This is a genomic window from Desulfogranum marinum, assembly GCF_963675105.2.
Classification (GTDB): domain Bacteria; phylum Desulfobacterota; class Desulfobulbia; order Desulfobulbales; family Desulfobulbaceae; genus Desulfogranum; species Desulfogranum marinum.
The window spans coordinates 691,510-922,195 of the sequence record NZ_CAXXRO010000004.1; the positions used below are offsets into that span (position 1 = coordinate 691,510).

The following is a 230,686-nucleotide window of genomic DNA, read 5'->3' on the forward strand; positions in this document are numbered from 1 at the left end:
ATTGATGATTTGGGCGATAGTAGTCCGTCGCGATTGTGGAAACTCCCTTCACTGTCTTATACCGGACTTTTATCTGTGTATGATAACAGCGGGATCGATTTTTCCTGGGATGCTGATTATGTCAACTATTATCGTGAAGAAGGGGTCGGAGCCCATCGATTTGATGTCCACCCAAAGCTGAACATGGCTGTTCCGCTTAGTCGTTATCTGGAGACAACCGTTAATGTCGGGGTAAGAGATACCTTCTATGCCGTACAATTAGGGGGGGATGAGAGTGATGAAGACATCAACCCTGATGGGTTTGCAGATGGAGATACTGAGAATCGATTACTTTTCGATGCAGGTGCTGAGATTGGGACAACCATGATTGGTGATTTCAATGTTGATATAGGCAATGTTTATGCCTGGAGTCATACCTTTCGCCCCTATGTGTCCTATGACTATGTTTCAGACGATGACCAGGATGACCTCCCCTATCTGGATAGTGTAGACAGTATAGCTGATCAAAATATCATCTATTACGGGATCAATAACTTCTTTGATATTTATGGGGACCGTGATGGAAGTAAATATGACCGTGACTATGGATATTTTAAAATCTATCAGGGATATGATTTTACCAGCGACGAGACAGATACGCCGTTGACCGCCATCAATCTTGAGATGGGGTATTATCCGTGGGAGGAGGTACGGCTCAAATATAAGTCAGAGATCGGCGTTTACGGGGAAGGTGCATATGCCCATACCGTTGAAGTGGATCTGAAAAGCAACCGGGGGGATTATCTGTCAGCTGACTATAAGTACGATGATACTGAAGATACTAATTCCATCAGTCTTGATGCCTGGGTGGTTCTGCCGTACAACTTTGCAGTGGGCTATGGAATTGAACGCTCCATCGAGGACGAATCGACCATTGAGGAGAACTTTCGCCTCCTCTATCAACCGGCATGCTGGTCTGTTGAATTTTTAACTAACCGTGCGGACGGTGATCAGACCTATATGCTCATGTTTAGGCTGGCAAACATCGGTAATCCTTTAGGGCTTGATCTGCCTGGGTTTTAAATGATCCCTTTTGTTTTTCTTCTCAGTTTATGAAATATATTGATGTCTTTAACGGCGATGCAGATGGTATTTGCGCTTTGCATCAACTTAGACTTGCCACGCCTCAGCCGCAAGCGCGACTTATTACAGGCGTGAAGCGAGATGTGCTTCTCCTGCAGCAGATTCTTACTGTGGAAAATGCTCAGGTGACGGTGTTGGACATCTCCTTTGATAGAAACAGAAATGCAGTAGAACGGCTTCTTCAACAAAATAATCAGATAACGTATATAGATCATCACTTCAGTGGCGACCTGCCATTCTCTCCTCAGCTTACAACACATATTGACCCCCACCCCGAGACCTGCACCTCCCTTATTGCGGATTCCCTTCTGCAAGGTAGGTTTGCATTATGGGCCATTGCCGGTGCCTTTGGTGATAATCTTGATGAAGTGGCACAGGAAAAGGCCACTCAACTGCGTTTGAGTGAGCAACAGGTGACCCAGTTGCGCGAAATTGGCCATCTGCTGAATTATAACGGCTACGGCATTACTCTTGAGGATCTACATATTCCACCAGCCGAGCTTTTTCTTGAGGTTCATGCCTACCGCGATCCATTTGATTTTTACCGGCAGTCTACTACCTTGGCCTCATTGCAAGAAGGGTATGCCCAGGATATGGAATATGCACAAAATTTAGGGCCACTGCAGGACGCTCAGACAGGAAGAGTCTACCAGCTGCCCAATGCTGCCTGGGCCCGACGAATTGTGGGCGTCTTTTCCAATCAGCTTGCTCGACAGGCACCGGAAAAGGCACATGCAACCCTGCTTGTCAACGATGACGGCAGTTATCGGGTAAGTGTCCGAGCGCCTCTTGTCAACCGGACAGGTGCGGACACACTCTGCCGTCTCTTTCCCACAGGTGGTGGAAGAGCCGCCGCAGCTGGGATTAATAGCCTGCCAGAGGACCAGATGGATCATTTTCTTTCCGTTTTTATTCAGCATTTTTGAAACAGCATGTTTGTTGAGGGAGGCGAATTGCAAACAATAAAGAGCACCCCTTGAGAATCCGTCAGGACAAGAGTTGTCGCAACCTGGGGTAAATGGACATGGTGGACACCGGTGCTTTTCTGTTTCCCCGTTGCTGTTGCTTTTTCTTACAAGATAAAACTGTTGCTATGCAGCAGGGCCTTTCTCCTTTTCCGTCGGACTGCTGTTCCATTGCCGGAAAGCAAAATCCTTTATGCTATCATCGTATTAGAACTTCACCTATTTCTATCAACATGCGGTAAGATGCTTTTTTTTGATGACATGAGTGAGTTGGAAAATTTAACCGCCACGATATGGTGTGACCGCATTTATTAAGGCAATAATGAAACCGACTGTATCTTTTGTACTCATTTTTTTGCTTCTTTTTTTGCTCCCTTTTGGATGTGGCCAAAAGCCACTCTCTGAGATTAGCAAATCTGATTACCCCTTTTTTACAGATGACCTTGCCTATCAAGACCTTGATGCTGCTCTTACAAAAAGTCTTGTTTATCTGCGACGCCTTCCCCCTTCAGCTGTTTATACCATCGATAACAGGAGATGTACGGCTGCAGATATCACCCGTGCAGTAGAGTTTTTTCAAAAAATTTTAACTGACAAGCCATCTCCAACAAGATTGAATGAGCTGATAGCTCGTCATTTCAACGTGTATCAAGCAAGGGGCATCGCTGGATTTAATCCCGATCGATCCATGCTCGTAACTGGTTATTATCAACCATTATTTCCCGGTAGTCTCAAGCGCACACCAGTCTTTGCCTATCCCTTGTACAAGGTGCCGGCAGATCTGGTAATACGGCATGTCGAGCAAGGCCGGAAAAAGCAAACTGTCGGCAGGATGGACCAGGACCACTTTGTACCGTATTGGACAAGGGGGGAAATAGAACGTGACAACCTGCTCAAAGGGCAAGAACTGATTTGGCTCAAAAATCCCCTTGATGCCTTTGTCCTTCATATTCAAGGCTCAGGATTGATCTCCCTTCCAGACGGTTCCATACGCGGAGTACATTACGCCATGCGAAATGGCAGGCCTTACAGCAGTATTGGTAAATATATGGTTGAAAGTGGCATGCTGACGTTGGAAGAGGCCGGTCTTGACTCGATTCGCTCCTACATCGACAAAAATCCGGAACAGCGCGATTTGATCCTGCACCACAATGAATCTTTTATTTTTTTTGATTGGGGAAATACCCAAGGGGCGGTTGGCAGTATCGGGCAGGTTTTGACTCCAGGTCGGTCAATTGCTGCAGATAAAACCTGCTTTCCGCCCGGCGCATTGGTCTTTCTTCAATCCAGAAAACCAGTGGTTCGTGACCAGCATATCGTGCAGTGGAATGATTTGCAGCGGTTTGTCACTATTCAGGACTCCGGTTCTGCTATTCGTGGACCTGGAAGAGTTGATTTGTTTTGGGGGAGCGGTGCAGAGGCAGGGTTGGCTGCAGGAAGGATGAAAGAAGATGGTGCGCTATATGTACTGTTGCTCAAAGACGAAGAGGGCTGATAATTAATGGAACCATCAGGGATTGTTACGCTCATAACTGACTTTGGCATTAGTGATCCTTATGTGGGACAGCTCAAAGGTGCATTACTCAAGCGATGGCAAGGAGCAAAAATTATTGATATCACCCATGCCATTGGCCGGCATGATATTCAAGGGGCAGCATTGACACTGTTCACCTGTTACCATCATTTTCCAGTGGGTACCGTTCATCTGACAGTGGTTGATCCGGGTGTTGGCAGTCACCGGGCCATTCTTGTCGCACGGAGCAACGATTATTATTTTATTGCACCGGACAATGGGGTGTTTTCAGCATTAATCGAAAAAGGGGCGCTTCATGATATCAGGCAGTTAACCGCAAGTGATGCTGAGAGTAGTGCAACATTTCATGGACGTGATATCATGGCTCCACTGGCAGCAGATCTTGCTAAGGGAGAGCCGTTTATTACTGCAGGTGAGGCAGTTCATCCAGCAGATTGTGTTCGCTTACCTTGTCTGAAGGTGCAGCGGACAGATGACCAAGTGATCGGAGAGGTGGTCCGAATTGATCATTTTGGTAATATTCGTCTGTCGATTCGCTATGCGGATCTGCAGGGGTGGGCTGACCCTCCCGACACTATACTGGTCCAACTTGGGGGAGAACAGATAGGTCCCCTGCTCAGGACCTATTCTGATTGTAACCCCGGTAGTCTCTGTGTGGTTATCGATAGTGACGGATTTTTGGAAGTGGCCGCCAACCGTGGCAATGCTGCCCAAAAATTGCGGTGCAAACTCCACGATGCAGTGACTGTACTTCCCCGTTTTGTCCCCTGATTTTCTTTTGTCTGTTACTAATGGTGTGTGGCAGCGGAGAGACTACCCTCTGAGCAGTTCAAATCGTTCCCAGAAATCCGGAAATGATTTGGCAACGCATGATTCGCCAGTGATCTTTACCCCAGGAATGCGCAAGCCTGCCACAGCAAAACACATCGCCATTCGATGATCTTCATAGGTTTCCAACGTAGCACCATGATAGCCGTTGTTGCCGCTTTTCCCGTGGATTCGCATTCGTGACGGTTCTTCCTCAATATCTACGCCAAGCTTGCGTAGTTCGGAGACTACTGCCGATATGCGATCACACTCTTTAATGCGGAGATGAGCGATATTGTTGATAGTAGTTGTCCCTTGGGCAAAGGCTGCGACAACAGCCAGGGTTGGAGCAACATCGGGCATGTCTCCCATGTCCACCTCAATGGCCTCCAGCGTTTCCGGCCCGCTGACAGTCACTCCACCATCTTTTTGTGATACCTCACATCCCATTCTGGCCAAAAGCGGCACCAGGTTGGTGTCACCTTGGAGAGAGGGGACTGGAACATTTGCCACTGTAACCGTGCCGCCGCTGATAGCTGCTGCCGCCCAGAAGTAGGATGCGCTGGAGGCATCACCTTCAATCAGATAATTTTTTGCTTGGTACCGGCCCTGTGGAATTCGAAAATAGTTGAGCGTTGGCGCTGCTTCAACCCGAATTCCAAAATCAGCCATCACCGCCAGAGTCATTTCTACGTAAGGTTGGGATAGAACCTCACCTAGTACCTCAAGCTCGGCAGGCTTTTGTGCGTAGGGTGCTACGAGGAGCAGGGAGGAGAGGTATTGACTGGATTTACCTTCCGGTAAAATTGTTTTGCCGCCACCAAGACCAGCAGCACGAATTGTAAGAGGGGGACATCCGTTGTTCATATTGCTTTGAATGTCAACCTGCCAACCTTGCAGGGCCTTCATCAATGGGAGAATTGGCCGTTCTGTCATGCGCCGGCTGCCGGTAATCTGAAAAAGACCTTTGCCCAGCGAGGCGACTGATGTGAGAAACCGGGTAGCGGTACCGTTGTTGCCAAGAAAAATGGTTTCCTCAGGTTGAGCAATCAAGCCTCCCTGGCCTTCAACTGTCCATTTATCAGGGTTTTGATCATTAACCGCTACGCCCATGGCACGCAGAGCAGCAATGGTATACGAGGTGTCTTCACTGGAAAGTGGACCATGGAGGGTGGATGTTCCCTCGGCAAGAGCTGCAGCGATGAGCGAACGTTGGGTTAAGCTCTTTGATCCGGGTACGGAAACAACAGCATTGATCTCTTGCAGCGGTTTGATTTCAATCATAGGAGTAGATGTCTTTTTGTTTAATGGGTGACAATTCTTGGTTAGTTTATAAGCCCCTAGAGCTTATCAATGGCCTTAAGCAGAGCTTTGCGCATGACGCTGGGAGGTGGTTGTACGCCTGTCCAGATACGGAATTGTTCAACGCCTTGGTAAAGGAGCATATCAAGCCCGTCTATAACTTTGCAGCCGCAAGCAATGGCTTGTTTAAGCAATGTTGTCTGCAAAGGAGCGTAAACAATATCCATGACGACCTGATAATTGGGTAAAAGCTCACTGGCAACCGGACTTCGGCCACTGTGTGGAGCCATACCCACTGTGGTCGTGTTAATAAGGATATCCGCAGAAGTTGTAGCTATGTTCTCAAACGGTACAGAATCACATCCCAATTCCAAGGCTAAGCCTTCTGCTTTCTCCTGGGTACGGTTTGCGATGGTTACCTTGGCCCCGGCAGTAAGCAGCCCAAAAACAACAGCCTTTGCCGCTCCTCCTGCACCGATTACCAGAGCTGTAGCGCCCTTTAGATCGATAACTTGTGCAAGCGCGCTGTTGGAGCCTATCCAATCCGTATTGTAACCATTACATATACAAATCTTTTCTTGGTCTGTCTGGCGAAAAGCAAGTGTATTAACAGCACCAATTTTTGCCGCTGTCGGGTCAATTTTATCCAGACAGCCCATAACTGTTTCCTTAAAAGGGACGGTTACGGAAGCGCCAACAAAGCCAAGTGTACGGAGTCCGGCAACAGTTTGCTCTATGTTGTCTGCCTTTATAGGTACATACGCTGCATTTATACCGAGCTCGGCAAACGCAGCGTTGTGCATGGCAGGGCTTAAGGAGTGGCTGACAGGGTTGCCTATTATTGCAAAAAGCCGGGTCTTTCCATTAATGTTCATTGTTTTCAAAAAGGTGAATGAGGGAATGGAACTGCTCTGTTGTGAACTGACCAGGGGCGGTAGCAGAGAGATCGTCAACAGCAACATAGCTCATGCAGCCACCCAGATAAAGGGTTGCCAATCTACTGATCCTACCCACGGCACCCATACAGAAGGCTGAGAGTTGAAATTGGTTTGCATGGGAGAGTTGCAACAAAGAAAGGACACGAATTACATCTGTCGGTTCTTGGGCTGTGGTGACAATTTTGCCAATATCAGCCCCGCTGTCCATCATGTGCTGAAGGGTATCTTCAAGGACTTGAGTTGTTGGTGTTTCCGTAAAGTTGTGGTTTGAGACGATAACAGCTGTTTGACGGTCCTCAGCGGCTAGAATAACTTCGTTGCGCAGTTTTTTGTCGGTGTCGAGTTCAATATCTATGTAGGCCACATCTGCTGCGATTGCATCTTGCAACACTGTGATTCTATCCTTTTCAGTGCCACTATACTTGCCTCCTTCCCAAAGAGGTCGATTGGTAAAGAGCAGGGGGATGTCAGGCAGACAGGTGATGCAGTTTGCTACTTCGGGTTGTGCCATTAAATCCAGTCTTATTTCGACCACATCTACCTTATCTCTCACAGGTTCTATAAGGGTGGTGAGATCCGAAGGATGTTGAGCTGCAGTGGCAGCGCATATAAGTCCTCGTCCTTGCTTCATGATAACACACCAGTATCCAGTGAACCAATGAGATTGATGAGCGAGGTTTCATTATGTTGCTGAAGATAGGTCGTAAGGCCGGATATGATGGTGTCGGCAGCACCAGGGTCATAGAAGTTGGCAGTCCCTATTTGCACTGCAGTGGCTCCGGCAATGAGAAATTCAAGTGCATCTTCGGTTGTACCTATCCCACCAATACCGATAACCGGAATAGAAACGGCATTGGCTACTTGCCAGACCATGCGCAGGGCGATGGGTTTGATTGCAGGCCCTGACAGCCCACCGATAATATTGGCAAGACGAGGACGTCGTTTGTCAATATCTATGGCCATGCCAATGAGGGTGTTGATAAGTGAAATTGCGTCCGCGCCTCCGGCTTCCACGGCTTTTGCCATCGCAGCGATATCAGTGACATTTGGAGAGAGTTTAACAATAACGGGCAGGGTAGAGTGTTTCTTTACTGCCTCGGTGACTGCCTGAGCCATTGCCGGATTGGTCCCAAAGGCGACACCACCTTTTTTAACATTGGGGCAGGATATATTGACTTCAAGCCCATCTATGCCTGCATGCTCGGAGAGTTTTTCGGCAAGATAGGCATATTCTTCCACAGAATCGCCTAGAATATTAACAACAACCCGACATTTGATGGAACGTAAATAAGGAAGTTTTTGCGCAATAAACCGTTCCAGGCCGACGTTTTCAAGTCCAATCGCGTTCAACATGCCGCAGGGGGTTTCAACTATACGCTGGGGCGGATTTCCTGCTCTGGGTTCAATGGAAATGCCTTTGACCACAATACCGCCAATGGCATCGAGATTAACAAATTGAGCAAATTCGCGGCCGTAACCAAATGTACCGGATGCTGTCATAACAGGATTTGCTAATTGTATGCCGCCGATATTAACAGAAAGATCCACCGGTGATTGGTTGTTTAGATGGTCCATAATACCTCCTTAGCATCAAAGATCGGACCATGTTTGCACACATGCTTATATGTGCCGTCACTTCCGTGTATGGTACAACCAAGACAGGCGCCAAGACCGCAGGCCATATGGGTTTCCATGGAAGCCTGACATGGGATGTCAATCTCGTGGCATTGGTTGGCCACTTCCTGCATTAGTGGGGTCGGACCACACACATATACCCCTTGGACTGAAGGTAATATCGGGGGGAGGAGTTGACTGACAAAACCATGGTGACCTAAGCTACCGTCGTCTGTAGCGAGGTCAACGTTATATCCAAGAGATTGAAATGCAGTGGCTATTGGTTGGAGTTCTCTGCGATGCCGTGCTCCAAGTAACACGCGATGTGTACCCGGTTTAGTTACGCCTGAACTCAAATGCCTTGCCCAAAAAAGTAATGGCGCAATACCCATACCACCGCCGATGAGGCACACATCGTGGTTACCCGAATAGGTAAAACAATTACCCAACGGGCCAATAAGGTCAACGCTCATTCCTTGAGTAAGGGCACTGAGCAATGTGGTTCCTTTGCCGATGGTTTTATAGAGCAATAAAAGATCTCCATCAGCTGAGACGTCATGGATGGAAAAAGGACGCCGAAGAAGGGGATCAAGGTTAGAAGAAGTTTTGACCATTACAAATTGGCCGGGCTTAGCCTGGGACACTATCATAGGAGCGTGTAGCGTCAGGCGAAAGATATCTTCCGTGATTTGTTCGGCTGATTTGATGCGCGAATTTTCCTGTATGGAAGTCATTATGCAGAAGTAGGATTGTACGGATTAATAAAAAATGATTTTTTTACCTTCCATGGCAACCACCAATAGGGATACAATGCCAAGTAAGTAATGGTATTTCAGTAATAAAGTTTTCTGTGAGCGATTGCAGTTTATGCGACAAATATGGGGGTGTGTTTAATGGAGTTTGTAGTCATGTTCGTAGTCATACTATTTGGAGCTGTCGTCGGCTCTTTTCTCAATGTGGTGATCCTTCGTTTACCTGAAGAGGGTGCCTCCATCGTTTTCCCCGGTTCACACTGCCCAGTCTGTAAAACAGCTCTCAGGTGGTATGATAATATTCCAATTATTAGTTATTGTTTAATCAGGGGGAAGTGCAGGAGTTGCAAAACGTCCATATCATTACAATATCCGGTGGTGGAAGTCTGCATGGCTTTATTGTCGGCAGCTCTGTACGTACGATTTGCACTGAGTTTTGATTTTTTGTATTATTTTTTCTTTGTTGCTTGTCTATTGGTTATCATATTTATCGACATTCATCACCAAATTATTCCTGATGTGATCAGTCTTCCAGGTATTGTTGCTGGTGGTGTTGGTTCATTTTTTTGTACGTACCTTACCTGGCAGGAGTCAATTATCGGCATTCTTGCTGGTGGCGGGGTACTTTATCTTATCGCTTTTTGTTATTATGCCATCACCCGCAGGGATGGTATGGGCGGCGGGGATATCAAGCTATTGGCAATGATCGGGGCGTTTCTTGGCTGGCCATCTTTGCTCTATGTAGTTTTTTTCAGCTCACTGACAGGAAGCATCGTAGGCATTGCAACGATGATCAGTAAGAAAGAAAGTACACGGCTTAAGATACCCTTTGGCCCTTTTCTCTCTCTTGGTGGATTATCATATCTATTTTTTAAACCGCAAATAATGTATTGGTGGCAGCAGTATATTGAAATAATGGCCCGCTAAAAGGTAGGCCGTTTTAGGAGAGCTGAAATCACTCGTCGAGACCCTGTTTTTGTCAGGAATCCAAGTACCTTGAAGGATAAGAACAGTACATTCACGCTGATTTCGATGGCTACCATTGGTGTGCAATCACCAAAGAGGATTACGTTAATAGGGTTGATGGCAAAAAACAGGGCATTGGGTTTAAACAGTAGCGACCTGGTGGACGGTAACTCAGAGCCTGGTACAGGGACTCGGGAGACAGATCGGAGTCTTCGCTCAGTCTCCCGGGTTTAAAAGAGAAATAAAATTAGTCCCCTGTCTGTTTCGGTAGATAATTGGCTGAGTTTTGTACGTAATCAGATAAAAAAAAGCCCCTGGCTCTCACGAGCCAAGGGCTTTTTTAACTAGAAGTGAAACAGAAATCAGGCGAATCAAGCTTCTATTTCATGCTCTACGCCAATGGCGATTTTATACAGGACCGTCAAGATGAAAAATCCTGTTGCCCATATACCGATGGTAATGAACAGCTCATTGGCAGTCGGATAATACTCAACAATTTCTTCCAGTGGGGTTGGTACGAAGCCACCCAGTACGAATCCAATACCTTTATCAAGCCAGAAAGAAAAGAAGATAGAGGCACAACCAACGCCAAGCCAGAGCTCACTTTGCTTGCGTGTATATGGATGGCTGATGAGTCCGATCCCAAGCAGGAACAAGGCAACAAACGCCCACATGTACGGAACTAAATTGTTATATACATGACCATGATGTTCAAGACCGAAGAACAGGTAAGTCAGTGTATGTTTGTGACCAGGAATATTGGAATAAAAGCCGACAAAAAATTCAAGGCCGACAAAGAACATGTTGGCTAGCGCTGCATAAATGATGATAGTCACCATTTTGTTAATAGCTTCTTTGCCGGCATCAAAATTGGCCACACGCTTCAATATAAGGGCCAGTACTACAATCAGTGCTGGTCCTGCAGCAAATGCTGATGCCAGGAAGCGAGGTGCAATAATGGCTGAAAGCCAGAAATGCCTTCCTGGAAGACCACAGTACAGCATCGCTGTAACCGTGTGGATCGAGATAGCAAAAGGGATAGACAGGTAGACAAAGAAATAAATCCACTTTGGTGGTTTTACCTGTTTACGTTCTGCGGTCAAGATCACCCAGCCACAAAGTGCATTGAGGATCAGGTATCCCCAGAGCACGCACATATCCCAAAAAAGCATGGAGTTAGGCGTGGGGTACAAGAGGACATTCAATCCGCGCAAAGGCTGGCCAAGGTCAGCCATAATAAACATAAGGCACATCAGCAAGGATGCTATTGCAAGGAACTCTCCAAGAATAGTGATTCTTCCAAATACCTTGTAGTTATGAATATAATACGGCAATACAAGCATAACACCCCCGGCGGCAACACCAACCAGGAAGGTGAACTGCGAAATATAAAGTCCCCATGAGACATCACGGCTCATGCCGGTAAGGCCAAGACCGTAAAAATACTGTCGCAGGTAGCAGATGACGGCAATACCAATAAAAAACCCGAGGAAGGCAAGCCACATCCAGTAGTAATTGTTTCCTTTTAGTGCTTTTTCAAACATGGCAACCTCATACTATGTAAAAGACGGATGGATGGGTACCCAGCGAGGGTTTTCGCTGAATGGTATAGTTCTCCTTCAGTATTTTCCTTACCTCTGAATGCGGATCGTTCAGATCACCAAACACCATGGCCTTACTTTCACCACAGGCTTCAACACAGGCTGGCTGTTCTCCTACACCGATTCTTTCGGCGCAAAAGTTGCATTTTTCAACCACACCGCGCATACGGGTAGGAAATTGCTTATTAGTTTCTTTGATAAAAGGTCTTGGGTTACGCCAATTAAAACTTCTCATGCCGTAGGGACAAGCAGCCATACAGAATCGACAGCCAATGCAACGGTGAAAGTCCATGATGACCACACCATCTTTGTTTTTGAAAGTAGCCTTGGTCGGACAAGCCCTTACGCATGGTGGGTCATCACAATGGTTACAGAAGACCGGCACCTGGTGTGACTCGGTGGTCTCGTCCTTGTACAATTGGCTCTTTTCAGGAAAACAGTTCTCATAATTGGTCATCCAGATCCATTTGATTTCATCCTTCTTCTCTGGAAATTCTGGGATGTTATGAGCCTCTATACAGGCTCTTTCAGCTTTTTCACCCAGTGAAGGATCATTTTGGAACTTACGGACATCTATGACCATCCCGTATCGTTTGCCGGTTGCAGCAACTGGTGCTTTGGCATGTGCCGTGTCTTTTTCTGCATGTGCAGCAGTAGAAGCGTTGGCAACTGCCGGGCTTGCACCTGCAACAATTTTATCGACAACCGCTGTTCCACCAAGGCCTGCCAGTGTTGAAATCCCGGCAACCTTGAGGAAATCTCTTCTTTTTTTATCCATCAGTATATCTCCTCCTTTGCCGTTCACTCAACCGGAGCTATGTGGCAGTCCCAGCAATATGGCTTAACAGAAGCATAGTCATGACAGGTGTCACAGAATTTTTTCTTACTGGTATGACACTCCATGCATGTCAGCATCAAGCTCTTCTGATATTGTTTACCATCAATAGTAATGGTGCCCCTATCTCCGTCTCGCAATACCTCATCTCGCCATTCATTCAGCAGCTGCATATGGCCGGAGCGCATAGCTTCTGCAGAAAGGACGCAACTTTTTGCATCTTTTGGCAACTCCGGCTTTGGTGCATTGCCGGCATCGCCATGGTTGTACCAGATGGGGATCGTGATAAACAGGACGAAAATGATCAGCCCCGGAATGATTTTACCACTGTCGTACATTGTTATTCCTCCATTTCAACCGGGGGGTTAGACCAAAGTCCTGAGACCTTCGTCGAGTTCCTGTCGCTGTTCACCTTCCAATACCAGTGCATTACCAACAAGTTCGCTAATACCGGCAACCTGAACAGGCGGTACCCAGTAATCACACAGTGTGGTGAGCGTAGCCCTGTCAATTGCACAAACACAGGCAAGTGTATTGACATCGTGCTTGTCACGTACGTATTTGACGGCATTGGCTCGTGGCAGTCCTGAACGCATCCTGAGTTCCATGATCTCATCAGTGTTGAGAGCAGTTCCAGATCCACAACAATACGTTTTTTCACGAATGGTATTTTCAGGCATCTCCACCCAATCACACACATGATCCATGATATAGCGTGGCTCATCAAGCAGCCCCATCGCCCGGGCAGGGTTACAGGAATCATGGAAAGTTGCTTTTACATGGGCATTACGGCTTTTATCAAGATTGAGTTTGCCATGCTTGATAAGGTCTGCCGTGAATTCTGAAATATGGACCATCTTGGTGGAAGCAGCGTTCTCAAAGACCGTACCGGTCATGGGTGACTTCGGTATTTCCAAGAAGTCAGCTGGGCCGTTCATGGTCTCCATATACTGATGGACAACACGCCACATGTGACCACATTCACCACCAAGAATCCACTTAACACCAAGACGCTCAGCTTCAGCATACATTTTGGCGTTTAATTTTTTCATGACTTCATTGCTGGTAAACAGACCAAAGTTTCCACCCTCAGAGGCATAGGTCGACCACGTGTAGTCAAGTCCGATGGCTTCAAAGAGAATCAAATATCCCATGCAGGTAAAAATACCCGGTTCAGCAAAAACGTCTGCTGAAGGGGTAATAAAAAGTACCTCCGCACCTTTACGGTTAAAGGTGGGGTTAACTTTTACACCTGTGAGATTCTCGATATCTTCGCAAAGAAAATCCACATTGCCCTTGAACGCCTGGGGGGTCAGCCCCATGTGGTTACCGGTCCTGTTGGAGTTGGCTACTGGCTCCATGGCCCAGTTGATGCCAATTCCGAGCAGATGCAGTAATTCACGCAACATCATCGTGATTTCTGCTGTATCAATCCCGTATGGGCAAAATACAGAGCATCGACGACATTCAGTACACTGGTAAGCGTACATGAACCACTCTTTAACTATACCTACTGTCATTTCTCGGCCACCGGCGAGTTTACCAAGAATCTTACCTGCTAAGGTAAAGTTCTGTCGATAAACAGAGCGAAGCAATTCTGCCCGCAGTACCGGCATGTTTTTGGGGTCGCCTGTTCCCAGAAAAAAGTGACATTTATCTGCACATGCACCACAGCGAACACAGCAGTCCATGAAAATTTTTAGACTGCGGAACTTATCCAGTCTATCAGCGATTCCCTGGATGATAATGTCCTTCCAGTTTTCTGGAAGTTTCCAGTCGTCTTCTTCAGGATTCCAGTCCCTTGCATTGGGTAAGCTGATACCCTGCTGACTGTCAAGATATTCTAATTTTTCTGGCTTTGTGGGGTAAGCGTAGTTGCCGGGTTTAAAAACCGCCGGCACTTCCATCCAGTCTTTGGTTGGAAAGGCGCCAGTCATCAGAGAGGGTCCCTCGGCAACGCTTCGTGCCAACTTATCTACCTTTACTACTGCCATTGCGTTATCCTTTTACTCTTGGTTTTGTCGAGCTTACTCGGCCTCTTCCTTGGTTTCAGCCTCAGGTTTTGGCGGTAATCCTTTCTCGACAGGGATACCCTGTTCGATCATGTCTTCCCTGAATTCATCTTCATAACCAGCATAAGAGTGTGGCTTGATGTCAGGATTCCAAGGATTAATGTGACGGACCATGCGAGAATCGTTTGCCATGTTCCTGGTAGGGCTCATGAAAACACCACCCATATGCATCAGTTTGCTAAATGGAAAGTAGGCGAGCAGTGCACATACCAGAAAGAGGTGTGCATAAAAAATCGCGCTGATTTTTGCTGTAATGGTTGGTTGAAAGGTAACCAGACCCACTGCCAGCTCTTTAATGGCATTGATGTCTACATCGGTGCGTAAAAAGAAGCGCATCAGGATACCGGTGGTAGCAACCCCGAGAAGCAGAAAAAGAGGGAAGTAATCGTTAGCCAGTGAGATGTAGCGGACATGCGGATTGACCAATCGTCTGCCAAACAGAAAGAGGAGGCCCAGTACCAATGTAACGTCTGTCATGTACATGGTTGGTGCGCCAATCTGTAACAAGGAATCCCCAACTTCCACAAATGATACGAGGAAAGGAACTGGCTCCATAAACATTCGCATATGGCGAATAACAACCACCAAAAAGCTATAGTGGAAGAGGATACCGAAGAGCCATAACCACTTGCTTGATTCATAGGTCAGCTTCGGCCCATCATACACAGTGGCTTTTGTGTTACGCCACAAGGAGCGGAAAAGGAAAATTTCCAGAAACATCCTTGCCACCACCTGAGAGGTGTTGTTGGGCGCTTCCAGCTTATCCTGCTTGATCCAGGGCAGGGAGTATCCCTGGCCGCAGGTAGTTGGAATTTTAAAGGGAACAGGTGATTTTGCCCAGTAGAATATCCTGTAACAAAATCCTCCGAGGAACAGCGCCATGGCCAGATAGGGGATTACAACACCGAAAAAGTATTGCATTCCTGGTATCTGTACACCAATGAGCGCTATCAGCACCAAGGCAACTACTGCCGCGAACGGGAAGGCGTACTTCATCGATCACTCCTTCGCATTTCAAGTTAAAATAACTTAAATAAGTTATTACGAAAGCCAGACTGAACGGTCACAGGTGACATCGCTGTGGCCATCTGGCAGGTCACACTAGTAAGGTGTAATACTTTAATTGCTTTCCAATGTTGTCGGTTTATCCTGCAACAATTTGGAAGGACAGCCTGAGTCGGTAATGACGTGGCTTCCGCTTTTAATCTCATTAATCCGGCAACGATAAATTTGTTCCCGGCACTCCATGTATAGATTGAATCCCATAAGGGCTATGCGGTCAATATCGCAATCCAGAGTGTCAAGCTCACTCAGCAGTGGCTCAGCATCTTTTTTGGTAGAAAACACCTGTTTAATAACCCATTTGAGTTCTAATAAAGGTGCTACTGCCTGGGCAGGAGTAAATGTTTGTACTGCGCGAATTCTGATTATCCGGTCAAGAGGGTCGGCGTAATCAGGATGCTCTGCATTTGCTAAGAGTAAATCAAAAATTGTACTCAAGGCATCCTTGATATTCACACCAACCGGATTGGCAAAAGAATCACTTTCTTTTTTGAAAAAACCTGGGGATTTGTAGCTATTAAGGGTTCTTTCAATCCACAGTGATACTATTTCTTTTTTGTGACCTTCGAGGGCCTCTTTTAATTCCATCGTTTTAGCTAAAAAGCGTGAGTCCTGGCAAAGAAGCAACAGGAAATTAGCGAAAAGTCAATGCAATTTGTGAGGCGATTATGGAGCTGTCTGGAAGCGGGCCTTTGTTATCAACCTGATAACTCACTCTAGAGCATAAACTTTGCGCAGAAAAATGAATGATGATTCATGCAGGACATGCTCTATCATGATTATCAGGCGATTTCAAGGTAAAAATCATTGGATCTGAGTTATGACCTGGTTTGTGCCGCCTTTATCTCCCAGTAGAAAAAGAGAGACCTGCACAAAAGGGTCATCTTCGAGTTCTTTGCCAAGCGGGATTTCCTTTTTATGATTTTCGTCGTCTGTTTCTTCGTTGAACAAACCGGCTTTTTTCGCTTTTTCACGCGCCATGGCCACCTCCTCCCTTTCCTGTTTCATTCCTTCCAGGTCAATGGCGAGTTGGGTTTTTTCCATACGTTTTTTGGTTCGTTCAGCTTCTTCTTTTATCTGTTGAAATTGTTTGTTGGTTTTGATCCATTGGCGGCCCTGCTCTTTAGCAGCTGTTATGTCAAATCTTGGTCCCTGCCAGGTGTCGAAACCAACATTTTCCACCTGGTCCCAGGGTAGAGAGTTTTCCATATACTGTTCACCGCTCTCTAGGTTGTCCAATAGAGAAGGAACGACCAGGTCCGGCTCAACCCCTTTGAATTGAGTGGAACCACCGTTTATACGATAAAATTTTTGAATTGTTAACTTGAGTGCGCCCAGGTCTTCGTATTTTTTGAGTTGGAGAAGTGGCAGGTTTCTATTCATGTCCAGCAATGCCTGCACTGTACCTTTACCATGGGTATGTTTGCCACCTATGACCAAAGCCCTTCCATAATCCTGGAGAGCGGCAGCGAGAATCTCGGAAGCTGAAGCACTGAACTGATTAACAAGTACAATCAAAGGACCGGAATACGTAACGCGCGGGTCTTCATCCTCCAGAACCCTGATCATTCCCTGTGAATTCTTTACCTGCACTACCGGCCCGCCAGGGAGAAAAAGGCCTGATATGAGTACTGCATCAGAAAGAGCTCCTCCGCCGTTGTTGCGGAGATCAAGAATGAGACCCTGGATGTTTTCCTGCATAAGCTTGGTGAGTTCTTTTTCTGTATCAGCTGTTGCGTTTCGTCCGTTCTCACCATTTCCATTGGCTGCAAAATCCCGGTAAAAACTTGGGATACGAAGATACCCAATTTTTTTATTTTCGTTAGTTTTAAGGGTAGTTGATTTAACGTAGGTCTCCTCGATCTGAACAACATCCCTGGTGATGGGAATAACCATCCTGGCTCCATCGGGCTTTTGAACGGTCAGTTTTACTTCCGTACCTTTTGGGCCACGGATGTAGCTCACCGCATCCCTGATGCGCATGTCGGTAATTTCAACTGGTTCCCCATTCGTCTCAGAAACAGCAAGAATGATATCTTCTCCTTCAAGCTGACCTTGTCGCTCGGCAGCACTTCCGGGGATAATTCGGACAACTTTTATCATGCCGTCTTCTTCCCGGAGCAGGGCGCCGATGCCTTCCAGAGAGCCGCTCATGTGAATATTGAAGTCTTCCTTGGATGTTGGTGGCATGTATGTCGTATGTGGATCAAACGCCCGGGCCACAGTGTCAAAGTATCTGTTGTAATGGTCCTGACGGGTTTGTTTGAGTAATCGGTCCAATGAGCGGTGAACCCGTTTGCGCACTTTTTCTGTTGCAGCAGCTATACGTTCACTGAACTGTGATGAATTATTGTCGATCTGCTTTTCCTGATTTTTTTTCTTGAGTTCGTCTAGCTCATCAAAATAAGTCCCCAAAATTTGCATCTTGAGGATTTTATGCCACCGTTGCTTAAGTGCCTCTGCGTCTTGAGCATAAGCTATTTTTTTGGGATCCCCTTCCAGGAATTCCTCTTGGGAAAATTCAAACCCCTGTTCAATCAGAGGGTCAATATACTTTTGTACCTGACGAATTCGGTCATTGAGTAGTTCCGCCCCTGCGTCTGCCAGTATTATACGGCCTCTCTTGAGTTCATCATCAATGTGGTCTGCAAAGGCATTGAGCTGGTCAATATCGGATTGGAGAAGAAAGCGTTTGCGGGGATCAAGTTGCCTGATAAACAGATCAAAGGCCGCTCTTGAAAGGGAGTCGTCAAAAGGCTCGTGGGAAAAATGTTGGGCCGGCAGTTGATGGCTTAATATGTAGGCTATAAGCTGATTACGCCCTGTATTAAACTCAGCCGGAAAAACTTTGGCCCAAGAGGATATGGGAATAAGAGTGGTATAGAATAAGAAAAGGATGAGCGTTAGTCGTCGCATAGTTGTCCTCTGGCAAAGAAGAAGGAGAGTAGTGCTGTTGTGATGATGAGATAAATCCTGATTGATGCTTTTAAGGGACAACAATCCACATTATGAGGGGAGGACCTATATTCGCCTTTGGTTCCTCAAGGTAAAGGAGCATTGTAAGTCACATCTATCTTACTTGTTAATTTATGATGGCGTCGTAAAAAGTCCGATCTACGGTGTTGCAGGTTTTTCCCGAGGCTTTGACATACCATATGCATAGTCAAAGCCTCGAAAAAAACGCTGCGCCTTGTATATCGAACGTTTGTACTTGGCCATCTTTAGTGTGTGATCGACTTTCTACGAGTCCATCAATTTATAGCGGGCTGACAACCTTTGATGCGCCAACCATTGTGTCCATGATATCATACATATTTGATATCTGACCGATCTTGATTGCTGACTTGAGTTCATAAAAATCAAGGCAGGTTCCACAGACCAGTATCTCTACCCCATTGTTCTGCAGCTCTTTTAGCGCTTCAATTGCGCCGGACTCTTCTACTACAAGTTTCACTCCACTGTTATAAAAGAGAATTTTGCTTGGCGGAGGGGTCACTTCCTTAATTGTTTGGATAAAGGTCTGGAGCAGAGCCCAACCGAGTTCATCGCTTCCGCGGCCCATGGTATCTGCAGCAATGACGTAAATAAGTGAATCTTTACCTTGGTGAGGGAGATCGCACTGATAAGCATCATTGTCAACTGTAATCGATTCCTGGATGGAACCATCGCTTTGGATAAGCACCTGGTAGTTTCCGTCTGCCATTACGGTCTCTGAGACATCACACCCCTGGTTCCTGCCAAAACGGGTAACATTGTTTTTTGAAGCCTCATTGTCAACAGTGACACTGATGAGAGTGTGTCCTTGTTCAAGTGCCTCTTTGGTTTTGAGAACCGGTTTGGGGCAGGGAAGTCCTATGCAGTCAAGAGATATGGGTTCCATGTGGCTTTGTAGAGTAGTAATTGGTAAAGAGTGATGGACTTTTTACGAGTCCATCAATAGTAAATAAATGTAAAATCTGCGTGGGTAATTGCTCTCTAATTACTGCTACAATAATCATTACTGATTGTGGTACAATATTAGAGGATAATTTCCTGCCCTTCCTTGGCAAAGAAAAGGTCCATTTTTTCCGAATTTTCACCTGTACAGTAAAGTTCCGCCATGTGGTCGAGGTCTGTGTCACTTCGTTCAGGGTCATGATGGAAAAGAGCGAGTTTTTTTACACCTGCTCTTTTTGCAGCAGCAATTGCGTCTTCAATAGGGGTGTGGCCCCAGCCAACTTTGCCGTTTTCGTATTCTTTTCTTGTATACTGCGCATCGTGCACAAGAAGGTCTGCACCGGAAAAAAAGTCTTCCAGAACTTTGTTTTGCTCCTGGGCGGCAAGCTCACCTTCATGAGCCATGAGCTCATCATAGTTCGGATCATCTGGGTCTGAGATGAACAGATTTCGAAATGGCTCGGTGTCATAGGCGGTGCAAAAAACGGCACCTTTGTAAGTGAATCGATAACCTAAGGCAGTGATGGGGTGATTGATAATGGTTGTGGCAAGAGTGATGCCGTCGCCTAGGTCTATATTGGGGTCTTCCTTGAGACGAAGGTATTCGATGTTACCAGCAAGCTCACCCATGTTGACGGGGAAATAGCGGTATTTCATCTGTCCGCCCACCACTGCTTCCAGTGGTTCATCTTCGTAGGTAACAGGACCGTAAACCTTAATCGAAGAACCTGGGATATAAAGGGGGACGAAAAAAGGGAACCCCATTATGTGGTCCCAATGGGTGTGGGAGAGGTAGATGTCTGTTGATATGGGGCCATTGGGAAGATCGTGCTGCAGCATATAACCGGCGAGTTCACGGATACCAGATCCTGCATCGATGATGATATGGCGATTAACTTCTGGAAAACGAAGTTCGATGCAGGCTGTGTTGCCTCCGTATTTCATCGTGCTTTGCCCTGGGCAGGGGATAGAGCCTCGGACTCCCCAAAATTTTACCTTAATCATGTAGTGTCCCAATCAATAGAGTTCAAGTACATTTAGACCTGAAGAAAGATTTCCGCCTTGCTTATCTCCTGTTCTACGCTTTCCGACAGGCTGGCAATGGTTTGCCAATCAAGCCCGGTTAGCTCCAGCAAGATCGGCAGTTGTTCCGGATCAGGAAAACGGTTGCCGGCATTACCGATGTCAAACAAGCAGACATAAAAATCTGCAAGGGCAATGGTCGCAACCAAAGCCTGATTTTCAGGAGCCGCATTCAGTGGATCGTGGTGATAAGAGATCGAATCGCTTAAAGCTTCGTTTAATTTCCATTTTTCAGCGATCATGGCGCCGGTTTCCTGATGGTCGATCTCCATTAATTCTTTCTCAACATGTACCAGTGTACGCTGTTGCCGGCGCGTTTGGGTGATGACTTCGCTGTATTCATCGCCAAAGGGGATTTTGCCCAGATCATGGAGTAGGCCGGCAACAAAGTATTCCTCACGCTCACCCAAAGGGACATCACGCTCAGCTGCGAGCATTTTGGCAAGAACTCCGACCCCGATGGAGTGAGCCCAGAAATGTTTTATGGGCAGTGATTTGGTTTTTTTTGCTTGATCGACACTGCGTATAATTGCTGTTGATAAGGCGAGGTTCTTTACCGTATTCAGACCGAGCATAATAATGGCTCGGGTGAGGGACGTAACTTTATTCATCAGTGAATAATAGGCCGAGTTAATCAGCTTCAAAACTTGCCCGGTCAGGACCGGATCCAATGAAATAACTTTATTCAAGTCATTGGGGGCAGTGTCTGGACGGCTGCATATTTCCAGAACTTTGCTCACCGTAGTCGACAGGCTTGGCATTTTGTCGACAAAATTGCGTATTTTTTTTAGTTTGTTGTCCCGGTCATTCATGGGCGTGCAATGTATGGAAAAGGGGTAAATGGTACCGTTAGTGTTCGGGGAACAGTTTTTCTTCTGGAACCAGTGATAGTTAAAACACACTGTTATAATAAGTGACCTGTTATGCCTGGTCAAGCAGAGTACGCGTTTTAAGGGAAATCGTCAACATTCGTGCTTGATCAAAAAATCATGAATTACTTCTTCCATGATTTCGATTTGACTGCGTCCTGTTTGGTTGACAAGTATCCACACGCATCGCTGGAAGGCACGGTAGAGGTGGTCCGGGACAAGGAGTTTTATTTCCTTGAGAGTTTGGTCGGAAGAGGTGCTTTGGTCGCTATTTGTCATGTTTGAAAAGGTTTACAAGCTCTCTGTAACCTATTCCCGTGCCGCCGAAGATGTCCAATGCGGACCCAACTGTTACATCAATCCTGCCTTTCCCTGCTGAGCGAATCAGGTTGATATCATCCATGGTGGCAATGCCACCTGCATAGGTAGTTGGAACGGGAGTGCTTTGGGCAAGGATTTCTACCAGCCTTCTGTCAATGCCCATACTCTTTCCCTCCACATCTACAGCGTGGATGAGGAATTCGTCACAATATCCTGCCAATTCTTCCAGGATTTGAGGACTAATTTTTAGAGTTGTATAGTTCTGCCATCGATCAGTTACAACGTAATAACCATCATTGAGCCAACGGCAGCTGAGGTCAAGGACAAGTCGCTTGCGGCCGACTTTTTTAATGAGCAACTCGAGTCGTTCTTGGTCCAGTATCCCGTTATGGAAAACCCAAGAGGTGATAATGATGTGTGATGCACCGTAATCGAGCCATTGACCGGCATTGTCACTATTAATACCGCCGCCGATCTGTAGACCGCCAGACCAGGTTTGCAGTGCTTCCTTTGCTGCCGATTCACTGCCTGGGCCCAACATGATAACATGTCCGCCTTCCAGTCCGTCTTGTCGGTACATTGAGGCATAATAAGAGGGTGGATGCGGGGATGCAAAATTGACAGTCAGTGAGGCATTGTCTCCATCACTGAGCGTGGAGCCGATAATTTGTTTGACCTTGCCTTGGTGCAGGTCGATACAGGGTCGAAAACGCATCGGATAAGGATATGAAAAAAGGCTGCCTGGAAAGGCAGCCTTTGAAGGGAAATTAAAGTTTTTTAACCATCATGGTTGTTGGGTCAAGGCGTAATCCTTTACCCGTTTCAACCACTTCACCGCTGTTGCGGATAATTTCCAGCAATATAGTTGCATCCGGCTCCGGTTTGAGGAGAATGATGGTGTCGAACATGTCGTCTATTTCATGACATGGAGCAGGTACTCCCGTGGGTGAAAAACGATCATCGTTACGATGGCTGATTGCGGAAAACCATGCCTGCAGATTCATGTTTTCAGACAAGTCCTTAATATCTTCGAGCACCTGTCGTTCGGTGTTGACAAAGTCAAAGCCGTCAATAACCAGGCAGTTTGGTTTGAAAATATTTTGCAGAACCAGATCGTTGACACGCTCTTCGAGCTTGGGTCTACTGAATGCAGATTCGTTGAAGGTCATGATCATCCGGTTTTTGGCGACCATTTCAATGAGTTCGCTCGCGTTGTCGAACTTTTGCTCTTCGATGATAACTTTTAAAATGTCGTCATACCAGAGACGTGTCTTGTCGATAGTTTCGCCGATACTTACATGGAGGACATTTTCCCCACGCAGTATGGCATCCAGTGCTATTTGGACCAGAAGTGCTGTCTTGCCCAGGCCTGCACGGGCCATTACCAGGCCCAATTGATTTCGTTCCTCGCCCATGCTGAGCGAATGCAGCGGATTTTGGTTTGCCAGTTGTTCGTATCCCATTATTTTACCTCACCAAGGTTATAGTATTGCATGATTAGATCACAGTACCCATCAAGGTTACGAATCTTTTTTCTGTTCTTGAAATGCTTTAATTAAGTCATCACTGATGCTCTTGGGTACCTGCTTATAGGTCGAGAATTCCATTGTGAATTCTGCCTTACCCTGGGTCAGAGAGCGTAGAGTGGTTGAGTAGCCGAACATTTCAGAGAGCGGAATCTCTGCTTCGACCACAGTGTAGTTCCCTTCCTCAAAAGTACCGATGATCACACCCCGGCGCTGGTTAAGGCTACCCATAACTGCACCCTGAAATTCTGAGGGACCTTCAACCGCCACCTTCATGATAGGCTCCATGATAACCGGGTTAGCCTTTGCATAACCCTGCTTGAAACCGCCAATGGAAGCCATCTGGAAGGCAACATCAGAAGAGTCGACAGCATGAAAACTACCGTCATTTATAACGGCTCTGATTCCAGTGATCGGGGACCCTGTTAATGTACCCTTAGCGAGGGATTTTTGAAAGCCCTTATCACAGGAGGTGATAAATTCTCTAGGAATGACACCACCGACAATATTATCAACGAATTCGTAGTCGCTTTCTTCGATAGGCTCGAGGTATCCTGCAACTCGACCAAACTGACCGGAACCACCGGTTTGTTTTTTGTGGGTGTAGTCGAATTCTGCTTTTTGGAGGATGGTTTCCCGGTAGGCTACCTGTGGAGCGCCTACTTCTACTTCAGCCTTGTATTCACGCTTCATACGTTCGATGTAGACCTCGAGATGAAGCTCGCCCATACCGGAAATAATGGTTTCGTTGGTTTCGTGGTCGACGAAGGTTTTAAAGGTCGGGTCTTCTTTTGTGAACCGGTTAAGCGCTTTGGACATGTTGACCTGAGCCTTATTGTCCACTGGATTGATTGCCAAAGAGATAACTGGAGCAGGCACGTGCATGGAGCTCATCGACCAATTGAGCCCACCGCTGCAGAAGGTGTCGCCGGATGCGCAATCAACACCAAACAGGGCAATAATGTCACCGGAACCAGCGCTTTCGATCTCTTCCATCTCGTCGGCGTGCATACGTACCAGGCGGCCGATTTTGACCTTCTTGCCCGTACGGCTGTTGATCATGGTGTCGCCTTTGTTGATTGTTCCCTGGTAGGTACGAATATAGGTGAGCTGCCCATAGCGTCCATCTTCGAGTTTGAACGCCAAGGCTACCATTTTGTCATCAGGGTCGTTGGATACCGCGATTTCCTCTTCTCCATTATCGAGATCAAGGGCGATGTTTTCAATGTCGGTTGGACAAGGAAGGTATCCGTTAACTGCATCCAGGAGTAGCTGCACTCCTTTGTTCTTGTAGGCGGATCCGATAAGGACCGGAGTAAGTTCAAGAGCCAGTGTGCCCTTGCGGATGGCTTCATGGATCATCTCTTCCGGGATCGCTTCCTCTTCAAGCATGGCTTCCATGAGGTCATCGGAAAACATGGAAACCGCATCGAGCAGTTCCTCACGTTTTTCTTCGGCATCATCTCTCAGATTGTCAGGGATTTCTTCGATGCGAATATTTTCTCCCTGGTCACCGTCAAAATAAACGGCTTTCATGGTTACCAGGTCGATTATCCCTTCCATATCGTTTTCCAAACCGATGGGCAACTGCATCATGATAGCGTTTAAATCGAGTTTGTCTCGGAGCTGGCCGGTAACCCTGAACGGATTTGCCCCGGTACGGTCGCATTTGTTGATAAAAGCAATGCGTGGAACTTTATAGCGGGTCATCTGGCGGTTGACTGTGATGGATTGAGATTGTACGCCACCAACTGAACAGAGAATGAGGACTGCGCCGTCAAGCACCCGCAAGGCTCTTTCCACCTCAATGGTAAAATCAACGTGACCAGGGGTGTCGATGATGTTGATATCATGGTCTTTCCAGTTGCAGTAAGTAGCTGCAGACTGAATGGTGATACCGCGCTCTTTTTCCAGCTCCATGGAGTCCATGGTGGCGCCGACGCCATCCTTGCCACGTACTTCATGAATAGCATGGATTCGCTGGGTATAAAACAGTACACGCTCGGTCAGGGTGGTTTTTCCTGAGTCAATATGGGCACTGATGCCTATGTTACGTACCTTGCTTAAATCTTTTTTCATTACGCCGTCCTCGGTTGCTGCTTGCAGGCCGCCAGATCATTCTGATGAAATTAACAGTTAAATAAAAAAGGAGTCACAGTGGGCCTGCAACTCCTTGTTTCGTTCGCCTAAAAAAGGTCTGCAGGGTTAGGAGAAAACCCTGAAAAGTAACACCTGGCTCTGTTGGTATAAATAAGCCCGTTGTTACTCTGGTTGTATTTTGCAAGAAAAATCGCTCAATATAGTGGTAAAAAAAAAGTTTGTAAAGAGAATAATGTAAAATGTTATTTTTAACGCTAGATTGACAATTTAGGCTCTTGCGTGCCTTTGCGAGGCAGGGTCAGGATGAAGGGAATGGCGCCTAGGCCCAGGCCCGCACTGAGAAGAAAGGTCTGGCCAAGGCCGATAAAGTCTGCAATTGCGCCAACCGCCACAACTACTGCTGAGCGTGATAAAAAGGAAATCATCATAAAAAAACCGTTGGCAGTGGCCGGGTTTTGATGCGCATGTTCCTGAACCATAGCTAACATTACCGGAGTTGTGGAGAGGAGGGTGAACCCCAATCCGAAAAGGGTAAGGAACTTGAGCCAGATGGGCGTTATTATAATAAACAAAAATAATAACGGTGGAGCTGACAGCAGGGAAAAGAGCAACATGTTGCGGCGGCCGAATGTATCACTCAGCGGACCGATGGTGAGGGCGCCAATAACTCCTGCAGCCTCATAAACGGTGAGGCTGATTCCAGCCAGCCACAGGTTGCCTGTGTCTTGATTGACAAAGGTTGGCAGAAAGGTCGCCCCGGAAGCATGCATGAAGCCGCGAAAAATAAGAATGCCGGAAAGCGGCTTCAGGATATGACGTGATTCTTTCCATGCCCTTTTCATGGATGGGGGAGAGGTCGCGGCACGAGGCGGCAGGGGCATGTTGCGGAGTCGGAAGTAAAGCAGCAATGAGGCCGCGATGCCGATGGTCATAAGGGGGGAGATATGTTCAAGCCCCACCAGGGAAACGGCACCAATAGCTACCAGTGGCCCGACTGTACGCGCCAGTTCGCCTCCGGTCATATAAAAACTCATGCCAAGGCCTTTGCGTTGTCCGGCAAAACGGTAAATAAGGACAGGCGCGGGAACATGAAAAAGGGCGGCGCTGATGCCTGCTATAAATAAAAGGACGACCAGGCTTGCGTATCCGGGGGCAACGCCAATGAGGCTCATTGTGATTGCCGTTAGCCCGGGGGCAACTATTATAAAATAACGGACGCACACCTTATCTGCCAGAATACCGAGATAAGGGTTCATAAGGGCAGGTATTTGGGTGACGGTTGTGAGAAAGCCCGCCTGCGTGAGCGACATGGAGAGTTTTTCAATTAACAGAGGGAGGAGCGGAGCCAGGAAACTGGAGTACGCATCATGGATAAAATGACAAACAGAAATGGTGAGTACCTTCGCCAGCTGAAACGGCTGGTTTAAGATCTCTTGATTTTGGTCTTGGGAGCGCATAGTCAACCTGTGGGTGAAGGGGTGTTGAAAAATAGTTCTTGCTCACCGTATATCTATGAAGAAAAAGGGCAATAAAAATAGTGTGCTGCAGTGTGAAAAGTTGAGGCTACGCAATGTCAGGCATCTGTTTTCGGAGTCTGGGGTATGGAAAAAAACGCTAATAGAAGGTATCTCTAATGGATAGTGAGTACAACGAAAGGGTAGTGCATAAGAAAAAATTCAACACAGGTGAGCAATCAATGCTTGAAAGTTATAAAATAGCTGAAGAAGGACGGCTGCAAAAAGGGTTGCCGCCGCTTCCTCTGAGCCCTGAGCAGGTCGCGGCAGTCACAGAGCTTTTGATGGAGGAGCATGGTGAAAGTCTTTATCTCCTTGAGCTGCTTGCCCAAAGAGTAGAGCCGGGCGTCAGTAAAGCAGCAGAGATCAAAGCTGCTTGGCTTGAGCGAGTTGTCCGGGGAGAGGTTGTTGTCAGTCACCTGTCAGCTGATGCTGCCATTGAGATGTTGGCCTCCATGGAAGGGGGGTACAATGTTGCTGCGCTCATCAGGTTGCTTAAAGCTGATGACACGAGTGCGAAGGCCGCCGTTGCCTTACGGGGGCTGATTAAAATTTATGATGCTTTGCAGGAAATAATAACGCTTGCAAAAGAGAATAGTCATGCCCGGGAGCTTTTACAGTCATGGGCTGCGGCGGAGTGGTTTACCTGCCGTCCCGAGTTACCCAGAAAAATCGTCTTGACCGTCTATAAAGTTGATGGAGAAATCAATACAGATGATTTTTCACCAGGCAACCAGGCACAGTCACGGGCTGATATCCCTTTGCACGCGACGTATTTTGGTAAAACCAGATTTGCCGACGGCGTGGAAACCATCCAGTCGTTTCGAGCTCAAGGAAAGCGGGTCTGCTTTGCAGGCGATGTGGTTGGGACTGGATCTTCCAGAAAGTCGGCCATTAATTCCATGGCCTGGCACATTGGTGAGGCAATCCCTTTTCTCCCCAATAAAAAAAGCGGTGGTGTCATCCTTGGCGGAGCCATTGCCCCAATTTTTTACGCCACCGCACGTGATGCAGGAATGTTGCCGGTTGAGTGTGATGTCACCGGGCTCAAGACCGGAGATGAAGTGGTGATTAATCTGCAGAGCTGGTCCATGCAGACAAGTGGTGGGCAGGTTGTTGCTATGAAAGACGCACCAGCTACCCTGCTTGATGAGTACCGCGCCGGAGGTCGCTTGAATCTCATCATTGGCCGTAATTTGATGCTCTCAGCCTGTGAGGCGCTCGGTGTTACTCCCCCTGTTTTGTTTAAGGAAGTTGAAAATCCTCAACCGGTTCCAGGCCAGGGGTATACGCTGGGGCAAAAAATGATTGGTCGTGCATGCGGCTGTGAGGGCGTTCTTCCCGGAACTGTCTGTGAACCTGCTATGACAACGGTGGGTTCCCAGGATACAACCGGTCCGATGACCATGCAGGAAATAGCTGAATTAGCCTGTTTGAAATTTAAAGCCGATTTGTTCATGCAGTCTTTCTGTCATACAGCTGCCTATCCCAAAGCCTCTGATGTGGAACGGTGGCAAGTGATGACGGAGACTACCATTGAATGCGGGGGCCTGGCTCTTAAACCAGGTGATGGTGTGATCCATAGCTGGCTGAATAAGATGCTTGTCCCCGATACTGTGGGCACTGGTGGCGACTCCCATACCCGATTCCCTTTGGGTATCTCTTTTCCCGCCGGTTCAGGTCTGGTTGCCTTTGCCGCGGCGCTTGGTTTTATGCCCCTTGAAATGCCGGAGTCTGTGCTGGTGCGCTTCCACGGTAAGAGACTGCCGGGGATATCCGTGCGCGATATGGTCAATGCCATCCCGTATCAAGCAATCCAGCAAGGATTGTTGACAGTGGATAAAAAGGGAAAGAAGAATATCTTTGCGGGCACGATTCTGGAGATTGAAGGCGTTGATGATTTAAGTGTAGAGGAAGCATTTGAGCTGGCCGATGCCTCGGCAGAAAGGAGCGCCGCAGCCTGTACTCTGGCAATGCCTCTTGAGGCGGTAGTCAAGAATGTTAAGGAGAACGTGGCGCTTTTGAAGCAGCTGGTGAATGACGGTTACCAATCGCAGGAAGCCATTGAACGTCGGATTGCAGTGCTGGAAGGGTGGTTGGAAGAGCCGGATCTTTTAACCCGCGACAAGCATGCTGAATATAAAACTGTACTTGAAATTGACCTGGAACAGATTACCCAGCCCCTGCTTGCCTGTCCCAATGACCCAGACGATGTCCGCCAACTTGAGGAAGTGGCAGGAACTGCTGTTGACGAGGCTTTTATCGGCTCCTGTATGACACATCTTGGTCATCACCGGACTGCGACCAAGCTTTTTGCCGGAGAACCGTATGCTGCCGGCAGGACCTGGGTAGCCCCGGCAACCCGCATGGATCGGGATCAGTTGCAGGTGGAAGGCGGACTGAATGTGTATGCACAGGTCGGGGCAAGGATTGAAATTCCAGGCTGCAGCCTGTGCATGGGCAACCAGGCAAGGGTAAAGCCCGGGGCAACGGTTGTCTCTACTTCAACCCGTAATTTTAATAATAGATTGGGTGATGGCGCTCAAGTATTTCTTGGATCTGCGGAGGTGACGGCAATCAGTGCACTGACAGGTGTCTTGCCGACTGTTGATGCGTATTTTGCTTTTTTAAAGAAAAAAGGACTGGTGGACTAGTCGGGTTGGTGGTGGTCCCTTTTTGCTAAGCGCACTGCAGCTTGCTCAGGAAGCTGCAGCCGGTTTTTTGGCGGCTAGAGTGTAGAGTTCTTCCGCTTGATAGGAACTACGCACAAAAGGGGCTGCTGCAACGCCTGCAAATCCTAAATGCAGGGCCTGTTGTTTTAACAGTTCAAATTTTTCCGGTGACAGGTAGTGTTCAACAGCAAGGTGATCTTTTGACGGTTGGAGGTACTGGCCCAGGGTGAGGATGTCGCAACGAGCATCTGCAAGATCGGTAAAGGCTGTTTGCAGTTCCTCTATAGTTTCGCCAAGGCCGACCATCATGCCCGATTTTGTTATCATGGTCACCTGCTTTTCCTTCACCTTTCGGAGCAGTTCCAGTGATCGGTGATAGACTGCCTGTGGACGTACGGTTGGGTAGAGGCGCTTGATGGTTTCCAGGTTATGGTTAAGTACGTCAGGTTTGGCTTCGATAATGGCATCCAAAGCATCCCAGTTACCTTGCAGGTCCGGGATAAGGACTTCGATCAGCGTATCCGGGCTCAATTCACGTATCGCTTCTATTGTCTGTGCAAAGTGGTGGGCACCTCCGTCAGGCATATCATCCCTGGTCACGGAGGTGATCACAGCATAGCGTAGCTCCATGGTTTTTACAGCCTGGGCAACTCTTGTGGGTTCATCGTTTTCAGGAGGTCCCAGCGCACCGTGCTGGACGGCACAGAACCTGCAATTTCTGGTGCAATGATCGCCTAGAATCATGAAGGTAGCTGTTCCCTTGCCATAGCATTCAAACTGATTGGGACACATGGCTTCCTGGCAGACAGTTGCCAGGTGGTTTTTCTTTACCAGTTGCCGTATTTTTTCGTAGTTTGGTCCTGAAGGCAGTTTTCGCCTGAGCCAAGGTGGTTTCCCGCTTTTTTTTATTTCTTCCATTTCTTATGCGTTGGTTGCCACCAGTTCTGTCAGGGGGGTATCCTCAAACTGAAGATCAAGCAAGGTGGCAAGGTGTTTTTTGAGGTGGAATTTCACCTTTTTCAGGTCAAGGGGGGTGCCTGTTTCTTGTGCCAAGGAGGTCATTTTCGTGTCAGTCAGACCGCACGGATTTATCCAGGAAAACGGTTCCAGGTCTATGTTGACATTGAGCGCCAAGCCATGGAAGGTCACGCCGTGACGAATGGCAATGCCGATGCTGCCCATTTTTCGATCGCCGACCCATATGCCATGGTTCCGTTCATTTCGGCAAGCACTCACGCCTGCATCCTCAGCACTGCGTAACATCACTTCTTCAAGCAGGGAAACATACTCGCTGACCGAAATACGTTTGTCGCGTAAGCTGAAAATGGGGTAGAGAACAAGTTGGCCCGGAGCGTGATAGGTGATGTCACCACCACGCTCGATATGGACCAGGTCGATACCCTGCCGGTTGAGAAAATCGGTGCTGACTCCAAGGTGTTGCTTACCGCCTCTTTTGCCTAGCGTAAAGACCGATGGGTGCTCCAGTATGAGGAAATAGCCCTTCTCGGCTTGTCCTCTGCACAGCGTGACCAGCCGGGTCTGGAGGGCGTACGCCTGCTGGTAGTCGATCAGGCCAAGCTCAACCCAGGCAGGATGCATCACTGTCCTTCTTACTCGGCAGGGAGGGTTGGCCCGATAAGGCATGGACAACGGGCAGCATGTGTCTCGTCCAGACGCCTGACCTTGCTGATTTGAGGGGCGTTACGCAGCTTGTCTGGTTCCTCTTTGGCTTCCCTGGCGATTTCCTTCATGGTGGCAATGAATTGATCGATATCCTCTTTGCATTCAGTCTCTGTCGGTTCGATCATTATCGCCCCATGGACAATCAGAGGGAAATAAATTGTCGGCGGATGAAAACCGTAATCGATGAGTCTTTTGGCCATGTCCAGCGTCGTTACCTTATAGTCTTTCTGGAGTTGGTCACTGAAAACACATTCATGCATGCATGGTTGTGGATACGGCAGGTGGAAGGTGTCCTTGAGCTGTTCCCGGATATAATTCGCATTGAGTACTGCTAACTGGCTGGCCTTACGTAATCCTTCCGCCCCCATGGAAAGGATGTAGCTGTAGGCGCGGACCAGCACTCCGAAATTGCCATGGAAACTATGGACCCTGCCTATGGAATCTTTACGGTCTTGTTCCAAACGGTAAACATCGCCGTCTTTCCAGGCACGGGGAACGGGTAAGAAGGGCTCCAGCTCTTTGGTGACGCACACAGGGCCGGCTCCTGGTCCGCCACCGCCATGGGGTGTGGAAAAAGTTTTGTGCAGATTGAGATGGAGGACATCGACCCCGCATTTTTTCATGTCTGCCACCCCAAGGACGGCATTCATGTTAGCACCATCCCCATAGACAAGGCCGCCTTTGGCATGGACGATGTCGGCAATTTGCCTGACTTGGCCTTCAAACAGCCCCAGGGTGTTGGGGTTGGTCAGCATGATGCCGGCTGTTTCTTCATCCATCAGTTCGCGGACATCAGCCGCATCCAGCATGCCGTTTTCGTTAGATTTGAGAGCAATGGCTCGGTAGCCGCAAAGTGCTGCAGAGGCAGGATTGGTTCCGTGAGCCGTGTCCGGGATGAGAATCTTGGTTCGTTTGGAATCGTGGCTTTGGTGATAGGCGTTGAAAATCAACATCCCTGTCAGCTCACCGTGGGCACCGGCAGCTGGTTGAAGAGAGACCGCGTCCAGGCCGGTTATGTCGGCAAGATAGTTTTGCAGTTCATACATGATTTGCAGAACACCTTGGGAGTATTGGTCGTCAAGCATGGGGTGTGCTGCTGCAAGTTGTGGTGTGGCAGCTTGCTTTTCATTGATTTTTGGATTGTACTTCATCGTGCATGAGCCCAGTGGGTACATGCCGCTGTCCACTCCGAAATTCCATTGAGAGAGGCGGGTGTAATGCCGTACCACATCAACTTCACTCAGGTCGGGAAAATCTACGGGTGTACCTGTCAGCTCCTCGTCTAAAGGCGCTTGCGGTACATCACTGTGGGGAATGGACATGCCTTTTCTGCCTTTTTTTCCTTTTTCCCAGAGCAGTGGCTCGTCCAGGATCAGGCCGCTGGTTCCTACGCCATTTTTCATGATTGCACCTCGTCTGCTACTCTGTCCATGTCCTGTCGGGACGTGGTTTCTGTTATTCCGAAGAGATATCGTCCCTTAAGCTCTGGATACAGCTTGCTAAGTTCCAAACCGGCGACAATGCCTTGCTCAAGCAAACGTTGATGGGCGGGTTGAAAGTCGTGAGGAAATTCAACGACAAATTCATTAAAAGTCGGGGCTTCAAAAAAAAGGCGCGCGCCTCGAGCAATGAGAGCATTTTTCAAGTACTGGGCTTTATCATAGTTGAGGCGGGACAGTTCACGCAGGCCGGTGCCGCCAAGCGAAGCCATATACATACCGGCGGTCATAGCACAAATGCCCTGGTTGGAACAAATATTGGAAGTTGCCTTTTCCCTGCGTATATGCTGTTCCCTGGTTGCCAGGGTCAATACATAACCACGCTTGCCGTCCAGGTCCTTAGTTTCGCCTACAAGGCGACCGGGAAGGTTCCTGGTAAAGGGTTGCCTGCAGCCGAACATTCCCAGCCCCGGACCGCCAAAGGAACGGGCGAGGCCGAAGCTCTGCCCCTCACCACAGACAATATCCGCCCCGCATTTTCCTGGGTTTTTGAGCAGGCCATACGCCAGTGGTTCCGAAAAACAGGTAATGAACAGAGCCTGCTGCTCATGGATTGCCTGGGCAGCGCCGGCAAGATCCTCTATCACGCCAAAAAAATTGGGGGACTGGAGCGCAACCGCTGCAACATCTTGCAGGCCAGAAAGCCCACTGAGATCAGTACGACCGTCTTCCAGGTAAGGCAGTTCGATCAACTCAAATTCTGTGGGGTGCAGGTAGGCCGCTGCGGTTGCTCTGTAGTGCGGGTGGATGGCTGCAGAAACAGCTACTTTGGTTTTCTTTTTGCCTATCCTCAGTCCCATTAAAAGTGCCTCGGCAAAAGCGGAAGCGCCATCATACATGGAGGCGTTGACAACATCCATACCCAACAGGCGAGCGGTAAGGGTCTGGTACTCGAAGATACCCTGCAGTGTTCCCTGGGCCATCTCTGGCTGATAAGGGGTGTAGGCAGTCAAGAACTCAGATCGACTCATCAGGGCTTTGACCGTTTCCGGGATGTGGTGATGGTTGCTACCCGCTCCGATCAGGACCTTGAAGTTTTGGTCAACCTTCATGGTTTGCGCAATTGCCTGCATATGATCGTTCAACTCCCACTCCGTTTTCGGTTCGGGGAGCTGCCATTCATTGGTCATGCGGCAGGAGTCGGGGATGCCGGAAAAGAGATCCTCCAGACTCTTGTTGCCTGTCACCTGCAGCATTGCTGTTATGTCTTCCTGGGTGTGAGGGAGGTATCGCATGGTGCTTATCCTTTGAGAAGGTCCATGTAAGCAGAGGCAGAAAGCAGTTGGTCGTATTCCTCTGGAGTGCTTGGTTTAATTTCGATCATCCAGCTATTGTAAGGATCTTCATTAACGAGTTCGGGGGAATCGTCCAGCTCCTCATTGATGGCAATAACCTCTCCGCTCATGGGAATATAGAGTTCGGAGACAGCTTTCACCGACTCCAGCGTGCCGAATTCATCACCTTTGTTGAAGGTGTCGCCGACAGTAGGAAGTTCTGCAAAGACAATGTCTCCAAGCTGATCCTGGGCATAATCACTTACGCCGATTTTAATGGTTTCCCCTGTCTTTTGGGCCCATTCGTGATCTTCTGTATAACCGAGGTTCTCGGGTAAATTTAATTCGTTTAATTCTTTCATAGGGTTTACCTCCAGGCAGTATTAATTAGGATGAAGCAAGGCCGGTTGTTCCTGTCTGGGTAAAACAGGGCTTAGTTTGATGAATGTACTAATATTGTAGATAAAAACAGCGTTATAATGAAGGAATCATTTTGGTCACCGGTCTGCGTGCAGTGCGACCGGGTCGAATATCCTCCCTTATCTCTACCTTTAGCTTACGCTTACCGTCTGTCAAGATTACCTGGGTGCCGGCATCGAGCTTGGTGTTGATTTTAACAAATCCGCAACAGAGGCCTTTTGGCTGAAAATCTTCAGGTTTGCCTTCTTCTTCGCTACTTGCCAGACTGATGATCGCGTGGTTAACACGGTCAATGGCCATGTCGGTTGTACAGGTCAAGGGGATGCCGAGGATGTTGCCATCAAGGTCTGTGACTTTACTTTTTTCGCCCAGCGGAATTTTTCTCAGATCATACCCTGCAAAGGGAAGGGTCCAAGCGGATGAAGCCATGCTTTCCAGCATTTCTCTTCCCACGAAATTTTTAGTAAAGCTGTTGCTATCCGGATCACGGGGCAGAGTGAACAACCACGGATTATCGGCAAAGGGCCAGTCGCCGATATCTTGATGGGAGAGCGGTAGACCTGCGCCTGACCTGAGGGAATCTCTTGCAGCCAAACCACAAGGGATAAGTCCTTCTTCTTTGCCGGCCTCAAGAAGTTGTTGCCACAGTGATGTAATGTGTTGTGGCGCAACAAAGAGTTCAAAGCCAAATTCACCCGTATACCCTGTTCTTGATACCATGAGCGGGGTGTTGTCGAGTAGTTCGGCCTGGAGGAAGGGTAGTTTGTTTTGGTCAAAGGAACCTTTAAAGGAAAAGTAGATCATTTTATCAAACAACACTGCCGGGTCTTTTATAATTTTGGCAAGGATTCGACCGGAAGCAGGTCCCTGGATATCCATCTTGCCTACTTGGTCGGTAAGGTCATGAACATTTACCTGTTCATCTGGAAGCACGTGGTCGGCAAGGTGCGTTTGTATGGTTTTCCCCATGGCTGCATTGACAACCAGCATGTAGTCGTTGTCGGTGAACTGGTAGACGATGGCATCATCAATTACTCCGCCTTCCTGGTTAAGAAAAATGCCATAGACACACCTGCCGGCGACCAGAGGTGTTTTGTTTTGGCCGATACAGGCATCAATGTCTTTGGTAAAGCAACGCTGGATGAGGGTCCTTCCATCTTTACCGTTAATGGTCAGGACTGCCATGTGGCTGGTATCAAATAACCCGGCAGTATTGATTACGGCAAGGTGTTCAGCTTTAGCCCCGGCAGGATACCAGAGAGGCATCTCATAGGAGCCGAATTCTCCCATGTTTGCACCTTGAGAACAGTGCCAGCTGTGAAGAGGTGTTGTTTTCATTTGCAACTCCTTATGATTAATGGTGGCAAACAGTTCTATCCAAAGGATAGCTCAGCCGGGTAAGGGTACTTTGAGATTAAAGCTCTTGTAGACAACAAAAGTCTCAACAGACCGTACGTTTTTTATGGTGGCAACTTCCTCGGTAAAAAATTCAAGCAGGCCGAAGTCATTTCTTAGCATGACGGTTACTATCAGGTCAAACCGACCCGTAACAACGCAGACAGAGATGACACCCTTAAGCTTGCTGAATTCTTCTCCTTTTTTGACCAGATCCATGTCTTTTACCTGTACCCCCACCATCACAACCTGTTGGTCCGGAAGGGCCTCTGGATTGACCAGACCGTTGATCGACAGAATTCCTTCCTCAATGAGTTTCCTGATGCGTGTTCGTACGGTACCTTCGGCAAGGGAGAGTTTGTCAGCAATGGTTTTATAGGGCACCCGGCCATCTTTCAGGTGATTGATGATGGCTATATTGATCGGATCTATTTTCATGGAAAATGGTTGGGCAAACAGTTTTATAATGCATAATAATTAAGAAATACTGCTGAATATGTCAATGAAGATGTCAAAAAATGAGTATTTCGATGGTTGGGGGCCGTGCTAAGACGGTTTGGGGGCACAGGTAGTCCGAAGGGAGGAACTTTTTGATTGAAAACGAAAAACAGATTGTTAATTGTAGGATTACTTTTTAATTAATAATATCAATTATTTGAGTTTAAAGTGAAAAAGGTCGTGAGAGATTCGGGGTAGGGCTGTTACTTGCGATCAGGCCTGTTTTATCTTTAGGATATGTAAAGAGTTCGTCATCGGTAACGACGTTCGGAGAAAATGACAAATTTACTCAGTCTGCAGGTTGTAGGTGCTTGGAAAGAGGTCTCTGGTTGAGGAGGGGATGGGGGAGCAGGAATGAGAAAGTGTTCCTCCAAAAAAGGGCACCTTGCCTCGTTCCGGTCGGCCCTTGTCGGGCCGACCGGAAAGGGAGGTCGGTATTGATTAGCCAAGTGCTGCAAGGGCAGCGTCATAATTCGGTTCTTCTGTAATTTCAGGCACTTGCTCCGAGTATGCTACATCGCCTTTTTCGTCGACTACAACAACAGCCCGCGAGAGCAGACCTGCAATGGGACCGGTTGTAATGGTAACACCGTAATCGTTGCCAAAAGCAGGTGAACGAAAAACAGAAACAGGTACGACATTATCAAGTCCGTCAACCTCACAGAATCTTTGGTGAGCAAAAGGAAGGTCGGCAGATACGCAGAGAACAACAGTATTGTCGTTTTGAGAAGCAATCTCGTTGAAGCGTCTTACAGAAGCGGCACAGACGGATGTGTCGATGCTTGGAAAGATGTTGAGTACTACCTTTTTGCCACTGAAATCGCTGAGAGAAACGTCCGACAGGTCTGTTTTTACAAGAGTAAAGGCCGGTGCTGCAGCCCCCTGTGCGGGAAGGTTGCCGACGGTTTCAATAGCGTTACCCTGTAAGGTGATCTGGGCCATAGTAGGTCTCCTTGATTGTGTTTATATGAAATGAAAAAGCAAGAAAAACGTTCTCAATATACTGCTGATGTATACAGTAGTATGTTCTTGTTGAGAATCATAATTTGTTGCATAGAGTAATCATTCTCTTTAAGCTGTAAAGTGTTGGCGTAATTTTTTTAAAAAAAGATAACGCCTTAAAATTATGAGCAAAGAAAACTCATCGCTATGTAATGTAAAATATGATCAAACCCTGAAAAGGGTGACTATGAAAGTCACCTTGCTTAACGTTGCTGAACAGTGACAGGTAGAGATGAAGGCGAAGCTATTTGTTTTATAACCACACGCTGATCTCCTGGACGGAGATCAGCGGTAACCCAAATTTCTCATGAACTTTTTGGTTTCAAATTCAATTAATTGATATTGTTAAACAAAATACAATTTGTACTGTTAACAGTGTGTTTTTTGTTTTTAATCAAAAAGTTCCCCCTTTGGGTCAAGTGATTTTTCCGCAGGATTTACGTTACAAGCCACTTGCGGTAGTTTACTCTAGGAGTCTACCTTACCTGCTGCGCGGCTTGTGCCTTACCCTGTGAAAAACTTTATTGATGAGAAATCCGGGTAAAAGTCCCACCAAAAGATAGTATTTTTACAAACTACCAGTTTTCTCCGAGCAGCTCAAAGTGAGCCTGTGGGTGATCACAGGCTGGACAAACCTCTGGAGCATCGTTGCCGGTATGAAGGTATCCACAGTTGCGGCAGCGCCAGGTGACCTTTTCCTGCCGTGAAAAGACGATACCATTGTCTATATTGGCTCTCAGGTCCTGGTATCTTTTTTCATGCTGCTTTTCGGCAACGGCAATTGCCATAAAAATGGATGCGATATCGGGGAAACCCTCCTCTTTAGCCGTTGCCGCGAATTCGGGATACATAACAGTATGCTCGTAGTTCTCCCCTTGGGCAGCTTCAGTCAGGTTTTCTGCAGTTGTACCGATGACCCCAGCAGGGAAGGCCGCATTAATTTCGACCTCTCCGCCCTCAAGGAGTTTAAACAGCCGTTTGGCATGTTCTTTTTCCTGGTTGGCGGTTTCTTCGAAAATAGATGAAATTTGAACATAACCTTCTTTTTTGGCCACGGAAGCAAAGTAGGTATAACGGTTTCTTGCCTGTGATTCGCCGCAAAAGGCAGTGAGAATGTTTTTTTCAGTTTGTGTTCCTTTGAGTTTTGTCATGTTTTTCTCCTTAGTTGTTGGGCAGTGCAATAAGATTACTAGTGTGTTTAGCAAGGTGGTTTGAACAAGAACTGATCCTTGCTGTTAGATTGTCTATGTGAACGACCACCGAACAGTTCTCATGAATAGCTGGATTTTGTCGATGAGTCTGACCAATGTTTTTCCGATTGTCCGGAAGGTGCATGGCATTCAGTGTCTGCCGGTAAAAAATCGGTATTCCTCTCTTCTTATGGTGTCACATTGGAAATGGCAATGTTAATCACCGGAACCTGCAAAATGGGCGTGGTTTTCGGGGGGCTCCATGCGCTGGTAGATCACTTTCAGCCCACCGGTTCTGCCGTTCTTTTCAAAACCATGTCATTAGGTGTTGGATATTCTTCATGGGCATAGAGAAAAAGAGTTGAAAAATATAGTAATGAGCAGCCCTTTTTGAACAACGAAACAAGATGCGCAGACTGCTGAAATAAAACTTCCCGCCACGAATAAAAAGCCACCCTATTTTATTATATAAGCAGTAACTAAGATAGTGGATAAGCGGGGATACCTCAACCAATTTGCATCATTTTTTTGCCTGCTGGAGAAAGGGCTGTTAACCCCTCTTTTCCTGCTTGAGTAGCGATAAGAGCTGTTGGTGTTTATTCAAACCTGTTAGCCATTCGTTCGGGATGGCCTGACTCCCCAAGTAGGCGCCCAAGAGCATCCCTGCTGTAAGTCCACGTGCGGCAGAATCCCCTCCTGCCATGACATTGGCGATAAGTGCCGCCTGTAGATCGTTTTCATATTTTACTACGAGATGCACTGCGCCGGGAAGGGCAGAGGCGATTGTACAGGCTTGGCCGAAATCCTTTATAACTTTTTCCGTTTCCTTCCCTTGGGTATCCAGAGCGGACCGAATACGGTTGTCAAGATCAAGGTCATTTACTCCCTCGTTAAGCGCTTCTTCCATGGCTGCCACAGGCGATAAGCCGTGAAGAATGTTATACGCCGACCGGGCAATGAAAACAGCACCGCTAATAGTTGCCGGATGATTGTGGGTCATACTTGTTTGCTGGGTAGCTGCCTCTACCAGATGTTCTTGGTCGTTTTGATACCAGAAAACAAGGGGGGCGATCCTTGCTGCCCCGCCAAGATCCGTGGAAGAGGAGCCACATGACTCAGGAACACCATTTTTTTGCAGATTTGCCAGGGTGGTTTTTGTAGCCGTATCTATATAACCATTGTAATCGACAAAGAGCTGCTGCCAAAGAGTAGAAAATGCCTGCAGGTCAAATCCGTTGTGTTGGGAAAGAGAGGTGAGCAATGTAAATGCCTGGTCACCGTAATGGGTAAAATCGCCTTGCTGCTTGTGCTGGTGATAAGAAGTGGGCAGCGGAGCGATGAGCTTATCTACCAAACCGAACTGGTTGGTGATTTCATTGGTATCATATATCCAGTGAGCTCCCAGGGCAAGAGAGTCAGCGGTAAAAGAGGCCAGTACCATTGAAGCAGCTTTGTCATTCATAATGTTCTCCATGGGCATATGCGGTGTCAGTCATTAGATATGATCTATGGAGAAATAAATAGGACTGCTCTAAAGAATTGTCAAATGTGAGGATGACGGGGAAGAGTATTCTTGAAAGAAGCGTTTTATTTTTGACCTTTGGTTGGTGTAAGTGATTTACTTCAACTAACAGTTCCATTTTTTTTCAATATTTTTGCTAAGGATAATCCTGTGAAATTCCGTGATCTCTCAATCAAGTGGAAAATGTTGGTTTTGGCCCTTACCGGTCCCATACTTATTGCTGTAGTCCTTGCTGCACAACGGACAGCCGATATTCGATCCAGTGCAGAACGTACTGTTGTCGACAAAAGTAAGGCCATTGTACTTATGGCCGAGGCGACGAGAAACGAAATGTCGAAAAAACTCGACATGGGCGTCATCAAACCTTTTGCAGAGATTCCACCGAACAAGGTGATCCAGGCTGTCCCGGTGGTGACCGCTATCCAAGCAGCAGCGGTTAATGCTGAAAAGTCAGGCTATACCTTTCGGGTCCCCAAAGTGAGTCCCCGAAATTCAAACAATGAGCCAACTCCTTATGAACTGGCTATCCTCGAAGAGATCAAGGCAAAAAATCTCAAAGACAAGATCATTATCACTGACAATGAAATCCGTTATTTCAAACCGATTAAACTCACCAAGGAATGTTTGTTCTGCCATGGAGACCCGAAGGGGAGCAAAGATCCCACCGGAGGTACTTTGGAAGGGTGGAAGGTCGGTGAAATTCATGGAGCATTCGAAATTATCAGTTCTTTGGATGCTGTTAATAAGGAGGTAAGAAGCACGACTGTTTCTATCATAATCTGGACTTTGGGGATTATTCTCTTTTGTTCCCTGGTAACATGGTTATTGCTTGATCGCCACGTACTTAAACCGTTACGATCAACCTCCAGTGAAATCAGTAAAGTGGTAGGTAAAGATTTGACAGGTTCCATGCAGGTGATGAGTAAGGATGAATTCGGCACCATTAACCGGGAACTGGGTGAGATGAAAAAAGAACTGCAGGGGGTAATGCAGGGTATCTCACAGTCGGCAGATCATCTTGAAGAAAATTCGTCGGAACTCAATCACGCTGCAGATGATTTATCAAGCGGTAGCGATGAGATGAAATCGCGCTCCATGAGCGTTGCCGCTGCGGCAGAAGAGATGAGTACAAATATGAGTTCCGTAGCAGCCGCAACCGAAGAAGCCTCTACCAATATCAGCCTTGTAGCAGAAGCAACAGAAGGGATGGCACGTACACTTGCCGATATTGTAAAAAATACAGAAAATGCGCAACGGATTACTACCATTGCGGTGAAGGAAGCCGAGTCGGCCTCTGCCAAGGTGAATGAGCTTGGAGGAGCAGCTTCAACAATCGGCAAGGTGACGGAGACCATCACAGAGATATCGGAACAAACCAACTTGCTCGCTCTTAATGCAACCATAGAAGCTGCACGTGCAGGAGAGGCCGGCAAAGGATTTGCTGTGGTAGCCAATGAGATTAAAGACCTGGCTCATCAAACGGCTATAGCAACCGAAGAAATTCGAAATCAGATAAATAATATTCAAACCTCTACATCGGAAACCATCGGCCAAATTGGACAAATCACCAGCGTTATTAACGAAGTTAATGAAACGGTCCAGGTGATTGTCAGTGCTGTTGAAGAACAGAACCAGACAACGGTAGAAATTGCCGAAAATATTTCTCAGGCAACCCTTGGCATTCAGGAGGTCACGGAAAATGTTGGTCAGAGTTCTGTGGTTGCAGATGAGGTGGCCAAGGATATTCAGACGGTAAGTAGCAACTCCGGTGAAGTTGCGCAGCAAAGCAATGAGATGAACCGTCGTGCAGCGCGCCTGGCGCAACTGGCAAGTGAACTACGCTCCATGATCAGCGAGTTTAAGGTCTGATCCTTTTATTAAGGGCGGGCATTGGGAATCATTGCCATTTAACCTGGAAAAATCCGGATTGATATGTTGGGTGATAGGGTTTGCAATGACATGCCTGGCAATCTGATAAAGGTTGTCAGGCTTTTTTTACTCTTTTAGGCGACTTGATTGTTTGTGTAATTTTTTTATTAAAAAGGTAGTGAAAGCCGCTGCTATGGGTGTGAGTTCTCTGTTTTTTCTTTGAATCAGGTAAAAGGGACGTTCCATGGGCTCGTTATCAAGCGTCAGCCCGACAAGGGTACCATTCTTGATTTCTTCGGCTACTGCTTTTTTGGAGAGAATGGATATGCCAAGCCCTGCCTTAACAGCCTCTTTGACAGCAGCCGTTGAGCCGATAGTCGCGATTTCGAAAACATTTTTTTCCTTGATCCCTTTATTTTCTAAAATCTTGGCCACCACTTTGCGGGTCCCGGATCCTTGTTCACGGTGAATAAAAGGATGCTGCAGTATTTCTGCAACTGCGACGTTTTTCTTCTGGGCAAGTGGAGAATTGGCCGGGACGATGATGAGCAGCTCGTCCATATAGAGTGCATGCCAGTCAAGGGCTTTATCGTTCCAGGCAGCGCCGATAATGCCTATATCATACGTGCCTTCGATAACTTTTTGCGCAATGCTTTTTGAGTTGGCAATATTGATATCCACTTTCACCTCACTGTAGGTTGCGAGAAAAGCAGCAAGAGAGCAGGGAAGAATGTAGGTCCCGGGGATTGTGCTGGCCCCGATAATGATGCGTCCTTTGAGATGACCGCTAAACTCTTCGATGGCCTCTAATGATGCTTGCTGGAGGCGAATAATTTTCAGTGCATAGGAGTAAAATAACTGACCAACTGGTGTTGCTTCGACATGCCTGCCAAGCCGGTCAAAGAGTTTTTGTCCCAATTGTTCCTCAAGGTTTCGAATATGTTCGCTGACAGTGGGCTGGGAGATCATTGCCCATTGGGATGCCTTGGTAAAACTCTTATACTCAACGACTTTGCAAAATACTTCGAGTTTTCTGATGTCCATATTCTGTTGACCGGCGAAGAGGAGGTTGATGGAAAGTGATGAGTGCAAATAAAAGTACGACGAATTGGAAGTAAAAACCAATGCTACCCGGATTTCTTATCAGTTCAGGCGGTGCCGGGTTCAATGTTTTTAGTAGTAAATCATAGTGGGCCACCGGAGTCTACGTTTACCTTTTACTGCCAAAATACTGAAGAAGATGGTACCGCCTGGACCGACCTTTGGTGAGTAGTTTGATTAATTTTATATCTGATTCGTTTTTAAAAGCATCAGTTTGAAATTAATAGTTTTTTCTGAAAATGACAAGATGCTCATGAGAAATTTGGGTTAAAAGAAAAAGAAGAGTCAGGGGTGATGTAGTTTTTTGTGCAGGCCTGAAAAACGAATGGCAGGACGAAGAACAGCGACTTTCAGGAGCTCCAGGTTTGTTTGGATGGTGAGGCTTTTTCGAGCGCGCGTTATCCCGGTATAGAGCATCTCTTTGGTCAAGAGTGGAGTGTCAACGTTTGGAAGCACCAGCAGCACATTGTCAAACTCAGAACCTTGGGATTTATGAATAGTAATGGCATACCCTGTTTGATGTTGCGGTAGCCGTAAGCGCGAAAAATTACGTAATGTTCCATCCGGCTGCGGAAACCAACCGTACAGTTCGCCTGTCGAATCCGGCCAGAGTATACCTGTATCTCCATTGAAAAGCCCCAGGGCGTAGTCATTTTTGAGGATCATGACCGGGCGGCCTGCATAATCGCCTCCCTCAGGCGTAATACATTTGTGCTGATATAAAATCGATTCTACCTCGTAATTGAGCGTCTCAACCCCTTGTTTTCCCTTATGTAGAGCACAAAGAATTCGGGCGTGATTAAAGTGGGCCAGGGCATCCTCTGGTGTCTGTGCTGTGAACAGAGGGGAAAAGTGACGGAGGACAAACTGTTGCAGATGTGGAGCCTGAGTATCTGAGTCTTGCTGCTCAACAAGCTGTATGTCCAGGTCGCCATACTCTGCGGTACAGCATCTATCGATTATGGTTGTATTCTGTCTGTTGATAGCGGATGCAAGTGTACCGATTCCTGAGGAAGCATCGAAACGATGACTTTGCTGCAGCTGGACCAGACAGTCGTCCATGGGCGTGGCCATGGACGATGCCTTGTGGGTTTGACCGGTTATCGCCACCAGGAGTTGTTTGATTTCTTCCGACCAGGCGGGCGTTTTCGGACCACATATATCGGCAAACAGGTTGCCTGCCTCCACTGAAGCCAATTGATCCTTGTCGCCGAAGAGGATTAGTCTGCAGGTAGGCGGAAGGGCATCAAGTACAGCTGCCATAAGGGGGATGTCGATCATTGATGCCTCGTCAATGAGCAGCAGATCCAGGTGGAGCTGATTATGTTTATTATGCAGAAACCTGCCAGAGTGATGATGGTATCTGAGCAGTCTGTGCAGGGTAAGTGCTTCTTCTGGAAAGTTTACCGCAAGATGCTGAGGAAGACTTTTTTTCGCCTGCAGGAGTGATTCCTTCAATCTGGCTGCAGCTTTTCCGGTTGGTGCTGCCAGGCTTATCCGGGTGGAGCCTGGATGCAGAGCTGCCTGTGCGGCCAGTATACGTGCTGCGGTGTATGTTTTGCCTGTGCCTGGTCCTCCTGATACTACCAGCAGGTGCTTGATCAGGCTAAGCGCTACTGCAGCGCACTGCCAGTCAGGGGCTGTATTCGGTTGGGTGGCGGGGAAAAGTGTTTGGATGGTCTGCTGTGCTTTGTTCAGGTCAACCTGGTCAACAGGATGACAGCGCTGCTGCAGATGATGGGTAATGGTATTTTCATACAAGAGATAGCGGTGGAGGTACAGATTGCCATGTCCATCCAGGATCAGTGGTGCTGCTGCCTCTGGTGTACCGACAACTGCAGTGGCCATCAGCGCTGCTTTGATTTTGGCTGGAGTTGTTTGAGGGAAGAGCTTCAACCGATTGATTGATTGGGTTAACTGGTTGAGTGGCAGGCAGACATGCCCTTCGGCAACGGCCTTGCTGGCAAAGGCTGTGGCAAGGGGGAGAACAGTTCGGGTATCCTTGCCACTGAGTCGATGTAAAAAAAGTCCGGCCTGGACATCGATTGCGCGAAAGGTGCCGTTGTGTTGCAGCTGGTACAGGATTTTGTCCATGATCAGGCGATTTTTCCTCGGAAATATTCATCAAGACGATAGATCAGTTCTGGAGCCGGCTTGGTGAAAAAGATACCGTTATTTTGTTGGTAATCAGGGTGCATCCCTCGAAGAAACAGGTAATAGATGCCGCCGAAATGGCTGTCAAAAGTGTACCCTTTGACTCGGCTTGCCAGGAAACGATGCAGAGCAAGGCTGTAAATGAGGTATTGAATGTCGTAGCGGTGTTCGGCCATGGCGAGCTCGAGCATATCTGCAGTGTAGTCGGATGCAGCGGAGCCAAGATAGTTGGATTTATAGTCTGCGATATAAAAACGATTATTGTGGATAAAAACCAGGTCAATAAACCCCTTCATCATACCTTTTATTTCATGAAGCTGGGTAGAAAGTGGTGAAAAATTCCATTGCGACAAGAGGTGATTAAACCCAGCTACATCGACTTGGGCCAGTGGGAACAGGAAAGAAAGTTCGTTAATTTTCTCACTTGCCGTTATCTCTTGCAGAGAGCACGCCTCTGGTAATTGCACAGAGAGAAGGGCTGCGTACCATCTTTCAATGAAAGGCAGCCACTGGTTGTCGATCCCTGCCTGAGTGATTGCATTGGTGATGGTTTCTGTCCAGGTCGAAGGAGAGGCTGTAAAATCGATTTTTTCAAAAATTGTATGGAGACATGTTCCCGCAGTTGCTCCTCGGGGAAAAGAAAAGGCGTCTTGAAATGGTTCCTGTTCGATCGGTATTGGCGGTAACTTGTGACCGGAAGAAGCAGTGCTGAAAGTTGTATTGTCTGCGGTCAGCTGAGAATAACTGGTCATGTGCCATCCGGATTGGATACGGGCCTCAAATGGTGCGACCTGCAGCTGTTCCACGGTCTCATCTGCCGCTAAAATATGATCTGGAAATGAAGGAGGCGATTGCTTTATTGCGATCAGCTTTTCTTGGATATTTAATTGTTCCAACTGCTGCAGTATCGCTTCTTCGCTGAGGAGTGTGCCGCCGGAGTCCGGATGAACAAGGGCTGCAAGAGCAGACGTCTCCATGGAAGATATGGTTCCCCAGCAAAAATAACAGCAGCAGCGTGCCCTGGTCAGTGCCACATACAGCAGTCGCATTGCCTCTGCCTGTTGTTCCTGCTGCGCAAGCTGCTGGTTCTCTTTGCTGCTACTGTCCAGATCAATCACCGCATCAAAAGTGGACCGATCATGAAAAATGAGCGGTCCGGTGCTGTTGGCAGCTCTACCGGACCAGAGAAAGGGTAGAAATACGATGGGGTATTCCAGCCCTTTTGATTTATGAATGGTGACTATCCTTACCAGGTTTTCATCGTTTTCAAGACGGATCTGCTGGTTTTCCGCCTCCTGTTCGGGCTTGTTTATTTGATTGGCAAACCAACGAACCAGGCTCGCTCTGCCGTGATTCCCGGCAGGTGATTGCTGGAGCAGTTCCATGAGGTGTAGATAATTGGTTAACTTTCGATCACCGCCATGCAGCGCACTCAGCCGGTGTACCACTTGCTCGGTGGCAAATAATTGCTGCAGCATGGGCATCACTCCCTGATCCTGCCAGAGTTGCGTATACTGCTGGAGTCGATTGAGGTACTGATCCCATTGATCGGGATGAGTGCGCAGTGCAGCAAGAGTGTTACCGTCACATCCGAAACAATCTGAAGCAAGGGCCGCACATATGGTTCCGGTATCGGTCAGGTCAAGCAGGGCAGTCAGGAGTGTGTAGAGCTGGCCAGCCTCTGCTGTGGAAAAAACAGACTCACGACTGTAATAGACACTGGTTATGCCTCGCCGATTGAGTGCCTGCTGCATTAGTTTTGCTTCGTTATGTGTTCGTACCAAGACAGCTATGTCGCCCGCTGTTAACGGGGTGGTTTCAATACATGCGCGTCCTCTGCCTGCAGCCTCCAGGAGCTGGAGTATTTCGTCGGCACAGTAGGCTGCTGAAGCTTGTGCTGCCGTTTCTTTGTTGATGGATTTGCTGCGTGAGCTGGTAATCAGATACTGGCTGGAGAGTATGAGTGCTGTCAAGGGAAGTGCTGGTTTCCCGTTGAGGAGAAGCGATTGCTCTTTCGCATTCGGTGCCGGACTGACAGGATGAAAAGATATATCGGGTTCAAAAAGAAAACTGTCTGGTTGTTGAAACAACGTATTAACCGCTCGTATCATGGATGCTGAGGAACGATAGTTCACTCCCATTGTATAACGGCAATTAGGGGGTGTTTGCCGCCGGGCATGGATATAGGTAAAAATATCTGCTCCACGGAAAGAATAGATAGCCTGCTTCGGATCACCGATCATAAACAGAGAACCTGGTGCATCGCCCTGGTAAATATGGCTGAAAATGCTGTACTGGAGAGGATCCGTGTCTTGAAATTCATCGACAAGTGCCACTGGAAAAATCTGCGCAATCCGTGCGGCTAGCAAGGGGCCTGAAACCGACTTTTCCAGAGCCCTGGCGAGATAGGTTAGTAAATCATCAAAGAAAAGCCAGGATTGCTCAGCCTTTCGAGATGCAAGTTCGGTGAAGAGATATGCCCGGGCCTTTTGGATGATTGCGATCCTGAGGCTGTGTATATATTGGTGATGGATGAGATAAAATTCTTCAAACGTGCTGAAAAAAAGGTGTGCAGGAGGGCTTTCACATTTTTTCTTGATATGTTGTGTAATGCTAGCCTGCTGTAACAGGGCAAGATGTTTTGGCAAGTGGTAGGGAAGGATTTGGTTTTGAGCCAGTTCCTCCATGGTCTCCATGATTTCCACGACCTTGTCATGGCGATAGGTCTTTTCGCTGCGTTTCAGGCAGGGATCCTGCTCCAGGATGAGGCTAACCTCTTCCTGACTTGAAGACCACAGACGACAAAGAGTCTTCCACAGGATTTGGCTGTCAGCTGCCAGCGCAGTCAGTTCTGCGTCTGTTACTTGCGGTATGACCACTGCCTGGGGGAGGGACAATGAATTTTTCAGCTCTGCCAGCAATTCTCCGGGACTGGACCAGTTTTGATTGACCCAGCCGGCCATTTCCCTGGTTGCGCTATAAAATTGGTTCCTCCAGAAATCTTCCATAATCTGGAGTTGAACAGGCTGTTCTGTTTCAAGGAACTCTGGGGAGAATGGTGCTCCTGTCTCAAAGGCGTTGTCCAGCAGGATGCGCTGGCAGAAACTGTGAATGGTGAATATGGCTGCCTCGTCCATTCTGACCAGCGCGTCACGTAGTCTTTGTGATGCTGTATCATGTCGAAAATTCTTGAGAAATACGGCAGTTTGTTGATCTTGCAGTCTGCCATGGGTGAAATAATCCAGGGCATCCCTGAGCCGGGAGCGGATCCGGGTACGTAATTCATCGGTTGCTGCACGGGTAAAGGTCACCACCAATATTTCATCTACAGACATCCCCTGCTCAACAATAAGGCGCAGGTAAAGCAACGTCAGGGTGAAGGTCTTGCCTGTTCCGGCACTGGCTTCCAGCAGGCGGATGCCGGAGAGCGGCATGCGGTAGGGGTCAAGTGGCTGCATCATCTGGCTCAATATGTTCCAGCAGCGGCATAAACAGTTCGCTGAGTTGGATAAATTCATGGTCTAGCGGATCAATACTCTCTGTACCGAACACCAATTGATAGGCAGGATGTTCACGCTCACCCCGGACCCAATAGTTTCCCTGCCATTTTTGGAGAGCATCTTTCGTTTGTTTGCCTGGCTTTGCCTTTGCCGCGGCTAAACTTGATTCCGGGAAGAAGTGAAGCGGTCGGGTTGCTCCTGCAAAAAAGAGGGTAAGGAGCTGGTGGAGGTGCTGTTGCGGATCTGCAACCGGCATAAAAACCATCGTCTGCTCCTTGGAACAATGGACGGAGCGTGGTGGAACCCCTGGTGGAGCAGCCAGGTTAAGGAGTAGGTGATTAATCCACATCTCTAAAAGGGTTGCACTTTTCACATGCGCACTACGCCAGGTAACCCTTCCTGTACCGTACAGATTGTGCAACCACCCTTTCAGCTGCCACGGGCCAATCGACGCGTCAATTTCGATCGGAGTACACTGCTCAAGGGTTAGGTCGCCTATTTTTGTGGCCAGCAGAGAAGAGCTCTGTCGCATTTCATCCATGAGGGTAATCCCGAATCCTGCCTGGGGAAGGATGCCGGATGTATGCAGGCGATGTTCAATGGCATCTATTTGCTGGTTGCTGATAAGTGATTGTACCGTCTCCTGCCGCAGGAAAAATTGCTCAAGAGCGTCCAGGGAAAATGGTTCTGCCTCCTCCAGGCTGACTAAACTCCCTTCTGGGCGAATTCCCAACTGGTTTTCAAGGAAAAAGCGGACCGGGTGTTTCCAGAAGGTGATAAGCTCCTGGGCTTCAACCGTGTGCTTAACTGAGTCGGAAGCGAACTTGAGCTCCTTCACAAAGGGGCCGGCAGGCTCTTTACGAACAGAAGGGAGCCATTCCGGCGCGTAACTGGAGAGTAGGTTTTTTACCTGGGCAAAGGATTTAGGGCTAAAAGGTTGCAACGGGTGGACAGTGGTTACCTGTTGGCTTGGCGGTGTTGGCTCTTGAGGAAAAGAGCTGTCCAGATAATCCAGTAGCTCACAGACAACCGCTGAGGGAGGAGATTCCGCATTGTCCCGCTGGTCTCTCCCGGTCCATGAAATATAAAGCGTATTTTCGGCAGAGAGTAGTATTTCCAGGAACAAATAGCGATCATCTTTCCGCCGATCCCGGTCCCCCAGTCTTGGTTCTGTGACGGTAAGGTCAAAGGAGAATGTCTGCTGTACACGGGGAAAGGCAGCGTCATTCATCCCCAAGAGACAGATGACTGGAAATGGTACAGCCCGCATGGGAACCATGTTGCAGAAAGTGACTCTCCCGGTGAGGAAGACCCGGCCGGATGCCGGCTGTTGCAGTTGCCTCTTAAAATGGAGCATGACAATGTCAGGATCAAGCAGGCTATCCAGTGCGGCATTGTGAGTATCTTGACTAAATTGAAGAATGGCTTCTGATACGATGGTAAAACCGACCGGGTCACGTTCCTGGTCAAAAAAAGTGTGAAGTAACTCTAGCAGGAGCTGGGACCATTGTTCTGCGTTTCCGGCTCTATGTAATCTGGGGAGCCAGTTCTGCAGTTGAGAGATAAAAGATGCAAACCCGCCCAGCAGCTCGGCATAGCTTTCACTCATGGTTGGGTAGGGGTATAATCCTTGAAAATGTGCATCATCGCCAACCATGAAGTACCCAAGCAGGAGTTTTTGCAGACCGAATTGCCAACTGTTTTCATCAAAAGCAGCGCCTTCAAAGCTGCATCGGTGTTGGTGGTCAATCCCCCATCGTATTCGGACTTCGTCGACCCATTGTCGTATTTTCGGCAGGTCGGTTCGTTGTAATGCAAAACGTGCCAGCAGTGGATCCGTCTCCAGTAAAGCCATGACCTCCGGTGCTGTGCATCGCCCCTTGAACAGGGCAAGGAGGTCTAAAAAAGCTTGAACGGTGACCGCTTCTTTACTCAGCGGGCTGTCAGCAATGGAGAAGGGGATGCGCCTATCAGGAGCAGCGCTGTTAAACACTCCGCGTATGGCATCGGCATATTTTTCAATGTCAGGCGCTGTAACGAGAATATCGCTTGCTGTAAGTTCAGGGTTGTCTTGAAAGAGATCAAGAAGACGGTTGTGGAGTACCTGGACCTCCCTTAACGGCGAGTGGCAGATGTGAAACTGAAGAGAGTGGTCGTGGTTGAAGGGGTGCAACTGTTGATAAAGAGGATCCGTGCCGTCTTCAAGAGTAAGTAATTGGTTCTGGACGGTGCCAAGTATGGACGGTTCGGCGTTTTTACAGTATTTATCAGTTACATCAATATCATACTCCAGTAAGTGTTGCAGGAAATCACGGCCCACCGCCCCCCATGAAGAAAGCAGAGGGTTACCGGTTGTGATATATAGATCTTGCTGCTCCTGGAGGGTGTGGCCGCGTTTTTTATTCTGTCGAGCCTGTTCTTTCTCTGATTGCAGGTCTCCCCAGTATTCCTGGCAGGGACTGAGGTGAAAAAGATGGATTTCAGAGCATGTACTCATTTGCACCAGGAGCTCAAGGTAGACCGGCGGCAGGGAGTTTAAGCCGAACAGAAAGCAGCGGCGGGGGAGATCCGGGGGACAGAAAGATTTTTTCCCGTGCTGGGAGAGAAAGGTGGTGAAAAGCTCGGCCTTGTGAACGACACCCTGGCTTACATGCCGCCACAGCTCAGCTTGCCAGGATTGATCATTGCCCTGATCCCATTGTGAAATAATATCAGGACGGTAAACCTGGTATTTATCAAAAATATCACTTATGGCTTCAGCCAGCTGATAACATTTGATCGCCTGGGTGTTACCTTGGATATATTGGTGCACTTCCTTGAATTGGTCTTGGGTGGCCAGTTGAGGTAGTGCGTCAAAGATACGCCATAAAAGTACCGGCTGCTCAAAGCCTGACAGATCTGCAGTCGTTCCGGTAAATGTGTTGAGCATGTCGCCCAGGAAACGACCGGGAAGCGGAAATTCAAGATGAGCAGCGATGCCGTTGATTGCAGCGAGTTGTAGCGAAATCCATTGTGCCATTCCATGGTGCTGAACAACAATGATATCAGTATCCAGAGGAGAAGAGGGGTTGGATGAGAGGATATCGCTCAATTGCCGGACTAGTGTTTTCAGCTTGTTGGATTGGTATAGAAACAAGAGGGTTTCACCTGTAAAAATGATCCCGATTATGCCGAAGGGATAAAAATAATGTTTTGTATGTGAACGAGTGTGATGGGCTTTTAGATATCCATCAATAGTTCAGTCCTATGATAATCGGGCAAATAAATTTTGGAAATAGATATCATTTTGCTATAATTTTAATAACTCACGATGTACCCCTGATTTCTCGTGGACATTGTATTAATTGACTCAATTGTACACAATTTCTTCATATTGGAACGGCAAAGCTGCAGAATGTTCACCTTTAATCCGTTAATTCTGCTTCATGTTCTGAGTTTTTGGTAATAAATATAGACTATTAACGGATTTTATGCTTGGCTATTTACAGCCGGAAAACTTGAATCCGGTGTCGCCTTAACTGATGAGAAATATGAGCTAGTGCTATTCATTAACAGCTAATTTACATGCGCCGATTTCCTTACTCATATGTGCTGCTTTCCCTGGCAGCGACCCTTACTTTGGCAGGATTGTTTTACCTACCATATCTTTCCGTGAGGAACAAAACGATAAAGGCCTTCCATGAACAGCAAACCTTGTTGCTGGACCAGGCCGTTAAAGGTGTTCAAGGGTATTTTTCTACTTACCAACACGCACTTGAGTACCTGGCCGAGCAAGACTCTATTCTTGAACTGGATAGCAGCGGAAAATTATTGATGGAAGATTTTTATGCTATTCATAAGTCACGGCTTTTGGCAGTCTTTCGTAGTGATGAGAATGGGGACGTTGTCTTTGCTACCACGGGAAGGGAGAACAGCCCATGGAGTGGGATAGATAAGCAGGTTCTGAAACAGGTTCTGTTGGAGAAAGCTCTGGCTGTCAGTGAACCGATTGATGCTCATCAGAAAGAATGCTGTGTCGTCATGACGCAACCTGTTTTTAGAGCGGATGTGTATTTTGGGAATATTTCCTTTCTCATTTCTTTTAAAGAGGTCGCCAAAAGATACATTGATCCGGTGAAGCTTGATCGTGCGGCTTATGTCATGCTGTTTAGCCGCAATGGTATAACACTCCATGCTCCACAACCGGAATTAGTCGGTACGCCGATAAACAGCTATCGTCATAATGAACTACAGCAGCTGCACGCAAAGATGGAAGGGGGGCAGAAAGGCTTTTTTACCTTGACCGAGGATTTTATTGTCACCGAGCAGAGGCGCGATCTTCACCGCCACGGAGTGTATCTGCCGGTGAATTTACCGGGTGGTACTTTTTGGTCTATTTTGATTGTCGCGCCGGAAAATGAAGTCCTGTATACAATGGCTGCCTTTCGCAAACAATGGTTGATAGTGACCGTCATTACAACCATAGCCGTCGGTTGTCTCAGCATGGGCTTGACCCTGGTAATAGCCGGAAGAAGGGAGGAAAAAAAACAAAGGGAGGTCGAAGAGCAGTTGGTGATTTTGCTTGATCATGCTCCCATGGGCGTTTTACTTGTTAATGGGAAGGGTACGGTAACGTATGCCAACAAAGCAGCATCCCACATGATAGAAGTCGATTCCCGGCAAACACTCTACAATACTCCTTTTTTAGAGTTCATTCATCAGGATGATCAGGGAAAGATCGCTGATAAATTGAGGAACCGACAGCCTGGAAATGCCGGGGAAATCGCTTCTGTCACCGTCACGACTACTGGAAAAACCAATCGTGATGCCAAGGTTTCAATAACTCCTTTTACTCTGGGCAGTGAACGGTGCGCTATTGTTATCCTTCAGGATATAACTGAGGAGCTCAAAGTAGAGGAAACACAGCGTCGCCTGGCAACAGCTGTTGAACAGGTCAGTGAGATAGTGATGATCACCGACACTGAAGGCATTATTGAGTATGTCAATGGGGCTTTTGGGAAAATGACCGGTTACAGCCGGGAAGAGGCTTTGGGAAGTGAATACTTTCTGATGTGTTCCAGTGACAATGACAAACATCTGTTTGAGCATATTGGGGAAGTTGTCAGCAGGGGGGAAACATGGCGGGGAAGGATCATCAATAAAAGGAAGAACAGTACAGTCTTTATTGTTGCTTCGTCTGTCTCACCGGTTCGTAATCATGTAGGGCGAGTCACTCACTGGGTAACTGTACAGCGCGATATTACCAACGAGGTCGAAATTGAATCCCGTCTCCGGCAAGCACAGAAAATGGAAGCAATCGGCACCTTTGCCGGTGGGATTGCCCATGATTTTAATAATATCCTGGGTGCTATAATCGGCTTTACCGACATGGCACTCTTGCAAAGTGAAAAAAGTTCCGAGCTCTATGATCACCTGGTCCATATTCGTCAGGGAGGGAAACGGGCTGCCGATCTTGTGCACCAGATCCTTACTTTCAGTAGACAGTCAACCATGGAAAAGATAGCTGTCACCGTTGCTCCGGTGATCAAGGAGAGTCTACGTCTTATCCGTGCCTCCATTCCATCAACCATTGCTATTGAAAGACATATCCTTGATCAGGACAGCAAGGTCATGGCGGCACCTGTCCAGCTGCAACAGATCATGATGAATCTATGTAGTAACGCTTTTTACTCTATGCGGGAAAAGGGGGGGACATTGACGATTATTCTGGAACAGGCCTCAAGCGACAAGTGTGGTGATCTTGACGTCGGTTTCGGCGATACCTGTCTCTGTCTGACTGTCCAGGACACTGGGGTTGGGATGGAGGACGCAACATTACAGCGCATTTTTAATCCGTTCTTCACAACAAAGGAACCTGGTGAAGGCACTGGAATGGGATTGAGCGTTGTACTTGGTATTGTCCAGGACCTGGGAGGCGATGTCCAGGTAGAGTCAGTTGTTGATAAAGGGACAACTTTCAGTATCTACTTGCCGCTTGCAGGCCAAAGCGGAAGTGGGGAGCTGTTGATCAGTGAAGCACCTTTGCCGAGCGGTACCGAGCATGTTCTTGTTATTGATGACGAGAAAGATATCAGGGAAACCTTCAAGATGATGCTTAATCATTTTGGATATAGCGTCACTACAACCAGCAATCCAAAAGAAGTTCTGTCCCTGTTGCAGGATAAAGATTGCAGCGTAGATTTGGTCATCACTGATCATACAATGCCGGTGATGACAGGACTTGAATTAACTGAAAAGATAGCAGAAATAAGACCTGAGCTGCCAGTGATTCTCTGTACAGGTTATTCTGATAAATTAAACTTAGATGCTGCCATAGGTGCGGGGGCATGCGCCCTTATGATGAAGCCCGTGGATCTTCAGGAACTTGCATCTTCGGTTCGCTCCGCACTGGAGAGTTCTGTCTCCTCTTGAGCAACAGGTCACCTTCTGGACAAACAGGGACAAGGAAAGACAGGGGGCTTTGTCTCTCTATGTCTACTTGGTGTAACCCCATGTTTTTAAACGATTATAGGCGTATTGTGCTTTTTCCCCCTGTTTGATGCGCTGGATATATCCCATGTAGTATTTGGCCGCGTCCTGTCTGGATCCCATACCCTCCTTTGCCACCCCTTGAAAAAAAGTTATCTCCGGATTGCCCGGCAGAAGATTGTCAAACGTCGAGAGATGGTGATACGCTTGGTCATAACGTTGGTTGACTATTTCACTGACCCCGATAATCAGATGAGCTTGTGCTTCCTGTGGATATATCTGTGCTGCCCTCTGCGAATAGTGCGCCGCTTTTTTGGTGTTTTTAAGAGCAAATTGACATTTACCCATCATAACTAAAGCTGCGTAGTCATCGGGCATTTGTTGCAGTACTTTCTGCAGTTTCTGTTCCGCAGAATCATATTTTCCTTTGGCCATGTCGGTGGCGCCTTTCTGCATAAGAGATATGGCCGCCTTGTTTTTGCGTAAAGAGGCGGTCATATCCATGAATCGTTCTCTATGCACAGGGGCAGCGTGCAGTTGACTATATTTTTCTTCTGCAGCCTTCTTGGCCCATGCAAGGCGTTCGTCACTCATGGGATGAGTACTGAACATGACCTCGACCGCACTTGGCTTGTGCTTGTTGTTTTGTAAGAGTATCTCCATCAGGCCAATCATGCCGGAAGGGTTATATCCGGTTCTGGTCATATATTCCATTCCAAGGGCATCGGCTTCTCGTTCATTATCCCGGCTGTAATGGGCAAGGAGCGCTCCTGCCCCAAGCTGACCAAAGCTTTGCACAAGATCGGCAGCACCTCCATACCCAGCAGCACTGGTAGCCACTGACGCACCGGTGAGCAATAGAGAGGTAAGCATCCCCTTTCCCGACTGTTCAGCAGTGTGCCTGGCGCAGACATGACCGATCTCATGACCAAGAAGGGCTGCCAGTTCAGCTTCATTTTCCAGTTCGACCAGGATGCCGCGGGTAACGGCAATGGAACCGCCGGGAAAGGCATAAGCATTAATATAGGAAGCGTTGACGCCGCGAAAGGTAAACGGCATGTGTGGCCGATGTGACCTGCTCGCAAGTTCCTGCCCAATGCGGGTGATGTACTGGTTGAGCTGCTGGTCTTGCAGGGGGCCGTAGTCTGTGGAAAATTGAAGGGGAGATTGTTTTTTGTCCAGGCTGATCTCTTCGCTTTCACTCATGATCATAAACTGATTTTTTCCTGTGACAGGATCGACAGCACATCCCGAAAGCAGAGGCAGTGAAAGATAAGAGGCTGTACCTGTGCCGAGGAAACGGAGGAGTTGTCGTCGTGTTAGTATTTTTTTTGCAATGGACATAATCTTTTCTCCAGCGGTTAAGGAATCAGCGGAGGTTTTTTTACCATCTTATTTCCTGAATCAGGGTGAAAACCGCGTTATATATGCGTGAATCATTTGAAGCGCGAGGCCCTGCAACATTCAGTGTCCGGATGTGGTTGTCCTGCAGCCATCGTTCAACGGCAAGGACCGATTTATTGCCGGGGAAGAGGTCAAAATCGATATGCAGGCAGGGACGATGATGTTTGATGGTAAGAGCTTCGGTGAGAGCAGACCCTCCACTGAGGGGCCCAAAAGAGCATATCAGGGTTCCATCGCTGTCTATGACATTTTTTTCGGTTCGCACGCGGTATTGACCGGTACTGAGCTCTTTGAGATTGTATTTGGAAGGGAGGGGGCCGTTTTCCGTTTTTCGGCCCTTGGGGAGCCAGCCTCCATGTTCAACGCCTCGGGAAATGGCTGCATCAAGGGCTGCCAGATCGGCACCCGATTGTCCACCGGAAACAATTCTCATCAGCAAACCTTTTTGAACCGGCGTGCTGCAGCTGTACAGATCGGGCAGGCTTCGGGTAGTTTGGCAGAGGCTATAAAACCACAAAAATCACAGATAAAGAAGGTGTCTGGAAGTTGTCTCTCTTCCTGGGCACGCTTTGCGAGCTGCAGGTTAATTTGAGTGATCCGCAATGCATGGTCGCAACCGGTCGCAACCGCCTTGTTGTTTGCTTCTACTGCCAGTTGATGGCACCTTTCATATTTTGTCAAGAATCCAGGTAGTTCCTCATCTATAACCAGAGAAAGATTTTCATCACTGTGGCTGATAAAGCCTCGGACCTGAAGCAGGATTCTACGGGCCTGTGCCCTGTGAGACAGAGTAAGAGCTTTATACATCTGGGCCAGTTCCGGTCTTTGATCCTTTTCAGCCCTTATTGTATAAACTTCCAGCCGGGTTGCTTCTTTTATTAGCTGGGCATAAAGATTGAGGAGTTGTTCTTCCATATTTTTAATGAATGTGCGCAGATTTGTAGAGTTACTGGAGTAGTGAGGCCCAGGCTGTCGGTACTCTTCTCTAGTGAGCCAGGGAAAAAAATATTTTGCAGACTCTATGATGTGATACAATACTTAGGAAGTATACAGTATCGTGCAGAGGAGAGGCATTGAAATGTATGAGTCGGTTGATGCTGCCTCCTTTGCTTACATCCAACCTATTATAACGGGAGGAGTGTTTGTCCGTCAACCGGGAAACACTGTCGTGAGTCATGCATGAAGCGATGTTCTATACTCAAGGAAAATCCGATACAGTTACCTGCTCGCTTTGCTGTCATCGCTGTACCATTCAACCAGGACATAGAGGTCTTTGCGGGGTAAGGGAAAATAGGGAAGGACGACTGTTCAGTCTTGTGTATGGTTTATTGGTGGCTGAGCATATTGACCCAATAGAAAAAAAGCCTTTGTTTCATTTTTTACCCGGTAGCCGCACCTATTCCATTTCCACGGTGGGATGCAATTTTCGTTGTCTTCATTGTCAGAATTTCGAAATCTCTCAGTACCCTCATATGCACGACCAGGAAATTATCGGTAAGCAAACCACGCCTGAGAAGGTGGTTGCCTTAGCCGAGCAAAAGGGATGCACAAGTATTAGCTATACCTATGTGGAACCTACTGTCTTCTTTGAATATAGTAGGCGGTGTGCTGAACTCGCCAGGCAGAAAAAAATTCGTAACGTCTATGTCAGCAATGGGTATATGACCCCTGAGGCTGCCAGAGATATTGCTCCGTTCCTTGATGCTATAAATATTGATATTAAAGCATTTACTGATTCTTTTTATAAAAAAGTATGCAAGGCACGTTTACAGCCGGTTCTTGATAATGTTCTTCTTTTCCATGAACTTGGTGTGTGGGTGGAGGTGACGACCCTGATTATTCCAGGATTAAATGATTCGGACGAGGAGTTAAAGGAAATTGCCGCCTTCATTTATCAAATCGACCCAGCTTTACCATGGCATGTGAGTGCTTTTTACCCTACCTACAAAATGATGGACAGACCTCGCACTTCTCCGGAACTGTTGCGTAAGGCGTATCGTATCGGAAAAGAAGCCGGGCTTCACCATGTTTATCAGGGTAATATTCCGGGAGAAGGTGAAGATACTTTTTGTCCGGAGTGTGGAGCAAAGATAATCGAGAGAAATGGTTTTTTGTTGCAAAAGAAGCAATTAATTGATGGGAAATGTGAAGCGTGTCAGGCTGAAATAAGAGGCGTTTGGAGGTAACTTATTGCAATTGCATGTCTTTTTAAATATTCTTCTTGACTTTTTTCAAAGGTTGCATTTTACTGGCTTGAATTATTTGGTTAAATAATTCGTATCGTTATGGAATCATAACATAAAGTCATTAGAGCAAACCTGAGGGAATGAGAGCGACATTTTTTAGCGAAAAGACTTCTTCAAGAAGACAGTTGATGAAAAAAACAGTTAAGCTGGGCCTTGCGTTGGCAGCTGGAACTAATCCTGTAGTGGCTGGAGCAAAAAGGCTCGAGAAGAAGACGCTCTCTTTTTATCATACCCATACCAGGCAGTCCCTTGGTGTCACTTATTTCCATCATGGAATGTACGATCCTGTTGCTCTTGGTCAGATAAACCATTATCTTCGCGATTTTCGTACTGGTGAAGTGCATACCATTGATAGAAGACTGCTGGACGTGTTGTGGGATATACAGCAGGATATGGGGTATAAGGGGACGTTTGAGGTCATCTCCGGGTTTCGCTCCCCTGTAACCAACAAGAAGTTGAGGCAAAACAGTTCCGGCGTTGCCAAAAGAAGCCTGCATATGGAAGGGCGGGCAATAGATATTCGATTTTCAGAGGCTCCGACACGTTACGTTCAACAATGCGCCATTGCCATGCAATGTGGTGGTGTCGGCTATTATCCTAAGTCAGATTTCGTCCATATCGATACCGGTCGTTTCAGGACCTGGTAAAATCCTTTTTACAGGATATAACAGTTTTTGCCTGATCAACTAAAAAGGGGGACGTGTGTTCCACCACCCCTTCTCGTTTTTTCTCAAATGTAAAAATAATACCAGACAAGGTGTTTAGCCCGGATTTCTCATCAGTGAAGTTTTTCGCAGATCGAGGCGCAGGATACGCAGCAGGTGAGCGTAGACTCCGATAGTAAGCTACCGCAAATAGCCTGCAACAAAGAGTCTGCGGAAAAATCCGCTGACCCGGAGGGTGAGTTTTTTGATTATCGACGAAAAAACAGTCTGTTTTTTTAGCGCTACCGTATTTTCTATAAATATCAAAAATTTAAGTCGAAAATCAAAAAACTCATAAGAAATTCGGGTTAGGAATTGTTTGCCTTGGCAGTAGGCAGCGCCTTATGCAGGACAATATAGCCTGCCGCCGCCGCAAGAATAGATGCTATGAAGATAGCGATTTTTGCATCGGCAATGAGTGTATCATCAACAAAGGCCAATTCACTGATAAAAATGGACATGGTAAAGCCAATTCCGCTGAGGAGCGAGGCCCCCCAGAGTTGGGTCCACGTAATACCTCCGGAAAGTTCAGCCAAGCCGCTTTTGATTACCAGAAAGCTGAAACCGAAAATACCTATCTGTTTCCCGAGGATTAAACCGAGGATAATGCCAAGACTGACAGAGCTTGGAAAACCCTGGAATGTTTCTACATCAATGGTAACCCCTGCTGCAAAGAGAGCAAAAAGAGGGAGAATTAAAAATGCCTGCACATTATGCAGGTTTTGTTCCAGGTAGATACCTGCCGGGATCATGTCTTCGGCCGCCAGATAGATCTGATTGATGGCTTGGAGTTGCTGCTTGTCGTCCACCATACTCGCTCGAGTGAGTTTCGTTGTCTCCAGTTTCGCAATGCGCTTTTTTATTACATCATAAAAATGCTGCGGATCAATGCTGGCTTTTACCGGATAGGCCATGGCAATCATGACGCCGGCGATGGTAGCATGGATTCCAGAGAGAAATACACAGAGCCATATGGAGATAATCAGGAGTAAATGGATCCCAGGTCTTCTCACCCCCATGCGAATGGTGTAGGAGAGCAGGAACAAAAGCGCTATTGCCAAGACCAGGGCGGCGATGGAAATAGAATCAGTATAAAAAAAGGCAATAACCAGCACAGCCATCAAGTCATCCACAATGGCCAGGGCGGTCAGGAAGACCTTGAGGCTTATAGGGACACGATTGCCGAATAGAGCGAGTACACCCAGTGCAAAGGCAATATCGGTTGCCATGGGAATCCCCCATCCAGCAGAGGTGGGACCGCTTTGGTTGAATGCGTAGTAGAGCAGAGCCGGCAAGACCGCACCGCCACAGGCTGCTGCCACCGGTAAAATGGCCTTGCGAAAGGAAGAAAGTTCCCCGATGAGTACTTCTCTTTTTATCTCTAATCCCACGACAAAGAAAAAGATAGCCATCAGTCCATCCTTGATCCAATGATCGAGGGTCAGATGGTACTGCTTACCGGCAAAATGGGTGCCTATATCCAGGTGGCTCAGGGTGTGGTAGACCTCTGCCCAAGGCGAATTTGCCCATCCCACCGCAATGATGGTCGCCAGGAGCAGCGCGATGGAACCTGAAGATTGGGAATGAAGGAATCTGTCAAACAACGTTTGTGAAGGGGTAATTTCCTGCGGCATTATCTCTTCCTTGGTGAATGTGCGGGCTAGCGGCGAATTTCGATAGTATGTTGTAAATGGCAAGTATAGTTTGCTTTGTTGTTGAAAACAAGGGGCATATTTGTTTGGACGGCAGGCAGGATTGAAGCGGGATGGGCTGGATGATGCAGGAAAGAACTGATCAAGCAGAGAAGAAAAAGTGCCTATCCTCAGTTTTTGATCTAGTATACTCTTTTTAAGACAGTTACAGTTCGGGTTAGATTGACAGCTTTTAGATTTTAGCTGAATAGTAGCCAAGATATTGAGTAGTTATGCTATCGAGTGAGGAGTCAGGCTCTTTTCAATCCATGCAAATGTACGGCTTGCCTATGAAGAACGGAGAAAAAAGACAGCTTGTTTTTGCTGAAATAAAAAAACTGATCAAAGAACTTCATCCGGAGCTCCATGTCCAGCCCCGCGTGTCGCTGGATAGTTTGCTTGATAAGGATCTGGGGTTAGACAGTCTCGGCAGGATAGAACTGTTGGTTAGGTTGGAGAAAAAACTGGAAGTACACCTTGCAGAGAGAGTGTTGACGACCGCTGAGACTCCCAGGGATATCCTTCGTGCGCTGGAGAAAAGCAGAGGAGCGAGGACACAAGGAGCGCCTGACGAGCGGGTTGTTACTGAACCGGTGGCTGATGTGGATCTCACACGCTATGAACCGCTCACTTTAAATGAAGTAATAACCCATCACGCAGAGTTCCTTTCCGACACCGTCCATATTACCCTTGATGATTTTAATAATGGCGAAAAAAATATAAGTTTTGCTGAATTATACAAGGGTGCCCAAGAAGTAGCAGGTGGGCTTCAGCAATATGGTTTGGAGCAGGGCGATACGGTTGCAATTATGCTGCCGACAAGTACTGCGTACTTTTATAGTTTTATGGCGGTATTGCTCATTGGTTGTGTCCCGGTTCCTCTTTATCCACCAACCAGGCCGTCGCAGATAGAGGAGCATCTTCGTCGGCACACAAAAATATTGGACAATGCCCAGGCAAGAGTGCTGATAACCATTGATCAGGTTCGCTTGATAGGCAGGCTGCTTCAGACTCAGATCGACTCTCTACGGGCAGTCGTCACTGTCGAAGACCTTTGCGAAAACAGGCAATCTTTTGTCCCTATCCCTTGTCGCGAAGGGGATACAGCGTTTCTCCAATATACCTCGGGGAGTACTGGCGACCCAAAGGGCGTTATTCTGACCCATGCCAATCTGCTGGCCAATATTCGGGCCATGGGGCAGGTGACCAAGGCCGGGTCAAAGGACGTCTTTGTTTCCTGGTTGCCATTGTATCATGATATGGGGTTGATTGGAGCCTGGCTGGGGAGCCTCTATTTTGGATGCAGGCTGGTGGTAATGCCGCCTCTTTCTTTTCTAGCTCGACCCGAGCGATGGCTCTGGGCTATCCATAAATATCGAGGCACTCTTTCCGCTTCTCCCAATTTCGGCTACGAAGTCTGTTGTCGTCGCATAGACGATGCTGCGTTGGAAGGGCTGGACTTGAGTTCCTGGCGACTTGCCTTTAATGGTGCAGAATCGATTAGCAGTCAGACCATCACTCGTTTTATCAATCGTTTTACAGCATATGGATTTCGCAAAGAATGTTATGCGCCGGTTTACGGTCTGGCTGAATCCTCGGTGGGGTTGGCCTTTCCGCCTCTTAACAGGGGGCCCCTGGTGGACGTTATCAAGCGTGACCTTTTTTTACGTACAGGACAAGCGACACCGACAGGAGAACAGGAGAGCTCGCTTGAGTTTGTTGCATGTGGTCAGCCTTTACCTGGGCATCAGGTAAGAATTGTTGATTCGGACGGCCGAGAGCTCCCTGACCGGCAGCAGGGAAGACTTCACTTTAAAGGGCCTTCTGCAACAAGCGGCTACCTGCGTAATCCTAAACAGACCAAAGAGCTTTTTGTTGATGAGTGGCTTGATTCAGGCGATCTTGCCTATATTGCTGATGGCGATGTGTATATTACCAGCCGGGTCAAAGACATTATCATTCGAGGCGGTAGGAATGTATATCCCCATGAGTACGAAGAGGCCGTGGGAGATATTGATGGTATTCGAAAGGGATGTGTTGCCGTTTTTGGCAGTCACGACAGGCAAGACGGCACTGAAAAGGTGGTGGTTCTTGCTGAATCCAGGGTAGTTGCTCCAGATAGACAGGCCGCATTGCGAGAGAAAATCACCAGTATCGGGGTAAACTTGCTCGGTATGCCTCCCGATGATGTCATAATTGCCTCGCCAGGCTCTGTGCTCAAAACATCCAGCGGAAAAGTCCGCCGTGCAGCCACCAGGGAGTTATATGAAAAAGGGATCATCGGCCAAAAACAACGACCTGTATGGTTGCAAATTATACATATGTCGCTGGTGAGTGTGCTGCCGGTTCTCCGGCAGTTGTACCGCAAGGTCGGCAGCTATGGGTATGCAGCATACTGCTGGCTGCTTTTAGCAGTGCTGGTGGTGCCTCTTACTGCAGGTCTTTCAATGATCAGATCTGCCGACAAAAGCTGGCTTCTTGCCCATCGGTGTGCCCGTCTGCTTGCCTGGTTAAGTGGAACGAGAATCGATATCAAGGGGAGGGCGCATATCGAAAAGCAGGAGCATGTACTGCTGGTTGCCAATCACATGAGTTACATGGATGCCTTGATCCTGACAGCCTCAATGCCGGTGAGGTGCAGTTTTGTCGCGAAAGCTGAGTTGGGGGAAAACAGATGGCTGCGAAGACCACTCACCAATTTGGGAACTATTTTTGTAAAGAGGTTTGATGCGGAACAGGGCAAAGAGGATTCGAAGAGGATTTCTCAGCAGGTTGGGAGTGGTCAGCGGATTTTGTTTTTTGCTGAAGGTACGTTGCAGCGCATGTCCGGTCTGCTTCCCTTTCAGATGGGCGTCTTTGTGGCTGCAGTGGAAAATAAAACAGGTATTGTTCCGATTACCATTCGCGGAACGCGCAATAAACTACGCTGCGACTCCTGGTTCCCACGCCGTGGGCCGGTACGAGTGATCTTTTCTCCAAAGATCATGCCCACGGGCGATGATTGGCAGGCTGCGCTTAGCTTGCGCAACGCTGTTCGAGGAAAAATTTTAAGCCAGGTCGGTGAACCTGATCTGGCAGGTGAGTTTAGTTCATTGGCGCAAATGGATATTGCAAGGCCGGAAAAGGAATAAAGGCATTAAGGTCGCAATTGAATATCCGTTTTGAAAGCTTTACACGTCCGCTCCAGGAGGATACCCGAAATCTGAGTCGGTTACCTTGCCTCGTTTTCCCTGAATCGCTTGCTCCATTAGGTCCAGGCAAAGGTCAAGAGCCGGCCCTGCATTGAAAAGCATTGGCGGCAACTCACCGAAACGTTTTTTGTATTCCCTTACCACCCTTGAGTATCGTTCATTGTTTATCGTGGTTGTCATTATTTTTTCCTGTCGTGTGTGTCATGGCTATGACATCAATGCCGGTGCAGGCGTCAGGCTTCTACTTAGCAGCAGCTCCGATTTGGGTGTCGAATGCTCGCGCCTGATTCATCCGTTGCACCTATGATACGTTGTTTATGCACCATTGATAGTGGTTGAAAAGGCCATACCTGTTTCTTCATCTACTTGAAGCTACCCTAGCATATCTTTACATACCACCTCTCCTTGCTTCTGAGAAGAAGAATTGTTCTTGATTTAATTGTTGACAGAACGGGCGTGATTTTCTATATCGGACTTTATCTATCTTATATATCTTTTTGGTTTTGTTTATGCGATTGACAAGAGCAGCTGAATATGCGATCCGGTGCATGGTTTATCTGGCAAAACGTGGTAAAGGTGTGTTGACCAGCCGTCAGGAAATTGCCCAACGTGCAGAGATCCCCGGACATTTTTTAGCAAAAATTGCCCAGGACTTAGCCAGGGCAGGTCTTATTGAAATCCGACAGGGGGCAAAAGGTGGGTTTGTTTTGCTCAAAGAGCCGGCTGCAATAAGTCTGCTCGAAGTTGTTGAAATCATGATAGGAGAAATCTATCTTAACGATTGCATTGCAAGACCATCTACTTGTAGAGTCAGCTACAGTTGTGCTGTTCATCAGGTATGGATGAAGGCAAGGGATCAGTTACGCACTACCTTAAGCGAGGTAAGCCTGGAGCAGTTGGTCAGAGAAGAGTCTTGTGTTGCACCCTCTCGTGGCCCCTGCCCTGGTTTGGAAGGTACTGATGGTGATCCTGAGAATATTCCCGAAGCTAACAGCGTTTAAATGAAAGAGGAGCCATGGAGCAAATTATTGTGAAACAGCCGTCTCTTCCCATACGAATTTACCGTTTTTATCTGGATGGCTTTCGCCAGATGACTTTGGGGAAGACACTTTGGAAAATTATTTTTATAAAACTGCTGATCATGTTTGGGGTCTTGAAACTTTTTTTCTTCCCCGATTTTCTAGCAACTAATTTTACAACCGATAAAGACAGAGCTGATTATGTGATTGATCAAATCACACAGTCGGTTCAAGTAACAAACACTTTGGAAAAAGGAGACCAGTTATGATCGAAAACTTTGACCTGACCATGGTTAACTGGGCCAGGGCACAGTTTGCTCTAACAGCTATGTATCATTGGCTTTTTGTGCCGTTGACTCTTGGGCTTTCATGGCTCGTTGCGTTTTATCACACTATTTATGTGAAAACAGGCAGTGAGGAGTGGAAACGGCTGACTAAGTTCTGGATGAAGCTCTTTGGCGTGAACTTTGCCATCGGTGTTGCAACCGGTATCATCATGGAGTTTGAGTTCGGGACCAACTGGTCAAATTACTCCTGGATGGTGGGCGATATTTTCGGTGCTCCTTTGGCCATCGAAGGGATTATTGCCTTTTTTCTGGAAGCAACATTTTTCGCAGTCATGTTTTTTGGCTGGAACAGGGTATCTAAGAAATTTCACCTGTTTTCCACCTGGATGGTTGCTGTGGGTTCTAACATGTCAGCAGTATGGATTCTTGTTGCCAACGCCTGGATGCAATACCCTGTTGGACAGGCATTCAATCCTGACACTGCACGATTTGAAATGCAGAATTTTTTCGAGGTTGCCTTTTCTCCTTATGCCGTGTCCAAATTTACCCATACAACCAGTTCTTCCATGCTGGTTGCAGCCCTATTTATTCTCTCCATCTCTTCCTGGTTCCTGCTGCGTGGCCGCCACGTCATCATGGCCAAACGATCCATCGTGGTCGCGTCTGTTTTTGGCCTTGTTGCCTCAATATTTGTTGTATTTAATGGCGACGAGTCAGCCTATCAGATAGCTGAAGTACAGCCGATGAAGCTCGCTGCTTTTGAAGGTCTCTGGGATGGAGAAAATAGTGCCGGCTTGGTTGCTCTTGGGATTGTTAACCGGGACAAGCGGGTTGATAATGAGGAGGAGCCCTTTGAGTTTGAATTCCGCATACCGGGTTTGCTGTCTCTCATGGCCAACCGTTCGTTTGGTTCCTTTGTCCCTGGTATAAAAGATCTGGTTTACGGTAATGAAGAATACAACATTGTCGGCGCAGCCCAGAAAATGGAAAGGGGGAAGGTTGCTATTTCTAATCTCGATGCCTACAAACAGGCGCTCAAGAGTGGCGATCAGGCAACAGCAGATATACACTTGGCAACCTTTAATGAACACAAAGAATTTTTAGGCTACGGTTTTCTGGAAAAGCCGGAAGACACTGTGCCTCCGGTAGCGTTGTCCTTTAATGCCTTTCATATAATGGTTGCCCTGGGGTCTCTTTTTCCACTGGTGTTTTTTGCTTACCTCTATTTCAGCCTTAAAGGAACCCTGGAGAACAAGAAACTGTTGCTGGGTGGAGGAACAGTGCTTTATATCCTGGGCTTGGTTGCTTCTCAGGCTGGGTGGGTTGTGGCTGAAGTTGGTCGTCAGCCCTGGGCAATACAGGGCTTGCTGCCGGTAACTGTAGCACGAACCAACCTGACCACAGGCACGGTACAGACGACTTTTTATATGTTTTTGATTTTGTTTACATTGTTATTGTTAGCGGAAATCAGCATTATGGCAAAACAGGTCAGCATCGGGCCGGAGGAGGACTAACATGATTGAAAATCTTGACTATGCAACCATGCAGCATCTTTGGTGGCTGATCTGTTCGGTGGTGGGTTCGCTTTTTCTTTTTCTCACCTTTGTCCAAGGTGGACAGAGCCTGTTATGGCAGGTGGCAAAAACAGAGACCGAAAAGGGCCTGGTTATTAATTCCCTTGGTCGAAAGTGGGAATTAACCTTTACCACTTTGGTTCTTTTTGGTGGTGCCCTGTTTGCCTCTTTCCCAAAGTTTTATTCAACCTCCTTTGGCGGGGCCTATTGGGTTTGGATACTGATTCTTTTCACCTTCATTATTCAGGCTGTCAGTTATGAATTCCGTACCAAACCGCGTAACATATATGGGAGCAAGGTCTATGAATTCTTTTTGTTCATCAACGGATCTGTGGGAATCCTTCTCATAGGGGCTGCTGTCGGCACCTTTTTCACCGGGTCCAATTTTCAACTCAGCGGGTATAACTTTGTGACCTGGATGCATCCGTTGCGAGGTCTGGAGGCTGCACTCAGTTTTTCTCTTTCCAGTGTCTTCAACATCGCATTAGGCCTCTTCCTGGTCTTTAACGCACGAACCCTGGGGGCAATGTATCTGGTAAACAACATCGATCTCTCCGCAGTACCGGATATGGAACAAAGGCTGAGAAAGGCCTGTTGGACGAATTTTACCTTGTCCTTGCCATTTTGCCTCTACGTTGTCGTCTCGTTGCTGGTGATGAAAGGTTTTGGTATCGTTGATGAGCAGGGAACCATTGAGTATGTGAAATTTAAATACTTCCATAATTTGCTCGCTAACCCCTGGCTGCTTGGGCTACTGTTAGGTGGTCTGGTACTGGTTATCTTAGGGGCGCTGCGGACCGCAAAAACAAAAAGTACCGCCGGCATATGGTTTGGCGGTCTGGGTACGGTGCTGGTGGGGCTGACTGTTTTGCTCTTGCCCGCATATAATAATACGGCTTTTTATCCATCAAAATTTGATTTGCAGTCCAGCCTGACTATCTATAATGCCTCTTCCAGTCCTTATACTTTAAAAGTCATGACCTATGTGGCCCTGACTATTCCCTTTGTCCTGGCCTACATCATCTATGTGTGGTGGGCAATGGATAGGAAGAAAATGAAAATTGAAGACACCGGCGATAGAGCTGCTTACTAGCCATAGGAGGTTAAGTATATGAATACATTTCTTTTGATCACATGGGTAGTGGTGATCGTTGCCTCTTTTAACTTGGCAATTCGATTTTTGAAAAAACTGAATTTATTCTAAGTATTTTTGCTTATCATAAGAAAAGCCGTTCCATTTAAGGAACGGCTTTTTTTTTGTCTTCTTATTTTTTTTCGACATCTCTCCTTGTTTGCTGAATCATGGGAAACAGGCTTTTACTTCCCTGATAAATGCTTCCATGGACTGTGAGAGCCATTTATTTTTATGCTGAATCATTAAAATGGCTGTCTCTATAGTCTCTTTTCCTACTTGAAAAGAAGCAAAACGTCCCTGCTCCAGTTCCTCTTTAACAGCTATCTCCGGCAGAATGGTCACTCCGACCTGTTGCTCCACACATGATTTGATTGTTTGAAGGGAGTTGAGCTCAATGGTGGCAGCGGGCTTTACCTTCATTTCATCCAGTGTTTGCAGAAAGATCGTATTGTATTGACAATCGTATTTCGGCAGAAGGAATGTTTCATTTTCCAAATCTTTCAGGCTGACATGCGACTTTTTGGTTAACGCACAGTGATTGGAACAAACGAAGAGCAGGTGTGTAAATCCCAAAACCTCACTTTTAAGGTCAGCTTCGTGAATGGCATCTATGAGGAGAAAGGCCACATCTGTGATGCCGGACCGTAATTCACGTTTCAAAGAGGAAAAGGCGCAACTGTTGATGTCCAGGTTGACCCTTGGATACTGTTGTTGGAAACGGCTAAGTACTTGTGGCAGGATATAATTTCCAAGGCTCTGTGGAATCCGCACAGAGATGGAACCTTCCGGTTCTTCCCAGCCCGCTACCTCTGCAAAGGTTTCCGCCTCCATGTCTGTTAATTTTTTTGCGTACCGAACCATTATTCTTCCTGCTTCGGTCAGTGCTACTCTTTTTCCCAGACGGTCGAAAAGTGGAACGCCGAGTTCTTCCTCCAGGGTTCTGATTCGTGAAGAAACAGTTGATTGTGCGTAATTAAGCGTGTCGGCAGCCTGACTGAAACTTAATAAGTCCGCTACCACCAGAAAGGTCTTGAGTTGTCGTAATTCCACCTTGATTCTCCTATCGGATATTTCGATAATAACTACTAATTTGATTCGCTGGACACGTAATTAACGATCGATTACTACATACCAGAATTGTATTTAAGAAGTCAATTCGGGTGGTTTGGACTATCCCTGCAATGAGGCTGTCTTTTAAATACCATACGAGTCCTGATGGATCTGTAAAAATGCTAACGTGTTGAGTGCGCGGTGAAAGAGAAGAAAGAAGAGGCGGATGGAAGCAGTAGGTGTCATCCGTTGTCAGCAAGTTGAAGATATATGTCCGGGGAAAAGAGCTGTCTCAAGGGCTCAGCTGATTGGTGATAGAGGTACGGAAAATATAGCTTTTGTACCATGTATTTCAAAAGGCAATCCGATTGGTATGGCCTGCCCCAATGTGAACAAATCAAAGATGCTGTTGCCGCAAAAATAAGAACAGACAGAGAGATACTTGACTATACCCATTAACAACAAACAGTGCTGAAAAGGGTCTGCGAGGTTGCGTGCCGTGTGAAGGGGACAAGAAGTGAACAACGTAACTTGGCCGGTTTGGTAAAGTTACACTGGAGATAACCATTGAGTGAAGGAGGAAAAATGAACACTATCTGGGCAGTCCTTATTGCCTGCATTACTGCCTGTTTGTTGGCAGTAACCAGTGCCGTGGGTGCTGGAGGGCCAAAGCCTGAACCGCGGCCCAAGGCAAAGACAATTGCTGAGCTTGCAGAGCGATATGATTCGAGCAGGTGTCTTGAATGTCATGAAGATGCCCATGATCAATGGTCGGAGTCACTTCATGCCATGTCTATTTTGGGCACGCCTCGCACCGCACCGACGATCATCACCGCCATTGAAAAGGGGTTAAAGCTGTTTCCCTATTCCGGGGTAAAGAAAGACGAAGATATCACCGTCGAAAGCCTGATGATGTGTATGAAGTGCCATTTGCCTCAATTGGACGAAGCCACCGATGATGTCGCCCGCGAAATTGTGGCAACCATCCGCGGCTGGCAAAAGGCATATAAAGTCGGAAATTATGATCGAGCTGAGGAGTTGGAAGAGACCATAGCCAGTTTGAACATCGGCTGCATGGTGTGCCACAATAAGCTGGCGCTTATTCACAAGTATGCCGATGGGTATCCGCAACCGGATACCGTCTATGGTGCCACCGAGGGAGACCATGAAGATGAAGAGTATCCCAAAATGGCAGTAGCGCCGGCATTGGGTGAAGCCATTTTTTGTGGGCAGTGCCATGGGCAGGGACCCAATTTCGAACTGGATCACCCTTCCCAGTGCGCAACGGCATATGGCAGTTACCTTTTTGCCTATATAGCACATGGCGGCAGCAAAACCTGTCAGGATTGCCACATGGATGAATCCGGTCTTGGTCATGATATGCAGGCATATCGGGATGAAGACATGATTGCCATGGCCGTAGATGTGAACGTGGACGGACAGTCATTATTCTGGCGAAAAAACAAGCAGGAAGGGGTGCTGCCGATTGGTATCATCAACGTTGAAATTTACAACAAAACCGGTCACGGTATACCGGATGGCTGACCTACTCCAAATAGGCTGGTCCTGGATGTGACTGCGAAAACAAAGGATGATACGGTAATTTATAATAAACAGAAATTTTATATGCCCTTTCCTGGACGCCTCGGGCGCGGGAAGGAGATGGGTAGAGGACCTTACGAAAAAAGCGGTATTCTCAGAGAAACAAGTATTCCACCATTGGCACGTGTTCACGAAACGTTTGAAATCACATTTCCCTATGAAGATAAAGTGGCAGGTACTTCCACCCGTAGGGAATTACTCGATGATGAAATAACGGTTTCCGTGGTTTTGTCGTATCTGCCGTTTGGCGAATTCGATGGCAATGAGGTCACTTTTTTTGAAGAAACCAAGGTGCTGGATTTGAAGACAGAATGGATATGGAGGTAGTCTCGAGTATGTAATTCGAGCCATTACCTTTGTCTAAGTTGCTTAAGCCCGTATGGTCACCCCATGCGGGCTTTTTTTTTGGGCGAGGAATAACGATTACCCGCAGAGGCAGTAATAATGATACCAGGGCCACATTAAATGAGAATGACGATCAAGCTATTGTGGCTTATGCAAAAATGAAAAGTATTTAGCTCCAGCAGTGCCGATTTTTCAATGACACTTCATTGGTGCTCTGGAATTATTTTGGAATGAAGATTTTCTACCCAAATTTTCAACATCCCAAAAGACTGCAAATTTTCAAGTATTATACGTCGGCCGTCCGGTTTAATGACCATAAAGAAAAAATTACCAACACACCATCGACTGAACAAAAAACTTTATCGAATACACCGTACTGCCGTATAATGTATTCAGAGGTGCAGAATAGGTGCTCTCCCCATTTATAAAATAAAAGGATTTGATTTTGGCCAACCAAGCAAGCGGGCTCAGATACGCCGTACGGCTTTATGTAGTCTTTAAGTATTTCGGTCAAATGAACCTTATTCTTGCCATATTGACATTAGCACCTTTGCTTGTGTCTTTGATATCCGGGGAGAGTCTTGCCGCTCTGAGATATACTATTGTAATATGCTGTCTTACTGGTCTATGGATTGGGACAGCTCGGATGAAACCCCCTGCCAATATGCAAGTCAATGAGGGGTTGGTTTTAGTAGTCCTCATGTTTTTTTTCACGCCGCTTGTTATGGCCTACCCTATGATGAGCTCTGAGTTAAGTTTTCTGGACGCATTTTTTGAAGCTGTCTCAGGTGTCACGACAACAGGGTTGAGCACGAAGACTACGCTCGTTGATGCACCGACAACCTTCCTTTTCACACGTGCTTGGATGCAATGGTATGGTGGACTTGGTATCGTCGTACTTTCTCTAGCGTTCATTATGCAACCTGGTTTGGTAACAAAAAGTTTAGCAGCCACAGGAACAGAAAAGGATGATTTAGTCGGAGGTACACGAGCACACGCCCGGCGAGTTTTTAAAGTGTATAGCATTCTCACAGTTGTAGCCGTCTTCGGATCCTTGTTGGTTGGAATTAATTTGTTCGACGCCCTCCTTTATTCTTTCTCGGCAGTTTCGACCGGAGGCTTTGCTCCAGATACCAAAAGTTTAGAAAACTTCAATTGGCCGGTACAAGTGTGGATAACAGTAGTGTGTATATGCGCTGCAGTCCCGTTGACTTTTTACTATCGATTGTTCTCTAAAAAACATCGCGATAACGTGGGATTATTTCAACTCAAAGCTATCTTGGTAGCTTCTTTGGTGATGTCGTTATTTGTGAGTGCATCTATGAGAGTAAATGGGAGCATGACGTGGTCACAAATACTTCACCATGCTCCTTTACTTGCTTTTTCTGCACAGACAACATCAGGATTTTCTTCAATCTCACCTGCTGAGCTTGATGTGACGTCAAAGCTTTTGCTTACTTTTTCAATGCTAGTGGGTGGTGGTGTGGAATCAACTGCAGGCGGATTCAAAATTCTGCGGCTACTGATAGCCATGAACTTCGTACACGTGCTTCTCCTTCGGACCTGTCTGCCGAAACATGCAGTTATTGAACACAGGATCGCCAACCATCAATTGCATGATGAAGAAATCCATACAGCTTTGATACTCATTTTATTGTTCATCGCTATTTTAGCCTTTTCATGGCTCCCTTTTGTAGCAATGGGGTACAATCCGATAGATTCTTTATTTGAGGTGGCATCGGCACTAGGGACGGTAGGTTTATCCACAGGAATCACGAGTGCAGCCTTGCCCACCCTGCTTAAATGGGTTTTATGCGTTGACATGCTGTTGGGGAGGCTTGAAATCATTGCCTGGTTAGTATTGCTGTATCCACGTACTTGGTTTGGAAGAAGAATAGAGGGCCTATGAGAATAGTATTTATTGGAGCCGGAAAAGTTAGCATTGGAACAGCTAGGGTGCTCATAAAAAAAGGGCACGAAGTTATCATTGTTGAGCGAAACAAGTTAAAAATAGATGAATTATCCAAAGATATGGACTGTAGCTTTCTGCATGGTGATGGCAGCCACCCAAACCTTCTGAGCGAGGTGAATCCAGCTCAAACAGACTTTTTGTTTTGCCTGACCAACAGCGACCAAGTGAACGTTATCGCAAGCCTAGTCGGACGTTCACTTGGTTTCAATCGCGTCGTTACGAGCATTGGTGATCAACAATATGAGAGTATCTGTCATGAACTTGGCCTCAAAGATACCATCATTCCATTGCTGACGATAAGCCGTTATCTAGCGGACATGGTTGATGTAGGTGAAAGCGTTGAACTATCAAGGGTTGTCAAGGGAGAGGCTCGACTATTTTCCTTTGTAGCCAAACAAGAAGAGGCTGTTGCGGTCAAAGATTTACACCTGCCTTTCGATGCAAGAGTCATTTGCTATTATCGTGATGGAGAATTTTCACATGCCGATAATGATACAAAATTTCGTGTAAATGACGAGATTGTGATTTTAACCCACAGCAAAAACATGCTTGTTTTACAGGAACGCTGGCAGTCATAAACTCAATTTCCAGAGAGTTTAATTTTGAGGAGGCAGCCTTTCAGTTCTCAGGGCTAGGAGTCTGTCGGACTGAACCCTTTTTATATTTAAAAAATCGGAAAAATAAACACAAATCGGAAAAATTTACATTTCTTTTAATTGCAGTAAGTTACCATTCAACCCTTTTTTTCTTTGTTTTAAATTCGGAAGCCCTTCTTCCAGCAGAAATACCCTCTAGCCAACGAAGAAAAATGATTTTTTATTAATATTACAAAGTGTTATAGGTTTTATTCTTATTTGGCACACTCCTTGATTGTCCATTTTCACAACCAACTCAGGGTTGAGATTATAATAAAATGAGGAGAAGAGATTATGACTAAGAAGAAACACCACACTGTGGATGCCGAAAGATTTGCCAAGTGTCAAATTTGCCTGAACAACATTCCAGTTGAATACTATTTCAACAAAGGTGATGAAATCATCTGCTATGAATGTGGAACAGAGTATACGCTCATATCCAAAAGCCCTGTCAAACTGGAAATGTCCGGAGATTATTACGAACAAGATGACTACTTCGGCGAAATGCACTTTGATGATTATTGATCATCAACAGCAGCGTATTACATCCCATGTAGCAATTATTTATAAAAAAGACCGGACGTGTTCATTCGGTCTTTTCATTTTATGTAGTTCAGTAAAAATGACTGCTTTATTTTCATTCTACGTTTGTTCCTTGCATTGCCACCGATTACACCGAATACATTATTTTTGTCCACAAAGCTACGACATGGACTGAGTGGTTTCGTGCATCAGTACCGGACGTGTTTTTCACAATTAAATACTCAGAGATCGCTTCGCCGCGTATCCCCTTTGCCCCATAGCATCACTTTAATGAACTATCGGTTGTAAATTCAGAGATGCTCGTTCCTTCCGCACCAAACGCAAAAGACCTGTCACTGCTGGTTGAATTCCGATAGACTCCCCGATATCTCGTTGTTGTATGCTATCAGTTTAATCGAAGAGTTGATCTGCGCAAATGATACCCATGTTCCCCTATGTGCGGGCCTCCCTACCGGAAGCTCATAAAAAAAGCGGCTGAGCATTGTGGGGAATCGGATAAGATAATAGGATGTGATAGACGATAAAGATTGGTATCTTTATCCCATGGATACTCAATGGAACAGATTTTCCTAAGTATCTTTTTCTCTGTTGCTCTAAGCTGCCTGGCCAGCTTTATGCAAACGTGCAATAAAAGTGGTGTTTTCAGCTACATTCATGTCAATTTAAACCTACTTGCTTGTATCTGGGAAATTGCGAGTGAATAGCGAAAAATAAAACGATTGTATCCGAAAAAGTCCTTCTCACTTAATTAAGGTTCAACTGCCATGCATAATATACTGGTATTTGGTTTAACTGATATTCTGGAAAAACTACAACGTGTGTTTACTTCAAGCGACTGCAGACTTCTTAATATCAACTCCGCCAATGAGTTTTATTCTACCGCATTCTCTCGGATATTTGATGCATGGATCATTGACGCTATCCATCAAGATCTTCACGAACTGTCTATTGAAGAACTAGCCACGGCCCACTCTGTGCCACAAATAATAGTGGTGGGTGAGCATGACAATTTACAAGACCAACCATCACGTTGGCCGGGGAAGACTCATTTTCTGAGCAAAAATAATCTGATGGAATGTAAAACGTTATTCCTTGAGTTGATGAATAATAAAAAGGAACAAAACAAGGAACGATATCTCGCCGGATACATCCACCAGCAACCAGGTCTTGAAACAATTGTAACTAAAAGTCCATTAATGGAGAATTTGGTCGACCTCGTGAAAGATGTTGCTCCAACTGAATCTCCGGTATTTTTAATTGGTGAAACCGGTACAGGCAAAGAGTTGTTGGCAAATATTTTCCACAATGAATCGCGCAGGAAATCCGGCCCATTTATGGCGGTTAATTGCGGAGCACTACCTGACTCACTCCTTGAATCAGAACTTTTTGGATATGAAAAAGGTGCTTTTACCGGAGCGACAGGCCGTCGTGTCGGTAAAATCGAGCACGCTGCCGGAGGTACTTTATTCCTCGACGAAGTAGAAGCTATGTCACAGGCTATGCAAATCCGCCTCTTACGTGTGCTTCAAGAACGGAGCTTGCAAAGACTAGGCAGTAATGTTGATATTTGTACCGATTTCAGGGTTATTGCTGCAACCAATACTGATCCAACAGAACTTTTGCATTCAGGCAGTCTTCGTTCAGACCTCTATTACCGCCTCTCTGTTTTTCAAATTCATATTCCACCGCTGAGAGACAGACCGGAGGATATACCAATCCTTGTCCAGCACTTTGTAAATAAAAAGAAGAGAAACGGACGGGACTACGTTACAGGATTAGATAATAGGGCCATGAACCTGCTCCTATCCGTCCCATGGTTCGGCAATGTGAGAGAACTGCAAAATGTGATTGAACGAGCCGTAATGCTGACTGTTGAGCATACGATAGAGGCAGAACTCATTCAAATACCAGGCATTCCCATTGCTGACACTTCAGTTGATGTAACCAACTTAACTGATAATGCATTCCGCCCAGGGACTACCCTGAAATCGTACAAAAAACTGCTATCACAGTCCGCAGAAAGAAAGTATTTGGTCGAGCTTCTTGACTTCAAAGATGGACGGATAGGTGAGGCTGCACAACTTGCAGGATTAACCCCACGGGCATTGTACAATAAAATGAAAATACACGGCTTGAAAAAGGAGGACTTTAAAAAATCGGAATAAAAATTTTAATTCGGAAAAAGAATATAATTTGTTTAAAAAACAAAATGTTACAGGTTGTTCTCTGCATTTTACTCCACTAATCGGAATTATTGAGTCAATCCACTTGCCTCGTCGTTTTACTCTGGGAGTTTAATTTCTCTATTATTTACAAGCGATTACAAGAAAACTCAATGTTAGGCACAGTCTTTGAAAATACATCTCCGCATTAGCTTTGTTGTTCGCTGTTAACAAATATGTGAGGATAGCATGGGGAAATTTAATGAACGCCAGGGCGACAGGGGGAGATTTGGTAAATGTCAGATCTGCTTAGATTACATTCCAGTTGAATACTATTTCGACGTAGGTGATGAAATCGTCTGCTATGAGTGTGGTACGGAATATACAATTTCCTCTATAGATCCCATACGATTTGATATGATTGAAGACAGGTACAACACAGACGATTATTGTGAGGAGATGCATTTTGACGATTATTAAACGATGACAGGTGTTTCCTCGATTGCTTCAAAAAGCGACTAAGTGTCAGACAGACACGTAAATAAATCAAAGAGGGCAATGAGCTGGTTATAATTACTTCCGGCTTCTTGCTCTTTTTCTATTATTCCGCAATAACTTTCAAGTACTACAATTCACCACAGAATATAGCTACTGACACAACACCGATTGGGCATACGTCAGGCTTGGCAGTAGAGCATTTGATGTCTTCTTTGAAATGATGAGGAGCATCGCATCTCGGAAGGATGCTGATATCATTCAGGCTTAGGTAGTTTGAATCCGGTAATCACTCAAATTTAATTTCATAACTAAATTTCATAACTAATGACCACCTCAACAAAAACACCAACAACGCCTTCAAAGGGTAAGAATATTAAATGCTGAGTGTTATTTCCAACTGCTGGGCACTGTTTTTAGGCATGGGACTAATCATGCTGGGAAATGGATTACAGGCAACCCTTCTAGGGGTGCGTGCTTCTTTGGAGGGTTTTGGGACAACCATTACTGGTTTTGTAATGTCCGGCTATTTCCTTGGCCTTATTGCTGGATGCAATATAGTACCCAAATTCATTGGCCAGGTTGGTCATATTCGCACGTTTGCTGCTCTGGCATCACTTGCATCCACTTCAATCCTTGTACAGGCCGTTTTTGTTGATCCCTGGATATGGTGGACAATGCGTCTCGTTACAGGATTTGCCTATTCCGGCACTTATATAGTTACAGAAAGTTGGATTAACGAAGCAGCCGAGAATGGAACACGAGGAAAATTGCTAAGTTTCTACATGCTCGTCTCCCTTGGTGGGATGGCAGGTGGGCAAATGTTATTAAACCTTTTCCATCCTTCCGGTTTTGAGTTATTCGTTCTGGTCTCATTTCTGATCAGTTTAGCTGTGATTCCGATTCTGTTATCGACGGCACGTGTGCCCCAATTCGGCATTCTTGAACATGTTGGTATTTTAAAACTTTACCAGGTCTCGCCGCTTGGGGCATTTGGCATGTTTATCACAGGAATGACGATAGGTACCTTCTTTGGTATGGGGGCTGTGTATGCCACCGACATTGGTTTGTCAGTAAAGGATGTTTCTCTTTTTATGGGTACACTCATTTTTGGCGGATTCTTTTTCCAGTACCCACTGGGCTGGCTTTCGGATCATTGTGGACCAATCAAGGTAATTATTTTCAGTTGTACGGGGGGAGCTGCAGTATCCTTTGTCGCTATGACTTTTACAGGAGGAGGCATTTTGCTCTATGTAATTATTGCCACTGTTGGAGGATTGGCCATGCCTTTGTATTCCCTATGCTGCGTTTACACCAATGATTACCTGACACCTACCCAAATGGTTGCCGCCAGTGGGACTCTAGTGCTGTTGAGTGCGTTGGGAGCTACAATAGGCTCTCCTGTTACCGCCTTTTTTATGGAGATATTTGGCCCGCAGGCTTTTTATGGAAGTCTGGGTGTGATGTTAAGCACGGTCGCAATTTTTGCACTCTGGCGTTCAACCCAAAGGGTAGATGTTCAGCCGGAGGAACAGGGTGAATTTATCGTAATGGCAGCCAGTCCATTGAGTGCATCATTAAACCCTGATGTCAAACTATCTGAAATTGAAGCAGCAGCAGATGAGGATCCTGAAGATATACAATTTAGCTTCGAAGAACTGGTAAATGATCTTGAAAACCAGTATGATAACTCCTCTGGCGCCGAAGAGAATTCTCACAGTAGCAAGGAACTGCAAGATGAATAACCACACTCTCCACTCAAAGAGCTGGTCAACACAAGAGGCTTCCAAGCACTACTGCATAGATAAGTGGGGAGCCAATTATTTTTCAATCAACGAAGCTGGAGATGTTGTGGTCACCCCTGGTGGGGCCGACAACGGACCAAGCATTAGTTTGTATGAGATCGCCCAAGAGATCGAAATGCGAGGTCTGTCCATGCCGGTGCTGCTTCGAATCGAGAATATTCTCGGAAGCCAAATCAAGCTTCTTCACGAAACCTTTCGCAAGGTTATTCGGGAAAATGACTATCGCGGCGTCTATAAGGGCGTGTTTCCAATCAAGGTGAACCAACAGGAACAGGTCATTGAGGCGATTGGTCAATTCGGGGAAAATTTCAACCACGGTCTAGAAGCCGGCAGCAAACCTGAGCTCATCGCTGCCATCTCCATGCTTAAAAACCGTAACGCCTGCCTGATCTGCAATGGGTACAAAGACGAAGAATTTATTGATCTCGGCTTGTTTGCGGTAAAAATGGGATACCAGGTGTTTTTCGTAATCGAAGTCCCAGGAGAAGTTGACCTCATCATTGAGCGGTCAAAATACCACAATATTACCCCAACACTCGGCCTGCGCATCAAGCTTTCCACACAAGCAGAAGGCCAGTGGGCAGAATCGGGTGGAGACAGCTCTGTTTTCGGTCTTACCATGAGCCACATTATCGATGTCATAGACCGGCTCAAGCAAGAAGAGATGCTCGACTGCCTGCAGCTCCTCCACTACCACATCGGGTCCCAGATTCCTAACATTAGGGATATCCGTGCCGGCGCCATGGAGGCCTGCAGACTTTATGAAGAACTGGTGAAAGAAGGGGCCCCCATGGGCTACCTTGATCTTGGCGGTGGCCTTGCGGTGGATTACGACGGTTCTAACACAGATTCACATTCGAGCCGCAACTATTCTTTGGAGGAGTATTGCAGCGATATTGTCGAATCGATCATTACCGTACTCGATAAAAACGACATACCGCACCCGACTATCATCACCGAATCGGGCAGGGCTATTGTCGCCTACTACTCTGTCCTTATTTTTAATATATTGGATGTCAGTTCATTTGAGCCGCATCCAATCCCAGCCACATTACCGGATGTGGACAGCGACTTGCTCGAAAACCTGATGACCACCTACAACATGGTCTCGGCCAAGGACATTCAAGAATGCTGCAACGATGCCCTGTTTTACCGCAGCCAAGCCAGGCAGCTCTTTAAGCACGGGCATATAACCATCCGTGAAAGGGCACAGGCAGAAAATCTCGTCCAGCATATCCTGATAAAAATATCCGAATTTTCGAGAGAGCTTACACACATCCCTAAAGATGTGCAGACGATGAATCGGTTAATCTACGATATCTACTATGGCAACTTCAGCCTTTTTCAGTCATTGCCTGATGTATGGGCTATTGACCAGATCTTGCCGACAATGCCGTTGCATCGCCATCTTGAAAAACCCTCTCGGCAGGCCATTATCTCAGATATTACCTGCGACTGTGATGGCAAGATAGACAGCTTTCCCGGTATCATCGAGAAAAAAAGCAATATTATGCTCCACCCGCTTAAACCTGATGAAGAGTATTATATGGGCGTTTTCCTCGTTGGGGCATATCAGGAAACCTTGGGTGATCTGCACAACCTTTTCGGAGATACCAACGTGGTGTCAATCCATGTCAACGATGACGGCAGCTATAAATTCATTCTTGAGCTTGAGGGAGACTCCGTGGCCGATGTGCTCTCTTATGTAGGGTATGATATTCGTGCCATCAGGACCAGGCTTAAAGCCCAGGCAGAAGATGCCATACAGAACGGATTAGTCTCCCCTCATGAACGAAAATCGATTCTGGCAAACTTTGAAGAAGGATTGCGAGGGTATACCTATTTTGAGAAACAAAGCACCACTGATATCTAGCGGTAAAGATACGTTTTTTATAAAGGAGGACAACATGTCCCGAATACTTATCATTGGAGCCGGCGGTGTCGGCAATGTAGTAGCAAAAAAATGTGCAATGCACAGCGATATTTTCACTGATATATGGCTTGCCAGTCGAACTGTAGCTAAATGTGAGGCTATTGCAGAGGAAGTAAACCAGTTAACGGGAGTTGTGATAAATACGGCACAAGTCGATGCCGATTCTGTTCCAGAGCTGGTAGAACTTATCGGCAAAATTAAACCTATACTCATCATCAACGTTGCCTTGCCGTATCAAGACCTGACCATAATGGATGCCTGCCTGGAATGTGGCGTCCACTATCTTGACACTGCCAACTACGAACCTGAACATACCGCTCATTTTGAATACAGCTGGCAATGGGCCTACAAGGAAAAATTCAAAGAGAAAGGGCTGATGGCTCTTCTCGGCTGTGGGTTTGATCCGGGCGTTACAAACATTTTTTGTGCCCACGCTCAAAAGCACGAGTTCGACACCATAGAGTCCATTGATATTCTTGACTGCAATGCCGGTGATCACGGTCATCCCTTTGCAACCAATTTTAACCCGGAAATCAACATCCGAGAGGTCACCCAGGTTGTTCGGCACTGGAAAGAGGGGGAATGGATTGAGACCCCGCCAATTCTTGATGATGACTGTGTACATTTCACCTTCGATTACCCTGTTGCAGGTCCCCGTGAAAGCTACCTGCTTTATCATGAGGAGATGGAATCTCTGGTCAAACACATCAAAGGTCTCAAGCGCATCCGTTTCTGGATGACCTTCGGGCAGCCATACCTTACTCATCTGAAGGTTCTTGAAAATGTGGGGATGACCCGTATTGACGAGGTTGAATTTGAGGGGCGGAAAATCATTCCGATTCGTTTCCTGAAGGCGCTGCTTCCAGACCCTGGGTCACTTGGCAGTAACTATACAGGCAAGACGGTTATAGGCTGTGTGTTCAAAGGGGAAAAGAACGGGCAGAAAAAGCAACGTTATACCTACAATGTTTGCGACCACGCAGAAGCCTTTGCCGAAGTGCAGTCCCAGGCGGTATCGTATACTACCGGTGTTCCAGCCATGATCGGCGCTATGCTGATGCTCAAAAAAATATGGCAGGGTGAGGGCGTGTTCAATGTGGAGCAACTTGATCCCGATCCATTCATGGACGAACTGAACAAAAACGGTTTGCCCTGGCAGTCGGTCGATTTCAACGGCGAATTGCCTGACTAATCTGAGCAATGAATATTTCTGACTCACAAACGCTGTTTGATTTTCCTCAAGAAATAATTAAACATGTTGAAACACCATGTTATCTCATCAGCGAGGATGCTGTGCGGCGCAACTGCCGCATTCTCGCTGACGTTCAACAACGGACTGGAGCCAGGGTTCTCCTTGCCCTGAAGGCCTTTGCTTTGCCGGCACTTTTTCCGGTTATTCGCGAATACCTGCATGGTGTTTGTGCAAGTGGACCGATCGAAGCTCAATTGGGAAGAGAGGAGTTTAACCGCGAGGTTCATACCTACGCACCAGCCTATACTGCTGCCCAGATGGAGCGGGTCGTTCACTACTCGGATCACATCATATTTAATTCCATCAGCCAGTGGCGTACTCATAGACAGCTTGTCTCCAGAGCGAGTCATCCTATAGAGGTCGGCCTTCGCGTCAACCCCGGACATGCAGAAGTGGAAGTGGATCTGTACAACCCTTGCCTGCCAGGGTCTAGGTTTGGTTTAAACCTTGAAGATCTGGACGGTGTTGACCTTACGGGCATATCCGGCCTGCATTTTCATGCACTGTGCGAACAGGATGCAGATGTCCTTGTCCGCGTTCTTGCAAGTTTTGAGAAACGATTCGGCAAATATATAAACAGGATGCGCTGGATCAATTTCGGCGGAGGGCACCACATTACACGTAGTGACTATGATCTGGAACTGCTTTGCAATACCATTGCAGACTTTCGCAAAAGATATGGCAACATCTCCGTCTATCTCGAGCCGGGTGAAGCAGTGGTGCTCAACAGCGGAGTTTTCATTACCAGTGTGATAGATACTATCCATAAAGACATGAACATCGCGATTCTCGACTCTTCAGCTGAGGCACACATGCCGGATGTTCTTGCCATGCCATACCGTCCTCATATCGTCAACAGCGCAAAAGAGAAGGAGCTGCGTCACACCTATCGCCTGGGAGGTATATCGTGTCTTGCCGGTGATATTATCGGCGACTATTCATTTGATACGCCGCTTCATGCGGGGCAACGGCTGGTTCTCACCGATATGGCTCTCTACTCATTTGTGAAGAACAATACCTTCAACGGGGTTGAACTGCCCGCAATCTATACCTGCTCCAGCAAGGAAAACACCTTGCGCCTTATTCGCCGTTTCACTTATGATGATTACCGGAGCCGCATAGCATGAAAAAGTTCAAATCACTCTATTTCCATGGTGAGGATGTTCCACCATCTGCTCCGGAGGATGCTCTCTTCCATGTCATACCGGTACCTTTCGAACGTTCTGTCTCCTATGGGGCAGGCACAGCCGGTGGACCGGATGCAATCCTTGAAGCATCATGCCAGCTTGAACTTCTCACCAAGGGATGCATTCCTGCGGAACATGGTTTCCACACCACTTCACCCGTGGACTGCAGTGGGCCTGTGGAAGACGTATTGAATCGTATAAGAAAGTGTGTTGATGCGACACTGCAAGTGGATAAAATTCCGGTTGTCCTAGGGGGGGAGCATACTGTCACACATGGTGTTATTTCAGCTCTTGTGGACCGTTTTGACGACTTCGGCGTTATCCAGTTTGATGCACACGCGGACCTTCGAGATTCGTACGAAGGCTCTCCCCACAGCCATGCCTGTGTTATGCGTCGAATCCATGAGCAAAACATACCCATCTATCAACTCGGCACTCGAAGTTACTCCAGCGAAGAACAGGAATATCGTCTCGTTCATTCAATACCTTTTCTGGATAGCGAGGATATCTGGAAAAAAGGCCATGAACTTTCACTTCCCGTTGATTTTCCTAAAAAGGTGTTCATCACTTTTGACATCGACGGGTTGGACAGTTCACTTATGCCGGCTACAGGTACGCCCGTTCCTGGTGGCCTAACCTGGTACCAGGCAATGTGGCTGATACAGCAGATTATGAACAGTAGAATATGTATCGGTTTCGATGTCGTTGAGTACTCCCCGATTCCAGGTTTCCATGGTTATTCGTTCACAGTTGCCCAGCTTGTCTACAACATGATGGGATACCTCGTCCTAAGCAGCACCAACAGTAAGTACTATATAAAATAGCTTGGGAACTGAAAACGATTTAATATCAGTCGCATCTCTTCAGTTGCTAAGGTTCTCTTAACGCCCGTTTCACCCTCAGCCTGATCGAGGGAGAAATGGAGAGAAGGAATGTGTCAGTTTAATCAGGTACTTGCTAACCCCCAATGCAGTATATGTTGAACAGGTAGCCGAAACTGTACTGGACATGATGCAACGGTTGACGGGAGTTGCCCTTTCTTGGGGCCCGGAATGTGGACAGGGAAAAATGGTTTATCTTGAGGCGTTTTCGGAACCATTTTAAGATACTTCCTGAGAGTATCTGGCACCATAGGTTCACGTTTTTCGAAAAGTTAATACGAATTGCACAGAGAACGTGCGCCCTTTTAGAGGCATATTTTCCCTCAAAAGAAAGGGAACCTCGCGGTGACGACAATAAATCGGAAATATTGCCTCCTTTCCAGATTGCCTAAAAGGGGCAGTAGTTTTGCATGCAGCTTATCATTCTAAAAACGGTTGATTTTTTTTCTTACACCGTCTCCATCGCCCCTTATTCAATCCCCATCGCAAACGTAAACGTTCTTGCCCTCTTATCGCAGTCCAGTTCTCAAGGATTTATCAACAATTGCGTTTTGCTCGGCCACTAATCAGGCATTGCTCAACTTCAGAGTATGATTTATTGTCGGGCTTATAATCAGGACGCAACTGTTAATGAATCCTATTCTGTATATCTGAACTAGTTATTGCTGTAACGCACTGCACGTTGGAATCGAAACTTGCTGGTTTTATGAGGTCGGTTCCCGATAAAGTCCAGTTTTCTTGAAAGGGCACTTGTGGTGCACTGGACGCGCGGGAAATGCTGCCCCGCGCTAAGTAGGCTGTTATCGGCAGCGGAGAAAAGCGACCTGCATCATAAGGGGATCTTCAAAGAAAACGGTTTTGTTCCCCCATTCGGAGAGACCGATATTAACCCACTCTCCCTGATCTTCCCACTCATCGTATCCATATTTCCAGCCGTCCCAGTTTTCCGCACAGAGATATTCCTGTTCCGGCCCGTAATAAATAAACTGGCTTTCCACATCATCTTCCATTTTACGGGATTGGCCAATGAGGACCAGGTCAGCTCCTTTTGCACCGGCTTCCTTAAAAACCAGATTTTGGATATCTTTGCCGCTCTGGTTAGCAGGGAGCATTGCCAAAGTTTCTGCAAAAACCCTGCATGGACGAGGAACCTGCGTATACTGGAAAGCGGTCGCAATTTTGTCGGTTGGAGTATAGATTTTGCCTGAATAGGCAGTTTCGTCTTTTCCGCCACAGCCCGAAAGGAGGAGCACTATGGTCGGCAGGAGAAGGGTAGATATAAACCTTATCATTGTTACACTCCGAGGAAGTTGATTTTTTACTGCATTTTCATACGTAAAGAGATAGGGTCTCAACTCTTATCAAAAAGAGACCAAAAATATTTTTTGATATATTAAACCCGAACCTGCCGTAATGCTACCTTGAATTCATGGTAACTCATTAATTAACGGTAACTCATTAAAAAATGCTGAAAGAGTTGAGAATGGTTAAACCAAGGGAAAAGAGCAGCCCTTATGCAGACCTGCTGTTGTTGCTGGTCGCCTTGATTTGGGGTTTTGGCTTTGTTGCTCAACGCGTGGGCATGGACCACGTCGGCCCGTATACCTTTAATGGATTGCGCTTTATACTTGGCGCTTGTTGCCTGTTGCCCCTTGTAATGCGGAGAAGCAGGCAGCCGGTTTTGACGGAACAGCAGATGAGTGCCTGGACGGCGGGGCTTATCGCCGGTGTCTTTTTATTTGCCGGAGCCACCTTGCAGCAGGTAGGTCTCCAGTACACAACCGCCGGAAAAGCAGGGTTTATTACTGGTTTGTATGTGGTTTTTGTTCCGATTATCGGTCTCCTGTTCGGACAGCGGACCAACGCAGGAACCTGGATCGGTGCCTTGCTTGCGGTGGCAGGGCTCTATCTGCTCAGTATCCAGGGAACCCTGCATATTGCCTTTGGTGATCTTCTGGAAACCATTGGTGCTGTGTTCTGGGCATGTCATGTGCTGGTGTTGGGATATCTTTCTCCTCGAACCTCGCCTGTGAAGTTGGCGATGGTACAGTTTCTTGTCTGCGGTTTCCTGAGCCTTGGAGTGGCTGTCGCCCTAGAGACGATTTCGCTTGCTTCCATTGTTCAGGCAGGGGTACCAATATTTTACGGCGGAGTTATCTCTGTGGGCGCAGGGTATACGCTGCAGGTTGTTGTACAACGCAAAGCACATCCCGCAAATGCCGCTATTATCTTGAGCCTGGAATCACCTTTTGCCGCTTTGGGAGGGTGGTTGCTGCTCAATGAATTTCTTTCCGGCAGAGGACTGACCGGCTGTATACTCATGCTTGGCGGGATGCTGATTTCCCAGCTGTGGACAGTGTTTAAGCAGGAAAAAGAGACTTCAGCTCTGCCGGGCTGATAAAAGGTATATTGCAATGGAAACAGTGGGCATCCTTGCGGCCGTTTTCTCCGCCCTTTTCATGGGCACTATTGGTATATTTTCCAAATTGACCGGTCTCTCTTCAGAAACCGTTACATTTTGTAGGCTTTTTTTCGGTGCAGGTTTCATGGGGCTCTTTTTACTCTGTATCGGTCGTGTACAATGTCTGCGCCAATGGCCCTCCTGGCTGGTGTTAATCAATGGCGGGATGTTGGCCGGGTTCATTATTTTCTATGTCCAGGCCATGAACTTTACCACCATGGCTAATGCGATCATGCTGGTGTATCTCGCTCCGGTCGCAGCTTCTCTTTTTGCCCACCTGTTTTTAGGGGAAAAATTAAGCTGGAGTGGACTGCTCCTTATCTGCAGCGCTCTTTTCGGGTTTGCAATGATGATGGAGTTCACCATTGATATGCAAGGCGGTAGTGATCACTTACTTGGCATAGGATGCGGTTTGGTTTCCATGGTTGCCTATGCGGCATTTATTTTACTCAATAGAATTGTCAAAACGGATATCCACGTCTATACGCGCACCTTTTACCAGTTACTGGCAGGAGCGGCAGTTATGTTGCCATTGTTGGCGTTGGATCCGCCTACCATCAGTCCCGTTAATTGGTTGTGGATGATTGGCACGGGCTTTCTCCCCGGTTTTTTGGCTATTTTCTGCGCAGTAATGGCCTTGAGTCGTCTGCCGGCGGCAACTTTCGGTACCCTTGCCTATGTAGAGCCTGTGGCAGTGGTAATTTTTGGTTGGGTATTGTTTAACGAAACACTTTCTCCTCTGCAGATGGGAGGCTGTGCTGTGATCATCTTCAGCGGCATTATCCAGGCCTATCTTAGTAGTCGACAGAAGCAAAGCAAGGTATAGTGGGAGGAGATGAAAAGATTCTGCAGGAGTTTTGTTCATTTTTTTTTACAAAATGAGGTCGTATGCTCATTCATTTAGCAGCTTTTGTGGTTGTTGTCGCCGGCATCATGTCGGCTAAATCGCTTTTAATTCCCTTTCTGCTGGCAATTTTTCTGGCCATCATCTGTATTCCTCCTCTTTTTTGGTTACGACAAAAAAACGTGCCCGTCGCTCTGTCGGTATTTGTGGTTGTTGTGGTGGTGATCATCATCCAGCTGGGCCTGACCACCTTGATCGGTTCATCGCTTGCAGATTTTTCCAAGGCACTGCCCAATTATCAGGACCGCCTGCAGAGTATTGCCCGGGAGGGCATTGTTTGGGTGGAGGGGTTTGGAATCGATATCACCGATGACATGATCATGGACCAGTTTAATCCTGGAAAACTGATGGCGATTGTCGGCGGTATGTTGAACAATCTGCTCGGGATGATGAAAAATACCTTTATGATTTTGCTCACCTTCATGTTCATCATGTTGGAAGCAGCAGGTATCCCGGCAAAGGTTCAAGCCATTGCCGGTGGCGGTAAAGGTGCTTTAGAAAAATATGGAGCCATCAGCAAAGGCGTTAACCGCTATCTCTTTCTTAAATCTTTGACAAGTCTTGGCACTGGAATATTAGCCGCTGTCAGCCTCCAGATCATTGGCGTCGATTTTGCTGTGATGTGGGGCATGGTTGCGTTGTTGCTTAATTTTGTGCCGACCATCGGATCCATTATTGCGGCTGTACCTCCGGTCCTGCTCGCCTTGGTACAACTCGGTGTCGGGCCGGCTCTGGCTACAGCTTCCGTGTATCTGGTTATCAATGTGGTGATTGGTAACCTGCTTGAGCCGCGCATTATGGGTGCTGGGGTCGGGTTATCCACCCTGGTTATTTTTATCTCTATGGCATTCTGGGGCTGGGTGCTTGGGCCCATTGGAATGTTGCTGTCCGTGCCGCTGACCATGGCCTTGAAAATTACTTTGGCCGCCAATGAAAGCACCAAGGGTCTGGCCTTATTATTAGGTTCCAATAGTGAGGCCGCAGCAGTACTTGCTGCTTTACCTTCCGATGAGAATGCATAAATTGTTGCATATGGCACTTAATTACATCAATGCAACCATGAGATCGTTCCCATGAAAAAGCTCGATCTGGATACCACCCGTGACTTCAGCCCGATGGGCATGAAAAGCATAGTGCTCCATGATTCGGAACACTTTAAGATTCTCAATTTTAATCTTGTCGCAGGGGCACTCTTTCCGATTCACTCCCATGATCTTGAGGGGCAGCTCAGCATTATGGTTATTGAAGGAGAAGGCGAATTTCTGGCTGATGGTGATGTGACCATGCCGGCCAGAACCGGAAATATGTTGATTTGCGATATCAGTGAACCCCACGGGGTAAAGGCAATCACTGATATGCGTATAGTGGTTACCATTGCACCACCAATTTAGGGGTAATAAAGCTGCTTGTTGGGCGTCAGGCATTTGTTGCAGCCTCAGTTGTAGTTTACGAAAATATTTGCTCCCTTGCCTCATCCATGTATAGTAATGCGCTTGAGATTTGGAGACTATTTGCCCGTATTGGGTGGAGAGCGTTTGTTACTAAAATTACCCTGGCTGGAAGAAAATGATTTCTTCACCAGGCAGGGAATAGTGGAAAAGGAGCATATATGCAGCGAGCAACCATCTTTTTTATTTATACCTTCCTGGCCGTTTTTATTACCTGTTCAAGCATGCTGCCTGCAGCCCAGGCAAAGATTATCGGCACAGAGAGCTACCTTGCCGGGCAGTCCTATAGTGCTGAACGTGAGCAGATTCAAGCATTCGTGAACCAGGAGAGCGTTCGTGCGCAGTTCATTGAGCTGGGTGTGGAACCGGCAGATGTGGACGCAAGGATTGCCCATATGACTCCTGAAGAGTTGTTGCAGGTACAGCAGCATATTGCTGATCTTCCTGCCGGTGGTATGCTGGAGATTATCGGTGCCGTTTTCCTGGTCCTGCTAATTCTGGAACTGGTTGGAGTTACCAATATTTTTAATAAAATATAGGTAACCAGTTACAGTTTGAGGTAGAGTGATAGTTTTAATATTTTTGCTGAATAGTGACAAATATAGATGATACTTTTTCGGGGCCTGTTGCAATGGGCTTGTCTCATCTGCATCCTGGTGGTATCGGGATGTGGGATCCATCCTTCTCGCATAGGCCCCCCTTTATTCAATAAGCCGATAGAGCTTGTTGATACCGTTTTTTTCCCTCAAAAGAAATACCAGTGCGGCCCTGCTGCGTTGGCCACAGTTCTTCAGTCCAGTCGTATAGACGTGGCGCCCGATGCCCTTGCCTCCCAGGTGTACCTGCCTGGAAGGAAGGGGAGCCTGCAGGCAGAGCTTATGGCAGCGACAAGGCGGTATGGTCGCCTGCCCTATGTAATACAGGGGACGTTAGCTGGTCTTATTGCCGAGCTTGAAGCCGGGCGACCTGTTCTTGTCCTGCAGGATTATGGTCGTGCAGGTTTGAGAATGTATCATTATGCCGTGGTGGTTGGCGGCATGGAACATACGCTCATCCTCCGATCAGCTGACGAAAAACGGTTGTTCATCAACGAATCGACCTTTTTAAGGACATGGAAAAGGGCGGGGTACTGGGGCATGGTGGTGTTGCAGCCGGGGCAATTGCCTGCGACCCTTGATCGGGAAAAATACCTGGCAGCAGCTGCCGGTTTGGAGGGCGCCGGAAAAGTCGAGCCTGCAGCTCAGTGTTACCAGGCTCTGCTCAGCAGATGGCCTGCCTATGATGATGCCCTTTTTGGTCTGGCAACAGTCCGGTTGGCTCAGCACCATTACCTGGAGGCGATTAAACTGTACCGGCAGTTGCTCATGGGTGATAACGATAACCCTGCCGCTATGAACAACCTGGCTGAGGCGCTTGCTGCAGCAGGTCGTGTTGATCAAGGTGTGCAGGAGTTGGACAGGTATCTAGAGCACACCGATCTTTCTCAGCGCCCGTTTTGGGAGAAGACGCTGCTCACGACCCGGAACGAATTGCAGCAGCGTTTAGCCCAGATTTCTCATCAATAGATTTTTCCGCAGGATCTGCGTTACAAACCACTTGCGGTAGTTTACTACCGGAGTCTGCGCTTACCTGCTGCGCGGCTTGTGCCTTGCCCTGCGAAAAACTTTATTGATGAGAAATCCGGGTTAGTGAAGAGGCCGGACAGGCTACCCAATCAGCCTGTCCGTAGTCAATTCGATTCCTTTTTTATTTTTCAGTATGTTCCATGCACCAGGCATAGGCATTTTGAAACATCTGCAGCCAGGGAGAGACCTGAAGCTCGTTCATCTCCGCAGGCAGCCAATGGGCCTGCCACGGTAAAAAGACTCGTTCCGGGTGTGGCATCATTGCCAGGTGTCGGCCATCCGGGGAGCATAGGCCGCCAAAACCACCAGGTGACCCGTTAGGATTGAAAGGATACACTTCGGTTGCCTGCCCTGCATCATCGACATACACCACCGGTACCAGGTTGTCTTGTTTAACGTTGTCCAGAACCTGCTGATCCGGGAAGTGGAGCCGCCCTTCACCATGATCCACATGGATACCAAAGACAAGTTCCTCCATCCCCTTGAGCATGATCGCCTTGCTTGGCAGCACCTTGACCGTTGTCCAGCGTGATTCAAACCTGCCTGACGTATTGTGGATAAAACGTGGCTGGTTTTCAGGAGCAAGTCCCTGGAAGGGCACCCAGCCCAGAAGTGCAAACAGCTGGCAACCATTACAGATCCCCAGGGTAAAGGTATCTGGGCGGTCATAAAATTGTTGAAATTGTTCCTTCATCCGTTCGTTAAAGAGAATGGTCGCTGCCCATCCCTTGGCACTTTCCGGCACATCGGCATAGGAAAAACCGCCAACAGCTGCCAAACCACGGAAATCATCCAACGTGACACGACCTTCAAGCAGATCATTCATGCAAATATCCCATGGCTCAAATCCTGCGGCATAGAAAGCTGAACTCATCTCTCGGTCAGAGTTTGACCCCTCATCCCTGAGAATAGCTACCTTGGGTTTGTTGGCCTTGCTGAGCAGCGCATCAGGTGTAGGTGCAGGGGAAAAGGGCAGGGTATAGATAGGGCCTTTACGGTCATAGCTGTTTTCTTTTTCCTGGTCCGCACAATCCGGATTAACCTGGAGCCGTTCCAATTGATAACTGGTCTCCTCCCACCACTGCCGGAGCAGCTGCATTTTTTCCTCAAGGACAGCTACATTGTTGCAAGAGATGGTAATGGTCTTGTCTGCTGTGGTTTTCCCCAAGACAGTTGCCGCTACATTTCTCTTGTTTAACAGCTCCATAAGCTTTGCCAGGGATGCCTCCGGGCATTCAACCACCAGACCGAGTTCTTCGTTAAAAAGGTGTTCCAATGGCGAGGTCGTATCAGGCAGTTCCAACTGCAGTCCGCAATTACCGGCAAAGGCCATTTCCAGCACTGTGGTAATCAAGCCGCCGTCACTCCGGTCATGGCCGGAGAGAATGAGGTCCTTGTCAATGCACTCCTGAATAGCCGCAAACCCGTTTTTGACCAATGCCGGATCGTCCATATCAGGTACTTCATTACCAACACTACCCAGGACCTGGGCCAGCGAACTGCCGCCAAGGCGTTGCTGGTTTCCGGAGAGATCAATCAGGACCAACGTGCTTCCAGGCTGTTTGACGTCCGGCGTAATCACTCGGCGGATATCGCTCATGGAAGCATAGGCAGAGATGACCAGTTCCCTCGGGGATTTAACGATCTCGTCACCCACCATGGTTGCCATGGAAAGACTGTCCTTGCCGCCGTCAACCGCCATGCCGACAGCTATCATGGCGTCCCGCATGGCCTTGACAGCATCATTCATGGCCGCACCTTCTCCTTCAAGCTTGGGAGCCCACATCCAGTTGGCGGAGCATTTAATCTGCTCAGGGTCATCGATCTGTGCCCACACCAGGTTGGTTAAGGATTCACCGACCGCCATCCGTGCTCCGGCAGCCGGATCAACCAGCATCTTAATCGGCTGCTCGCCAATGGCAGTGGCAATTCCGGTCAGGCCAAAGTGGCTTTGCGCAACCACCGCGACATTACTCACAGGCAGCTGCAGAGGCCCGCAGCACTGCTGTCTGGCAATCAGTCCGGTAACAGCACGGTCGACCTTGTTGGTCAGAAAACGCTTGGAACCAACGGATACCAATCTGAGCACCTTGTGGAGGGCATCGCGAACCGTGAGTGATTCCGGAAAGGTGAGTGGCTGCAACGCAGGCTGGTAGCGGGAATCGGTAAACTCTTTTTGTGGGATATTGCCCAGGAGTTCGTTGAGCTCAATGTCCACCGGGGTCGTGTTGTCTTGCGAATCATGGACAACAAAGCGGAGATCTCCCGTCACTTCTCCCAGGACTTCGCAACCTACCTTTTCCCGGTCGCAAATCCGCTGAAAGTGATCAATATTTTCCGGGCTGATCAAAAAACCGGTGCGTTCCTGGTACTCGGCCACATAGATTTCAAGCACCGACATGGTGGGGTCACCAACATGGACTTTGCGAATATCGACCTTGCCGCCGGAGTGCTCAACCAATTCCTTGAGCACGTTTGCCGGGCCGCCGGCTCCCTGATCGTGAATAACATCGATCAGGGTTTTGTCGCCCATCTCGTTACAGGCGCGGATCACGCGGTTCATCTTTTGTTCCATTTCCGCATCACCACGCTGGACAGCGTCAAAATCCAGATCAGAGGCATTTTCTCCCTGGAGCATACTCGAGGCCGCACCGCCCCCAAAGCCGACCCTGTAGGCTGGTCCGCCGACCTGGACGATCAGCATTCCCGGCCTGGCTTCATCTTTTTCTGTCTGACAGTCATCGATCTGACCAACACCGGCGGTGAACATGATCGGCTTCAGAAAACCCCAGCGCTGACCATCATCAAGCCGCAGGTCAAAGGATCGGGTGAATCCCTGGATGAGAGGTTCTCCGAATTTATTTCCGTAGTCCGATGCCCCGTTGCTGGCTTCTATTTCGATGTCCAGGGCTGGGGCAAGGTTGTCCGGACAGGGGTAGGACTGTTCCCACTCCAGTGGGTAGCCAGGGATATGGAGGTTGGCTACACAGTAGCCGGCAGTTCCAGCCATGACAAAGCCGCCTTTGCCTGTCCCCTGAACGTCGCGAATCCTTCCTCCTGTGCCGGTTTCCGCGCCGGGAAAAGGTGCCACACCGGTGGGGAAATTATGGGTTTCAGCGGTGAGCAGCGGGTGATAGCGAACATTCACCTCTGTCAGGGGTGATGGCTCTCCCGGTACCTGTGGGTGGAGCGTTGTAACCGGATGACCGGTAATAACACTGGAGTTATCCTTAAACGCAATAATACTGCCCTTGGGATTGGCTTCCAGGGTGTCGGTGACCATATCAAAGAGTGTCTTGTCCTGTTCAACGCCGTCAATAATTTGTTTGCCCCTGAAAAACCCGTGCCGGGAATGCTCAGAGTTGGCATTATTGAGGTCCATTATTTCAACAATGGTCGGGTTGCGGTCATGCTTGGTGACAAAATAATCATAATAAAAGTTACGATCCCATTCATCCATGGAGATGCCTGGTATTTCAAGCAGTCCGTCAGGGCCTTTACTTTTCAGGTCTATCTCATACACCGGCTCTGGCATGATGCCTGTTTCAAAAGTGTTGAGTGGCTCGGGATAAACACACTCGGTCATGCGGTCATGGTGTGCATCAATAAATTGCTGCAGATCTTCTCCTTCGGGCACCACATATCGCCGGGAACGTTCGACCCTGGTAACGCAGGTAAGATCAACCGCTTGACATATGGAGACCATATTTGACGACCAGGCAGTAGCAAAGTTAAGCCGGGGACCGATTTCAACAACCCGCTCCCCTTTGAGCACGGGCTCAAGGGAAACTGTTTCGACGAGAAAGCCATCAGCGAGAATCAGGCGTAGCTTGTGCAACTCGTCATCTGACATCGGCCGGGTGGATTCCACATTATAACAGTGGGCAAAGGTGGTATCTATTTTTCTGTAAAGCTGTGTAACGACTGATCCCATGATCTGGTTTCCTTTTCAAGCGCGGTCAGCGACTAACTATGTTTAAATGCAAATGGAGTAAAGTGAAGTCCGGCACGTTGTGTATTGTAGGCAGTGTCTGCTTAGGGAGCTGTGCAACTTGTTTTCGGACAACTCCTTAATCGGAATATGTGATTTTTTGACGATTCATCCCCTATTTATTCATTGTGAACCGAGCCGTAAAGTATTTTTTCTGTTTAAAAAGTGATGAGTCCGTGAAAAGTTCATCACACTCATAGATGGTTAAGTGAAAATACAGGTTATATTGGTAGGGTAGGCTTTAAGGGAAAGGGGCTTTCCGGGGCGAAGGCTCACGCAATGCATGGAAAGTGAACGCTGAGTCTGGAATTATTATTTTTTTCAAAAAATGATAAAATGTTTATCAGAAATTCGGGTTGAGAACCATAGTGGTACAAGTGGAGATAATTTTACAATATGAAAAGTGGTAATTTAGAGCTGGAGCTTGCCGACGCCTTTGTTCAGTCTACAGGGACTAACCTTTTTTTGACCGGTAAGGCTGGAACAGGTAAAACGACTTTTTTAAAAAATATTAAACAAACCTGCCCCAAAAGGCTGATCGTTACGGCACCGACAGGCGTGGCGGCAATTAATGCCGGCGGGGTCACGCTTCACTCTTTTTTTCAACTCCCCTTTGGACCGTACGTGCCCGGCAGCGAAGGATACAACCAGAGCAGCAGGCATAGGTTTAGTCGAGAAAAACAGAATATCATCAAGAGTCTTGATCTGTTGATTATCGATGAGATAAGCATGGTGCGGGCTGACATGCTGGATGCTGTTGATGCTGTATTGCGACGTTACCGTCGTAACGAAGCACCATTTGGCGGGGTACAGTTACTGGCGATCGGCGATCTGCAGCAATTGGCTCCGGTGGTCAAGGAGAGCGATAGGACCATTCTTGATCAATATTATGAATCACCTTATTTTTTCAGCAGTAACAGCCTACGTTCCACTGCATTTATCACCATTGAATTGAAGAAAATATATCGCCAGTCAGATGATCATTTTATTGATTTGCTGAATAAGGTCCGTGACAACAATCTCGATCCGGCAGCACAGGAGGAATTGAATAAACGGTATCAGCCTGATTTCCAGACAGCAGATGCCAACGACTATATTACCCTCTGTACCCATAATCGACAGGCTGACCGTATCAATGAAGTTCGACTGGAAACATTACCCGGTAAAGCGTCTTCTTTTACTGCGGAAATCGAAGGGGATTTTCCAGAACATTCCTTCCCCACTGCTGCAAGCCTGGATTTAAAGAAGGATGCGCAGGTGATGTTTATCCGCAACGACCCAACACCTGAGAAACGTTTTTATAACGGCAAGATCGGTCGCATTGTTGCGATGGATAACGATGAAATAACAGTGCAGTGCCCCGGCGATATGGAGCCGATTATTATTAAACCTTCAGTGTGGGAAAATATCGAATATACCCTGGATGTAGAAGAGGGCGAGGTCCGGGAAAAAAAGAAAGGCTCCTTCAGCCAGCATCCGCTGCGGCTTGCCTGGGCAATTACCATCCACAAGAGCCAGGGCCTTAGCTTTGAAAGAGCGATTATCGATGCTCAGGCCGCCTTTACCCATGGCCAGGTCTATGTGGCGTTGAGCCGTTGTCGGACCCTGGAAGGTGTGGTTCTCAGCTCGCCCCTTGGTGCCAAAAATATACAGACCGATGCTGCAGTATTACATTTTGTCCGGCAGGCAAGGGAAGAGCAGCCTACGCAACAGCAGCTGGAAGTTGAAAAAAACAGGTATCAACAGCGGCTGCTGTTGGAGTGTTTCAATTTTCGACCTCTACGTTCCGTACTGCATCGTTTTGTCAGTATGGTAGGTAAATTTCGAACAAGCATTGTCGTGAAGGGTGCGGAAGACGTGCTGGGAATGTGTCAGCCAATATGGGATGAAATCTGTACTGTTGGCGATAATTTTCAACGCCAGTTGGAAGGCTTTTTTCAGGAAGGCTGCCTGCCTGAACAGGATCCGGTCATCCTGGAAAGACTCAATAAAGCGTCGGGCTATTTTGACGAAAAACTTGTCACCCTGCTTGTTACCCCTTTTCAGCAGGTAAGTATTGAGACGGATAGTAAGGAAATTCAGAAAAGCGTAACCAAGATCCTGAAACAATTGGACAGCATCGGGGCTGAAAAATTGGCGGCTGTACAGGCCTGCCGGGATGGTTTCTCTCCCCAGCAATACCTGCGAAGTATATCAACGGCTGCTGTAAAAGCTCCTCCCCGGAAAAAGCAGAAGGATGCATCGCTTTATTTGGAAAATGATGTGGCACATCCGGAGTTGTTCGAAAAACTCAAGCAGTGGCGGACGCAGAAGGCAGCTGAAGAAGGATTAGCTGCCTACCAGGTTCTGCATCAAAAAACCCTGGTACAGATTGCCGTTCACTTACCGATTATCATCACTGATTTGAAGGCAATCAAGGGGATTGGCAACAAGTTGGCAGAGCGATACGGCGAAGAACTGGTCACATTGATCAGTGACTATCGCAAGGAGCATGGTATTAGTGAGGTTGTTCTTCCTGCAAAGCCGGAGCCAATAAAAACCGAGAAGCGGTCGGGCACGACCAGAGACCAGACCCTGGCTCTTTTTGAGCAAGGGTTAACGATTAAGGAAATCGCCGAAAAACGCTCCCTGACTAGGTCAACCATAGAAGGGCACCTGGCTTTTTGGGTGGGAGAGGGAAAGATTGCGGTCAACAGATTGGTTGCAGAGGATAAGTGCGAGCAGATAGAAGAGGCACTGCAGCTGGAAGGCGGGAGAACGTTTCGAGAAGTGAAAGAAGCATTGGGCAATGACGTCAGCTATGGCGAAATTAAAATTGTTCAGGCATTTTTGAAAAGTCAGGATGCCGTGGAAGAGGGGGAAACATGATGGTAGATGCATGCAAGAAAAAAAACATGATGAGCATCTGGCTCATTGTTTGGTGTCTGTTTTTTACTCAAAGCAGTTTTGCTGCTAATGCAGCATCAGCAGAAAGCTTGGTGAAGATCACAGGCATAACCCCCGACCAAAGGGTAGCAGAGAAAATCGTGCCGGGTCTGCTCCCTCTGTATTACCTGGATTTTTTTCAACGTGATCTGAAAAAACTGCCGCAAGGGTCTTCAGCAAAATATCCTTCTTTCCGTGGTGAAGCGATCCTTGAGCTTAATCATACATTCGGCAGGGGAGAGGTCTTTGCCAGCGGTGCCAAACAAGGAGTCGGCATGCGTTTGCAGGGCTACCTGTTGTTTGCAGAGCCAGGGGAGTACAGCTTGCAGGCCATGTCCAACGATGGCATCATTATGCAACTCGACGGAGTGCAGGTGCTCAGCGATCCCAAACAACACTCAGATCGATTGACCGAGATGGCGCAGGTTGTGATCAATCATCCCGGTTGGTACCCGGTGGTGATTGAGTATTTTCAACGAAAAGGCACCGCCACCTTGCAGTTACTGTGGAAAACCCCTGGCTCCTCCGATGTAGAGCCGATTCCTGCATCTGCATATGGGCATGTCAGTTCGCCTGAGAAAGGGATGTAATTGCTTAGCCCGGTTTTCTCATTAGTTCAGGCGGTGTCAGGTTTATAGCTATGACAGGGTGGATAAGTGCAATGCATCTATGCAGCTCAATCCGGTGCCTGCCATTGGTGGATGTGCCACGCTTATCCCACCTTACGTAGCCTGTTTTCCTGCCTGATCGTGAGCAGGTAGGGTACTTTGCTTAACCGCCGGCCAGTTTTGCCTTGTAACCGAGTTTGTTCAACGCATCGACCAGTGTCTGGCGGTGGTCTCCCTGGATTTCGATGATGCCGTTTTTCGCAGTGCCGCCGGAGCCGCATTTTTGTTTGAGTTGTTTGGCCAGCTTTTTCAGAGCAGCATCATCCAAGGCAATACCGCTGATGATGCTGACTCCGGCACCCTTGCGGCCCTTTGTCTGCCTGCTCACCCGAATTTGCCCGTCGCCCGGCGGTGAGCTTTTTTGCTTGCTGCAACAGCATTGCTTTTCAGGATGTCCGCATTGCGGGCACATGCGCCCTTTGTCGGTGGAGTAGACCAATCCGTAGTTTTTTGTTTTTTTCATGGTGGGGTAGGATGATTTGTTCGAATATATTTTTTTGGAGATAGTAACCGTGATGCAATAGTAAACACGCCCTGCGATCTATGACAAGTTTAAGCAGTCTGATATAACCTAATGCTACGCGGCATGAGCAATATTGAAACCACAACCTCCACCTGTTGCTAGAGGTTCTCAACAAATTTACTCGCTTCCGCTGTCGTAAGCCCCTTTGAGGCGAGAGTAAAAAAACTCATTGGTCAATGGCGTTGTATGGTAAGTGTGCTATCGTGTTGGTTATTACCTTTATTTTACCATTGGCAGAGGCAGAAAATAACCAGTTTGAAAAAAATAGCCGTTAATCGTTATGAAAAAGATACAATTAAAGGAAATTATTGGCCTGGTAGAGTCGTTCAGTGCAGAGTACTTGAACGAAGAATTAGCCGAGTGTGCTCTCAGGTTATGCAATAAATTAGGTCGTAGCCGCAAGCTGGATATTACCAGGGGCAAAAGAGAAATATGGGCCGCAGCCATCGTGTATGTGATTGCCAGGTCAAATTTCCTGTTTGATAAGGCCAGTGATGATTTCCTTACATCAGACATAATCTGTGATTTTTTTAATACCAAGAAGACCACGACCGGGAACAAGGCAACTGTCATTGAAAAAGCATTGAATATCAGTATCGGTGATAAGGATTGCTGTACCCAGGAGATAGTAGAGACCTGTTCATTTGTCGAGTTACCTGGTGGGTTTGTGCTGCCTAAAAGAATGATCGATGCTGTTTCCAGGGAAATTGTTATAGAAATCGGTGACGAGGAGAAGTCCCGGGAAATTGAAGAGTTCATGGCCCGGAAGCAGCAGGAACAGGAAGACAAAGAGCGGCTCAGAAAAGAGCGGCGAGCCGAAATAAACCGTGAAATTGCGGAAAAGAAGCGAAAGAAGAAGGAAGAGAAACAGGCAAAAATCAATGAACGGCAACTGAAGCTTTGGTGATGCACGTTGGTTTGGTTTACATAAGCGCTAAATCGTCGAAATTAGTAGCTGTGCCTTGAATCTCAAGAATAAACAAGAAGCTGTGTAGGGTCTTATAAGCCCTTGCTCCTCAGATTATCCTGATACCTTGTGCGAAATTGTTACAACCAGATGACAAATCCCAGACAGCATCTGGGATATCAGGAAACAGGGAGACTCCTGTAAGCAGTTGCAGGTTTTAGGTATAGTAAATTAAAGAGTTATCAACCCCGTGAGTTACCCTTTAGTTTTGTAGAGAAAGAGCTGTGTTTTGATAAAAAAACGTTGAAAAAAATGTGTGGTAATATCAGTATATTGCGAGCAACCTTTCCTTGCCGGAGTCTGATCGAAAACTACTGCTACTAAAAAAGCGGGAAATTTCAGTAAAGAAATGTCACGGGGGAAAAATGAATACAGCATTAAAGGATGTTATAAAAACGGCACAGCTTTTCTCTTTGCCTGACGTTTATTTGCGCCTGAAATCTCTTCTCGACGACCCGGATTATGCAATGGGGGAAGTCGCGGCGGTAATTAGCCTTGATCCTGCGATGACGCTCCGCTTGCTGCGCATTGTCAACAGCTCTCTCTATGGCCTTAATAAACAGGTGGACACTGTTAGTCGTGCCATCATTTTGCTCGGTTCACAGCAGGTGCATGATATCGTCTTGGCGACGTCGATAGCGCAGGCCTTTAGAGGGATCTCTAAAGATGTGATGGATGTGGGGAAATTTTGGAGACGCAGTGTTTACTGTGCTGTTACCTGCAGGCACTTAGCCCGACAACAGGGATCCTGCGACAAGGAAAGGCTGTTTGTGGCTGGACTTCTCTGCGATATAGGGCACCTCCTCATTTATCAGGCTATTCCTGATATTTATTGGAAGATGGCGCAGGAGTTGAAACATTCGGAAAAAACTATTGTCGACATGGAGCAGGAGCTGCTTGGTTTTGATTACGCCCAAGTGGGTGCTCTCCTTCTGGAGCAATGGAACCTTTCCGAAAGCCTTAAGGAAACGACCAAACTACATGTCCATCCAGGCAAAGCAGAGCAGTATCCACTTGAAACGGCTCTTGTTCACATTGGTTTCCTGATGACCAGGGCCGGAGACGGGGAGGGGGTGTTTAACGAGGCAGGGTTGAGTGTCGATCCATCGGCATGGGAGCGCACCGGATTAACTGCCGAAGACTGCTCAGACCTTTATAAAGAGATTGAAAAAGATGTTCGAGTGGCAATGGAACTCATTTTTTTATAAGCATACTGCGTGCAAAGTTGACAATGTCTTTTTTCGATTGCAAATGTTTATGTAAGCGCTGCTTTTTAATGTGCAATCAATACCCGAACTGCCCGGTTCAATAAACAGGGGATGTGTACAGCTCACTATGCAAAAGAGACCTTCAGCAGTTTTTTTTGATAAGAACGACTATCAACTCCTGCAAATCGTCAGAGATGTGCTTGAACGAGGCCCTCAATCGCAGGCTTTCCGTTCACTGTTGGGCAAGCACATGCATCCGCATGGAATAAAGGAAATGGCTGCTGCAAGAGGTTTGCGCATTGCTTATGCCATTGCGGGCCTGCTCGGCTCCTTCGAGTCCGGGAAAGCAAGTGATCGTCTTATAGCCTTGCGCTCCCTCCGGGATGAAGTTTCCCTCACCTCTACGACTTTTTTCCATAAAAACACTGCCAGAGTGCTGCTGCAAATAATGAAGGAACTGCTGCGCAGCAACAACAATGAACTCTACCAGCTGAAATTGGCGCATGATTTCCGAATGGTTTCAATGGGAAATCCAAGAAAAGTTCGCGCTGAACTCGCCAAGTACCACCTCCTTGAAATGCCGGAAGAATGGAATCAGCTTGCTTTTGATGATCATGTTCATGATGCCAACACCAAGGGGCGAAAATCACCCACCCATCTGGTAATGGATGCCTGGATAAAAGGAATCCGTTATCTCACCGTTGTGTATTACAACTACGTCCGTTCTGAAGTGGTTGAGGAGTTAATCGAGGCCAGTGCAATCCTTGACCTCAATGTCCAGGTTGGGATTGAGATGTCTGCCCGGTTTCGGGACAAATATGTTCGATTTACGTGGGAACCCCACGGCTTTCAGGACAACAGTGCGCTGTTGAAGTTTCTTGAAGATGATGCCGTAAAACAGCTGATGGAAAAAGGGCGCCAAGTCTCTCTTTATCAGCAAAAGTATGTTTTTGAGGTTCTTGAAGCATTTAACACCCGTCATCGGCATGATCTCAATGCTGAGCTGTCATTGTCACTGAGGCCATGCAAAAAAGAAGATTTCCTGGCATTTGTGGGGGCAGGGCAACCGTCGTTGTTGCACCTGGCGCGATTTATCCACAATACGCTTGCGCAGCAGATGCAGCCGGCATTTGTGGAAATATCAGACAGGCTCAACACTCCAGATCTCGGTGAAGAAGAAAAAAGAGGATTAGAGGCTCGTCTCAAAAAATTTCGAGAGGTCCACGTTCAGACAATTACCGATAAATATCTTCTTCCTTCACGTAACCCGACGATTCATGACCCGGCACACCCAGAGGATTGTCCGGATCTTCCTGAGCAACTACGACTCGGTCCCCATGCACTGCTCAGCCAATTGGCATCATTGCATTCAAGTTCAAAGTTTACATTAAACATCAACAATCTATCACTGCAAGATACCCTTGAATTGCTCTATGCCGGGGCTGGGATGATTACCCATATTGAAGCCTATAATCTGAAAAATGCTACCTACGGCATGATGTCGGGTAAGCCTCCTGATCAGAGTAAAAGCGAAGGGGAAGCGGTTGATCTGAAAAGTCCGGAGCACTACTATAAGCTCACCGGTGAACTGCAAAGAGCACTTAATGACGACAATGTCATTGCGCTCAAGCGAGCGGTACGTAGCATTATCTGGGATTACGAAGAGGAATTGTTACGCGCGAACGCAGCTGCGGAAATTTTTCAGGAAGAGAAGACCGCAACAGATACCCAGTCGCCAGAGCTTCACTCGATGCAGCAGCGGAAGCAGGAGCTCCTCGATATTCTTTACAATCTGGAAAAGTTTCATTCCTATTATAAGCTGCGGACACTCGGCTCTCGAATCGGTTCAGGCTCTACAGGGCAAGGGGAACACCAATACGGGATGGGGCTGGTTGTAATCGATACCTTACCAGCCAAGGGGAAGAAGGCGGCTATGGCTACAGTGGCAGGGCAACACCGGCGGTACATCCCCGTCAGTGCACTGTTAACTCATAATAAGCACAGCCGTAACTCCTTTGCTTCTAGAGAAACTCGTTTGAGCAGGCTCTTGCAGGTTTTCACCAGGAAAAATCGCCAACAATGGGACGATTGGACGCTTGATGGGTTTCAGGTTCACACCGGTCGGACAGGGAATATTGTTACCCTTGGCGGCCTTGGCAGGACAACGGAGGATGAATTTGAGCTGAATGCAGCAAACACCAAGCAGGAGCGGCTGGAAAATCCCTGGAAATATTTAAATACAAACGTAAAAAATACCCTCAAAGTGCTCCTTGGGTTTATTCCTGCTTTTTTAACCTTCAGCCTCACCAAGGACTGGTGGCTGCTTGCTTACTTTGGCGCTTTTATCTGGTTTGGTATCACCGGGGCACGCAATATCATACAATCTGTTCTCGGAGGAGGTGGCCTGCGACGCTCCCCTCTCCTTCCCTGGAATTCTCTTATCAGCTGGAGTCGGATATCCGACTCGCTGCTCTACACTGGTTTTTCGGTCCCGCTCCTCGACTATCTTGTCAAAAATCTGCTCCTTGATAAGGGGTTTGGCATAACCACAGCGACCAGTCCCATTATGCTCTATGCGGTGATGGGATTGGCTAACGGTATTTATATTTCCAGCCACAATGCTCTGCGCGGGCTACCCAAGTCTGCCACTATAGGTAATTTTTTTCGCTCTATTTTAGCCATCCCAGTTGCGGTCTTGCTGAATACCTGTATCGCGATATTTCTTCAGGCAGCTGGTGTCCCCGATGTGACCGGAACGTTGCAGAAATGGGCTGCAATCATCTCTAAATTTGCTTCCGATTGTGTAGCGGCAGTTATTGAAGGCTTGGCAGACAGGCAGACCAATATTCGAGCACGTCTTGCAGCTTATCAAACAAAGATACTGCAACTTTTCAGCGTGTTTTCTCGGCTTGACCTCCAGTTTCCAGAAGAAGATGTGCTGGAAATACTGCAATCTCCAAAGATGATGATACAGACACTGAGCTACGAGGCAAGGGATCAGGAAAGGCTGATTATTGTCAATGCGCTGGACCTGATGTATTTTTGGATGTATCAGCCTCGAGCACACAAGGCGCTGAGCATTATTTATGATACTATGTCTGCAGAGGAGTGGTTGATTTTCTATAGATCGCAACTGATTCTGAAACGACAGAAAGAAATTAGCCAGGTGTTTGTGGACGGGCTGGTCGGTAAGAATTTTGCCAAAGCATTATCCTTTTATCTGGATAGGTCTGAGGAATACCTCTCGGATATGGAGAAAATAGGCAAAAAGCCCAGGCAAATACAAAGCAAATGCAGATGGGGTCATAATTTCGTTTTTTAGATGTAAATTGGAGCGATTCAGTTGTACAACCGGGTCCCCTGGTCTCTACTTGAAAAATAACGTGCATAAACGGGTTTTAACAGCCTGAAAAAGCAGCGTTATTGTTCTCCAACTCCCCACGGAGTCTGCGCTTACCTTTTCGTCAACGATTCATCCTGACAGCTATTTGAAAAAAAATCAGGAAAATCTGTTTAAAGCCCAAGGCATTGCTCGCCTTGGCCATTGGGAAAAAAAATATAGGTTCAGTGGCTTTTCAGTTTCTGATTACCCATGAAACTCAGCCAATTATCTACCGAAACAGACAGGGGACTGATTTTATTTCTCTTTTAAACCCGGGAGACAGATTAATTTTCATAAAAAACCATGAAAAAAAATCAGTCCCCTACCTAAGTACTGAGAAATCTAATCTGTCTCCTGGGCCCAAAAAAATTGGCTGAGTTTTGTACGTAATCAGATTTCAGTTTACCAGCCCTTCACCGGAAATTTTTGGGCTCAGTTACCCTTGTACCTTTGCGATGCTTTTTGATTGTATAGTAGATGAAGAGAGAAGCGGGGTTAAGCTTACACTAGATAGTGCCTGTGCCACGCAGCAGCCTTTCAGTATAAATTATCGGATTGTATTACCGGATGGTTGTGAGCCGATTATTTTTAATCTGGGAGAGGTTGTTCATACTGATCAACAGTCCGAACCGTTGCTCATCGGTATTGTCCAGGATATTACTGAGCTTAAACAGGCAGAAGACAAGATCGACTGTCTTGCCTTTTACTATAATCTCACCGGTCTTGCCAATCGTTCACTTGAGGAAAACGAACTTGCCCCCTGCTATCTTAAGCTGGAGCTGACGGAGCGGGTAATGATGGAAAATGCGGATGACGCACGTGGCATGTTGTTGGAGCTGAAAAAAAGAGGAGTGCCATTGCTATTGACGATTTTGGGACCGGATATTCCGCTTTAAGCCATTTGCAGATATTTCCCCTGACAACCCTGAAAATCGATAAATCTTTTGTGCAAAATATCGACAAGGAAGGCAGTAATTCCTCCTTGCTTCCTTCTATTGTGGCGATTGCGAAAAGTTTTAACCTTAATGTGGTGGCAGAAGGGGTGGAAACCGAGAAACAGTGCGCCGCCTTACGAACAATGGAGTGCGACGAGCTCCAGGGATTCTTTTTCAGTAAACCGCTGCCTCACAATGAAATTGAGGCCATGCTGAATACACCTGGCGGGTGTTGAAACATTGAGCAGACTTTCCGGGTGATCAACACATCACTGCGCCGACAGCTTGCCTGTTGATGAACAAGAGGTAGGCTGGTGAAATGACGGATGGAAAAAGGGTGCATGATTGGAGGAAAAAAAAGGCGGATCCCTATGCACAATTGGGGCGATATCCGGGTGGCGTTTGAATTCTTTGTCGAGAAAGGAACGAATGTCTTTTCTGTTCCACCCTCTTGGATGACGAAAATTACAATACAGGGACAGGTCACCTTCGTAAAAGTCGTCAACCTTTACGGCTTGAGCATCCAGGCCAAAGATCGGCATATTGAAGATGGCCAGGTTGAGAAAGGTAATGGCGCTGTGGTGCTGAGCAGTGAATTTCAATGTTTCCCGAGCTTCCTGGAGAGATTCACTTGGCGTACCAAATAACAGGTAAACATATGTTGCTATCCCTGCCTGTTCCAAACAACGCAGTGTCTGGGAAACCATTTCAAGGGTGATCCCTTTGCGCATGGTATTGAGGACCTGTTGATTACCCGATTCCAACCCCAATTTGAGCATGACACAGCCGGATTGGCGTAATTGTTTACAGTACTCCGGATCTGCAAGATATGGGGCCACCCGTGCAAAACCGTACCATGGAATACCGGTTGGTTGGGCAATGAGTATTTTTAACAGGGCCGGCGAAAGAGCATTATCGAGAAAATGGAACAGGACCGGGCTGTGCTGCTGCTGAAGGTAGTGCAGGTCGGCGGCTATCTGGTTGGGGGGCATGTGATGGTACTGGTTGCCTTCTGCAACTTCAGGGCAAAATGAGCATTTGTTCCAGTAGCATCCAGATGAGGCGGCATAGGGTATGATCGTCCCTGGGGAAAGATAGTCGGCAAGCGGGAGGTCTGTATAATCAGGTGGTGATGCCGTTGTGTGCTCAGTGTTGAGTAATTTGAGCAGAGGCATTTCCCCCCTGCCTGTTACCCAGTGATCGACCAGATCTGCAAAGGGATTTTTCCACCCAGGTTGACTCAGCCAGGAGGTGACCAGGCCGCCGCCTACGATGATCGTTACATCTGGGAAGGTGGCTCGTACAAAGCCTATCATGGCAAAAGTGGCATTTGCCTGGCTCAGGTAGGTGAGTGAAAAACCAACATGGGTAAAAGGCTGTTGTGCAAAGAGCTGCTCAAGGCGTTGTTTGAAGTAGGGGAAGTAGATGTTTTGTTCATAGGCTGCCGCTGCCGCCCGGAGATCACTGCTGCGCAGTGGTGAATTTTTTTGGTCCTGGTAATTGACTAGGCTGAGTGTGAGTCCCGGTTGCAGCGCACTTTGCTCCACAACCCGGTTCAGGTCTCGAACTACCCTTTGGTAACGATCCTGGTTAGAGAACAGGGAAAGATCCTGCAAGGCATCTCTATTTTTGTTGAGATGACGTTCGGCTCTTTTTGACCAGGTATCTTCGGGGGTACGGGTGCGCTCTATAAGGTAATGGAAGCCTTCGATATTGGCGTCAAGGACAACACATTGTTTTCCATGTGCTTTCAGGGTGCCTGCCAGCTGGGCAATGCCTGTTGGGGGTTCACCCGGTTTAGCAACAGGCGGATAGATGAGCAGCATTTGGTTATTGATGATGTTGGCGTGGTAGTTGTGAAAAAAAAGAAAATTGCTCAGGCGGTTTCGGTCGGCAATCCCTGTTCATGCCACTCGTCAACCCCTTGTGGATAGCGAAAAATATTTGTATAGCCAAGTTGTGCGGCCACCCGGGCCGCGAAGATGCTTCGTATTCACGAAGGACCGTCTCAGTAAAAAGCGACAGGCCGACAGAGATCTGAGCCCAGCAGGGTGCGTAAAGCTCTTTTTTTGAGCAATTTGTCCCACAGGCTGGGTTTCATCGGAAAAGAGACCGCCCCCTTGATATGTCTTTGTACATATTTTGGACGGTCACGCAGATCAATAATCAGTAGTTTCTTGTCTTCAAGGTCTCGGTCATGCAGTTCCTTTGTTGTAATGTCGTTATAAACTTGGTTCATAAGTTACTCCAAAGTTAGACAGATTCTCGGGTCTTGTGAAAAACAATATCAGGGAATAGTTCCATGGTGTGCGACAAGCGCCACATGCCATCGGCCAGATAGGAAAGATGGCCTTCAGCATCAAAAGCCAGGTTTGCCTGATTTTTCTTTTCAAATTCCCTTAACTGCACCTTGTTTTCGCTGGTCACCCAGCGGGCAAGTGAAAAATTCATGGGCACGTATTCGGCATCAACCCCGTATTCCGCCTTCAGGCGGGTCATGGTCACTTCAAATTGTAACACGCCTACTGCCCCAAGCACATAGTCGTTGCCTATAATAGGGCGGAAGAGCTGTACAGCTCCCTCTTCGGCCATCTGCACCAATCCTTTTTGCAGTTGCTTTATTTTCAGCGGGTTCCTGAGGATAACCTTGCGGAAATGTTCCGGCGCAAAGTTGGGGATGCCGGTAAATTTCAGTTCTTCCTTGTCGGTAAAGGTATCGCCTATTTTGATGGTGCCGTGGTTGTGGATACCGATAATGTCACCGGGATAGGCTTCCTCGACGTTTTCCCTGTTTTGGGCCATGAAGACCGTTGCATTGCTTAAACTGATATCTTTGCCAAGGCGATGATGCTTCACTCGCATACCACGGGTGAATTTGCCGGAGCAGATTCGGAAAAAAGCAATACGGTCACGGTGGGCAGGGTCCATGTTGGCCTGGATTTTAAAGGTGAAACCTGAAAAAGCCGTTTCTTCAGGGGAAACCTCTCGGGTCTGGGTTGGTCTTGGCCCAGGTGGTGGAGACAGTTCTACAAAAGCATCAAGCAGCTCACGGACCCCGAAGTTGTTAATGGCGCTGCCGAAAAAAACAGGAGTCTGGCCGGCTTTAAGATACTCTTCATATTCAAATGGATTGGCAGCTCCCTCAAGCAGTTCGATGTCCTCCCGAAGCTTGTCCGCATCCACGCCAAGCAGTTGGTCAAGCTTGCTGTCATTGATGTCAGAGACTACGGTATGGTCTTCCGGTCGAGTATCCTGACTGGGAGTAAACAGGTTGAGTTCTTTTCGATAGAGGTTGTAGACTCCCTTGAAACCTTTACCCATGCCAATGGGCCAGGAAAGGGGAGCACATTCAATCTGCAACTTTTCCTCGATATCTGCGAGGATGTCCAGCGGGTCCAGACCTTCGCGATCAAGTTTGTTGATAAAAGTAATGATTGGGGTGTTCCGCATTCTGCAGACTTCCATCAATTTGGTTGTCTGGGTTTCAACCCCTTTGGCACTGTCAATAACCATTAAGGCACTATCCACCGCTGTGAGTACCCGATAGGTGTCTTCCGAGAAGTCCTGGTGACCTGGAGTGTCTAACAGGTTGATTTCATAATCGTGGTAATTGAATTTCATGACGGAAGTGGTCACGGAAATCCCGCGGTCTTTTTCAATCGCCATCCAGTCGCTGAGGGCGTGGTTGGACGTCTTTCGTGATTTAACAGCACCGGCCATCTGGATGGCCCCGCCAAAGAGCAGTAATTTTTCAGTCAATGTTGTTTTACCAGCATCGGGATGGCTGATAATGCCGAAGGTTCTGCGCTTTTCTATTTCGTTGAGGAATTTACCGCTCACGTTACAACCGTTACTTGAGAAAATGATAAAAGGGGAAACCGTGGCCTTGTTTGGATAGGGGGCCCGGCATTATAAAAAAAGATGGATCATTGCCGACCCATCAGGAACGAGGTATATACTCTATTTTACGTTTTTTGTCCAACTATCTTGTAAATTTGCTACTGCAATCCTTATTAACTCGAATTTCTCATGGGAAATCCGGGTTAAGACCCAAGACTGTTTGACAACGGGCAAGGAGAATACGGTAGTTCTCCGCAAGGGAAAGAATAACCGGATTGCAATCGAAAAGAGAACTAAGAGGACGATATAATGGATAAGACATGCTATTTCCTACACGGTCTTGAATCCTCAAGTCAGGGAACCAAAGGAAGATGGTTTGATGAGCATTTTCCGAACATGATTGTTCCCGATTTTAAGGGTACTTTAGAGGAAAGGCTGACACAACTGGACCAGCTCTGTGGTGACGGCAAAGACCTGCTCTTTGTTGGGTCGAGTTTCGGCGGACTTATGGCCACTGTTTATGCATCCCGCCACCCTTTAGCCTGCAGGCGCCTTATCCTGCTTGCACCGGCACTGAATTATGCCGGCTATGTACCTCCTGAAAAACCGATTCAGGTTCCGACGCTGCTTGTTATCGGCAGGCATGACACCGTAACCCCACCCGATCGTGTCGTTCCCCTTGCCGAAAAAAGTTTTGCCGACATTGAGATTCGAGTGGAAGATGACGACCACATGCTCCACAATATGTTCCCCGCATTGGACTGGTCGCTTTTGCTGGGTAAATGATCGTGCTTCTCAGGGTATCTTGAGGTATTCGCAAATTATCTGATCATCAGGGCAGTTGAAAAAACAAGGCAACCCATTCGTCTTGATATTCGGTGGCGGCAAGAGTATAGCCCAGCTCTTGATAGATGTTGATGATGTTGTGCTCCTGCTGCCCCTGGAGGATGCCTGCCAGGATGAGCGAGCCACCTGGGAGAGAACGTTGCCTGATGGCATCGGCCATGTCCACCAGTACGTCATGGACAATGTTGGCGCAAATAATCGCATATTGTCCCTGGATATCGTCCAGCGGAGTTATGCTGACGTCAATCTGGTCAGTAAGTCCGTTATTGGCCACATTGTCTGCAGCTGCAGCTACGGCATCCGGATCGTTGTCAATGGCGCTTATCTGTTGACCACCATAAAGGGCGCCTGCCATGGCCAGAATACCTGTCCCTGTCCCGATATCAAGGATAGTCGCCGCTTTGTCACTCATCTCCTGAAAAGTTTTTGTCAGCAGGGAAAGAGCCATCTTGGTTGAGGCATGCTGGCCGGTTCCAAATGCCATTCCCGGATCCATCTCTATGATATGTTCTCCCTTTTCAGGGACATACTCTTCCCAGGTTGGTTTGATGACCAGTCCTGGAACAATTGCAAAGGGATTAAAAAATTGCTTCCAGCTGGTTGCCCAATCCTGATCGTCGATAAGGGTTGTCTCGATGGCCTCCATGTGGTGGTCGTAGAGCGCGAACAGTTCTTCCAGCCGTGTACTCACCAGCGCTGTAAGCTTTTTAATCTGCGCATCAATGGGACTGCTGGAATCCAGTTGGAAAAAACCGCTGATACGGCAGCCGTTTTCCGAGTCCGGGCTTTGCTCAACCCCCGCATTGCTGAGAACACCGATCAGGTCTGCAGCAGCTTCGCTTATCAGGGACGGAGTATTGCATGTGATTTTTAACCATTGGTTGCCGGATGGTGCGGTTGAAGGTGTTGTGGTCATGGTCAATAAAAGTGAAAAAAGTTAAATTTGAATATCGGTTGGTATGATGAAAATATCTGCTGAGTATACCTTGAATTGTCGTAAAGAGCGATGAGTATCCTGCAGCCGACACAGGCAACAAAGCTCTTGAGGCAGGTTGCGCCGAGCTTTCCAGGATGGTCGATACATATACGTCTTCCCAAAAACTAATTTTGTAGTATAAGGCCCAAATAGCCGAACCTTTGTGTATCATTTTGTTATAATTGATGGCGTCGTAAAAAGTCCGATCTACGGTGTTACAGGTTTTGCCCGAGGCTTTGACATACCATATGTATAGTCAAAGCCTCGAGCAAAACACTGCGCCTTGTATATCAAACTTTTGTACTTAGCCATCTTTAGTGTGTGATGGACTCTTTACGAGTCCATCATAATTAATTTCCTGGGAAAAATATGCTTGGAACAATTGTAAATGCTGCGGCAATCATTGCAGGGTCTTTGCTCGGGCTCCTGTTTAGTAAAGGCATTCCTGATAATTATAAAGAAATTATCATGGGCGGTGTCGGTCTGTCGGTCATCTTGATTGGGATGAAAAGTGCGTTGGTATGCGACAACCTGATTATTGTGATTCTTTCGGTTATTCTGGGCGCCTTGCTGGGTGAATTTCTTAAAATTGAGAACCGGCTCGAGTTATTGGGGAAATACCTCGAAAGTAAAGTAGCTGCACGGTCCAGTGATACAAGCTCTTTTGCAAGGGGGTTTGTGACGGCAAGCCTGGTTTTTTGTGTTGGTTCGATGGCAATTGTCGGCTCCCTGGAAAGCGGTCTGACCGGCAATCATCAGACTCTGTTTGCCAAATCCATCCTTGATGGGGTTACATCTATTATTTTTGCTTCTGCAATGGGGCTTGGGGTGATGTTTTCCAGTGGTGCCGTTTTTCTCTACCAGGGCCTGATCACCTTGACCGCAGTGTTGATGAAAAATTTGCTGGTTCCGGAAACCATCAGCCAGATGACCTCTGTCGGCGGCCTGCTTATCTTGGCCATTGGTTTAAATTTGTTGAAAATAACGACTATTCGAGTTGGTAACCTTATTCCAGGGATTTTTCTGCCTCTGCTCTGGTTCGGCCTCCTGGAGTTAATAAAATAGGGAGCTTTGCTTCTGTTGTTTGTGCTTTTTGTGCTGTTTGAGCAGGTATTTTTGTCCCCTGCAGGTTCTTGCTTGACCCTGTTCTATAGCTTGACTATAAAAGAATGGGAAAAGTGCAGGCTGTATTGCATCTAGGTACAGGGATTATGGTCAATGGAGACAACCGATGGCACCTTCCCTGTAAGAAAAAAATCATCCGGAGGGAAGAGGAGTGAAGAGACTGATTGTTCGCATGTTCTTCGTACTGGCAGTGACGATGTTGGCTTTGGGATCAACTACCCAGGCTGCAACGCTGAAACTAGCCATGGATGCCGACCCGGTGTCCCTTGATCCGCATGTCCAGCTTTCCGGCGGCATGCTTCAATACTCACACATGGTTTTTGATCCATTGGTACGTTGGACCAAAGATGGTAAATTTGAGCCGCGACTGGCTGAAAAATGGGAACTGGTTAATCCAACAACCACCCGATTTTATCTTCGCAAAGGCGTCAAGTTTCATTCCGGCAACGATTTTACCGCTGAAGATGTTGTTTTCACTCTGGCCCGTTTGAAAAAATCAGACGATTACAAAGGATTATTTGAAAACTTCGCCGAAGCGAAGGTCGTAGATCCACACACGGTAGACCTGATTACCAAGGAACCCTATGGTTTGGTAATGGCCATGGGAACGTATATCTTTCCCATGGACAAAAAGTTTTACACAGGCGCTGACGAGAAAAATGGGAAAACCAAAGATCTCATCATTAAAACCGATTATTCCTTTGCCAACTTTAACGAGTCAGGTACCGGTCCGTTTACTGTGGCGGAAAGGGAGCAGGGGGTGAAAACCGTTTTCACCCGCTTTGCCGGCTATTGGGATAAGAATACAGGCAACGTCAGCGAGATTATCCTCACCCCCATTTCTGAAAATCCAACCCGTGTTGCAGCCCTGCTTTCAGGTGATGTTGATTTCATCATGCCTGTTCCACCGACAGATCTTGAAAGGGTGGAAAAAACAGATGGCCTTCAACTGGTCACCATGTCCGGTTCCCGTATCATTACGTTCCAGCTTAACCAGAAACGCCGTGAGGAATTCACCAATGCCAAAGTTCGTCAGGCAATGGCGTATGCCTACAACAATGTCGGCGTGGCAGACAAGATCATGAAAGGGTTTGCCACCCCCGCTGCGCAGAATTCTCCTCAAGGGTACCAGGGATACAACCCTGATCTGCAGCCTCGTTATGACCTGGACATGGCCAAAAAGCTGATGAAGGAAGCCGGCTATGAAAAGGGATTTGAGTGTACCATGATTGCGCCCAACAACCGTTATGTGAATGACGAGAAAATTGCCCAGGCATTCGTGAACATGATGAGTAAAATCGGCATCAAGGTTAATTTGAAAACCATGCCAAAGGCTCAGTACTGGGATCAGTTCGACGCCCAGGTGGCAGACATCCAGATGATCGGTTGGCATTCAGATACGGAAGATTCCGCCAATTTCTTTGAATATCTCTACATGTGCCCCAACAAGGAAACCGGACGTGGTCAGTATAACTCCGGCAACTACTGTAACCAGGAAGTTGACGACCTGACACTTGCCTCCAACAGCGAGACCGATACTGCCAAACGTTCGGCTATGCTGCAGAAGATCGAAAAAATATTGTTTGATGATGCCGCTTTTATTCCTCTGCATTGGCAGAACTTATCCTGGGCATCCAAGGATAATATGAACACAGAGGACATTGTCAATGTGATGAACTTTCCATATTTTGGAGACCTGACAATTAAATAGCCTGTAATGTCTGCAGGTTGATGAATATTTTTTTTTAAAGGGAACCCGGCCTGGCCGGTGTTCCCTTTTCTTGTATTGAGCATTCTGCCATGTTTGCATTTACCGTTAGAAGAGTTGCCCAGGCCATACTGGTAATGTTGATTATCAGCTTTATCGGCTTTTCGATAAAACATAATTTCGGCGACCCTGTACGTGAGTTGGTCGGGGAAAGGGTCACGCCCCAGGAGCGCGCTGAAATCCGTGAGAAGTTGGGGCTTAATGACCCTTTTCTTGTTCAATATGGACGATTTTTACAAAGTGCGGTCCATGGAGATCTTGGTCGATCCTTTTTTTTCAAAAAACCAGTCACTGAAGTCATCTTGGCTAAGGCACCTGCCACACTGGAGCTGGTTTTTTGCGCCTCGCTGATTGTTATCGGCCTTTCCATTCCCATGGGGATTTATTCGGCAATACACCCCAAGCGGTTTTTCAGCCGTTTGATAATGGGGTTTTCCATCGTTGGCGTATCGGTGCCGGTTTTTCTCACCGCCATCCTGCTGATCTATATTTTTTCCGTTGAGCTGGGCTGGCTGCCCAGTTTTGGTCGTGGTGAAACCGTGCGTCTCTTTGGCTTCTGGGATTCCGGGCTGTTGACCCGTGACGGATTGCTTCATCTTATAATGCCGTCGATCGCACTTTCCTCAATAATGCTGCCGCTGTTTATTCGTCTTATTCGCTCAGAGATGATGGAAGTGCTGGAAACAGAATATGTGAAATTTGCCTGGGCCAAAGGACTTAAGCCACGGCGTGTATGGTATGTCCATGCCTTTAAGAATACCCTGCTACCGGTTATAACCGTTGGTGGCGTGCAGTTGGGGATTATGGTTGCCTTTACTATTCTCACAGAAACCGTGTTCCAATGGCAGGGAATGGGGGCAATGTTCATAGAGTCCGTTTCCCGGGCTGATACTGCGCTGATGGTTTCCTATATCGTGGTGGTTGGTTTTATTTTTGTGGTGGTTAATACTATGGTCGATTTAATCTATGGGATTGTAAATCCGACCGTTAGAATTGCAGGGAGGAAATAAGATATGGCCTTTTTGCGAAGAATTCAGCGATCTGATTTCATCTATTATTTTTTCCGGGACCCCGTAGCCTATATTTCTTTTTTTATCCTGCTCGCTCTTTTTGTCAGTGCCTTTGCTGCTCCTCTTATCGCGCCTCACAATCCTTACGATCCAACGACCATTGATATCATGGATTCCGAGCTGCCGCCTGTCTGGTCCAGTGAAGGGTCTGCTCGGTTTTTACTGGGGACCGATGATATGGGCAGGGATATGCTCTCCACCATGCTGTACGGCATGCGCATTTCCATCATTATCGGCCTTGGTGCCGTCTTCCTCCAGGCAGCAATAGGCATAGTGGTTGGTCTTTTATCGGGCTACATAAGAAGGTTGGATGCGATTCTGATGCGTATTGCAGATGTACAGCTTTCTTTTTCCACCTATATGATAGCCATCTTTATCGGGGCGACTTTTCAGATGATGTTCGGGGTCGCAAACTACGAAAAGATTGCCGCTCCGCTGTTGATATTTATTATCGGGCTGGCTGAGTGGCCCCAGTATGCGAGAACCGTTCGTGCGTCCGTTCTTGCTGAGCGGAGAAAGGAGTATGTCGAAGCTGCCAGGGTTATCGGTCTGTCCAGGTTACGGATTATGTGGCGCCATATTTTGCCGAACACGCTATCGCCAGTCCTGGTTATTTCGACGGTGCAGGTGGCCAATGCAATCATGAGTGAGGCCGCACTTTCTTTTCTTGGGCTGGGGATGCCTCAAAATAAACCATCACTTGGCTCGCTCATCACGTCCGGGTTTGAATACATTTTTTCCGGCACCTGGTGGATAACTATTTTTCCGGGCATACTGCTGGTGGTACTGGTACTGGTGATCAATCTGTTGGGTGATTGGATCAGAGATTACCTCAACCCTAAGCTTTATAAAGGATAAGTTGTGGATAAACTGCTTACCATCAACAATCTTAACGTTGATTTTACTCTTCGCTCTACAACCCTGAGGGCTGTCAATAATGTCAGCCTTTCGGTGAATAAAAGCGAGAGGTTAGGGATTGTTGGCGAATCAGGTGCCGGAAAATCGGTGCTCGGTTTTTCAATAATCAACCTGATTTCCAAGCCGGGTCGCATCGCTTCCGGTACCGTCATGCTACAGGGGGAAGAAATTTCTTCCTATACCTATGAGCAGATGCGGCAAATTCGCGGCAACCGGATCAGCATGATTTTTCAGGATCCGATGATGACCCTCAATCCGGTACTCACCATTGGCGAACAGATGCGGGAAACCATCAATGCCCATGCAAGTATGAGTGCAGCCGATGTGGATGCGATCTGCCTGGAAAAGTTACGCAAGGTGTATATTCCGTCACCGGAAAAACGCCTTGATCAATATCCACATGAGTTTTCAGGGGGAATGCGGCAGCGTATTATTATTGCCATCTCGCTTTTGACAAACCCTTCTTTGATTATTGCGGATGAGCCGACCACTGCCCTGGATGTGACCATTCAGGCTGAGATTATGGACCTGTTGCTGGAATTGTGTGAAACAGAACACATGGGTCTCATTCTTATTACCCATGATCTGGCGGTAGTTTCTCAAGTCACCCAGCGCATCGCCGTTATGTATGCCGGATCTATCGTGGAGCAGGGTGCTACCGAACAACTCATTACCAACCCGCAGCATCCGTACACAAAAGGTCTGCTGGGTGCGTTGCCTCAAAGAGCTTCCCGTGACGGTCGATTAAATCAGATTCCAGGAGTTATGCCAGGGCTGGCTAAAATACCGGAAGGCTGCTCTTTTCGAAATCGATGCTCTTTGGCTGCAGATATTTGTCTAACTCAACCTGTGCTTGAAGAGAAAACATCAGGTAGCCAAGTTGCCTGTCATATGGTGAAATAATGGTATCTTTTATGTTGTTATACAGGCTTCAGGCCGTGGAATTGTATTGCTCCATGTGTATCGAAATTGAGAAAAAAGGCCGGCAAAGAAAGGAGGGGTGCTGATAATGGATCCTTTGGTTTTGGTAAGCATCCGTAATCTTGTCAAACGCTTTGATATCACCGGTGGCTGGTTGGACCAGTTCCGTTTTTCCGGCGGCAAGATTTCCAAAGAAAGAACGGTTGTTCGAGCTGTAAACGGCGTTAGCATTGATGTGGCCCAAGGAGAGACTGTCAGCGTGGTGGGTGAGTCGGGATGCGGAAAGTCGACCCTGGCAAGAACCGTTATGGGGCTCTATCCTGCTGAAGAGGGTGAGGTGTATTATAAAAACACCCGGATCGATAACCTCAGTGAGGCGCAGCGCCAGCCGTTTCGTGCACGCATGCAGATGGTTTTTCAGGATCCGTATGCCTCATTAAATCCCCGTATGACACTGGGGGAAATTTTACGTGAACCTATTCGTTTTCATCAACCCAAGCTGGACAAGGGGGCTGTAGCTGAAAAGGTTGCCCTGGTGATGGAGCAGGTAGGCATAGATCCTGATTGGCATACCCGATATCCGCATGAGCTTTCAGGCGGGCAGCGACAGCGTATCTCTATTGCCCGAGCACTGACAGTGGAACCGGAATTTATAGTTGCCGATGAGCCCATAGCAGCGCTTGATGTTTCTATTCAGGCCCAAATCCTCAATTTAATGATGGACCTCCAGGAACAGAACAACCTGACCTACCTTTTTATCAGTCACGATTTATCAGTGGTAGAGCATATTTCAAAGAGGGTAGCTGTGATGTATCTTGGTTCCATGTGTGAACTTGCTCAGGCCGAAGAGCTTTTTCAGCGGCCCCGGCACCCATATACCCAGGCTTTGTTATCGGCAATACCGAAGTTGGGAAAGGCAGCTTCCCATGAAAAATTAACCGGTGATGTTCCTTCCCCAATCAACCTGCCTCCAGGTTGTGTTTTCCATACTCGCTGCCGACATGCCAATGATCGCTGCCGCCTGGAAATTCCACAATTGCTGACTGTAGAAGGTGGCACGCAAGTAGCCTGTCATGGGGTAGAGGAAGGGCGGCTTTAAATAAATTTTTTCTATGATTTGTTCTCAGCATGGGGCGTATTCGAAAGTACAGTCTTTCACAACACTCTCTCCTCATTGTACACATTTATTTTTTTTTACTTATAGATGAATCCATGTCTGTACCCAAAAAACTGTATATTGAATCAACCACCCGCTGTAACTTGGCCTGTGATAAATGTATAAAGCAGATGCCTGGAAATCGTATATCCAATGAAGATTTACCGCTTCCATTGTTTGAAAAGCTGCTTCCCGAATTGGGTGAGGTGGATACGCTGATTTTAAATGGGATTGGTGAACCTCTGCTTCATCCGCATTTGGTCGAAATGGTGGCAAAAGCCAGGGCAGTGATGAAACGTGACGGGGTGATTGGTTTTCAAAGCAATGGTGTCCTCATGTCCACAACCATGGCTGAAAAACTGGTGGAAGCAGGACTCTCTTCAGTATGTTTTTCATTGGACGGGTTGCAGGGAGAGGGGGAAGGTAACAGTGTGAGCTCGCCCAGTTCGCTTTCAGTGGCCAGGGCGCTTGGTAATCTGCGGCCATTTATACGTCAAAAAGAAGTACAGACCGGGCTCGAAATTGTAGTGAGTCAGGATAATGTTGAAGCATTACCTGATTTGATACAATGGGGCGCTGATCAGGGCGTGAATTATATTTTGGTGAGTCACCTGTTTGCCTATGATAAGGAGATGACCAACAAGAGTCTGTTTAGTCCTATTACTCAGGAAGTGCTTACTCTTTTTGTCAAATACCAGGAACTTGCTCGGCAACAAGGAATCGATCTTGTGCGTGGATTGCACGCACATGTGAAGTTCAACAGAGCTGCACCGGATAAGCAGGCACTTGAATTGCTTGCCCAAATGCGCAAACAAGCCCAGGCAAAAGATATCTATCTTCATTGGGCGGACCTGCTTGAATATGACGCAGAGCAAATGGACCACACTTCGGCTCTTTTTGCTACGGCCCAACAGGTAGCACTGGACCGGGGAATTGCTCTGGAATTACCGCCATTGCAGGCCGAGCACAATCGTTCATGCCTTTTTATTGAGGATCAGGCAGCATTTATCGGCACCAGGGGCGAAGTTATGCCCTGTCATTTCCTTTGGCACTCCTATTCCTGCATGGGGGGCAATGAAGTGATTGATGTCCAGCAGCGGGATTTCGGCAATCTTCACGACCGTTCATTGACTGCTATTTGGGAGGGGGATGAATATAAGCGGTTTCGGGAAGAAGCACGCAGGGCCGAATATTCCAGGTGCTGGAGTTGTCCCCAGAGTCCATGTGCAGATATCGTCAACAACAACAATCTGCTCACCGCCAATGACTGCCATGGCAGTATTGTTCCCTGCGGTCATTGCCGTTGGTCCATTGGTGGCTTGCGATGTCTTTAACCAGGGTTTCTCATCTGTAAAAAATAAAGCTTTATTTCTATAAACAATAAAGGGCTCTCTCAATAGCTGAGAGAGCCCTTTGGTGTTGTAAGCCGGATCAGTAACAATCAGAGTAGAGACTCAGAAAACCAGAGCTATGAGTTTACTACGCTAGTGCCCGTTTATTTAAAGGGATTATAGGTGAGTGTCGGGCACGGAGCATTTTTGACCACCCTTTCAGCGACACTGCCAAGCCACATTTTTTCCAGGCCTTTTCTGCCATGGGTGCCGATGATGATCATATCTGCGTTGTTCTTTTCAGCATAGGCACAAATGCCTTCAACCACATCTCCATTAAGCACTTTGCCCAGACAGGGTGTTTCGCTGGTGTTATTTTTTGTGACCAGGTTATCCATTTTTTCCTGCGAAAGTTCCATCATTTGGGGAACAAAGTGTTTGATCGTCGGCCCCATGTAGTCGCCGTAGATATTTACTTCCTCCACGACATGAAGAAAATGGAGTGTGGCATTGAGTTTTTTTGCCATGTTGAGGGCATATGCCACAACCTTGTCAGTATGGGAGAGGAAATCGATCGGGACAATAATCGTACTGTTTGTTTGCATGGCACACCTCATTATGTGGAGTGAGTTAATGATGATACCAACGGGACAGGTGGTCAAAAAAAACGTCATTATGTTTGTAGGTGCTTTCTATTATTATCGTCATTATTGTTTGAAATCACAATAAAAAAAATACAGAAAACAAAAGATTTACATCCCTTTTCCCTGGAAGATGAGAGCGGTGCCCAGCGTAAACATAATGAGGCCGACCAGTACATCGAGAATTTTCCACGACAAGGTGTTTTGAAAAAAGGGCGCAAGTTTGCTTCCACCAAAACCAAGTGTGAAAAACCATATAAAAGATGCCGATATGGCGCCGGCAGTAAACAGGAGGCGTTCACTGCCGCCAAAGCGGCTGCCGATACTGCCGACCAATATCATGGTATCCAGGTAGACATGAGGGTTAAGGAGGGTAACAGCTAAAGTTGCTCCAATAGCCGCAGTGAAGGAACGGCAGGTAGGTTCGGTATGTTCCAATTTTTGTGTATTACAGGCACAGGCTGAACGTAGGGAGCGGGCGGCGTACCAGAACAGAAAAAGTGCTCCTCCCCATAGGGTGATCTCTGTGAGTAAAGGGTTGGTTGATATGACGGCGCCCACACCTGAAACTCCGGCAATGATGAGGAGTGCGTCACAGAGGCAGCAGATAAGGACAATGGTGAGTATGTTATTTTTTTTAATTCCATTGCTGAGGACAAAAGCATTTTGTGCGCCGATGGCAATAATCAACGCTGCTCCTGTTGCCAGTCCGTTAAAAAATGGCATGATCATTCTCTTTCCGGTGTTTTATGATTGTTACGCGCAATTTTTTGTTCGTTTTTGAGCTGGGCCGAAGATATTCAACAATTTTGTTTTTGTAAAATTAATAGTTTTTATTATCCATTAGCAGCGCTAATAGTAAGGCATGTTTGATTATAAATTGATTAAAGCCATGGCCACGGTTGTATTGGAGCAAGGTTTCGAGAAGGCTGCGCAAAAGCTGTATATAAGCCAGTCAGCGGTCTCTCAACGGGTAAAGTTGCTGGAAGAGCAAACAGGAAGGGTTTTGCTGGTACGGTCCAATCCGCCTGTCCCTACAGACGCAGGTCGTCTTATTTTGAAGCACTACCAGCAGGTTATGAGCCTGGAAAAGGGAATGGTAGAAATGCTTGATCAGGACAGTCAGAGCACTTTTGTGCCTCTGACCATTGGACTGAATGCAGACAGTCTGGCCACATGGTTTGTGGAGGCTGTTGTCCCCTTACTTTTGACAGAACAGGTAACTCTTGATTTGCTGGTAGATGACCAGGAGCAAACACTGAGCTATCTGAAAGCAGGCGAGGTCATGGGGTGTGTAAGCTCTCATGCACGACCTGTCCAAGGATGCACCATGCATCACCTGGGAACCATGCATTACCGGTTGCTGGCAACCAGGGATTTTTGTACGACCTGGTTCCCGGAGGGGCTGACCACCGAGGCCGCAGCAGAGGCGCCGGCAGTTGTTTTTAATCGTAAAGATGGACTCCATCAACGATTGTTGGAAGAGATCTTGACCGAGGTACCTTCTCATTTCCCTGTTCACTATATTCCTTCCTCTGAGCAGTTTGTTGAATTGATACGCAAGGGACAGGCTTATGGTAGCGTGCCTGATTTGCAGGGGCGTCAGTATTTGCTCAGTCAAGAATTGGTAGAGCTGGTACCGGAAAAAGCCTATCCGGTACCCTTATTTTGGCATGTGTGGAGTCACCGCTCAAGGTTATTGGAAAAAATCACCAAAATTTTAACCAGGGCAGGCTGTGTAATTTTTTAGGGCAGGGCCTATTGCTCCTGAGAAAAAAATCAATTATGGGGTAGGGTAGCGCGCGAAGCACCGAGGCCCAAAAGGTTCCGGATGTCCTCAAGGATCAGGTACAGGGACGGGATTAAGACCAGGGTAATGGCAGTGGCGAAAAGAATACCAAACCCTAGTGAAATGGCCATGGGGATAAGAAAACGCGCTTGCCGGGAGGTCTCAAATATCATTGGCAGGAGACCGAAAAAGGTAGTGAGCGTAGTGAGAAGAATGGGTCTGAATCTCGATACAGCGGCATTAATGACTGCTGCATAAGCTGTGTGCCCTTGCTTGCGATTACGATTTGTAAGGTCAATCAGAACCAGTGAGTCATTGACCACTACGCCGGACAAAGCGACGATGCCGAAAAACGAAACCAGGCTAAGAGAGAATCCCATCAGCAAGTGCCCCATGACCGCTCCTACTATACCAAAAGGGATTGCTGCCATGATAATAGCCGGTTGGCTGTAACTTTTGAAAATGATGGTAAGCAGAACATAGACAAGTAACAGCGCTACCAGCATCCCCTGGGCCAATGCTGCCATGGATTTTTTTCTATCTGCCTGTTTCCCTTCAAAGGAAAAGTTAAGCCCTCCATAGCGGGTGGACAGCTCAGGCAGTAATTCGGTTTTGAGTGCGTCAATGACCTGGTCGCTTTTTTTAGCTGGAGTAATATCAGCTGTCACTTGTATCGTTCTACGCCCATCCCGGTGCTGGATAGAAGTAAAGGCCCGGCCTGGTGTTATGCGAACGACACTTGGTAGAGGTACTTCGCCTCCATCAGGTGTGCGGAGCATCATCCTTTCCAGGGTCAGCAGTGTTTCCCGTTCATGGAGTGGGTAGCGGAGCATTATTTTTATTTCATCCCGTCCTCGGAGCTGACGGTTGATTTCGTGACCGTAAAAGGAGGCTCGTATCTGGCGAGCAACCGAATTTGGGCTCAATCCCAGTCGATATCCCAGGGAATTGAGTTGGAAATCATACTGTTGCTTTCCCAGTTCAAACCCATCTTCGATTTCACTGACTATGGGAAACGTTTGCAAAAAGGTGACAATTTCGCGGCTGGCTCCATGCAATATCTCAGGATTTCGGTGTTGGAGTTCAAGGGTGAGGCCGGCGCCGGAACCAGGGCCACCGGAGTTTGATCGAAACCGTATCGATTCTATGCCCGGCAATGTTCCCACATCTTTTCGCCAAAGATTGGTGAATTCATGGGTGGAAAGGGGGCGGATGTCAGGGGGGGTAAGGTAGATTCGTATCCATCCTGTGTTGTCATTGATCATCGATTGGGTGCCCTGTACCAGCTCACTTCCCCCGTAGTCGTCAGCTATTTTTTTTGCAGAATGAAGAAGAGTGGTAAGTGTGGCCTCCACTTTTTTAGCGGATGCCCCGACGGGCAATTCAAACGAGACATAGGCCCTGTCGGATTCTACCTTGGGAAACATGGTCATGCCCATATGCCCACTTTTGATATAAGCACCGGTCAAAAGCAGTATGATCATGGCTATGGCGGTGCTGATGTAGCGATAGCGTAGTGCTATAATAATGAGAGGGGTGAAGCTTTTTTTTATGATTTTGGTTATCCCATTGCTAATGCGTGCCTGCATCCTCTCCAGCAATACTCCAATGCGTCCTTGAAGAGGGCGCTGATGACCCAGGTGGGCCGGCAAAACAAATAAAGCTTCAATAAGAGAGATGAAAAAAACCATCCCCACGACCACCGGAATGGCACGAAAAATTTTGCCCATTACACCGGGAATAAAATAAAGCGGCATAAAGGTCACAATATTTGTCAGGACGGCAAATGTTACAGGTGCTGCCATTTCCCGGGCACCTATAAGAGCTGCCTCAAGCGTATCATATCCCAGCTGGCGAAGACGGTAGACATTTTCCCCTATGATAATGGTGTCGTCCACCACAATCCCAAGAGAAACGATAAAGGCGAACAACGAAACCATATTCACCGAAACATCAAAAAAAGGAAGAAAGAGCAGTGAGCCGAGAAAGGAAACCGGGATGCCCATGGTGACCCAGAAAGCTAACCGGGGCTCAAGGAAGAGGCCGAGCAGGAGGAACACCAACGCCAGGCCGAGGTAGCCGTTTTTGAGCAACAGATCCAGTCGTTGTTGATAGATAAGGGAGCGGTCATTGACCGTATCAACGCTGAGCCCGTCCGGCAACGTACCCTGCAATGTTTTTACCCGTTTTTTGACTGCGTCGGCTATCTCTATGGGGCCCTGGTCCCCTACTCGAAAGACCTCTATACCAATGGCGGGCAAACCATTGTAGTGCATCGCCTGGTCTGTTTCTTCAAACCCGTCTTTGATGTCGGCAATATCACCCAGTCGGAGCTGTGAGCCTTCATCGGTCATCAGAACCGGAATGGAGGCGAATTCACGGCCAACATTGCGACGTTCCTTCATCCGTAACTGTACATCGCCACTCGTTGTTTTTATGGTGCCTCCGGGAAGGTCAATCGAGCCGTTTTTGATTTTTTCGGCCAGGCTCTGCATGGTTAACCCATAGGCACGGAGTGTTTCCTGGCTCACATTCACTGCTATTTCCAGCGGACGGTTTCCCTGCAGTTCCAGCTGGGAAATGAGTGGATCAAGCAGGAGTTGATCCCTGACCATTTCCGCAGATTCCTTGAGTACGGCATCGGAAAGCGCACCAAAGAGAATCAGGGTGATAACCGAACGGCGGCGCGAGGGAATAGTTACCTTTGGTTCTTCTGCATCATCGGGAAAAGAGTTGATCCGGTCAACTTCGTTTTTGATATCAACAGCCAACTGCTGTAGGTCTGTGTCAGCCAATGCTTCAGCCGTAACCGTTCCCCTCCCCTCGACCGCAGTGCTCTGAACCTGTTCAATGCCCTCCAGAGAAGAAATCGCCTCTTCAACGGGCAGGATAATGCCGTCTACCACTTCTTCAGGGCTTGCACCGGGGTAGGCAACACTTATGTGAACTTCATCACGTTCAAATTCAGGAAAGACTTCCTGCTTAATCTGAGTGCCCCAGTAGATGCCGCCAATGAGAAAAAACAGCATGAGTATGTTTGCTGCAACAGGGTTGGTCGCCATCCAGTGAATGGGGCCTGCATGGGTGGAGTAAAGTGTGTCTTTCACAGGGAAGCTTTGGGAGGAGTAGGAGTGTTGGGAATACTAACCGAAATGTGCATACCTTGGATCGGGGCAGCCACCGTGGAGGTAATAACCAGATCTCCGTCATGCAGGCCGTGGTCAATGTAGGCTTGCTCCTGGTTTTGCCAGATGACGGAGACCGGTCGAATTTCAAGGGTATTTTCCTTGGTTGCGATGAGGACGCTCTGGTCAGGGCGTACAGCGCTTCGCGGTATTTGAAAACAATTTTTAAGTGGAGTGCCGGTAATGGTTGTTCGCACAACAGAACCCAGGAGGAGGGGGATTTTGCCGGTTGATCGATCAGTGGGTTGGGCAACTTCTATCAGCACCCTGGCCATAAGTCCTTTGGGGTCTACATCACCAAGCAGGCGAATAATTTTTCCCTGCCAATAAGCAGCAGCCTCTTGGTCGCTAATGGCAGTGATTTTTACAGGCGAACCATATTTTTCATCGTCTGGGAGCAGTATGTTTGCCAGTTCCTGTTGAGCCAGGGTTGCCCGAACCCAGAAAACATCTGTGCCAGCCAGAGTGGCGATGGTGGTTTGGCTGCTGACCTGTGCCCCGACTTCGACATTGGTATCAAGCACGATAGCGTTAAAAGGACAAAGCAATTGGGTACGATCGAGGTTGAGCTTGGCCATGGCTACATCTGTCTCTGCAGCAGCTTTTGCTGCCTTTGCTTGCGCCAACTGCGGTTTGCGAAGGGCGAGGTCGATTGGCGCATCTTTTAAGTTTACTCCTGAAAATTCGGAAATCAGTTCATATTCTCTGCGGGCAACGGACTGGTTACCTTGTTCCAGACGTAAATCCATGACAGCTTTTTCAAGATCATTGCGGCGTCGCTGATAGGTTAATTTATAATCACGCGAGTCCAATTGCAGAACAGTGTCGCCTTTTTGCAGAATCCCTCCGGGGACGAGATTCGGGTGTACATCTTCAACCGTTCCTGCGATAGCAGGCTTGAGAGCCAGCGTGTTGGCGCTCAGGACTGTACCCAATGTCTCTATCCGGCGGGGAAAGGTCGCTTGCTGAACAGGTATTGCCTTGACTACAGTCTGCATTTTGGCAGGAGGCTTACGCTCTGCTTTAGGTTTACTTTTGATAATTTGTTGAGCCATTACCAGGCCGCCGGCGGATATAAGGACAACCAGGCCAAGAGCCAAGAGGCGTTGTCCTCTTGTACGTTTGGGCGTGGGGGTGTCCGGGTGAACTGGATTTTGAATGGGCTTCTGCTCTTTACTCATGAACCTTCTTTTTGTTGTTAACTATTTGTATTGTAATAAATAAAGCCGCTGGTTACTGCTGAGCTGTCGAGAGGGACATTGTCTCGTTTGGCACCAGCTGATCTGTCCAGGTGCCACCCAGCGCCTTGTGCAGGGTCACCCTTGTCTGAACAAGATCTCTTTCTGTGGTTATTCGGTCCTGTTCAGCGGTAATAAGATTGATTTGTTCTCTGATCACAGGAAGGTAATCGCTGAGACCGTTGAGGTATCGCCATGTCGCTTCCCGATAAGCCATCTGTGCGAGCTCGATTTGTTGGTCGATATTGGCGATGCTTTTTCGGTATTGCTGCTCAAACACCAATGCGTCTTCTACCTCTTTGAGGGCCAAAACTACGCTCTCGCGATAGGCGGCAAGTCTTTCTTCGGCTACTGCCAGGGTTCGCTGGACCTCTGCCGACCTGGCACCGCCATCCACAAGCGGTGTCGCAAAACTTGCTGCCAGGCGGAAAAGCCAGGCGTCCAGAAGAGATTCTATAATGCTGGAGTTGTATGTTAATGCACCGGTCAGGCTGAGCTGAGGCAGTCGGTCCGCTTTTGCGGCAGCGATGGCCCAGGTTGCTCCCTGTAGTTGCAGTCCCTTGGAGCGAATATCTGGTCGCTGGGCGAGCAGATCCGCAGGAAGACCACCAGGGGGGATGGCAGGGATCGATGGGAAGAGTTGTTGCGCCGTATTAAGCGGAGCTGTGGGCGGACGGCCAATCAGGATGGCCAGCCTATGGAGTGCTGTTCGTTTTGTCCTTTCAATGGTTATGAGTGCCCCCTCAATGCCGGTGATGGTTTGGTTCTGCTGGTAGACATCCAGCGCACTCGCCTTGGATGTGGCAAAGCGAAGTTCAATCAGCTCCAAGAGGCGTTTGTTGAGATTAAGCTGCTTGTGCAGCTGTGCCCCCTGCTGACGGGCACTGATAAGATCAAGCCATGCTATGGCAATTTCAGCACTCAGGCTCATCGCGGCTGCATACACATCCTCGTTTTTAGCTTGAGCATCAAGCTGTGCCTGGTTTTTTGCTGATTTTACTCTCCCCCATAGGTCAACTTCATAGCCTACGCTGACGCCTAAGGAAAAGTCATCTGTGTTGGTTTCGGTACCGTCCTCTTGGCCGGTACGATTGTGGGCACCGCCGGCAAGGGCATTGAGGTGAGGAAAACTGTCTGCTCCAGCTTTGCGAGCCACTGCACGTGCCTGGGCAAGCCTTGCCCATGTTTGCTGTAAGGAAAAATTATGCTGTAATCCTTCTTCTATAAGCTCGTCAAGTTCCTTGTTGTCAAATTGTGTCCACCAGGGTACAAGGTGATCTTGTTTCTCTGTGTAGAATCGATAGGTTGGCGGAACCAGGTGTGCCGCCGGCTCGGTGAGTGGGGTATGAAAATCCGTACATCCGGGCAGGAAAGCCACAAAGAGAATGAGTAAAAAAGAACGTTGATACATGCTATTGCAGTCAGTGTGGCCAAATTGATGATTGACAAAAACTCTAAGATACGATTGACTTGTACTTTGCCGTCTGTAACTCACTAGATGTTTCAGTAATGAAAAGAGTGTAACAGAGCATGTGGGAGATGGCAATCAACAACGGGAGTGAAACCGTCACGATTTTCAGGGCATATCAGATGATTTCCGGTACATATTATGATTGATACATCAGGCCACCATTTAGTGTATGGAGTTCTTCAGGATTACCTGACCGGCGAGGAGTTGCAAGATACTGATGACGAGCGCATTCGTCAGGATTTAATGCGCCTGCTGGTAGAGGATTTAGGGTTTTCCCGTCAGGAGCTGGAACCACGATTGCAGATTGTATCGGAGTTTAATGGCAAGCGGGTGGAAACACAGATTGAGCTGACCGCCAGCGTCAACGGGAAGCGATTGTTTATTTTGCGGTATGGTGCAGGCTCATTGGTGACCAGGGAAAAAGCGGCGATTGCCGCAGCACGGATTATTGACCCCGAGTATGCTATACCACTGGCTGTGGTCACTAACGGCAGAGATGCCGAGCTCCTTGATACCGGAACCGGTAAAGTGCTTGCGACAGGCATGGGCTGTATCCCCAGTCGTGAACAGGCAGAAAAGATGATGGAAGACTGCAGCTTTGAACCCTATTTAGATGTTGAACAGCGGGAAAGGGCACTACGGATTCTTAATGTTTTTGATGAGGAAATTTGTTGTGTGGGACTTAAGTGTAAAACTACGGAATAGAGACAATGAGTGATTTAAAGCAATGGAGTAAGTCAAGCTGGCAGCAATACGAAGCATTACAACAACCTAACTGGCCGGATAAGGAAAAGTATGAGGCCGTTGTCAGCGCTCTGTCTACCTTGCCGCCCCTTGTTTTTGCTGGTGAAATTCGTGACCTGAAGACCCTGTTGGGAAAAGCCGGTGCCGGTGAGGCCTTTTTGCTGCAAGGCGGCGACTGCTCAGAGGAATTTTCCCGCTGCACCGCGCCCAATATCAGGGAAACCTTGAAAGTATTACTGCAAATGGCTGTCATCCTTACGTATGCCGGGGATAAACCGGTTGTCAAAGTTGGGCGCATTGCCGGGCAGTATGCTAAACCTCGATCAAGCGACACTGAAAATGTCGATGGGGTTGAAATGCCCAGTTATCGAGGCGACATGGCTAACTCAGCGGAGCCTAACCTGGAAGCCAGGATTCCAGATCCTGAAAGGTTGATGAAAGGGTACAACATGTCTGCTGCAACCTTGAATCTGCTGCGGGCATTTACCCGAGGTGGTTTCAGTTCGCTGCACCGCGTGCAAGCCTGGAACCAGGAGTTTGTCAAAAGGTCTCCCATGGGGCGTTCGTACGAGCGGCTGGCCAAGCAAATCAGTCATGCGCTTAAATTCATGGAAACCATAGGCATTGCAACTGATATTCCACAGATGAAGCAGGCACAGTTTTTTACCTCTCATGAAGCGCTGTTTCTGGGCTACGAAGAGGCATTGACTCGAGAAGACTCTGTTGACGGCGGCTGGTATGACTGTTCCGGGCATATGCTTTGGATAGGAGATAGAACCAGACAGCTTGAAGGTGCCCACATAGAGTTTTTGCGCGGTGTCAACAATCCGCTGGGCATGAAAGTCGGCCCTAATCATAATATAGACGAAATACTAAGGATCCTAGACCGGCTTAACCCGGAGAACGAACCGGGACGGATGACGCTTATTACCCGGTTTGGGGCTCGACAGATTGAAAAGCACTTGCCCCCCTTGCTGCGAGCCATTAAGTCGGCCGGCAAAGAGGTCCTCTGGAGCTGTGATCCTATGCATGCCAACACCTTTAATTCTGAAAGCGGGCATAAGACCAGGGATTTTGAAAATATCCTCTGCGAATTGCGCTGCTTTTTCGAACTGCACTGGTCAGAAGGCACTGTGCCGGGCGGGGTTCACTTTGAATTAACCGGTGACGATGTCACTGAGTGTATTGGTGGGGCACGAAAACTCTCTGATGCGCAGCTCAGCCAGCGCTACCTGACAACCTGCGATCCGCGTTTAAATGCTGAGCAATCGCTTGAAATGGCGTTCCAGATAGCGGAGATGATCAGGACCTCATAAAATACAGTCTGTAAAAAAAATACGTTCTTTTTGCCCTGCCGGATTTTTTTTCCTGCAGGGCTTTTTTTGGCTGCAGGATGAGAATAGATTGTCCGGTAGTGGATAATCCAGGCGATGGCCCCGCGCCCAAAAGGGGTTGGCTGTGGAGACCGGAAAAGAAGAGAGTTACGGCTTTTTTGAAGGGGGGGTAAAAAGGGAAACGATTTCTTGGGGGGAGTGAACTTGCAGAAGCTTGAGTCGATTCGTATGCTGTTTGAGCACGTTGCTGATATGAGCAAGTGCCTGCAGGTATTCAGAGGCGATTTCGGCCGGCGAGAGAAGGAGGGCAAACAGATAGACCGGTCGATTGTCAATGGCCTCAAAATTGACGCCCTGCATGCTGCGGCCAAAACAAAATATAATGTCCTTGAGGCCTGCAACTTTGCCATGGGGAATGGCCACCCCGTTGCCGACACCGGTGGAGCCAATCTGCTCCCGCTCAAGCAGGGTAGAGTAGAGTCGTGCGCTGTCCAGGTTGTGGTAATTTTCTACAGCCATCTGTGCAAGTTCTTTGAGCGCAGATTCCTTGTTCGTAGCCTGCATGTCGAGAAGAATGCACTGTTGTTTGAACTGGAGCATGATTGTGGGTTTATTTTCTTGCTTTTCTACGGTGTTTAACCGGCAGGATTTTCATCTGGTCACGATATTTGGCAACTGTTCGGCGTGCAACCTTTATATTTTCTTCAGCAAGCATCTGTGAGATTTTGTTGTCACTGAGTGGCTTGGCCGGGTCCTCCTGTGCCACCAGTTGCCTGATCCTGTTCTTTATAGCTTCAGCAGCAACCGTATCGCCATCGGTAGTAGCAACGGCAGTGCTGAAAAAATATTTCAGTTCATAAATTCCCTGGGGAGTGTGTGCATATTTATTGGATGTCACTCGACTGACAGTGGATTCGTGCATGCCTATGTCCTCGGCTACGTCCCTGAGAATCAGGGGCTTCATTGCACTTGCCCCATGTTCGAAAAAATCCCGTTGGAATTTAAGCAGACTTTCCATCACTTTGTAGATGGTGCGCTGACGCTGCTCGATGGAGCGTATGAACCATTCAGCGTTACGCTTGTTTTCCCGCAGATACCCTCGAGACTCTGCCGGCAGCTGTTTTCTTTGTTTGAGCAGGTGAATATATTCTTTGGAGACCTGCAGTCGTGGCAGGCCATCGTCGTTAAGCTGGATAACAAACTCGTCATCGATTTTATAAATATAGACATCCGGGGTGATGTAATTGGTCTGTTCGTTGCTGTATTCGTTGCCGGGATAGGGCGTGAGTTCCTGGATGATAGCAACTGCATCTGTAACCTTGCGAATGGTGGCCCCGGTTTGACGGGCGAGCAGCATGTAATTTTTTGTTTCCAGCAGACTCATGTGCTGGTCGACTATCTGGTAGGGGAGTGTGTCATAGTAGCCAAGGCGATCAAGCTGGAGCAGGAGCGCTTCTCTGATATCGCGAGCAGCCACTCCGGCCGGGTCAAGGCTCTGTACAATGCGCAGAGCACCTTCAGCCTCTTCCTCGGTGCATTCGCAATATGCAACGATGTCATTGATATCTGCATCAAGGAAACCATGACCATCAAGGTTGCCCAAGATAAAATTGGTTATGTGGGTATCCTGCTCGTTGAGCTTGAGGTGGGTCAATTGCCATTGCAGAAATTGTTCAAGGCCGGGGGCGCTGGAGATAAAATCAAACTGGGAAGGAGCGTCAGCGGGGGGCGTTTCCCGAGCAAAAGAAAAGTCTGCATCAAAGTTGTTGGCATAGTCTTCCCAGTTGGTGTCCGGAACATTCTCGGTACCATCACCCTTGACCTGGCTAGTGACAAGGGGCTCACTGGTATCGACTACTTCCGCAGCTGAAAGCGATTCCGGGTTGTTTTCTTTCTGCTCCAGTGGGGGAGCCTCTTCGAGCATGGGGTTCTGCTCAATTTCAGCCTGTAAGGCTTCTGTGAGCTCCAGGCGACCAAGCTGCAACAGTTTGATGGCCTGGCGCAGCTGAGGAGTCATTACCAGCTTTTGTGCTAACTTAAGGCTTTGTCGAAGTTCCAGTACCATGTGTTTGCCGATAGGACGATAGAAACGCCCGGTTGAGTAATAAGTTTTATTGAGAAATGTAAAATACGTCCCTACATATGGAAATTGTCGCCCAAGTACATTTTACGGGCGACAACACTTTCGATAATATCAGTGGCCACCCCGCTGGTTAATATTTTACCGCTGTTCATGATATAGGCAAAATCGCAAACCTGAAGTGTCTCTCGCACATTGTGATCGGAGATGAGTACGCCTAATCCTTTCTTTTTTAAATCCCGAATGATTTGTTGTAAATCAGCTACTGAGAGAGGGTCGACACCGGCAAACGGCTCATCGAGCAGAATGAAGCGTGGGCGTGTTGCAAGTGCTCTCATGATCTCAACCCGGCGCCGTTCTCCGCCGGACAGTGCGTGCCCCTTGTTTTCGGCAAGGTGTTCGATCTTCAGGTCTGCCAAGAGTTCGCTGATGAGGTTGTTGATTTCGTTCTTGGGCAGGCCAAGTGGCTCCAGTACTATCCGAACATTTTCCTCGACCGTCAACTTCTTAAAGACTGACGGCTCTTGGGGGAGATAGGTGATCCCTCGTCTCGCGCGTTTGTGTATCGGCAAGGAGGTAATGTTCTCTCCGTCAAGGTGGATGGATCCGCTGGTGGGTCTGACAAAGCCGACGATAGAGTAGAAGGTTGTTGTTTTACCAGCACCATTAGGGCCAAGTAAGCCGACTACTGAGGAATCCTTAACCTGGAGATTAATTTGGTCGACAACTCGACGCTGCCGATATTCCTTGACAATGTTTCTTGTTTCAAGAAGGGCGGATGCTGTCATTTTTTCTTGTCGGAGTCAGGGTGGAGCACTGCTTTTACCCTGCCGGGCCTGCTTTGGTCCTGTTCAACAATGGATCTTTTTTCATCGAGATAATAGGTAATGGTTTTTCCCGTGACCATGTTTTGCCCCTGCCAAGCTTTGGCGTTGCCGGTCAGGATAACTTTTCGATCTTTGGCAAAATAGTCCATACGATTACCTGTTCCAAGCCAATCGTCTTGGACAACTTCTACATTTTTTTTACAGATCAACCGATGTACCTGACTCGAGCTTTTCTTGCCGGAGGAATTTTTTTGCTGGGTATAGTAAACCGTCATTTCGTCGGAACGAATGGTGACATCTCCTTGCCTGGCATCGACATTGCCGATAAATACAACTGAATTGGCGTCTTCCTGGGAAATCATCCGATCAGCTTCTATATGAATTGGTGCGTCTGAATCTTCTTGGGCAATAGCAGTTATACAGCTCATGAAGAGGATGGCAAAAATAGCTGATAGTATCAGTTTCTTGTTCGATAGCATCGTGTTGCGCTGCATTGGTGAACCTCAAAATATACACAAAGTTAAATTTATGGTGTCTTGGATTACTTTTTGCAAGGTGTGCATCTTACTTGGTTATTTTTGAAATGTAAAGAGTTTACAAAAGGGTCGTTTTCATCCCGTCACATAAGACAACTATTTACACCCTCGGGAACGGTGAGTACAGTGCACAATACAATATTTAGTGCATATACAAAGTAACTCTCTTTGGGGCAAAGGAAAAGAATGCAGGAAGGAATTGTTAAAGCAAAAGTGCTGGTGGAGTCTCTACCATATATTCGTGAGTTTTATGGAAAAACGGTCGTTATTAAATATGGCGGCCATGCCATGGTGGATGAAGAGCTGAAACGCAACTTTGCACTTGATGTTATCCTGATGAAATATATTGGGATTAATCCGGTTATTGTCCATGGTGGTGGCCCACAAATTAACCGGTTCCTTGAGAAAATGCAGGTGACTCCTAATTATATTCAGGGGATGCGGGTCACTGACGGGGAAACAATGGATGTGGTGGAGATGGTTTTGGTCGGTAAAGTCAACAAAGAAATCGTTGGTCTTATCAATCATTGCGGAGGAAAAGCGGTCGGGCTGTCCGGTCGGGATGGAGACCTTGTACAGGCGCGAAAACTAACCTTGCATACCAAGCCCGATGGAATAGATCGACCACCGGAATTGATCGATCTGGGGCGGGTTGGTGAGGTAACAAAGATTAATCCCAAGATTCTTGCAACACTGAAACAAGAGGATTTTATACCTGTGATTGCTCCGGTTGGCGTTGGTGATGACGGGCAGGCGTTTAATATTAACGCCGACCTTGTAGCCGGCGCCATTGCTGCAGAGTTGAATGCTGTTAAACTTGTACTGCTCACTGACGTTGAAGGTGTGAAGGATGGCAAGGGTAAATTGATCTCTACCATTCAGCATGACCATGTAAAAGAGTTGATTGATGCTGAAGTCATCAGCGGCGGTATGATTCCCAAGGTAAATTGTTGCCAAACGTCCCTTGAAAATGGGGTAGGGAAAGCGCATATCATCGATGGCAGGCAGGAACATGCAATATTGTTGGAAATTTTCACCCGTGAGGGGATTGGAACGGAGATCGTGTCATGAGTAATGCAAGTTGGGCAGAAAGGGGCAACAAGGCTTTTATCGGAACCTACAGCCGTTTCCCTGCCATGATGACAAAAGGGAAAGGCTGCCTTCTGTGGGACGCGGATGGAAACGAGTACCTAGACTTTTTGTCCGGAATAGCCGTCTGCTCCCTGGGGCATTGCCATCCAGTGGTTACGAAAGCGATTACAGAACAGGCGCAGACGCTGGTCCATGTTTCAAACCTGTTTCATACCCAGTCTCAGATAGAATTGGCAGAATTGTTGACCGACAATACTTTTGCTGACCGGGTATTCATGTCCAATTCTGGTGCGGAGGCAAATGAAGCGGCCATTAAATTAGCCAGGCTATATAGCGGTGAAGGGCGATATGAGATTATCACCCTTTCCGGATCTTTTCACGGAAGGACGCTTGCTACGCTGGCGGCAACCGGTCAACCTAAGTTCCATGAGGGGTTTGAGCCCATTCCTGCTGGATTTGTTCACGCAGAGTTTGGCGATCCACAAAAGGTCGAGCAGCTGATCACGGATAAAACCTGTGCAATTTTTTGCGAACCGCTTCAGGGAGAAGGCGGGGTGCGCCCGCTCGATGAAAACTACCTGCAAGCACTGCGCTCCCTGTGCGATGCGCACGATCTGTTGCTCATTTTTGATGAGATCCAGACCGGGATGGGGCGGACCGGGACACTTTTTGCCTACCAGCAGACAGGAGTGGTCCCGGATATCATGACGTCGGCCAAAGCGCTGGGTAATGGACTGCCCATAGGGGCAATGCTCACCACTGGTCACATTGCAAAAGCCTTTGGAGCTGGAACGCATGGGTCAACCTTTGGCGGGAATCCGGTGGCAGCGGCTGCGGCGGTAGCAGTGATGCGGGAAATGTTGTCTGATGATTTTTTGCCGGCAGTGCAGGAGAAGAGCCGGTATTTCATCAAAAAGCTGGAAGAGGTGGCAGGCCGCTTTCCAGAGCTGGCAACAGGGGTTCGAGGTCAAGGTTTGTTGCTGGGACTCGTTTTAAGTGAAAACGGCATAGAGCATGGTGCTGGTATTGTACAGCGAATGTTTGAACGTGGGGTCGTGATTAATTTTGCAGGCAACAAGGTGCTTCGCTTTGTACCGCCATTGGTTGTAACGCACGAGGAAATCGACAAGGTCATGGAAGAGCTAGTGGTTGTTCTGGCCGGGCTCGATTGAATTTGAAAAAGTAGGTACGCTCGATGGACTGGCTTTCACTTATAGCCTTGGCTGTGGCCCTTGCCATGGATGCCTTTGCGGTTGCCTTGGCTGCAGGATCGATCCTGCGGCCTTTAACATTTCGTCCCTGCTTTCGGCTTGCTTTTCATTTTGGCCTGTTCCAGGGGCTGATGCCTGTTATCGGGTGGCTTGCCGGGTTGACGATCCATGGATTCGTGAGCAGGTGGAGCCATTGGATTGCTCTTTTACTGCTCACCGGCGTTGGTGGTCGAATGATCTATGAGGCCCTGCGCGGAGAAGAGGAAGAACGGCGTAGCTCCGATCCGAGCAAGGGACTGACCATGGTCGCTCTTTCGGTTGCGACCAGTATCGATGCCCTGGCCGTTGGTATTACTTTGGCAATGATTGATGTGGTCGTCTGGGTGCCGGCTCTTGTCATCGGTGTCATTGCCTGTGTTTTTACGGTGATAGGGTTGCTTCTGGGGGCTCGGATAGGAGGAGTTTGGGGTACGCGGGTAGAGGTAATCGGGGGGGTTGTACTTGTCTTTATCGGTTGTAAAATAGCTGTCTCCTCGCTTTGAGGGTGGTGTATCTGGAAAATCCCTTTGCAAAACTGCTGTTTTTTTGTATCAATTAAGGTTTTTACTTGGCGACTGGATGGAGTTATAGAGCAGCGTGATCTTTATAGCCCCCGGTGCCGCAGCAGACCCGGAGCGAAGGGGGCGGAAAATGAGCAAACATGTATTGGCGTTGGAGCAGTTTGACCGGCAGCAGTTGCAATCTTTTGTAGACAGAGCTATTGAGCTCAAGAGCGAACGTAAGCAAGGCGTCCGCCATGAGCAGCTTGCAGGAAGGACCATCTGCCTGCTTTTTGACAAACCTTCAACTCGAACCCGGGTTTCTTTTGAAGCTGCAATGTACGGGCTGGGCGGTAACGTTATCTTCATGTCCAGTAAAGATTCGCAGCTCGGCAGGGGCGAACCTTTAAAAGATACCGCCAGGGTTCTGGCACGATATGTTGATGGCATTGTTGTGAGGACCTTTGGCCAAGAGATAGTGGAAGAGCTGGCCAGGTATAGCGATGTGCCGGTTATTAATGCCCTGACCGACCTGTATCACCCTTGCCAGATACTCAGTGATGTGATGACCGTCATTGAAAAGAAAGGGGCACTGGAAAATCTGAAGATTGTCTGGATTGGTGACGGCAATAACATGGCCAATTCATGGATTGAGGCTGCCGCCATTTTTGGCTTTTCACTGACCCTTGCCTGTCCGCAAGGTTTTGATCCTGATGAAAAGGTTTTGGCTCGATCAAAAGAACGAGCAACGCAATCGATAACACTGTTGCGCGACCCGGGTGAAGCAATCAAGGATGCCGACGTTGTTAACGTGGATGTGTGGGCATCCATGGGTCAGGAAGACGAACAGGAAGAGAGGTTGGAACTTTTTCAACCCTATCAGCTGAACCGGGAACTCCTGGCAAAAGCAAAAGACGACGCAGTGGTGCTCCATTGCCTTCCTGCCCACCGTGGTGAAGAAATTACTGAAGACGTACTTGAGGGGCCGCAGAGTGTGGCTTTTGATCAAGCTGAAAATAAAATGCATATTCACAAGGCACTTCTGGATCAGTTTATTGATTGAGAGGAGGTTGTGTGAAGTCTGTGAATACGATAAGAGCACGAGTAAAAGGTAAATATTAAGCTATGAGCGTAGAAAAAATAGTGCTTGCCTATTCCGGCGGGCTGGATACATCGGTTATTTTAAAGTGGTTGAGTGAAGAGTATGGTTGCCCGGTTATTGCCTATTCTGCAGATATAGGACAGCAGGAAGATTGGGATGCCGTGCGCCGCAAAGGTATGGCAACGGGTGCGGAAAAAGTCATTATTTCCGACCTTCAGGAAGAGTTTGTCCGCGATTTTATTTTTCCTGCATTCAGGGCTAACGCTATTTACGAAGGTTCTTACCTGCTGGGTACCTCACTGGCACGTCCGCTTATCAGCAAAGAACAGATCCGCATCGCTCAAGAAGAGGGTGCAGATGCCGTAAGCCATGGTGCTACAGGGAAAGGTAATGACCAGGTCAGGTTTGAACTGAGTTACCTTGCGCTTAATCCAGGAATAAACATCATTGCTCCATGGCGAACCTGGGATTTGAATTCCCGCAAGAAACTGGTGGCTTTTGCCCAGGAACACGATATTCCGATTCCAGTAACCAAAAAGAATCCCTATAGTTCCGATGAGAATCTGCTCCACATTAGTTTTGAAGGGGGAATCCTTGAAGACCCGTGGAACGAGCCGGACGAAGACATGTTTAAATTGTCGGTTTCTCCGGAAAACGCACCTGACAAGCCCACCTATATAGAAATGGACTTTGAGCAGGGAACGCCGGTAGCCATAGACGGTGAACGGTTGAGCCCGGTAGCACTGATGAAGCGACTCAATACCCTGGGCGGAGAAAACGGTATCGGCCGTCTTGACCTGGTGGAAAATCGTTTTGTAGGTATGAAATCGCGAGGAGTCTACGAGACACCAGGCGGTAGCATCCTGCGTGTAGGGCATCGGGATCTGGAATCCATTACCATGGATAGAGAAGTTTTAAGTATCCGGGATTCCCTTGTTCCCCGTTACTCGACCCTTATCTACAACGGTTTCTGGTTCTCGCCGGAAATGGAGTTGCTGCAGAAAACAATGGATGATGCGCAGACAACCGTGAACGGCACTGTGCGTTTGAAATTATATAAAGGCAACTGTATACCGGTTGGTCGTAAATCAGATAATTCATTGTATTCAGAGTCCTATGCCACCTTTGAAGAAGACGAGGTGTATAACCAGGGGGATGCCACCGGCTTTATCCGCCTTAATTCATTGCGCCTTCAGATCCAGGCCTTGAACCGGAAGTAAGAAACTATGAGCCAACAGGATGCATCTGCCAAATTATGGGGTGGCCGTTTTTCAGAAGCCACTGCCGCGTCAGTAGAAGATTTTAGTGCCTCTGTCCAATATGATGCGCGACTTTACAAGCATGATATAATGGGCTCCAAGGCTCACGCAAAAATGCTTGCCAAGCAGGGCCTGATATCTGAGGAGGAGTATACCTCCATGGTCACGGGTTTGGATGAAATTGAGCGCGATATTGCAAGCGGCCGATTTGAGTTCAAACCAGAGCTTGAAGATGTGCACATGAACATCGAAAAAGCGTTGACTGATCGAATAGGCGCTGCAGGAGCAAAGCTGCACACCGCCAGGAGTCGTAATGATCAGGTTAATCTCGACTTCCGTATGTATCTTCGGGATGAAGTCGCAGAGCTGGATCGATTACTTGAAAACGGCCAGAGGGCCTTTGTGCGGCAAGGTAGAAAGTATCTGGGTACGATTATGCCTGGATATACCCACATGCAGCGAGCGCAACCAGTACTGCTTTCCCACCACCTGCTGGCCTACTTTGAAATGCTGAAGCGTGATAGAGAGCGGTTGCAGAGTTGTCTCAAGCGGATCAATGTGTTGCCGCTTGGCTCGGCAGCACTTGCTGGAACCGGTTTGCCTGTTGATCGTGATTTTGTTGCACAGGAACTCGGGTTTCCAGAGGTGAGCGCTAACTCCATGGACACTTCCGGTGACCGAGATTTTGCCCTGGAATTATTGTTTTGCCTTAATCTGATCCAGATGCATCTCAGCCGTCTTGCCGAAGAGTTGGTCTATTGGTCTTCCAAAGAATTTGATTTTGTACGCATTGGTGACCGCTACTGTACCGGTTCTTCGATTATGCCACAAAAAAAGAACCCGGATATTCCTGAACTCATTCGCGGAAAGAGCGGTCGAGTGACCGGTGCTCTGGTTTCCCTGCTTGTTACTGTCAAGGGGCTGCCGCTCACCTATAACAGGGACCTGCAGGAAGACAAGGAACCTGTGTTTGACGCATTGGATACAGTGAAGGCGAGTCTTTCGATCACTGCTGAATTGCTCGATAATACTGAGTTCAATGTCGAACGATTGCAGGCGGCGACCTATGGCGGCTTTATGACTGCAACTGATCTTGCCGATTATCTTGTCTGCAAGAATGTACCGTTTCGGCAGGCCCACGGGATTGTCGGTAAGGTGGTTGCCCACTGTCAGGAACGGGATATCGAACTGATTGATTTGAACCTTGCCGAATTAAAGCAGTTCTCTGAACATCTGGAGGCTGATGTTTTTGACGTCTTGTCTGTTGAAGGGTCAGTGAACAGCCGGGTTTCAACCGGTGGCACAGCCTTGGTCAGGGTTACCGAGGCCCTGGAGCAGGCAGAAATCTATTTGGGATAATACCATGATCAAAAGCAGGAAAATTTCCACAACAGTGATTGGGGTCGCAACGATTTTTCTCAGTGCTTTCGCACTTGGCGGCTGTGGTTTTAAGGATAAGCCCGTGCCTCCCCAGCAGGTTCTACCACGGCCGGTGACCGATCTGCGCCACCAGCTGAGTGAAAAAGGGGTCACTCTCTATTGGAGCTACCCTGTTGAAACAGTTACCGGGGAAGATTTGGACGATATCTCTGAATTTGTCATGTTTCGTGCTGTGGTTCCGGTGGATAGCTATTGTGAGACCTGTCCTGTTCCGTTCGGATCTCCTATCTCACTTCCAGGTGGAGCCCTGCCTGATGAGGGAAAGAAAACCGCAAGTTACCAGGCAACCTTGTTACGACCGGGCAACCTTTATTTTTTCAAGGTCCGTAGTAAATCCGGTTGGTGGGCTGAATCTGCTGATTCCAACACGGTTCGTTTTCTGTGGAACACTCCTGCGCTTGCTCCCGAAGGGCTGAGCGTTACCGCTGGTGATAAGAGCAATGCCCTGCAATGGCAGCCTGTAAAGAGCCACCTGGATGGTACCACCCTGAAAGAGGCTGTGAAATACCAGGTGTTGCGAAGCCTTGGCGGTGGTCCTTTTCAACCTGTTGGTGATTTGCTTGATGGAACCGAGTATGTGGATACGGATGTGACCAACAACCGTAAATATTTTTACCAGGTTCAGACTATCAGTATATATCCACAAGGGGCTGTCGGCGGCGGAGTGAGTAACAATGTAGCGGCAACACCACTGGATAAAACTCCACCAGCCGTTCCGAATGATGTGCGGGGAATTAAGACCGGGGCCGGCATGAAGATATTCTGGTCGCCGGTAGAGGAAAGCGATCTTAAGGGGTACCGTGTCTACAGAAGGCTGCCAGGTGATGATGCCCCTCAATTGGTAGGCGAAGTGTTGCTGCCGTATACTATGTTTATCGATCGGGAGCCTCCGGCAACTGCTGCCAGGATCTATTATTCCGTATCGAGCATTGATAAACGGACACCGGCGAATGAAAGTACCAGTTCGCCTGAGGTTATGATCAAGAACTGAGTTATTTGCCGCTAGCCCGGATTTCTCATCAGTTCAGGCGGTGCCAGGTTCAAAGTTTTTGGTAGTGAATCATAGTAGACTATCGGAGTCTACGCTTACCTTTTACTGCCAAAATACTGAAGAAGATGGTACCGCATGGAGTGACCTTTGGTGAACATTGTGAAAATTAACAACTCCATACAATTGCATTCAACATATTGAAATTGTTTGCAATTAGAAAATAGGCACAATGTTCATGAGAAATTCGGGCTAGGTTAATTATTGGCCATGTAGCAGCCGGTTATGTAGGGAGCATTGTACATTGTGAAGAAGAAGCTACCAGTTATTCCATTTGTGAAAATGAGTGGGGCCGGGAATGATTTCATCATTATTGACCATCGTAATGCCTTGCTCTCCATGGATGAGGCGGGGAAGTTTGCTCGCCTTGTTTGCCGGCGTCGTTTTTCTGTGGGTGCAGATGGCCTTTTTTTGATAGAAGACTCAGATGTTGCCGATTTTAAATGGCATTTTTTCAATGCCGACGGATCGCTGGCAGAGATGTGTGGTAACGGTGCAAGATGTGTGGCCCGATTTGCCTATATGCACGGTATTGCCTCGGCTAATATGCGGTTTGAAACTTTGGCCGGTATCGTTGAGGCTCGAGTTGCAGACGTAAATGTGACCATTAAAATGCCTCAGCCGCATTCTTTGCAGCTTTCCACTCAACTGGCTGTGGGGGATGACGGCACCATTGAAATTCATTTCCTTGATACCGGGGTTCCACATGTGGTTTGTTTTGTTGACGACGTTGACAAGGTCGACGTGAAGGCTATGGGACGGGCAATTCGTTATCACGACGATTTTCAACCGGCTGGAACCAATGTGAACTTTGTCTCCCTTGCAGGCGGTGGTTTGAAGGTAAGAACATATGAGCGAGGAGTGGAAGATGAGACCCTGGCTTGCGGCACAGGAGCAACTGCCAGTGCCATTGTCGCCTCTTTACTGAATATGACGGCGTCTCCTGTAGAGATTATGACCACTGGTAATAACCAGCTCAAAATCAGCTTTGATGCGCTGGGGGAAGGGGGCATAGACAATGTTTTGCTCAAAGGGCCGGCCCATGTCATTTATAAAGGAGAGTTATCTCCGGAAGCCCTGGAAGAATTATAGGATATTTTGCGGTAACGTTGCTTGAGCGAAGTTATCCCGGGATCTGTCAGTGAGTAAAGATCAGGCCGATAGAGATGGAATTAAGATAGTATGGCATGCTCAAACAGTGAAGAGTTTGCTATAAGGAGAAGGAAATGGGTAGGATACAAGGTGCAATAACAGCAATGATCACCCCTATGCTCAATGGTGAGATTGATGAGCAGGGGATGATTGATTTTATTGAATTTCAGATTGAAAACGGCATTCATGGCCTGGTTCCCTGCGGCACGACAGGAGAATCTGCAACCCTCGGGTTTGCAGAGCATAAACGTGTCATCGAGCTGACGGTTAAAGCCGTCAATGGACGGGTACCGGTTATTGCCGGAACAGGAGCAAACAATACGCTGGAGGCAATAGAGTTGACCGCCTCGGCAAAGGAAAGCGGCGCTGATGCTGTGTTGTCTGTTGTGCCCTACTATAACAAGCCCAGCCAGGAAGGCCTTTATCAGCATTTCAAAACAATACTTGACGCAGTCGATATTCCGACGATTCTCTATAACGTTCCGGGAAGGACCGTTACCAATATGCTTCCGGAAACGGTTGCCCGGCTGGCGCAGCTGCCCAATGTAATCGGCATAAAGGAGGCTTGCGGCTGTCTTAATCAGATTAGCCAGGTAATACAGCGTTGTCCCAAAGATTTTGCCGTCCTTTCAGGTGATGATTTCACAGCCATGCCAACAGCGCTTATCGGTGGTAAAGGCGTTATTTCCGTTGTTTCCAATCTCCAGCCCAAAAAGACTGCAGCCATGATGGAAGCGGCGCTTGGGGGCGACCTGCAAACAGCCAATGCCCTGCACTACGAGCTGTTTTCTTTGATGGGAGCCATGTTTTGTTATCCCAGCCCTGCGCCGGCGAAAAGAGGCCTGCATCTCATGGGACAAATTCAGTCACCGGAAGTCCGGTTGCCGATGACGGAAATTGATCAACCAGCAGAAGAACAACTGACCAAGTGTATGCGTGAGTGTCAACTTCTCTCATAGAATATCACTCAAGGTTTGCACAAGGATAGATACATTATGACAAAAGTAATTGTTGCCGGTGCCGGCGGCAGGATGGGACAGCGAATATCGCAGATGGTTCTCCAGCAGGAGGGCCTGGAACTGGCAGCTGCTTTTGAACATCCTGATAGCTCCGTACTTGGCGAAGACGTAGGCATTATAGGCGGGTTTGGTACTACCGGAGTGATCATTGCTCCAGGTTTGGAATCGGTAATCGAATCAGGAGATGTGATTATTGATTTCACCTTCCATGAGGCAACCATGGCGTTTGCCGAAATTGCTGCTGCGCATGGAAAGGCTATGGTCATCGGTACTACCGGTCTTAACCAGGAACAACTGACGACCCTTTCCGGATTAGCTGGGGAAAATTTCCCCTGTGTCCATTCGCCTAATATGGCTGTTGGGGTGAACGTTCTTTTCAAGTTGGTGGAGAAGGCTGCATCCGTTTTAGGAGAAGCATATGATGTGGAGATTGTTGAGGCGCACCATCGTATGAAAAAGGATGCTCCATCAGGAACGGCTTTGAAACTCGGCGAAATGGCTGCTTTAGCCCTTGGCAGGGACCTGGATGATGTCGGGGTAATGGAGCGTAACGGTATTATCGGTGAACGAACCGACCAGGAAATTGGTATCCAGACCATCCGTGGCGGCGATATTGTGGGCGAGCACACTGTATATTTTGCGGGCGTTGGCGAAAGAATTGAAATTAGTCATCGGGCCACTAATCGTGATAATTTCGCCAGAGGGGCAGTTTTAGCCGCTGCCTGGATAAACGGTAAGGCGAACGGGATGTACACAATGTTCGATGTACTGGATCTGGATAATTTTTAATCTCAGATCACTACAGAGGAAATTCTTGAGCTCCATATTCAATCATCGTGCAGTCGCCTTTTCCTGATCGGCCCCATCAATTTTGTGTGAGCCTTGGCTCAAACCTTGGTGATTCGCTGCACATTGTTTTATGTGCGTGGAGGCGACTGAGCGAGAAGCCCTCAATCGGGGCAGGCAGGCTTTCCAGCCCCTACCGTACCAAACCGGTGGGGATGGTAAGCGATAATCAGTTTATCAACGCTGCTGCAGTGGGGTGGACATCGCTGGAACCAGAGGCATTATTGCTCCATCTGCAGGGTATTGAGCACGATTTCGGCAGAGTGAGGTCCACAGATCAGTCTGGCTATCAGGATCGCACCCTTGATCTTGATTTATTGCTGTATGATGATTTGGTCCTCAATCTCCCTTTGCTCGTTGTCCCGCATCCCGAAATGAATCATCGTCTATTTGTGCTGCAACCGCTGGCGGAAATAGCTGCTTCCCTCCATCATCCAGTATCAGGGAAAACCATAATGCAACAACTGGAAAATTGCCTTCGGAAAACTGATGGTGAGTCGGGCATTGAAAAGCTGACCTGGCCCAATTATGGGTGAATGTGATAATTTTCTTTGCTTTGCCTGGGTTGCATTTGTTTGCGCTGCGCTGGTAAGAATGTTCGACAACGGTTTTTACTGAGTGGAAAGGATTTGATTAGACTTTTGTCGGTCCACGGCTATAATACTGTCATGTTGAAATGTGCAACAGCAAAAAAAACGTAAAATAAATGACTCCTTTTCGCCTCCTGATACTCGCCGCTCTTTTTTATATCGGCTACCGTCTGCTGCGCAGCTTATTGCTGGAGCAGTTTAAAAAAAAATCATCTCAAGAGAAAAAAGACTCTCAAGTACAAGATGTACTGGTAGAGGACCCTGTCTGTCATACCCTGATCCCTAAAAAACAGGCTATCCGTCTGCGGAAAGATGGGCATACATATTATTTTTGCAGCGAGAAATGCTGCGATTTATTTACAGAAAATTCGGAGGAAAAAGAATGAAGTTTTTTATAGATACCGCCAACATTGACGAGATTAAAAAAGGTCTCGAAATAGGCATGGTTGACGGTGTAACCACCAATCCATCCCTTGTCTCAAAGGAACAGCGCCCATTTAATGACATACTCAAAGATATTTGCGCTATTGTCGATGGTCCGGTAAGTGCGGAAGTGGTGAGCTTGGATGCTGACGGCATGGTTGCAGAGGCCCGCGAACTTGTCAAAATAAGCGACAATATCGTTATCAAGGTACCAATGATTGAGGAAGGCCTAAAAGCGGTTAAACGTTTGGCAGCCGAAGACATTAAAACAAATGTTACCTTGATCTTTTCTTCTACCCAGGCATTGCTTGCAGCCAAGGCCGGTGCTACCTATGTCAGCCCGTTTGTTGGTCGGCTTGATGATATTTCCATTAATGGTTTGGAACTTGTTGCCGATATAATGAGTATATATCGCAATTATGGGTACGCAACCGAGGTTATTGTAGCCTCTGTGCGCTCCCCGATGCATGTATCGGACTCTGCCCTGGTTGGTGCAGACATTGCTACCATTCCATACAAGGTAATTGCTCAGTTGGCAAAACATCCTTTGACCGATAGAGGCATGGAACAATTTCTTTCAGACTGGGAAAAACGCCAGAAATAACTTCGGGTAATCTATGGAGAAAATCCTTTTCGCGTCGTTGGTGCTGATACTGGCTGTTTTGCCGGTATCAGCAGATGCAGCGCTGTATACCTATGTTGACGAACAGGGTGTGGCCCATTACACCAATGTTCCCGCCGATGGCAGAACGAGGCTGAAAACCGGTACTCCTGTTCAATCCATTCGGCAGAAACCAAAGAAGGTATTTTCCAGCAGATTACACAGCTATCCGGCGCTTGTTGCTCAGCAGCGCAATATTTCCTCCCATTCCCTGCATCAACATATTAACCGTGCAGCGGCCACCTATAAAGTCGACCCCTCCTTAATTAGAGCCATCATTAAAACAGAATCAAACTTCAATCCACTGGCCATTTCCTCTCAAGGTGCACAGGGATTGATGCAGTTGATGCCTGGCACGGCAAAAGATCTGGATGTTGCAGATCCCTTTGATGTTCGTCAGAATATTGATGGTGGAACTCGCTACTTCCGGCGCATGCTCGATTGTTATCATGGAAACGTCGAATTAAGCCTGGCCGCATATAATGCAGGACCAGGTCGCGTGAAACCATTCGGAAAAATTCCACGCATTCCGGAAACAGTGGCATATGTGGCAAAGGTCATGCGCTATTACGAAGCGTATAAAAAAGGTTTTTCACGATTGACGAGTGTTAATATCCGTCGACTGGTAACAGTACGTTAATATTATCAGGTAATACCTTTTGTTCGTAAAAAAATCGGTCTACTCACTTCCAGGCCAAGCAAAGCTTGACTTTGGCAATGGAGGTGAAAAGAGGCTGCCCTGGTTATCCCCAAACCATTAACGCTCCCATCATCAACAGAAACACGTATATACATATAAGGTAGGCCCTGCGGTTGATCTTGTCGGTAAGACGGGAACCAATCGCCGTCCCCAGCAGTACCAGTGGCATCGTGACTGTGCAATACTTCAAGGTTAACAGTGTTGTCATCCCGCTGAGTGCGTGTACGATCATGGTGAAAACAGCATTAAAAACAAAAAATCCTGTCAGGGTTGCTTTTATTTCATTTTTCTTCCAGTCGGTCAATGTCGTGTAGATAATGGCAGGTGGACCGCCGGCGCTTAATAAAGCAGTGATAAAGCCAGTGCAAAATCCTGCTGCATAGCCGATAAATAACGGCATCTTTACTGGCTTGGGATGGGCTGCCAGATTATAGACACTGTAGGCAATGAGCAAAATGCCGAGAAAGGTTCGAATAAGATCAGGGTTGACCAGCGTAAGACATTGAGAACCAAGTAGCACTCCAGGTATTGAGCCGACAAGCAAGGGCAGTATCTTTTTTGAGTCCAGAAAAGAACGTAATGTGTAAGCCAGGTAACTGGTTATGATGACACCATTTAAGATGACCAGTGGTACTGCTGTTTTCACATCTATGATCAGGCAGAGAAGCGGTATGGCTACCAGACCTGCGCCAAATCCTGTTATACCCTGAACAAATCCAGCAACAAGAAAAATCAGTCCGGCAATGACAAAAGAACCCATTATTTGACCTGTAAAAAGGGGCAACGGTTGACTGGAGAAGAGGGAGCAGCTGCTCGTTCAAAAAAAGGCTATTATGCGTGTCAGACGTCATCGGTGCAATAGAATCCATACGATTGTAAAAGGCACTCTGTTTGTGCCTGTATTTGTTTTTTTGTTGGCGGAATATTGGTCATCGCTTCACATTCACTGCCAGTGTGATATCGTGAACTGTAAGGGCACATGTTTGAGTGTAGCGTCATGTAACACTGTTTTTTACGAGTAGAGAGATAAGGTATTAAGAGCAACATGGTTCAATCACACCTCAGAAGTAGATCAAGACGGAAAGCCTACCGTTTTTCAGGAGACAGATTACCTGTGCAGTATAGGACAAGGTTCGATGATGGCGAAGCAGTGTTGCGCGACATCTCAACCTCTGGCTGCGCTCTTTCCTCTGTAAGCGTGCCGGTTGTCTTGCGCGAAAAGGTTTTGGTAATGCTTACTCTCCCCGAAGAAAAAGAAAAAATTGAGGCCACGGGGATCGTCACTCGCGTGGACGCCGATACTTTCGCGGTGGCTTTTACATTGATAGAATCAGCTACTGTCAAGCTTATCCAGACTTTCTTCTTTAAAACCCTCAGAAATAAAAAACGTTAAGCGAGCGAACCCAACTCGCAGAGAATACGAGGCCGGCAGGCATAGAATGGAACAATATATCGCAAGACAGCCGATTTTTAATCTGCATAAAAAAGTGTATGCCTACGAATTATTGTACCGGGGCGCCAAGCATTATTCTTTAGATAAGGTGAGCGGCAATCGAGCGACAACAAGCCTGCTTTCCAGTGCGTTTTTGACCAGGGATATACAGGATATCTCGAGTTTTAAACCATGCTTCATCAATTTTACACAAGACCTGCTGGAGAAAAAGCTACCAGAATCTTTTTCGAAAGAGAGCGTGGTAGTTGAAATCCTGGAAGATGTGGAGCCGACCCCACAGGTAGTGCAGGCCTGTCAGCAGTTGCACAACAAAGGCTATACCCTGGCATTGGATGATTTTGTGTATGACAGGAAATTTATACCGCTGTTACAACTTGCAGATATCGTAAAAATAGATTTCAGGCTTACCCCACACCAAACCATTTTACGTACCCTGAATATACTTGCCAGATATAAGGTAAAACTCCTTGCAGAAAAGGTGGAGACTTTAGAAGAATTTGAGGCAGCAGCGAAACTTGGGTTTGTCTATTTTCAGGGATATTTTTTTTCCAAGCCCGAACAGATAAAGATCCAGGAACTCAGCACCACTCAGATTACCCACCTGCGGTTGTTGGCGGAAGTAACCAAAAAAAGCACGACCATTGATAAACTGCACAATATAATTGCAAATGATATATCTGTGAGCTACAAGCTGCTGCGATTTCTTAATTCCTCTTATTTTTATCGGTTGCAGGAAATTAAGTCGGTAAAGCAGGCTATAGCCTATCTTGGCATAAAAGAATTACGTCATTTTTTCATGTTGGTCATCATTTCTGAAATGACAACGAGCAAACCAGGAGAGTTGGTTCGTCTTGGCTTGGTGCGCGCAAAATTTTGTGAATTATTGGGAGAAAACAGTGACCACAGCATTGAGTCCTCTGAATTGTTTGTCGTCGGATTATTTTCCCTGCTGGATGCCATGTTGGATGCTCCAATGATAGAAATTATGGACAGGCTTCCGGTGAGTAACGGTATAAAAGAAGCTCTGCTTACAGACACAGGCCCCTATTGTATTTATTTAGAGCTCGTTAAAAATTACGAAAGAAATAATGAAGCCCTTTTTGTCCCCTTGTTCGAAAGATTGGAGCTTGACCCGGAGAAAGTGAATACGTGTTATTTAACGGCAATAAAGTATGCTAACGGATTACTGTGAGCCGTTTTGCCGTTCCAAGGGAAGTGTATGGTTAGTATCAAACAAATTGCTTTGTTCTTGACTTAGAAGAGCAATTAAGGTAACTAGTTGAATCCATGCCGGAGTGGTGAAACTGGTAGACGCACTGGACTCAAAATCCAGCGGGCCTTGCGCCCGTGTCGGTTCGATTCCGACTTCCGGCACCATTGGATATTCCGTGATCTTCCTAGGAAGTCCGCTTTAAGCCTCAAGTCTCAATGATTTGGGGCTTTTTCTTTGTCTTTTTGTTCTATTTCAATCCTAGTTGTTCCTGTGAATTCCATTGTAATTAGTGTACCTCGTGGTGTACCTTGTCAGGCAAGAAAAAACTGAATGTCTGGAAAGTACACTTTGGGAGGGTGCGCATGCCAAAGCTAACAGCCTTAGAAGTACGACATCGGAAGGAGCCAGGTCGCCTTGGTGATGGGAACGGCTTGTTTTTCGAAGTAACAGGAACCGGAATAAAACGCTGGATTTATCGTTACAAAATTAATGGCAAGCAAGGAAAGTACACTATAGGCCGTTACCCCGAATTGAGCCTTGAGAAGGCGAGAGAAGCTCACCAGAAGGCTAGGAGCGTCGTTAAAGAGGGGCGCAATCCTGCTAAAGCTCGGCGTGAGAAGAAACTTGAAGTCATTGAGCAGGAACAAGCACAAAAATGGGAGCGTACCCAGACATTCGAATACATAGCACATGAGTGGATTAGTCAGCAGAAGGGTCGTTGGAGTAACGAGCATGCGCAGGCTGTCTTGGCAACATTAAAAAATGATGTATTCAAGAGCGTTGGCAATAAGCCTGTAGATGCTATTACCCCTCCTGAAGTTCTGAAAGTATTACGTACGATTGAGTCCAGGGGATCTCTCGAGATTGCTCGCAAGGTTCTTCAACGAACAAGTGCCGTGTTTAGGTATGCTATACAAACTGGAAGGGCAACATATAATCCAGCTTCGGATATGCAGGGTGTCTTAAAAGCAAAACCCGTGAAACATATGCCTGCAGTTTTTGACAAGGAGTTGGCTCAACTCTTAAAAGATATTGGTCAAAGTCAAAAGATACACATTACGACAAAGCTTGCGTTACAGTTTACGGCCCTCACAGCTTGTCGTTCTGGTGAGGTTAGATTTGCGCATTGGGCTGAAATCGATATGCCTCGTAAAGAGTTTCACATCCCGGCTGAGCGCATGAAAATGAGAAGGCCACATATCGTTCCATTGTCTACCCAAGCTACGGAGATTTTAAATCGTGCAGGGAAATTATGGGGGACAGAGGGTTTGGTTTTTCCAAGTGTAAGAGACAACAATAAACCCATGTCGGATAATGCCATGTCGAAGGCATTGCGGGATATGGGGTACAAAGGTAAAGCTACCCCACATGGTTTCCGTTCTTCATTTTCATCAATGGCTCATGAACGCTCTGGCTTTGCTAGTGAGATTATAGAAAAGGCATTGGCGCATGAAGAAAAGAATAAAATCAAGGGTGCATATAATCGAGCTGAGTACCTTGAGCAGAGAAGAGATCTCTTGCAATGGTGGGGTGATCAGTTGCGTTTACTTGAGAACTCCTAAAATAATTGTGATTACCACTAATCTTCAGCTTGACTTAGAACGCGCAGATTAACTGTTTGTTATGTCAGTAAAAATTATTCAGTTCAACTTGTGTGGCAAGCAAGAATCAGAGGGTCTTGCAAATTTCTAAATGAAAAAGTAGCGAAATTTCAATGTTATATCATCGGGGCTGTAACTCAGGCTGAGTTTCGATGGTAATCACGAAAATAATAGCAGGTGAGTAGGCAGTTGGTATCACGAATGGCGTGATCTGCCTGGAGAATGAAGTGTGTTGATGAACAATGGTTGGGGAGTGACATAATGGAAAAAATTGAATATTGGAGGTTAAATGATGAATTCACCGTTGTTCAGGCAGCATTACTGATCATTGGTGTTGATCCTGATGAGTATGAGGATGTTCTGAGTTTAGAGCAGAGACATCGACCTGCTGGATTTAATGCTGTACTAACTGCATTAACAGCCGATATTGAGCAGGGAGATTTCGAAGGTACCTTTGTACTGATGCCAAAAGATGTGATTAATCATGCCGACGGTGTTACTATTACACAGTGCATGAACCCAAGAACATCAAAGATTCATGTGAGCAGTATTAAAAAGTGGCTTAAAATCAAAAACCTGTCTTCTGAGATCTTTTTGTCAAATGCAAATAACCAACCCGACTATTTAAATACTGAGCATCCACATTATTCACCAAAGTTGGCAGCCGCGATTTACGCTTGGGAATCGGTAAGTTCGGATGCATCGTTGTTGAGAGGAAAAACCGTTAAACAGGCATTGACTGATTGGCTCGAAGAGAATGCCGCAAGATTTGGATTGCTCAAGGGAGATAGAGAAATAAATAAACAAGGTGTTGAAGAGACAGCCAAAATAGCCAATTGGGTTACCAAGGGAGGAGTGCCTAAGACACCTTTTTGATCTTATAACGTGAAACTGCTCTGATGTTATAGTTATTAGCAGTTTAATATATGGTCCGCACTTAATTGTCCCACTATATTTTGGAAATCCTCCCCCTATTTCCACTCTTTCCTTGGGATGGTTTTCATGATCCCACCCATCTATCCACAATCGTAGCTCATAATTAGTTTTCAGCCATAGTCCAACAACATTCAACTTCAGCAAATGAGGTGCAACTATGGCAAAAGCAAACCACGAAAGACTATCCATTCTCCGCCGTAAGCAGGTCGAACAACGTACCGGCCTGTCGCGTTCATCCATTTATCTTCACATTAAAAATGGCTTGTTTCCCAAGCCGGTAAGTCTCGGACCACGTGCAGTTGGCTGGCTGGAAAACGAGATTAATGCTTGGCTGGCGGAAAAGCTCGAAGCACGCAATAAAGCATAATCTTGCCGTGGCAAATCATGTCGAAACGTATCTGGTTTGATAATCAAGTCCGGCGTTCGTCAGCTTATAGAAGTTTGTCGAAATGGGCGATGCTCGTTTATCTCGACTTTTTAAGCAAGCGACAGATGGAACAGATGAAGGGAAGGTCAGGTAGATCTGATTCCTGGATCATAAAAAATAATGGCGAAATCGTCTATCCATATTCTGAGGCAGAGCGTAAAGGTATTTCGCGCAGAAATTTCTGCAATGCCATTGATGAACTGATCGGACAAGGATTTCTCGATATTGCTCATCAAGGTTCCGGTGGTCGTGCTGGTGATATGACAAAGTATATCATCGATGATCGCTGGAAAGAATATGGAACCCTTGACTTCAGACCTCCGAAGAATCCCAGAAAGAAAGATACAAGAAAGGGAAGAGGTTGGGCTGCTCATCATGCCAAGAAGAAAAAAAGACAGGTAACAAAATCGATACCTGAACAAGCAGTTTCGAGTGACAAAAATGATACTCCAAAGCGGAAATCAGTCAAAGTTTCGAATAACAAATCTGATACTCCAAAAAGACGTGAAAAGAAGGCAAATGGCAGTAATCATGAGGATAATCAGAGTCGGGGGCAACTGTCACTTTGGAGTAACGATTTTGATACCATTCTATAATAACCACCCTAAAATCCATAAAGTATGAAAGCGGGGTAGTCCGAGTTATGGGAAAACGACATCCGAATCACCGTAAGGTGAAGATACATAGAAGTTATACTGTTGCTGAGGTAACTGAAACTCTCAACGTTCATAAAAACACAGTTCGAAATTGGCTTAAAAACGGATTGGCTGCCATTGACTGCAAACGACCGATACTGATTGCCGGGAAGGATCTAATAGCTTTCCTTCAACAGCGTAAGGTCAAGAACAAACAGCAATGTGGCCCTGGGGAGATGTATTGTGTTCGATGTAGAACTCCAAGAGTACCTGCTGACTGTAAAGCTGACTATTCACCGGATAATGATAAGGTGGGTAACTTAACAGGTGTTTGTCCCGTCTGTCATGCAAGCATGAATAGAAGAGCCAGTCTGGCCAAAATCGGGGATGTTTGCGGTGATCTCGACATTCTGTTTCCGGTAGATCTGCAACACATAATTGAGAGAATATAACCTACCGTAAACAGTGACTTGAACAAATGAGGTTAGATTATGAAAAAACACAACCCGAATAACGAGCGAATCAAACGGAAATATTTTGCCTTTTTAAAGGAAGCGAAACAGCAAAGTGAGCCAAGTGTTGATGCTGTCGCAAAAGCCTTGAACAGGTTTGAGGTGTATAACAAATTTCGTGATTTTAAAACATTTCATTTTGAACAGGCAGTAGCTTTTAAGAAGCACCTTGCCAAGCAGAAAGGGCAGCAGAGTGGTAAACCTTTAAGTAAGTCCACTTTGTATTCCACATTGAGCCAACTCAAGCGATTCTTTCAGTGGTTGTCCATGCAGCAAGGGTATAAGTCTCGCATTCAGTATTCTGATGCGGAGTATTTCAACCTCTCGGAAAAAGATACGAGGATAGCCACAGCAAGGCGACCGCAGAAGGTACCCACCATGAAACAGATCAAACATGTTATTGAGTCCATGCCTTCCGAAACCGACATTGATAAACGTAATCGTGCACTGATTGCCTTTACATTACTCACTGGAGCGAGGGACAGTGCTATTGCATCGATGAAACTCAAGCATATCGATATGGTTGAGGGTAGCGTTCATCAAGATGCAAGAGAGGTGAAAACAAAGTTCAGCAAGACGTTCACCACGTATTTCTTCCCTGTTGGCGACGAGATTCATCAGATTGTGGCAGAGTGGATAGCATTTTTAAGAGATGAAAAGTTATGGGGCAATGATGATCCACTTTTTCCGAAAACCAGTATTGGGTGTGGTTCATCCCACCATTTTGAAGCAAGCGGATTGAAAAAGGAACATTGGAGCAATGCAACGCCTATTAGGACGATTTTTCGAAAAGCATTTGAAGCAGCAGGGTTAGTATACTTCAACCCACACTCTTTCCGTAATACCGTGGTACGATTGGGGGAGCAGATCTGCCAAAGTCCGGAACAGTTCAAAGCATGGAGCCAGAATCTCGGGCATGAACAAGTTCTGACTACTTTCGTGAGTTACGGCGAGGTGGCCACATTACGCCAGGGAGAGATCATTAAAGATCTGGCCAATCCCAAGGAGCAGAGCCAGATAACTGATGACCTGTTAGCTCAAGCGGTAGCCAAGGGTATTGCGATAGCAAGTGGTAAAATGGATCAAGGAGGCTGACCAGCAAATAGAACAATTGCCCATTCCCCTTGAGGAATATACCGGCTGTTGGTACAACTTGTGTCTATGTCAAGTTGTATCGTTATTTTATAGAGTTATTTAAGGTTAGCATGCCTTGCTACAGCGTGGGAGTTGTTATAGATGGCCAAGAAAGCGACAAAGAAAAATGGCGCGAATGGAAACAGTTTCGAGCAACATCTGTGGGATACTGCAAATAAGCTGAGGGGGAGTGTCGAGTCGTCAGAATATAAGCATGTGGTGTTGAGTCTGATCTTTTTGAAGTTCGCCAGTGATAAGTTTGAAGAGCGGCGGCAGGAGTTGATCGACGAAGGAAAAGAAAAATATCTGGACATGGTGGAGTTCTACACCATGAAAAATGTCTTCTTTCTGCCTGAGGAATCCCGCTGGGATTTCATCAAAAAAAATGCCAAGCAGGATGATCTTGCCATTCGCATTGATACCGCGCTGACAACTGTTGAAAAGAACAACAAGGCGTTGAAAGGTGCCTTGCCTGATAATTACTTCTCCCGTCTGGGGCTAGATTCTGCAAAGCTGGCGGCCCTGATCGATACCATTTCCAATATCGATACGGTGTCGGATAAGAAGGAAGATGTGGTCGGGCGGGTCTATGAATATTTTCTCGGCAAGTTTGCGGCCACCGAGGGGAAAGGTGGTGGCGAGTTCTATACCCCAAAGGATGTGGTCAACCTGATTGCCGAGATGATTGAACCGTATAGCGGCAAGATCTATGATCCCTGCTGTGGTTCCGGCGGTATGTTTGTTCAGTCCGTCAAGTTTGTGGAAAATCACCACGGGAATACAAAAGATATCTCCATCTATGGGCAGGAGTCCATCGGGGCTACTTATAAACTGGCCAAGATGAACCTGGCCATCCGTTCTATTTCCGGCAAGCTTGGTGAGGTACCGCAGGACACCTTCTTTAAAGATCAGCATCCTGACCTGAAGGCGGACTATGTCATGGCCAACCCGCCCTTTAACCTCAAACAGTGGCGCGGGCCGGATGAGTTGCTGGATGATCCCCGTTGGGAAGGGTATGAAGTGCCGCCTGCCAATAATGCCAACTACGCCTGGATTCTGCATATGATCTCCAAACTGTCGGAGAACGGGGTGGCAGGATTTGTTCTGGCCAATGGCTCTATGTCTACCACTACTAATTCGGAAGGGGAGATCAGGAAGAAGATTATCGAGAGTGATCTGGTGGATTGTATGATTGCTTTACCGGGGCAGCTTTTTTACACCACACCGATTCCGGTTTGTCTCTGGTTTTTGAGCAAGAATAAGAAGTTGGATACCAAGCGAGGCTATCGGGACCGACAGGGAGAGACGCTTTTTATTGATGCTCGGAATATGGGAACCTTGGTTGATCGGGTGCATCGGGATTTGAGTGTGGAGGATATTGCGGATATTGCTGGAACTTATCATGCTTGGCGTGGCGACGCACAGGGACGTGCCTGTCTCGCGGGAGACAGGACGTCGGGAGCGACAGGAACTGAAGTTGGTGAGTATGAGGATAAAGCCGGATTTTGTAAATCAGCAACTCTTGAGGATATCAAAAAACATCAGTATGTACTTACTCCGGGACGATATGTTGGGGTTGCTGAGCTTGAGGATGATGGTGTGCCGTTTGAGGAGAAGATGGCTGGTTTGGCGGGTACTCTGTATAAGCAAATGAAAGAAGGGGAAGAGTTGGATGTTGTGATTCGTCGTAATCTGGAGGTGTTAGGTTATGGGGAATGAGTGGACGCTTTATTTATTATCTGAGCTGGCCCATAAGATTACGAAAGGTACTACACCGACCAAGAAAGAAGGTGGGTTTTCCAGCAGTGGTGTCAACTTTATTAAGGCTGAGGCTGTTACCCTTAATGGGACAATTGATATATCAAAATTTGCGTACATTACAGACGAGATTTATAATAAATATAAGCGATCACAGTTAGAGGAAAATGATATCTTGTTTTCTATGGCTGGAGTGGTCTTAGGAAAAACTGCTATTGTTATGCGCGAACATCTTCCTGCGAACACCAATCAGGCCCTAGCTTTAATTCGACCAAGATCTGAAGTCGTTTACCCTAAGTATTTGCATTATTTTTTACAGCAAAGGTCTATATTTCACTATGTGAATAATTCAACAGCTCAATCGGCCCAGCCAAATATTAATTTGCAAGAGATTGGGGAACTAGAGATTAATGTTCCCTCATATTCAAAACAAAAAGCAATCGCCCTCATCCTAGGCAACATAGACGATAGAATCGAACTCAACCGCAAAATGAACGAAACCCTGGAAGCAATGGCCCTGGCACTGTTCAAAAGCTGGTTTGTCGATTTTGATCCGGTAATCGACAATGCCCTTGCCAGCGGAAAAAAGGTGCCGGAGGAGCTTGCCGAACGGGCTGCTGTCCGTGCTGCCTTGGGTGATAAACGTAAACCTCTGCCTGCTGATATTCGCGCGCTTTTTTTTGATGAATTTACTTTTACTGATGAAATTGGGTGGATTCCTAAGGGGTGGGAGGTAGGTCAGATGCAAGATCATTCCATAATTGAAATGGGGCAATCACCCAAAGGAGATACATATAACACTGACGGTATTGGTGTACCTCTGGTGAATGGACCTGTAGAATTTGGTGAATACTTTGCCAAAAAGGCGAAGTGGACAACTTCTCCGACTAAGCTGTCTGAGCCAGGTGACTTAATAGTTTGTGTTAGAGGGAGCACAACGGGGCGCTATGTAAAAAGTGATGATCGCTATTGTCTTGGTCGTGGAGTTTGCATATTTAGGGCTATGAGGTCACAAAACTTTGTTGATCAGGTGTATAAACAAGCTTATTCAAATTTGCTCGGGCTTGCCACAGGTTCAACATTTCCGAATTGGTCTAGAAAGACTCTTTCGAATTTTGCTGTGATAGCTCCAAAATTTAATATCATAGATAAGTATGATAGTATCGTTGATACTTATGTCAGTCGGAAAGAGGTAAATGTACGAAACTCTACATTGTTGACACATCTCCGTGACACCCTTCTCCCCAAACTCCTCTCCGGCGAACTCCGCATCCCAGACGCAGAAAAAATAGTAACAGAGGCTGGCCTATGATTGAACTCAACACCATCAATGACATCGCTCTGCTGGCAGAATCGTCAGTGTTGGAGTGTAAACTCGCTGGAGGCAGAGACGGTAAAGGGGCATTACCGAATGACTTCTGGGAGAGTTATTCAGCTCTTGCAAATACCGACGGTGGAGTCATTCTTCTTGGTGTTAAGGAAAAAAAAGGGGTTTTTGAATTACGCGGTATAGAACATATCGATAAGATCAGGAAAGATCTCTTCGCCATTGCCAATAATCCCAAAAAGGTCAGCGTCAACCTGCTTACCAATGATTCTGTACAGGTTATCCCCATTGAAGGTACAGAGTTAATTCGGGTCGATATTCCCCGTGCCAGCAGGGAAAAACGGCCTGTCTATCTGAATGGTAATCCGTTGGGCAACTCGTTTGTCCGGCGTTATGAGGGAGATCAACGCTTATCCGATGAAGCTGTCAAACGGATGCTTGCAGAACAGGCTGAGGATAGCCGGGACAGTCGTATATTGAAAGGGTTTGGTTTAGAAGACCTGAGCTCTGAAAGTGTGCGTGTTTATCGGCAGGTTTTTGCCAACCGACAACCGGATCATCCCTGGAATGAGCTTGAAAATCGTGCGTTTTTGCAGAAGATCGGCTCGTGGAGAAAAGATCGTGAAACCGGTGAAGATGGGCTGACTGTCGCCGGTCTACTCATGTTTGGGTTGCATACAACCATTCAGGAAGTGTTTCCGTATTATATGCTTGACTATCAAGAGCGCCCGGAGGCAAAGACTGAGAAACGCTGGGTCGATCGATTGACGCTGGATGGTACCTGGTCGGGAAATTTGTATGATTTCTATCGCTTGGTTTTTCGTAAACTGACTGTTGGGTTGAAGGTACCCTTTCAGCTTGATGGGGATCAGCGGGTTGATGAATCTCCGGTGCATATCGCCATTCGTGAAGCTCTCTGTAATGTTCTGGTACATGCGGATTATTCAGATCGAGCGTCAGTTCTCGTGGTGAAACGTCCTGATCTGTTTGGTTTTCGAAATCCCGGGATGATGCGTATTCCTCTGGAATATGCAATGCAGGGAGGACATGCCGATTGCCGGAACAGGGGCTTGCACCAGATGTTTCGCTATGTCGGTATTGGTGACCAGGCTGGTTCCGGTGTGCCCAAGATTATTGCCAGTTGGCATGAATGTCATTGGCGTCTTCCGGAGTTGATGGATACCCCGGAACCGTTCGATCAGACTATCCTGAGAATGCGGATGGTTGATCTTTTTCCACAAGAACAGGTGGAGCAGTTACGTCTGCAATTCGGCAGTAGTTTCGATCTACTCAGTCACACTGAGCAGGTAGCCCTGGTTATTGCCGCCATAGAAAATACGGTAACTAATCAACGTCTCTGTTCTTTGCAAAATATCCATCCGGCTGATGCCAGCCGTTGTCTGCATGGATTAGTTGCGCGTGGGATTCTTGAGCAGACGGGCTCTAACAGGGGTGCTGTTTATCATATCACCGGTATGTCGATTCCCGGTCCAGAAGATGTTTTTGATTCCTCTAATTTGAAGCTGAGCTCCCCTCATTTGGAGTCGAGCTCCGGAGATTTGGGGTCGAGCTCCGGGGATTTGGAGCTGAGCTTCGGGCATTTGGAGTCGAACTCCGGGAATTTGGCAATGAGCTCCCCCGATTTAAACCGAGATATTCATGGTCGCCTTATTTCCGATCATCATAATCTTCCGTTTGTTGAAGACTTGCAGCAATTGACAATGGCCTATACCGAAGCATTGGCTCAAATTGCCGAAGAACCCAGAAAGAAAAAGAAAGTCTCTCGTTCTGTTATGCGTGAAGTTTTACTCAAGCTGCTGGAGGCGCAGTTTGTGACCCTTGGGTGTCTCGCGAATCTGGTAAACCGAGATCCTGACAGCTTGCGCAAACAATATTTGAGTGAGATGGTAAAAAAAGGTGAGGTGGAGATCGCTTTTCCCAGAACTCCAAACGATCCACGACAAGCATATACCAAGGCGAAATAATGAAATTCACCGAGGCACGGCTGGAACAAGCCATCATCGAATTGATGGAAGAGGAGGGTTATCCTCATTGCCACGGTGAATCGATCAGCCGCGAACCGGGGGAAGTGCTGATAAAGGATGACCTGCACACCTATTTGCAAAACCGCTATGGTGATGAGAACATCACCTCCGGTGAGATTAACTCTATCGTAAGAAAGCTGGAAATCTTCCCCGCCTCGGATCTGTACGAATCCAATAAGACGATCATGAAGATGGTCGCTGATGGTTTTTTGTTAAAACGGGAAGACCGCAGTCAGAAAGACCTCTATATCCAACTGCTCGATTACTCGGGTCTTGGCGAGCAACATATCCCCGATCCAGATGAGCTGGAAACAGTATCTGCCGAAGCAACACCCACCTATTCCAGCGGCCACAATATCTATAAAGTTGTCAATCAGCTTGAGATTGTAGGCTATGAGAAACGCATCCCCGATGCGATTCTCTATGTCAATGGATTACCGCTGGTGGTGTTCGAGTTTAAGAGTGCTATCCGGGAAGAGGCGACCATCCATGATGCCTATGTGCAGTTGACAACCCGTTACCGGCGCGACATCCCGGAACTGTTTAAGTATAACGGTCTATGCGTAATCAGTGACGGAGTGAACAATAAGGCGGGATCGTTCTTTGCTCAGTATGAGTTCTTCTATGCATGGCGGGTCGCGCTGGCTGGAACTATTGCCGGTGGTGCTGAAAAAGATGGTATCGATTCGCTCTTTACCATGGTCCGGGGGCTGTTTAATCAAAAGACTCTGCGGGATGTGATCCGCAATTTTATCTATTTTCCGGATGCTTCCAGAAAAGATGAGAAAATCCTCTGCCGCTACCCGCAGTATTATGCGGCGAACAAACTCTATCAGAATATAAAGCTCCATCGAAGACCGGAAGGGGATGGTAAGGGTGGCACCTATTTCGGGGCCACGGGTTGCGGTAAGAGTTATACCATGCTCTTTCTGACCCGGCTGTTGATGAAGTCTGTTGAATTTTCCAGTCCCACCATCGTTTTAATTACCGACCGTACCGATCTTGATGACCAGCTGTCCGCTCAGTTTGTTTCTGGAAAAGGGTATATCGGTGATGATGCGGTGATGAGTGTGGAAAGTAGGGAACATTTACGCACACTCTTAAAGGACAGATCCAGCGGCGGTGTCTTTTTGACTACCATCCATAAATTCACCGAAGATACCGAGCTGCTGACGGACCGAGATAATGTTATTTGTATATCGGATGAGGCACACCGCAGCCAGACCAATCTTGACCAGAAGCTCAGGGTGACGGAAAAAGGTGTGTTTCGCACCTACGGTTTTGCCAAGTATCTCCACGATTCCTTGCCAAACGCCACCTATGTCGGTTTTACCGGAACACCCATTGATGCAACCCTTGATGTCTTTGGGGAGGTGGTGGATGCCTATACCATGAGTGAATCGGTGGCCGATGAGATTACCGTCCGCATTGTGTATGAGGGACGGGCTGCAAAAGTTGTACTTGATAATGCAAAGCTGGGTGAGATTGAAGAGTATTACGCAAAGTGTGCCGAAGAGGGAGCCAGCGAACATCAGATAGAAGAGAGTAAAAAGGCAAACTCGAAGATGGGTGCCATTCTTGGTGATCCGGACCGTGTTCGCGCCTTGGCTGCTGATTTTGTGGATCATTATGAAAAACGGCTGAGTGAAGGGGCAACGGTGAAAGGTAAGGCGATGTTTGTCTGCGCCAGCCGTCCTATTGCCTATGAGTTCTATAAAGAGGTGATAAAGTTTAGGCCTGAGTGGGTAGAGGTTAAGGTCTGTGAAGAAGGTGTGGAATTGACAGACAGTGAGCGACGTGAGATCAAGCCGATGGAACGGATCAAGATGATCATGACCCGTGGCAAGGATGACCCGGAAGAACTGTATGACCTGCTCGGAACCAAGGAATACCGTAAGGAGTTGGACCGTCAATTTAAGAGTGGTAAATCAAATTTCAAGATAGCCATTCTGGTTGATATGTGGCTCACCGGTTTTGATGTTCCATTTCTCGACACCATCTATATCGATAAACCCATCCAGCGGCATAACCTGATCCAGACTATTTCCAGGGTTAATAGGAAGTTTGAGGGCAAGGAAAAGGGGCTGGTTGTTGATTATATCGGCATCAAACGGCAGATGAACCAGGCTATGGCGCAATACTCCAAGCATGAAGAGCAGAATATAGAGGAGATCGATCAGTCTATTATTGTGGTCAAAGATCATCTGGCTCTGCTTGGTAAACTTTTTCATAAGTTTAATATGCAACCGTATTTTGCGGGTGTTCCTCTGGAGCAACTGCACTGTCTTAACATGGCAGCTGAATTTACCATGATTACTGAAGGCCAAGAAAAGCGGTTCATGTATCTGGTGAAACGGTTAAAGGCTGCCTATGACATCTGCTGCAGCACCGATGCCTTTTCTCAAGAGCAACGGGACCATCTTCATTTTTATCTGGCGGTGCGCTCTATAGTTTTCAAACTGACGAAAGGTGATGCTCCGGATATGGCCCAGATGAACGCCAAGGTGCAAAAGATGATTTCAGAAGCACTTAGGAGTGATGGAGTGGAAGAAATCTTCAAGATGGGTGAAGACAGCGGCCAGGAGCAGGATTTATTCGATGAAGATTACCTTGCCAAGATCGACAAGATCAAGCTACCCAATACCAAGATCAAACTCCTGCAACAACTCCTTAACCGGGCAATAGATGACTTCAAGAAAATCAACCAGATTAAGGGCGTTGACTTCTCAAAGAAATTCAAAGAACTGGTAGAACGCTATAACGAGCGGAAAGAGCAGGATGTGCTGGTTAGTGAGGTGTTGGAAGACTTTACTGACGAGATCTACGATTTGATCGCGGCCCTGAAAAAAGAGATGGAATCTTTTGGTGATCTTGGCATCGACCTTGAGGAAAAGGCGTTTTATGACATCCTGAAAGCTTTGGCCTGTAAATACGATTTTGAGTACCCGGAAGATAAACTCCTGCTCCTGGCCAAAGAAGTGAAGACCGTAGTAGATGACAAGGCCAAGTATACCGATTGGAGCCAGCGGGATGACATCAAGGCGGAGTTGAAGGTTGATTTGATTATCCTGCTGGCTGAGAATGACTACCCGCCTGTTGATCGAGACGAGGTGTACAAAGAAATTTTTGAGCAGGCTGAGAACTTTAAGAAGTACCAGATGGCGTGAGTTTTCTGTGTTATTGTTTGGGAATAAAGTATGTTACTGATATGCGAATACGGAAATGAGAAGCTATTCTGAAAAAAGCAAAGTGAGTAAGTCATGGCCTCTGGGAAACTGCTACGCAAATTAATAAAGACAGGTGCTGAGGGTAATTTAGAAGCATTCAGAGAAGCCAGTCAGCAGGTTATTCAAGAAGAAAGATCAAAAAAACATCATTTACTAGCAAATGATCTAGAGAAAATTCTTTATGGTCGTTCTAGTAAAGTGAAACCAGAATTCTCAATTCTCAATGAACGACTACCGAAAGATCGTGAACGAAATCTTCCGCTTGTCCGACTTCGTAACCCTGTACGTAGACTTGAAGATGTTGTGCTATCAGAAACGAATAGCTCAATCTTGGATGAATTACTTGCAGAACATCACCGTGTTGAAGTTTTGAAAAGCCATGGTATGCGACCATCTGATCGAGTGTTGTTTTGCGGCCCTCCTGGTTGTGGCAAGTCTATCACAGCGGAAGTCATAGCAAGTGAGTTAGGTTTGCCATTAGTGATTGTCCGTATTGATAGTGTTGTTTCCTCATATCTAGGGGAAACTGCATCTAACTTGAGCCAAGTCTTTGATTTTTGTTCTTCTTATCCTACGGTAACTTTATTTGATGAATTTGATGCTATTACCAAGGAGCGATCAGATGCGTCTGATCACGGCGAGTTAAAGCGGGTTGTAAATGCTTTCCTGCAGATGCTAGATGATTATGAAGGGAAGAGTCTTTTGATTGGTGCTACAAACCATGAGCGTATTCTTGACTCAGCGGTTTGGAGACGTTTCGACGAAGTTTTGATATTCGAACCACCAAATTTAGAACAAATTCGTCGATTATTAGCAGTCAAATTGAGAGGCATACGAAGAGATTTTGATCCAAGTGATTGTCGGATTGCGGGTCTCTTTAAAGGAATGAGTCATGCTGACATAGAACGTGTGATTCGTCGAGCTGCAAAAGATATGATTCTCAATGGCCAAGAGTTTTTGTCAGAACGTCACTTGAAGTCTGCTACCCAGAGAGAAGATGCTAGAAGGTCCAGATTAAAAGCGAGCTAATCTATGGATGAATTTTTTCCACACATTCCCCTGCAACGAGAAGAGCCTGTAAACGACAAACGACCTGGACGACCTCCCCGGTTTACAACTCCAGATGATACTGCCGCTCATGGTAAAGGGATACAAGAGTTCCTCACACGAGCTACCGTTGAGGCAGATCTGAATGAGGGGGGCTTTGATGAGAGGCGTTTATTCCGGTTTGTAGTAGAGGAAGGTTTTTCTCCTGATGATTTACCTAAGATTGCTAGTCCTGAGTTTCGAAATGAGATTGAAGTAGTGAGTCAAGAGGGGAAAGAGGTTGTTGTTGCTTTTGTTAGCGATGCTGCGCTGGAGTCTTTTGAAGCACTATTAACCACTTTGGCAAGTGGTGATGTTCCAGCAAATAAGCAGGTTTTTTATGCTCTACAAGGGGTGGATGGCTGGAAACCAATTGATAGAATGGGATGGGCTTTAAAGCAACAGGGTATTCCTGAAGAGGAAATATTTATGCTTGATGTTGAGCTTTGGCCCTTGGAAGATAGTCCTCAAGAAAGAGAAAAATTATGGGTTACGTTCGAGGACTGGCTTAATCAGCAAGGTGTTTCAGTCGCAGATAGTGTCAAGCAGCCTGGTCTCTCACTTTATCGTGTCAAATGTAATAAGGATCAAACCGAATCTCTTTTACGATATAGGGATGTTCGAACCGTGGACCTGCCTCCGCGCTTCGGAGTTGACATAAAACTGCTCTTTACGGATATCAGTGAGTTTGATGAGGTACCAGCACCACCAGAGGATGCACCTGGTGTGGTAATTTTAGATAGTGGGCTAATTACTGGGCATCCACTTCTCTCTCCAGCGGTGGGGGATTCTGCGAGTTTCCTTCCTGGTAAAGATCCTTCAGATGAGAACGGCCATGGAACTCTTGTTGGGGGCTTGGCTCTATATGGTGATGTCGAGTCACGCATTCAGGGTGGCAAGTTTGTTCCAGAGATACATCTGTTCAGTGGCCGCATACTGGATGAAAAGAATGAAAACGGAACAGGGTTTGTTGCAAAACACATAACAGAGGCTGTCCACTATTTCCTTGATGAGTATGATTGCAGAGTTTTTAATTTATCTTTTGGTGATCTGAATAAGCCGTATTTAGGTGGGCATGTTAGAGAGCTTGCATATACGCTTGATACCCTTTCCCGTGAGTTGAGTGTCTTATTTATCGTGTCTGCTGGTAATGTGCTTGGAAACCAGTTGGCTGGCCTAGATTGGAAGAAAAATTATCCTCGTTATTTGTTCGAAGATAGCTGGGCTATTGTTGATCCTGCGACTGCCATGAATGTACTGACTGTTGGCAGCGTTGCACGATATGACCAGACAGTGAATAGTCGGCGTTATGCCAATGATCCTGCAGAAATACCGATAGCATCAGTGAATCAGCCGTCACCTTTTACCCGTCGAGGACCAACTGTTGGAGGTGCCATTAAACCGGAGTTGATGGGGTATGGGGGGAATTGGGCAATTAATACTAGAGCAGGAGCAAATGCACTGGTTGCAAATAGTGGATTAGGAGAATTATCCACCAACTGGAAATCTGTAACTGATGGAAGATTATTTGCTGATGATTCCGGAACCAGTTTCGCGGCACCCCATGTATCATATTTGGCCACATTGTTACAAAAAGAAGTTCCTGGTATTTCACCTGACTTAACAAGAGCCTTACTAGTCGCCCATGCAAGGATCCCGGAAGAGGTGGAGCAGCTATTAGGTGATAATGGCAATGTTCGCGCTGTGTGTGGCTATGGCATGGTTTATGATAGGGGGCTTTTCCGCTCCCTGGAAAATGAAGCGACGCTAACTACAGAAGGATTGATACCTAACAAAAAACATCATTTCTATGAGATTCCAGTTCCTGATGACTTTTTGAGTAAGGGCAGGAGAGTAAGAGAAATTTCACTTGCATTGGCATACACACCTTATGTACGGTCGACCCGGATAGATTATCGAGCGAGTAGGGTACAATTTAAGCTGGTAGCTGCTGAAAATCTCGATGAGGTGACAAAAATTTTTAATCAAGCGACAGATAAAGAAACATATGAAGCCATCAAAGAGATTGGCACAGAGATGGGAGCTGGCAATCGGAATGTATCCAGTACCCTAAGGAATAAGGGGACAGTTCAGAGTGCTACTTGGTATTTCAAACAATTCAACTCCAATGCAAAGTTAGTAAATAATCGGCTATTTGTAGTCGTGACTCGACATGACTTCCCTTGGGGGGAATTGCATAGCGCAACAGATGAAAAATATGCGTTAGTGGTTACTTTTCGTGACCGAGAAAATGGTAAGGCGAAGTTGTACACACAGATTCGCCAAAAGTTACAGGCAAGAGCTAGGGTCCAGGTGTAAGACTGAGATGTCAATATACAAGAATGCAATAGCATCGATACAAATAGGAGTAGAGGATTACCTTTCGCCTGATGATCGGAGAAAGCTCTCAGCAGTGAGGAACATTTTTGCAGGGCTATTACTTTTGTATAAAGAGAAATTGTGCGACCTATCTCCTGGTTATGACAAAGAGTTATTTGTCAAAATAGATATCCGCCCTCATAGGGATGAGAAAGGGGAAATAACATACCTAGCTGCAGGAAAAAGTAAAAAAACAGTTAATGTACAGCAAATCAAGGATCGATTCTCAACATTGAATGTGAAGGTGGATTGGGAGGTGTTTGATCAGATTAACAGGGTAAGAAATGATGTGGAACACTACTATACTGTAGCTCCCGAGCCGGTAATTAAAGAAATATTGGCAAAATCATTTATCCTCATCAAGGATTTTATTTACCATCAGTTTCAAGAAGAGCCTGTGGATGTTTTAGGTGAAGATTGTTGGAGAGAGTTGCTCCAGATTGCAGATGTTTATGAGTCGGAAAAAAAGGCAAGTGTAGATTCTCTCGCAAAAATAGACTGGAAATATGGGACTCTTGAGAGAGCGGTGGAGTTTGTAAGATGTCCTGCTTGTTCATCTGACTTAATAAAAACTGATGATACCGTCTTATATTCTAATGCTGTTAACTTTACCTGTAGTTCCTGTGGGAACCCTTTTTCTTTTACAGAAGTGGTTTCATCTTGTGTGGCTGAAGCGATGTATGGGGAATCATACATCGCTATGACAGATGGGGGAGACGAGCCTTATGGTACTTGCCCTGAGTGTGGAGAAGAAACCTATGTTTTCGAGGAGGGGTGTTGTCTCTCATGTGAGTACGAAATGCAATATGGTGAGTGTGTGAGATGTGGGGCAGGATTATCTCTTGGGGACCAGATAAATGAAGGACTCTGTGGGTATTGCCAACATTTATATGATAAGATGATAGATGAATGATGTTAAGGAAATTCGTTTTGTCTTGAAGCGACAGTGAAATGGCCTTGATGTTTGAAATTTTCTAATAATTTGATTAAGTTAAGCAGGATGCAGGTGACAAGGAAGCTGTTGGGTAAGGGAAGTATAAAGTGTACCTTTTGGTGTACCTTGTGTTGGGTGTATTTTGATCGGTGGCTGTATTCTTTTGATAATGCGGTGATTGTGATCATGGTTCGACTCCGACTTCCGCACCAAATTTATAAGGCCTTATCCCAGTAATACTGGGGTAAGGCCTTTTTTTGTGCTTTTTGCCATTTTCATGCCGCTTGCCATCTTTTGCTTTTTCATGCTATCTTTTTATAAAAAAGTGGAACAAAAGTGGAACAAAAAAAATAATTGGCATCGATGGCACGGATCACAAAACGGAAAAATAAAAAGGGCTGGAGTTATACTGCCACTGTCCGCATGAAAGGGCATCCCTCTGTAAGCCGGACATTTGATACCAAAGGCGAGGCCATGGTATGGGCGGCACAGACAGAAGAGATTATTAAAGCAAAAAAATACAATGACCCGCGTCTTGCTTTGAAAATCTCATTTGGTGAGGCTATCGAGAAGTATCTCAAAACAATTTCGAGTAGAAAAGCGACGACCACACACATGAGGGAAAAAGCATCTGCTAAGCAATTAGTGGATCAGATTGGTCGTGATACACCATTGGGTACAATCTCTGCTGCTATTGTTGCTGACTATAGAGATACAAGGATGCAAATAGTTTCGGCATATTCCGTTCGGCAGGAGCTGGCTTTGTTGTCACATTTATTCTCCAAAGCTCGGAAAGAGTGGGGGATCCCAGTTGATAATCCTGTAGAGAATATTGAAAGACCTGCACCGCCAAAAGGGAGAACCAGGTTTTTGACAGAAGACGAGGCAATCAGATTGTTGAACGCCTGTCGGAAATCGAGAAATAAAACTTTATACGCATATATCCTTACTCTCCTGCATACCGGTATGCGATCCTGCTGAGGCAGCTGGGTTGCGTTGGAACCAAATCGACTGTGGGAAAAGGACAATATTTTTGCAGGCTACGAAAAATAGTGACTCTCGCTGGGTACCCTTAACCAAGGAACTTGCAAAGGAACTCTCCAATTTAAGCACGCTCACAGAGGCTGAGGGTAATAAACTGGTTTTTTTAAAAGAAGATCAGTTACAGGCTCCTCGTGTTAAAGCACGGCCTGGAATCCGATTCAGGGAGGCATTCAACCATGCCAAGCAGAGAGCTGGCCTACCGGACATTCACATGCATGATCTTCAGGCATACGGCAGCAAGCCATTTGATAATGGCAGGAGTTGATATTCGTACTCTCGCTGATATTTTAGGCCACAAAACTTTGCAGATGGTGCAGCGCTACACGCACCTATTGCATGACCACAAGCTTACAGCTATCGATTAAATTGGCTCTTTGTGCAAAAGGCAAGAGTAAATAGATGTACCGCCAAAAGAGATAATGTCATGACAGTAAATTATCGGATGATAAGGCTGCCAGATGTGATAAATCTTACCGGGATATCTAGGTCCAATATATATGAACTTATCAAGAAAGGTAAATTCCCCAAGCAAATTAATCTTGGTGCCCGGGCTGTTGGGTAGGTGGAATCGGAAGTACAAGAATGGATTCAACAACGCATTTCAGAGCGAGATCAGAGCTGATTTATGTGAATCCTAAATGGCTTTGTGTTGGCTGAACCGAATATAAGAGAACCTTTTCTGTATGGATGTGCGGGCTATGTCTGGTCGAAGAACAAAGGGCCGTTTTATAAGTGATAAGTTGAAACCTTGGCATATAATTCTGTTGGCAGCCTTGGTCATTGGCTTGTTTAGTGTGCAATGGTGGTTGAACGAAAGGAAGACCGTTGAGGAATATCCAGAAGTGATTGAACAATCTCAATGAGTAAGCGTGCTGTTTTTCCATTATTAATTGGGTTGCTATTCCTGCTGCCACTACCCGCCTTCGCCTGGACTGGTAAAGTAATTGGCGTGGCTGGGGGGAGGGGAGACACCATTAAAGTGCAACATGGCAATCAGCAGGTCAAGATCCGCCTCTACGGCATCGATACACCTGAGAAGAAACAAGCCTACGGCAACCAGGCAAAAAGCTGACTAATAAGCTGGTGCGTGCGAATAATGTCAACATTTACATGATCGATACAGATCGGTATGGCCGTACTGTTGGATTGGTAAATGCACAATACAAAGAGGAGTCTAAAGCATCAGATGAGGCGACGATCTTTTAAGGCTGGCAGTCGCAGGCGTATCAGTTGCAGGTGATGAGATGATATTTCTGCGATAACCACCCCTGGACCCTCTGAGCGGCGCGCTAAAACATCACCCCACGGATCAACAATCATGCTGTCCCCATAGGTGCGGCGTCCCGATGGGTGATGGCCTCCCTGGGCAGCTGCAATTAAGTAACACTGGTTTTCGATAGCTCGGGCTCTGAGCAGTACCTCCCAATGTGCAAGGCCGGTGGGGTATGTGAATGCAGCCGGCAGCACTATCAGGTCCACCTCTCCCATTGCCCGGAAAAGTTCAGGAAAACGAAGGTCATAGCAGACAGACAGACCAACCCGTCTACCCTCTGCCACAAAGGTGACCACCTTATCGCCGGCCTCGACGGTTGCAGATTCGTCATGCCGCTCCAGTCCGTTATCAAACCCGAATAAATGGATTTTGTCGTAGCGGGCTATACGCTCTCCCAATGGGGAATAGACCAGACAAACATTGCGTATTTTGCCAGGGCAGCCTGAGATGAGTGGCACCGTACCTCCGACGAGCCAGATCCCATGCTGTTTCGCAGAAGCTACAAGGAAATCCTGGATCGGACCAACACCATCGTCCTCCGCGACTTGTATTTTGTCATGCTCGTTTTTGCTCATTATGGCAAAATTCTCGGGCAATACGATCAGGCGCGCACCCCGGGCTACAGCCTCTGCTACAAGGCGCCCTGCCTGCACAAGATTTTCGGATACATCTGGAACCGATATCATCTGTACCGCCGCGACGCGGTATGAAGTCTCTGCAATCATGCGACCCCCTTATCCTCCTTTACTCTTGAAAGGTTTTATCGGCTGCTACTCACGAATCAGCGTACAAAATGGTTATGAAATAGAAAATGATCTTCGACGTAGCTAGCGATGGAAAAATAACTGTGATCTTATCCCTCCTCCACGTGGGGACTAGAAACGGGACATGCTACGCGAGTGCCAGCTGACTTGCAAGTCCCTGGGCTCAGGCCTTGATGACAAAGTTCTGGTCGGTATAGGTCAGTCCAGATAGCCTCAAGATGAGCGTAAGTCTTCCAAAACGTTGATCGTTCCCACACCTTCTATAATAAAACTCACCAAAACTATGTGTTCACAGTAGAGGAAAATTGGGTGCGAGATACTTTCACAGTTGGCTTGTCATGGCAACCTAAAATCAAATTTCTCTGCACAATACGAAAGTAATCATTCATCCGTTATGATCAAAATGAAGCAACAACAGTTTATGGATTCTCTGGAAAAATCAATAACTTTAGATGCTCTATTTGGGATGAGTTTCAGGCGCATGGTCACGCTTTAATGGTACAGGAAGCACCTCTCGTTTGAGCCGGCGGCAAAATTCATTACCTTCGATCTGGCAATATTAACTTCAATAACAAGTTTTAAAAATCACCTTAACAATGGTAAGGTTTACTCAAGAGTTGCCCCATTTCTGAGCAAATGTACAGGACACCTTTTCTGCCTAGACCTCCCCCAAAATATCTTTTCCCTTTATGAAAATAGTTTTGCCCTTTTGGGTGCCCATTATGAGTTGCCGAAATGATATCAAAGGCTGGCAATAACAAATCCATACTTACCGAGAATGTCTTTCAACTGCCGGAGACCTGTTTTTCCGAGTTTTGGCATTCGTAACAAGGTTTTTTCATTATGTTTCAAAATATCTGCAACGGTTTCTATATCCCTCTGCCATAGGGCATTTAGAGTCAAGAGCTGAACGTCGGAAATTTCCCAAATTGAACTGTTTTCTGACAATTTGGCTCCGGCAGGATCATCGGAGAAGTCCCTCCTAATAAACTCAGCGGCATATGCTCTGAGTGTTGTTATTGGAACCCCCTGCTCAAACCAATTCTCGTTTGGCAGTAAAGTTGGTACCAGCGATTTACTTCCCAACCAAAATCAGCGGTTTAAAAGTCGACACCATCATCGGTTGAAATCCAGCCACAGATAATCTCCTTCTTCATTTTCTTACGTTTTTCATCCAATCCTGATGCATATCAGGTGTCTTTTCTTCTATTTTTTCCTTTGTAGTTTCTTCTTTTTCTTTTTTTCGACGTGCACATCCCTCAACCCGCGGAGGAGAGAGTGAAGACTTGCACATTTCGATGCGTCTGTTGCAGAAGGATTCTACCAAGGAACCCAAGAGTGCATAACCAGAAGTATTGTGGAGCCAAGGCTTGTCAGCGAGCAAGAAAGAGCAAATGGCAAAGAGAAAAACAGCAGACCGATCCAGATCACCGGGCCAACAAATGCGAGAGCCAGCGGGCCTGGCAGAGGAAAAATCCCTTCTATTGGCAACAGTATCGTCAAAAAAATCCGAATTATTGCGAGCAAAACCGAAAACTGCAACGGGTACGGGACAAGGCCGCGCGCCAGTCAGTCCCGGTGAAGGAGAATCTTGCAAAGATGGATACGTTAGAAAGCCTTTTAAACGATACATCAATGACATATTTCATTTCTGCCGACAGCGGGAATCTTGCAAAGATGGACGCGTTAGCTGTAAAAATAGTCCCAACAACAGCGATATAGGCGATCTTGCAAAGAAGGACTCGATAGTCTTCCGGTAATACATGCGATATCGTAGTGAAAAACGGAGGTCTATCATGCGAAATCCACTTATTATTGAACGTGTCAGGACAATCAGCGGCAGCTTTGCCTTTATCGAGCACCGTTTTCTCCGCCATGGTTTCTGGAGCAGCCTCTCTCATCAAGAGCTGCTGCTCTATTTTTTTCTGGTCATGGTGGCTGACCGGCAGGGGCTGTCTTTTTATTCCTACGACAAAATCTGCACCCTGCTAACCATCAATGTCGATGAATACATTCTTGCCCGGGACGGGCTCCTCAGCAAAAACCTGTTGGCCTTTGACGGCACCTTATTCCAGGTGCTTTCCCTTCCGCCTGAACCTGTACACCAAACGCGGTTACTCCAGAATGAGGAAGATATGCGACGGGAAGATCCGGCAACCATCCATCAGCTTGTTCGGCAATTCAAGGAGGGAAGGACATGATCAGCAGGCGAACGGCACTTGAAATCCTGCAGCTTAAAAAAGAGGGGTTTTCCCAACGCAGCATTGCCAGACAACTGCAACTCGACCGGCAGACCGTGGCGAAATATCTGCAGGACGACAGACCGATGCCTGCCGAGAGGACTGCCAAAAAATCCAAACTCGACCCTTATCGCGAAATGATAGGTGAAATGGTGGATAGCTGCCCGGACATCAAGGCACCGGTAGTACTGCGGAAAATACGGGAGAATGGGTTCACTGGCGAGATCACCATTGTCAGGGCCTTGCTCAGACAATTGCGGGGGCAGCAGGCTCAGCGCCAACCGTTCATCCGCTATGAATCCGAACCAGGTGAGCAGGTACAGATTGACTGGGGCCACTTCCCCTCCCTGAGCTATGGCGCCGGGCATAGAAAACTGTATGCCCTTGCGGTGGTTGAAGGTTACAGTCGTATGCTCTACGTCTATTTCTCCCACAGTCAGAAGCAGGAATATCTGCATCAAGGTTTGCTGGAAGCATTCACCTACTTTGGCGGCACTTCAAGAGAAATCGTGGTCGATAATATGCTCACCGCAGTGACCGAGCGAGTCGGCTCTGTGGTTCGTTTCAATGAGGCTTTCCTCGTGTTTCTCAGCAAGTTCGGCATCCTTCCGCATGCCTGTACAATTCGGTCGCCTTACGAAAAAGGGAAAGTAGAGAATGCGATCAAATACCTGCGTACCAATTTCTGGCCTCTGCGGGAATTCAGCAGCTTGAGTGATGTTCAGGACCAGGTGCATCAATGGCTGGACACTGTAGCCAACGTTAGGAAGCACGCTACCACATCTCAACGGCCGATTGACCGGTTGCATAACCTGCGTCCACTTCCTGAGCCCTTACCTGACTGTCGACAGACTGCATCTCTCAAGGTGCATAAAGACTTCGGTGTGCGCTTTGACACCAATGTTTATTCCGTACCGCCATGGGCCATCGGCAAACAGGTCACCCTCAAGGCAGACAACTCTCTCATCTCAATCTATCTCAAAGAAAAACTCATCGCCTGCCACAGCCGCTGCTGGGAAAGACAGCAGCGAATCGAAGTGCCAGGTCATCGGGAACAGGTGAAAAAAATCAAAAAACGGCTGCTTCAAGATCGACAGGTAGTGGTCTTCCTCTCTTTGGGAGAGGTGGCGCTCCAGTATCTCGAGCGCTTGAACTCACTGCGCCTGCCAATCAGAAAAAATATCGCAGCCCTCCTGATACTGCGCGATGAGTTCGGAGACAGTTCCCTTATCTACGGATTGAAAAAGTCATTGGAGAAAAATGTCATCGGTGCTGATTACGTCCGCAATATCCTCTATCAGGAGATGACTCCGACCAGCACTCATCTGCCGGTACGGCTCAAACAGGAGGACCTTAATGCAATCAGGCTCACAACTCCGGCTTTGGCCGAATACGACGCTATCGCCCTCAAGAGGAGATCAAACAATGGTTGACGAGATAAAAAAGAAATTCAAGGTACTGCGTCTCACACACTGTGCTGAAAATATCGGAGAACTACTGGAACAGGGAGCGCAGAAAAATCTTTCGACTTTGCAAACCATTCACAGGTTGCTCGACTTGGAGATCGAAAAACGCCGCCAGGGAAAGATCCTGCGCTGCTTTAAACAGTCGAAGCTTACCGAACAACCCACCATCGATCAGTTTAACTTTGATCACCATCCTTCCCGCAAGAAACAGAAGGCAGTTATCCTTGGCATGATCGACCTCGAGTTTATTCACCGCAAAATGGATATCATACTGATCGGCAACCCCGGTGTCGGTAAAAGTCTGTTGGCCAAGACTATTGCCTACGCATCCACCCAGGCTGGCATAAAAACTCTGTTCACCTCGGCAATGGACATGATCAATCAACTGGTCGCCGCCCAGGAAAACAATACCTTGCTGAGTAAACTCAAAACGTATCAAAATCCGGATCTACTTGTCTGTGACGAGATAGGTTATCTCCCGCTTGGCCAACAGGGTTCAAATTTGTTTTTCCAGGTTATCAGTGCCCGGCATGAGCAGAAGTCCACCATCATAACGACCAATCTGCCATTCGCACAATGGGGAACCATTTTTGACAGTACCACCGTGGCCACAGCAATAGCCGACCGTCTTGTCTATAACTCGGAGATCCTTGTCATGGAGGGGAAAAGCTATCGCAAAAGAGCATAAGGAGTAAAAATACAACTTCTGGATACTATGGAGGAAATGTCGTCAAGACATCATTCTGAAACGCACAGCTGCGACCAGCCGTTGTTGTGGCTGATTTTTAATCGCTGTTTTTGGTGGGTTTTTGTTCCGCTGATTACAGTAAAGTATCGTATAGTTTTCTATTTGTCCGGGCACAATACATTTTGGTTATTTTGACGCACTTATGTTCCGGAACTCCATTAAGTCTGGAGCAGGATTTCACGGTTGCACCTTGCAGGATGCCAATGGCTATCTGTGTTTCCTCTTCAGAGAAAAAGGGAAATTTGCTTTTCATCTCAGTATGGCGTTGTTGGTACATGAATGCTACCTGTTTAATGGACCTCGGAATTTGCCTCACATAGTGGTCACTTCACTTATTTAACGCTATTGTTGTCAATTTTCCATGTTTCAATTGGGAAAACCAAACATGCCTCAACCCGGCTGGTGGTCATAAATAAAAGCTGATATCTTTTGACAAAATGTGTATTATATATTGGTACAAATTTTTTAGTGGAGGATATTATATGCAAAGAAATACCAGTGTAACTTTAGGTGATCATTTTTCGAATTTTATCAAATCAAAAATTTCTCAAGGCCGCTTTGATAATACAAGCGAAGCTGTGCGCGCAGGTTTGAGGCTTTTGGAGGTTGAGGAAACCAAGCTGGAAGCGTTACGCGTTAAACTGGCCGAAGGTGAAGCGCAGCTTGATAAGGGACAGGGGGGTGACGGTCAAGCCTTTATGGATGAGTTAATTGGCTGATATGACCTATATTCTTTCTCCAAATGCGCAAGAGAGCTTGCGTAATATTAAAGCCTATTCATTTGAACAATTCGGTCATGAGCAGACCATCTCGTATTTGAAGCTGATTGAGAAAAAGCTGCGGATGATCGCAGAAAGTCCGGATATGGGTCGGAAACGTGGAGAAATCAAAAAAGGCTATTTAAGTTTTTTGGCCGGATCACACGTTATTTATTACCGCAAAGCTAGAAAACACGTCGATATTATCGACATACTTCATCAAAGTATGGACCCTTACCGACACTTGGATGTGAAAAACTATTCTCCTCTATTCGATTTCAAAACCTAACACAATCAGGCAAGCTGCAACCTGTAACTTCTCCATGAGAGGTTACAGGGGCACACGATATCACAATGGCATAGGCTAGTATTGGCAATGTTAAACATTTTAGCAACCCTGCGAGTTTACACTATTCCTGTCCATTTCGGAAATAACTCCTGATGAAGGTAAATTGAACCGGATTTTAGTGCCGAAAACGGCAGCAGACAGGCCATTTGACGTACGGTTTAACCTTACCAGCAATTCTTGCAAGACATTAAACGGCTCCTGCAACCTCTATATTCCTGCTCATTTTCAAATGATAGAGGGGCACCGTCCTCTTCTTTTCTTTTTTCTCGTTGATACGGCAATATTGCCAGCCAGAGCGCCTCACCACATGCTTTTGTGTTAGAAACATGATGGTGGCCCCTCCAGTGATCATGGAAATGCAGTAACATTTTTGGGAGGATATGGAGTTAAACACCGACTTGTCATCATCGGTCATGGACAGGAATTAGTCCTAAGTTGCAGGATTCCTGAAATGGTTAACCTTGGCACTACTAGCCTCAACTATTTCGATAAGGTGTGCCACTGTAGTCCCACGCTAATAGCCTCAACTCTATAGAATTATTTAAAATTCAATGAGCAGCTATCAGTGGAATTTCAATATTAAGCGTTGACAGATTATTCATAACTTCTTCAACGGGCCCGATTTAGTTCTTCCTTTACAGCCAGTCCAATTTTCTCGATAACATAGGGCTTTTTTACATAGGTGCCAGCGCCAAGCGACTGGACAGCTTTCACTCGATTTGATTCTGAAAAACCACTCACGACAATCGCCTTTTGTTCAGGATAAAATTCAAGCACGCTCTTGTATGTCTCTAATCCATCCATGCCAGGGTCCATGATCATATCCAAAACCATCAAGTCGACCTGGTTTTCCTTCAAATATGCCACAGCTTCTTCCCCACTTTTTACACTTGAGACGCTGTAGTTCAATTCTTCAAGTATTACTGTTGCAATCTCACGCTGCTCCTGAACATCATCCACAATGAGAATGGATTCACCATTCCCCATGTATTCAGAAATTGTTGCGGAAATATGTTTGGTGGGAAATTGTTTCCTCGTTACGGGGAAAAAAAGGGTAAACGTGCTTCCTTTTCCTACTTTACTCTGAATGTTGATGTAACCTTGATGATCCTTCACCGTACCCCAGACCACAGCCAGCCCTAATCCTGTTCCACTTTTTCCCATGACTTTCTTTGTATAGAATGGCTCGAAGATCCTCTTGGTATCCGCCTCATCAATACCTTCTCCCTCATCGGACACGGATAGAACAACATAGTCCCCATCATCAATCTTGTCATAGCCATGCACAGGCTTGTCTAGATACTGGTTAGTTGTCTTAATGGTAACAGTACCGCCTTTCGGCATAGCTTCACTTGCATTAGAAATAAGGTTATATAAGGACTTGCCGAGATGTACGGAAGAGCCGGAAATGTTCAGCAAATCCGACTCAAGTTCAGTTTTGATCTTTACCGAGGGGTGGTGAAGGAGTAAACTCTCGATTTCCGGAGATTGTTGGCAATCAACAACTATCGTGTTGAGATTCAGGACATCCCTTCTGGCAACACCACGTCTGGCAAGGGTCAGTAGATCATCAACAATTGCTGCTGCCTTCTGACCTCCCTTCATAATCGACTTAAGCGAGTGTCTAGTTGAACTTAACTCATCTGCTTTCAAGAGAAGTAATTCAGCATGGCCGAGGACTACACCCAGTACATTATTGAGATCATGGGCTACTCCACCTGCCAGAATTCCTAGCGACTCCATCCTCTCTGCGCGACTAAGTCGCTCTTGCAGTTTGAGCTTTTCCTCTTCAGCCTGCTTGCGACCGGTGATATCCATGATCGTTCCCTCGGCTATATCAGTGGATGAATCTATTCGAGCACTGAATTCTACCCAGAGGAGCTCTCCAGTAGTGCAATTTTTTATCTGAATCACGTGGTCAGAGATATAACCTTGTTCTCGTAAGATATTTTTTATTTTTTCACGATCAGCAGGATTTTCATAAAGCTGCAATACATCCTTGCCGATTGCACTTTCGATGTTAGGGAATCCAGCCAAATCGCAATAGCGCTGGTTGCAAGCCACAATCTTTCCGTTTTTCAAGCTTGTTTCAAAGAGGCCAACATGGGCGTAATGATAAAGGTTGCGATACTTCCGCTCACTCTCTCGCAGGGATTCTTCAACCTTTTTCGACTCGGTGATATCGCGAGCAATGGCATAGGTCAAACCTTTTCCAACATTCGCATGAGATACCCAACTCAGCCAGCGATAGCTACCGTCTTTGCATCGATACCGGTTATCAAAATTAATAACTTTGGCACCAATTTGCAGTTTATTCTTAATTATATCAACGGTTTCATCCAGGTCCTCTGGGTGAATAAAATCTAAAAAGGGCTTATTTAATAGTTCTTCTTGGCTGTAGCCTAATATGTTTGTAAATGCGGAATTAACCTTGAGGAAGGTTGCTGTGTTGATATCGGCAATACAAATCATGTCGAGTGACATGTTAAATATGTGGACTAAATCTTCTCGTGTCTGTTCTAAATCTGTTATGTCGATCGTGTACCCAGCCAGATATTCTCCCTCCCCCTGACTGATAGGGAATTTGTATGTAATGTAATGTTTGCCATTCAGTTCTTCATAAAGTTTCAATTTTTTCCTGTTATTAATGGCATCTATATCGTCGTGTGTAATTTTTGCAGCGAACTCATGGGGGAAGAGTTCACCCATTGTCTTTCCGACCATTTCTGAAGCAGGAATACCACACATATCAATATAATTATCGCTTACCAAAAGGACTTTACTCTCCTTTTGGGATACTTTTTTAAGGAATGAGTATATAGGGGAATCCTTTATAAATAAGGACAGGAGATCAGAGGTATTTCTGGCGGCTTCATCCATGAGAATTCGCTCAGATTCAGCCAATTCTAATTCCAGAACTCGTTGTTCCAATTCTTCATAGCTTGGTTTTTTAGACATAAGACATCCTAATTTTATCAAGCTCACCGTAATTATTTTCGTTTAAACTATATAACTTTATTCAATCATAAAAAAATAAATTAGAACAGTACTTCTGAAAACCATTATGAAAAGAATCTCTAAGTAACTATAACCATTTAAGTAAAAGTGAAAGCTGAAATTGTTCCTTATCGGGTAATTTCAACACCTGTGCTTTGGACTTAACATTGCCAAGCCCAAGATATAAATTTCGTACCTTTATCGCTGGTTAATACTATTCCTGTCAGGTGTCACGAAGAGGGATTGGGAAAAACCGCCGTATTTTAAATCAGCAGCAAATTTATCGAGGACATCTATGATAAGCGACGAAGGTTTGGTGGCAAGCCTGGTGGGGGCAACTCATTTACATGTGCTATTAACGTAAATCCCGCAAGAGGACCTCGCAAAACCTGCACTATATTGGGCTAAGAACTCAGTGATCCTACTTTGGGAGCAGGCACGGCAATTTTTTTGGTCAATCTGTTAATCCCAATATCGATGCTCAGCAGCCGAAATTTTCTAAAATAGAATCATCCCCCCACTCCACAACTATAAACAACAACGCCCTCTGTAAAAAAATACCAGAGGGCGCAGTGAGGGGAATTATAGGGTAATCATGCTGCTACCAGCTGTCACCTAAAACAAGGTTTAGATTCATACAACTGTTTTGTTCATTTTCGGAGAGATCTTCTTTATTTGTTACCTTACGATCTCTATCAATGTAGCAAGAGTATTGTGCACGATTTTTATCCCTTACCCATACCATTCTATTGAATTCTTGAGAAATAATTTGACCTTGCATAACATCCTCCGTTTATATTCAAAAATAATTTTTATATTGGGTCTTGATCCTATCTTTTGAGTACAGCCAGTAGGCAGCGAGAATTTCATCTTAAGTTCTACTCTACTGCTTCATCGCTTCTATAACTAATAGAGTAAGGCTGTTGACATACAATTCAACGGGAGATGAATAGTAAAAAAATAACAGTAAAAACTATCGCGATAGAGCTTGTTCTCCACCGAGAAAAAATCAAACAGGGAAAGACCGCGGTAAACGGTAAGGTAAAGAGTTGATGGCAAGCGTGGCGGTGGTTTTAAGGTGAATACTGCAAAGAGCACCTCGCAAAGCCGGCACTATAGTGGGCTAAAAATTCACTTTTCCTACCTTGGGAGTAAGTACGGTCAGGCTAACACTCCCTCCAGGTGATACCCTCACGAGAATAAGGCCAAATAAAGCCACTGGTAAGATTTTCAGACCTTTGATGTGGCAACAATAAAGTGGCGGATCAGGCACGTTAGCTGTGACCAGCAGGACAAATCTGATTTCAATTTTTCATTTTTTATTCAAAATCAAGATGAACAGCTATAGTGCGACACGCCACCAACGTTAAAAAACGCCCTAGGCTTTAGACGATAGTATTTATCCTCTACTTCTTGTGATTGCTCATCATATGGGTAGCTAAGTACTTCCTGCAACTCTCTAACTAAAGTGTAGTCGCCCTGCATGGCCTGTTGGTAGGCGGGGACGATCAACCACTCTCGCCATGCGTATTTTGGGTTAGTCTGTTTCATACTTGCTGATATCTCAGCCAAGTTGCCGTCTTTAAAGACGAGATCGCGCCAGCTTGTCAGCCAAGCTTGCCATTGCTCATCGAGTTGTTGTGAAGTTTTAACGTAGAAGCTCTTTTTCAATGCTGAAACATCCGCTGGTATATGGGATAACTCACGGAAGAAAATGATGTAATCTACCTCTGAGTGGATCATTAACTGCATTAATTTTTTTAATAGCTTCGGGTTATATTCAGTCAAGCCAAGTTTGGCCGCCCACATTTTTTGGATTTGTTTTTGCATTGCTTCTGCAAAGCCATGGCGCACTTGGTCGAAACGTTCTAAAGCTTCAGTATCTTCTGCGAGTAACGGTCTCACAGCTGTCCAAAACATATGGTAATTCGCTTCCGCTGCGATTGGCTGATTAAAGAATGAAAAGTGTTCGCCGCCACCAGTCCAAGGTTGAAAATCAGGGTCAAATACTTCACAGAATCCAAACGGTCCATAGTCGAGGGTAAAGCCACCTGCAGCGCAGTTGTCACTGTTGTAATTACCCTGGCAGTAACCAACCCGTTGCCAATTGGCCACCAGTGAAGTAAGACGCCGGCGAAATTGCTTAGCCAACTCAACCAATTGATCTGCAAAAACAAGGTGTTGATTAATGTTGCTTTTGTATTCTCGCTCAATTAAATGCGAAACAATCATGCGCAACTCTTCTAGTGCTCCAGGATGAGCATTGCTGCGAGCGCGGCGGGCAAACAACTCCAGCTGACCAACGCGCAAAAAGGATGGTGCAACGCGAGTTGAAATCGCCACAGGATTGTCCACCAAGATATCAGGATCGGTGGAGTGGGAGTCTTGAGAATACCAAGGCCGGGTAACGGTCTCAGATTTAGAAACATACAGTGTTAAAGAGCGCGATGTTGGAACACCTAAAGCCTGCATATATTCTTGCGCTAGAAATTCACGCACACTTGAACGTAGTACTGCGCGTCCGTCGGCACCACGGCAATAAGGCGTTGTGCCGCCACCTTTCAATTGCATTTCCCAGCGCTGCCCATTGAGTATTCCTTCAAATACAGATATCGCCCGACCATCACCATAACCATTGCCGGTACCAAATGGACATTGCTGGGTATATTCGGTGCCATAAATCGACAATGCATAGCCAGTCGCCCAGCCAACCTGACGCATAGGCTCATGCGTAGCAGAGAGATCACCAGAGAATACCCGGCGAAATTGTACATTAAGCGCCAGTTCGTCGCTTAGCCCAAGTTCATTAAAAAAAGTGCTGCTATGGGTTACATATTCCGGTTCTGCAAGTGGCGTGGGGTTCACAGGTACGAAATGACCGGAAAAAACCTGACGGGCACAGTGATCATCACCATCTCCGGTGGCATCAGGGTCGGCATTCAAGGTGTCCATCAGAGAATAATCAGCTAATCGAACAAACTCATCGAAGGTCGTTACGCAGGGCTCAGCAGATGGTTTAGATATATATGACATTGTTGCAAACACCTTTCGCTAAGGGGAGCGCGAAATTTGCGCTTTTTCAAAAGGATAAACAGTAGGCATCTACATTCTACAATTTACGGCCTTATTGCGAGATGTAACCTGACAATGTTAACAAAAAATAAGCTGTTGATATTTACACATTTCCGGGGATCAACTCAAATTCAAAGGCTACGTACTTGACCAACAGTATGTCCGATCGACCATCCTTGCAAGTCCCCTTTTCTCTATTCCTTGTTGATCGCTACTTGCCTCTTTTCCGGCGCCACTTATTGAATAGAGGTAAATGAGTGAGTTCATCAAGCCCATCGCAAGAATCACAGTAATCATGATACAGGTTGAGAAAGCTGCCGCCTGAGACGTGAATCCAGCCTCGTCGAGTCTCATCACTGAGACTGCGGCTACGCTTACTTTTGATGAAATAAGAAAAATAACAGCTGAAAGAGTTACCATGGATCGCATGAAGATAAAAAAGAAGACAGATATTATGGTTGGCCCCATAAATGGCAAAACAGCATCGCGAAGAATTCTTACATTTCCGCCGCCAAAACAGGAGACCGTCTCCTCTAAAGCAGGAGGCACTGCGCGGACCCCTGTTATCATGGTCAGGAAACCTTGTGAATGGTAGTGGTAAAAATTACAGAGAGCTATCAAAAAACTACTGCCATACAGCATCCCCAGCATATTATCACTCACATTAAAGGCAAGAACATATGAAATACCTAAAACCAGCCCTGGAACACCCACTGGCAGGACAGCCAGCAGATAGACTAGCTTTGCCAATTTTGGAGGAATTCTTTTCATGCTGAAGGCCAGGGCAAACAGGAAAACAACCCCAAGAACTGCGGCTTCAACAGAAACCAGCAAAGATGTCCAAAGAGGCGTATATCCACCACTAAGCGTTATGTTGTAGTTAGCGAGGGTAAATGTCATGCGGTAAGGCCACAGTTTTATAAAACTTGCCATGATTACCGTCATTACAACAAGCACGGCTATTGATGCAATGGTATGGACAAACACTCCAAGCGGCACATCTCGTTTTGCATAAAAGTCCGTCGATACAGGTATGGCACTTTCAGAGGAACCTCCAAATTGTTTTTGTGAGGCAACCCTTTCAATATAGACTGCAATCAAGGTCGGCAAAAGAAGAAGGATACCAATCACTGCGCCCATCCCAAAATTCATCTGGCCCACAACCTGGCTGTAAATTTCCGTAGCCAGAACTTTATAATTGCCGCCAATCACAGCGGCATTACCAAAATCGGTTATGGTGACTGTGAAAACTACAAAACCGGCACTTAGAATACCAAACTTTGCATTTGGCAGGGTAATATCAAAAAACTGCTTCCACTTGGAAGCGCCAAGAATCTCCGCAGCTTCATAATATCGTGCGTCAGATTGGCGCAGTGCAGCCTCGATTATCAGTATCGCCTGGGGCAAGCCATACAAAATATTTGCAATGAGCAACCCCCAGAAGCCATAAATTTCAATATCCCACCCCGTCCACTTGTGCACTAAACCATTTCTTCCAAGCAAAAACAAAAGACCAAGTGCCTGAACAAGGGACGGGGCAAGTAATGGCAGCGATAGAGCGCCTTTTAGGTATCGTTTTCCTCCAATCCCGGATCGCTGCAGGGCAAAAGCTACCGCAAAACCAAAAAACAGGCAAAAAGCAGTAGTGCTGACACTGAGTACCATACTATTGCAAACGGCCTTTACAATGCCTGGAGACTTAAGGACATTTATGTAGTTTGCTATACCGTAGGTGCCATCGGCTAGTTGCAAGCTCTTTCCTGCCACCAAAAATAACGGGTAGCAAAAGAATATACATAAACCAATCAATGGAAAAAAAACTGCTGAGGTGACCAGCAACTTATCGCCGACAAGCTGACTGTTTTTAAACCATTGTTGTGCCACCGCGCTGCTCATACTTTCACCCACCTGCCACATCCATCTGCTACAGTAACATGAATAGAAGAAGCCTCTGTAAATTTTGGATAGCCCTGCATTTCAACAACCACATCTTCTCCATACCAGTCCAGAGTTACCCTGCTCAAATTCCCCAAGTATTGCATGTCCTTAATCTCAGCCCCTCCCTTTTGGTCATCAACAACCAATTGCTCTGGACGAACTGCAAACTCAAAGTCACCCTCTTTTCCCCCTGGCCTCGATTCCATCATCTGTGGTAAATTTTTTCGAATCCAGGCAGTAGGTAAAATATTGCTCACTCCAACAAAATCAGCAACAAACCGAGTTGCCGGCTCTGCATATAATTCTCGAGGCGTACCAATCTGCTCAATACGGCCATCCTTCATGCAGATAATCTTATCAGCCATGGTCAAAGCCTCTTCCTGGTCGTGAGTAACCATGATTGTCGGTATTCCAAGACGTTGCTGCATCTCACGAATCTCAAAACGCATCTCTGCCCTCACCCTGGCATCAAGAGCTGAAAGAGGTTCATCAAGGAGCAACAATGTGGGCTCTACAGCAAGTGCCCGAGCAATGGCTACGCGCTGTTGCTGACCTCCGGATAATTGATGGGGATATCTATCAGCTAAATCAGGTAATTTAATGAGTTCGAGGAGCGTTGCTACCCTTTCACTTATTTCTTTTTTGTCAACTTTTTGTACCTTGAGCCCGTATCCCACATTTTCTTTCACCGTCATATTTGGAAAAAGCGAGTACGATTGAAAGACAAGACCAAACCCTCTGTCACGAGCTGCAATTTCGACCAGGTCATTACCTCCAAGCCTCATGACTCCACCGTCAAAGTCAAGCAGCCCTGCAATAATTCGCAGTAGCGTGGTTTTCCCGCAACCACTCGGCCCTAAAAGACAGACGAACTCATTTTCACCCACCTCCATGCTGATACGGTCCAAGGCAACAAAACCGCTGAACGTTTTGTACAGGTTTTCAATTGACAGTTTCATTTTTTAATACTTACCAGGCTCAAAGTGCATTGTTTTACATATTGATTGTTTTCTGCTGGACATTATTTCGCAGTGGTTGCGCTCCACTTTTTTAATATCTCTGGTCTTTCCTTAGCAGATTTTGCAAAATCTACGGGATAGAGGACTTCTGATAGATTTTCCGGGAGGCCTGCGGCTGTTGCCATTTCTGAAGGTTTTGATCCAGGAATTGTTATAATTGCCTTGTATTTGGTGTATAATTCCGCAGCTTCTTGCGAAAGGGTCCAGTCCAGGAATTTTTTAGCATCTTCTTTGTTCTTTGACCCAGCCAAAAGGCCTGAAGCCTCGAGCTCGTAACCTGCCCAATCAGAAGGAATTACCATAGAAACGGGGTATCCCATTTCCACAGATTTCATTGCAACAAAGGAAAGGGAAGCACCTATTGCATACTCGCCTGCTCGTGCCATCTTACATGGCTTGGAGCCGGATGATGTATACTGCGCCATGTTATCATCCATTTCATCTATGAGTTTCCAGCCAGCCTCCTCACCAGCCCCTTGTATGATTGCTGCGACTTGAAGATACCCTGTACCCGATGATGCCGGGTTGGGCATGACAACCTCACCTTTGTAGACAGGGTTAGTCAAATCAGACCACGACTTTGGCATTGGAAGCTTTTTAGACTCTAAAACAGCAGTATTAACGCAAAGAGCGCCCATGTATCCAGTGGCTGCAAACCAGGAATCATCTTCAGCCCGATACTGGGCAGGCAAAGACTCTGAGTTTACAGCTTTATATGGTTCGAGCTGTGAAAGAATTTTTTTATCAGCCATATTTGTTACTGCAAAACCCCAGATAACATCTGCTTGTGGATTTGCAGACTCGGCAATTACCCTTGCACCAAGATCTCCTGTTGAAAGACGGAGCACATTTATCTCGATATCCGGTAATGATTTTTTAGCCACTGCAAGATAATCTGCTATCTCGTCTTCCTCCAAAGCGCTGTACACTGTGATTTCTCCAGCCTGCACCTGAGAACAAAAAGCCAAGCCCATAAAGATACCCGTGGCCAATATTTTCACATTTTGCATATTGAAACCCCTCATCTTACCCTCCATTGGTATTTAGTTTCCTAGAATTTGATTACATCCCGTGTGACATTTTGCCCACTTTTGCACTTTTGTGGTTTTTTGTCTATCATTTTTTTTCATATTTGTGTAATTACTTTTACAAAGTAGAATTCAGAGAAACTGGTTAAAAATTTATTACAATTTTGTTTTTTTGCAGCTGAGCAGCATCTGCCACTCCCCACAAAGAAATTACGGTACAGGATACATGTGGAAAGAAGAGCGATTCCAGAAAATACGAACTCTTTTGCAAACCTATGGCAGGGTCACCATAAAAAGAGCGGCTGAAGATTTGGACACATCAAGAGAAACCATCAGAAGAGATTTCTCTGAAATGGAACAACTTGGTGAATTAAAAAAAATAAGAGGCGGAGCGATCGCTCTTGACCCAGAGCACGAGCCACCGATAACCTTAAGAAATAATGAACAAAGGAAAGAGAAAAAAGCTATTGCAAAAGCAGTGGCTTCACGAATTAAAAGTGGCCACACCTTGTTTATTGATGCCGGCAGCACCACCTCGATACTGGCAGAAGAGTTGGCAAAAACAACTGGGATTACAGTAATAACAAACTCGCTTTTCGTCGCCCAAAGACTCTCAGTTGAAAAATGCCGACTTGCAAATTCTATTACGACGATTCTCCTCGGTGGAATGCTACACGACTCTCTCCCGGCAACCTTTGGTGAAAAGACAATAGCTGAAATTTTCCGTCACCATGCAGATATAGCACTCCTCTCACCGGTCGGCCTGGATGCCCACTACGGTGCGACAAGTTTCGACCCCGCTGAAGCAGAAATCGCCAGAGCGATGATTGATAATAGCAAGCTGTCTTACTTACTGGCAGACTCAACAAAACTCGGTCGAACCAGCCGTGTGGGATTTTGCCCAACAGAAAATATTGATGTTTTATTTACTGACAAAAAGGCTAGAAAAAGTATGGAATTATTAAAAATTAAGGATCGAATCGAAGATGTGGTTTTAGCATAAATGCGTTGCAGACAGAGGAAAGTGACACTTTTTGAATAAACGCCGGCAACCATATCGCAAATATTAAGGGGGTAATCACTCTCAAACCACAGCCCTCATAATTACAATAAATAAAAGAACCACTACTCCTAAACGCTTCGATATAACTTATGAAGAGTACTCCATGAAAAAGATGTCTCTAAAAAAGCTGTTAGCAAAAGCCTCACCTCTTCGGTCCGGCGATGTTCTTGCCGGTATAGCTGCAGAAAATGAAGAAGACCGGGTAACCGCACAAATGGCTCTAGCTGACACGCCCTTACAACGATTTTTAAGTGAGCCTATTATCCCTTATGAAGAAGATGAGGTATCCCGCTTAATACTTGACGAACATGACAATGTGGCATTTCAAACGGTCAGTTCATTTACGGTTGGAGAATTCAGAGACTGGCTACTGACCGATCAGGCAGACAGCCAAACGATTGCGAGATTATCGCCAGGCCTAACGCCGGAAATGGTTGCAGCGGTCTCAAAACTCATGCGCATACAGGACCTTATTCAGGTTGCTTCAAAATGTAACGTCATAACAGCTTTCAGGAATACCATCGGGCTTCCTAATACTTTTTCGGTCAGGTTACAGCCAAACCATCCCACAGATAACTTGAACGGCATCGTAGCATCTATCCTGGACGGGCTATGCTACGGATGTGGCGATGCAGTGATAGGCATCAACCCAGCCACAGATAGCGTTGCCAATATCAAGCAGTTACTATTTATGCTTGATGACCTGATAGCCCAATACAAAATCCCCACCCAGAGCTGTATTCTAACCCATGTTACTACCACTATTGAAGCTATCGAAGCAGGTGCACCTGTGGATCTCTGCTTTCAGTCGATTGCAGGAACAGAAAAAGCCAATAAAAGTTTCGGCATAACTCTTGATCTACTCAAACAGGGTATGGACGCAACCCTGAGCCAGAATCGCGGTACAATCGGCACGAATGTTATGTATTTCGAAACGGGACAAGGGAGTGCCCTTTCTGCGGATGCGCATCACGGAGTTGACCAACAGACACTGGAAGCAAGGGCATATGGCGTTGCAAGGAAATACAAACCGTTACTTATCAACACCGTTGTCGGTTTTATAGGTCCTGAATATCTTTACAACGGCAAACAAATCCAAAGAGCAGGGCTGGAAGATCATTTTTGCGGAAAATTATTGGGCCTGCCCATGGGGGTTGATATTTGCTACACCAATCATGCTGAAGCCGACCAGGACGACATGGACATACTTCTTACTCTGCTTGGCAATGCAGGGTGCAACTTTATCATGGGCATCCCTGGCGCTGATGACATCATGTTGAACTATCAATCAACATCATTTCATGATGCAGCATATATACGCAACCTGCTCAACCTGGCTCCTGCTCCGGAATTCGCCGCATGGTTGGAGGGCATGTCTATTTTTAATCACCAAGGCAAACTGCAATCCATTCAAAATGGGAATACGCTATTGCGGTTGACCTCGGAGGCCTTTTGATGAGTAAAAACACACTAATAATCACTCAGGATCCCTGGGAAAAGTTACGGCAGTATACCGACGCCCGAATTGCCCTCGGAAGGGCTGGCATCAGCCTTCCTTTAAAGGAGTATCTAAGGTTCAAGCTTGCCCATGCAAGAGCAAGAGATGCCGTGTATCAGCCTGTTCAAACGGGTGACATCCTTTCGTCGTTGGAGACTGATAAAAGAAATGTGCTGTTACTACACTCCATGGCCCCTACCAGGATGGAATACCTTACCAGGCCTGATATGGGGAGGGTGCTCAACCACACATCCAGAGATTTATTGTGTAGCGAGAAGAGCGGTTTTGATCTTTGTATTGTTATCTGCGATGGCTTGTCCGCCCCTGCTGTAAATGAAACAGCAGCAGCGGTAACCAACGGATTAATAAAGCTCGTTGAACAGACAACACTAAGCGCTTCCCCTGTTTGTATGGTTACCAACGGGCGTGTTGCTATCGGAGATGAGATCGGCTCTCTATTAAAGGCAAAAATGGTCGTGATGCTTATAGGGGAAAGACCGGGGTTGAGTTCGCCAAATTCACTTGGCGCATATATTACCTGCAAGCCAAAACCTGGTACAACCGATGAAGCTCGAAACTGCATTTCAAACATTAGACATGGTGGAATGACCGTTTCAAAAGCAGTCAGAAAGATAGCGTATCTTGTTGAGGAGGGTTTCAGGATTGGCGAGACTGGGGTTAGGGTAAAAGATAAAATGAATGATGAATACACGCCATTACTTAGCTTTAGAACCGATTACTAGCAGTTTATTTTACAAGATTCCCGTCCTAAAAGGATAACAACATGATAGACCTTCACACTCACACATTATTCAGTGATGGCGCCTTTGTTCCATCAGAGCACCTACGGAGAGTTGAGGCGCTTGGCTACGAGGCTATTGCCATAACAGACCATGCAGACTCCTCAAATTTACATATACTGATCCCAAATATCGCCCTGGCTGCTGCTGACCTCAATCCCGTCACAAAAACCAGGCTCATAGTCGGTGTTGAGTTGACTCATGTTCCACCATCGTTAATCAAGCCATTGACAAAAAAAGCCCGCGAACTAGGCGCTCAACTGGTGGTCGTACATGGGGAAACGCCTGTGGAGCCGGTCCTCGCCGGCACAAACAGGGCAGCGATTGAGGCTGGAGTTGACATCTTGGCTCACCCTGGCTTTATAAATGAAGAGGATGCCGGACTTGCGGCTGCAAACAATATCTACCTAGAGCTCTCAGGTCGGAAAGGGCACAGCCTGACTAATGGTTATGTCGCCAAGATGGCCGCAAAGACGGGAGCCCCACTGGTCCTTAATGCCGACGCACATAATTCGGGTGACTTCCTTTCTGCTGAAATGGCAGAAACTGTTGCTCTCGGTGCCGGCATCAGCAAGAAAGAATACCAAAAGATCCGTCAAAACATGAAAGATATTGTCAGCAGGGTTTAAATGGTAAAGTTGCCTGTATGATGATTTACTACGCCCTGCTAATCGGAGGTCGGAATCGAACCGACACGGGTGCAAGGCCCGCTGGATTGAGTCCAGCGATAAAAACAACACAACCGCTTGACATTAAACACATTAACCAGGGTGTTTTTTTGATTTGTTCCAATTTCGTTCCATTTCTTCTCTGGTTAGCTCCACATTTTAACCAAGGACTCGTAAGTTCAAAGTGTACCGGTTGCCGTCCTTGATATCTAACAGTTTAGAGTCCTTCCATTATCTCACTATACATATTTTGTGAGGATAATATTTCGGTAAATCTTTCCTAAATCCTGCAATTGGAAATTTCGGAGTCTACGCTACCTGCCGAAGATGTGAGGCACCGGAGGCGCAGACGTGTAAAAATACTTCAAGCCTTCGGTAACGTAGCAAATTTGGTGAAATTGCCGATCCCGCAGGGCGTTGAAGGTGAGAAAAAATAGGTTCACTCAAACAGTGAATAGAACTTCAAATCAATTGCCTGCTCAATATGTTGTTTTTAATAGTAGAATTTATTTTTTCTAACATTCGACGTGCAGGATTTAGGTCTTTTGGTTTTTTCCAAATAACGCGTACCGATTTTATAACGAGGTTTTTCCTCAGGAACAACTACCTGATCCTCTACTTGCTCTTATTGGAGTTCGTTCTTTCCTGCTCAGCAGGTTTTTTTAATACCTCATTTTTAGACGACAAAGAAATCGTCGGTTCCAATAAACTTCGACCAAGAGCAAGCATATCTTCATAGGTCAACTGAAAATGACCTGCTACTTTTGCCCGAATTTCTTTCCAAGTTACCCATTACTGTCGAATATGAACATCCTTTTTTCTCCGTTGAACAAGCCCAGAAATAATATCCCGCCGGTGTTTATTTCAAATGGTCATATTGACTTCTGCCAAAACCACCAGTATGATTAAGTCATACTTTAGCGGGAGGCTATATAATGCAACCAGAAAAAGCCGAAAGAATTACGATCACTTTACCGCCTGATATGTTGGCCTCTATAAAGAAAGAGGTTAGCTCGGGTTCTTATGGTTCAACAAGCGAGCTCATCAGGGAAGCCCTGAGGCTATGGCATAAAAAAGAAGAAGAACATAAAGCAAGGATTTCTTTAATTCGTGAGCGTTTGGCACATTCAGCGCAAAGCGGCGAACCTGTGCCACTTGATAGTGCTTTTAAAAGTATTGAGAAGCTCCACAAGCTACGGATAAAGAAACAAGCTAATGAAAACATATAATGTTTACTTGTTACCGGATGCTATCAATGATTTGGAGGGGATCTACGAGTACATTACAGAACAAAGCGGGTACCCAGAAAGAGCTTGGGCGTACATTGAAAAACTTCATGATAAATGCCAAAAACTAGAAACAGCGCCTTTAAGAGGCCAAAAACGAGATGACTTAATGGAAAAATTAAGAGTCTATCCTCTCGATAAAAAAGCCATTGCAGCCTTTGTCGTTAATGAAGACGAGCAGACGGTGAGCATCTTAAATATTTTCTATGGTGGCAGAAATTACGAAGCCATCATGTCTGTCCCAAAAGCCCGCCATTAGAAAAAGCTATGCGCTGACGACAATCGTTCCTGAAAGGGTTAATTGCAGCAGCCCGCAATGATAAACGATCAGACCAACAATCAAGTCAATTCTGAGTCCACATTAAGTGAGAATAAGGTAAAGTGAGATGGTTTAGTAAAAACAGACACGCCTTTTTACTTTTAAGTAGGCTATTTTTGCCCACCCCCCGATATGGTCACATTGAGGTTTCTTGCACAACGCCCCGAAAGGCGTGCACTCCTCTGTCGACGAGTAATAACCTATCACACAGAACTATCGTTCTGGCACCTCCTCAGGAGAAATTTCGTATGTGTATCATCAAGGCACAGTCTATGGTTGTAGGCATACGTATGGTGAAGATTTGTACAGATAAAGTTAAGTTCCGCTTGAGGACGTGGGGATTTCTTTTACTGGACGATACGACAATTCCCCTGGAATATAGACAGGAAACATATCCACCCTGTCAGGCTGAAAACAGCTTAGCCCTGCCAGTGCAAATCTTGGCTCTGCGACCGCACAATACCGTCGTGCAATCTTTTATATTGTCTAGCAGATATTATTTCTATATAATATTACAAATCGTAAGTTATGCAGTTTCTACATAATTACTTGTTCCTGGCGGCTTCGCCGCCAGGAAAGGGGTATCTACGCCATGATTGAAAGACAGCCATTGAGTCCGGTTGTGTTCTTCTGGGGCGCGGTAGCGATAATTGCCGTGTGCGTCTCCGCGTGCGGATCAAACAAACCCGAACGTTCGATGATTGTCACCGTTTCGGCGTACAACTCAGTACCATCACAAACCAATTCCCAACCAACGGTCGCCGCATGGGAAGACGAGTTGAAGCCTGGAATGAAGGTCGTCGCAGTGTCGCGTGACCTATTGGACGAGGGGCTCACACGCGGTACCGCTCTGAAGATCGAGGGCCTGCATGGAAAATATGTAGTTCTTGACAAGACTGCAGCTCGCTTCACGAAGCGAGTTGACGTTTACATGGGCTTAGATGTTGAAGCCGCAAAGGAATTCGGTGTCAAACAGCTTCGAATTTCCTGGAGGCCTTGACCTTACACCGCAATCTAGTCCACGGAATAGGTGGGATAACAACGTCATTGGATCGGAAGAATAGACTCGCCTGCGGCGAGGCTGTCTTTTCTTGAAAGAGCGATCTCGTAAAATATTCATAAAAGTATACTTGTGGCCTACTGAAGCGCTTCAGGTAGCCGCTACTCGTTTCACCTACACTGCACTTCTGGCCTTCGGCAAAATGCAGCAGCACTTGAACTAAAAGTTAATATTGCCAATTCAACTATCTGTCTTTGTTCGAAATTCCAAGATATTACATTATTCCTGTCCCTGTATAGAGAATAGTCAGGATTATCATAACAACAGCTTGTACTGTCAGTCCATCATCCTAAAAATATACAAAATGTTTTGTTCGGTTAAGCTTGCAGGTAAAAACTGGTGAAACATTAACCTGTCAACGATTCTGTCTTTAACCGTAATTTGTGATGATTAGGTAGGTAGGCTTTTAATGAGGAGGGTACAGAAGAGCGGAGTGTGTGATCTGCACAGGAATTATGTAAAACAGAGGTGCTCGCTGGATGTTCAAGCCTTCGATGTGGATATATTAACGCTGCTATTCAGCCGCGCCGCTTTTTGCGTCGGCTGAATAGCTTTTTTTATGTGGTTTTACGCTTATTGAGGCAAAGTCTCTATCATAGGTAATTTATGAAGATCTTTATCCCAATTTGCTTTGCTGGAAACAAAAATGTGAGCGGTTGGAGTTATGGGAATATCACAATCAAGGCTTCCAGCAGGAACCACCAGAAGTTCCCCTTCAAATTGAATATTTGGAAGTGCGGATCCACAAATTGAGCAAAATGATTTTTTGTGTCGAGTTGAAGGCAAAGTAAAATTTGTGATTTTATTCTGTCCTGATAACCATTTCAACTTTGCAGAAGGAGAAAAAAGATTAGCACCATGAGCCGAGCCAGTATCTTTTCGGCACCGACTACAATGGCAAAGATAGAAATTATCAAAATCGCCTTCTATTTCGAAATTGACTTCACCACATAGGCATGATCCTGACTTAATACTCATATATTTAACTCCTCAGGGCTATGATTGATAAATCGTTGGTACACATAACAAGTAATTGTCTTGTTTCCTTATGTCTCCAGTATACTGAAATAATTGACAAAATAAAATTGCCAGATTGTCCTATTTTCTAGCCTATATCATGACAATGTTACTAGATATCAAGTTGGCAGGGTGTCCACTATATTGCAGGAATGTCGGATCTCCAAATACCTGTATCTGAGTTTCTTAATTTACATCTCGACATAGACAGGGTTTTCATTACCGAAAATGAAATTAATGGCTTGGCATTTCCAGATGTGACACGCTCCATTATTATCTTTGGAATGGGTTTCGGATTAGATCGGTTGGTACATATTCAATGGTTAGAGGGCAAAAAAATCTATTACTGGGGCGATATTGATACCCATGGTTATGTAATGCTTGATCAGCTTCGCTCATATTTCCCTCAAACCAGCTCTTTTTTGATGGACAGGGAAACATTGATGGCTCATCAATCGCTGTGGGGCCAGGAGAGTAAACCAACTAGACGGAGTTTGAATCACCTTAATCAAGGCGAGTTGGATGTCTACGAGCTTCTGGTGGAAAATGTTTTCTCGAATGCTTTAAGGCTTGAGCAAGAGAGGATTGCATATCCATGGGTTATGAAAGTGGTAAATGAGTTGGTATGACAATGTGCACAAAACGTGTGTTTCCAGTAAAGTGTTCCTTGCGTTGTCTTACTCTGTTTTTACTGTCCTGATTCCCCTGTAATATGCACTGAACCAATACAGAGAAATATTCCAGGCAAAAGATGATTGAATGCCTATACTTTTAGTAAAGGTTGTTGATAATAATATTCTTTACTAATTGAGGTGCCTGATGGACAAAGCCGAACACTTACGACAGGCCAAGATTCTTTTTGCTTCCGGTCAATTAAAGAAAAGTATAGCTGCCTTTACACGTGCCGAGCAGAGTGGGTGTGACACGATTGATGTTTGGTTGAGCAGAGGTGCTGCTCAAATGGCTCTGGGTAAATATCATGAGGCAAAGGAAGATTTTACCCGTATACTTGAGCAAGATGCCGAACACGAAAGAGCTGCGTATTACCGTGGGGTAGCGCTTGCTGCACTTGGGGAGTACGAAAATGCTATTAAAGACCTGACATCCGCCCTCATCAAAAACAACAACCGGGGAATAGCGCACCTGGTCAGGGGGGTAGCCTATGCTGAGCTGGGGCAAAAGCAGAATGCGATGTTGGATATAAACAGCGCATCGGCCTTTTCAGATGCTGAACTTACTAGTTTTAAGAATCTCTTTGGTGATATTCCTCTCCCATTGCAAAATACGGAAGCACTTTTGGCCGAGGAAAACGCACCCTGGAACAACCTGTTAAGCAAAGAAGCTGCCGGCAAACTGCTTAATTTGCTGCAGTAGACGCTGGCTGACCATTACACAACTCTAACCCAAGGCGCCTTGGGTTAGAGCGAACAACGTTTTTTTAGTTTGATATGGTTGCTGCGTTTTCAGTGGCAGTACGGCCAGCACGTACTTGCCGGCATCCTCAAACAAGAAAAAAGAGGCAACTTCAAAAAAGTAAACAAATTGCTCATTCTACGGCAATCCAGCCACCTGCGACCTATGCCACGGCAAAGCAGTTACCTCTTCCGCATAAGGTTGCTCCCCCCTATCTGAGTTAGCAACGATGAGTGACCACGGGGTATGTTCCGGTTTTTTCTGATGTGGTGGGAATTTAGTGGACACTTTCTTAAGAGTGAAATAACAATTCTTGAGGAGGCCATTCATGACCAAGCAGAAAAGAAATAAGGGCACAAAATAATGTAAAAATGAGCTGTAATGGTTGTGGAGGAGCAGGGGCTCCCAATGGCTGAGGCCTCAGGATGTCGAGGTATCAATGCAAACCTGAGCAGTCAATGGCTCTTTACAGGTTGGGAAGATATGGGGAGCGCGCGGTTTGTACGCTATTACAAAGGAAATGATATAGAACAATGAGTGATTGTATACAAGTAACCGATGATTTGGGGCAAGAAATTACGGTTCCTTTTCCCCCGCAAAGAATTATTTCGGCTGTTCCATCAACCACCGAGTTTTTATTTGATTTAGGGCTGGGAGACAGGGTGGTTTCGCGTACCCGGTTTTGCAGATATCCTGAACAAAAAATACAACGATTACCCAATATCGGCGGGCCTAAAAGCCTGGACGAAGAGAAAATCGCATGGCTTAAACCAGATTTGATTTTGGCAAACGAGGAGGAGAACGATCAGGCGCAAATCGAAGCTTTAATGGAAAAATATTGTGTGTATGTGTCCAAAATCAGAAACGTGGAAGACGCCTACAACAATATTGTGAAAACGGGTAAGATTACAGGATGCGAAGCAAAAGCGCGTGAAATGGTCAAGACGATTCAAGCCGATTTTGCAGTAATCCCGAAAAGAGCAAAAAAGATGAAGGCGTTGTATCTGATTTGGAAAGATCCTTACATGTGTGTGAGTCGGGATACTTTTGTTAACTCGATGCTTGAAGTATGTGGTTTCGAAAACTGCATTACTGATGGAGACGCACGTTATCCTGTTGTAACAGCTGAAACCATAAAGGGGTTGAACCCGGAACTCATTTTGCTTTCGTCAGAACCTTTTCCCTTTGCAGAAAAACATAAAAAAGAGTTTCAGCAGATTGTGCCGGGAGCAAAAATTGAATTGGTAGATGGAGAAATGTTTGCCTGGTACGAATCTCATTTGCTCCAAGCCGGTGGGTATTTTACTGCATTGATAAAGAAAATTCACTGACAGCTACTTACGTGTAGTTCTTGTTCAACGTCTATAAAGGGTAAGACGGGGGATAGGTTGAAAAAAATACTCCTCTTACCGACTACTGGACAGGGCGAAAGAACGTGCCGATAACCAATCACGCTGTTGCTACAAAAGTACAAGCGCCTTTTTCCATTGAAGACTCATCGTGGGATGCGTTTCCCTGGAAAGACCTTTCATCCAACCTGATGCAAAACCACATGGGAAACAAACCCGTTCATTTCCCGGGGGTGGAGGTGAAGGTTGCTTACGACAGTATGGCAATATATCTGCTCTTTCGCGTCGAAGACAGATATGTTCGCGCAGTCGCTCGGTCACATCAGGATGATGTGTATAAAGATAGTTGTGTCGAATTCTTTTTCACACCTGGTCCAGACGTTTCCCAAGGCTACTTTAATATTGAAATGAATTGTGGCGGAACCATGCTTTTTCATTTTCAAAAGGCACCGGGGAAAAAACGAATCATTATGCCTGTAAACGAATGCAACCAAATAGCTGTAGCGCATTCGTTACCCAAAAGAGTTGATCCCGAAATAAAAAATTTTGTGGTGTGGACCGTTGCGTATAGAGTTCCTCTTGTTTTGCTGAAAAAATATTGTGATGTGGTTAAGCCGGCCACGCAATCTTTTTGGCGGGTCAATTTTTATAAGTGTGCTGATAATACCTCACACCCGCACTGGTTGACATGGGCACCGGTTGAGCTTCCGTACCCGAATTTCCACCACCCTTCTTCATTTGGCTTTTTATATTTCAAATAAAACAGTAAAAAAAGCCGAGTTTTTCAACGTCAGGCAGGCAGGCAGGCTGGTTGCTGTTGCCGCTTTTCGCGTTGTTTTTACCTCTAAGGGTAAATTTTGAGCATAACTCCGCGATTAGCAGTAAATGCGATTACTCAAGAGGCCATTGAGTGATTTGTTACATTGCTAATGAGTGGCTTTCGAGCAACGTTTTTTTATAGTCGGTTATGGTATCAGTTGAACAAAGCGGGATGTGTGTAACTGCAACGTAATATGTGGTATTTTTTTAGATAAAGGAAAATGAATATGATTGAAATACAGGGCGATACAGTTGTTGTTGATAAGGAAACAACACGTTTGGAAGGATTTCGGATGGAGGATACTGTCAAGGCCCCGGTTATTATACTGTTTGTTAATGAAGAGGAACCACAGATGGTGCCATTAGAAAAAGGAAGTACGGTACCTGTCAAGGTAAAGTCAAAAAACAGTGAGGCTGAGATTCAGGTGATTAGTTACGAAGAGATAAAAGCGACGTTGGCAGCACGATAAAGATGCGATGAGTGTAGCGCATCCACCAATTTCAGGCATCGGGTTCCGCGTGGATGCGCTGTGCTATCTCACCCTACGCACTGGACGGATCGTGGTCGAAAATGGGGTCCCGGTTGAGCTGCTCCTCCAAGGAGCCGGCAGAGTGATAAAATCGGTGATCGCCAGCAGGTAACAGCTTTTAATTTTTTTACCCTATAAGGCTGTCTTGTATACTGGCCTGTTCGCCACATTTTGCTGAACAGTTACCAGAAAATATTGATTTTATCCAAAAAACTGTCACTCCTCAGGTAGTTGCTCGAAAGGTTCGCATTTTGCTGAGCAGTTCATCATAAATCGTCGAAAGTTTCTTGCTTGGATTGCTCAGTATTTTTTCCAGCATCTTCTGTCGAGCGCATGGCAGCGGCTCCGGCAGCTTTGGAAATTTGGTGTTGGACTTCCGGGGTGATCTGCTCTCTTTCCTGGGTAAATTCAGGCAGGTCAACAATAACCTTACGATGAGCATAGTGAATTCCCTGGGCATTGAGTGCTTCGCTGATAAGGCGATAGGCTTCTCGTCGGATCACAAAATGGGTGCCGGGCTGGGCGGTGAATTTGACTCTGATCGTCATCACGGAATTGGTTATTGCCCGAACTCCCTGCGATTTGAGCGGTCTGATAAAATCTTTCCCATACTCTTCGTTTTCGAGCATTTTCTGGCCGACTTTTTTAATGATTTTACGAATCTTATCTATCGGCGCATCATAGGGGAAATCAAGGTTGAATTTAACTATAATACCGCCGCGCATATAGTTGGTGATAGCGCCAAGGTCAGAGTGGGGGACAATCTGCAGCATACCTCTGTGGTGCCTTATCATGGCGTTGCGTAAGGTTATCGTTTCCACTGTGCCGGAGACTGTACCCGCTTCAATATACTCTCCCACCCGAAAGGCATCATCAAGCAGATAAAAGAACCCGGAAAACATATCGGCAACCAGTTTTTGGGCACCAAAGCCGATTGCAAGGCCTATCACTCCTGCACCGGCTAGCAGTGGCGCTATATCAACCCCGGAAGAAGAGAGCACTGTCATGCTTACCATAACGACCAGAATGGTGCCGATAAATTTGCGTACCATGGGCAGCAAAGTGTAGGCGCGGCCTCGTGAAGCTGCACTCCCCCACTCGTCATCACTGCTTTCCACGTCTTCCTCACCTTCTGGAATAGATTCTTCAATTTTACGCTCAATCCAGCTGCTGATAAACTGCCATAGAAAAATTGCCAGTGCCATGATGATGATTGTATCCAGCATGATAGCGGCCAGTTCTGAAAAAAGAGGGATACGGATGTCCCAGAGGTTTGCTATCCAGACCATCATGAGGATCACCAGGCCACCCCGCGCAACGCTTTGCGTTTTTTTATACAGTTCTCGGCTCTTTTGGCGATGCAGGCGTTCTTGGTCATTTTTTAACGGAACTGAGGGAGAGCTTTCCTGGTCAATATGAAGAGCTTTCATGGTATAGAGTACCAGCCACTGAACAAGTCTGTCTGCCACTATCCACAATGGAACAATGAAGAAGCTTGGAATAAATGCACCCCTTCGGCTGAAGCTTGGGTCGGCCAGGTCGTTCAGGAGCAGAAACCAGAGAAGGATGAGGTAGGTGATAGCTAAAATGTGCCAGAGAGCAGCGAACTGTTTTCGGCCCCAGGAAGGGGGACCGTTTTGCTGGTTGTTGTTTTTGAGGATATGGTCACGGACTTTTTTTCTGATAACAACAACCGTGATGGCAGTTGTAAGAAGCAGCAGACTGACGCTGAAGAGCTGCAGGAGCCTTACTGTCGCTATATCAGCCTCAAGCCGGCGGAGAGTAACGGCCAGCATCAGGGTGATGGTTATGTAACTGAAGGCTCCCGTCATTAGACGGTGAGCAGTTTTTGCTACCGCACAATCAGCAGGAAAAAGACGAAATATTTTATATTTAGGGGAAAAAATAATATGAGAAAGAATATTGATTGTCCTGATAATGGTAATCGCAATCAAGGTTGCAAGAAAAAAGAACTGAACGTACGAAGAATCCGTCCAGATGAAGAACATGAAGGAAAAGTAAGCCGAGCCAAAAAAAATAAGGACTCCCAATGCGCTGGGTAATACTTGCAGAGCAGCTGCAAGGAGCTTTTCAACGCCCTTTATGTTTGTAGTGTTCACCTCCGGCGCAGCTATGAAATATTTTGAGAGGAAAAAAAATCTGCATAGGGCTTCCACGATAAATCCTATGGAGATGAAGAAAAGCACCCACAGAGCACTTTGTGTTGCGCCTGCAACGGTTCCAAAGGGACATAGCTTGATAAAGACGTGTTCCAGATCAGGGAGGATTTTTGGAGCTCCGGACCAGAGCGTTCTGAACTGGCTTTCCTCTTGGTCATGCTTTTGCGAAAGTGTTTTCAGGAGGTGATGGAACAGGCTTCCCGGTCCTTTTATGTTTGTCCCTTCAGGCTGCAGAGATTGAGCATCTTTTTGGAGTTCCTGGATGAGCAGTTTCCTTACCTGTTCGTCACTGAGACCGGCCATCATATCCGTGACCGTGCCTGTATCCGTGGTTGTTACTTGCTGAGATGCCGTTTTTGGTGCAGTATTTCCAAGTTGTGCCGCCGCACCTTGCTGGTAAGGGAGTAACAGGATACCAGCGAGCAGGGTAAAAAGAAATATATGAGGGAGATACAATCTTTCAAAGGTGGTCAATGCTTTTGTCCTCTTTGATGGTTCTACCTGAATTTTTCATGAACTTTTTGTTTTTAAACTCAATTAATTGATATTATTGCTTAAAGAGTAACCATTACAATTAGTGGTCTGTTTTTCGTTTTCAATCAAAAACGTCCCTCTTCGAGTCAATAGCTTTTTCCGCAGGGTCTACCTTATAAACCACTTGCGGTAGTTTACTACCGGAGTCTTCGCTGTCTGCTGCGTGGTTTGTGCCTTGCCCTGCAAAAATCTTTATTGATGAGAAATCCGGGTTGATTCCTGTTGGCGGTAATGGCAGTTTCAGCATACACTCTTTTAGTGTCAGCTTTGGTATAAATAGTACAGAGAAAGGCTTTTTACAGTGCAATGAGCTACTCCGGCGGTTCTTCGATCTGTTTAAGCAGCAAACCACCGATCACAAACAGGGCTAAAATACATAATACTCCCCATCTGGTGTCGCCCGTTAAGCGTCCAACAAGGCCCATTAAGAAAGGTCCGCTGATTGCGGCAAATTTACCAAAGACATTGTAAAAGCCAAAGAATTCTGCGCTTTGTTTTGCTGGGAGCAGTTTTCCGTAATAGCTTCTGCTCAGGGCCTGAATGCCACCCATGGAAGAAGCGACTAAAAAGGCAATGCACCAGAAGGTTGCGGTTTTCCAGAAAAGGTTGTGTATAGCAGGGAGGAAGAAGGCGAGCAGGGTGACCAGGGTATAGACACTGATACCTGCAAGCAGCATGGTTTTAGTCGAGAAATATTTGGCAAGTCTGCCGTACAGCAAGGTACAAGGAAAGGCTACAACCTGGATGAACAGTAACATGACAATCAACATTGTTGGCCCAAATCCAAGGTCACTCCCATAGGCGGTTGACATGCTGATAATGGTACCGACACCGTCTATGTAGAAAAAATAGGCACTTAAAAAAAGGAAAATCTGCCGATGACGGCGGATTTGGCGAAACGTCCGAGCCAGGCGTCGTAAACTGTCGGTCACTGGTGCCGCTACCGGTGGAAGGTAATGGGTTTGGCGAAGGTGTTTTAAAGCAGGTACAGAAAGCAGCAACCACCACAGGGCGACGATTATAAATCCTATTTTTGTTTCCTGTGCGGGTAGGCCTCCGGTGTCATCCGTAGCATGTAATATCAGGCCGATAATGGCAAGAAAAGGGATTACGCTTCCGATATATCCCCACGCAAACCCTCTTGCAGAAATACTATCCATTCTCTTGGGAGAGGTAACGTCTGTGAGAAAGGCATCATAGAAAATGTTTGCCCCGGCCCAACCGACCCGCGCACCTATAAACAGGAGCAGGCAGAGGAGCCATTGTCCCTTCTGAATAAACGGTAACCCCAGGGTGAAGAGGAGTCCGAGGAAGAGAAAGGTGGTGAAAAAGATTTTTTTTCTGTCGCGGTAGTCAGCCAGAGCACCAAGGACTGGAGCGAGCAGGGCGAGTATCAGTGAAGCTGCTGAATTGGCGAAACCCCAGTTTGCTGTGGCCACAGCATCCGGTTGGCCTGCTGCAGCAAACTCTTTAAAGAATAATGGCATGATAGCGGTAACCATCACCAGGACAAAGGCTGAGTTGCCTACATCGTAGAGTATCCAGCTTCTCTCTTCTCGAGTAATTCGCAGTTTGTTTGTCATGAACCGTTTATAGCGTTGATTGCTCTTGACCCGCATTCTCATGAATATTGTATTAAATAGTATGATTACAAACTTCGACTACATTCAGCAACGGTCTGTTTGTCTTCGCCCGGATTTTTCATGAATATTGAGTCATTTTTTAAAAAACAAGTAATTTTAGAGTCATGCAGTTAAAGTTGATGAGAAATAAAGGCTGGGGATGGTCAAGTCATCATACGGTCTTGTTTTACCGGTATGGTATATTGGCTCAAAGAAGGGTATTTATAAAGGATTGTAAATCATGTGCGGCATGATTGACTACTACCTGCAATTATTTGCACAACTACCTGTCGGTGGTGATAATGATAAGTGGGCTTTGCCCAGCAACTACCGTGCTCCCCATGCCCCCCTTTTGTTGCTGATTGTCTTGGATATGTTTGCAAAAGGAAAAATAACCCGTAATTTTATTGTTCCTTCACCGGAGCTGGAAGAACGCTTTTACAATGCACTCCTGCTTTTTACCGGTGATATTGGAAAGGATGATTTTGGTGAAACATTTTATGGGCTCAAGCATACCGGATTATGGGATCTGGTGCCAAAGGCTGAGGCCAAAGATGATAGTTTGCTGGAGGAGTATGTAACGAATTGTCTGCGAAAATATTATTGGGGCGCAAAATTACCCGAAGACCTGTATCCTCTTTTAGTAATGGAGACATCACGGAACAAAGTGCGGCAGGTGCTGCTGGAAACATATTTTGCAGAAAACGTGCAGGGCGGGTTACGGTTATAGGGATGGAGACCAGGCTTTGGTTCGTTTTGCCTGTACAGAGAAAAAAGAGTACGCTTGATGCGTGATTGTTTTTTATCTATCGGAGATAAACAGTTGAAGAAAAATTGTATTTTTTGTTTTGAGATGCCATGACGCCTTTTCTCTTGTCCCAGATATTGGTCGGGATGGCGATATGTACAGACCTGCTTTCTTTCCAAGGGAAAGGAAGAAAACATATCCTTGTTTGCCTGATTATTTCTTCTTCTCTCATTTCTCTTCATTTTGTTTTGTTGGAGCATTGGACCGCTGCAGGCCTTGGGCTCCTGGCCGGTATTCGTTTTGTGACCAGTTATTTTACGACCTCGAAGAAGGCAATGTCGGTTTTTGTCTGTTGCTCTCTGCTTATTGGGATCGTCACGTATAGCGGCGTGCTGAGTTTACTCAGTTGTACCGGGGCCATTTGCAATACAGTGGGATCGTTTTGCAGCACAGATCGTCGCATGCGTGAAATAATGTTTCTAGGTACCTGTTTCTGGCTTACGCATAATATTTTAGCCCATTCCCCCACTGCAGTATTGCTTGAATGTCTTTTTCTGAGCAGCAATATAGTTGGTTATTATCGTTATTACGTTGTCCGTCCTGCTCAAACCGGGACCCTCTCTCATTGAAATAATTACTGGAATTATGCATGGCACGTTCTGAGGTACATCCTTTTCATGATTTTTTACAGTGGCAGGTCTGGCCGGGTTCGTATAAAAATCCTCCTGTAGACGGTAATTTTCCCTGTCCTGATGGTATAGCTCTTCGGATTGATAAACAAACGGCTATCGTCTCGATGGGCTCCTGCTTTGCTCGTGAGATCAAGAAGGTTTTGGTGCAGCAGGGGTACAATTATATAGTTGAGGAACGTGATAATCCTGCCTCGGCCCATGCAAGTGCGGCCTGGGAACGCACCTATAACTCTTTTTCAATGCGCCAGATTTTTGCCTATACCTTTGACCGTTTTACGCCACAACTCAGGTGGTGGAAAGTACCTGGAGAAGATAGGGTGCAGGACCCTTACCGGCGGATAATGCTCTACGATTCTCTTGAGGAAGCGCAGGTTGATTTTGCGGCCCATGTTGCAGCATCGCGGCGGGTTTTGAAAAGGGCGGAAGTCCTTATTCTTACCCTTGGGTTGACTGAGATATGGGAGGACACCGAAGATGACAGTGTCATCTGTCTTCCCTCTGGTCCGTATCCTAACAACGGCGGGGATATGTCACGATATCGTTTCAGGGTATCACGCTACCAGGAAAATTTGGATAATCTGGAGTATATTTATTCTTTGATGGCAGCCCACAATCCGGAATGTAAGATTGTAATTACGGTTTCACCGGTACACCTGTGGGCCACGTTTCGTAAGGATTTGGATGTGATCAGTGCAAGCTGTAATTCCAAGTCGACCCTGCGTGCCGTAGCCGACGAATTTGTCTCAAAATATGACAATGTTTTTTACTTTCCGGCCTTTGAGATGGCAACTATCTACACCATGCTGCAGGGCAAATCCTATTTTGCAGATGGGAAGGAAAATTTTCACGTCAACCGAAAAACAGTTCAGTTTATAATGGATCATTTTTTTAAATATTATAATCCCCAGTAGATCTAGCTAATCGATTGGTAATGCAATTTGCCAGAGCAAGCCTTTCTAACCGGAATTTCTCATGATCATTTTGTCATTTTCCGAAAAGATTAGTAATTTCAAGTTGATGTTATTAAAATCAATCAAATGTAAAATTAACCAAATGCTCATGAGAAATCAGGCAAAGGAGAAATAATGGTTACCTCAATAATTCTCATTAATGCAGAACGATCGAAAATAAATGACTTGGCAGAACAACTTGCGGATGTGGAGGGTATTTCCGAGGTGTATTCTGTCAGCGGTTCCTATGACCTGGTAGCTATTGCCCGCATAGGTACAAACGACGATCTGGCAGAGTTGGTGACAAACAGAATGTATAAGCTGGAGGGAATTGAAAAAACAGAAACAATGCTCGCTTTCAAGGCCTTTTCCCGGCATGACCTGGAGCGTATGTTTTCGCTGGGCATGTGAAAAATCTTAATGCAATAAGAGAGAAGGATGAAGGTCAGGAACAGCAATTATATGCAAGATGTGGAAACGGTGTTTCGAGAAGCGACCTTTATCCGCGAACTGGGGATAAAACTGGTCACTGTGGAGCCTGGAAGATGTCTGGCTGAGGTGGAGGTGATCCCGGCCCATCTGCAGCATTTACATCGCGTACATGGGGGTGTTATTTCGTCCCTTGCCGGCCATGCAGCTCTGGGAGCCGCCATATCCGTTGCTGCGGAAGGTGATGTGCTGGTAGCCCCGGAATTTACCTTTCAGATGTTTCGTGGTGTTGACTCAGGTTTGCTTCAGACAAAAGCTCAGGTGATCAAAGGTGGTGCATTGTTGATTTTTACAGAGGCTGAGGTGTTTTATAACGATGCTGCCGGTGAGCATTTGATCGCTAAAGGAAATTTTACATTCACCCGTGCTCGATAGTGGTGTTCGTTCATGGCATGGAGAGGTTGGTAGGGGACCACCATTTTTAGCTGCGGAGACAAGTATAGGCTTTGAAAGTTAGTTAGAGGTCTGCAACAGGGCCGAGCATTTTTTCCTGACACGTTTTGCAAAGCACCTTTTCTGTTTCCAGTGCATGGAAACAGTTCATACATCGTTTTTTTCTGTTTATACTGGAATTTTTACCTGGTTGTTTTTTGGTGTGGAGCAAGGTGCGAAGAATGTTCATAAGTATGAATGGCAAAGTGTTGTTGTCCCGTTTCATTTATCTGGAAAAAAGAAACGGTGGTGTTTGTCTATGGAGACAAGTATTAGGGACGTTTTTACTGCCTGTCAACCTGAAACCCTTCTCCTGGAAAGTTAATTTTCGTTTCTTCCTGTTTTTGGGATTATTGGATGTGATCCAGGGTGTGGAGAAAGCGAAGACAGCGCTACCAGTAGCGGCGGTTGCTGGTGAGGCAGGGAAAAGGGGAGTGTCATGTGTTGCTTTTTTTAGTTGGCCGCATTAGTCTGAAAAGACAGTTTTTTTTGTCAATAATGGACATGCTTCGCAAGAGGTAATGTGTCAGTAAAAAGGAGAACTCTATGCCGGGATGTAATATATTCAGTCAGGAACACCAGATGTTGCTCGTCCATTTTTTCGGGAACGTGACTGCCAGTGACTTGGAATTGCAAGCTGTGTCAGTTCTCTCTCACCCCGATTTCAGCGAAAGCACCAAAGAGTTGATCAGTTTTGCAGAGGTAGAGAGTTTTGCGCCGGATGTCGATATGGAGCGGCTCGCTGACATTGTGAACATCAATAAGGAGCATATTGAGAAATTTCCGGACATCAAAGTTGCCTTTATCGCCCCAGATGCCCTTTCCTTCAATCTTGCCAGAGTCTACCAGGAAACTACTGAGGGGCACGAGCGTAAAGGCGAAATGAAAATTTTTACCACTAAGCAGGAAGCCGTTCAGTGGCTGGGGGGCAAGAGCAGTCAGTGGGATATGCTTCTTGAGCGTGTATCAAAAATGTGTAGCTTGTAATTGGTACTGCTTCTTCTCTTTTTCCCTGTCCGGCTTAGCCCGAATTTCTCATGAACTTTTTGATTTTAAACTTAACTGATTGATATTATTATTTAATGGGTATTTGCACAATTAACAGTCTGTTTTTCGTTTTCAATCAAAAAGTTCCCCCTTCGGGTCAATAGATTTTTCCGCAGGACCTGCGTTACAAACCACTTGCGGTAGCTTGATACAGCTACGTGGCTTGTGCCTTGCCCTGCGAAAAACTTTATTGATGAGAAATCCGGGTTAGTTCCTCCCGGACAGAGGCTCTCATCTCCTGCCATCAGTTACTTGCATATAACTCTTTTTTCTTTTAGGATGTCCGCTTTTGTATAATAATCGTTGCTGCCGATTGTAAAGCGGCTTTTTTTTGAATTGATATAAAATACCATGAAACCCATAGAAAACGCCCTCAAACCCTCTTCTGCTATTTTATTAATCCACTGCCAAGATAGTAAAGGGATAGTCTCCTCGGTGAGCGAATTTATTTTTAAGAATAACGGTAATATAATGTATCTCGATCAGCACGTAGATACATCCCAGGGCGTTTTTTTTATGCGTATTGAGTGGGAATTGGAAAAATTTTCGATTCCGGATGAGAAAATAGGGGAATATTTTGATACGCTTATTGCCCAAAAGTACAATATGCAGTGGAATCTGCATTTTTCTCAATATGTACCCAAGATGGCATTGTTTGTGTCAAAGCTGCCCCATTGTCTGTACGACCTGCTTTCTCGCTGGAAATCCGGTGAAATTGAAGTCGAGATTCCTCTTATTATCAGCAACCATGAAGATATGCGGCCTGTTGCTGAGCAGTTTGGAATTCCCTACCACCATTTTTCCGTTACTGCCCAGAATAAAAAGGAAAAAGAGCAGGAACAGCTTGAATTGCTCGCAGAGCACGATATAGATTTTATAGTGCTTGCCCGGTACATGCAGATCCTTTCCGGCGATTTTGTTGATCATTACCAGGGAAAAGTAATCAATATTCACCACTCCTTTCTTCCCGCTTTTCCCGGAGCCAAGCCATACCACTCAGCCTACGAGCGAGGGGTAAAAATTATCGGGGCAACCAGTCACTATGTAACCGCAGATCTTGATGGTGGGCCGATTATAGCCCAGGATGTTATTCAGGTTAGTCATGCCGATTCGGTTCAGGACTTGGTGCGCAAGGGGCGTGATCTGGAAAAAGTGATTCTTGCCCGTGCGATCTGGCATCATTTGAAACGGCAAACGCTGATTTATCAGAACCGGACTGTCGTCTTTACCTGAACTACGCGTTATTTCCTTCGTAACTATCAGCAGCAGCATCTGGTCACGATCGAAACGCTTTGCATACTGATTAAAACCAAACCATTCGCTTATGCCTGCATTGAGCAGTGCTTATCAGTTACAGCCCTCAGAAAAAGGCATTTTTGTGATTTTGGCTGATAAGTGACTTGCCTTTGACGATTCTTATTCTTGATTGTCGGTAGTACCAGATTCAAAGGCGTGAAATTCAAGAGTGCCGTCATAGAGTTGAAAGCTGCCGCAATACCTGCCAGGGGTGTCCGGCATTTCTGTTGCTGTTGCGTAGAGGGTGACGGTGCGTTCTTGGTCATCTAGTTCCGGATCAACAAGTGCCCACAGTACAGGTGAGTCGTCACCTTTTGCCTGGACGCTGAGGATTTCACTGCCTGCAGGTAATTGAACGATTTGCGTTTTGGTTGGCTGGAGGTGGTATCTGCGTATTGTTTTCATTCGTGGATAGAGTGGTTGGAAGAAATTTTTAAGAACATACGATTACAGTACTCTATACCAGAAAGTGGTGGGGAATTGTATTGGTTAATCTACCCTGTGCTGCAAGAGCTGGGTAATGATGTATATAACCTGGATCTCACGACCTATCGTAACCTGTGTCCAGCTTGAAACTAATTTTGATGTAACTCTCTTTGAATGTGGACAAAATCCTTGTTGCGGATTTTGACAGTTCTGGTATCAGTGCATAACTATTGTTCAGGAAATTTACTTCCTCTATAAAATTCACTCTATCCCTTTCTTATTTTACGACCCTGTAGGATATTATTATGACTTTTCCAATCGATTTATCAGAGTATACCCCTTTAAAATTTACCCTTACCCAAGAGGGGATGAGTGCTGAGCAGAGAGCAACCCTGGAGAAAAATATCTCTATTGTTCGCGACAGCATCGTATTTTTTACTGCCTTGGCCAATACCAAAGGACTCGGTGGTCATACCGGTGGCGCTTTTGATATTGTCCCTGAGCTGTTGATTGTTGATGGATTTATGAAAGGCTCTGATTCATGTTACCCCGTGTATTTTGATGAAGCCGGTCACCGGGTGGCAATACAGTACATTATGGCCGTGTTGAATGGGTATGCCGCGCCTGAGTCACTGCTCCATTACCGTGAATTCAACCAAGGTTTATATGGTCACCCGGAACGTAATGAGAAAGACGGTGTCTTTTTTAGTTCAGGCCGCCTTGGCCACCTGTGGAGTTATGTTAATGGAATAGCGGAAGCCAATCCTGGCAAGACCGTATTCATGTTTGGCAGTGACGGTTCGCAACAGGAAGGTGATGATGCCGAGGCAGCTCGTTACGCAGTTGCCCGCAAACTGAATGTTAAATTGCTTATTGATGACAACGATGTCACCATTGCCGGTCACCCTACGGAATATATGCAGGGGTATGATGTGGTAAAAACACTCGGCGGACATGGCTTGGGTGTTAGTGATTGTGCCGGAGAAGACATTGATGCCTTGTTTACACATATCCAAAAGGCCATTGCTACCGATGGACCGATCGCAGTGGTTGCCAAGCGATTGATGGCGGTAGGAATTGACGGTATCGAGGGCCTTCCCAAGGGACATGATGTCATTCCTGTACCAATGGCCATCGATTATCTGAAAGGCAGGGCACAGGATGCGGCAGTTGCCATTCTGAGTCAGGAAGTCGAGAAAAAAGAGAAAAAAGAATATCTTGGCAGTACTCCCGAAACCGGGAAGAACCGAGATGATTTTGGTAAAGTAATCTGCGAACTCCTTGGGGATATGGAAGACCCGGCAGCAAGCGTGCTGGTGGTTGACTCAGACCTGGAAGGCTCGTGCGGGCTGCATCATATTCGTAAAAATGTTCCCCAGGTATATGTCCATGGGGGCATCATGGAGCGCAACAATTTTTCCGTCGCAGCCGGATTTGGCGCTACCCCTGGCAAGCAGGGTATTTTCGGTACTTTTGCAGCATTTCAGGAAATGGTAATCTCGGAAATTACCATGGCTAGACTTAATCAGGCCAATGTACTTGCCCACTTCTCCCATTCCGGGGTTGATGATATGGCTGATAATACCTGTCATTTTGGGATCAATAACTTTTTTGCGGACAACGGACTGGCTGAACACGATAATACTAGGCTCTATTTCCCGGCTGATCCGCTGCAGCTCAAGGCGGTGCTTAACAAGGTCTTTCATGATAGTGGGCTGCGTTTTGTCTTTTCTACTCGTTCGGCTACTCCGTTTATTTTAGATGAAGCCGGCAATAAGCTGTACCAAGACTACAGCTTTACCCCGGATAAAGATGAGGTTATCCGCGAGGGGGACCAAGGGTATATTGTTTCCTATGGCGAGATGCTCTACCGCTGTCTTGATGTCGTGGAGCGTTTAAAGCAGGAAGGGATTAATGTCGGCCTGATAAACAAGCCGGTACTCAATGTGGTTGATGAGGAAATGGTGGCTAAGCTTGGCAATAGCCCGTTCGTGCTGGTGGTCGAGACCCAGAACGCCAAAACAGGACTTGGCAGTCGGTACGGCAGCTGGTTGCTTGAGCGAGGTTTCACTCCCGGCTATGGTTATATGGGAACCTGGAAAGATGGTGCAGGCGGCCTGTCTGAGCAGATTCCTTATCAGGGAATGTCCGGTGCGGATATCCGTGAAAAGGTAATGGCGCTGATGAAATAAGTTCCAGCAACCCTGAGGAAAAATAAAAAAAGCGAAGTCTCTTTCAAAGAGGCTTCGCTTTTTTTATTATATCAAGCATGTTTTCCGGTTAGTTACCGGACAACATGCCTGAGGAATTTTACTTAACGCGGCTGGTTGGCTGCCACATATTCAATCATCTGGTCAGGGGTTACAATCGGCCCCACGGTAGCTTTTAAAGCAACAAGGTCCCTTCTCCAGGTCATCAGTACCCGGAAAAAAGCGTCGTTCATCCCTTTTTCTTTGGAGAATTCGGTGATGGACATGTCAACCCGTTCAATCAGATTAACAACATACAGTGAGAACTGTTTAGTGTACACTTCTTTACTGTATTCCTTATTGATAATTTCTGTAAAAAGCACTTTCAGGTCTTGATATTTTGGGATCCGGCCAATGGGAGTCCATATCGATTCCACCTTCCCCTGGTGCATCAATGCCATGATACGCATCCATACTTTGGTATCGCGCTTCTCGCCGATAAGTCCATCGGACTCACCAGGTGCCAGGCTGCCTCGGCCACTTTTATGGAGCCAGTAATTAACCTGGAAGCCGGAGGGTAAATTATCTTTGTTGATGGCAGGGTTTTCACCGAATGCCTTGTAGTGGTTTATGTAATGGGCAAGCGGGCCAGGAAAAAAGGCCTCGTTGGCAAAAGGAGATCGTTTTTCGCTGCCATCGGCTCCAATCTCGGTGGCGGTGGTTGCAGAACGGATAATAGCGCCATGGACAACGGTGCTCATCCAGTCGTGGGCCATGACGATTGTCGGCATGGTCGTGTAATCCCGCCCACCGAAGAGAAGGCCGCTCAGCTTCACGCCTTCGGCTTTTTCTGTTGCTGTATCGTAATTTTCAAGGGTGTCAAGAGTGATGGTAAAACGTGCATTTTTATGGGATGCCGCAGTGCCTGACTGTGAGGACCACTCTCCTAAATAGTTGACACCACTTGCAGGAAGCGGCTCTCCCATGCCGTTCCAGTAAGGTTTCCCTTCGGAGATCAGCAGGTTGGAAAAGATGACTTCATTTTCTTCTCCCTTAAGAACCTTTAATGTTTCCGGATCATCTTGCTGGTTTACTCCCTCAATAATACCAAACATGCCTTTCTCGGGATTGACTGCCCGCACTTCACCGGTTTTGGAGTCAATGAAAATTTTGGCAAGGTCATCACCAACCAGGTGGGTTCCGGTCATAGCTGTACCGGTTTTCCCGCAGCCCGATGGATAGGCACCACCAAAGTAGACAATTTCATCCTCCATTTCAAACCCGGCAATGAACATGTGCTCGTCGAGCCGTTCGCCGAAATAGTTGCGGATATTATTCATATTCGCAAAGCGGTGATTAATTTTTTTCGGGGCAATCGAGTTGCCTGCATACTGATTGTTGGAGCTATAGGATCGAAAACGCTCAACATCCATATAGATACGTCTGTTGTTTAAATCAGCTGAAACATTGGCCTCCGTAAGTCTGCCGGCGCTGTGATAGTTAACGAACATGTATCCTTTTTCGGCAACATCCTTTGAAAAAGCAGCAGGCTCCATCATGCGGTAGAGTAAAAATTCGCTGTGGGTAACATAGAAGGAATCTGTTACCTGGAGGGTAGGATCTGAGACCGGACTGCCTAGTGGCCCGCGAGAGATGAAGGAAATAACCATCTCTTTATTTTTCATGATATCGGTTATGATATTACGAGCCTCAACCACTCCCGCTTGAAGTTCTTCTTTTTTTTGCAGAGAACTGATTTCCGTATCTGTATAGGCCAAATATTTAGTGTTGGCTGTATCCCTGCCTTGGTCGTTGGGGCCGTCAAAGTGGCAAGTATGCTTTTCTTTAGCGAGCTGAAACTCCTCACCGATCTGCAGTGCCTTTTTACGGATATAGTCGATATCTTCTGCTGATCCTGTATTGATGAAAATGGAGTTGGGGCTCATCCTGGTAGCACCGTTATAAATCGGTACAAGTACCTCGGAACTGCATGCCCTCATTTTTTCTTGATTGGGTGCATCCATTAAGCTGATGAGGTAGGTCCTCATCATTTCTAACCGTGAGATATCTACATCCATTGTGTGTCTTCTGTAGCTAGTGTCGGCAGTTTTCATATTCATGATTGGCGTAGTGATATGTAGAGTATTATTTCGAGATGCATAACTGAAATCTAATGCAAAAATTACATAAATATTACACTCTACAGAAAAATACTATTCTTTTCACCGATCAATTTATAAAAAGCATGAATTTCCAGATACAAATGCACCGAAGAAGTGTGTTTTTGTGGTTGAGCTGCAAACAATCGAGACCGGTAGGTCAGGTTGGGATCATCTCTTTCTTTTGTTGTGAACAGCAAAGAAGCAGCGAACAGCCTGTTCGGCAGCGAGGGCGAGGAGGGTTTCGCTTCTTTGCATGGCTTGCTCCAGGGAAAGTGGTCCCTGGCATATGGAAAAAACGGCATCCAGTCCCTGTTGGTGCAGGTCTCCCAGATTTTCGCCGATTGATCCGGCCAGGGCAATACAGGGAACGCCCTGTGCTTTCGCTCGTGCTGCAACTCCTGCCGGGGCTTTGCCAAAGGTTGTCTGGATGTCGATTTGCCCCTCACCTGTTATTACCAAATCCGCGTTGGCCAGCTTTCTGTCCAATTCAACCAGATCGAGGATAAGATCTACTCCAGGTCGCAATTCCGCTCCTAAAAAAGCGTATAACCCTGCGCCAAGCCCACCGGCTGCACCGCCGCCGGCAAGAGAACGGACCTCGATTCCCAGATCCCGTTGAATGCAGGCCGCAAGATTTTCCATTCCCTCTTCAAGTTGATCTGTCTGTTCAGGGCTTGCCCCTTTTTGAGGTGCATACATCCTCGCAGCTCCTGTGGGGCCGGTTAGTGGATTGGTCACATCGCAGGCAGCGTCCAAACGGATATTTTTCAGGCGAGAATCCCGAGCATTGCAGTCAATATGTGCAATGGATGAAAGTCCCCCGCCGGTGAGTGGAACCGGATTCCCTTTGTGGTCGAGAAATTTAATGCCGAGTGCGGCTGCGGCACCAATACCTCCATCATTGGTGGCACTCCCGCCAATGCCGACCAGAATGTGGGAAGCACCGGTATCCAGGGCTGCTCTGATAAGTTCGCCCGTACCTAAGGTGGTCGTTCGGGTAGGGTCACGTCGCGAGCTCGGAAGAAGAGCAAGGCCACTTGCCTGCGCCATTTCGATGGCCGCTACGTTGCGACCAGGGGCGTGGCAATAGGAGGCAGTAACCGGAACAAAATCAGGGCCGGTTACTGTCACATCCCTTTTTGTTCCCTGAAAAACTTCCAAGGCAACATTAACCAGTCCGTCTCCTCCATCTGCAACTGGAACCTGTACAATTTCCGCATCAACCAAAACTCGGTGGACGCCGCCGGCAATAGAGGCTGCGGCAACTGTTGCAGAAAGAGAACCCTTAAAAGCATTGGGGGCAACGACGATTTTCATGACATTTGAGTGCGCTGTTTGCCGGTTATTGGTGAGGTGAAAGGCCTTGTATTGGCCATTTTATAAAATTTTACTGGGCTATAATGGGGAATATAATCCCGCCTTCAGGGATACGTTTCCATTTCAATTCGACCGGAAATGGCTCAACGTGCCATATACTGCGGCAATACTCTTGGATAGCTCGATCTGAGGAAAATCTGCCCATGCGCGCCACATTAAGTATAGACATGCGGGTCCATATCTGATGATCCTCAAATACGGAACCGATTTTGTCGTGGCAATTAATGTAGGACTCATAATCGGCCATGAGCAGATATCGGTCATTGTAGAGCAATTCGTCAATGACCGGTTTGAAAAGTTGCTGGTCACCATGGGAAAAGTGACCGCTGCTGATGAGGTCAATGGCCTTTTTCAGCTCTGGATTCCGGTTATAGTAGTCCAGGGGGCGGTAACTGTTTTGCACGAGATCCGCTGCCTCTTGCACGTTGAGTCCGAACAGGAAAAATTGGTCGGTGCCGACTTCCTCACGGATTTCTGCATTAGCACCATCAAGGGTACCGATGGTCAGGGCACCGTTCATGGAAAATTTTATATTGCCGGTCCCGGATGCCTCTGTTCCTGCAAGGGATAATTGTTCGGAAAGATCAGCCACAGGAAAAAGGTTGTGTCCTGTTTTGACGTTATAATTGTGGACAAATATGACCTTGAGCCTGCCTCTTACATCCGGGTCGCTATTGATGACGGCAGCAACTGCATTGATCAATTTGATTATCAATTTTGCCATCCAGTATCCCGGTGCAGCTTTACCGCCAAAGATAAAAACCCGTGGTGGAAAGAATTGTTCAGGATGCTCTTTGAGACGGTTATACAGAGTGATTATGTGGAGCAGATTGAGGTGCTGACGTTTGTATTCATGGATCCGTTTGACATGCACGTCAAAGAGGGCATACGGGTTGAGAGTAATCCCCAGTTGTTTTTTGGCAAGCTCGGAAAAAGCTTTTTTATTTTCCAGCCTGACATTGTGCCATGCTTTACGGAAATCGGCATCGTCTGCAAGAGGGGCCAATTGAGCAAGTTGCTCCAGATTTGTTATCCAGCTCTCTCCTATGGTTTTGCTGATCAGGTTGGAAAGTCGATGGTTTGTCACCAGCATCCATCTTCTTGGCGTTACGCCGTTGGTGATGCCTATAATTTTTCCAGGCCATAACCGGTTAAAGGGGGCCAGGGTTCTTTCTTTCAGTAACTTGGTATGAAGAGACGAAACCCCATTAATAGTATGGCTGCCAACGCAGGCTAGGTTGGCCATCCGCACATAACGCGGGCCTGTTTCGTCAATGATAGAGAGTTGGGTGACTATTTCCTGGTTACCGGGAAATTTGAGCCGCACAGTGTCAAGGAAACGGCGGTTTATTTCAAAGATAATTTCAAGGTGACGTGGCAGTAATGAAGCAAATAGGGGCAGTTGCCATTTCTCCAGCGATTCGGGAAGTAAAGTATGGTTGGTGTAGGAAAAGGTTCTGGTGGTAACATGCCACGCCTTGTCCCATTCCATGAGGTGGACGTCAATCAATAGGCGCATCAGTTCGGCGACAGCTATGGCCGGGTGGGTATCGTTAAGCTGCACTGCAAAACTTTGGTGAAAACTGTCCAGGTCGTCATGGTTGAACAGGTGGATACGGAGCATATCCTGCAGTGAACAGCTGCTAAAAAAATACTGCTGCTCAAGACGAAGCCGTTTGCCTTCATATTTTTTATCGTTGGGATAGAGGACTTTGGTGATGTTCTCTGCACTAATTTTTTCTGCAACAGCGCCAATATAGTCGCCAACATTAAAATCCTCGAAGTCAAAGGATTTAGGCGCTTCTGCACTCCACAGGCGCAGAGTATTCATCGTGTTGACCTTGTATCCGGGAATAGGGGTATCGTAAGGAATGCCGCTGATAACGCGGGCAGGCAGCCAGCGGATGCGGCGGTTACCGTTTTGATCATGATACGCCTCAGTACGGCCTCCAAATCCTACTTCCTGGGCCAGGTCTGCTTTTTTTATTTCCCAGGGATTGCCCCCCTGCAGCCAGCGGTCGCTGAGTTCCACCTGCCAGCCGTTTTCCAGTTCCTGATCAAACAAGCCGAACTCGTAACGTATCCCATAGCCTATGGCGGGGACTTGGAGAGTCGCCAGTGAGTCCATAAAACAGGCTGCCAGTCTTCCCAGCCCACCGTTGCCCAAACCTGGTTCTTCTTCAATCTGAAAAATGGCATCGAGGTCAAGGCCTGTTTCTGCAACTGCCTGGCGCATTGCATCCAGAAGATCCATGTTTATCAGGTTGTTATGCAGGTGTGGCCCCGGTAAATATTCTGCCGAAAGGTAGGAGACTATACGGGAATCGTCTTCAAAGTAGACTTCCGAGGAGTTGATAAAAAGGGGCTGCATCCGGTCTCTAAGCGTATAGGCTGCCGCCAGGTAGTAATCGTTAAGAGAGACGGAGCGGGTGGTTTTGCCTAGTTGATAAAAGAGTTTATACGCAAGGGCACGCTTGAGCTTGTTGATGCCTGTGTTGTGGTTGTTAGGAGCAGGTAGCAGCTGTAGAGAATGATTTTTGTGTAGATCGTTCATGGGAAACCGCCTCTGGTCGCTTTTTTCGGAAAGTGCATTCTGCCATGGGCTATTGCAACTCTCGAAGGTCGATGATCTCCATCTTATGGTTACGATTCGGGTTTTCCGGGGAAGGGCCTTCGGTTTGAATAATGCAACTCCCCTTTAAACCATACTTAACCGAATAATCACGGGCATAGTCGGTCCAGTCTGTAGGATGATTAAGTTCATAAATGGGGAAAACACCATAGCTGAAAATAAGCTCCTTAATGGTTTTTTTGTTGGAACTGACTGCAAGTATCCATGTCGGCAGCCGAAAGCGGGAGAGTCTTCGTGCAGTCAAACCACTGTCTGTCGGCGATAAAATGGCTGCAACGTCATCGGTTTGACTGATAATGCTTTTGACGCTGCTGGCAATATAGTCCACCTCTTTGATATGGTTGTAAATAGGTTTGTCCGGAACTCTGGCGTAGTTAAGGCTTGTGCGGTGGGGTTCTGTGGCAACGGCAATACGGACCAGCATCTTGGTCGCTTCCAGCGGATAATTACCCATAGCTGATTCTTCCGAAAGCATGACTCCGTCGGTTCCGTCCAGAATTGCATTGGCAACATCGGTAGCCTCGGCCCGCGTTGGGCGACGGTTATTGGTCATGGATTCCAACATCTGGGTAGCGGTGATGACCGGCTTACCAAACAGGTTTCCTCTAACCGTAATTTTCTTTTGAATCATGGCGATTTCTTCAATGGGTATTTCCACCCCAAGATCGCCCCGTGCAACCATGACCCCGTCGGAGGCTTCAAGTATTTCATCGATTTTATGGTAAATCGATGACCGCTCAATTTTAGCAATGATAAAAGGGGCGTAACCCATTTCTGTGGCAGCTTTTCTCACCGCTTCTATGTCGGCGGCATCGTTGACAAAGGATTGGCTGATAGCATCGACTCCATTATCAAGCGCATACTGCATACATGCTCGGTCATGTTCGGTAAATGCGGATACCCCCAGGTCGATTCCAGGCAGGTTCAATCCTTTTTTGGAGCGGAGCTTGCCGCCCACCGATACAATACAGTGCACCTTTTTTCCCTGTATCTCTTCTACCCGCAACTGGATAAGACCATCGTTAAGAAACAGGATATCGCCTTGGGTTACGACCTGGGGCAGCTGTTTAAAGGTAACGGAAACCTCCTCCCAGTTGCCGATGATTTCTTCTGTGGTCAGGGTGAAACGAGCACCTATTTTAACCTCAACCGGTTCTTTGACCAAGTTGCCGATCCGTATTTTAGGGCCAGGGAGATCAGCCATGATGGCAACTCTTCGGCCTGTTTTTTCCGCCGCAGCTCTTATCCTGCGGATAATTTCGCCATGATTTGCAAAATCGCCATGGGAAAAGTTGAGCCTGGCGATGTTCATACCTGCCTTAATCATTTTCTCGAGCATGGCGGGAGAGTCTGATGCAGGGCCAATGGTACAGACGATTTTAGTCTTGTTATTAGGTATAAAGTTATGGCTCATATGTTTCTCCATGTTTCTGAGTCTCTTCGTGAGAGTGCGTAAAATTATAAAATGTGGAGTTGCATCTGCAACAAGGCAATTCTTTCCTGCTTGTCTGCATTATAGTACAGTGGGATTAGATTGTTGTTATCATTTCGTCATGAGCTAATCATCGATTCTTCAATCGGCGACGGGGGAGAAGGTATGAGCTAGCCATCTCGCACGCAATCTTGATCCAAAGTACACAAACGTACATACCATAATTACCATTGTTGAGAATACCAGCGCAATAGGTCCCAGTTTTTTTAAGGGAATTGAAACGTGCTTTTTTTTATTTCCCCGCAGGCCCATAATTGACTGTGGTTAACGTTTAAGATACGATGGAACATGTTTGAATTCTGGTTTTTTTTTGTAGAAGAATGGCAGGACATGTAATTTATGCGGAGGTGATGGTGCCATCTACTTATAGTAGGTCAATGTTGTTCAAGGCTGGGATGCTGAGCGTACTCTTTTTTTTGACGGCGCATGGCCAGGCATTTTGCCGGCAAGTAAATGTAGTTACAACTGAATACCCACCCTTTAATTATACAGAAAAAGGTGCTGTCAGTGGGATTTCAACCAAAATAGTCAGAGCACTGCTTGATAGCTTGGAGATAGACACGGAAATTTCTTCATACCCTTGGGCAAGGTCCTACAAAAAGGCCTTGGAAGAAAAAAATGTTCTCATTTATCCTCTTGTCAGGACGCCTGAGCGTGAGGGAGCTTTTGAATGGATTGGTGTTGTTGCAACAGGAAAAACCTACCTCTATTCATTGCAGGGAAGGGACGATATCGATATTCAGACTCTGGATGATGCCAAAAAATTTTCCATCGGCGTTTTACGTAATGCCGTTCGTTTTCGTCACTTGAAAAATAAGGGCTTTACCAGGCTGGTAGAAGACACCACTCCACGTGCAATTGCTCAGAAGCTTATCCTTGGCTGGATCGACCTTTGGGCGGCAGATGAAAATACAGCGCATTATACCCTCTCCATGATGGGCCATGATCCTCATAGCCTTGTAGAACGACGTTTTCCTTTGGATATTGAGCTTGATGGTTATTTAGCTATTTCAAAAAATTCAGAGAGAGAGCTGGTTGAGTCATTTAAAAGTGCATTTCTTCGGCTACAGGCATCTGGTGAGTATGAAAAGATGATAAAAAATCTCATTCCTGTAGTGCAAAAGTAAGCAGCAGTGTATTGATTCTCTTGAAATAGCGCCTGGGTTGGTGATGAGGCTTTACCCAACAGTCTTTCTAAGGCCGGTAGGTGGTGTTGTTCAGAGTGGGATGGATTGACAAGTCCATGAATTTTAGGAATTAGCCTACGTATCGTAACCGTGCAGGAAACATGACAGACTTTCACCTGAATCGTCGCCATTGTATTATCATACTCCTTGTTGCAATTTCATTTTGCATAAGTTCGATAGGATATGTCGTGGGCCAAAAGCGCGTTGATAAGGAAGATTTTAAAACACATGCCGTCTTTTTGGCCGATGATATATGGGCGCTCAATGCCAGTGGTGCCGCAGCATATTTACAATTGGCACTAAAAGCCCAGCACTACCAGTCGCTTGCTATTTTGATTCCTGGGGAAAAGGATTTTTTGAAGGTGGTTTCCCGACCGCTTGAAGGCGTTTCTAAATGGTTGTTTCAAATAGGCATGATTTGGACCAAGGAACTTGAGCAAAATATTACTCATAGCGGTATGAACATTGGTAAGTTGCATGGCGTTAAGTATGTGCAAGTGGTCTTTCCACTGTTGAATATTTTGTGTCTGCACCTGTTGTTGTTGTTGATTATCATCATCATAGACTCTCTTCTCAGGCGCAGGGCAATCCTTGAACAGTTGGTCCTCGAACGAACAAAGAATTTGCGGGATAGCGAGAGGCGTTTTCACGATTTGGTTAATCTCCTCCCAGAGATGGTTTTTGAAATAGATACTGATGGAAATATAACCTATGCAAACAAAGAGGCACAGTGCCGTCTCGGGTTTAAGTGGGAGAAAACGGAAAAACACAATTTGTTCAGCTATATTGTAGAGAAAGAAGGTACCACTGTCAGGGAAAGGTTTCAAAAAGCGTTGCAGGATGGAAATACCGATTTGAAAGAGTTTAAGGCAAAAGGGGGGGATGGGACCTCGTTCCCTCTTCTATTGTGTGCCGCATCAATCACGGATGGTGAGCATATCGTCGGTGCTCGGGTTATTGGTATCGATATTACCGAAAGGCATCGTTTGGAGGAACAACTGCTTAAAGACCAGAAGATGAAAGCTATTGGTCTGATGGCCGGTGGCGTTGCCCATGATCTCAATAATATTTTGTCCGGTATTGTCAGTTATCCTGAACTGTTGCTGTTGGATCAGGCGAAGGATAGCCCTATGAAGGGACCTCTTGAAACTATACGAAAGGCCGGCATGGATGCCAGTGAAGTAGTTGCTGATTTACTGACGGTTGCCAGAGGGGTAATTGCGGAAAGAGAAATTGTTGCTCCGAATGACTTAATCCGCGAATATCTGGTTTCTCCTGATTTTCAGGAACTGTGTACGCGACATCCTCTGGTATCCATTGAGCCTGTTCTTGATTCCGAGTTGTGCAATATCGCTTGTTCTGCAATTTATGTGCGTAAATGTCTGATGAACCTGATCACCAATGCTGTCGAAGCTATCAGCAGGCACGGGATTTTACGTATCAAAACCGAGAATAGGGTAGTCACAGCGCGAGAACAGGAACAATGGCAGTTGCCCAGCCAAGGGCAATATACAAAGATTACGGTCAGTGATACCGGTGTTGGTATAGCTCAAGCTGAAATTCAGCACATCTTTGAGCCTTTTTATACGAAAAAAGTCATGGGAAGGAGTGGAACCGGCCTTGGTTTGGCGGTTGTTTGGAACATTGTTCGTGATCATGGTGGGACTGTTAATGTGCGGAGTTCGTCGGCGGGAACAACTTTTGACATGTATTTTCCTAGTGTTGCCGAGCCTCGTGTGTCTGCTGCTACTGAGAGAGACTGGCGGGAGTTAAAGGGCAAAGGAGAAGCGATTCTGGTTGTTGACGATGAGCCTCGACAAAGAGATGTAGCGACGAAGTTGTTGCAATCACTCGAGTACGAAACATTTGTTGTAAGTTCGGGAGAAGAAGCCCTGGAATATTTGACAATCAATTCGGTGGATGTGCTGTTACTGGACATGTTAATGGCACCTGGTCAATATAACGGCAGGCAGACCTATGAAGAAGTGCTGAAAATGCATCCGGGGCAAAAAGCGATTATTGCCAGTGGCTATGCAGAGGATGAAGATGTTCGTGTTACCCTTGAGATGGGGGCTGGAGGTTTTATTGCCAAGCCATACACTCTGGAACAGTTGGGCACGACACTGCAAACAGTCCTCTGTGCTTGATATTAGATTGACAATGCAATGGTGCGGGAAAAACAGTGGAGAATGTGGAATATATGCAACGTATAACAAAAATCGTATCATACATATTTGTGATGAGTATCCTGTTAGCTCCGACAACTCTTTTTGCCAAGGAAAAAATGTATTGGATGGAGGCTGTGGCGCCGCCATTTTTTATTCACGAGGGGGAATTGAAAGGGCAGGGATATGAAGATCTCATTACCGACATTCTCAAGGAAAATTTGCCCCAGTATGATCATGTTTCTATGCAGGCAAATATTTCCCGTCATTATCAGCAGTGGAAACAAGGTGAGCCTGCCTGTAGTCTCGCTATGTATAAAACAGAGGAAAGGGAAGAATTTGCGCTGTTTTCCATTCCCAGTGTTTTTACTCTGCCACCAGTGCTGATCATAAAAAAAGAGCAGTTTGCTGCCTTTGGTGGCAAGAAGACCGTGAGCCTCAAGGATGTGCTGGCCAGTAATAACTTTATCATTGGTCGGGCAGCCAAGCGTTCATACGGGCCGGCCTTTGATGAAATCCTGAACACCTATGGGAACCAAGACAATCTCTTCTCCTATGAAGGCCCTGAACTGTCGTTAAATCTTTTTAAGATGCTGTTGGCTGGTCGGGTTCAAGCAATGCCGGGGCTCCCGGAAGAGGCCATGTATCTTGCAGAGACAATGGGGCTCAGAGACCAGATTATGACCCTGTCGGTAAAGGAAAACCTTGTTGATCATGAGCCCATGTTGACCTATGTGGCCTGCTCCAAAAATGAGTGGGGAGCAAAGGCGATCGCAGCCATTAATAAAGTGTTAGAAGAGCAACGTCCTACCGAAAGATACAGGGCAGCCTATGAAAGGTGGCTCGATGAAAGCAGTGTTGCAGAGTACCGAAGAATGTATAAGATGATATTTTTACAGGCAGATGAGCAATATGCCACCGAGTAAAAAAACACAGACAGTGTTTATCTGCTCTCAATGTGGATACGAGAGCAGAAAATGGCTTGGTCAGTGTCCGGACTGTTCTGCCTGGGACACCTTGAGCGAACAGCAGCAGGTCCGGCAAAAAGCTTCACGTGCAACATCACGTAAACCGGAGTCCCTGCAGGCGGTAAAGGAAAAAGAAACCACACGTCTGGTGACATCCATTCATGAAATGGACAGAGTGCTTGGCGGCGGTATAGTTCCCGGCTCCATGATTTTAATCGGCGGCGATCCCGGAATAGGTAAATCCACCCTGATTCTTCAGCTGCTTGCTGCCCTTAGCGGGCAGGATAAACAATTGCTCTATGTGACCGGTGAGGAGTCAGCGCAGCAGATCCGCATGCGGGCTGAAAGACTCAAGATTGACAGCCCTCACATCTATATATCCACTGAAAATTGCGTGGAATCCATCATTGAGCTGGCTCGTGATATGCAGCCGGTACTCTTAGCTGTTGATTCGATTCAGACGATGTACAGTGAAGAAATCGGCTCTGCTCCGGGGTCCGTCACCCAGGTACGGGAGTCCACAGCTCGGCTTCTGACCCTTGCTAAGAGCCGTGATTTGCCGGTTCTGTTGGTGGGACATGTGACCAAGGATGGCTCTATTGCCGGACCGCGTGTGCTGGAGCATATGGTGGATACGGTTCTCTATTTTGAGGGGGATCGGGGGCAGGTGTTCCGGATTGTGCGTACGGTCAAGAACAGGTTCGGCTCGACCAATGAAATCGGCGTGTTTGAAATGAAGGAAAATGGTTTAGCCGAGGTTACCAATCCTTCCGCTTTATTTCTTGCAGAGCGACCCGTCAATGTGCCGGGTTCCGTTGTGATGCCCTCCATCGAAGGGACGCGGCCGATTCTGGTTGAAGTACAGGCTTTGGTGAGCAGATCGAGTCCCGGCAACGCTCGTAGAACAGCCATTGGTGCCGATCCGCAACGTTTGGCACTCTTGACCGCTGTTTTAGAAAAGAAACTGGGCGTGACCCTGTTCGATCATGATATTTTTTTGAATATTGCCGGTGGAATACGGATTGATGAACCCGCATTGGACCTGGGCATGGTAGTGGCACTGCTGTCTAGTCTCTTTGAAAAGACCATTGATCCTGCAACGGTTGTTTGCGGTGAGGTGGGGCTTGCCGGAGAAATTCGGGCCGTGGGGCAGATGGAAATGCGGCTGCGGGAAGCGGAGCGGCTTGGGTTTTCCACCTTTATCATGCCTGAATCGAGTATGCGCCAGATAAAGGGAGCGGGAAAAAAAGGGATGCGATGTGTTCCGGTGCGTACCGTGGATGGACTCGCCGATCATCTTTTCCAGGGAGAGTAAAAAAAACCATAGTGCTTGCCTCAGATGCCCCTGTTGTTTATGGTATTTCGGACTTTTATAAGTGAAAAAAAGAGGACTGTATGGATTTTAAACAACATTTTGAGAAATCATGGCAGGTCTTTACCGCCTTTCTCCCTTCTCTACTCATTTCCACCGTCATTTTGCTCGGTGCCTCCATGCTTACCCTTGGTATCCTTGCACCGGTTCTGACTGCCGGATACATGCAGTCACTACTCCTGGCAATACGAGAGGGAAGAAAGCCGGAAATAAGGGACCTGTTTGCTGAAATGCATCTTTTCCTCCCGCTGATCGGCTTTGGAATTCTGATCGGGATCGCGGTTTTTTTCGGGTTGGCAATGTTGGTTCTGCCAGGGCTGGTTGTTATTCTCGCTGTGGCTTTTTTCTGCATATACATGCTGCCGCTGATGACTGATCAGCAGTATCGCCTTTTCGACGCATTGCAGGAAAGCTCAAGAATGGCAATGCAGCAACCGATTACGGAACATATAGCTGTTGTTGCCGTATACCTGGTGCTTACCTCCCTTGGAAGCTCCACTGGATTGGGTACTCTGTTTACCACCCCCATGGCAACCCTCTTTGTCTTGTCCGTGTACGAGGCAAAGCGGATACGTTTGCTTCCAGGATCAACAGATAGGGGGAGCGCAGATGCTTCCCCGGAAAAACCGTAGCCCGGATTTTTCATTAGTTCAGGCTGTGCCGTTAAACACAAAAAAACACATTTTTTCTTAAGGACTCCATGGGTTCGCAAATATTTCCGATTATTCTGATCGTAATAGGAACTTTTTTCCTGCTTTCTAATCTCGATTTCCTCCCCATGGGACAGGTCAAGGCCATTTTGCGGGAATGGTGGCCGCTTATTCTGATTGTGGTGGGAGTGCTGCAGCTCCGCAGAAGGTAAGCAGGCCGGCCGCAACATCTGTCATGCTCATTATTGCTCAAGGTCTTTGTACCTGTCCTCGGTAAATCTCGGCGTGCACACGGCAAGGAAAACCAGATCCTCCTTGCCTGTATTGCGAATGCGCTGCCTTGTTCCTGCAGGGATCATTACTGTATCCCCAGACTTCATGGTCGCTGGAGCCCCATTGCCGATTTCTACCTCTCCCTGTCCCTGAAGAAGAAGGTACCGCTCGATGATGCCGTCAAGGCTATGCCATCTGGTTGTTGTCCCTGGCAAAACTCGAGCCTGGGCAACCGAGCACGCCGGATCATGTGTTGTGTTATAGAGTTCGGTGATAAAGCATCCTTCGCGGAAATAGAATTCCTTGTTTTCTGTTTGTTCCCTCATCTGTCCCTCTTGTTCAATAACGTTAGCTTGGTATCGGGGCTGGTGCACTGGCTGCCGAATCTCCTTCAGTAAAGATGAACCATGTCTGGGTTCAATCCAGGCAAAGCAAAATGCCAAACAAGGAGAGCATCAGGCCTGATATCTTTTCCAACCCGAAGATCCATTTTTCCAGATAATTTTTAGCTCGCCTGTTTCCAATAAGCATAGCTACCCCCATGTCCCAGGTAAAGACTATACCGGCCATCCATAGTCCGTAGAGCGTCCGTATTGCAAGAGGTGTTTCTGCGGATACCATAACCGTGAACAGGGAAAGGTAGAAAATGGCATTTTTAGGATTGAGACATGCCGAGGCAAAGCCTAGAGTAAATTGGCGGATAAAGGATTGCTGACGCAGAAATCCTTGTTTTTCATTTTGGGTTAATGGTCTCTTAGGAGCACGCAGGAGTAGGTAACCAATGTAGATGAGGTAACCGCTGCCCAGATACTTGAGCACCGTCATCAAAAGATGCATGTTGCGTACTGCCTCCAGACCGAGAACGGCAATGGTCAGATAGAGTCCATTGGCGGCGGCAATGCCTGCGCAGACAGACAAGGCGTAACGCATCGGCATCCGTAGTGCAGTCTGCATGATGAGAAAAAAGTCCGGTCCAGGGCTGAGCAGGGCCAGAAAGTGGGCTGAGGCAATCAAAACAAATTCCATCGTATACTCCCTTTTTTACGAGCTATGGTACAATGGAGCTGTATACCCATCTTGTATAAAATTGACGAAACCGTGATGCTCCAGTGACATTTGAGGGAGAAAAACCATGCTTCAGGATTATCGATATAAATGGCTTTTTTGGGTGCTAGTCGGATTGTTGCTGGTATCCGGCTGCTCTACTGACCAACAGCATAGTCTGGATAACATCCTGGCCCAGCGGCCTGATCAGCAACAGGTGGTGTTTGACTATGTCGGCACCATGGATGATTTACGCGAGTCTACTACCAAAGCGCTTGCTGATTTTCGTAATCGACACCAGATAGAGTTGCTCATCGTTGTTCTACCTTCCCTTGGCCGGCAATATACGATTAGTGAAGCGGCGGCCTTGCTTTTCAGCAAGTGGCAGGTTGGCAGGGCGATGGAGGGAGGCGGTGTCTTGCTTTTGTTGGTTGATGAGAGTAAGGAAGTGAAGCTGGAAATAAGCTATGAGCTGGAACCCATCTTTACCGACCTTTTTACCGGGGCTGTTGAACGGCGCCAACTGCAATCCCGTTTTGTTGCCGGTGAGTTGGAAATTGGCCTTATTGCAGTCATGGAAGAGCTTGAGGCAAGAGCCCAGGTACTCCACGCTGATATTGCGGTTGCAGATGCGATCAGCAAGCGTGATGCAAGGTATCTTTCCCAGGGAGCAGGGGCCAGGATTGCCTTGGAGCCGATGGAGGTCATTGATGTCTCTTCTGCCGACAGAATAAACACACGCTACCCCGCTGGAAAAAGTATTGATGACGCCTGGCATACTTTACTGAAGCGATGGAAGGATCAGGAACGTGACCCGTTCCTGCAGGTTTTCTTACCTACAGGTCGTCTGGCCTACCGCGATTTTGCCACCATGCCCAAAGAGCGTCTTACCCAACAGTACCAGACCTACAGCAAACGAGCTTACCAGGTGTTGGAGGATGGTAATCATGGTGTTATTTCTTTTGGGAAAAAAGAAGGCTGGAATAATGCTCCTTTCCTTTTTTGCCGTACTGATGAAGGCTGGCAGTTTGATTTGGTTAACCAAAAGAGATTTATTCGCATGGGACCTTCTCCCTCGTGGGGAGTTGAATTTGGTGCACATCCCTATATGCTTCTCTTATGGGATGCGTTCAGGTTTTATGGCCAGGATATCCCCTTAACTGGGGAGGAGGTGTACAAAATCGGCAATGATAGAGCCATTGCTGCCACCATAGAGACTTTGGAAAAAGAGGTTGCCGCTGGTAAAGAAGATTTTGCAACATTGCTCAAACTCGGCAGGTTGTATACCCTGACTTCCATGAGCCGTAAGGCAATGCAAACCTTGAAAAAGGCTATTGTCCTTCAGCCGCAAGACCCCCGTCCGTACCGGTACCTTGCCATTGTTCACGTGAACGGATTTTATCAGTACGACAGTGCGTTGAAGGCACTGCAAACCGCGCGTGATAAAGGCGGTAACGATACGTTTCTCGCCAATTTTTCAGGGTATATTTTCTACCAGAAGAAACAGTATCAAGAGGCGGCTGCAGCATTTGAAAAGGCTGCTCAACTCGACCAGGAAAACAGTTACAGCCAGTATTACCTGGCGTATACTTATGCCTGGCTCTACAGCAAAACCAAAGGTGACAGCGAGAAGAAAGAATACAAGCAGCTGTTCAATCATTACGCTGATAAGGCACTATCTTCAGCCACCATCCATCCGGCTCGCATCCGGCGACTTGAGGAGTGGCTGGATAAGTAGGCGGATATGGTTTGATGGTGAGTGTTATTTAACCGTGTCAAATTTCCAGATGCCGGCAATATCGTAAGAGTGCTCCTGCTTGCCACCTGGTTTGTCGGGCGTCGTGTAAATAACTCTTTTCAAGGGACAGTCAAATGCAGCTTCATCGTGGTCTTTATGTGCATCGGCATAGACCGCATTGAGTGCTTTCTCCATGGTTGGATAGAAGTGCTGAATACCGATGTCCTTGATCATTCCGGTACGGATAAGTACGTCGGTTACCGTGCGATGCACACCACTAAAAGAAATAGTAATACCAGCCCGACGCACTCTGTCGACGATCAGTTTCAGTGCTTCTATACCGGAGGCATCAATCGTGCTGATTCCGGATGATTCAATGATAATATGGTTCAGGTCGGTTTTACTTTCCATATGATCCAGCACCTTGTCTTCCAGGTAGCCTGCATTGGCAAAAAAAAGAGCCCCTTCAAACCGGACCACGTCGATATATTTGCATTCCTGCAAGCCATGGGAAAGCGCGCCGTGCAGGTATTGGTCCTCGCCCCTGGACAGAGAAACAACTTGGGGGCGCATGCTTTTATAAAGGAAAATGACAATCGAAAGAACCGCCCCAATGAGAATTCCTTTGTCTAGATGGGGAGCAAAGTACAGAGTGGAAAAAAAGGTGATAACCACTATTGCCCCGTCATACCATTGTGCCTTCCAGCTGTGAATCAATCCCTTAACATTGATAAGACCAAGTACTGCCAGCATGATGATGGCTGCCAATACGCTCTGTGGAAGATGATAGAGTAACGGAGTGAGAAAAAGGAGCACCACCACCACGGTCAAGCCGGTCAAGACAGAAGCCATACCACTGACAGCACCTGCTTGAAGGTTAACTGCAGAGCGGGAAAAAGACCCTGAGGTTGGATAGCTTTGCCCCATTGCACCAATGATATTGCCCAGGCCCTGGCCAATGAGTTCCTGGTTTGGATTGAGCCTGTCGCCGGTTTCTACGGCCATGGCCTTGGCAATGGAAATGGCCTCCATGAAACCGATAATGGCAATGATTACCGCATAAGACAATAATTCGCTGATGGTTTGCATATTCAATTGGGGCATGCTGAAACCTGGGAGTCCTTTGGGCACTGTGCCAACAATGCTGCCGCCACCGATCATGGTAAAGTTTTCTGTATCCTCGGGTTGAGGGCTGACTTTTACTCGCCAGGTACGGCTGTCGGTGTGGGCGGATTGGGGGAGTTCATCTCGCAGGTAAAATCCAGCTGCTTCACCATCTTCGACCTTGTGAAACAGCATCGATCTGGCCAGGTTACGATGGGTTGCCGCATGGTTATTCGCCACCCTGATCTTGTGAGACAGCATGTCTATTTTCTGGAGCAGCATAATCCACTCCTTGCTGCCCGATTGAGTCTCTGCCAGTTTTTGGGTAAGGGTGGATCGTTGTTCCACCAGCTTGCTGTGGAGCCTGGACTGGATATGGTAGGTCCACAGGATGTTTTTGGCCTTGGGTGAGCGAATGTTGGCAACCGTTGTGGTCTGATTATGTTCAAAATCGATCATGGCAGAGAGCACGATAGCGGCCGTGACGACAATCAGCACATTGGGCAGGCGGGGCGCATATTTTTTGAGAAGGATTATGCCGGTAAAAGCAGCTAGTCCAATCAGCAGGGTGGGCCAGTGGGTGTAGTGGTTGGCTGCTTGTATTACCCGTAGCATGGTTTCATAGTGATGAGGGGCCGTGTCTACGACCACCCCGAAAAACTTTGAAAGCTGCGACGAGGCAATGATAAGGGCCGCAGCATTGGTAAAGCCGATGATAACTGGATGAGAAAGAAAGTTGACTACCAATCCCAGGCGCAATACTCCAAGCAGCAGCTGAAAAAGTCCTATCATAAGGGAAAGAAGAATAGCATACCCGATATACGCTTCACTGCCCGCGGTTGCAAGAGGCGCAAGTGAGGCTGCCGTCATAAGAGAAACCACCGCAACCGGTCCGGTTGCCAGCTGGCGGCTGGAACCAAAAAGCGCCGCTACTATCGGTGGCAGGAAGGAAGCGTAGAGTCCGTAATAGGCAGGGAGTCCGGCAAGCTGGGCGTAGGCCATGCTTTGCGGTATAAGAACCAGGGCCACAGTCAGCCCGGCCATGGCATCCGCTTTCAAGTGAGTAAGGGTGTACCCGCGGAACCAGTCAGTAAAAGGGAAAATTTTTTTCAGCATCGATTACCAGCAGGGAAAGAGTGGTGGGGGCAGGTAAGATCTAACTGATGATACCGCAATTATGCTTAACCACAAATCTAATTTTGAACAAGCAGGTTGGGGTATGTTTTCCTCTCAAATGGTACTGGTTAGTGGTATCTTTATTTTGTCAAGCCACTTACGAATGCTCCTTTTTGTATAATATGTGTGATTTTGTATCCACTCAAACTCCTTTTCGAGTTGTTTGAGGCTGTAAACTCCCTTTTGGTATCCAGATGTATTTTCAAGATAAAAAGTTTGGTGAAGGGCAAAAAAGATGAGAGATACTGAGCAAAGAAATATATCCGATGATTTTTCAAACAAATTGAAGTGCTCGTGGAAATCAATTTTCTGCATCTTGAATTGTATTTACAATTTCAGTGCTAAGCATGCTGAGCGCTTTACTTAGAGTCTTGACGAGAGCCTCATAACTTCCAGCACTGGTTTGAATTCGAATTTCACTCCGCTTTGTAACGGTAATGTCCTTCTCCTTCCCCTTTAAGAGGTTCCAGCGAGCTACCAGCACGACGTCTTTTCCAAGCCGGCCATCAAAACGGATAATATCCATTGTAACTTGGTAATCGATCGGAATAAAAATGCGCCACGGATACACAAATATTGAATCAGTCTTTAAGAGGTAGCCAATGTTTTCTGAGAAAACAGTAATAAGGTTATCCTTAAGGGAACCTGACCACTGGTCGTAATTGGCTTGATTGATACTATTGTCATTGGTACGGGTAATAATGTTCTTTTGGTTGAGGTAATCTGCAATTTTTATAGGGCCTATACCAACAGATATTTTTGCATCTGTTTTGCTGGAGACTTGTTCTCTCTCAACTGCTGAAGCTGGGGTAAGCATATACAAGCGAGGCTCTGGACTTCTTCCTGAGCAACCACAAAGAATGAACAACACACTGCAAATAATAGCTGCTGACAAAAAACACCGCTTACTCTCCAACATAATATTCTCCCCTTACTTGCCTTTTCCCCTGAGCAGCGATTCTGGATGCCGTTCCAAATAATCAGCTAGCTGCTGCAATGAACTCGCCATGCTTGAAATATTTTGAAGTGTTTCTTTCACTTTAATTATAAATGGTGAGTCTTCAGATGCGATGCCTCTGAAGTCAGCTAAACTTTTTTCGATACTCTCTGTCAGTGATGCCAGATCTGCATTTGCCGTCAAAATAAGTTTGTCAAAATCGTCAATAGTTTTTTTGACGTCATCACTAATTGGCTCAAGCTGATGATCCAAATTATTAATCAGCTTTTGAGAATCTGTAAGCGTATCGTCTATTTTTTGAGCGAGTGGGTCCACATGAGTATTAATCTTTCCGGTAACATCCTTCACATTGTCGGCTGCAAGCCTTATGGAATGAAAGATATCAGTCAGTTCCTGATTATTGA

The 230,686-nt window shown here is 46.8% G+C and carries 200 protein-coding genes and 1 tRNA gene (2 of these 201 running past the window's edge); 123 read left to right on the top strand and 78 right to left on the bottom strand.

All coding sequences use genetic code 11. The features are described from left to right. From ACHZCY_RS11980 to ACHZCY_RS11995, 4 genes are all read left to right on the top strand, one after another. A protein-coding gene (locus tag ACHZCY_RS11980; RefSeq protein WP_205221746.1) for an LPS-assembly protein LptD crosses the window boundary here: on the top strand, positions 1-1,062 show its 3' end. 1,293 nt of this gene lie to the left of the window's left edge; only the last 1,062 of its 2,355 coding nucleotides appear in the window; its start codon lies off the left edge, out of view; it ends in the stop codon at positions 1,060-1,062. A gap of 29 nt (positions 1,063-1,091) precedes the next feature. Beyond that, entirely contained in the window at positions 1,092-2,048 is a 957-nt protein-coding gene (locus ACHZCY_RS11985; RefSeq protein ID WP_205221745.1) for an acetyltransferase, read from the top strand. Between the two features lie 361 nt (positions 2,049-2,409). Then, the gene (gene mltA, locus ACHZCY_RS11990; protein ID WP_319549049.1) at positions 2,410-3,582 is read left to right on the top strand and encodes a murein transglycosylase A; all 1,173 of its coding nucleotides are present in this window, start codon (positions 2,410-2,412) and stop codon (positions 3,580-3,582) included. A gap of 6 nt (positions 3,583-3,588) precedes the next feature. Continuing rightward, entirely contained in the window at positions 3,589-4,392 is an 804-nt protein-coding gene (locus ACHZCY_RS11995) for an SAM hydrolase/SAM-dependent halogenase family protein (RefSeq protein WP_319549050.1), read from the top strand. Between the two features lie 42 nt (positions 4,393-4,434). On the opposite strand, the gene aroA is transcribed toward ACHZCY_RS11995, so the two are convergent. Genes aroA through ACHZCY_RS12020 form a run of 5 tightly spaced genes read right to left on the bottom strand, consistent with a single transcriptional unit; the run spans position 4,435 to position 9,016 of the window. Further along, entirely contained in the window at positions 4,435-5,712 is a 1,278-nt protein-coding gene (gene aroA, locus ACHZCY_RS12000) for a 3-phosphoshikimate 1-carboxyvinyltransferase (RefSeq protein ID WP_319549051.1), read from the bottom strand. Between the two features lie 56 nt (positions 5,713-5,768). Continuing rightward, the gene (locus ACHZCY_RS12005; protein ID WP_319549052.1) at positions 5,769-6,605 is read right to left on the bottom strand and encodes a shikimate dehydrogenase; all 837 of its coding nucleotides are present in this window, start codon (positions 6,603-6,605) and stop codon (positions 5,769-5,771) included. Further along, complete coding sequence (gene aroD, locus ACHZCY_RS12010; RefSeq protein WP_319549053.1) at positions 6,595-7,299, bottom strand: type I 3-dehydroquinate dehydratase; 705 nt, start codon at positions 7,297-7,299, stop codon at positions 6,595-6,597. The genes ACHZCY_RS12005 and aroD overlap by 11 nt, the downstream gene beginning before the upstream one ends. Then, complete coding sequence (locus ACHZCY_RS12015) at positions 7,296-8,243, bottom strand: dihydroorotate dehydrogenase (RefSeq protein ID WP_319549054.1); 948 nt, start codon at positions 8,241-8,243, stop codon at positions 7,296-7,298. Before ACHZCY_RS12015 ends, aroD begins: the two co-directional genes overlap by 4 nt. Then, positions 8,231-9,016: a dihydroorotate dehydrogenase electron transfer subunit gene (locus ACHZCY_RS12020; RefSeq protein WP_319549055.1), complete on the bottom strand. Its 786-nt coding sequence runs from the start codon at positions 9,014-9,016 to the stop codon at positions 8,231-8,233. Before ACHZCY_RS12020 ends, ACHZCY_RS12015 begins: the two co-directional genes overlap by 13 nt. Before the next feature lie 174 nt (positions 9,017-9,190). Between ACHZCY_RS12020 and ACHZCY_RS12025 the strand changes: the two genes are divergently transcribed. Further along, the gene (locus ACHZCY_RS12025; protein WP_319549056.1) at positions 9,191-9,961 is read left to right on the top strand and encodes a prepilin peptidase; all 771 of its coding nucleotides are present in this window, start codon (positions 9,191-9,193) and stop codon (positions 9,959-9,961) included. A gap of 410 nt (positions 9,962-10,371) precedes the next feature. On the opposite strand, the gene dsrP is transcribed toward ACHZCY_RS12025, so the two are convergent. The 14 genes from dsrP to ACHZCY_RS12095 all read right to left on the bottom strand — a co-directional run bounded on the left by dsrP (position 10,372) and on the right by ACHZCY_RS12095 (position 26,862). Continuing rightward, on the bottom strand, positions 10,372-11,544 hold the full coding sequence (gene dsrP / locus ACHZCY_RS12030; protein ID WP_205221736.1) for a sulfate reduction electron transfer complex DsrMKJOP subunit DsrP: 1,173 nt from the start codon (positions 11,542-11,544) through the stop codon (positions 10,372-10,374). 7 nt (positions 11,545-11,551) lie between these two features. Next, positions 11,552-12,379 carry a sulfate reduction electron transfer complex DsrMKJOP subunit DsrO gene (gene dsrO, locus ACHZCY_RS12035; protein WP_205221735.1) on the bottom strand — a complete coding sequence of 276 codons (828 nt, stop codon included), beginning with the start codon at positions 12,377-12,379 and terminating at the stop codon, positions 11,552-11,554. A 23-nt stretch (positions 12,380-12,402) separates the two neighbouring features. Next, positions 12,403-12,774, bottom strand: a complete 372-nt coding sequence (gene dsrJ, locus ACHZCY_RS12040) for a sulfate reduction electron transfer complex DsrMKJOP subunit DsrJ (protein WP_319549057.1) — start codon at positions 12,772-12,774, stop codon at positions 12,403-12,405. A 27-nt stretch (positions 12,775-12,801) separates the two neighbouring features. After that, the gene (gene dsrK / locus ACHZCY_RS12045; protein ID WP_205221733.1) at positions 12,802-14,430 is read right to left on the bottom strand and encodes a sulfate reduction electron transfer complex DsrMKJOP subunit DsrK; all 1,629 of its coding nucleotides are present in this window, start codon (positions 14,428-14,430) and stop codon (positions 12,802-12,804) included. A 33-nt stretch (positions 14,431-14,463) separates the two neighbouring features. Continuing rightward, positions 14,464-15,504, bottom strand: coding sequence for a sulfate reduction electron transfer complex DsrMKJOP subunit DsrM (gene dsrM, locus ACHZCY_RS12050; protein WP_319549058.1), 1,041 nt, complete (start codon positions 15,502-15,504; stop codon positions 14,464-14,466). Between the two features lie 123 nt (positions 15,505-15,627). Then, complete coding sequence (locus ACHZCY_RS12055; RefSeq protein ID WP_319549059.1) at positions 15,628-16,158, bottom strand: RsbRD N-terminal domain-containing protein; 531 nt, start codon at positions 16,156-16,158, stop codon at positions 15,628-15,630. A 216-nt stretch (positions 16,159-16,374) separates the two neighbouring features. Continuing rightward, positions 16,375-18,486, bottom strand: coding sequence for a carboxy terminal-processing peptidase (locus tag ACHZCY_RS12060; RefSeq protein WP_319549060.1), 2,112 nt, complete (start codon positions 18,484-18,486; stop codon positions 16,375-16,377). Positions 18,487-18,826: 340 nt separating this feature from the next. Further along, on the bottom strand, positions 18,827-19,450 hold the full coding sequence (gene yedF, locus ACHZCY_RS12065; protein ID WP_205221729.1) for a sulfurtransferase-like selenium metabolism protein YedF: 624 nt from the start codon (positions 19,448-19,450) through the stop codon (positions 18,827-18,829). 137 nt (positions 19,451-19,587) lie between these two features. Beyond that, positions 19,588-20,511: an MBL fold metallo-hydrolase gene (locus ACHZCY_RS12070; RefSeq protein WP_205221728.1), complete on the bottom strand. Its 924-nt coding sequence runs from the start codon at positions 20,509-20,511 to the stop codon at positions 19,588-19,590. Positions 20,512-20,543: 32 nt separating this feature from the next. Then, positions 20,544-21,401 (bottom strand): HDOD domain-containing protein, encoded by an 858-nt coding sequence (locus tag ACHZCY_RS12075; protein ID WP_319549061.1) that lies wholly within the window; start codon positions 21,399-21,401, stop codon positions 20,544-20,546. A gap of 325 nt (positions 21,402-21,726) precedes the next feature. Then, a complete protein-coding gene (gene hisA / locus ACHZCY_RS12080; RefSeq protein WP_319549062.1) occupies positions 21,727-22,494 on the bottom strand; it encodes a phosphoribosylformimino-5-aminoimidazole carboxamide ribotide isomerase in 768 nt (255 codons plus the stop codon). A 52-nt stretch (positions 22,495-22,546) separates the two neighbouring features. Next, a complete protein-coding gene (locus tag ACHZCY_RS12085) occupies positions 22,547-23,242 on the bottom strand; it encodes a hypothetical protein (RefSeq protein ID WP_205221725.1) in 696 nt (231 codons plus the stop codon). Positions 23,243-23,299: 57 nt separating this feature from the next. Next, complete coding sequence (gene fusA, locus ACHZCY_RS12090) at positions 23,300-25,384, bottom strand: elongation factor G (protein ID WP_319549063.1); 2,085 nt, start codon at positions 25,382-25,384, stop codon at positions 23,300-23,302. A 275-nt stretch (positions 25,385-25,659) separates the two neighbouring features. Continuing rightward, on the bottom strand, positions 25,660-26,862 hold the full coding sequence (locus ACHZCY_RS12095; RefSeq protein ID WP_205221723.1) for an MFS transporter: 1,203 nt from the start codon (positions 26,860-26,862) through the stop codon (positions 25,660-25,662). A 176-nt stretch (positions 26,863-27,038) separates the two neighbouring features. On the opposite strand from ACHZCY_RS12095, the gene ACHZCY_RS12100 reads away from it, so the two are divergent. Next, positions 27,039-29,573 carry a bifunctional aconitate hydratase 2/2-methylisocitrate dehydratase gene (locus ACHZCY_RS12100; protein ID WP_319549064.1) on the top strand — a complete coding sequence of 845 codons (2,535 nt, stop codon included), beginning with the start codon at positions 27,039-27,041 and terminating at the stop codon, positions 29,571-29,573. 45 nt (positions 29,574-29,618) lie between these two features. On the opposite strand, the gene lipA is transcribed toward ACHZCY_RS12100, so the two are convergent. From lipA to rbr, 9 genes are all read right to left on the bottom strand, one after another. Next, complete coding sequence (lipA, locus tag ACHZCY_RS12105; protein ID WP_319549065.1) at positions 29,619-30,509, bottom strand: lipoyl synthase; 891 nt, start codon at positions 30,507-30,509, stop codon at positions 29,619-29,621. Between the two features lie 3 nt (positions 30,510-30,512). Continuing rightward, the gene (lipB, locus tag ACHZCY_RS12110; RefSeq protein ID WP_319550217.1) at positions 30,513-31,190 is read right to left on the bottom strand and encodes a lipoyl(octanoyl) transferase LipB; all 678 of its coding nucleotides are present in this window, start codon (positions 31,188-31,190) and stop codon (positions 30,513-30,515) included. 11 nt (positions 31,191-31,201) lie between these two features. Further along, positions 31,202-32,677: an aminomethyl-transferring glycine dehydrogenase subunit GcvPB gene (gcvPB, locus tag ACHZCY_RS12115; RefSeq protein WP_319549066.1), complete on the bottom strand. Its 1,476-nt coding sequence runs from the start codon at positions 32,675-32,677 to the stop codon at positions 31,202-31,204. Next, positions 32,674-34,008: an aminomethyl-transferring glycine dehydrogenase subunit GcvPA gene (gene gcvPA, locus ACHZCY_RS12120; RefSeq protein WP_319549067.1), complete on the bottom strand. Its 1,335-nt coding sequence runs from the start codon at positions 34,006-34,008 to the stop codon at positions 32,674-32,676. The genes gcvPB and gcvPA overlap by 4 nt, the downstream gene beginning before the upstream one ends. 5 nt (positions 34,009-34,013) lie before the next feature. After that, positions 34,014-34,409 carry a glycine cleavage system protein GcvH gene (gene gcvH / locus ACHZCY_RS12125; RefSeq protein WP_205221717.1) on the bottom strand — a complete coding sequence of 132 codons (396 nt, stop codon included), beginning with the start codon at positions 34,407-34,409 and terminating at the stop codon, positions 34,014-34,016. Between the two features lie 112 nt (positions 34,410-34,521). Further along, positions 34,522-35,805, bottom strand: coding sequence for an aminomethyltransferase family protein (locus ACHZCY_RS12130; protein ID WP_319549068.1), 1,284 nt, complete (start codon positions 35,803-35,805; stop codon positions 34,522-34,524). A gap of 51 nt (positions 35,806-35,856) precedes the next feature. After that, positions 35,857-36,300 carry an Lrp/AsnC family transcriptional regulator gene (locus tag ACHZCY_RS12135; RefSeq protein WP_205221715.1) on the bottom strand — a complete coding sequence of 148 codons (444 nt, stop codon included), beginning with the start codon at positions 36,298-36,300 and terminating at the stop codon, positions 35,857-35,859. A gap of 501 nt (positions 36,301-36,801) precedes the next feature. Continuing rightward, positions 36,802-37,302 carry a thiol peroxidase gene (gene tpx / locus ACHZCY_RS12140; protein WP_319549069.1) on the bottom strand — a complete coding sequence of 167 codons (501 nt, stop codon included), beginning with the start codon at positions 37,300-37,302 and terminating at the stop codon, positions 36,802-36,804. Positions 37,303-37,937: 635 nt separating this feature from the next. Beyond that, a complete protein-coding gene (rbr, locus tag ACHZCY_RS12145) occupies positions 37,938-38,513 on the bottom strand; it encodes a rubrerythrin (RefSeq protein WP_205221713.1) in 576 nt (191 codons plus the stop codon). A gap of 252 nt (positions 38,514-38,765) precedes the next feature. Between rbr and ACHZCY_RS12150 the strand changes: the two genes are divergently transcribed. Beyond that, a complete protein-coding gene (locus ACHZCY_RS12150; RefSeq protein ID WP_319549070.1) occupies positions 38,766-38,903 on the top strand; it encodes a hypothetical protein in 138 nt (45 codons plus the stop codon). A 199-nt stretch (positions 38,904-39,102) separates the two neighbouring features. Here the strand turns inward: ACHZCY_RS12150 and ACHZCY_RS12155 are convergent, their stop codons facing one another. After that, positions 39,103-40,014, bottom strand: a complete 912-nt coding sequence (locus ACHZCY_RS12155; RefSeq protein WP_319549071.1) for an ADP-ribosylglycohydrolase family protein — start codon at positions 40,012-40,014, stop codon at positions 39,103-39,105. 210 nt (positions 40,015-40,224) lie between these two features. On the opposite strand from ACHZCY_RS12155, the gene ACHZCY_RS12160 reads away from it, so the two are divergent. Beyond that, positions 40,225-41,943 carry a methyl-accepting chemotaxis protein gene (locus tag ACHZCY_RS12160; RefSeq protein WP_319549072.1) on the top strand — a complete coding sequence of 573 codons (1,719 nt, stop codon included), beginning with the start codon at positions 40,225-40,227 and terminating at the stop codon, positions 41,941-41,943. Between the two features lie 126 nt (positions 41,944-42,069). Here ACHZCY_RS12160 and ACHZCY_RS12165 read toward each other — a convergent pair whose 3' ends face one another. The 4 genes from ACHZCY_RS12165 to recC form a co-directional block, all read right to left on the bottom strand. Beyond that, positions 42,070-42,987, bottom strand: a complete 918-nt coding sequence (locus tag ACHZCY_RS12165; RefSeq protein WP_319549073.1) for a selenium metabolism-associated LysR family transcriptional regulator — start codon at positions 42,985-42,987, stop codon at positions 42,070-42,072. 342 nt (positions 42,988-43,329) lie between these two features. Further along, complete coding sequence (gene recD / locus ACHZCY_RS12170; RefSeq protein ID WP_319549074.1) at positions 43,330-45,138, bottom strand: exodeoxyribonuclease V subunit alpha; 1,809 nt, start codon at positions 45,136-45,138, stop codon at positions 43,330-43,332. Between the two features lie 2 nt (positions 45,139-45,140). Next, entirely contained in the window at positions 45,141-48,659 is a 3,519-nt protein-coding gene (recB, locus tag ACHZCY_RS12175; RefSeq protein ID WP_319549075.1) for an exodeoxyribonuclease V subunit beta, read from the bottom strand. Then, positions 48,643-51,834: an exodeoxyribonuclease V subunit gamma gene (recC, locus tag ACHZCY_RS12180; RefSeq protein WP_319549076.1), complete on the bottom strand. Its 3,192-nt coding sequence runs from the start codon at positions 51,832-51,834 to the stop codon at positions 48,643-48,645. Before recC ends, recB begins: the two co-directional genes overlap by 17 nt. Before the next feature lie 428 nt (positions 51,835-52,262). Between recC and ACHZCY_RS12185 the strand changes: the two genes are divergently transcribed. After that, the gene (locus tag ACHZCY_RS12185; RefSeq protein WP_319549077.1) at positions 52,263-55,109 is read left to right on the top strand and encodes a PAS domain S-box protein; all 2,847 of its coding nucleotides are present in this window, start codon (positions 52,263-52,265) and stop codon (positions 55,107-55,109) included. 63 nt (positions 55,110-55,172) lie between these two features. On the opposite strand, the gene ACHZCY_RS12190 is transcribed toward ACHZCY_RS12185, so the two are convergent. The 3 genes from ACHZCY_RS12190 to ACHZCY_RS12200 are packed head-to-tail and all read right to left on the bottom strand — an operon-like array spanning position 55,173 to position 57,485. Further along, positions 55,173-56,510, bottom strand: coding sequence for a M48 family metalloprotease (locus ACHZCY_RS12190; protein ID WP_319549078.1), 1,338 nt, complete (start codon positions 56,508-56,510; stop codon positions 55,173-55,175). A 40-nt stretch (positions 56,511-56,550) separates the two neighbouring features. Continuing rightward, on the bottom strand, positions 56,551-57,003 hold the full coding sequence (locus tag ACHZCY_RS12195) for a putative molybdenum carrier protein (protein ID WP_205221704.1): 453 nt from the start codon (positions 57,001-57,003) through the stop codon (positions 56,551-56,553). Continuing rightward, the gene (locus tag ACHZCY_RS12200) at positions 57,003-57,485 is read right to left on the bottom strand and encodes a rubrerythrin family protein (protein WP_205221703.1); all 483 of its coding nucleotides are present in this window, start codon (positions 57,483-57,485) and stop codon (positions 57,003-57,005) included. The genes ACHZCY_RS12195 and ACHZCY_RS12200 overlap by 1 nt, the downstream gene beginning before the upstream one ends. Before the next feature lie 260 nt (positions 57,486-57,745). Between ACHZCY_RS12200 and amrS the strand changes: the two genes are divergently transcribed. Beyond that, entirely contained in the window at positions 57,746-58,756 is a 1,011-nt protein-coding gene (amrS, locus tag ACHZCY_RS12205; protein ID WP_319549079.1) for an AmmeMemoRadiSam system radical SAM enzyme, read from the top strand. 188 nt (positions 58,757-58,944) lie between these two features. Further along, a complete protein-coding gene (locus ACHZCY_RS12210; protein ID WP_232370936.1) occupies positions 58,945-59,463 on the top strand; it encodes a YcbK family protein in 519 nt (172 codons plus the stop codon). Between the two features lie 365 nt (positions 59,464-59,828). Here ACHZCY_RS12210 and nhaA read toward each other — a convergent pair whose 3' ends face one another. After that, on the bottom strand, positions 59,829-61,154 hold the full coding sequence (gene nhaA / locus ACHZCY_RS12215; RefSeq protein ID WP_319549080.1) for a Na+/H+ antiporter NhaA: 1,326 nt from the start codon (positions 61,152-61,154) through the stop codon (positions 59,829-59,831). Positions 61,155-61,444: 290 nt separating this feature from the next. Between nhaA and ACHZCY_RS12220 the strand changes: the two genes are divergently transcribed. Further along, a complete protein-coding gene (locus ACHZCY_RS12220; protein WP_319549081.1) occupies positions 61,445-64,342 on the top strand; it encodes an AMP-binding protein in 2,898 nt (965 codons plus the stop codon). 39 nt (positions 64,343-64,381) lie between these two features. Here ACHZCY_RS12220 and ACHZCY_RS12225 read toward each other — a convergent pair whose 3' ends face one another. Next, entirely contained in the window at positions 64,382-64,582 is a 201-nt protein-coding gene (locus tag ACHZCY_RS12225; protein WP_205221698.1) for a hypothetical protein, read from the bottom strand. Between the two features lie 329 nt (positions 64,583-64,911). Here ACHZCY_RS12225 and ACHZCY_RS12230 point away from each other — a divergent pair, with 329 nt between their 5' ends. From ACHZCY_RS12230 to cydB, 4 genes are read left to right on the top strand one after another with little or no spacing between them, the layout of a single operon-like run. Beyond that, a complete protein-coding gene (locus tag ACHZCY_RS12230; protein ID WP_319549082.1) occupies positions 64,912-65,403 on the top strand; it encodes an RrF2 family transcriptional regulator in 492 nt (163 codons plus the stop codon). A 14-nt stretch (positions 65,404-65,417) separates the two neighbouring features. Beyond that, complete coding sequence (locus tag ACHZCY_RS12235) at positions 65,418-65,690, top strand: DUF4492 domain-containing protein (protein WP_319549083.1); 273 nt, start codon at positions 65,418-65,420, stop codon at positions 65,688-65,690. Further along, complete coding sequence (locus ACHZCY_RS12240; RefSeq protein ID WP_205221695.1) at positions 65,687-67,222, top strand: cytochrome ubiquinol oxidase subunit I; 1,536 nt, start codon at positions 65,687-65,689, stop codon at positions 67,220-67,222. The genes ACHZCY_RS12235 and ACHZCY_RS12240 overlap by 4 nt, the downstream gene beginning before the upstream one ends. Before the next feature lies 1 nt (position 67,223). After that, complete coding sequence (gene cydB / locus ACHZCY_RS12245) at positions 67,224-68,375, top strand: cytochrome d ubiquinol oxidase subunit II (protein WP_205221694.1); 1,152 nt, start codon at positions 67,224-67,226, stop codon at positions 68,373-68,375. Positions 68,376-68,582: 207 nt separating this feature from the next. Here the strand turns inward: cydB and ACHZCY_RS12250 are convergent, their stop codons facing one another. Next, entirely contained in the window at positions 68,583-69,467 is an 885-nt protein-coding gene (locus tag ACHZCY_RS12250; RefSeq protein ID WP_319549084.1) for a LysR family transcriptional regulator, read from the bottom strand. A 226-nt stretch (positions 69,468-69,693) separates the two neighbouring features. On the opposite strand from ACHZCY_RS12250, the gene ACHZCY_RS12255 reads away from it, so the two are divergent. From ACHZCY_RS12255 to speB, 12 genes are all read left to right on the top strand, one after another. Then, positions 69,694-69,891, top strand: coding sequence for a hypothetical protein (locus tag ACHZCY_RS12255; protein ID WP_319549085.1), 198 nt, complete (start codon positions 69,694-69,696; stop codon positions 69,889-69,891). Between the two features lie 161 nt (positions 69,892-70,052). Next, positions 70,053-71,396, top strand: coding sequence for a multiheme c-type cytochrome (seleno)protein ExtKL (extKL, locus tag ACHZCY_RS12260; protein ID WP_319549086.1), 1,344 nt, complete (start codon positions 70,053-70,055; stop codon positions 71,394-71,396). A 463-nt stretch (positions 71,397-71,859) separates the two neighbouring features. Continuing rightward, positions 71,860-73,323, top strand: a complete 1,464-nt coding sequence (locus ACHZCY_RS12265; protein ID WP_319549087.1) for a TrkH family potassium uptake protein — start codon at positions 71,860-71,862, stop codon at positions 73,321-73,323. Further along, a complete protein-coding gene (locus ACHZCY_RS12270; protein ID WP_205221688.1) occupies positions 73,320-73,964 on the top strand; it encodes a potassium channel family protein in 645 nt (214 codons plus the stop codon). Before ACHZCY_RS12265 ends, ACHZCY_RS12270 begins: the two co-directional genes overlap by 4 nt. Positions 73,965-74,315: 351 nt before the next feature. Next, a complete protein-coding gene (locus ACHZCY_RS12275) occupies positions 74,316-74,546 on the top strand; it encodes a hypothetical protein (protein WP_319549088.1) in 231 nt (76 codons plus the stop codon). Positions 74,547-75,328: 782 nt separating this feature from the next. After that, positions 75,329-76,729 (top strand): sigma-54 interaction domain-containing protein, encoded by a 1,401-nt coding sequence (locus tag ACHZCY_RS12280; protein ID WP_205221686.1) that lies wholly within the window; start codon positions 75,329-75,331, stop codon positions 76,727-76,729. 246 nt (positions 76,730-76,975) lie between these two features. After that, entirely contained in the window at positions 76,976-77,206 is a 231-nt protein-coding gene (locus ACHZCY_RS12285; protein WP_205221685.1) for a hypothetical protein, read from the top strand. A gap of 395 nt (positions 77,207-77,601) precedes the next feature. Further along, the gene (locus tag ACHZCY_RS12290) at positions 77,602-78,966 is read left to right on the top strand and encodes an MFS transporter (RefSeq protein ID WP_319549089.1); all 1,365 of its coding nucleotides are present in this window, start codon (positions 77,602-77,604) and stop codon (positions 78,964-78,966) included. After that, a complete protein-coding gene (gene speA / locus ACHZCY_RS12295; protein WP_205221683.1) occupies positions 78,959-80,899 on the top strand; it encodes a biosynthetic arginine decarboxylase in 1,941 nt (646 codons plus the stop codon). Before ACHZCY_RS12290 ends, speA begins: the two co-directional genes overlap by 8 nt. Before the next feature lie 34 nt (positions 80,900-80,933). After that, positions 80,934-82,151, top strand: a complete 1,218-nt coding sequence (locus ACHZCY_RS12300; RefSeq protein WP_319549090.1) for a saccharopine dehydrogenase family protein — start codon at positions 80,934-80,936, stop codon at positions 82,149-82,151. 8 nt (positions 82,152-82,159) lie between these two features. After that, complete coding sequence (gene nspC, locus ACHZCY_RS12305; protein ID WP_319549091.1) at positions 82,160-83,338, top strand: carboxynorspermidine decarboxylase; 1,179 nt, start codon at positions 82,160-82,162, stop codon at positions 83,336-83,338. Continuing rightward, complete coding sequence (gene speB / locus ACHZCY_RS12310; protein ID WP_319549092.1) at positions 83,335-84,222, top strand: agmatinase; 888 nt, start codon at positions 83,335-83,337, stop codon at positions 84,220-84,222. The genes nspC and speB overlap by 4 nt, the downstream gene beginning before the upstream one ends. Positions 84,223-85,079: 857 nt before the next feature. Here the strand turns inward: speB and ACHZCY_RS12315 are convergent. Continuing rightward, a complete protein-coding gene (locus ACHZCY_RS12315) occupies positions 85,080-85,571 on the bottom strand; it encodes a hypothetical protein (RefSeq protein WP_319549093.1) in 492 nt (163 codons plus the stop codon). A 191-nt stretch (positions 85,572-85,762) separates the two neighbouring features. Here ACHZCY_RS12315 and ACHZCY_RS12320 point away from each other — a divergent pair, with 191 nt between their 5' ends. The 6 genes from ACHZCY_RS12320 (at position 85,763) to ACHZCY_RS12345 (ending at position 90,657) form a co-directional block, all read left to right on the top strand. Next, positions 85,763-86,677, top strand: a complete 915-nt coding sequence (locus tag ACHZCY_RS12320; RefSeq protein ID WP_205221678.1) for a DMT family transporter — start codon at positions 85,763-85,765, stop codon at positions 86,675-86,677. A gap of 16 nt (positions 86,678-86,693) precedes the next feature. Further along, a complete protein-coding gene (locus ACHZCY_RS12325) occupies positions 86,694-87,566 on the top strand; it encodes a DMT family transporter (protein WP_319549094.1) in 873 nt (290 codons plus the stop codon). A gap of 62 nt (positions 87,567-87,628) precedes the next feature. Beyond that, positions 87,629-88,666: an AI-2E family transporter gene (locus tag ACHZCY_RS12330; protein WP_319549095.1), complete on the top strand. Its 1,038-nt coding sequence runs from the start codon at positions 87,629-87,631 to the stop codon at positions 88,664-88,666. A 51-nt stretch (positions 88,667-88,717) separates the two neighbouring features. Then, a complete protein-coding gene (locus tag ACHZCY_RS12335) occupies positions 88,718-89,035 on the top strand; it encodes a cupin domain-containing protein (protein WP_205221675.1) in 318 nt (105 codons plus the stop codon). A gap of 218 nt (positions 89,036-89,253) precedes the next feature. Further along, positions 89,254-89,631, top strand: coding sequence for a PA2779 family protein (locus ACHZCY_RS12340; RefSeq protein ID WP_319549096.1), 378 nt, complete (start codon positions 89,254-89,256; stop codon positions 89,629-89,631). A 66-nt stretch (positions 89,632-89,697) separates the two neighbouring features. Then, positions 89,698-90,657, top strand: a complete 960-nt coding sequence (locus tag ACHZCY_RS12345) for a PA2778 family cysteine peptidase (protein WP_319549097.1) — start codon at positions 89,698-89,700, stop codon at positions 90,655-90,657. 181 nt (positions 90,658-90,838) lie between these two features. On the opposite strand, the gene purL is transcribed toward ACHZCY_RS12345, so the two are convergent. Continuing rightward, positions 90,839-94,651 (bottom strand): phosphoribosylformylglycinamidine synthase, encoded by a 3,813-nt coding sequence (purL, locus tag ACHZCY_RS12350; RefSeq protein ID WP_319549098.1) that lies wholly within the window; start codon positions 94,649-94,651, stop codon positions 90,839-90,841. Positions 94,652-95,104: 453 nt separating this feature from the next. On the opposite strand from purL, the gene ACHZCY_RS12355 reads away from it, so the two are divergent. After that, complete coding sequence (locus ACHZCY_RS12355) at positions 95,105-97,576, top strand: helix-turn-helix domain-containing protein (RefSeq protein WP_319549099.1); 2,472 nt, start codon at positions 95,105-95,107, stop codon at positions 97,574-97,576. Further along, entirely contained in the window at positions 97,573-98,223 is a 651-nt protein-coding gene (locus ACHZCY_RS12360; protein ID WP_319549100.1) for a PA14 domain-containing protein, read from the top strand. The genes ACHZCY_RS12355 and ACHZCY_RS12360 overlap by 4 nt, the downstream gene beginning before the upstream one ends. 181 nt (positions 98,224-98,404) lie before the next feature. Here the strand turns inward: ACHZCY_RS12360 and ACHZCY_RS12365 are convergent, their stop codons facing one another. Next, complete coding sequence (locus ACHZCY_RS12365) at positions 98,405-98,764, bottom strand: translation initiation factor Sui1 (protein WP_205221669.1); 360 nt, start codon at positions 98,762-98,764, stop codon at positions 98,405-98,407. A 340-nt stretch (positions 98,765-99,104) separates the two neighbouring features. Here ACHZCY_RS12365 and ACHZCY_RS12370 point away from each other — a divergent pair, with 340 nt between their 5' ends. The 5 genes from ACHZCY_RS12370 (at position 99,105) to ACHZCY_RS12390 (ending at position 105,552) form a co-directional block, all read left to right on the top strand. Further along, positions 99,105-99,731: a DUF6398 domain-containing protein gene (locus ACHZCY_RS12370; protein ID WP_319549101.1), complete on the top strand. Its 627-nt coding sequence runs from the start codon at positions 99,105-99,107 to the stop codon at positions 99,729-99,731. A 425-nt stretch (positions 99,732-100,156) separates the two neighbouring features. After that, positions 100,157-100,999, top strand: coding sequence for an HDOD domain-containing protein (locus tag ACHZCY_RS12375; RefSeq protein WP_205221667.1), 843 nt, complete (start codon positions 100,157-100,159; stop codon positions 100,997-100,999). A gap of 127 nt (positions 101,000-101,126) precedes the next feature. After that, complete coding sequence (locus ACHZCY_RS12380; RefSeq protein ID WP_319549102.1) at positions 101,127-104,321, top strand: hypothetical protein; 3,195 nt, start codon at positions 101,127-101,129, stop codon at positions 104,319-104,321. A 440-nt stretch (positions 104,322-104,761) separates the two neighbouring features. Next, complete coding sequence (locus ACHZCY_RS12385; RefSeq protein ID WP_394713399.1) at positions 104,762-105,277, top strand: hypothetical protein; 516 nt, start codon at positions 104,762-104,764, stop codon at positions 105,275-105,277. A gap of 5 nt (positions 105,278-105,282) precedes the next feature. Further along, the gene (locus tag ACHZCY_RS12390) at positions 105,283-105,552 is read left to right on the top strand and encodes an EAL domain-containing protein (protein WP_319549104.1); all 270 of its coding nucleotides are present in this window, start codon (positions 105,283-105,285) and stop codon (positions 105,550-105,552) included. A 33-nt stretch (positions 105,553-105,585) separates the two neighbouring features. Here ACHZCY_RS12390 and ACHZCY_RS12395 read toward each other — a convergent pair whose 3' ends face one another. The 3 genes from ACHZCY_RS12395 to ACHZCY_RS12405 form a co-directional block, all read right to left on the bottom strand. Beyond that, positions 105,586-107,142, bottom strand: coding sequence for a B12-binding domain-containing radical SAM protein (locus ACHZCY_RS12395; RefSeq protein ID WP_319549105.1), 1,557 nt, complete (start codon positions 107,140-107,142; stop codon positions 105,586-105,588). A gap of 182 nt (positions 107,143-107,324) precedes the next feature. After that, entirely contained in the window at positions 107,325-107,555 is a 231-nt protein-coding gene (locus tag ACHZCY_RS12400; protein ID WP_205224089.1) for a rhodanese-like domain-containing protein, read from the bottom strand. Between the two features lie 14 nt (positions 107,556-107,569). Next, positions 107,570-109,156, bottom strand: a complete 1,587-nt coding sequence (locus tag ACHZCY_RS12405; protein ID WP_205224090.1) for a peptide chain release factor 3 — start codon at positions 109,154-109,156, stop codon at positions 107,570-107,572. A gap of 309 nt (positions 109,157-109,465) precedes the next feature. Here ACHZCY_RS12405 and ACHZCY_RS12410 point away from each other — a divergent pair, with 309 nt between their 5' ends. Beyond that, a complete protein-coding gene (locus tag ACHZCY_RS12410; RefSeq protein ID WP_319549106.1) occupies positions 109,466-109,942 on the top strand; it encodes an alpha/beta fold hydrolase in 477 nt (158 codons plus the stop codon). 46 nt (positions 109,943-109,988) lie between these two features. Here ACHZCY_RS12410 and ACHZCY_RS12415 read toward each other — a convergent pair whose 3' ends face one another. After that, positions 109,989-110,918 carry a 50S ribosomal protein L11 methyltransferase gene (locus ACHZCY_RS12415; protein ID WP_319549107.1) on the bottom strand — a complete coding sequence of 310 codons (930 nt, stop codon included), beginning with the start codon at positions 110,916-110,918 and terminating at the stop codon, positions 109,989-109,991. Positions 110,919-111,347: 429 nt separating this feature from the next. Between ACHZCY_RS12415 and ACHZCY_RS12420 the strand changes: the two genes are divergently transcribed. The 7 genes from ACHZCY_RS12420 to ACHZCY_RS12450 all read left to right on the top strand — a co-directional run bounded on the left by ACHZCY_RS12420 (position 111,348) and on the right by ACHZCY_RS12450 (position 119,270). Beyond that, positions 111,348-112,043 (top strand): DUF554 domain-containing protein, encoded by a 696-nt coding sequence (locus ACHZCY_RS12420; RefSeq protein ID WP_319549108.1) that lies wholly within the window; start codon positions 111,348-111,350, stop codon positions 112,041-112,043. 232 nt (positions 112,044-112,275) lie between these two features. Then, positions 112,276-113,814, top strand: coding sequence for an ABC transporter substrate-binding protein (locus ACHZCY_RS12425; RefSeq protein WP_394713434.1), 1,539 nt, complete (start codon positions 112,276-112,278; stop codon positions 113,812-113,814). A gap of 89 nt (positions 113,815-113,903) precedes the next feature. Further along, positions 113,904-114,881: an ABC transporter permease gene (locus ACHZCY_RS12430; protein WP_205224094.1), complete on the top strand. Its 978-nt coding sequence runs from the start codon at positions 113,904-113,906 to the stop codon at positions 114,879-114,881. Between the two features lie 3 nt (positions 114,882-114,884). After that, a complete protein-coding gene (locus ACHZCY_RS12435; RefSeq protein ID WP_205224095.1) occupies positions 114,885-115,799 on the top strand; it encodes an ABC transporter permease in 915 nt (304 codons plus the stop codon). A gap of 3 nt (positions 115,800-115,802) precedes the next feature. Next, positions 115,803-116,762, top strand: a complete 960-nt coding sequence (locus ACHZCY_RS12440; RefSeq protein WP_205224096.1) for an ABC transporter ATP-binding protein — start codon at positions 115,803-115,805, stop codon at positions 116,760-116,762. Positions 116,763-116,868: 106 nt separating this feature from the next. Then, the gene (locus tag ACHZCY_RS12445) at positions 116,869-117,879 is read left to right on the top strand and encodes an ABC transporter ATP-binding protein (protein ID WP_205224097.1); all 1,011 of its coding nucleotides are present in this window, start codon (positions 116,869-116,871) and stop codon (positions 117,877-117,879) included. A 113-nt stretch (positions 117,880-117,992) separates the two neighbouring features. After that, complete coding sequence (locus ACHZCY_RS12450) at positions 117,993-119,270, top strand: radical SAM/SPASM family putative metalloenzyme maturase (protein WP_319549110.1); 1,278 nt, start codon at positions 117,993-117,995, stop codon at positions 119,268-119,270. Positions 119,271-119,431: 161 nt separating this feature from the next. Here ACHZCY_RS12450 and ACHZCY_RS12455 read toward each other — a convergent pair whose 3' ends face one another. Both ACHZCY_RS12455 and ACHZCY_RS12460 read right to left on the bottom strand, forming a co-directional pair. After that, on the bottom strand, positions 119,432-119,872 hold the full coding sequence (locus tag ACHZCY_RS12455; RefSeq protein ID WP_205224099.1) for a universal stress protein: 441 nt from the start codon (positions 119,870-119,872) through the stop codon (positions 119,432-119,434). Between the two features lie 147 nt (positions 119,873-120,019). Continuing rightward, a complete protein-coding gene (locus ACHZCY_RS12460; protein WP_319549111.1) occupies positions 120,020-120,634 on the bottom strand; it encodes a LysE/ArgO family amino acid transporter in 615 nt (204 codons plus the stop codon). A gap of 139 nt (positions 120,635-120,773) precedes the next feature. Between ACHZCY_RS12460 and ACHZCY_RS12465 the strand changes: the two genes are divergently transcribed. Beyond that, positions 120,774-121,658 carry a LysR family transcriptional regulator ArgP gene (locus tag ACHZCY_RS12465; protein WP_319549112.1) on the top strand — a complete coding sequence of 295 codons (885 nt, stop codon included), beginning with the start codon at positions 120,774-120,776 and terminating at the stop codon, positions 121,656-121,658. Positions 121,659-121,687: 29 nt separating this feature from the next. Here ACHZCY_RS12465 and ACHZCY_RS12470 read toward each other — a convergent pair whose 3' ends face one another. From ACHZCY_RS12470 to ACHZCY_RS12480, 3 genes are read right to left on the bottom strand one after another with little or no spacing between them, the layout of a single operon-like run. After that, positions 121,688-124,804 (bottom strand): efflux RND transporter permease subunit, encoded by a 3,117-nt coding sequence (locus ACHZCY_RS12470; protein WP_319549113.1) that lies wholly within the window; start codon positions 124,802-124,804, stop codon positions 121,688-121,690. Next, positions 124,801-126,063: an efflux RND transporter periplasmic adaptor subunit gene (locus ACHZCY_RS12475; RefSeq protein ID WP_319549114.1), complete on the bottom strand. Its 1,263-nt coding sequence runs from the start codon at positions 126,061-126,063 to the stop codon at positions 124,801-124,803. The genes ACHZCY_RS12470 and ACHZCY_RS12475 overlap by 4 nt, the downstream gene beginning before the upstream one ends. Before the next feature lie 52 nt (positions 126,064-126,115). Beyond that, positions 126,116-127,531, bottom strand: a complete 1,416-nt coding sequence (locus tag ACHZCY_RS12480) for an efflux transporter outer membrane subunit (protein ID WP_319549115.1) — start codon at positions 127,529-127,531, stop codon at positions 126,116-126,118. 198 nt (positions 127,532-127,729) lie between these two features. Between ACHZCY_RS12480 and ACHZCY_RS12485 the strand changes: the two genes are divergently transcribed. Beyond that, positions 127,730-128,296: a type I restriction enzyme HsdR N-terminal domain-containing protein gene (locus ACHZCY_RS12485; RefSeq protein WP_319549116.1), complete on the top strand. Its 567-nt coding sequence runs from the start codon at positions 127,730-127,732 to the stop codon at positions 128,294-128,296. A gap of 5 nt (positions 128,297-128,301) precedes the next feature. Further along, complete coding sequence (locus tag ACHZCY_RS12490) at positions 128,302-129,651, top strand: class II 3-deoxy-7-phosphoheptulonate synthase (protein ID WP_319549117.1); 1,350 nt, start codon at positions 128,302-128,304, stop codon at positions 129,649-129,651. Positions 129,652-129,816: 165 nt separating this feature from the next. On the opposite strand, the gene ACHZCY_RS12495 is transcribed toward ACHZCY_RS12490, so the two are convergent. From ACHZCY_RS12495 to lptA, 4 genes are all read right to left on the bottom strand, one after another. Then, positions 129,817-130,269, bottom strand: a complete 453-nt coding sequence (locus tag ACHZCY_RS12495; protein ID WP_319549118.1) for a PTS sugar transporter subunit IIA — start codon at positions 130,267-130,269, stop codon at positions 129,817-129,819. A gap of 10 nt (positions 130,270-130,279) precedes the next feature. Beyond that, positions 130,280-131,734: an RNA polymerase factor sigma-54 gene (gene rpoN / locus ACHZCY_RS12500; RefSeq protein ID WP_319549119.1), complete on the bottom strand. Its 1,455-nt coding sequence runs from the start codon at positions 131,732-131,734 to the stop codon at positions 130,280-130,282. 71 nt (positions 131,735-131,805) lie between these two features. Beyond that, positions 131,806-132,537: an LPS export ABC transporter ATP-binding protein gene (lptB, locus tag ACHZCY_RS12505; RefSeq protein ID WP_205224108.1), complete on the bottom strand. Its 732-nt coding sequence runs from the start codon at positions 132,535-132,537 to the stop codon at positions 131,806-131,808. Continuing rightward, positions 132,534-133,070 carry a lipopolysaccharide transport periplasmic protein LptA gene (lptA, locus tag ACHZCY_RS12510; protein WP_319549120.1) on the bottom strand — a complete coding sequence of 179 codons (537 nt, stop codon included), beginning with the start codon at positions 133,068-133,070 and terminating at the stop codon, positions 132,534-132,536. Before lptA ends, lptB begins: the two co-directional genes overlap by 4 nt. 228 nt (positions 133,071-133,298) lie before the next feature. Between lptA and argB the strand changes: the two genes are divergently transcribed. The 14 genes from argB (at position 133,299) to ACHZCY_RS12580 (ending at position 146,134) form a co-directional block, all read left to right on the top strand. Further along, the gene (argB, locus tag ACHZCY_RS12515; RefSeq protein WP_205224109.1) at positions 133,299-134,183 is read left to right on the top strand and encodes an acetylglutamate kinase; all 885 of its coding nucleotides are present in this window, start codon (positions 133,299-133,301) and stop codon (positions 134,181-134,183) included. Further along, complete coding sequence (locus ACHZCY_RS12520; protein ID WP_319549121.1) at positions 134,180-135,376, top strand: acetylornithine transaminase; 1,197 nt, start codon at positions 134,180-134,182, stop codon at positions 135,374-135,376. Before argB ends, ACHZCY_RS12520 begins: the two co-directional genes overlap by 4 nt. A 23-nt stretch (positions 135,377-135,399) precedes the next feature. Further along, positions 135,400-135,957, top strand: coding sequence for a manganese efflux pump MntP (locus ACHZCY_RS12525; protein ID WP_319549122.1), 558 nt, complete (start codon positions 135,400-135,402; stop codon positions 135,955-135,957). 148 nt (positions 135,958-136,105) lie between these two features. After that, entirely contained in the window at positions 136,106-137,017 is a 912-nt protein-coding gene (gene argF, locus ACHZCY_RS12530; protein ID WP_319549123.1) for an ornithine carbamoyltransferase, read from the top strand. 62 nt (positions 137,018-137,079) lie between these two features. Continuing rightward, positions 137,080-138,276, top strand: coding sequence for an argininosuccinate synthase (locus tag ACHZCY_RS12535; protein WP_205224113.1), 1,197 nt, complete (start codon positions 137,080-137,082; stop codon positions 138,274-138,276). A gap of 6 nt (positions 138,277-138,282) precedes the next feature. After that, a complete protein-coding gene (gene argH, locus ACHZCY_RS12540; RefSeq protein ID WP_205224114.1) occupies positions 138,283-139,674 on the top strand; it encodes an argininosuccinate lyase in 1,392 nt (463 codons plus the stop codon). A 4-nt stretch (positions 139,675-139,678) separates the two neighbouring features. Then, positions 139,679-140,746 carry a fibronectin type III domain-containing protein gene (locus ACHZCY_RS12545; RefSeq protein WP_319549124.1) on the top strand — a complete coding sequence of 356 codons (1,068 nt, stop codon included), beginning with the start codon at positions 139,679-139,681 and terminating at the stop codon, positions 140,744-140,746. A 303-nt stretch (positions 140,747-141,049) separates the two neighbouring features. Further along, the gene (gene dapF / locus ACHZCY_RS12550) at positions 141,050-141,895 is read left to right on the top strand and encodes a diaminopimelate epimerase (protein ID WP_319549125.1); all 846 of its coding nucleotides are present in this window, start codon (positions 141,050-141,052) and stop codon (positions 141,893-141,895) included. Positions 141,896-142,029: 134 nt separating this feature from the next. Further along, positions 142,030-142,914: a 4-hydroxy-tetrahydrodipicolinate synthase gene (dapA, locus tag ACHZCY_RS12555; RefSeq protein WP_205224116.1), complete on the top strand. Its 885-nt coding sequence runs from the start codon at positions 142,030-142,032 to the stop codon at positions 142,912-142,914. Between the two features lie 36 nt (positions 142,915-142,950). Next, a complete protein-coding gene (gene dapB, locus ACHZCY_RS12560) occupies positions 142,951-143,763 on the top strand; it encodes a 4-hydroxy-tetrahydrodipicolinate reductase (RefSeq protein WP_205224117.1) in 813 nt (270 codons plus the stop codon). Between the two features lie 86 nt (positions 143,764-143,849). Continuing rightward, positions 143,850-144,356 (top strand): 2-amino-4-hydroxy-6-hydroxymethyldihydropteridine diphosphokinase, encoded by a 507-nt coding sequence (gene folK, locus ACHZCY_RS12565; RefSeq protein ID WP_319549126.1) that lies wholly within the window; start codon positions 143,850-143,852, stop codon positions 144,354-144,356. A 170-nt stretch (positions 144,357-144,526) separates the two neighbouring features. Further along, positions 144,527-144,796, top strand: a complete 270-nt coding sequence (locus ACHZCY_RS12570) for a YHS domain-containing protein (protein ID WP_205224119.1) — start codon at positions 144,527-144,529, stop codon at positions 144,794-144,796. After that, positions 144,793-145,437: a fructose-6-phosphate aldolase gene (gene fsa, locus ACHZCY_RS12575; protein WP_205224120.1), complete on the top strand. Its 645-nt coding sequence runs from the start codon at positions 144,793-144,795 to the stop codon at positions 145,435-145,437. Before ACHZCY_RS12570 ends, fsa begins: the two co-directional genes overlap by 4 nt. A gap of 13 nt (positions 145,438-145,450) precedes the next feature. Further along, a complete protein-coding gene (locus tag ACHZCY_RS12580) occupies positions 145,451-146,134 on the top strand; it encodes a lytic transglycosylase domain-containing protein (protein ID WP_205224121.1) in 684 nt (227 codons plus the stop codon). 103 nt (positions 146,135-146,237) lie between these two features. Here the strand turns inward: ACHZCY_RS12580 and ACHZCY_RS12585 are convergent, their stop codons facing one another. After that, positions 146,238-146,954 carry a sulfite exporter TauE/SafE family protein gene (locus ACHZCY_RS12585; protein ID WP_205224122.1) on the bottom strand — a complete coding sequence of 239 codons (717 nt, stop codon included), beginning with the start codon at positions 146,952-146,954 and terminating at the stop codon, positions 146,238-146,240. Positions 146,955-147,239: 285 nt separating this feature from the next. Here ACHZCY_RS12585 and ACHZCY_RS12590 point away from each other — a divergent pair, with 285 nt between their 5' ends. From ACHZCY_RS12590 to ACHZCY_RS12690, 21 genes are all read left to right on the top strand, one after another. Beyond that, a complete protein-coding gene (locus tag ACHZCY_RS12590) occupies positions 147,240-147,587 on the top strand; it encodes a PilZ domain-containing protein (protein ID WP_232371176.1) in 348 nt (115 codons plus the stop codon). Positions 147,588-147,633: 46 nt separating this feature from the next. Further along, entirely contained in the window at positions 147,634-148,839 is a 1,206-nt protein-coding gene (locus ACHZCY_RS12595; RefSeq protein WP_319549127.1) for an EAL and HDOD domain-containing protein, read from the top strand. A gap of 97 nt (positions 148,840-148,936) precedes the next feature. Continuing rightward, positions 148,937-149,024, top strand: a tRNA-Leu gene (locus ACHZCY_RS12600). 198 nt (positions 149,025-149,222) lie between these two features. Beyond that, positions 149,223-150,422: a tyrosine-type recombinase/integrase gene (locus ACHZCY_RS12605; protein WP_319549128.1), complete on the top strand. Its 1,200-nt coding sequence runs from the start codon at positions 149,223-149,225 to the stop codon at positions 150,420-150,422. Between the two features lie 300 nt (positions 150,423-150,722). Beyond that, positions 150,723-151,337 carry a hypothetical protein gene (locus ACHZCY_RS12610; protein ID WP_319549129.1) on the top strand — a complete coding sequence of 205 codons (615 nt, stop codon included), beginning with the start codon at positions 150,723-150,725 and terminating at the stop codon, positions 151,335-151,337. Between the two features lie 217 nt (positions 151,338-151,554). After that, positions 151,555-151,764, top strand: coding sequence for a helix-turn-helix transcriptional regulator (locus ACHZCY_RS12615; protein ID WP_319549130.1), 210 nt, complete (start codon positions 151,555-151,557; stop codon positions 151,762-151,764). A 17-nt stretch (positions 151,765-151,781) separates the two neighbouring features. After that, the gene (locus ACHZCY_RS12620) at positions 151,782-152,420 is read left to right on the top strand and encodes a hypothetical protein (RefSeq protein WP_319549131.1); all 639 of its coding nucleotides are present in this window, start codon (positions 151,782-151,784) and stop codon (positions 152,418-152,420) included. 47 nt (positions 152,421-152,467) lie between these two features. After that, positions 152,468-152,911, top strand: a complete 444-nt coding sequence (locus tag ACHZCY_RS12625; protein ID WP_319549132.1) for a helix-turn-helix domain-containing protein — start codon at positions 152,468-152,470, stop codon at positions 152,909-152,911. Between the two features lie 39 nt (positions 152,912-152,950). After that, positions 152,951-154,066: a tyrosine-type recombinase/integrase gene (locus ACHZCY_RS12630; RefSeq protein ID WP_319549133.1), complete on the top strand. Its 1,116-nt coding sequence runs from the start codon at positions 152,951-152,953 to the stop codon at positions 154,064-154,066. A gap of 141 nt (positions 154,067-154,207) precedes the next feature. After that, on the top strand, positions 154,208-155,824 hold the full coding sequence (locus tag ACHZCY_RS12635; protein ID WP_319549134.1) for a type I restriction-modification system subunit M: 1,617 nt from the start codon (positions 154,208-154,210) through the stop codon (positions 155,822-155,824). Further along, on the top strand, positions 155,814-157,175 hold the full coding sequence (locus tag ACHZCY_RS12640; protein ID WP_319549135.1) for a restriction endonuclease subunit S: 1,362 nt from the start codon (positions 155,814-155,816) through the stop codon (positions 157,173-157,175). The genes ACHZCY_RS12635 and ACHZCY_RS12640 overlap by 11 nt, the downstream gene beginning before the upstream one ends. After that, positions 157,172-159,175, top strand: a complete 2,004-nt coding sequence (locus ACHZCY_RS12645) for an RNA-binding domain-containing protein (RefSeq protein ID WP_319549136.1) — start codon at positions 157,172-157,174, stop codon at positions 159,173-159,175. The genes ACHZCY_RS12640 and ACHZCY_RS12645 overlap by 4 nt, the downstream gene beginning before the upstream one ends. Then, positions 159,175-162,402, top strand: a complete 3,228-nt coding sequence (locus ACHZCY_RS12650; protein WP_319549137.1) for a type I restriction endonuclease subunit R — start codon at positions 159,175-159,177, stop codon at positions 162,400-162,402. The genes ACHZCY_RS12645 and ACHZCY_RS12650 overlap by 1 nt, the downstream gene beginning before the upstream one ends. A 93-nt stretch (positions 162,403-162,495) precedes the next feature. Beyond that, positions 162,496-163,491 (top strand): AAA family ATPase, encoded by a 996-nt coding sequence (locus ACHZCY_RS12655; protein ID WP_319549138.1) that lies wholly within the window; start codon positions 162,496-162,498, stop codon positions 163,489-163,491. A gap of 3 nt (positions 163,492-163,494) precedes the next feature. Next, entirely contained in the window at positions 163,495-165,867 is a 2,373-nt protein-coding gene (locus ACHZCY_RS12660) for a S8 family peptidase (RefSeq protein ID WP_319549139.1), read from the top strand. 7 nt (positions 165,868-165,874) lie between these two features. After that, positions 165,875-166,840 (top strand): hypothetical protein, encoded by a 966-nt coding sequence (locus ACHZCY_RS12665; RefSeq protein ID WP_319549140.1) that lies wholly within the window; start codon positions 165,875-165,877, stop codon positions 166,838-166,840. A gap of 384 nt (positions 166,841-167,224) precedes the next feature. Beyond that, complete coding sequence (locus ACHZCY_RS12670) at positions 167,225-167,842, top strand: tyrosine-type recombinase/integrase (protein ID WP_319549141.1); 618 nt, start codon at positions 167,225-167,227, stop codon at positions 167,840-167,842. Positions 167,843-167,894: 52 nt separating this feature from the next. Next, complete coding sequence (locus ACHZCY_RS12675; protein WP_319549142.1) at positions 167,895-168,170, top strand: site-specific integrase; 276 nt, start codon at positions 167,895-167,897, stop codon at positions 168,168-168,170. After that, positions 168,157-168,270, top strand: coding sequence for a tyrosine-type recombinase/integrase (locus tag ACHZCY_RS12680; protein WP_394713400.1), 114 nt, complete (start codon positions 168,157-168,159; stop codon positions 168,268-168,270). Before ACHZCY_RS12675 ends, ACHZCY_RS12680 begins: the two co-directional genes overlap by 14 nt. Positions 168,271-168,347: 77 nt before the next feature. Then, positions 168,348-168,467, top strand: coding sequence for a helix-turn-helix transcriptional regulator (locus ACHZCY_RS12685; protein ID WP_394713435.1), 120 nt, complete (start codon positions 168,348-168,350; stop codon positions 168,465-168,467). Between the two features lie 297 nt (positions 168,468-168,764). Next, positions 168,765-168,977, top strand: coding sequence for a thermonuclease family protein (locus ACHZCY_RS12690; RefSeq protein WP_205224782.1), 213 nt, complete (start codon positions 168,765-168,767; stop codon positions 168,975-168,977). A gap of 110 nt (positions 168,978-169,087) precedes the next feature. On the opposite strand, the gene ACHZCY_RS12695 is transcribed toward ACHZCY_RS12690, so the two are convergent. Next, positions 169,088-169,903, bottom strand: a complete 816-nt coding sequence (locus tag ACHZCY_RS12695) for a carbon-nitrogen hydrolase family protein (protein WP_205224783.1) — start codon at positions 169,901-169,903, stop codon at positions 169,088-169,090. A 780-nt stretch (positions 169,904-170,683) separates the two neighbouring features. Then, positions 170,684-171,028, bottom strand: a complete 345-nt coding sequence (locus ACHZCY_RS12700) for a DNA-directed RNA polymerase subunit alpha C-terminal domain-containing protein (protein ID WP_319549143.1) — start codon at positions 171,026-171,028, stop codon at positions 170,684-170,686. Between the two features lie 252 nt (positions 171,029-171,280). On the opposite strand from ACHZCY_RS12700, the gene ACHZCY_RS12705 reads away from it, so the two are divergent. The 6 genes from ACHZCY_RS12705 to ACHZCY_RS12730 all read left to right on the top strand — a co-directional run bounded on the left by ACHZCY_RS12705 (position 171,281) and on the right by ACHZCY_RS12730 (position 175,443). Further along, positions 171,281-171,664 (top strand): hypothetical protein, encoded by a 384-nt coding sequence (locus ACHZCY_RS12705; protein ID WP_319548963.1) that lies wholly within the window; start codon positions 171,281-171,283, stop codon positions 171,662-171,664. A 74-nt stretch (positions 171,665-171,738) separates the two neighbouring features. Next, positions 171,739-172,143 (top strand): hypothetical protein, encoded by a 405-nt coding sequence (locus ACHZCY_RS12710; RefSeq protein WP_319548962.1) that lies wholly within the window; start codon positions 171,739-171,741, stop codon positions 172,141-172,143. Next, on the top strand, positions 172,140-173,615 hold the full coding sequence (istA, locus tag ACHZCY_RS12715) for an IS21 family transposase (protein WP_319549144.1): 1,476 nt from the start codon (positions 172,140-172,142) through the stop codon (positions 173,613-173,615). Before ACHZCY_RS12710 ends, istA begins: the two co-directional genes overlap by 4 nt. Further along, positions 173,608-174,336 carry an IS21-like element helper ATPase IstB gene (gene istB / locus ACHZCY_RS12720; RefSeq protein ID WP_319549145.1) on the top strand — a complete coding sequence of 243 codons (729 nt, stop codon included), beginning with the start codon at positions 173,608-173,610 and terminating at the stop codon, positions 174,334-174,336. The genes istA and istB overlap by 8 nt, the downstream gene beginning before the upstream one ends. A 542-nt stretch (positions 174,337-174,878) precedes the next feature. Next, positions 174,879-175,115, top strand: coding sequence for a type II toxin-antitoxin system ParD family antitoxin (locus ACHZCY_RS12725; RefSeq protein WP_319549146.1), 237 nt, complete (start codon positions 174,879-174,881; stop codon positions 175,113-175,115). Between the two features lies 1 nt (position 175,116). Next, positions 175,117-175,443 carry a type II toxin-antitoxin system RelE/ParE family toxin gene (locus ACHZCY_RS12730; protein ID WP_319550218.1) on the top strand — a complete coding sequence of 109 codons (327 nt, stop codon included), beginning with the start codon at positions 175,117-175,119 and terminating at the stop codon, positions 175,441-175,443. 669 nt (positions 175,444-176,112) lie between these two features. On the opposite strand, the gene ACHZCY_RS12735 is transcribed toward ACHZCY_RS12730, so the two are convergent. From ACHZCY_RS12735 to ACHZCY_RS12760, 6 genes are all read right to left on the bottom strand, one after another. Continuing rightward, positions 176,113-178,461 carry a PAS domain S-box protein gene (locus ACHZCY_RS12735; protein ID WP_319549147.1) on the bottom strand — a complete coding sequence of 783 codons (2,349 nt, stop codon included), beginning with the start codon at positions 178,459-178,461 and terminating at the stop codon, positions 176,113-176,115. Between the two features lie 640 nt (positions 178,462-179,101). After that, positions 179,102-179,281 carry a hypothetical protein gene (locus ACHZCY_RS12740; RefSeq protein WP_205224785.1) on the bottom strand — a complete coding sequence of 60 codons (180 nt, stop codon included), beginning with the start codon at positions 179,279-179,281 and terminating at the stop codon, positions 179,102-179,104. A 548-nt stretch (positions 179,282-179,829) separates the two neighbouring features. Then, positions 179,830-181,533, bottom strand: a complete 1,704-nt coding sequence (locus tag ACHZCY_RS12745; RefSeq protein ID WP_319549148.1) for a protein adenylyltransferase SelO — start codon at positions 181,531-181,533, stop codon at positions 179,830-179,832. A 177-nt stretch (positions 181,534-181,710) separates the two neighbouring features. Further along, entirely contained in the window at positions 181,711-183,468 is a 1,758-nt protein-coding gene (locus ACHZCY_RS12750; RefSeq protein WP_319549149.1) for an ABC transporter permease subunit, read from the bottom strand. After that, a complete protein-coding gene (locus tag ACHZCY_RS12755; RefSeq protein ID WP_319549150.1) occupies positions 183,465-184,469 on the bottom strand; it encodes an ABC transporter ATP-binding protein in 1,005 nt (334 codons plus the stop codon). The genes ACHZCY_RS12750 and ACHZCY_RS12755 overlap by 4 nt, the downstream gene beginning before the upstream one ends. A gap of 62 nt (positions 184,470-184,531) precedes the next feature. After that, positions 184,532-185,503, bottom strand: coding sequence for an ABC transporter substrate-binding protein (locus ACHZCY_RS12760; protein WP_394713436.1), 972 nt, complete (start codon positions 185,501-185,503; stop codon positions 184,532-184,534). A gap of 280 nt (positions 185,504-185,783) precedes the next feature. On the opposite strand from ACHZCY_RS12760, the gene ACHZCY_RS12765 reads away from it, so the two are divergent. The 7 genes from ACHZCY_RS12765 (at position 185,784) to ACHZCY_RS12795 (ending at position 192,191) form a co-directional block, all read left to right on the top strand. Beyond that, positions 185,784-186,560, top strand: coding sequence for a DeoR/GlpR family DNA-binding transcription regulator (locus tag ACHZCY_RS12765; protein ID WP_319549152.1), 777 nt, complete (start codon positions 185,784-185,786; stop codon positions 186,558-186,560). A gap of 163 nt (positions 186,561-186,723) precedes the next feature. After that, entirely contained in the window at positions 186,724-188,076 is a 1,353-nt protein-coding gene (locus ACHZCY_RS12770) for an ethanolamine ammonia-lyase subunit EutB (RefSeq protein WP_319549153.1), read from the top strand. Next, positions 188,076-188,861 (top strand): ethanolamine ammonia-lyase subunit EutC, encoded by a 786-nt coding sequence (gene eutC, locus ACHZCY_RS12775; protein ID WP_319549154.1) that lies wholly within the window; start codon positions 188,076-188,078, stop codon positions 188,859-188,861. Before ACHZCY_RS12770 ends, eutC begins: the two co-directional genes overlap by 1 nt. 41 nt (positions 188,862-188,902) lie before the next feature. Then, the gene (locus ACHZCY_RS12780) at positions 188,903-189,547 is read left to right on the top strand and encodes a histidinol phosphate phosphatase domain-containing protein (protein ID WP_205224793.1); all 645 of its coding nucleotides are present in this window, start codon (positions 188,903-188,905) and stop codon (positions 189,545-189,547) included. A gap of 974 nt (positions 189,548-190,521) precedes the next feature. After that, positions 190,522-190,815 (top strand): ribbon-helix-helix domain-containing protein, encoded by a 294-nt coding sequence (locus tag ACHZCY_RS12785; protein WP_319549155.1) that lies wholly within the window; start codon positions 190,522-190,524, stop codon positions 190,813-190,815. Further along, the gene (locus ACHZCY_RS12790; protein ID WP_319549156.1) at positions 190,802-191,131 is read left to right on the top strand and encodes a type II toxin-antitoxin system RelE/ParE family toxin; all 330 of its coding nucleotides are present in this window, start codon (positions 190,802-190,804) and stop codon (positions 191,129-191,131) included. Before ACHZCY_RS12785 ends, ACHZCY_RS12790 begins: the two co-directional genes overlap by 14 nt. 652 nt (positions 191,132-191,783) lie before the next feature. Beyond that, positions 191,784-192,191, top strand: a complete 408-nt coding sequence (locus tag ACHZCY_RS12795; RefSeq protein ID WP_319549157.1) for a 3D domain-containing protein — start codon at positions 191,784-191,786, stop codon at positions 192,189-192,191. A gap of 633 nt (positions 192,192-192,824) precedes the next feature. Here the strand turns inward: ACHZCY_RS12795 and ACHZCY_RS12800 are convergent. Next, complete coding sequence (locus ACHZCY_RS12800; RefSeq protein ID WP_319549158.1) at positions 192,825-193,229, bottom strand: GFA family protein; 405 nt, start codon at positions 193,227-193,229, stop codon at positions 192,825-192,827. A gap of 191 nt (positions 193,230-193,420) precedes the next feature. Here ACHZCY_RS12800 and ACHZCY_RS12805 point away from each other — a divergent pair, with 191 nt between their 5' ends. The 7 genes from ACHZCY_RS12805 to ACHZCY_RS12835 all read left to right on the top strand — a co-directional run bounded on the left by ACHZCY_RS12805 (position 193,421) and on the right by ACHZCY_RS12835 (position 197,491). After that, positions 193,421-193,897, top strand: a complete 477-nt coding sequence (locus ACHZCY_RS12805; RefSeq protein WP_319549159.1) for a DUF2220 domain-containing protein — start codon at positions 193,421-193,423, stop codon at positions 193,895-193,897. A 190-nt stretch (positions 193,898-194,087) separates the two neighbouring features. Continuing rightward, positions 194,088-194,642 (top strand): tetratricopeptide repeat protein, encoded by a 555-nt coding sequence (locus tag ACHZCY_RS12810; RefSeq protein WP_205222158.1) that lies wholly within the window; start codon positions 194,088-194,090, stop codon positions 194,640-194,642. A gap of 447 nt (positions 194,643-195,089) precedes the next feature. Further along, positions 195,090-195,218, top strand: coding sequence for a hypothetical protein (locus tag ACHZCY_RS12815; protein WP_269755833.1), 129 nt, complete (start codon positions 195,090-195,092; stop codon positions 195,216-195,218). Beyond that, the gene (locus ACHZCY_RS12820) at positions 195,215-196,012 is read left to right on the top strand and encodes a helical backbone metal receptor (RefSeq protein ID WP_319549160.1); all 798 of its coding nucleotides are present in this window, start codon (positions 195,215-195,217) and stop codon (positions 196,010-196,012) included. Before ACHZCY_RS12815 ends, ACHZCY_RS12820 begins: the two co-directional genes overlap by 4 nt. A 104-nt stretch (positions 196,013-196,116) precedes the next feature. Beyond that, positions 196,117-196,791: a carbohydrate-binding family 9-like protein gene (locus ACHZCY_RS12825; protein ID WP_319549161.1), complete on the top strand. Its 675-nt coding sequence runs from the start codon at positions 196,117-196,119 to the stop codon at positions 196,789-196,791. A gap of 285 nt (positions 196,792-197,076) precedes the next feature. Continuing rightward, positions 197,077-197,319: a hypothetical protein gene (locus ACHZCY_RS12830; RefSeq protein WP_205222160.1), complete on the top strand. Its 243-nt coding sequence runs from the start codon at positions 197,077-197,079 to the stop codon at positions 197,317-197,319. Positions 197,320-197,326: 7 nt separating this feature from the next. Beyond that, a complete protein-coding gene (locus ACHZCY_RS12835; RefSeq protein ID WP_319549162.1) occupies positions 197,327-197,491 on the top strand; it encodes a hypothetical protein in 165 nt (54 codons plus the stop codon). Positions 197,492-197,645: 154 nt separating this feature from the next. Here ACHZCY_RS12835 and ACHZCY_RS12840 read toward each other — a convergent pair whose 3' ends face one another. The 3 genes from ACHZCY_RS12840 to ACHZCY_RS12850 form a co-directional block, all read right to left on the bottom strand. Beyond that, complete coding sequence (locus tag ACHZCY_RS12840) at positions 197,646-200,033, bottom strand: mechanosensitive ion channel family protein (RefSeq protein ID WP_319549163.1); 2,388 nt, start codon at positions 200,031-200,033, stop codon at positions 197,646-197,648. Positions 200,034-200,154: 121 nt separating this feature from the next. Next, positions 200,155-200,340, bottom strand: a complete 186-nt coding sequence (locus ACHZCY_RS12845) for a hypothetical protein (RefSeq protein WP_319549164.1) — start codon at positions 200,338-200,340, stop codon at positions 200,155-200,157. A gap of 64 nt (positions 200,341-200,404) precedes the next feature. Next, positions 200,405-201,676: an MFS transporter gene (locus ACHZCY_RS12850; protein WP_319549165.1), complete on the bottom strand. Its 1,272-nt coding sequence runs from the start codon at positions 201,674-201,676 to the stop codon at positions 200,405-200,407. A 280-nt stretch (positions 201,677-201,956) separates the two neighbouring features. Here ACHZCY_RS12850 and ACHZCY_RS12855 point away from each other — a divergent pair, with 280 nt between their 5' ends. From ACHZCY_RS12855 to purU, 8 genes are all read left to right on the top strand, one after another. Beyond that, positions 201,957-202,445, top strand: coding sequence for a hypothetical protein (locus ACHZCY_RS12855; RefSeq protein WP_319549166.1), 489 nt, complete (start codon positions 201,957-201,959; stop codon positions 202,443-202,445). Positions 202,446-202,573: 128 nt separating this feature from the next. Then, the gene (locus ACHZCY_RS12860; protein ID WP_319549167.1) at positions 202,574-203,092 is read left to right on the top strand and encodes a YgjV family protein; all 519 of its coding nucleotides are present in this window, start codon (positions 202,574-202,576) and stop codon (positions 203,090-203,092) included. 20 nt (positions 203,093-203,112) lie between these two features. Further along, on the top strand, positions 203,113-204,066 hold the full coding sequence (locus ACHZCY_RS12865) for a GSCFA domain-containing protein (protein ID WP_319549168.1): 954 nt from the start codon (positions 203,113-203,115) through the stop codon (positions 204,064-204,066). A 174-nt stretch (positions 204,067-204,240) separates the two neighbouring features. Then, positions 204,241-204,516 carry an Lrp/AsnC family transcriptional regulator gene (locus ACHZCY_RS12870; protein ID WP_205222166.1) on the top strand — a complete coding sequence of 92 codons (276 nt, stop codon included), beginning with the start codon at positions 204,241-204,243 and terminating at the stop codon, positions 204,514-204,516. Between the two features lie 27 nt (positions 204,517-204,543). Beyond that, on the top strand, positions 204,544-204,969 hold the full coding sequence (locus ACHZCY_RS12875) for a PaaI family thioesterase (protein WP_205222167.1): 426 nt from the start codon (positions 204,544-204,546) through the stop codon (positions 204,967-204,969). Positions 204,970-205,208: 239 nt separating this feature from the next. Next, positions 205,209-205,496 carry a hypothetical protein gene (locus ACHZCY_RS12880; RefSeq protein ID WP_319549169.1) on the top strand — a complete coding sequence of 96 codons (288 nt, stop codon included), beginning with the start codon at positions 205,209-205,211 and terminating at the stop codon, positions 205,494-205,496. A gap of 76 nt (positions 205,497-205,572) precedes the next feature. After that, the gene (locus ACHZCY_RS12885; protein WP_205222168.1) at positions 205,573-206,013 is read left to right on the top strand and encodes a hypothetical protein; all 441 of its coding nucleotides are present in this window, start codon (positions 205,573-205,575) and stop codon (positions 206,011-206,013) included. Between the two features lie 411 nt (positions 206,014-206,424). Beyond that, a complete protein-coding gene (gene purU / locus ACHZCY_RS12890) occupies positions 206,425-207,306 on the top strand; it encodes a formyltetrahydrofolate deformylase (RefSeq protein ID WP_205222169.1) in 882 nt (293 codons plus the stop codon). A 183-nt stretch (positions 207,307-207,489) separates the two neighbouring features. Here purU and ACHZCY_RS12895 read toward each other — a convergent pair whose 3' ends face one another. Beyond that, on the bottom strand, positions 207,490-207,774 hold the full coding sequence (locus tag ACHZCY_RS12895) for a DUF7352 domain-containing protein (RefSeq protein WP_205222170.1): 285 nt from the start codon (positions 207,772-207,774) through the stop codon (positions 207,490-207,492). A 326-nt stretch (positions 207,775-208,100) separates the two neighbouring features. Between ACHZCY_RS12895 and ACHZCY_RS12900 the strand changes: the two genes are divergently transcribed. Beyond that, entirely contained in the window at positions 208,101-209,987 is a 1,887-nt protein-coding gene (locus tag ACHZCY_RS12900) for a transketolase C-terminal domain-containing protein (RefSeq protein ID WP_319549170.1), read from the top strand. A 122-nt stretch (positions 209,988-210,109) separates the two neighbouring features. On the opposite strand, the gene ACHZCY_RS12905 is transcribed toward ACHZCY_RS12900, so the two are convergent. The 4 genes from ACHZCY_RS12905 to pyk form a co-directional block, all read right to left on the bottom strand. Continuing rightward, positions 210,110-212,062, bottom strand: coding sequence for a phosphoenolpyruvate carboxykinase domain-containing protein (locus tag ACHZCY_RS12905; protein WP_319549171.1), 1,953 nt, complete (start codon positions 212,060-212,062; stop codon positions 210,110-210,112). Between the two features lie 252 nt (positions 212,063-212,314). Next, positions 212,315-213,463 carry a glycerate kinase gene (locus ACHZCY_RS12910; protein WP_319549172.1) on the bottom strand — a complete coding sequence of 383 codons (1,149 nt, stop codon included), beginning with the start codon at positions 213,461-213,463 and terminating at the stop codon, positions 212,315-212,317. Between the two features lie 70 nt (positions 213,464-213,533). Further along, positions 213,534-216,077: a glycogen/starch/alpha-glucan phosphorylase gene (locus ACHZCY_RS12915; RefSeq protein WP_319549173.1), complete on the bottom strand. Its 2,544-nt coding sequence runs from the start codon at positions 216,075-216,077 to the stop codon at positions 213,534-213,536. Between the two features lie 49 nt (positions 216,078-216,126). Further along, entirely contained in the window at positions 216,127-217,569 is a 1,443-nt protein-coding gene (gene pyk, locus ACHZCY_RS12920; protein WP_319549174.1) for a pyruvate kinase, read from the bottom strand. A gap of 428 nt (positions 217,570-217,997) precedes the next feature. Between pyk and ACHZCY_RS12925 the strand changes: the two genes are divergently transcribed. The 6 genes from ACHZCY_RS12925 to ACHZCY_RS12950 all read left to right on the top strand — a co-directional run bounded on the left by ACHZCY_RS12925 (position 217,998) and on the right by ACHZCY_RS12950 (position 224,201). Beyond that, positions 217,998-218,774, top strand: a complete 777-nt coding sequence (locus ACHZCY_RS12925; protein ID WP_319549175.1) for a substrate-binding periplasmic protein — start codon at positions 217,998-218,000, stop codon at positions 218,772-218,774. Positions 218,775-219,022: 248 nt separating this feature from the next. Further along, positions 219,023-220,981, top strand: coding sequence for a hybrid sensor histidine kinase/response regulator (locus tag ACHZCY_RS12930; RefSeq protein WP_319549176.1), 1,959 nt, complete (start codon positions 219,023-219,025; stop codon positions 220,979-220,981). 53 nt (positions 220,982-221,034) lie between these two features. Next, positions 221,035-221,925, top strand: coding sequence for a TIGR02285 family protein (locus ACHZCY_RS12935; RefSeq protein WP_319549177.1), 891 nt, complete (start codon positions 221,035-221,037; stop codon positions 221,923-221,925). Continuing rightward, the gene (gene radA, locus ACHZCY_RS12940) at positions 221,912-223,282 is read left to right on the top strand and encodes a DNA repair protein RadA (RefSeq protein WP_319549178.1); all 1,371 of its coding nucleotides are present in this window, start codon (positions 221,912-221,914) and stop codon (positions 223,280-223,282) included. The genes ACHZCY_RS12935 and radA overlap by 14 nt, the downstream gene beginning before the upstream one ends. A gap of 80 nt (positions 223,283-223,362) precedes the next feature. Further along, on the top strand, positions 223,363-223,971 hold the full coding sequence (locus tag ACHZCY_RS12945) for a hypothetical protein (protein ID WP_205222180.1): 609 nt from the start codon (positions 223,363-223,365) through the stop codon (positions 223,969-223,971). A 68-nt stretch (positions 223,972-224,039) separates the two neighbouring features. Continuing rightward, a complete protein-coding gene (locus ACHZCY_RS12950) occupies positions 224,040-224,201 on the top strand; it encodes a LiaI-LiaF-like domain-containing protein (protein ID WP_205222181.1) in 162 nt (53 codons plus the stop codon). Between the two features lie 30 nt (positions 224,202-224,231). On the opposite strand, the gene ACHZCY_RS12955 is transcribed toward ACHZCY_RS12950, so the two are convergent. Next, positions 224,232-224,588 (bottom strand): cupin domain-containing protein, encoded by a 357-nt coding sequence (locus ACHZCY_RS12955; protein WP_319549179.1) that lies wholly within the window; start codon positions 224,586-224,588, stop codon positions 224,232-224,234. A 91-nt stretch (positions 224,589-224,679) separates the two neighbouring features. Next, positions 224,680-225,288: a LysE family translocator gene (locus ACHZCY_RS12960; RefSeq protein ID WP_319549180.1), complete on the bottom strand. Its 609-nt coding sequence runs from the start codon at positions 225,286-225,288 to the stop codon at positions 224,680-224,682. 106 nt (positions 225,289-225,394) lie between these two features. On the opposite strand from ACHZCY_RS12960, the gene ACHZCY_RS12965 reads away from it, so the two are divergent. After that, positions 225,395-227,044 (top strand): TPM domain-containing protein, encoded by a 1,650-nt coding sequence (locus tag ACHZCY_RS12965; protein WP_319549181.1) that lies wholly within the window; start codon positions 225,395-225,397, stop codon positions 227,042-227,044. Between the two features lie 24 nt (positions 227,045-227,068). Here ACHZCY_RS12965 and ACHZCY_RS12970 read toward each other — a convergent pair whose 3' ends face one another. The 3 genes from ACHZCY_RS12970 to ACHZCY_RS12980 all read right to left on the bottom strand — a co-directional run. Then, complete coding sequence (locus tag ACHZCY_RS12970) at positions 227,069-229,264, bottom strand: SulP family inorganic anion transporter (protein WP_319549182.1); 2,196 nt, start codon at positions 229,262-229,264, stop codon at positions 227,069-227,071. 361 nt (positions 229,265-229,625) lie between these two features. Next, positions 229,626-230,243 carry a PqiC family protein gene (locus ACHZCY_RS12975; RefSeq protein WP_394713401.1) on the bottom strand — a complete coding sequence of 206 codons (618 nt, stop codon included), beginning with the start codon at positions 230,241-230,243 and terminating at the stop codon, positions 229,626-229,628. 12 nt (positions 230,244-230,255) lie between these two features. Further along, positions 230,256-230,686, bottom strand: partial view of an MlaD family protein gene (locus ACHZCY_RS12980; protein ID WP_319549183.1) — the 3' end only. Its footprint extends 574 nt past the window's final position; 431 of the gene's 1,005 nt are visible here — the last part of the coding sequence; the start codon falls outside the window, past its right edge; it ends in the stop codon at positions 230,256-230,258.

What these genes read in the sequence shown, in the direction of transcription:
- ACHZCY_RS11985 (WP_205221745.1), top strand. Translation starts at nt 1,092, where the DNA reads ATGAAATATATTGATGTCTTTAACGGCGATGCAGATGGTATTTGCGCT.
- mltA (WP_319549049.1), top strand. Translation starts at nt 2,410, where the DNA reads ATGAAACCGACTGTATCTTTTGTACTCATTTTTTTGCTTCTTTTTTTG.
- ACHZCY_RS11995 (WP_319549050.1), top strand. Translation starts at nt 3,589, where the DNA reads ATGGAACCATCAGGGATTGTTACGCTCATAACTGACTTTGGCATTAGT.
- aroA (WP_319549051.1), bottom strand. Translation starts at nt 5,712, where the DNA reads ATGATTGAAATCAAACCGCTGCAAGAGATCAATGCTGTTGTTTCCGTA.
- ACHZCY_RS12005 (WP_319549052.1), bottom strand. Translation starts at nt 6,605, where the DNA reads ATGAACATTAATGGAAAGACCCGGCTTTTTGCAATAATAGGCAACCCT.
- aroD (WP_319549053.1), bottom strand. Translation starts at nt 7,299, where the DNA reads ATGAAGCAAGGACGAGGACTTATATGCGCTGCCACTGCAGCTCAACAT.
- ACHZCY_RS12015 (WP_319549054.1), bottom strand. Translation starts at nt 8,243, where the DNA reads ATGGACCATCTAAACAACCAATCACCGGTGGATCTTTCTGTTAATATC.
- ACHZCY_RS12020 (WP_319549055.1), bottom strand. Translation starts at nt 9,016, where the DNA reads ATGACTTCCATACAGGAAAATTCGCGCATCAAATCAGCCGAACAAATC.
- ACHZCY_RS12025 (WP_319549056.1), top strand. Translation starts at nt 9,191, where the DNA reads ATGTTCGTAGTCATACTATTTGGAGCTGTCGTCGGCTCTTTTCTCAAT.
- dsrP (WP_205221736.1), bottom strand. Translation starts at nt 11,544, where the DNA reads ATGTTTGAAAAAGCACTAAAAGGAAACAATTACTACTGGATGTGGCTT.
- dsrO (WP_205221735.1), bottom strand. Translation starts at nt 12,379, where the DNA reads ATGGATAAAAAAAGAAGAGATTTCCTCAAGGTTGCCGGGATTTCAACA.
- dsrJ (WP_319549057.1), bottom strand. Translation starts at nt 12,774, where the DNA reads ATGTACGACAGTGGTAAAATCATTCCGGGGCTGATCATTTTCGTCCTG.
- dsrK (WP_205221733.1), bottom strand. Translation starts at nt 14,430, where the DNA reads ATGGCAGTAGTAAAGGTAGATAAGTTGGCACGAAGCGTTGCCGAGGGA.
- dsrM (WP_319549058.1), bottom strand. Translation starts at nt 15,504, where the DNA reads ATGAAGTACGCCTTCCCGTTCGCGGCAGTAGTTGCCTTGGTGCTGATA.
- ACHZCY_RS12055 (WP_319549059.1), bottom strand. Translation starts at nt 16,158, where the DNA reads ATGGAATTAAAAGAGGCCCTCGAAGGTCACAAAAAAGAAATAGTATCA.
- ACHZCY_RS12060 (WP_319549060.1), bottom strand. Translation starts at nt 18,486, where the DNA reads ATGCGACGACTAACGCTCATCCTTTTCTTATTCTATACCACTCTTATT.
- yedF (WP_205221729.1), bottom strand. Translation starts at nt 19,450, where the DNA reads ATGGAACCCATATCTCTTGACTGCATAGGACTTCCCTGCCCCAAACCG.
- ACHZCY_RS12070 (WP_205221728.1), bottom strand. Translation starts at nt 20,511, where the DNA reads ATGATTAAGGTAAAATTTTGGGGAGTCCGAGGCTCTATCCCCTGCCCA.
- ACHZCY_RS12075 (WP_319549061.1), bottom strand. Translation starts at nt 21,401, where the DNA reads ATGAATGACCGGGACAACAAACTAAAAAAAATACGCAATTTTGTCGAC.
- hisA (WP_319549062.1), bottom strand. Translation starts at nt 22,494, where the DNA reads ATGCGTTTTCGACCCTGTATCGACCTGCACCAAGGCAAGGTCAAACAA.
- ACHZCY_RS12085 (WP_205221725.1), bottom strand. Translation starts at nt 23,242, where the DNA reads ATGGGATACGAACAACTGGCAAACCAAAATCCGCTGCATTCGCTCAGC.
- fusA (WP_319549063.1), bottom strand. Translation starts at nt 25,384, where the DNA reads ATGAAAAAAGATTTAAGCAAGGTACGTAACATAGGCATCAGTGCCCAT.
- ACHZCY_RS12095 (WP_205221723.1), bottom strand. Translation starts at nt 26,862, where the DNA reads ATGCGCTCCCAAGACCAAAATCAAGAGATCTTAAACCAGCCGTTTCAG.
- ACHZCY_RS12100 (WP_319549064.1), top strand. Translation starts at nt 27,039, where the DNA reads ATGGATAGTGAGTACAACGAAAGGGTAGTGCATAAGAAAAAATTCAAC.
- lipA (WP_319549065.1), bottom strand. Translation starts at nt 30,509, where the DNA reads ATGGAAGAAATAAAAAAAAGCGGGAAACCACCTTGGCTCAGGCGAAAA.
- lipB (WP_319550217.1), bottom strand. Translation starts at nt 31,190, where the DNA reads ATGCATCCTGCCTGGGTTGAGCTTGGCCTGATCGACTACCAGCAGGCG.
- gcvPB (WP_319549066.1), bottom strand. Translation starts at nt 32,677, where the DNA reads ATGAAAAATGGCGTAGGAACCAGCGGCCTGATCCTGGACGAGCCACTG.
- gcvPA (WP_319549067.1), bottom strand. Translation starts at nt 34,008, where the DNA reads ATGCGATACCTCCCTCACACCCAGGAAGACATAACAGCAATGCTGCAG.
- gcvH (WP_205221717.1), bottom strand. Translation starts at nt 34,409, where the DNA reads ATGAAAGAATTAAACGAATTAAATTTACCCGAGAACCTCGGTTATACA.
- ACHZCY_RS12130 (WP_319549068.1), bottom strand. Translation starts at nt 35,805, where the DNA reads ATGAAAACAACACCTCTTCACAGCTGGCACTGTTCTCAAGGTGCAAAC.
- ACHZCY_RS12135 (WP_205221715.1), bottom strand. Translation starts at nt 36,300, where the DNA reads ATGAAAATAGATCCGATCAATATAGCCATCATCAATCACCTGAAAGAT.
- tpx (WP_319549069.1), bottom strand. Translation starts at nt 37,302, where the DNA reads ATGGCCCAGATCACCTTACAGGGTAACGCTATTGAAACCGTCGGCAAC.
- rbr (WP_205221713.1), bottom strand. Translation starts at nt 38,513, where the DNA reads ATGACAAAACTCAAAGGAACACAAACTGAAAAAAACATTCTCACTGCC.
- ACHZCY_RS12150 (WP_319549070.1), top strand. Translation starts at nt 38,766, where the DNA reads ATGTTAATCACCGGAACCTGCAAAATGGGCGTGGTTTTCGGGGGGCTC.
- ACHZCY_RS12155 (WP_319549071.1), bottom strand. Translation starts at nt 40,014, where the DNA reads ATGAATGACAAAGCTGCTTCAATGGTACTGGCCTCTTTTACCGCTGAC.
- ACHZCY_RS12165 (WP_319549073.1), bottom strand. Translation starts at nt 42,987, where the DNA reads ATGGACATCAGAAAACTCGAAGTATTTTGCAAAGTCGTTGAGTATAAG.
- recD (WP_319549074.1), bottom strand. Translation starts at nt 45,138, where the DNA reads ATGGACAAAATCCTGTACCAGCTGCAACACAACGGCACCTTTCGCGCA.
- recB (WP_319549075.1), bottom strand. Translation starts at nt 48,659, where the DNA reads ATGATGCAGCCACTTGACCCCTACCGCATGCCGCTCTCCGGCATCCGC.
- ACHZCY_RS12185 (WP_319549077.1), top strand. Translation starts at nt 52,263, where the DNA reads ATGCGCCGATTTCCTTACTCATATGTGCTGCTTTCCCTGGCAGCGACC.
- ACHZCY_RS12190 (WP_319549078.1), bottom strand. Translation starts at nt 56,510, where the DNA reads ATGTCCATTGCAAAAAAAATACTAACACGACGACAACTCCTCCGTTTC.
- ACHZCY_RS12195 (WP_205221704.1), bottom strand. Translation starts at nt 57,003, where the DNA reads ATGAGAATTGTTTCCGGTGGACAATCGGGTGCCGATCTGGCAGCCCTT.
- ACHZCY_RS12200 (WP_205221703.1), bottom strand. Translation starts at nt 57,485, where the DNA reads ATGGAAGAACAACTCCTCAATCTTTATGCCCAGCTAATAAAAGAAGCA.
- amrS (WP_319549079.1), top strand. Translation starts at nt 57,746, where the DNA reads ATGCATGAAGCGATGTTCTATACTCAAGGAAAATCCGATACAGTTACC.
- ACHZCY_RS12210 (WP_232370936.1), top strand. Translation starts at nt 58,945, where the DNA reads ATGAAAAAAACAGTTAAGCTGGGCCTTGCGTTGGCAGCTGGAACTAAT.
- nhaA (WP_319549080.1), bottom strand. Translation starts at nt 61,154, where the DNA reads ATGCCGCAGGAAATTACCCCTTCACAAACGTTGTTTGACAGATTCCTT.
- ACHZCY_RS12220 (WP_319549081.1), top strand. Translation starts at nt 61,445, where the DNA reads ATGCTATCGAGTGAGGAGTCAGGCTCTTTTCAATCCATGCAAATGTAC.
- ACHZCY_RS12225 (WP_205221698.1), bottom strand. Translation starts at nt 64,582, where the DNA reads ATGACAACCACGATAAACAATGAACGATACTCAAGGGTGGTAAGGGAA.
- ACHZCY_RS12230 (WP_319549082.1), top strand. Translation starts at nt 64,912, where the DNA reads ATGCGATTGACAAGAGCAGCTGAATATGCGATCCGGTGCATGGTTTAT.
- ACHZCY_RS12235 (WP_319549083.1), top strand. Translation starts at nt 65,418, where the DNA reads ATGGAGCAAATTATTGTGAAACAGCCGTCTCTTCCCATACGAATTTAC.
- ACHZCY_RS12240 (WP_205221695.1), top strand. Translation starts at nt 65,687, where the DNA reads ATGATCGAAAACTTTGACCTGACCATGGTTAACTGGGCCAGGGCACAG.
- cydB (WP_205221694.1), top strand. Translation starts at nt 67,224, where the DNA reads ATGATTGAAAATCTTGACTATGCAACCATGCAGCATCTTTGGTGGCTG.
- ACHZCY_RS12255 (WP_319549085.1), top strand. Translation starts at nt 69,694, where the DNA reads ATGGAAGCAGTAGGTGTCATCCGTTGTCAGCAAGTTGAAGATATATGT.
- ACHZCY_RS12270 (WP_205221688.1), top strand. Translation starts at nt 73,320, where the DNA reads ATGAGAATAGTATTTATTGGAGCCGGAAAAGTTAGCATTGGAACAGCT.
- ACHZCY_RS12275 (WP_319549088.1), top strand. Translation starts at nt 74,316, where the DNA reads ATGACTAAGAAGAAACACCACACTGTGGATGCCGAAAGATTTGCCAAG.
- ACHZCY_RS12280 (WP_205221686.1), top strand. Translation starts at nt 75,329, where the DNA reads ATGCATAATATACTGGTATTTGGTTTAACTGATATTCTGGAAAAACTA.
- ACHZCY_RS12285 (WP_205221685.1), top strand. Translation starts at nt 76,976, where the DNA reads ATGGGGAAATTTAATGAACGCCAGGGCGACAGGGGGAGATTTGGTAAA.
- ACHZCY_RS12290 (WP_319549089.1), top strand. Translation starts at nt 77,602, where the DNA reads ATGCTGAGTGTTATTTCCAACTGCTGGGCACTGTTTTTAGGCATGGGA.
- speA (WP_205221683.1), top strand. Translation starts at nt 78,959, where the DNA reads ATGAATAACCACACTCTCCACTCAAAGAGCTGGTCAACACAAGAGGCT.
- ACHZCY_RS12300 (WP_319549090.1), top strand. Translation starts at nt 80,934, where the DNA reads ATGTCCCGAATACTTATCATTGGAGCCGGCGGTGTCGGCAATGTAGTA.
- nspC (WP_319549091.1), top strand. Translation starts at nt 82,160, where the DNA reads ATGAATATTTCTGACTCACAAACGCTGTTTGATTTTCCTCAAGAAATA.
- speB (WP_319549092.1), top strand. Translation starts at nt 83,335, where the DNA reads ATGAAAAAGTTCAAATCACTCTATTTCCATGGTGAGGATGTTCCACCA.
- ACHZCY_RS12315 (WP_319549093.1), bottom strand. Translation starts at nt 85,571, where the DNA reads ATGATAAGGTTTATATCTACCCTTCTCCTGCCGACCATAGTGCTCCTC.
- ACHZCY_RS12320 (WP_205221678.1), top strand. Translation starts at nt 85,763, where the DNA reads ATGGTTAAACCAAGGGAAAAGAGCAGCCCTTATGCAGACCTGCTGTTG.
- ACHZCY_RS12325 (WP_319549094.1), top strand. Translation starts at nt 86,694, where the DNA reads ATGGAAACAGTGGGCATCCTTGCGGCCGTTTTCTCCGCCCTTTTCATG.
- ACHZCY_RS12330 (WP_319549095.1), top strand. Translation starts at nt 87,629, where the DNA reads ATGCTCATTCATTTAGCAGCTTTTGTGGTTGTTGTCGCCGGCATCATG.
- ACHZCY_RS12335 (WP_205221675.1), top strand. Translation starts at nt 88,718, where the DNA reads ATGAAAAAGCTCGATCTGGATACCACCCGTGACTTCAGCCCGATGGGC.
- ACHZCY_RS12340 (WP_319549096.1), top strand. Translation starts at nt 89,254, where the DNA reads ATGCAGCGAGCAACCATCTTTTTTATTTATACCTTCCTGGCCGTTTTT.
- ACHZCY_RS12345 (WP_319549097.1), top strand. Translation starts at nt 89,698, where the DNA reads ATGATACTTTTTCGGGGCCTGTTGCAATGGGCTTGTCTCATCTGCATC.
- purL (WP_319549098.1), bottom strand. Translation starts at nt 94,651, where the DNA reads ATGGGATCAGTCGTTACACAGCTTTACAGAAAAATAGATACCACCTTT.
- ACHZCY_RS12355 (WP_319549099.1), top strand. Translation starts at nt 95,105, where the DNA reads ATGAAAAGTGGTAATTTAGAGCTGGAGCTTGCCGACGCCTTTGTTCAG.
- ACHZCY_RS12360 (WP_319549100.1), top strand. Translation starts at nt 97,573, where the DNA reads ATGATGGTAGATGCATGCAAGAAAAAAAACATGATGAGCATCTGGCTC.
- ACHZCY_RS12365 (WP_205221669.1), bottom strand. Translation starts at nt 98,764, where the DNA reads ATGAAAAAAACAAAAAACTACGGATTGGTCTACTCCACCGACAAAGGG.
- ACHZCY_RS12370 (WP_319549101.1), top strand. Translation starts at nt 99,105, where the DNA reads ATGAAAAAGATACAATTAAAGGAAATTATTGGCCTGGTAGAGTCGTTC.
- ACHZCY_RS12375 (WP_205221667.1), top strand. Translation starts at nt 100,157, where the DNA reads ATGAATACAGCATTAAAGGATGTTATAAAAACGGCACAGCTTTTCTCT.
- ACHZCY_RS12380 (WP_319549102.1), top strand. Translation starts at nt 101,127, where the DNA reads ATGCAAAAGAGACCTTCAGCAGTTTTTTTTGATAAGAACGACTATCAA.
- ACHZCY_RS12395 (WP_319549105.1), bottom strand. Translation starts at nt 107,142, where the DNA reads ATGCTGCTCATCTATCCGCCTGTTGCTAAACCGGGTGAACCCCCAACA.
- ACHZCY_RS12400 (WP_205224089.1), bottom strand. Translation starts at nt 107,555, where the DNA reads ATGAACCAAGTTTATAACGACATTACAACAAAGGAACTGCATGACCGA.
- ACHZCY_RS12410 (WP_319549106.1), top strand. Translation starts at nt 109,466, where the DNA reads ATGGATAAGACATGCTATTTCCTACACGGTCTTGAATCCTCAAGTCAG.
- ACHZCY_RS12415 (WP_319549107.1), bottom strand. Translation starts at nt 110,918, where the DNA reads ATGACCACAACACCTTCAACCGCACCATCCGGCAACCAATGGTTAAAA.
- ACHZCY_RS12420 (WP_319549108.1), top strand. Translation starts at nt 111,348, where the DNA reads ATGCTTGGAACAATTGTAAATGCTGCGGCAATCATTGCAGGGTCTTTG.
- ACHZCY_RS12425 (WP_394713434.1), top strand. Translation starts at nt 112,276, where the DNA reads ATGTTCTTCGTACTGGCAGTGACGATGTTGGCTTTGGGATCAACTACC.
- ACHZCY_RS12430 (WP_205224094.1), top strand. Translation starts at nt 113,904, where the DNA reads ATGTTTGCATTTACCGTTAGAAGAGTTGCCCAGGCCATACTGGTAATG.
- ACHZCY_RS12435 (WP_205224095.1), top strand. Translation starts at nt 114,885, where the DNA reads ATGGCCTTTTTGCGAAGAATTCAGCGATCTGATTTCATCTATTATTTT.
- ACHZCY_RS12445 (WP_205224097.1), top strand. Translation starts at nt 116,869, where the DNA reads ATGGATCCTTTGGTTTTGGTAAGCATCCGTAATCTTGTCAAACGCTTT.
- ACHZCY_RS12450 (WP_319549110.1), top strand. Translation starts at nt 117,993, where the DNA reads ATGTCTGTACCCAAAAAACTGTATATTGAATCAACCACCCGCTGTAAC.
- ACHZCY_RS12455 (WP_205224099.1), bottom strand. Translation starts at nt 119,872, where the DNA reads ATGCAAACAAACAGTACGATTATTGTCCCGATCGATTTCCTCTCCCAT.
- ACHZCY_RS12460 (WP_319549111.1), bottom strand. Translation starts at nt 120,634, where the DNA reads ATGCCATTTTTTAACGGACTGGCAACAGGAGCAGCGTTGATTATTGCC.
- ACHZCY_RS12465 (WP_319549112.1), top strand. Translation starts at nt 120,774, where the DNA reads ATGTTTGATTATAAATTGATTAAAGCCATGGCCACGGTTGTATTGGAG.
- ACHZCY_RS12475 (WP_319549114.1), bottom strand. Translation starts at nt 126,063, where the DNA reads ATGAGTAAAGAGCAGAAGCCCATTCAAAATCCAGTTCACCCGGACACC.
- ACHZCY_RS12480 (WP_319549115.1), bottom strand. Translation starts at nt 127,531, where the DNA reads ATGTATCAACGTTCTTTTTTACTCATTCTCTTTGTGGCTTTCCTGCCC.
- ACHZCY_RS12485 (WP_319549116.1), top strand. Translation starts at nt 127,730, where the DNA reads ATGATTGATACATCAGGCCACCATTTAGTGTATGGAGTTCTTCAGGAT.
- ACHZCY_RS12490 (WP_319549117.1), top strand. Translation starts at nt 128,302, where the DNA reads ATGAGTGATTTAAAGCAATGGAGTAAGTCAAGCTGGCAGCAATACGAA.
- ACHZCY_RS12495 (WP_319549118.1), bottom strand. Translation starts at nt 130,269, where the DNA reads ATGCTCCAGTTCAAACAACAGTGCATTCTTCTCGACATGCAGGCTACG.
- rpoN (WP_319549119.1), bottom strand. Translation starts at nt 131,734, where the DNA reads ATGGTACTGGAACTTCGACAAAGCCTTAAGTTAGCACAAAAGCTGGTA.
- lptB (WP_205224108.1), bottom strand. Translation starts at nt 132,537, where the DNA reads ATGACAGCATCCGCCCTTCTTGAAACAAGAAACATTGTCAAGGAATAT.
- lptA (WP_319549120.1), bottom strand. Translation starts at nt 133,070, where the DNA reads ATGCAGCGCAACACGATGCTATCGAACAAGAAACTGATACTATCAGCT.
- argB (WP_205224109.1), top strand. Translation starts at nt 133,299, where the DNA reads ATGCAGGAAGGAATTGTTAAAGCAAAAGTGCTGGTGGAGTCTCTACCA.
- ACHZCY_RS12520 (WP_319549121.1), top strand. Translation starts at nt 134,180, where the DNA reads ATGAGTAATGCAAGTTGGGCAGAAAGGGGCAACAAGGCTTTTATCGGA.
- ACHZCY_RS12525 (WP_319549122.1), top strand. Translation starts at nt 135,400, where the DNA reads ATGGACTGGCTTTCACTTATAGCCTTGGCTGTGGCCCTTGCCATGGAT.
- argF (WP_319549123.1), top strand. Translation starts at nt 136,106, where the DNA reads ATGAGCAAACATGTATTGGCGTTGGAGCAGTTTGACCGGCAGCAGTTG.
- ACHZCY_RS12535 (WP_205224113.1), top strand. Translation starts at nt 137,080, where the DNA reads ATGAGCGTAGAAAAAATAGTGCTTGCCTATTCCGGCGGGCTGGATACA.
- argH (WP_205224114.1), top strand. Translation starts at nt 138,283, where the DNA reads ATGAGCCAACAGGATGCATCTGCCAAATTATGGGGTGGCCGTTTTTCA.
- ACHZCY_RS12545 (WP_319549124.1), top strand. Translation starts at nt 139,679, where the DNA reads ATGATCAAAAGCAGGAAAATTTCCACAACAGTGATTGGGGTCGCAACG.
- dapA (WP_205224116.1), top strand. Translation starts at nt 142,030, where the DNA reads ATGGGTAGGATACAAGGTGCAATAACAGCAATGATCACCCCTATGCTC.
- dapB (WP_205224117.1), top strand. Translation starts at nt 142,951, where the DNA reads ATGACAAAAGTAATTGTTGCCGGTGCCGGCGGCAGGATGGGACAGCGA.
- ACHZCY_RS12570 (WP_205224119.1), top strand. Translation starts at nt 144,527, where the DNA reads ATGACTCCTTTTCGCCTCCTGATACTCGCCGCTCTTTTTTATATCGGC.
- fsa (WP_205224120.1), top strand. Translation starts at nt 144,793, where the DNA reads ATGAAGTTTTTTATAGATACCGCCAACATTGACGAGATTAAAAAAGGT.
- ACHZCY_RS12580 (WP_205224121.1), top strand. Translation starts at nt 145,451, where the DNA reads ATGGAGAAAATCCTTTTCGCGTCGTTGGTGCTGATACTGGCTGTTTTG.
- ACHZCY_RS12585 (WP_205224122.1), bottom strand. Translation starts at nt 146,954, where the DNA reads ATGGGTTCTTTTGTCATTGCCGGACTGATTTTTCTTGTTGCTGGATTT.
- ACHZCY_RS12590 (WP_232371176.1), top strand. Translation starts at nt 147,240, where the DNA reads ATGGTTCAATCACACCTCAGAAGTAGATCAAGACGGAAAGCCTACCGT.
- ACHZCY_RS12595 (WP_319549127.1), top strand. Translation starts at nt 147,634, where the DNA reads ATGGAACAATATATCGCAAGACAGCCGATTTTTAATCTGCATAAAAAA.
- ACHZCY_RS12605 (WP_319549128.1), top strand. Translation starts at nt 149,223, where the DNA reads ATGCCAAAGCTAACAGCCTTAGAAGTACGACATCGGAAGGAGCCAGGT.
- ACHZCY_RS12610 (WP_319549129.1), top strand. Translation starts at nt 150,723, where the DNA reads ATGGAAAAAATTGAATATTGGAGGTTAAATGATGAATTCACCGTTGTT.
- ACHZCY_RS12615 (WP_319549130.1), top strand. Translation starts at nt 151,555, where the DNA reads ATGGCAAAAGCAAACCACGAAAGACTATCCATTCTCCGCCGTAAGCAG.
- ACHZCY_RS12620 (WP_319549131.1), top strand. Translation starts at nt 151,782, where the DNA reads ATGTCGAAACGTATCTGGTTTGATAATCAAGTCCGGCGTTCGTCAGCT.
- ACHZCY_RS12625 (WP_319549132.1), top strand. Translation starts at nt 152,468, where the DNA reads ATGGGAAAACGACATCCGAATCACCGTAAGGTGAAGATACATAGAAGT.
- ACHZCY_RS12630 (WP_319549133.1), top strand. Translation starts at nt 152,951, where the DNA reads ATGAAAAAACACAACCCGAATAACGAGCGAATCAAACGGAAATATTTT.
- ACHZCY_RS12635 (WP_319549134.1), top strand. Translation starts at nt 154,208, where the DNA reads ATGGCCAAGAAAGCGACAAAGAAAAATGGCGCGAATGGAAACAGTTTC.
- ACHZCY_RS12640 (WP_319549135.1), top strand. Translation starts at nt 155,814, where the DNA reads ATGGGGAATGAGTGGACGCTTTATTTATTATCTGAGCTGGCCCATAAG.
- ACHZCY_RS12645 (WP_319549136.1), top strand. Translation starts at nt 157,172, where the DNA reads ATGATTGAACTCAACACCATCAATGACATCGCTCTGCTGGCAGAATCG.
- ACHZCY_RS12650 (WP_319549137.1), top strand. Translation starts at nt 159,175, where the DNA reads ATGAAATTCACCGAGGCACGGCTGGAACAAGCCATCATCGAATTGATG.
- ACHZCY_RS12655 (WP_319549138.1), top strand. Translation starts at nt 162,496, where the DNA reads ATGGCCTCTGGGAAACTGCTACGCAAATTAATAAAGACAGGTGCTGAG.
- ACHZCY_RS12660 (WP_319549139.1), top strand. Translation starts at nt 163,495, where the DNA reads ATGGATGAATTTTTTCCACACATTCCCCTGCAACGAGAAGAGCCTGTA.
- ACHZCY_RS12665 (WP_319549140.1), top strand. Translation starts at nt 165,875, where the DNA reads ATGTCAATATACAAGAATGCAATAGCATCGATACAAATAGGAGTAGAG.
- ACHZCY_RS12670 (WP_319549141.1), top strand. Translation starts at nt 167,225, where the DNA reads ATGGCACGGATCACAAAACGGAAAAATAAAAAGGGCTGGAGTTATACT.
- ACHZCY_RS12680 (WP_394713400.1), top strand. Translation starts at nt 168,157, where the DNA reads ATGGCAGGAGTTGATATTCGTACTCTCGCTGATATTTTAGGCCACAAA.
- ACHZCY_RS12685 (WP_394713435.1), top strand. Translation starts at nt 168,348, where the DNA reads ATGATAAGGCTGCCAGATGTGATAAATCTTACCGGGATATCTAGGTCC.
- ACHZCY_RS12690 (WP_205224782.1), top strand. Translation starts at nt 168,765, where the DNA reads ATGAGTAAGCGTGCTGTTTTTCCATTATTAATTGGGTTGCTATTCCTG.
- ACHZCY_RS12695 (WP_205224783.1), bottom strand. Translation starts at nt 169,903, where the DNA reads ATGATTGCAGAGACTTCATACCGCGTCGCGGCGGTACAGATGATATCG.
- ACHZCY_RS12710 (WP_319548962.1), top strand. Translation starts at nt 171,739, where the DNA reads ATGCGAAATCCACTTATTATTGAACGTGTCAGGACAATCAGCGGCAGC.
- istA (WP_319549144.1), top strand. Translation starts at nt 172,140, where the DNA reads ATGATCAGCAGGCGAACGGCACTTGAAATCCTGCAGCTTAAAAAAGAG.
- istB (WP_319549145.1), top strand. Translation starts at nt 173,608, where the DNA reads ATGGTTGACGAGATAAAAAAGAAATTCAAGGTACTGCGTCTCACACAC.
- ACHZCY_RS12725 (WP_319549146.1), top strand. Translation starts at nt 174,879, where the DNA reads ATGCAAAGAAATACCAGTGTAACTTTAGGTGATCATTTTTCGAATTTT.
- ACHZCY_RS12730 (WP_319550218.1), top strand. Translation starts at nt 175,117, where the DNA reads ATGACCTATATTCTTTCTCCAAATGCGCAAGAGAGCTTGCGTAATATT.
- ACHZCY_RS12735 (WP_319549147.1), bottom strand. Translation starts at nt 178,461, where the DNA reads ATGTCTAAAAAACCAAGCTATGAAGAATTGGAACAACGAGTTCTGGAA.
- ACHZCY_RS12740 (WP_205224785.1), bottom strand. Translation starts at nt 179,281, where the DNA reads ATGCAAGGTCAAATTATTTCTCAAGAATTCAATAGAATGGTATGGGTA.
- ACHZCY_RS12745 (WP_319549148.1), bottom strand. Translation starts at nt 181,533, where the DNA reads ATGTCATATATATCTAAACCATCTGCTGAGCCCTGCGTAACGACCTTC.
- ACHZCY_RS12750 (WP_319549149.1), bottom strand. Translation starts at nt 183,468, where the DNA reads ATGAGCAGCGCGGTGGCACAACAATGGTTTAAAAACAGTCAGCTTGTC.
- ACHZCY_RS12755 (WP_319549150.1), bottom strand. Translation starts at nt 184,469, where the DNA reads ATGAAACTGTCAATTGAAAACCTGTACAAAACGTTCAGCGGTTTTGTT.
- ACHZCY_RS12760 (WP_394713436.1), bottom strand. Translation starts at nt 185,503, where the DNA reads ATGGGCTTGGCTTTTTGTTCTCAGGTGCAGGCTGGAGAAATCACAGTG.
- ACHZCY_RS12765 (WP_319549152.1), top strand. Translation starts at nt 185,784, where the DNA reads ATGTGGAAAGAAGAGCGATTCCAGAAAATACGAACTCTTTTGCAAACC.
- ACHZCY_RS12770 (WP_319549153.1), top strand. Translation starts at nt 186,724, where the DNA reads ATGAAAAAGATGTCTCTAAAAAAGCTGTTAGCAAAAGCCTCACCTCTT.
- eutC (WP_319549154.1), top strand. Translation starts at nt 188,076, where the DNA reads ATGAGTAAAAACACACTAATAATCACTCAGGATCCCTGGGAAAAGTTA.
- ACHZCY_RS12780 (WP_205224793.1), top strand. Translation starts at nt 188,903, where the DNA reads ATGATAGACCTTCACACTCACACATTATTCAGTGATGGCGCCTTTGTT.
- ACHZCY_RS12785 (WP_319549155.1), top strand. Translation starts at nt 190,522, where the DNA reads ATGCAACCAGAAAAAGCCGAAAGAATTACGATCACTTTACCGCCTGAT.
- ACHZCY_RS12790 (WP_319549156.1), top strand. Translation starts at nt 190,802, where the DNA reads ATGAAAACATATAATGTTTACTTGTTACCGGATGCTATCAATGATTTG.
- ACHZCY_RS12795 (WP_319549157.1), top strand. Translation starts at nt 191,784, where the DNA reads ATGATTGAAAGACAGCCATTGAGTCCGGTTGTGTTCTTCTGGGGCGCG.
- ACHZCY_RS12800 (WP_319549158.1), bottom strand. Translation starts at nt 193,229, where the DNA reads ATGAGTATTAAGTCAGGATCATGCCTATGTGGTGAAGTCAATTTCGAA.
- ACHZCY_RS12805 (WP_319549159.1), top strand. Translation starts at nt 193,421, where the DNA reads ATGTCGGATCTCCAAATACCTGTATCTGAGTTTCTTAATTTACATCTC.
- ACHZCY_RS12810 (WP_205222158.1), top strand. Translation starts at nt 194,088, where the DNA reads ATGGACAAAGCCGAACACTTACGACAGGCCAAGATTCTTTTTGCTTCC.
- ACHZCY_RS12815 (WP_269755833.1), top strand. Translation starts at nt 195,090, where the DNA reads ATGGCTGAGGCCTCAGGATGTCGAGGTATCAATGCAAACCTGAGCAGT.
- ACHZCY_RS12820 (WP_319549160.1), top strand. Translation starts at nt 195,215, where the DNA reads ATGAGTGATTGTATACAAGTAACCGATGATTTGGGGCAAGAAATTACG.
- ACHZCY_RS12830 (WP_205222160.1), top strand. Translation starts at nt 197,077, where the DNA reads ATGATTGAAATACAGGGCGATACAGTTGTTGTTGATAAGGAAACAACA.
- ACHZCY_RS12835 (WP_319549162.1), top strand. Translation starts at nt 197,327, where the DNA reads ATGAGTGTAGCGCATCCACCAATTTCAGGCATCGGGTTCCGCGTGGAT.
- ACHZCY_RS12845 (WP_319549164.1), bottom strand. Translation starts at nt 200,340, where the DNA reads ATGCTGAAACTGCCATTACCGCCAACAGGAATCAACCCGGATTTCTCA.
- ACHZCY_RS12850 (WP_319549165.1), bottom strand. Translation starts at nt 201,676, where the DNA reads ATGACAAACAAACTGCGAATTACTCGAGAAGAGAGAAGCTGGATACTC.
- ACHZCY_RS12855 (WP_319549166.1), top strand. Translation starts at nt 201,957, where the DNA reads ATGTGCGGCATGATTGACTACTACCTGCAATTATTTGCACAACTACCT.
- ACHZCY_RS12860 (WP_319549167.1), top strand. Translation starts at nt 202,574, where the DNA reads ATGACGCCTTTTCTCTTGTCCCAGATATTGGTCGGGATGGCGATATGT.
- ACHZCY_RS12865 (WP_319549168.1), top strand. Translation starts at nt 203,113, where the DNA reads ATGGCACGTTCTGAGGTACATCCTTTTCATGATTTTTTACAGTGGCAG.
- ACHZCY_RS12870 (WP_205222166.1), top strand. Translation starts at nt 204,241, where the DNA reads ATGGTTACCTCAATAATTCTCATTAATGCAGAACGATCGAAAATAAAT.
- ACHZCY_RS12875 (WP_205222167.1), top strand. Translation starts at nt 204,544, where the DNA reads ATGAAGGTCAGGAACAGCAATTATATGCAAGATGTGGAAACGGTGTTT.
- ACHZCY_RS12880 (WP_319549169.1), top strand. Translation starts at nt 205,209, where the DNA reads ATGTTCATAAGTATGAATGGCAAAGTGTTGTTGTCCCGTTTCATTTAT.
- ACHZCY_RS12885 (WP_205222168.1), top strand. Translation starts at nt 205,573, where the DNA reads ATGCCGGGATGTAATATATTCAGTCAGGAACACCAGATGTTGCTCGTC.
- purU (WP_205222169.1), top strand. Translation starts at nt 206,425, where the DNA reads ATGAAACCCATAGAAAACGCCCTCAAACCCTCTTCTGCTATTTTATTA.
- ACHZCY_RS12895 (WP_205222170.1), bottom strand. Translation starts at nt 207,774, where the DNA reads ATGAAAACAATACGCAGATACCACCTCCAGCCAACCAAAACGCAAATC.
- ACHZCY_RS12900 (WP_319549170.1), top strand. Translation starts at nt 208,101, where the DNA reads ATGACTTTTCCAATCGATTTATCAGAGTATACCCCTTTAAAATTTACC.
- ACHZCY_RS12905 (WP_319549171.1), bottom strand. Translation starts at nt 212,062, where the DNA reads ATGGATGTAGATATCTCACGGTTAGAAATGATGAGGACCTACCTCATC.
- ACHZCY_RS12910 (WP_319549172.1), bottom strand. Translation starts at nt 213,463, where the DNA reads ATGAAAATCGTCGTTGCCCCCAATGCTTTTAAGGGTTCTCTTTCTGCA.
- ACHZCY_RS12915 (WP_319549173.1), bottom strand. Translation starts at nt 216,077, where the DNA reads ATGAACGATCTACACAAAAATCATTCTCTACAGCTGCTACCTGCTCCT.
- pyk (WP_319549174.1), bottom strand. Translation starts at nt 217,569, where the DNA reads ATGAGCCATAACTTTATACCTAATAACAAGACTAAAATCGTCTGTACC.
- ACHZCY_RS12925 (WP_319549175.1), top strand. Translation starts at nt 217,998, where the DNA reads ATGGTGCCATCTACTTATAGTAGGTCAATGTTGTTCAAGGCTGGGATG.
- ACHZCY_RS12935 (WP_319549177.1), top strand. Translation starts at nt 221,035, where the DNA reads ATGCAACGTATAACAAAAATCGTATCATACATATTTGTGATGAGTATC.
- radA (WP_319549178.1), top strand. Translation starts at nt 221,912, where the DNA reads ATGCCACCGAGTAAAAAAACACAGACAGTGTTTATCTGCTCTCAATGT.
- ACHZCY_RS12945 (WP_205222180.1), top strand. Translation starts at nt 223,363, where the DNA reads ATGGATTTTAAACAACATTTTGAGAAATCATGGCAGGTCTTTACCGCC.
- ACHZCY_RS12950 (WP_205222181.1), top strand. Translation starts at nt 224,040, where the DNA reads ATGGGTTCGCAAATATTTCCGATTATTCTGATCGTAATAGGAACTTTT.
- ACHZCY_RS12955 (WP_319549179.1), bottom strand. Translation starts at nt 224,588, where the DNA reads ATGAGGGAACAAACAGAAAACAAGGAATTCTATTTCCGCGAAGGATGC.
- ACHZCY_RS12960 (WP_319549180.1), bottom strand. Translation starts at nt 225,288, where the DNA reads ATGGAATTTGTTTTGATTGCCTCAGCCCACTTTCTGGCCCTGCTCAGC.
- ACHZCY_RS12965 (WP_319549181.1), top strand. Translation starts at nt 225,395, where the DNA reads ATGCTTCAGGATTATCGATATAAATGGCTTTTTTGGGTGCTAGTCGGA.
- ACHZCY_RS12970 (WP_319549182.1), bottom strand. Translation starts at nt 229,264, where the DNA reads ATGCTGAAAAAAATTTTCCCTTTTACTGACTGGTTCCGCGGGTACACC.
- ACHZCY_RS12975 (WP_394713401.1), bottom strand. Translation starts at nt 230,243, where the DNA reads ATGTTGGAGAGTAAGCGGTGTTTTTTGTCAGCAGCTATTATTTGCAGT.